Below are 181,776 nucleotides of genomic sequence, written 5' to 3' on the forward strand. Positions count from 1 at the left end.
GGCTTAAATCCAGCCGGTTTACTACTATTTGGCTGTGCTTCCTCTGTAGAAGCTACAGGAGTTTCGATGTCAGAGATAGGGGCTTGTGTTACCTCCTTCTCTTCTACTGGGGTAGTTTTCACTATCCCAGGCTTAAATCTCGGTTTGAAACCCGAAGGAGAAACATTTGACGTTTCTTGTGAAGTCTTTGCGTCTTCAATACTTTTGCTAGTTGGTTTGGGAGCGAATTTAGGCTTAAAACCAAGTGTAGGACTCTTTTTAGCAGCTTGGATATCCTCAGCAGAAATACTGCTAGTTTTAGGAAAGTCTACTTCTTCGGCTAATAAGTAACTTTTTCTTAATTTATTAAACCAAAATTTTTTGGAATGATCAAAGCTTTTTTCGCCCATTGCCCTATAATGAACCTCAAATTCCTTATAGAGCTCCTGATTTGCAGATTTCAATGCAAAAAGATCTATTTTCTTTTTTATAAAAAATTCTTCAAAACTGAGCATATCCAAACTTAAATAAAATGCTTTGAATTCACGATATATAGACTGTTAAAAACTTTCATGATCCGCCAGCTAGCGAATTACCATCATGGATGAACCGCTACGTAATCAAAAACCTTCACACGTTGAAGGTGTGAAGGTTTTTTAGCATCGTATCTAAGGACTTAACTAGTCCATATTGTGATAAACAGCTTGTACGTCGTCATCCTCTTCGATTTTATCGATAAGTTTTAAGACGTCAGCCGCTTCTTCTTCTGTCAATGTGCTATGAGATAACGAAATACGTTCTAGCTTGGCGGAAGTTACTTCAATGTTTTTTTCTTCCAATAAGCGTTGCATATTCCCGAAATCTTCAAAAGAAGTCTGTACCACTACGATATCATTACCTTCTTCATCAGATTCTACGTATAGTTCCTCTAGGCCTCCGTCAATCAATTCCAGCTCTAGCTCTTCTACATCCAACTCTTCTGTCGCTGGAAATCTGAAAATAGATTTACGTTGGAATATGAAATCTAAAGAACCCGTTTTACCTAAAGAACCACCTGCTTTTGTAAAGTAACTACGGATATTTGCTACCGTTCTATTGGTATTATCAGTTGCGGTCTCGATTAATACAGGTACACCGTGTGGACCATAGCCTTCATATACAAACTCCTCGTAGCCTTTGGAATCCTTTTCTGAAGCACGTTTGATTGCCGCTTCAACACGGTCTTTAGGCATGTTTACCGCTTTCGCATTTTGGATTGCAGTACGTAAGCGAGAGTTATTTTCAGGGTGAGGGCCTCCTTCTTTTACAGAAATTGCTATTTCTTTTCCTAAGCGCGTAAATTGTACGGCCATTTTGGCCCAACGCTTAAATTTTCTTTCTTTTCTAAATTCAAAAGCTCTACCCATTTCTTTTATTTGTTTGTTTTAAGATTTTCGATCATGTCCTTTGTCATGGCCTCCAGGTCATAAGCTATTTCCCAGTTCCAATCTTTACGGGCATATTCATCGTCGATACTTTGCGGCCAAGAATCGGCAATAGCTTGGCGAGGATCTCCCGAGCTGTAAGACATCTCAAAATTAGGAAGAATTTTTTTAATTTCTTGCGCGATCATTTCAGGAGTGAAAGAAATACCAGCAAGATTATAACTTGATCGGATGGTTAAGTTCTCTGAAGGTGCATCCATCAGCTGTATAGTAGCACGTACAGCATCATCCATATACATCATCGGCAAAGCGGTACCTGCCGATAGAAAGCTCTCATAGCTACCTTTAGCCAGCGCTTCAAAGAAAATATGTACCGCATAATCCGTGGTTCCTCCGCCTGGAGCTGTTTTCCAGGAAATGATTCCAGGATAACGAATACTACGGATATCCAAACCATATTTAGCATGATAGTATTCACACAGACGTTCTCCAGAAAGCTTACTGATACCATAGATGCTATTTGGATCCATTACGCAGTATTGCGGCGTCTCTACTTTTGGAGAGTGAGGTCCGAAAACAGCGATTGAACTCGGCCAAAATATTTTCTTAATACCACCCAATTCAACAGCAAGATCCAAAACATTTAATAAGCCGTTCATGTTCAGGTCCCATGCCATCTGTGGATATTTTTCCCCTGTAGCCGACAACATCGCGGCTAGAAGATAGACCTGTGTAGGTTTATGCTTTTCGAAAAGAGTTTTTACGGCATCTTTATCAAGGACATTGATGATTTCGAAGTTATGATCAGGAGCAGTGATCTGAGGCTCTCTGATATCAGTTGTAATCACATTTTCGGCGCCAAATTTGGTTCTTAGTGCATCAGCTAGTTCGGTGCCGATCTGACCGTTTGAACCAAGGATTATAATTGTTTCTTTCATTAAAATAAATATTTTACGAGCTGTTGTTTTTTCAAAGACAACAAACTCGATTATGCGATGTATAAACGATGAAAGTTGACCGCCGATATTTTTTACTAATTTAAAGGCAGAATACACTTCAACTTTCAGTGCTGCAAAGATAGGTGTTTTATCGCGTTTTTGTCAATAGTACTGCGATTTATGAACTAGTACAAAAGCCTCTCTAAAAACTTCTTTGTAGCCAGTCGCGTCATAAATTTCGACCCAATAAATATAATGTCCCGCGCGTGCTTTAAGCCCGTTGTCGTCTCTGCAGTCCCAAGTTATCTTTCCCTCAGAACTGGCGCTTTGATGGCGAATCAAACGTTTGATTAATATTCCTTTTTCATCGTAAATATGGACTGTCAACATATAGTCTGGGGCTTGTAGTTGATAATTTATTTCTAGTTTATCTTCAAAGCCATCCTCATCTGGAGACACCGTTTTCGAGGTCAAAGAAAAAATATTTTTTCTTAAAAAGTTATCCACAGTTTTTGAGTTTTTGTATCCAGGAGTAGCACTACCAACCAATGTTGACGCCGATTTGAAGTTACCGGGGCGATTGGTTTCATCTTCATAAGAAGCCCTTTCTAAAGATACCCCCTTAGGATTATTGATCCACGGGCTATGCATATCCGTGTGATAGTATAGCGAATCGATAAGAGAGGTCGGTGAAAATAACGTTACGACCCCTTGTTGATTTGGATAAGCCGGTAAGGTAGGTACTTCATAAATGCGGTCATACACTGCATTGGGATACGTTCTCTGCAATTTTTCTTTTTCTATCGTTAACACCAAAAAGTCGCTTGGTGAAATCAACAATAACCGATCCGATATGGTCCGATTCCCTAATTTCCACCCCTGAAGATCGATCGGGTGTTCCGTTTTATTATAGAGTTCGACAAAGTCGGGGCTTCCATCTTTAGGGTTAAATAGAATCTCATTGATTACGATAGAATTATACTCGGAGGGCTGTTGTTTGAAGATGAAATACGGAGGTATTGTGATCTGGGAGCCACAACTCTGGAAATCATTGATAATTAAGGTATACAGTTTGTTGTTTTCCAGTGGCTCATTAAAAGTAAGAATGAGTGTATCCTGGCCTTCACTCCAAGAGATTTCGGAAGGGTGAGGATCTGTATGATCGATAATAATTTGCTCTTTTGAAAAAACAGGAAGTATAGCCTTATCTACATTGAAAGTGATAAACATATTTTTATTACTGATTCTCGCGTCTGTGATCCCAATGTTTGGTGTATGCTTAGCATTGTATATGGAATTGGGGCTGCTCGGGGTACCACCACGCATTGCCGTAGATGAGGACCAGTTTGATGCCATATTGCAGGACCAATTGGGGTTGATACGTTCGAGACTCCACCCACCAGCTTTTTTCGAAGCACTTTCGTGCCAACTGTCTTTGTAGGATACTTCGTCTATTACCAAATCCTGTTGATAAAGGGTGATGGTAGTTCCGGTATTGTTCAAGACAGGCCAATTAGATAGGGCAATAACATTTCCGTAGCTTTCCAAAAAAGCTGCTCCCTCCTGAGGGCATAAAACCACCAGTTGCTGTGGTGCTAAGAGATAAGATGGAAGAAGTATTATTTTGTTGTTGACTTTTAAGCTGATTTCAGAAAGGTTCTGCACAGAAGTGCCATTGTTGAAAAGTTCGATATACTCAAATGCAGGGAGTTGGCTTCCCTTAGGATTTGCCATTACCTCATTAACAATGATCCCTTTGCCATATACATACGACAGGGATAAAAAAACACAAAAAAAGGTGAAAAGCAGAGCTCTCATGTGATTAATAATTGGTTCTTTGTAAGAATCGTATAGTTTCTCTATTGGGTACAAGATAAAGAATAATTTTTGCTCAAATACATCTTTGATATATTGAATATTCGGCGAGGAGGCGTATTATTTTGATAAATTAGTAAATTAATGGCTTTATACAGGTGCTTTCTGTTAATATTCATCCGTTTAAAATAGAAAAAATGTAATTTTTTGTATCGATTACTCCTCTTTATTTGCTATGTTTGGCATCGTGAACTTAGCGTAATAAGTCACGTAAGTACTAAAAATTATAAGAAAATGAAAGTAGCAGTAGTTGGCGCAACAGGGCTTGTTGGGTCAGAAATTTTGACGGTATTAGCGGAAAGGAACTTCCCCGTAACAGAATTAATTCCAGTTGCCTCTGAAAGAAGTAAGGGTAAGGAAATTGAATTCAACGGTAAGAAGTTTAAAACGGTTACTCCTGATGAAGCTATTGCATTGAAACCACAAGTGGCTCTTTTTTCAGCAGGAGGAGGCGTATCAACGGAGTATGCACCTTTATTTGCAGCAGCAGGAATCACGGTGGTGGACAACTCATCAGCATGGCGGATGGATCCATCCAAAAAACTAGTGGTGCCAGAAGTAAATGGAGATGTGTTGACGGCGGAGGACAAGATTATCGCTAATCCCAATTGTTCAACCATTCAGATGGTTGTCGTGTTAAAGCCGCTACACGAAAAATATAAAATAAAGCGAGTAGTAGTATCTACGTATCAATCGGTAACTGGTACAGGGGTAAAGGCAGTGCAGCAATTGAAGGACGAAAGAGCAGGATTAGAAGGAGAAAAAGCATACCCTTATCAAATAGATCTTAATGTTATTCCACACATCGATGTTTTTCAGGAAAATGGGTATACCAAAGAAGAGATGAAGATGATTCAGGAGACAAATAAGATCATGCAGGATGATTCGATCAAAGTGACCGCTACTACCGTACGTATACCAGTGATGGGAGGGCATTCGGAGTCTGTGAATATCGAGTTTGAAAATGATTTTGATGTAGAAGAATTAAGAGGTCTACTTAGAAATCAAGAAGGGGTGATCGTTGTCGATAATCCCGCTAATTTAGAGTATCCAATGCCTAAAGATGCACACGGTAGAGACGAAGTATTTGTAGGGCGTATCCGTAGAGACGAATCACAGGCAAATACAGTAAACCTTTGGATTGTTGCTGATAATTTGAGAAAAGGAGCTGCGACAAATGCTGTACAGGTTGCCGAGTTACTTAATAAAAAAGGCTTAATTTAACGAACTAACCGTAAACATATATATACCAAAAAATGTCCTCATTCGAGGGCATTTTTTTGATTATAACGTAATGATTAACTCTGTGTGGAGAGTAAAAATGAAAGCTTGCGAGCTCACCGTAGGTAATCTGTCATTGGTAACCTGAGGAACAGCCTGTCCCAGCTTGCCCCGAATCATCGGGGAGAACCGGGAACGGTGTGGCAATCTAATTTGCTTAAATACAGATTGCTTTGTAATCCCGAAGCGTAGGGTAATAAAAAAGGCGAATACTGATTTAGTATTCGCCTTTTTTATGCTGTTATAGCAATTATTAATTAACGTACTTGTGTAAATACCCAAGTGTCATCAAATTTCGTTGCACTGTTCATTCCAGTAGTCAAGTAACCTTTTCCACCGATAGAGAATGAAACAGCTCCTTCTCTAGCATTTTGAGGTAAAGCTTGGTGTTTACTTTCCCACTTGTTTGCACCTACATCATATTTCCATACATTACCTAATACAGAAGCTTTTTTGCCACCAACTACATAGCCAAAGTTTCCGATTACAAATGTTGACGCAGATTGACGTGTTAGATCATAAGTATTAGCTGCATCCTTCAATGGTGATAACTCATTCCAATTAGTTCCATCAAAAGAATAGAAATCCTCAGGGAATTGATTGTTATCCATACCGCCACCAATATAAGCTTTACCACTTACTACAAAAGCGAAAGCGTTAACGCGTTTGTTTTTCAAAGGAGAGGTAACGTTTGTCCAAGTATCAGTCTTAGGATCGTATTTGTAAAAATCCTTAAGTGTTTTCTGTGTTTTGGTCGCTCCTGTTCCTACATAGCCAGCACCATTCAATGTAAATGCTACAGCGCCATAACGCGCTTCTCCTGGAAAGTCTGCAATTTTAGTCCATGCTTTAGTCGCAGGGTCGTATTTCCAGAAATCATTCAAAACGTCTGTACCATTAAATCCCGTTCCTACATAACCTTTACCATCAACACTGAAACCTACAGCGCCATTACGAGCTTCTCCAGCAAAATCAGTAATGCGTGACCATAAATTATTTTTGAATTCCCATGCATCTTTTGTTCTTTCATTTGTTGACAAGATACCTGTTGCTAGATATCCAGTTTCTCCGATTTGAAAAGAAGCAGCGGCACTTCTTGGATCGCCATCAAAAGCCGAATCTTTGACCCATTCTGTAGGACCTGTATCAGTTGTAGAGTCCTCATCATCGCTTTTCTTACATGAATTAAAGGCAGTCAACGAAAAAACGCAGGCCAAAACTACAACAAGCCAATTTTTCTTATTCATAAGATTATTTGAATTTAGTATATACAATATTTAATTTAATTTTTGGTTTGCCATTCTCTGTGGCTATCATTGTTCCATTAGCTGTTCCGAACAGTGCCGGAGAAGCTGTCGATAATAATAAAGAAGTTCCTCTATATTCAGGACGATTTACATTTTTAATGTAATCAATCAGATTAAAAACATAACGTCCGTTTATACCAGAGTCGTTGCCCGGTATAAAAGTCGCTTGTTGAATACTGTTTGAGAATGGAACTCTCACATAAGAGATGGGGACTCCATTACTATTCGCAATCAATAACATTAATTGATTGGGCGTCGGGTAAAAACCATAATTATTACCTGCAGTTTCTACAATCAGTTCTACTTTATTTACCGCTAAATTCTCTTCATACATGAATTCATTTAACGAAGGAATCGTCATTTTCGCTACAAGGCCACCTCCGGCTTGGATAAATACCTCGCCATTTGTAGCCGTACTACTAATCTCTCTATTTGTCGTATTTAGACTTGCATAAGCAGTCCCTGTACGATCATGTTCAATATTGTTATATTGATAAGCTTTACCTCCGGCAGAGATCACTTTAGCACCCCTTTTTAGAAAGCCATCAGAACCTACGTAAGAATAGTTGACGTTCATTTGTAAGGTGTCACTCAACCCTAAAATAGCTGTGTTTTGAGAACCAGGTACTAGGACCAGACCTTTTAAGTATTGTTGAAAAGATTCATTCGAGGTAACATTGATATCATTGGCACGTACCATATCGAAAATTTCCTGCCCAAAAGATTGATTCAATCGCACACTGATGCTATCCAAAGAACGGATAGTAGGATTGAATGTCTTGGTGCCTAAAGCTGTTGCGTCAAAATTAAATTTCTGATCATTGAAGATCGTAGGACCAGTGACATAGATTGGCGTATTATAGTTATCGATGGCATTGGTGATGTCTTTAGTGACGATCTCCTCCGTTACACGGTGTACGGCGATAGTTTGTGCTTTTGTCGTATCTCCATAAAAATATCTAGCTCTATTTGGTCTTAGTATTAAATTTACGGAATCAAAGACGGCATTCGTAGGGATATCGTTTACTAAGGTTTGCAGCTGCACTAAGAAATAGGAGGAGGACTTTAGCGATCCAACTTTAGGTTGTGTCGATTTGCCAACTAGTAAAGTTCCAGTACCTGCAGAAGGCATGTTTAATAATTGAAATGTAGACGTATTAATCGTCATGGAGTCAACAACAACAATACCCATATTCTCGTTGGGATTTTCCAAGGACACGTTCATCTCTTTGTCACAGCTAGTAAAGGAAACTGTCGTCGCAAGTAAAAATAGAAATAAAAGGTATTTAAAACGTAATAATTGCCTCATATATATTAGTTGACATGCAAATGTAAGTAATACGTATTGTTAATATGTGTTATAATTTGTTAAATATGACCCTAAACAATTCGTCGTGCAAATCTAAGAATTTAAATTTGTTTTAATCATGTTAAAAAAGTATAAAATATTGATGTTGATGATCGTTCTTTCCCTTGTTGGGATAGGCGGTATTGTGGGCGTTTGGCTTTATGGGGGGTATGTTAATAGGCGTGAGATCTTTGTGAACGAAGTAGAGAGAGGTCTTTTTAATGCCATTCAATCCTCTTATGCAGATCACGAGGGGATAATCAATGAAAAAAGAAACAAGAGTATTGCCAAAGAAGGTAAGCTTTTTGTATCACGTATCAAATCGTTGTATTCCAATGTTGATGAGATCAAAATACAGAATCTTTGGGATAGCCTTGCGCGTGAACGTATGCGACGGTATGCGGAGCGACGAGAGGCAAAAAAAGACGAGGGAGAGCCTGTTGCAATTATGCCTTCCTTCATGTTGCAAAATATCGATTTCAATGATAGTACGCTTCACGAGGTCAACATTCTTTTGCGTGAATCCCTAGCCGTTAAGGGGATCACAACTCCTGTGACCGTAGATATCAAAACCATAACCGATGAAGACCGGCCCCGCGGCCCACATCGAATAAAAGTTGATTCCAGTGGTACAATTTCAACTCGGCCTATATTGGTTAATTCTGCACAGGATCAGTTTCTCTTAGCCCAATTTGAACAACCCATTTTCTATCTCTTGGGTAAGATGGCTATACAGCTTATTGTTTCTGTTTTGTTGATTTTGGCATTAATTGGCGCTTTTATTTACTTGTTATGGACTATCAATAGACAAAATAAATTAGCACTCTTACGCAAATCCTTTGTCAATAATATGACACACGAGCTTAAAACCCCTGTTGCCACAGTAATGGCAGCAGTGGAGTCTATTCAGCGTTATGGAGCCAGGGATGATAAAAGTAAGATGGAAAAATACTTAGATATCTCGCATCGCGAATTAGAGCACCTATCTAATATGATAGAGAAGGTACTGCAGCTCGATATCGATGAGGTAAAGGGGATCGTGATGCAAAAGACAAACGTCGATTTAGTACAACTACTTGAAGAAGGAGCAGAGATCGCGCAATTGGGAGCCAAGAAGACTGTAGTTATTGATTTTGGGAATAATCTTAAAGAATTTTCAGTTCAAGCGGATTCGGCGCACTTAAAAAACGTGATAAGTAATTTATTGGACAATGCTATCAAATACTCTGGCGAGTCCGTCAAGATTCAGATTAGGTTAAGAAGAGAAACCGAATTTGCACGGATATCTATTTCCGATGATGGTTTGGGAATTGACGGAAGCTATTTAAAAGATATATTTGATATGTTTTTTAGAGTGCCTAGCGGCAATCTACACCCTATTAAGGGCTTTGGGCTAGGGTTGGCCTACGTCAAGCAGGTGGTAAAACAGCATGGCGGAAGTGTTGAAGTAGACAGTACATTAGGAAAAGGAACTATATTTATACTATCAATACCCATTGGATGAATAAAGTGAAGATATTATACGTTGAGGATGAGCAGAGTTTGGCTCTTATTGTAGCAGATAGTCTAGAGGATCATGGTTTCGAAGTCGTACATCGCGAAAATGGACAAGATGCTTTAAATTATTTTAAGCGCGAGAATGCTGATATCATCATACTAGATGTTATGATGCCGTTGATGGATGGTTTTACTGCAGCGACTGAGATTCGTAAAGTAAATCCGCATGTGCCTATATTATTTCTTTCCGCATTGACACAGACAGAAGATGTTGTAAAAGGGTTTCATTTAGGAGCAAATGATTATATCCGCAAACCCTTCAAAATTGAGGAACTGATCGTGCGTATTGAAGCATTGTCTAAGCGCGCAAAGAAAAGTGTACGCGCCTTGTACGAAATAGGAGACTATCTGTTGGATACCGGTAAGAATGCGTTGCGGCATGTTTCGGGAGAAGCCAAGCTTTCCTATCGCGAGACCGAATTGATCCGACGCCTTTTCGAAAGCAAAGATAGCGTAGTTCCACGTGAAGATATTATTAAAACTTATTGGGGCGACGATACCTATTTTACCGGACGTAGTCTGGATGTGTTTATCAGCCGGATTCGAAAATATTTCGCGTATGATGAAAGGGTCAAGATTACAAATGTAAGAGGGATTGGTTATATCATGAATATTGACTAATTTAAGGGAATGAAAGCATTAATAATTGTAGATCTTCAAAACGATTTTCTTCCAGGCGGGGCTCTTGAGGTGCCTAATGGAGATCAGATTATTGACACAGTTAATGCGCTGCAGTCTCGATATGACCTCGTTATTGCGACCCAGGACTGGCATCCAAGCAACCATAAAAGCTTTGCCGCGCAACATCCAGATCATAATATCTTCGATCGTATTGATCTCAATGGACTAGATCAAGTATTGTGGCCAAACCATTGCGTGCAGGGTACTAGAGGATCTCAATTAGCCAGTACTTTACATCAAGAATGCATAGAAGCAATATTTAGAAAAGGTATTGATCCTACTATAGATAGTTACAGCGGTTTTTATGATAATGGTAGACGTAAGAATACAGGACTGCATGGTTATCTACAGAACCGGGATATTACCGAAGTACATATTTGTGGTTTAGCCGCAGATTTTTGTGTCTATTTTACAGCTATGGATGCTTTAAGTCTAGGATACCGAACGGTCATCTTGTCAAAGGCCACCAAACCAATTGACAAAGAAAGCTACATGGACAAAAAACAAGCTTTTATACAGGCAGGCGGACTCTTTATCTAATTTCTTTTTCTACCGCCTCCTATCTGACCACCAAACTGTCGAAGGTTATAGGTGAAAGACAGTAAAAAATAGCGGTTTAGTGTGTTTGATGTGACATCAGAAATGTTATTATCATTAACTCTCCTGTTGACATTCTGTGCATTGTTTAGCAGGTCGAAACCTTTAAAGGCCAATTCCCCGTTTTTACGTTTTAGAAGTTTGTAACCTATGGATGCGTTCCAGATGGATGTTTCAATACCAGGACTTCCCATGATGCCTCCATTGAGTAAATACATGAATTGTGATGAAAGAACCAGTTTTTTAAAGAGCTCGACCGTCATATTATTGTTTATTCGATGCGTGAACACTTCGTAGCGTGGTACCCGTGCTATCGGGTTTTGGGTATATCTTCCATCTACATTATAACTTAATCCAATGACATACTGTTTGCTGAAATTCGAATTAAAACCAATACTCTGTCCAAAACCATAGGAAGTGCTATTGACAATATCTCCATTTATTTTTGCGAGATCATTATTGTAGAAAAGCCTAGTATTTGTGTGTATATTAATTTTTAGCGGTTTGATGGGGAGGCCATAGCTGTTGTTTACGCGCACAGTATAAGCGCCATTTACATTAATAGGTACTGTATATTGCCCTCCAGCTCCAAGTACCACATCGTCAAATAAGATTAGAGTTGTGTCGGTCATGAATACCGAATTGATTATTTTATCATTAATGTATTCAAAGGTCGCATTACTCGTTAATGTCCGTCCTGAGATCTTGTTTACATCCTTGTACTGCAACTTTAAGGTATGCGCGTACTCTTGATCCAGGTTTGGGTTACCGTTGGTGATACGGAGCTCATTTTGATTGTTTACGAAATCCTGCAATTGATCTATATTAGGTGTATTCGTCTGTGTAGTATAGTTAAATTCCAAATTTCTTTCTTTCGAGAATTTGTATACTGCCGTGAATTCAGGAAGCAAGCTGCTGAAGTCAGCCTTAGTTCGTAGATTCAATGGCACAGTACGGTTATTGATGCGAATACCATGTTGATAATTTAATCCTGCCTGAATCCGAAGAGAATCCTTCTTATTATAAGAATAAGACATGCCTGCACTATGGTAGTTATAGTCATTTCTGAATTCGTTCGAAAGCCTATCTTTTAATTCCCCCAGTTGTCCTGTTTCTGCCAAAAATTCAAAGGTTTCTCGATTAGAATAGTTTGCCGTGTTTCTGAAATTATAATTAGCCTGCAGTCGACTACGGCTTGAGAGCGGCTCGGTGAGAGACAGTCGAGCACTAACACCAGATCCGTAACCATTGGTTATACTTTGGTTGTTATTTGTGTCTCTACGGGTCAATAATGAATCCTTATAATAAGAGGTCATAGCAAGATTGAGCCCCAGCGCATCGTTTGTGCTTTTATTTCCATTAATACTCAACGATATCGATCTTCCTTTTTTTGAAAATCGATGCATATAAGTCAATGCACCACCAAAATTTAAATTTTTATTATCATTATCATTCGACCGTACAGACTCATTGATAGGGTCGATACGTTCTCTCGTTGTTCGACTGTGGGAACTGTTCTGCCTGAATCCCTGAGAGTAGTTGAAATTCGGAGAAAAATCAATTCGATTTACCGAGTCAATATCCCATTTTATACGACCATTGAACTTATGTTCTTTACTTAAGTTGTCTGAAAGCTGTTCTTGGGTTCTAAATTGATTCGCCTGTTTGTCATTGAGGTATTCAATATTCGACTGCGTATTTGTTAGCGTAGACAGCGACTTGAAGTTATAGTCTCCACTCACCTCCATCTTTTTGTTTAGGTACGTGTTGGTAAAGTTGATTGCGCCCGCATAAGTATCCGACAATCCTCTTTCCGTATTGTTGTTTCCTCTTCGGCCACCACCACGTCCCTGTTCCGCAAAGTTCGTTTCGTTGATATTGTTGGCCATAAGATTTATAGCATATTTCTTATCGCCGTCGAATGCATTTATTGAAGTATTTATCCCAAATTTGTCACCATTGCCCTTTCCCCCGTTGGCCTTGCCAAAATAACCGTGTCTTTTGTCCGGTTTAGTGACGATGTTGATTACCTTATTACGTTTGCCATCATCAAATCCTGAAAAACGGGCCTGTTCCGATTTCTCATCAATCAGTTGGATTTTGGCAATAATTTCAGCAGGTAAGTTCTTTAGAGCAATTCGTGGATCCGAACTGAAAAATTCTTTTCCGTCGACAATGATCCGTGTGACTTTTTCACCATGTGCTTCCACATTTCCCTCTTCGTCGATCATAACTCCTGGAATTTGTGCTACCAGTTCGTCAGCATCCGCATATTCTCTTGTCGAAAAGTTTTTAGCGTCAAACTCTAATGTATCTCCCTTCATTACGATGGCCTGAGGAGCCGTGATCTCTACCTCTTCAATAGCTATCTCAGCAGGTTCTAGACGAAAAAAGAGGTATATCGGTTTTCCCTCTACAGTGAATGTTTGCGATTCAGATTTAAAACCGATATAATTCGTGCTAATAGTGTATTTGCCTTCTTTGAGTGTATTCTGTGCAAAAAGCCCATTTGTGTTGGTGCTAAGAGACAAGACAGAAGAGTCTTTTTGGTTTATTACTCGTAGTGTTACACCCGACAATGGTTTTGATGTGGTTTTATCTACAATATTGCCGGAGATCCTATTTTGGGCAAATGCATTATGCTGTATGATAAGAAAGCATATAGTCGCAAATATAAAGTTTAGTATGCTCGGTTTCACAAGGTTTGGTATTACATATTTTGAAGCAATATTAAGTTTTTTATTTGTTAATTACTGTTACAATGTATTAAACCTTCGCGAATGCAAGGCATTTTATATAATTTTGTGCAGTTCTAAACTGTAGTATGAAGGAAAGCTCATTAAGTAGAAAGGAGAAAATTTTGCAGACAGCATTGACGCTATTTGCAGAGAATGGGTATGCAGCCACCTCAACGAAAGAGATTGCAGCTATTGCTGGTGTGTCGGAAGCTTTGATATTTAAGCATTTTGGAAATAAAGATTCCTTACTGGCACACCTGATCAAATCAGGATATCGACGGGTGTTACAGCATCACAGGGGTATGATGACTTATAAAAATGCCACTGACTTTTTACGAACCATGATTTTCCTTCCCAGTAAGTTGGTCTCTGATGAACCCTTATTTTGGAAATTGCAGGAGCGTTTATCCCATACACCATTCTCCAGGCAGCAACATGAGCAGTTTATGAAGCCAGTACAGCCTATTATTCGGCGTGCTTTTGAAGAGCTCGACTATAAAGAACCAGAATTAGAAACCCAGTTCCTATTATTGATTATTGATATGTTGTGGAAGAAAGAGGCTTGTGGGGATATTGGCAATTCATTGGATCTGGCGATCATGCTGGAACATAAATACAATCTTATTTGATGCGTTTTTGTGCGTTATTTTTCAAAACTTTCGCAAATAGTAACCGACTTGTCTGTAAAAGTGCTATTTTAGAGCCTTAATTATAAAACAACTAATATGTTAAAGTCAATTATAACGAGTGCATTTTTATGCGGTTTAACTTTGGTGGGTTTTTCGCAAAAAAAACCAGCTTTCGTTCCTTTTATCAACCAGCAGCACCAGTGGGTGGATTCGGTCTTTAATAGCTTGACCCCAAAAGAACGTATTGGGCAACTGTTTTTGGTGCGAGCACATACGAATCTAGGACAAAAATATATTGACTCTGTAGCTACAGTCATCAAGAAAGAACAATTAGGTGGACTTGTCGTTTTCCAAGGAGGACCGGTGCGTCACGTAGATATGTTCAATCAGTATCAGAAGCTCTCCAAGGTCCCATTGTTGATTACCTTCGATGGCGAGTGGGGCTTAGGTATGCGTTTGCCAGATTCTACACATTCTTTTCCTTACCAGATGACCTTAGGTGCTATTCAGAATAATAGTCTTATCTACGACATGGGACGCGAAGTGGCTAAGGATTTCCTTCGTATTGGTATGCATTTTAACTTTGCTCCAGTGGTGGATATTAATAACAATCCCAAAAACCCGGTTATTGGTTTTAGATCTTTTGGTGACAACAAAGAAAATGTGACCGCTAAATCCAAAGCATATATGGATGGAATGGTTGATGGTGGTATCATTGCTTCCTTAAAGCACTTCCCGGGTCACGGTGATACCGATGTAGATTCACATTACGACTTGCCACAGCTTAATTTTTCTAAGAAAAGATTAGATGAGTTGGAGATGTATCCCTTCAAGGAGTTAATTAAACAGGGGGCACCAGCAGTTATGGTCGCTCATATGCATATTCCGGCGTTAGATAATACCCCCAATATGCCTTCTTCTATCTCCCGTAAAGTTGTTACAGACTTATTGCGCAAAGAGTTAGGTTTTAAAGGGCTTACTGTCACAGATGCTATGGATATGAAAGGGGTAAAGAAATTTTTTCCGAATGGAGAGGCTGATGTGATGGCTATCGAAGCTGGGCATGACCTTTTAGAGGTTTCGGAAAATAGCGGAAGAGCGATTGATTTGGTTGAGAAGGCGATTAAAAGTGGAAGAATTAAACAAGACGAAATTGATGCACGTGTGAAGCGCGTATTAGCCTCCAAATATTGGTTAGGACTAAATAATTACAGTCCAACAAATAGAAATGGATTGATCAACGATCTGAATAGACCAGCTACAAAATCCCTTATTCAACGTATGGGGGATGCAGCAGTGACGGTGTTGAAGTCCAATAAACGTATTCAATCATTTGATACAAAAATAGAAACTGCAGTAGTCAGTGTTGGTATCAGCCAGGCGCAGGATTTTGAAAAGGGATTAGCTGTGCAGCTGACAAAGGGAATGAACTATTATATTACCGGAACAGAGACCGAAGAACAATTGGATAGCTTAGTAAAGGTAATCAGAGATCACAAACAGATTGTACTAGCTGTGCACGACAATCGTTCCCGTCCACGTCCAGAATTGGCTGTAAAAGAACCTGTAAAGAAATTTATCGACCAGCTTGCTGGCAGACGTACAGTTACCGTGATGTTTACAAATCCTTACGCGATCAACTCTGTTGATGTCGCCCGCAGTGCATCGATTATCTTGGCCTATCAAAACGATGACTTTATGCAACGTTCTGCATTAAAGGTATTGCTAAAACAGATTAAGGCTACTGGTAAATTACCGGTGACGATCAATAAAGAATTTGCCTACGGAAAAGGAATTTAACTGTAAAACCGTAAAATTGTTTCTTTACAATTTTACGGTTTTACCTTTTCGCTTTCGAACTCCATAACTCGTTAACTCTACTCCCCACCAAAAAAATTACCAAAGAGCATGACTAAAAGCATGGGATTGTAAACATTTTCTTCTTTTGTAGACGCTTCTTTTTATTTCATTTATATTAATGATAACTTTGACCCTGATTTATAAAATAGACTTAAGTTATCGTAATGGCACAGGAGCAGATTTCCGTTTTTGATATGTTTAAAATAGGTATCGGACCATCGAGTTCGCATACTTTAGGCCCTTGGAGAGCAGCACAGCGGTTCGTTCAGAAGCTTGTCGAACTTTCTGTTTTCGACAACGTGCAGCAGGTCAATATTTTACTTTACGGTTCTTTAGCCAAGACAGGGGTTGGTCACGGCACCGATATAGCCGTTTTACTCGGTCTTAGTGGTGACGATCCGGTTACTTTTGATGTGTCACAAGTGATGCCAAAAGTAGAGCATATCAAAACTGGAGGAAAGCTCATCTTGGGAGGTCGTCATGAAATTGATTTCAGCTATTCAGAACAATTACTTTTCTTGTTCGATCAGAGTTTACCTTTTCACCCCAATGCCGTTACATTTCAAGCTTTTCTGAATGATGGTAAAGCTATTTCAGAGACCTACTATTCTATAGGGGGAGGGTTTGTCGTACAGGAAAATGATTCTGAGACTGTATTGTCCGAAGTAGATCTGCCTTTCCCTGTTGACAGTGCACAGCAGTTGATGAGTGCTTGTATGCGTACAGGCTTAAAAATATCGGAAATCGTATTAGAAAACGAATGCTCTTGGCGTCCGGAGGCAGAGACCAAGGCCGGTATTCTACGTATTTTTCAAACAATAAAAGAGTGCATCTACAAAGGATGCCACACGGATGGTGTATTGCCAGGAGGACTGCACGTCGAACGTCGTGCGGCTAAGATGAACAAACGCATGTTGAAGGGCCGTGAATACAACGATTACGAAAGCTGGTTGGAAGCTATCCGCCAGGGAGGTCGCGACTTTGGGTATATCTTAGATTGTGTAAGCTGTTTCGCGCTTGCTGTCAACGAGGAAAATGCTTCCTTCGGACGTGTTGTTACAGCCCCTACCAACGGAGCGGCAGGAGTTATTCCTGCGGTGTTGCAGTATTATATCGCTTTTTACGATGCTTTTTACGATGATAAGGTAATCCAATTTATTGCAGCAGCATCCGAGATCGGTTCTATTTTCAAGAAAAATGCTACGATTTCAGCTGCTATGGGCGGCTGTCAGGCAGAGATCGGAGTGTCCTCGGCTATGGCGGCAGGCGCACTGACCGAATGTCTTGGTGGCTCGCAGCGACAGGTATTAATGGCAGCAGAGATTGCTATGGAACACCATCTGGGGCTTACCTGCGATCCGATAGGTGGATTGGTTCAGATACCATGTATCGAGCGTAATACCATGGGAGCCATCAAAGCCATTACAGCTGCACAGTTGGCTCTACAGTCCAATCCCGATAAAGCAAAGGTCAGCCTCGATGCGGTGGTTTCTGCGATGTGGGAGACGGCGCAGGATATGAATGTCAAATACAAGGAAACAGCGGATGGCGGTCTAGCGGTAAAAGTACCGTTGAGCTTACCGGAGTGTTAATGTAAAAGAGTTGCCAAGCCTTAGCCCTAACAAGCTAAGGCTTTTTTCATTATTTTTGCCAACATGAAATACGCCGCAATAGCTTCAGGATCGAATGGGAACTGCTACTACATAGCCAAGGGAGAAGATGTTGTTCTCGTCGATGTAGGAATCAATACAAAACACGTGGAGTTGCGTATGGCTAAGTTAGGGCTATCGCCAGCTGCTGTCAAAGCTATTTTTATCACCCATGAGCATGGAGACCATATCCGGGGCCTTTCTGTATTCTGTAAGCGATATCAGATACCGGTGTATATAACACAGGGAACCTATAAAGGTACACGCCTGCATCTGCCGGAGCACTTGGTACATATTATCAATACGGATTCCCGAACGACAGTCGGGGAATTGACGGTTATCGGTGTTCCCAAGTACCATGATGCCAAAGAGCCTTGCAGTTTTGTGGTTACCGATGGAAATATCAATGTAGCTATCTTGACAGATCTAGGTCGCGGATGTGACAATGTGAAGCAGGTGATACAGCATGCTGATATATTATTGTTGGAGTCCAATTACGATGAAGAGATGCTACGTACCGGTCGTTATTCTTACTACCTCAAAAATAGGATCAGTTCAGGCTGGGGGCATATCTCCAATCGGGAGGCATTAGAATTATTGTTGGAGAATCGTAGCCCACGACTCAAGCACCTTATCCTAGGGCACTTGTCAGGAGAGAATAATAAAGTAGATATTGTAGAACAAACCTTTGCTCCCCACTGCGAAGAAATAGAAGTATCTATCGCGATGCGTACGGAAGAAACTCCGCTATACGAGTATGTTGCAGCACAGCAGATTGTTTCAAGGTTTGTGTATGTAGAACAGCAAGTTACCGTTACACAAGAGTTGTTTTAGCGCCATCCATAAACATTTACCTTACATCTTCGTTAAAGGTCACCAATGTTGAATCAGCCCACACAAGCCCGCATTTCAACCCTGATGCCTGCTTACGCAGTGGCGGATTGCCAATTGTAGGAATGGTAATCCCTTGTGGCAAGCCGGCACAGTGACGAGTTTTGGTTAACTCCAATTCCAATTCGCCGCGCCAAAGATTTAAATCAATTGAATACGCTACTGTTTCACTATCTTTACACACTATTGTCCTCTTTAGTGATGAAAACCTATAGTGCCTATAGCGATGAATATCTGTTCTCTCTATCCCAAAATGGAGATAATGCGGCATTTGACGTGCTTTACGAACGGTTTTTCTCCTTATTATATGTGCATGCCCTTCGAAAACTTCAAGATTCGCAAGAGGCGAAAGATTTGGTACAGGATACATTCACGGCATTATATCAAAAAAAAGAAACTCTGGGAGAAATAGCCAATTTTTCAGGCTACCTCTATGTATTATTGAAGAATAAAATCCTCAATTTCTTGGAGAAGAAAAAGGTTAGGAGTAATTATTTGGAGAGCGTAGATTCCTACCAAGCCCATAGTTCTATCGAGAATTATGTGTTTGAGAAGGAGTTGCGTGCGCAGATAGAAGAAGGGATTAATTTATTGCCCGAGAAAATGCGTTTGGTGTTTGAGATGAGTAGATTTGATCATCTAACCCATAAAGAGATTGGCGAACAACTCAATATATCAGACAAAACCGTAAAAAGACAGATTGTTAACGCATTGAAAATCATACGTTCAAAAATAAATTTGTTGTTTTTTTAAAAACCTTCTACACCCAGAGTCATATCTACCTGTCTTAGTTTCAAAAGGCAGATTATGGATCCGAACTTTCAAGATTTACTTAAACGATACAACGAAGGAAATGTTTCTTCTGAGGAGAAGAGACAGGTTGAGATCTGGTACCTTTCGATTTGCAAAAATCCGACAAGCATAAATGCGGATGAGTTATCCCGATACTTTTCCGAAGGGCGGGATGAAATAAGGCAACAGTATAAAACCAAGCGAATCAATCCTATTTGGAGAAATATTGCTGCAGCTGCCGTGGTTTTTGTTTTTGTAGCTGGAGCTTACTTGATGAATCGTTCTGACAAAATTTCAAATAGCCAACTGGTAGCTATAGATAGCATTCTTCCTGGAGAAGAGACTGCCGTTTTTAGTATGGAGAATGGAGCTGATTTAGATTTGAAGACGATGGTCGCAGGTACAAAACTCAGCCAGGGAGGGGTCGAAATCATAAAGCTAGCAACTGGCGGAATAAAGATCAACCAAACAGGAACAGACCAAGTCAGAGCCAGTACAATTAGGACACCTAAGGGAGGTGAATTTGATATTACCTTGCCCGATGGATCTACAGTCAAGTTGAATGCAGACTCCGAGTTGAAGTTGCTGGCAGGATATAACAAAGATGATCGTAAGGTAGATCTTTCGGGAGAGGCTTTTTTTGATGTTCAAAAATCAACGAAGCCGTTTGTCGTGAGCACTGCAAATCAAAAAGTAACGGTATTGGGTACGCAGTTCAACATTAAAGCATATACCTCTGAATTGGAAACCACCACCAAGCTATTGCGTGGAAGTGTAAGGGTGAGCAACAACGGGTCAGGAAAGGAAATCTTGATGAAGCCAGGGGATCAGGTTGTCAATAGAGGTGATGAGCTGTTGGTTTCTTCGAAAGAGAAACAACAAGTAGATTGGGTGAATAAAGAGTTCATATTTAATGAAAAGACAGCGGAAGAATTAATGAACGATATCGCACGCTGGTACAATCTAGATATCGAGTTTGCAAATGAAGATGTAAAAAACAAACGTTTTACAGGTAGCATTGAGCGTTACTCAAAATTCACAAAGGTGATTGCTGTATTGGAAGCAACAGAAGTTTTAAACTTTGAAATCGAAGGAAGAAAAATAATCGTTAAATAATAGAAACTAACCGTTGACAGCCAAAAGATGAGGCCAAATATGCTCGAACATATCTGACCTCAATGGGTGTTAACATTTAATACTATGTCGTGAGAACTAAATAATTAACAAAACCAATCAAATTTATGAATTACAAAAGAGGAATACTAATGAAAATCCATTTAGTATGTGCCCTTATGGGAGCCGCTCTCCTGCAAAGTAAGGCATCCGTGTATGGGCAGTTGATCAATGTAAGCGCCAAAAATTTGTCGTTTAAAGAATTGATCCAAAAGATTGAGCGTCAATCGAACTTCAAGTTTGTCTATGAAGACCAGCTTATCCGTAGTTTGAATGCCCAGAATGTGAGTTTTGAGCAAAAAGACGTACGTGAGGTGTTGGATGCGTCAATAGGAGACCTGCCTATTCAATACGAAATTATAGACAATACCATCATTCTTAAAAGAGGGTTAAGCCAGCAACAGACAAAAGATGTTGTCGGTTTTGTGTTTGATAAAAATGGACTCCCTATCCAAAATGCTACCGTACGTGCAAAGGGGACTTTCCGTGCGACTGCGACGAATGAAAAAGGTCGGTTTGTATTAGGTATGTTGCCCAATGAAAAATATGTAGAGATCTCGATGCTTGGGTATCATACCAAAGAATTGAATACCAGTAGTAATCTAAGTCATGTCGTGCTAGAGCAGGTGCAATATGCCTTGGACGAATCCGTTGTGACTGTCCAGACAGGTTATCGCGCATTGACCGATGCGCAGTTGACCGGTTCTGTCTCTAGTATTAACCAAAAGGATTACGATCAGCGCGTTTCTGTGTCAGGCAATTTTCTGGAAAACCTAGAAGGTAAGCTTGCGGGTCTGGTATACAACCCACAATCCAATGACCTGTCTATCCGTGGTGTATCTACTTTCGATGCTGTACGCAAGCCACTGATCGTGTTGGATGGTTTTCCTACGGAGATTGATATCCAAAGCATTAACCCGAACGATATCATTTCAGTTAACGTATTGAAAGATGCCGCAGCTGCATCCATCTACGGATCGCGAGCGTCCAATGGAGTTATCGTCATAGAAACCAAGCGTGGGAAAATGGGCGGGACGAAGTTTAATCTCCGCGCAACGACGGCTATCCAGCCTCGTCCTAATTTTGACTACATGAATTACGCAAATTCATCTCAGCTTACCTCTATTTTGAAAGACAACTTGTTGATTGATAAACAGGCGGTACGTTCGGCATTGACGGGTAAACTGATGGGAAGTACGCCAGTTCACGATGCGGTGTTCGATTTTAAGGAGGGGAAAATTACACAAGCAGAATTAGATGCAAGAGTAGCAGCGTTAGGTGAATACGATAATCTTGAACAATATAGAGATTTGTTTTATCGCAAGGCTTTAACAAACCAGATCGATTTTGATTTAAGCGGAGGATCTGATAAACATACTTATCTTTTAGGAGCAAATTATCTAAGTGAAAGAGGAGACTATGTAGAAACAGATAATAAGCGAATATTATTGAACTTTGCTTCTACACACAGTCTTAATCGCTTGATGAATTTAGATTTTAAAGGAATCTACCGTAATGGAAGAAGCAAAAGCCCTTATCGTCAGGTAGGTGTTAATGACTTTCAGTCTTACGAAAGATTGGTGGATGCCAATGGTAATGCCTTGCCGGTATTATGGGGGGTAAATACTTTTGGTGGAAGCAGCCGATTTACGAGTATTATTCCTAGTAATAATGATTTAAATATGGCTAATGGGTTGTACGATCAGTTATATTATCCATACGCTGATGTGTTTAGAGCAAATAATACGGTTAATACCTCGGCTATTCGTTTTCAAGCTCGACTAAACACAAAAATTACCCCGTGGATGAATTTTGATTTAGGAGGTGCATACGAAGACGAGAGGAATCAGACAAATAGATTAATGCAGCAAGACTTTTTTGATTTGCGTCGTTTGTTGAATTATACGGCTACGAAAGATCCTGTAACTGGTCAAGCTGTTTTTAATAGAGTGCCAAAAGGAGATTTATTATCGCGAGATAATGAATCGGTGAAGAGTTATACTGTACGTGGGCAGTTTAACTTTGATTATGCAGATGCGTCGAAAGATCATCAAATATCAGGCTTGATAGGATCTGAAATTCGTAAAATTGAAAACAGTAATTATTTGACTTCTGTCTTTGGCTACGATGGGCAGTCATTAATTTATACACCGGTTGACTTTGTTTCCTTAATTAGTATGGGAAAGCCAGTATTTGGGAACACGCTTCCAGAGACAAGTATACCTTATGTAAATTATAGAAGCTATTTTGGTGAAAACTACGATGACAGACGCTTCGTTTCTTTCTATGCAGATGGTACTTATTTATATAAAAATAGATACGCATTAACAGGGAGTATACGTACCGATCAGTCCAACCTTTTTGGAACAGATCCTAAATATCGTTACAAACCATTCTACTCTATAGGTGCCAACTGGAGTATTCATAAAGAAGAATTTATGCAATCTGTTGCATGGGTCTCACTATTGAAATTGAGAGGAGCATATGGTGTTAATGGAAATACACCAACAACAGCAAATGGTCAGTACTTGATTCTTAATTCGGATCTAAACTATACCTACCTTCCTTTTGAAAAGTATTACGATGTGTTGTCTCCGGAAAATAGCTCCATGCGTTGGGAGCGTACGTCTACCTATAATGTTGGTTTGGACTTTGCCTTATGGGGTTACCGTTTATCAGGTAGTTTAGACTATTATCGTAAAAATTCTACAGATGTAATTGGATTATTAAGTTCTGACCCCACTTCTGGATTCAATTCCTATAATGCCAATACAGCTAGTATCGTGAATAATGGTTTTGAGATGCAGTTGACATCAACCAACATACAACGATCTAACTTCTCTTGGAAATCTCAGTTAACGGGTTCTTTCAACTTTAATAAAGTTAAAGATGTGTTAACAGCGCAGCCCACTGGTGTAGCAGGTCAAGTACCTTTAATTTCTCAGGTCGAACACGTTGCCGGAAGACCTATCGGTGCTTTGTATGCTTATAATTACGCTGGCTTGAACGAAAAGGGGCAGCCCGAGATTATAGATAAAAATGGCGATCGCCGTATGGTAAGTACTGCTACGACTGGTAGTAACTCAGAAATTACTATCGAGGATATGCTGTATATGGGTACAACGACACCAAAATATGTACTAGGTTTAAATAACCAGTTTAGCTTGGGGCAGTTCGATTTGTCATTCTTGCTTATGTACTATGGGGGGCATGTGATGCGTACACAGGCACCAGATCCTTATGTTGCTAATAGATCATTTATAGGTGAAGCATTGAATTACTGGAAAGAAGCTGGGGACGAAGCCACTACAGATATTCCTGGTTTTATGGTTACAGGTTCGGCTAACTATTTTAATGATTATGCAAAAACAGGATATACCTATGCAAATAAGTTTGTGAAGAAAGCAGACTTTATTCGCTTAAGAGATATTGTGTTGACATACCGTGTTAAAGAAGATTTTAGCAACAAATTTAAACTGTCTAATACGATGTTACGTTTCCAGGTTCAGAATCCTTTGAAATATACATTTAGTGATAATAGTATTGATCCAGACGCAATTAATAGATCGACTGGAGCACGTTCTTTACCAAGACCTGCAATGTACAGTATTTCATTATACACTAATTTCTAAACGACATACTCATGAATATTAAATATATAATCGGTTTAATAGTTGCAGCAAGTATTTTTTCTTCTTGCGACAAATACTTGGATGTTGAACCTAAAGGGATCGTTATTCCTAAACGATTTGAAGAGTTTAATGCCATCTTAAATTCTGAAACAAATACGAATTCATTTCCAGATCACCTGGCCTATGCCAGTGATGATATACACGCATCTTATTCTCCAGTCGCACAAGATCCAATCGCCAATGTATATTTTTGGAAGTCAATCATAGATGTAGATAATGATGCCTCTCCAGCTATATGGGGCACACTTTATCGTCAAATTTATAACACTAATATTATCATTAACAATGTTGAACAAACAACAGATGCAAGTGATGTGCAGAAAAAGAGTTTATTAGCTGAAGCTCTTGTCGAAAGGGCAAATGCCCATTTTATATTGGCAACAACTTTTTCTAAAGCTTATGATGCTGCTACAGCGAAGACCTTGCCGGGTATTCCTTGGGTAACCTATACCGATGTGACGAATATCACGCCGAGTCGTTCTACCCTACAAGAGACCATGGATAACATTATTGCCGACTTGAAAGAAGCTGAAGGTTATTTGAGTTCAGTTCGTCTAAATAAGACCCGTATAAATAAAGCAGTAGCTCAAGCTGTATTGTCAAGAGTATATCTGTATATGGAGAATTACACAGAGGCAAAAAAATATGCAGAGCTCGCAGCACAAGAACCTCATGAATTGAGAGATTATAATGACTATATCTCAGCTTATGAATTTCCTACACAAGAAATGGATCCAGAAATATTATGGTTAAAGACAACAAATGATTATACACTAGGTTTTTATATAAATTACTCTAATGATCTTATTAATCTCTTTGAACCGGATGATATGAGAATGATGATTCATGCTCAGGACTGGTATGGTAACGGTTGGTATGCACACGAAGAAAACGGTTGGGGTATGTACGGTATTCGTTTCGTTGAGCTTAAACTGACGCAGGCAGAAGCATTAGTTCATGCTAATGATTTGGATGGAGCTTTGGATATCATCAATGAAATTAGAGCGCTTCGCATTGCCAACTACGCATACGAGCCTATTGTTTCTTCAGATAAAAGTGAAGTTTTAGAATGGGTATTGACTGAGCGCAGAAAAGAGTTAGCATTCGGTTCTTCCCGTTGGATGGATATGAAGAGATTGGCTAAACAAGGCTTAGGTTCGAAAGCAACACGTCAGTCAGAAGATTTTGAAGATTTAATTTCTATAGATCCTAAGACCTATACATTTACCTTCGAGATTCCGTCCCGGGTATTGATGTTTAATCCAGGTATGCCAAAGAATTTTTAACAACATCTATATACTAAAATCTTAAATAATGAAGGTGTCTAAAAATAACTAATCGTAGTCACTGCGAGAGGTAAGTTTTTTAGCAAACACAAAGGAGGTTCGATGACAGGATACGTCACCTCGACCTTGTGGAGAGGTCTACAAACTGTATAGGATTAATATATAGCTTTTAGATTCCTCCGCTTCGGTCGGAATGACGACATAGTTTGTAAATCTGTCATTGGTAGCTTGATGAGCAGCCTATGCCGATTCTTGGGAATGGTGAGGCAAGGCCTCTTGCAAAGACGAGAATTCCGAGCTTTTTAGACACTTTCATCTAAATCACATTTATTATTATGAACAAGTTATTTACAGTAGCGCTATTGCTATTGAGTATGGTAAGCTATGCCCAAGAAAAATACTCGATTTTAGGTACTATTGCTGGGAATGCAGAAGGCAATAAGGTCTATTTATACAAAAATGATTATGCCCAAGATATCAAAGTAGACAGCACCGTTATCAAGAAAGGTAAATTCAAATTTAAAGGATCGGTGTCTTCACCGATGCTTTATCGGATTATTATCGATCGTACGCCAAAAGGAAAGGAGACTTCAGAACGTAATTTCACTTCTACTCACTTCTATTTAGAAAATTCTCCGATTACTTTTGAAACGCATATTGACAGTGTGACTACTTTTTATTACAATCCTAAAAAGAAGGCTGCAGTTGTCAAAGGTTCTAAAACTGAAGATGAACATACAGCCTTCAAAGCATCCTTAAAGGATAAAAAGATACAGATTGCGGCCCTCGATAAGGAGTATACGGAGAAATACCATCTGCCAACCATGGATGGTATTTTTAATACAGAAGAAGGGATACGCCTGACCAAAGCCATTCAACCGCTGGAAAAAGAGGTTAAAGCCGCAACGTTAGAATATATCCGTACCAATCCAAAATCAGTAGTTGCCTATGACCAAGCCCGGATGAATTTCTTAGGGATGTTTGTGGAGTTGACAGACGATGAGATTACAGGTCTCCAACAGCTTGTTAAAGCGGGATGGGAAGGAACAGAACGCTATACCAACTTTATGGAACTATCCGAAAAGGCCAAGAAGATGGCTTTGCATACAAAATATCAAGATTTTGAATTGGTAGATCCAGCAGGACAGAAAGTTAAGATATCTTCGTTGGTTCCCAAAGGGCAGTATTGTATGCTGGAGTTTTGGGCCTCATGGTGTGGGCCTTGTCGCGGAGAGATCCCACACTTGGTAAAAATAAATGAAAAATACAAAGATGCAGGTTTTAAGATCATAAGTATATCTATTGATGAGAAAGACGCTCAATGGCGAAAAGCGATGGAGGAGGAGAAGATGACTTGGACACAGCTGAATGATCCAAATGGCTTTAACGGCGAGATAACAAAGGCTTATAATATTCAAGGGATTCCTTTCGCGATATTGTTGGATCCAGAAGGACGTATAGTTGATTTCAATATGCGCGGAGCCAAGCTTGATGCAGCGTTATTGGATATTTATAAGTATTAATACGATATCACACACACTAACTATATAGCCTTAGGTAACACTTTACCTAAGGCTTTTTTTATTTACTATTTTGAATACCATTGATCGACTGTTGTTGGAAGGGTATTCGAGATAGCGTAGGGATTAGTTCGAGACTGTTTTAGGACATCTTCGGCTGCTGTTCGGTAGTTGTTTGGCTGTTGTTTGCCTTATTGCGGAAGGTTAGCCGGAGAGACGTCGAAGGCTAGTCGATGCTGTATCGAAGGAGTCCCGAGGTTGGTACGAAGGAATATCAGAGCTTGGTCGAAGCTATAGCGGAGTTGAGGGGACTTGAGCAGACTTAAGGGGACTTAAACGGACTTTGTATATGGTATTTGTTCCGATGTTTAATTTTTGTTAACTTGTAGGTTTTGAGTTTGTTGTGTGTTTTTAAGCCAATTGTCTTTATTATGGATGAGCTTGTCAAGAAAGTTGTTTCCCAAAAATTACGCAATCGAGGCGCTAACTATGGTCTTAGCGAAAAGAGTAAGCTTGCTAACAAGGATTTTACCTATGCCAGTAAGGTTAGTTCTAAGATATACCAACATGGTAAAAGGACTTGGCCTGAGATGGCCGAACGATCTGTTTTCAATCGGTTGACGAAGCGGGTGAGTAAGCTCGTTCGGTTGGACGAAGAACATGAGCTAGGACAGTTACGTATAGGCTATGGTAATAGCTCAGCTTTAAAAGACTTCCGTTGGAATAAGAAGCGGACCTTCTCAGGAATTGTCTCTTGGCAAACTGAGGTCCTCTATAATGAGAAAAAAAGAGATATTTTGGTGAAAATTCTAGATGACAAGATTTGGAGTCGTGCAGCGTATAATAGTCGAATCCGCTCACTATGCGTTCACTATCATGTCTTGAAAATTCCCTTTGAATTGGACGATGAAATCGACTTTCGCTACACCAAGGAGTTGCAGGTCTTTCCAGGTAAGGAGCCCCCGGCAAAAGAAACTACGTTTCCGATTCAGAACTGGGACGATTGCCTGATTATCGTGACGGGAGTGGTGCGCTGCCGTTTATGGCATCCCGGTGGCAAGGAAGATTATTTGTCCAACAGTCAAGCCTTTATGGCAGCCGATATACTAGAAGTCTTTCGGGTACGAGATGGGAAGTTAATGAAGGACGTGATTCGGGAATCAACACCTGTAGAGAAACCTATTCAAGAAGGAGGAACAGACTGGGTGTAGTGTTACTAAAAGCCTCGAAGCAGAAGATGCAGCGAGGCTTCTTAGTCGCTATTATGCGCATTGTTCGATGTTTTCGATTTTATTGGCTTCTTGTAGTTGATCTTGTTGTTTGAAATGGGTTTTCATAAAACTATTTGCTGAGGCTATAAAGTCTTCTAGTTGCCAAATTAACACTTCAATTTTTTTTCCATTCGCAAAATAGTTGCTAGAGAACTTGAATTTTTGTTGCGCTTTTATTAGTCGATTGAAAGATTTTTTGTCTTTTAGAGTGTTCCTTGGAAAAATTGATGATACATTTGGACAGATACTATCGCATAAATCCATTAAGTAATTTAAGTTTGTACTAGTTGGAATAAAATTATAAGAGTGTTTTATTAAACCCATGCAGATCTGTTCTATTGATAGGCCGATAATGTAATAGTATGTTTCTATTGTATGTTCTAAAACAGGTTCTTTGAGAGTGTTGTGCAGTACATAGGCGTTTTCAAAACGTTTGGTCCAAAAAAAGTTCTCGAATTGGACTGTAGAGCTGCTTTCTTTACTTATTATCGACGAGGATTTAAATTCATACCAATACTCCCCAATCTGCAATAGGTTACTACGAAATACATCACCCTTTTTCAATTTTTTTTCTACCTGCTCTGGTGTCTCTTGTATTAAAGTCACTTTAATCTTCTCTGGTAATAATTGCATAACGCAGTTTTGTAGATCCACAATGGGCTTGCTCTGATCAGCCATAATGGCAAAGAGATAATAATGGTGTATCTCGTTATGTGACTGTTGTACATTTAAGAGGTTGCACATGCTGTCTTGACGTGTCACATAAGCAAAACAATACAGCCCATGTACCTGACCATAGGTTTCCAGTGCATTGTGGATCAGATCCCGATGGTTGTTGTTGATGTTTGTTGACTTTTCCATATTGATTTTGGTTTTTATAATGTCAGTTTGTTGATGAGAGTCTGGGATATGGATAAACTTTTCCTCTATTTCTAGTAGTAACTCCTGTTCATAATCTTCTATCCATGCAAATGTTCGGTCGGCAATGTCTTTGCAGAATGCTATCTTTTGCAGATCGAGCACGAAGTTGTTTTTGTAGCGAGATCCTGTATAAGACTCTGTTAGTCTATTAATTGCTTGTTCCTCTTCCTTGCTTGTGAGTAGGTTTCCTAGGACCGGATCATAGGGCTTGAAAAAGTCGATATTTTGCTTTATTGAATGTGATCGTTCCTCCACGCCCAATAACAATTTTTGTGCTGTCCGTAATGATATTTCCAAAGCTTGATGGAGCATAAATGCAGCATTCGAGTACATTTCCTTTTCAGAATAAAGGTGGTAGCCTTCCATAAAGGCTATAATTTTGTCCTTTTCTCTTTTTATGTACTCCCTTGTTTGCTCCACGAGCTCTTCCTTACTAAGACTAGGAAGAGCTATCGAGTTTATATACTCGGGGTGAAGATAGATGCGGTTGCTGGGGTGGCAGTTGAGGTGTAAGCGACCAAGTCCATCGTTGATTCTAGATTGCACTTCTTTTGTGTTATAGAAGGTGAAGTGGTGGCCTTCTATTTGATTTAGAGCGCGCTCGCATCTTTCACGAAGGGTTCTACTGCGTTGTTTATTGTGCGTATGTATTTGCACAATAGTCTTTGTCGTCCCATTGCGCCTATAAGTCCATAGAAAGATCTCATCGACGGTAAGATGTTTAAAAATAATCTCGAAATTGGGTTCTAGTGCTGTCGTCATGGCCCTAGGTATTTTGGCTTTGCATGTTTTTGTTTCCATAGTTGTATCTGGTTTATATTTGTTTCGATTTTAGCTTTCTTGTTGTTCTAATACCGGACTGTTTATGAATTCGATTTCATCTTTGAAGGCTATCATATAGCCGAGTTCAAGTACTTTGGTTAGTGTTTGATAGACCCTACCAGTGTAGGTAGCATACGCTCCTATGTAGGAATTGGAAGAGAGTCCATATTGTAGCCAATCATATAGAATTTCCTGCCATTCAATTAACGTGAATATGCTTAAGCTCTCTAGTATTGCAAGTAATGGATTTTCTATAGTCTCTTTCTTAATATAATACAAGGTGACAGCTTCTCCTTTTTCTTCGATATTAATAGAGGTTGTTTCAGGGAAAATGGAGACTGTTGCATCATCTTCTAAATTGAAATTTGACCCTTCTTGCTCCGATAGTTGATTCAAGAACATTTCTAAGAATGAACATATGCAGCTATAGATGTGGACGAGATTTGCTCCTGAAAAGTGGCTGCTATTTGAGGCCGACCAAAAATGGTTTTCGGTTAGTACAGACTCGTACCAATATCGAATATCCTTGCGCCATCCGTTTAGATCATTTCGATCGAAAAACTCTTTAAGAGCCTCTATCGAGTAATTTCTTGGAGCTAACCATTCGGGAGGAATTACTTTTTGTTTAGGATTAAAAGGTAATGGGATATCTGTGGTGGATTCTTTCGTTGTTCCTATCCGGTTATGATAGTTTTTAGGTATTAACTCTTCATTGTATAGTTTATGAACCGGCAAAATGTAGTAGGGGTAGTCAAAATAGCCTTCTTGATTGTTTGTATATAGATAAAGGTATTTAGCTAAATAGTGAGTCAGTTCAATCAAGTTGATTAGATAGGGGTTGTAGTTATCATCATCTAGATAATAATATTTATCTGTTTGATTTCTAAGAACGTCATCAAGTTGTACGAGCCAGTTTTCTAGTGATTGTCTTTCAAATAGATATTCAAAAAATCGGTTTGCTTCAATTGCTAATTCGTATTTGTGATAAAGGACAAATGCATACTCGAGTTGTTCTACGAGATTTTGGTGAACAAATGTCGGATCGTACATCGGGTATCGTTGTTGGACGGAACCAGAAGATAAGAAGACATATATCTTCTCTTGCCATAGTTCTAGATCTATTCTTTCAAAAAAGAAGCATAGAAATCCTTTAGGATCTTCAATATTTTCCTTACTTAAATACCTAAAATGTTTTGCTTTCAGTTTCTTTTGCGTATTTTTCATCATAATTATTGATTTGTAAGTTGTCATAAGATCGAAATAAGTAAGGCGTATTGTTTTACCCGCCTGCTCATATGATTTCTTAATAGTCGCATTGTTGAACAAAATCTAGAAACCATTACGGCACCGACAATGGTTTCATTGCATTTGTTCTGTAATCGTAAATTGTGCGTAGGATAAATGAACTCACAAGTTCAAATGGTCGGATATCCCGTTTTGGGATACTATTTTATAATTGTTAACCAAATTTAAGATAAATATTTTTCTTAAACAAGATGAAAGAGAAAATAATTTATAACATCAAAGATCGTGTAGTTCAGATAGCGCAGGAGAAGGGAATTAATAAATTGGATTTTTTCAATGAGTTAGGACTTTCTTATGGTAATTTTAAGGGAGTTCAAAAGCAATCTGCACTTAGTTCTGATGCTTTGGCTATGATTTTATCTGTTCACAAAGATATTAGCCCTTCTTGGCTGATAGTCGGGGAAGGTGAGATGTTCCGTGATACATCAAGTATTGAAGAACGTGCCGAAACGTATTTAAATGCGGAACTTGAAGGAGTGAGCAATGCCGTAATCCACTCGATGCAGCGTGTTATATCCTCTCAAGAAGTCACCATCAAATCCCAAGAGAAGACAATTTTCTCCTTGGAGAAGCAATTAGCGCTACTAGAGCGCGAAATATCATTATTAAGAAAAGACTAATTATATGGATAATCTATCACTTACTATCAAAGAACGAATCCTGTTGATAGCAGGGCATGCTAAATTGAGTAAAATTGAGTTTTTTAAAGACCTAGGGCTTTCCTATGCTAATTTCAAAGGGGAGCAGAAGAAATCTGGTTTGAGTTCAGACGCACTGCTTAAAGTACTGTCCAAATATCCAGAATTAAGCCCTTCTTGGCTATTGCTCGGAGAGGGGGAGATGCTTAAACCTACTGCGGCACCAACCCCTGTAACCGTTGAAAAAAATCCCTCCGCTCCCAAGGGGTATGTGGCCCCTCTGTCGGATAGTGAGTTACAGTTTGCATTGTACGATGCTTTCAAAGAATTGAGCGCGCTGATCGAAGAGCAGTCACTGCACTTACGTCAATTGGCAAAGCGCGTAGAAGAGTTGGAGAAAAAGGGGAAAGATAGCAAGAAGAAGAAAAAGAAGAAGTAACGAGTCGGAGACTCGTTATAGCGTATTAGATAGTCAATATGAGCAGAAGATTTTGGCGCGTATGTTTGATGGCATGTATGCTATCTGTGTTTTTAGTTAATGCACAAACCAAAGAATGGAGACCGGTGTATACTTCGCGTTGGGAGCATCTTTTATCTTCACCGGAGGATAAGTTATCTGTTATCGGGGTGCTTTGTACAGAAGCATCTATTACCGTGTTAGACTCTACACGGACACATTATAAAATCAGAGTTAGCAATGGAGATGTTGGCTATATTGTCAAGCAACCCCTGGCTACGAGGATGTTCTCAAAAAGATCTGCAGGAGAACCAGCCCAGTATTTCTACCGTGGTTCAGAAGGACAGCAGGGCCCCCATCTGTATGTACAGGCTGCCGAGCTACGGGTGCGCAACCAACCCTCTGCAGAGGGCAAGATCGTACGCCGTGCGCGTCTTAATGAACATACTTCGCTGGATTACTATCCTTTGTATAAGGATGGTTGGGTATATATAGGTGATCATTTTCATGAGCAACCTGAGTATATACAAGCCAAGTACCTAGGGATGGAACTGACTTATGACCAACTATTAAAAGCCTACCTCGAGGTAAAAGGCAAAGGTATAGCCGAAGAATTGAATGCTGTTGGCCGCCTTCGTGAGATAGGATGGTCCAGTACTAAAGATGAGATGTTACAGGCGCTCCGTTATTATCAGGAATCTTGGGAGCGTTCCGGTCAAAGCAATCCTAAGGTTGATATCGATTTTGAGTTGCTACTTGCTTCCCAGCTCCAAAATTTGGGCTATGAGAAATATGAAAAGGAGCTGAAAAAACTCGATATGCACTTTTTGATAAAGGGGACATCACTGTGGGATGGTAAGATGACCGACAAGCAAGCGCTCGCGTTGAATCTCAGCAAAGTGCAAGATATCCCCGACTCGCCAGAGTGTGGCTGGGAGCCGCTCTATTTTTACCAATCAGCAGATCTTATCCTAGCATTTGAAGAGAATTATCCAGCAAAAAATAAAATGGTTGGCTCAGTGTATACGATGACTTTTGCAGATCAACAAGCGCTGGTGTTGGGCAAGGAAATTATTGATAACAGATACAGCGAATTAGACTTCATCACTAAATTTGGACACCTTCTTTCGGTAGACTGGGCGGGCAATCCGCACTACTATCGTATTGCCAATGGCGATGCCGGATTCTATGCGATCACCTTTAAAAACGGCGTGCCTGTTGCTTTTGAGTCCGTTTATTATTGTTAAGTAATAATTAATCGACAAAACATCTATCTTTGATTAATATTTTTTTTCAATATCTAGTTACCGATTTGATAATCAAGTGTCTGAAACCGATAAAAAATTTATAATTTGGCCGGGCTTGAGGACACTTCTTGATTCATTTTGAGATTCTTAATTGATTGCGGGCATGACGGGAATAGAAACGCTTTTCAAAGAGTATTTTGTACGATTGACGGTTTATGCGTATCCGTTTGTCAATTCGGAAGAAATAGCTAAAGATATAGTCCAAGAAGCCTTTGTTATCCTGGTCGATAGGGCAGATATTCTTGCTCGCCCTGAGCAAGTCATCAAAAGCTTTCTTTACACTACAGTCAAAAACCAATGTTTAAATCATAAAAGAAGGGAAGCAACTGCTGAGAAGGTACATACTGTACTGCGTGCGGAAGAGGAGGATAGTGTCGATCAGCTAACCAATCTGATTCGAGCAGAGGTGGTTGGTGTACTTCATCATCAGCTTTCGACATTGCCTGATAAATGTCAGCATATCTGTAAACTGATTTATTTTGACGGTAAAAAATATGAAGAGGTTGCCAAATTACTGAATATAAGCCTAAATACGGTTAAGAGCCAACGACAGCGTGCGCTCCGGATATTGAAAAGTAAGCTTATGCCAATCTTGATTACTTTCTTTAGAATTTTATTTATCTAATAATCAGTTTGTTGAAATTTTATTGAAATCAAAGCAGACTTACGCTCACCCTTTTGTGATTTTCAAGTTACTTAGTTATAAATTATGATAGAAACCGATAAAATTGTATTTGCAGAATTTGCATCTATGCTGGCTGCTGGTCAAGAGCTAGACCCTCAGCAAGAGGCCATATTAGCCCATTTATTGGAGAAATACCCCAATGGTCATACCTATTTGCGGGATATAATCGAAAGTGGAAAAGTAGAAACGCCTGTCGACCCTAGAAGGATAGATGTCTATGAAGAATGGTTAAGGTTCAATGTAAGCACTCCGGTAAATCCAGATACTTCCATTGGTTTTAGGTCTTCGTGGAGAATCTACACTGCTGTTGCTGCCGCTGTGATTTGTGTTTTGCTATTCGCGATTTTGTGGTTTGTTAGAAGCGGTCGACCCGATTATATTATTGAGGATAAGCTGTATGGACAAAAAAATGATGTTTTGCCCAATGATGAGCAAGCTATTTTCGAGGTGGATGGTAAACTGTTTAAAAAACTTGGTTCGGATGATTTGGGAAAAATTCCCGATTCAACCAACAAAATGAGCCGCAGACAAAAGGTTATTACACCCATTCGTTCTTCGTACGCAATCGTATTGTTTGATGGATCAAAAGTGTGGCTCAGCCCCGAATCTGAGGTTGAATATTTATCTACATTTTCAAGTCATGAACGTAAGGTTAAACTGAGGGGAGAGGCTTTTTTTGAGATTGCCCGGGATACAAGCAGACCCTTTATTGTAGAAGTTGATGGGCTAGAGATCCGTGCTTTAGGAACAGCATTCTCGGTCACAAATTATAATAAAGAAGAACCACAGGTATTATTGACAGAAGGTCGTCTACAATTGATAACACCCGATAGTGAAAGAATCATAGAGGCCGGTTACCAAGCGGATGTAGTTGCTGGAAAATTGCACGCCGGTGTTTCTACACATTTGGAGGATGCGCTGGGGATAAAAGAAGGCTTCTTTAATTTCAATAATAAGGATATCACAACCATTCTTACGGAAATAAAACGTTGGTATGGTGTGCGATTAGAGATAGATAGAGAAGTGGAGAAGAAAAGATATTCGGGTAGTATTGAACGTAATGTTACCCTCGCTAAGGTCTGTTCTGTATTAAAAGATCTTACAGGATACCAATATATAATCGATGGAGATAAACTAATTGTACTATAATAAACCTAAGAAATGGAGGGAGATATATGAGATAAATTACACTACCAAAAGATAAACTAAGCGAAGGTACTGCCATACCTCCGCTAATGATGAATTCAAATTTGTTATAAACCATTAAATTCTCTACAAATTTATGAATATTAAAAAATATTCAAAAGCCGACGTGTCCCTCACCAAACGGGAAGCTCGGCTTTTGAAAACGCTGATTAAGATGAAATTGACAGGTTTAATTTTAGTAACCTCAATGTTCGCCAGCTTCGCTACGACCAACGGTCAAATAACACTAAATGTTAAAAACGGAAAAGTTGAACAGGTTTTGGGTACAATCTCAAAACAAACGGGGGTACGATTTGTATATGAACACGGCCTTTTGGCTTCTGAAAGGACAACGATTCTTGTCAAAGACGAAAGTTTGGATCAATCACTGGAAAAGATGTTCGCTACCAGTGATCTTACTTTTACAATCCATAATAATACCGTGGTAATAAAAAGGGATGAAAGATCAATAGCTCATACCGCGAGACAACAATCTATCTCTGGACGTATTGTAGACAGTCAAGGCAATCCGGTGTCTGGCGCGACTATCGCTGTGAAAGGCGGGAGATCAACAGCTTCTTCGGGAGAAGGTAGTTTTTCGGTCGTCGGCAAGCTCGGTGATGTACTAGAAGTAAGATACTTTGGGTTTAAAACCCAGGTGGTGACGGTCGACAAGCTAGAAGGGCTGCAGATTATTTTGCAGGAAGAGGTTGATGCATTGGATGAGGTGGTTGTAGTTGGTTATGGTAAACAACGGAAGGCCAACCTAACTGGACCCATAAGCTCTGTAAATGCCGATCAACTAAAAAATATTGCGCCATCTAATCTCTCTAACACATTGGCGGGACGTGCGCCTGGTGTCAATGTGACCAATACCTCAGGGATGGCAGGAGCTTCATCTAGTTTACGGATACGGGGAAGTTTTGCCGAACCTCTATATGTCATCGATGGAATAGTTCGTGATAAAGCGGCTTTTGATGCGCTAGAAGCCAATGAGGTAGATCAAATGAGTTTTCTGAAAGACGCTGCTACAGCTGCGGTGTATGGAACAAGGGCAGGGAATGGTGTGGTGGTCGTAACGACTAAAAAAGGAGTTAACCAGGCCCCGGTATTTAATGTGCAAAGTAGCTACAACTTTAACACACCTACACAGACTTTACTCGCAGATATAACAACTGCGGCGGACGAACTGACTTATCAGAATCGTGTTGCTCAGTTTAATTGGGAGCAAGGTGATCGTAAGAATCCTTTTGTCGCTCCGAACGGTAAGGAGGAGTTTGACTATTTTCTGGATAAAAAATATAGCGTCAATGATGTCATCTGGCGCAATCCTTTCAGTCATCGTCAATCTATTTCAGTGACAGGCGGAGGGGATAAGATCACCTATTATAATCTGGTAAGTTATCGTAAAGAATTAGGTTCATACAAGACACTAGAACACGAAAAGTTTAATTTACGGAGCAACGTTAGCGCCCAATTATCTGATGATTTTAGCGTTGATGTAAATATTGCAATGAACCAGACAAACTCAGAGCGTTTCTTTTGGCCTTTTAGTACTTCGGCTAATGATGATGATTTTGATGTGGCTGATTTTTACCGGGTTACCTTTAATTGGCCTAAGATGTATCCATTTTATCTAAATGCAGACGGCTCTCCAAGTGATACCCCAACAGCGTATCCTGTCCAGACCCCTATGGGCTCTTGGCAAGCATGGAATGTTATCGATCAGGTAATCGGAAATCGGTATGTGAATCGTAAGGTAAGAGAGGTAAATCCAATTCTTACATTGAACTACAAATTAGATAAGCTGGTAGAAGGACTCTCGACTAAGGTTGTAGGTTCGTATGTCGCTCAGGATTATATGAAAAAGCGATTTATGACTTTTCAAAAAAACTATACTTTCACCTCCTTAGACCCGAATGGTAATAGGTTTATCCCTGCACCTCCTTCGGAAGATAAAATCAATGTGTTTACCTTTAGCCAGGCACAACCATTTATGGATTATTTTCCGGAAAGGACCTGGCAATATCAGGTCAACTGGTTCTTGAATTATAGCCGTAAATTTAATAAACACGCAGTGGATGCCGTCTTGGTTTACGAACAGTTTAAGGCGGGCGGGACTTTCATTAACTCTCGTGCGGAGAATCCTATTGTGAGTCTAGATCAGATGTTTATCTATCCAACAGACCGCAATTTTAGATCGACGACAGCCAGAGAGGCCGTTGACTCTCGAAGAGGAGTGATCGGACGTGCTAACTACAATTATGCCGATCGCTATATCGCTGAGTTCTCTTTCCGCTATGATGGATCGCCATTATTTCCCAATGACAAGCGGTGGGGATTTTTTCCTTCTATGTCTGCTGCCTGGCGGATATCTGAGGAAAGTTTCTTTACCAACTTAAAAAATACTATAAATGACTTCAAACTTCGTGCTTCTTATGGTTCGACAGGTAATGATCTGAATGTAAGTGCCGAACGCATCGGACAGTTTTTATACCGAGAAAAGTATACGCCGAATGGAGGTTCTATTTTTGGGGACCGTTATTATAATGGCATCGCCTATGGAAATAATCCTACACAAAACCTAACGTGGACTACTTCCAAAAGTTATAACGTAGGAATTGACTTTGCTATGCTAAATAGTAGATTGAGTGGTTCTTTGGATGGCTTTGTGCGAAAGGAAACTGATATTCTAGGGCGTAAACAAAATACTTTACCTGATACCTATGGGCGTGAGCTGGCTCCGGAGAACTATGCCGCCCGAAGTTATAGAGGAGGCGAGTTTTCTTTGAATTGGAATGACCGTATCGGAGAGGTATCCTATGGCATCAGCGCTAATATGGGATATGCAAAGGACAAATGGGATATCTATGATGAAGAACCTGCCTATGCCGCAGGGGGAGCCCAAAATTTTAGATCTAGGGTAGGTAGACCGGAAAATAGGATTGTTGGTCTTGAGGCTATAGATCTAGTCCGTACCCAAGAGCAACTTGACGCGCTCAAAAGTAAAGGATTTAAAACCTATGGACGGGATCCTTATTTGGGAATGATTTTATATAAAGATCAACGCGGGGTGAACTATTCGGATGGACCGGATGGGAAGATTGACGGCAATGACATGGTGTTATTGTCCGATAATAATACACCGCGGATCAATTACGGTTTCGGTTTGAACGGTTCTTGGAAAGGTATTTCAGTTTCTGCACTCTTCCAAGGTGTATTGGCTTATGATCGTATCATTAGTAACCTAGATGGACCAGGTATCCGGCAACATGGTGGCGGGTTTCGACCGTACTATCCAATATGGGCAGACGATGTGTGGACCGCTGAAAATCCGGGAGCTAAGTACCCAAGGGTCGTAGGTGCCAACTGGGCCGAATCTGGGACTGAAGCATCTTCTTTCTGGATTCGTAATGGAGCTTATTTACGCCTTCGGGATCTCAATATCTCGTACAGCTTGCCTTTGAGGGTGACTGATCGTATGAAGATTAAAGGGGTTAACGTTTTCTTTAATGGCACGAATATGTTCGTATTCTCCAAAATGACCGAATTCCATGATCCGGAGCAGAAGATGTACGACTCGTATCCGGTGATGAAAACTTATGCGGTAGGTATTGATGTTAAATTTTAAATGTGCACGACAATGAAGAAGATATTTTATATGGTTATAGCGTCGGTTCTAATTACCACGTCCTGTAAAAACGTGCTCAATATTGATGATTTGAATTCCTTAGATGAAGATAAGGTATGGAATGATCCTAATCTTGTCAACGCTTACTTAGCGAATCTCTATCAGCTTTTTGGGAACTGGGAGGTGTCCTTAGATAATAACTCCGAGCAGTTAATCGGGATCACCTTTCCGCTGGATGCGGTGACGGTAAATAGTACCTCTTATAAAGCATGGGACTATACAAGGATACGTCAGATCAATACCGCTATTCAAAAAATCAATGAAAGTACAGGGCTAGTCAAAGAGACGAAGGATAATGCATTGGGTCAGCTACTTTTTATGCGAGCCTATATGTATTTCAACATGGTTAAGCACCACGGTGGAGTTCCGTATATTACAGTGCCTCAGGCTTTGACCAGTGCTGATTTGCAGGTTACTCGAAACAGTACCAAGGAGTGTTTTGATCTGATGATAAAGGATCTAAATGATGCGATATCCTTGTTGCCAGAGACTATTCTTAAAAGTAGTTCGGATTACGGGAAGATCGATGGCAACTATGCTGTAGCTTTTAAGGCAAAGGTGTTACTCTACAAGGCTTCGCCACAATTTAATCCGAGTAATCCATTTGGGAATGCCTACTGGGCAGAGGCACATACAGCAAATAAAGCAGCTTATGATCAGCTCAAGGCAAATGGATATGGATTGACGGCCGAATATCAAAATATTGCTTTGCAGGAAAAAGGTGCCGAAGCGGTATTTGTGGTAATTAATCAATACCCTAATAAAGTGGCCAATTGGGATAATGGTGTACGCCCTGGCTCTGAAAGTCGCGGTCCTGCCGCGGCCGTTCCATCATGGGAGTTTGTGAAAGCCTTTCCTATGAAAGATGGTAAACTCTATAACGATCCGACAAGTATTTATTTCAAAACAGACGATCAGTTTTTACAGTCCTATTGGGAAAATAGAGATCCCCGTTTTGACAAATCTATAGTGTGGAATGGGAAGATTTATGAGGTCTCGGGCAAAGTCGGTAAAAGACAATATACAGGAGTAGGAGTGGCAACGGCTTTGGATGATTTTGGCGTAAATCCTAAAGCGAATACCCCTTCAGAGAATCTGAATAGATATAGTGGTTTCTTTATCTTAAAAAATTCGAAACTGTCACTCAAGCAAACTGAGGTACAGACACAGTATGATGTCGATTATATTGTTATGCGATTTGCTGAAGTTATGTTGAATTATGCAGAGACTGCCAACGAGACAGGTGATTTTAATACTGCGATGGGGATTTTGAAAGAAATCCGTGTCCGTGCAGGAATTGAAGCTGGTGTTGATGGTACGTATGGTATCAAGGCGACAGATAAAGCAAGCCTTAGAGATGCTATATTAGCCGAAAGAAATATCGAATTCTCGTTTGAAGGTCACCGTTTTTGGGACTTGAGAAGAATGAGACGCTTGGACCAGTTGAATAATAAAACGAAATTTGGCGTGGAGGCGATTGCTGTTAATCCAGACGGTTCTGAGATGGATCTGACTGCTGCTGCTAATCTGGCAAAGACGTATCAATTGAAAGAAAATCAGTTTAAGTATAGCGTACGACAGGTACCAAATACGGGGGCAAAGGTAAATATTGTACCAGATACGTATTACTTTTTCCCTATTTCGCAGTCGTCAATAGATAAAAATCCGAAATTGTTGCAGAATAAAGATTGGGGAGGTACATTCAATCCGACACTGGAATAATGATTTAATAAATAAAGGCACCTAATTAGGTGCCTTTATTTATTTATTAATCTTTCAGTTCCATATGGAACAGTGCTGCAATATGTCTTTTTAGCTTTTCTTTGACCTCATTTATATCAAGTTTATAGCCAAGCTCTCGTTCCATAGAAGTAACATCTTTGTCGTCAATACCACAAGGGATAATGTTGCCGAAGTAACCGAGATCCACATTGACATTGAAAGCAAAACCATGCATTGTCACCCAACGGGAGGCACGCACCCCCATCGCACAGATCTTCCGGGCTTTATCATTATCAGCATCGAGCCATACGCCTGTAAAACCATCATAACGGCCAGCTTGTATGCCGTAATCGGCTAAGGTCAATATGATGGCTTCTTCTAATGTGCGCAGGTAGAGGTGGATGTCGGTAAAGAAATTGTCGAGATCTAATATCGGATAGCCTACAATCTGCCCTGGACCATGGTAAGTAATGTCGCCCCCGCGATTGATTTTGTAGAACGTAGCATCTTTTTCTTTTAATCCTTCTTCATCTAAAAGCAAATATTCGGGATGACCACTTTTGCCTAGGGTGTAGACATGTGGGTGCTCGGTGAATATAAGATGATTCGGGGTAGCATGGCTGGTCTCATTGACGCGATTATCATGTTTAACAGCCAAGGTCTCCGCAAATATTTTTTCTTGCCTATCCCAAGCCTCTTGGTAGTCGACCAAGCCCCAGTCGGTGAATTTTACTTGTTTGTTCATCACTCCCTTCACCTAATACAACAAATTATTATAAGGATACCTTTTGTTGTGCAGATCAGAAATTACTTCGTACAGCTTGGCTTTAAATTCTTCAATATTTGTTTTGTTGGTCGCCGACAGGAAAATCGCTGGATCTGAATTTTTGGCCATCCAAGAATTCCTGAAATCGTCCAATGTTACTTTTATTTCTTCGCCGTTTTCATCAAATTCTACTGCAGGCTTGAACAGATCGATCTTATTGAATACTGTTATAGTCGGTTTGTCCAGCGCGTTGATATCCTTGAGTGTTTCATTGACAGCAATAATATGGTGCTCAAAATCTGGATGCGATATGTCTACCACATGGATCAATACATCGGCTTCGCGTACCTCATCCAATGTCGACTTAAAAGACTCGACTAGATGGTGGGGCAGTTTTCGGATAAATCCTACCGTGTCAGACAACAAAAAGGGCAGGTTGTCGATAACAACTTTGCGTACTGTGGTATCGAGCGTTGCGAATAATTTGTTTTCGATCAGTACATCGGCTTTGGATATCATGTTGAGGATAGTCGATTTACCCACGTTGGTGTAACCAACCAAGGCCACACGTATCATCTCCCCACGATTTTTACGTTGGGTTTCGTTTTGTTTATCGATTACTTTTAACCGCTCTTTTAACAAGGAAATCTTGTTCAGGATAATCCGTCTATCGGTTTCGATCTGAGACTCTCCCGGCCCACGCATACCGATACCACCACGTTGTCGCTCCAAGTGGGTCCATAATCGTGTAAGGCGAGGTAGAAGGTACTGTAGCTGCGCTAGCTCCACCTGTGTCTTCGCTTGGGCGGTCTGCGCATGCTTTGCAAATATATCCAAAATCAAACTTGAACGATCCAAGACCTTGCGCTGTAATTCTTTCTCTATATTACGAAGTTGGGATGGCGATAGTTCGTCATCGAAAACAATCATATCAATATCCTCAGCCTCAACGTATTCCTTGATTTCTTGTAGTTTTCCTGTTCCTACAAAAGTAGCATGTTCTGGCTTGGCCATCTTTTGCGTGAAAACTCGCTTAGTATCGCCCCCGGCTGTCTCTACAAGAAAACGGAGCTCGTCCAGGTACTCCAGTGCTGTAGCTTCTGAAACTTCGGGTGTAATGACCGATACCAGAATAACGGTTTCTTGTTTTATCGCGGTGTCGTATATCTTAGTTTTTCCCATATATGTCTTTTATCACTTGTCCCACGGACTACTATAGTAGAGAACAAGAAAACAAAGATAAATGTTTTTGAATTAAAACCCCGAAGCAGTCGCTTAAGAAATCTTATCCCAAGAAATTCCAGGACTTCGTTGGTTGAGGTAGTTAACTAAGAGGTGGTTGCGAGGGTCTGCCAGCTGCGGATCTTGTTTGAAGAGGGCGATCACCATGTTGCGGGCATTCGTTAGCAAAGCTTGGTCCTTGGCCAGATCTGCGATCCGCATTTCCAGTACGCCCGATTGTTGTGTTCCAGAAAGATCTCCAGGGCCACGTAGCTCGAGATCCACTTCTGCGATTTCAAAACCGTCATTTGTACGTACCATCGTGTCTAGCCGTTTGCGTCCTTCTTTACTCAGTTTGCTGCCCGACATCAGGATACAGAAAGATTGCTCAGCACCTCGACCTACCCTGCCTCTGAGCTGGTGAAGCTGGGATAAACCAAAACGTTCCGAGTTCTCGATAACCATAACCGAGGCATTGGGTACATTGACACCCACTTCGATCACTGTGGTAGCGACCATGATCTGTGTCTCGCCCTTAATAAAACGTTGCATCTCGAAATCCTTGTCCTTGACAGGCATCTTGCCGTGGACGATACTGATTCGATATTGGGGTAGAGGAAACTCTCTGGAAAGACCTTCAAGGCCAGCTTCGAGGTAGAGAAGATCCATCTTTTCACTTTCTTTGATCAGTGGGTAGACAATATATACTTGTCTTCCCTTGGTGATTTCTTCTCGAATAAAACCAAAAACACGTAGCCGTTGATTCTCGAAAAAGTGCACGGTTTTGATAGGTTTACGCCCAGCAGGCAATTCGTCGATGATGGAGATGTCTAAATCGCCATAAAGTGTCATGGCGAGTGTACGTGGGATCGGTGTCGCAGTCATGACTAGCATGTGTGGCGGTATGGTGTTCTTCCGCCATAGTTTGGCGCGCTGTTCTACACCGAAACGGTGCTGCTCATCGATTACAACAAAGCCTATATTTTTAAATTTTACCTTGTCCTCAATCAAGGCATGAGTACCAATAAGAATATCTAGGGTGCCTTCTTCTAGTTCCTGATGAATGATTTTACGGTTTTTGGTACTGGTCGAGCCTGTAAGAAGCTTAACCGAGCAGATATCCTCGCCTAACAGTTCCTTCAGGCCATTGTAATGCTGGGTCGCTAATATCTCTGTCGGGGCCATCATACAAGCCTGATATCCATTGTCAATAGCCAGCAACATGCTCATTAGGGCCACGACTGTTTTGCCCGAGCCTACATCACCTTGTACAAGACGGTTCATCTGTGCTCCAGTATTGCTGTCCAAACGGATTTCTTTCAATACCCGTTTTTGAGCATTTGTCAGAGGAAATGGAAGGCGCTCGTTAAAAAAGCGATTGAACTTATCGCCGACTTTGTCAAAACGGTGCCCCTTGAATTTCTGGGTATTGAGTTGTTTGTTGCGCAGAAGCCGCAGTTGTATAAAAAATAGCTCTTCAAATTTCAACCTGCGTATTGCGGCATTGAGCTCTGCTACCTGTTGCGGAAAATGTATATTTAAGAGCGCTTCTTTGCGTCCGATCAACTTCTGTTCATGAAGGATATAGTCGGGTAGGGTCTCTTCTATACTCGAAAATATTGTCTCTAAAGCAGATTGTTGTAGCCGCTGTATACCTTTGGTGTCTAGGTTGAATTTTTTTAGTTTCTCCGTAGAAGAATATACCGGCTGCATGGTCATGTTACCTATTTTCTTTTCCGTAGCGCTGTAAAGCTCCATTTCTGGATGTGTAATGGAAATAGTACCGTTGAATTCCGTTGGTTTGCCATAGGCGATGTACGGAGATCCTACTTTAAGGCTCTTCTTCAGGAAGGGGATACTTTGAAACCAGACTAGCTCCATTGTTCCCGTTTCATCCCTAAACTGCCCTACGAGCCGTTTACCTCTGCGTTCACCAAGTTCCTGAAGGGAGACCAGTCGGCCTAATACCTGTGCACCGATCAGGTCTGTATGTACTTGACGTACTTTGTGGAATTGGGTACGGTCGATATAGCGAAAAGGATAGGTCTGAACTAGATCTGCAATTGTAAAGATCTGTAGCTCTTTTTTCAGGATATCCGCTTTCTGCGGTCCTACCCCCTTGAGGTATTCTATCGGAGTTATTAAAGATAAATTAGCCATTCCTAAGAATGGCTAATTTACAAAAGTTAGTCGAAAGATTATATATAAGGGGTGGAATGGTCTATTTTAATTTGTTTATTTTATCCTGTACTTGAGCTTTGCTACCTACAGAAAGCTCCTGCTCCGTGAAGGTGATCACCGAATTGGCCGCTACCGTTACTTGCTTGATGCTATGGGCGACAGCTCCATTGCTCTCTGATACAAAAATCACATGCATGGTCATGCCTACTGGCACGAAGCCATAGTGTTCTGAAAAGAAATGATCTACTTTATCATAGGTGTCCAACTGTGCCAACAGGTTAGGTTGGTCCTGGTAAGCGAGGTAAATAGCGGCATTGTCCTTGTTGTATCCGGCAGGTACTTTGACTTTAATCTGTGTTTTGGGATCAGGGAATGAGGCGAATCGGTCTACATTAGTCCATCCAAATTCAGTGCCCCATATGCTATAGGATGCCATGTCGGTATTGATATTCATACCAGCCTCTTTGCCTTGACCTTTTACCTCTTCCCATGCAAGATTGCCGTCCTGGTCGATATTGCCATTCCACAACTTCATGGCTGCATCCAAAGTTCCGGTATTCGAAGCTGGGATCGATACATTAAACATACAGCCCGATTTTAATTCTTGATCCCCCTGCATGATTTTGATATTGTACTGTCCGCCCGTAATTAATGGTTCTTTTTTACCTATACCATTTATACCCATTACAGGTTTGTTGGCCATAACCATGTTCCCTCGATCATATATTTCGATAAAGGATAGCGTCGCGTTACCAGTTGCCGGAGATCCGTTTTGAAGGCGAAGACAGTTTGGCTGAATCTGAAGTTTGGCTCCTTTGGATGAAGTAAATGTGATTCCGTCTTCTATTTTAAAATCCTTTTTCTGTGTCAGGTCCGTAAGTGTTTTGGCCCGCATGTCCTTGAAGCTAGCTGCTGAAGGACCCGCCATTTCATCATAAGCGCTATTGTCCTTGCATGAAGTGGTAAATAGAGTAGCACATAGAAGAAGTGCTGATAATTTGAAAGTAGTTGTCGTTTTCATACCTATAAAGTTTATTTGTTAAATGATTTTCATAGGTATATAAAGAGGGGGATAACATTGTTACCCCCCTCAAAGAAAAAAATATTCTTTTGATTACCCTTTCCAGGCGATTACTGATATCTCTACATTAACATTGCGTGGCAATGTCTTTACGGCTACACACTCGCGAGCAGGTTGATTTTCGCTGAAATACTGGGCATACACCTCGTTTACCGTAGCAAAGTCATCCATACTGGACAGGAAGATAGTCGCTTTTACGACATCTTTGAAATCATACCCTGCGTGGGTCAAGATGGCACCTACGTTTTTTAGTACTTGATGCGCTTCATCCGCAATACCAGTGGTTATCAACTCCATCGTCTCTGGGTTGAATGGTACCTGACCGGATACGTATAAAGTTTTGTCTGCTTTGATTGCTTGGTTGTACGGTCCTATGGCTGCAGGAGCCTTTTCGGTGTTGAAAATTTCTTTTTGTGACATATTACTTAGCTATAAATATTTTATAAAGGATACCCAAAACAAACACCGAAATAGCAATAATGTTGATGATACGCATGGCTTTTATGCTCCCGTTGGTATGTTGTTTTGGCTGCTCCATAGTGTGAGGTTTGTGTGTGCAAAGAAGTTACAAACCTACATAAATTTGGTTTTACACGCAATATAATTGCGTCGTAATATAAAAGTGAATTTTGTAGCTCTCCTTATCCATTTAGACCTTTGTAGAGGAGATATTTCGAATGTTTCTTCTAAACACCGGGAGTAAATTGATATGGTCAAAATTTAAGGAAGGTTTAATGTAGTCACATTTGTCCTTGTCAGGACAGAACCTTCATTTTTTTGCTTGACCAAAAAAACGAAGCAAAAAAAATCAAGACTGTGTAGCCTATGTTCATCACAGCACGTAAAGCTATCAAGGCGGTTTCCAAGGTCGCCACCACGACAGTCCAGCCCATCGACTGGAAATCCTTGATTACTGCAATATGCACGATGGTCAGTGTGATAACTTTACGGCCTTAGATTTCATATGCTACAAGGTCGTTTTTTTAGGTATTTCTTATTGATTACTGCTTACTCTATTCTATCGACTGGCTTCAAAACGGCCTTAGCTTATTTGGTCGTGAAAGTAGTCAGGATTAGAAAATATGCTGTTTGCATTGGCTACCACTTTAGATAAGGTCACCTTGGCGGATTGCCAATAGCAGGAATGGAAAGGCTTTGTGGCAATACGGCACAGTGACGAGTTTAGCTTCGCTGAGCTACACTTCGTTCCGGTTTTTGCATACTTTTTTGCGGAAAAAAAGTATGAGCCCTGTCGCGGCTAGAGCGACAACAAATGTGTTCAGCATAAACCTTCTTTTTTTTATATCTTGCGATATGAACAGCAAAATAGCTTTATACAACGGAACTATTTATTCCGAATATGATATTATAAGTGATGGTGCATTATTAATTTCAGAAGGTAAATTATTAGGAACAGTACCTGTAGATCAAATTCCAGCTGGTTTTGAACCTGTGGATGCCGAGGGCGGTAATATTTGCCCGGGTTTAATCGATTTACAGATCTATGGTGCAGGAGGGAGCTTGTACTCTGCTGACCTTAGTGTCGAATCGTTGCTACATATACAGAATACGTTACTCGGGCAGGGGTGTACTTCGTTTTACCTAACATTAGCTACGAATGAGATAGCTGTTTTTAAAGAAGCAATACGGGTATACAAAACTGTTAATCCTCGTAATACGCTTGGGTTACATTTAGAAGGGCCATTTCTGAATCCGAAAAAGCGCGGCGCACACCCTGCCGAACTTATTTTAAAAGCAGATGTCGCAATATTAGATGATTTGTTGGCTGATGCTGCTGATACGGTAGGCATGATTACTGTTGCGCCAGAACTACTGGAAGATGAGTGCTTGACTTACCTCCGGTCTAAAGAGATATTGATTAGCGCAGGGCATAGTGATGCTACATTTGAAGAGGCTACAGCTTCCTTTGATAAAGGCATAGCGACTGTGACACATTTGTGGAACGCAATGTCTCCATTACATCATCGGGAGGTTGGATTGCCAGGAGCTGTTTTTAATCACCATACGACCTGTGCTTCCGTGATCGTAGATGGTGTTCATGTAGACTTTGAAGCTGTTAAGTTAGCCAAACAAGTCATGGGCGAACGCCTATTCTTAATTACCGATGCTGTCACGGACTGTTCGAAAGATATTTATCACCATGAACTTCATGGAGATCACTACATACTGCCGGATGGTACGTTGAGTGGATCTGCACTAACGATGTTAGCGGCTATTCGCAATTGTGTCGAAAAGGTGGGAATACCGCTCGAGGAGGCTATTCGTATGGCTACGATTTATCCGGCGCGATTAATCGATCGTAACGATATCGGACATTTGAAGGCAGGAGCCAGCGCAAACGTTTTGGTATTTGATAGGGACTTTAATGTGAAAAAGGTTTACTTTGAAGGAGAGAAAGTGTAGTTTTGCATACTATGAGTTTAAACCCGTTTAAAAGCGCACTTGTTGCAGCATTATTAATTTCGGTTTTTATGCTTTCTTGTGCTTCCCGCAAGAATAAGAAAGAACAAAAATCAACGAAGGCGCAAACCGAAGTGTCTACTCCACAGGTACCTGCAGTCGTTCAGAAGGATACCCCTAAAAAAGAGACAAAAGGTGCTTTGGTTGCAAAATCAGCAGAGATGGCTCCTCCTGTAAAGGTCGAAAAGGAAGAATCTTTAATTGTAGATTTACCTCCAGTGGCACGCGAATTTCGCGCTGCATGGGTTGCTACCGTGGCTAATATCAACTGGCCTTCGAAACGTAATCTAACTACCGAACAGCAAAAGCAGGAAGCGATAGCTTTATTGGATATGTTGAAGGAAAATAACTTTAATGCAGTTATCTTTCAGGCCCGTCCATCAGCAGATGCAATGTACAATAGTCAATTTGAACCTTGGTCTTACTTTCTTACAGGAGAGATCGGCAAAAGACCTGAACCCTACTACGACCCGTTAGATTTTTGGGTGCAAGAAGCTCACAAACGTGGTCTTGAACTACATGTATGGTTGAATCCTTATCGCGCACATCACTCCAATGGTGGTGTCGTGACATCCGAGTCTATGGTAAAACGCACACCGGATAATGTAGTCAGATTACGGAATGGTATGTACTGGTTTGACCCTGCTGATCAACGGACGCAAGACCACGCTGCTCGCGTAGTAAATGATATCGTAAAACGCTATGATATCGACGGTATTCACTTTGATGATTATTTTTATCCTTATGCAGAATACAATGGCGGAGCCGATTTTCCAGACAATAAAACATGGAATGCGTATAGAGATACTGGCGGGAAATTGTCACGTGGAGATTGGCGTAGAGATAATGTCAACCGTTTTATCAAACGTATTTATGAAGAAATTAAAGCAGAGAAGAACTTTGTCAAGTTTGGTCTAAGCCCCTTTGGTATCTGGAAGCCAGGTTATCCATCAGGAGTTACAGGATCTTCACAGTATGACGAATTGTACGCAGATGCCAAATTGTGGCTTAACGAAGGTTGGATTGATTATTTTACACCACAACTTTACTGGCCTATAGATCCTCCAAAACAAAGCTTTACAGCGTTGTTAAAATGGTGGCAGTCTGAAAATAAATACAATAGACACTTGTGGCCGGGGCTAAATACGGTCGAAGTAAGGGCTGCTGATAAAACAAAAGAGATTGTAAACCAAGTCGCAGCATCCCGTGATATTGTGCCTAATAGTCCAGGTACCGTCCACTGGAGCATTGCGGGGTTGACGAAAAATCCGGCTATGTTGCCTGCATTGAAAAATGGCGTTTACAAAGAAAAGGCGCTGATTCCAAGGAGTCCTTGGTTGAATGCGAACCCTTTGTTGCGTCCTACATTACTGTTGACCAATCAAAAAAACACGGTATTTGCAAAGTGGTTGCATAAGCAGCCTGATCAGGTAGCACTCTGGGTAATGTATACGAGATACGGCGACCTATGGACGACTGATATTATCGATCCTACTATTACTTCTTTAGAGTTACCTAGACAAAAGGATGGCAAGACATTGTATGATGTCGCGGTACGTGCCATTGACCGTCTAGGTAATGAAAGTGAGTATATCGCTAAAAGTGTACAGCACAACTAGAAAAAGCATTAGACAAAACTTTCATGATTCCTTTGGATCACAAACAGGCATGAACCGAACCCGATTGTAGTGGGTGAGCTCTTGAATGCCTACGATAAAGAACACTGTGATGAAAAAAGTTCTTGATGTCCTTAAAGAACAAACACTTTTAGAAAAAAAAACTATACATGGGAGTAACTTGCAATTTTAAAAATAAGATACTTTCAAGGAAAATAATAACAATTGTAGGCTTGGTCTTCGGTAGTATACTTGTACTATCAGCACAGACCAAGCCTACTATCATTAAGCGCCCCATACAGTGGGATGCTGACCGCGAGCGACTTTCGTTGGAGTACCTGTTGAAAAGGCATGGTATCCATACGGATACAGCACTGATCGAACCTCGTGTAGTTGTGGTGCACTACACTGAAAATATGAGTGTGGGTGCTACCATCAAGACTTTTGACCCTATATTTCTTCCGGGTAGAAGAGATTTGCAGACCGCAAGTGCCTTAAATGTTTCGGCGCAGTATGTCATCGGGAGAGATGGTCGTATATACCAACTATTGGCCGAAGATCAATTTGCCCGACATACCATCGGACTCAACTATTGTGCTATTGGTATCGAGAATATTGGAACTCCCAGAAATCCCTTGACCGAGAAGCAACTCGAAGCGAATACCAAGCTCATCGCTTACTTACGAAAGAAGTATCCTATTGAATATGTCATAGGGCATCACGAATATCAGGCATTCAAAAAAACACTGTGGTGGAAGGAAAGTAATCCGACCTATATAACCCAAAAGCGCGATCCCGGAGATAAGTTTATGCATGCGCTAAGAAAGAGGCTCGGTCTACCAACGGAGTTGAAGATTATTCCATTACCATCGCAGTAGTTTGATAAGGTCAAAATTTAAAGAAGGATTTTATGCGCCTCTATGCCGGCGCAAGGCATGTTACCTTTTCTTGATAAAAAGTAACCAAAAATCAAGGCTGTATCTTATTTGTTGTTTCAGTAACGCTATGGTGTAAGCGCAGTTCCTAGGTCTCCTACGCTCAAATCCCACACAAGGACTGGAATCTGCTGGAGATAATGCAATATGTAAGGATTGTAATACACCATACCTACTTTCACAGCCAAATAAGCTAAGGCCGCTTTTGGGATAGTGAAAGAAACTACCATGAAGTCAGTAATTTTGCGGCTTGTGTTAGGTATAACAAACGTTAAATTAGCATAAAGTGAAAATATACGGCCTAGGGTGTTGTAGCGTTAAGAAAACAGAAGAAGTCCGACAAGAATGGATTTAAGAAATGTAACGACTCAAATACATTCCGGACTGCGGACTGTTTTTAGCGTAACAATACCCAAGCCTTGATTTGTTTGCTTCTTTATTCATCAAGAAAACCCACGAAGTGGCTCTTGAATACCTTTAAAAAGACAAATGAAATATGAAAAATAAAGAAGGCCCTATCCCGGCAGGGACAAATAGAATAATTTAATCCTTCTTTTAAATATATCAACCCAATGCTTCTCGTCACCGCAATTATAAAATCGTTATTAATAAAAAAGTTATAATTTTGTTTCTTTAAACGCAAAGCTGCTTGGAAAAGGAAGAATTTGGTGAAGGCAAGTGGATTTCCCTTTTAATAGAGGGGGATCGGGCAGCGTTTTCTAAGCTATACGAATTACATTCGCCTACTTTACTACATAAATTGAATCACTTGCTCCCTGACGAGGACAGTGTTTTAGAAATCCATCAGATAACATTTGTCCGGTTATGGGATATTCGCCATAAGATACAGCGAGAACAGGGCGTTTGGCCGTTGTTGCACACCATTGCTCGCAATCTTGTCGTCGATTATTTCCGTAAATCTGCCTCTAATGAGTCGGTGCGTAAAGCCTTATTGACACAGGCTACGCTGTATTATGAAATGGAAGACCCTAATGATGCAATAGAGCAAATGTCAGAAGCACTTTCCACTGCAATTGATAGACTTCCTTCCAAACGTAAGGAGATTTTTCTGTTCTGTAAATTTCAAGGCAAGAGTTATGAAGAAGCTGCAGCGGCCTACGGAGTATCCATTGGCACCGTAAAGGATCACATGGCCAAAGCGATGCGCTTTTTGAAAAGTGAACTGGGTGAAAAGCTATTTACCCTGTTAATTGTGCTTTTAGGTTTTTTCGACACGTAGTATCTCGCTCAATCCCTTTGTCTTCCATCCAGTAAGCCTACTCGTTGTATAAGAGATGGCATTTATTTAATTTTTTTCTAAAAAAATATTTTTTAGAGCATAGACTTTGCTGCCCCTCTCCGTATATAGATAAATAGCCGAAGAGCGCAGCACTAAAGAACTAAAGTTATGTACGATAAGAAACATGTTTTTGAACAGTACTTAGCGGGGAAATGTACCCCGGAGCAGGCTGCTTGGTTGGTTGCTACATTTTCGGAAGAGACTTTTCGTGCGGAATTAGAAAACTATATCGACGAAGTGTTCGAAGCCGAGCTGCAGAATGCAGATCATATTGAAGATTTATATGTACAGTCTCAAGATCAATATCCTATTGTAGAAGCCCTGATTTTTGGAGAAACACAGCAACCTAAAATTCGTTCTTTAGCAACATACTGGCGTTGGGTAGCAGCAGCTGCTGCATTATTGATATTCTACATCGGTTACAAACGTATAGCGATGGAATTATTACCTGCTACCGATAAGGTGGAGCTAGCGTCAACAAAGGGAGAAGAGAAGTCACTATCATCCGATGTGGTTACCTTGACGTTGCCAAATGGAGAGGTGATCGATCTTTCGGATGGTACAGAGTCCCGCTATGCAACTGTAGAAAAACAGGATGGTGATTCATTTTTCGAAATAAAAAAGCTTCAGGAAACGAAAGAGCCAATGATTCAGACTGTCCAGGTACCTGCAGGAAAGACGGGGACATTATTGCTTACAGACGGTACTAAGGTTTGGCTCAATGCAGGTTCAAAATTAACCTATGATGTTAATTTTATAGGAGGTGTACGTAAGGTAGATTTAGAAGGAGAGGCATACTTTGAAGTAGCGAAGAACAAAGAAAAACCTTTTGTTGTTGCTTCTGATGATCAGCGGATCCGTGTTCTAGGAACTCATTTTAATGTCAAAGCATATCGCGAAAATAGAACTACAACAACCCTGATGGAGGGGAGTGTAGAAGTAGCTACAAATACCAGCGCTTATACCCTGAAGCCCGGTCAAAGCAGTATGGTGACATGGGGTGGAGCAGATATTAAAGTGGAGCCTGCAAAGATGGACAAGGTTAATGCTTGGCGAAATAATGAGTTTGCATTTTATGATGCGACACTCGATCAGATCGGTCGTGAGCTTTCGAGATGGTATGGGGTAGATGTGCAGGTGGTAAGCAGAGGAAGAGGCTACGGTTTTACAGGTGTTATCTCTCGAAATAAAGATCTTGAAGAAGTATTGGACATATTAAATAGAACAGGACAGATTCGGTACCATATTATTCCTGTGGGGATAGGAGAAAGGAGGGTCGTCCTAATGATATAGTTTTACACGATTACCAATCTAACTAACCGCTGCTTTGATGGGATTAAGCAGTATACCGTAAATATTGAACTAATAAATTATTACTAATGAACTTATTTAATGCCAGGTCATTACTGAGAGGTATGGCTTTGGGAAAACGTACAACTATCGTTTTGGTTGCCCTCATGTGTGCGCAACTAAGCATGGCTGCTTTCGCGCAACGCGTTAGCATCAAGAGAAAGGGAATGACACTTTCTCAGGTATTTAATGAAATCAAGAAGCAGTGCAACTGTGATTTTTTCTACAATGAATCTTTGGTGAAATCTAATACGCCTGTAGATATTGATATGCAGAACGCAACCATACAACAGGTGTTAGATCATTGTTTTAGAGACCAACCACTGCAATACAGTATAGATAATAAGACGATAGTCATTAGCGCTAAGCCACAATCTGTCAGACAGCAAAAAGTACAGGTTCGTGGACGTGTAATGGACTATAAAGGAAAGCCCTTGGCAGGGATTACGGTGAGCGAAAAGGATAATGCACGTAATGTTGTAGGTACTGATACTGACGGTACTTATGTGATATCTGTAGCAAGTACAAATGCAACCTTGATATTCAAGAGTATGGGATTTGAGACCCTACAAATTCCGCTGCAGGGTAAAAATTGGACGGAGGTTAGATTGACACCTGTCCAAAATCAATTGGAAGACGTAGTGGTCACAGGTTACCAAAATTTACAAAAGAGATCGTTGACAGGTTCCGTTGCCACAGTGAATATGGAACAGTTGGAGACTATTTTCCAACCTAATATTGACAAATTACTTCAAGGACAGGTACCGGGATTGACGGTGATGAGTACCTCAGGTGCACCTGGGGCAATGCCACAGATCCGTATCCGTGGTACTGCTGCTTTAAGTGGTAACGTACAGCCACTATGGGTTGTTGATGGGATTATTTTGGACGATGCAGTAAATGTATCTGTAGATGATATTATGACAAACAGGAATTTGATTGCTTCGGGTATCGGTGGGGTAAATGTGGATGATATCGAAAGTATCAACGTCTTGAAGGATGCAGCAGCCACAGCAATCTACGGTACCAAAGCAGCGAATGGGGTAATTGTTATTACTTCTAAGAAGGGGAAAGCAGGTAAGACGCGGATTAACTTCTCTAGTACGTTATCGATGGGTGAGCGTCCACGTATAGAGGATGCCTATATGATGAACTCGAAAGAACGTATTGGTGTGAATTTGGAGATGTTGGATAGAAATTTGTTCAACGCTACAAGTCCAGGTGTAGGAGAATATGGCACAGTTTCAGACTTTGAGCGTTACTTTATTGATGCGAGTGATAAACGAATCACTTGGGGGCAATTTGAAGATAAAGTACGTGTGTTGGAAGAAGTAAATACGGACTGGTTCCAGCATTTGTTCAGAAATTCGTTGACCAATCGCCAAAACTTGAGTATTTCAGGTGGTGATGAGAAAACGACTTTTTACGCATCAGGGTCCTATTTAAATGATCAAGCTACTGCTAAAGGTGTGGGACAAAAGACCTATACAGGATCATTGAAGGCATATACCTATTTGAATCCAAAAATGCGCTTGGGTGTTATGATGGATATCAATGCTCGGGACAATAATAGTTTCTTTGCTCAAGATTCACGCGAAAATCCGTATGAATGGGCGATCTATACTACACGTGCACAGCCAGCATTTGATGAAACAGGTAACTATAGTTATTTCTACCAGAATACATTGAAGTATAACTTTATGGAAAATAGAGAACAAGGTTGGAGGGACTCAAAAAACTTTGGTCTACGTTCATCGGTAGACTTCGAATGGAAATTTTATAAAGATTTAACATTTAGCTCTTTATTTAGCTACTCAAAACAACATACTACAGATACAGACATCGCACTAGAAGATAGTTTTTTTGTTCGTAGTCGCAAAAAAGACTATTATGATATAGTAGATTATATAGGAGTTGAGGTGTGGAAAGACGGAGGTTATCGCAAAGGTAAAGGTTCTAAAAATGGTTCTGTTACTTTCAGAAATCAATTGACGTATAATCCTTTCTTTAAACAAAAACATTACTTAAATCTGATGGTGGGACAAGAGGTCCGTAAGGCTAGAATCGAAGGAGAAACCACACAGATTTATGGGTATGCTCATGATCGTGCGCACCAACAGATTCCACAGTTTGACCTTATTAAGAAAATGGGGTCAGCTTATTGGACTGAGCAATTGGACGAGTCGGCAGCAGTCTCTTATTTTGGAGCAGCAAACTATACTTACGACAATCGTTATACGGTCAGTTTCAATATGCGTACAGACGGTTCCAATCGTTTTGGTTTAAAAACAAATCAGCTGTTCCAACCACTTTGGGCTGTAGGAGCGAATTATCAAATGAAAGAGGAGGAATTCCTTCGAGATGTAAATTGGATATCTTATTTAACCCTTAAAGGGTCTTATGGTAGTCAAGGTAATGTGGCTGCTCAAGCCTATTCGGATTTAGTAGCTCGTGTTGGTACAGTTAGTGTGGATAATCCTATTAATTATTTGGTTATCAGTGCTCCTAAAAATCCTTATCTGAAATGGGAAAAGACATATACGAGCAATGTAGCTTTAGAGGCTGGGTTCTTCAAGCGTCGCTTAATGGCTAATGTAGAATGGTATAATAAAAAGGGAACAGATTTGTTAGGTTCCAAGCAAGTGTCTCAAGTGACCGGTTTCAATGAGATACAAGTAAACTGGGCTTCAATGCGTAATAGCGGATGGGAGTTTTCTTTAAATACGATTAATATCGACACCAAGTATTTTAGATGGTCCACAAATATTAATTATGGTTATAATAAAAATGAAGTACTGGATGTCAACTCTAGACCTACTTATAGTGGTTTAACTGATGCTAAACGTTCACAATACGCAGCTTCTGCTGTGGTGGGTAAACCAATTGATGGAGTGTGGTCGTATCGTTATGCAGGGCTGAACGAAGATGGTCGTGCGACTTTCTATACCAATAAAGAAGGTGAAAAGGTGTTGTATGGGATGAACAAATTGGATGGATTGAAATATGAAGGTCCGGTAACACCAACTACCCAACTTGGTTTTACGAACACATTTTCGTATAAAGGCTTCACTTTGTCTGGACTGTTTATAGGTAGCTATGGTAATGTGATGCGTTTAAGGAATCTGTCGTCAGGCTATGCATTGACGTTCCCAGACCCAACACAGAATATGTCTCAAGAATGGGTGAATAGATGGCGTAAATCAGGAGATGAGCTAATTACGGATATCCCAAAATTGGAGGATAGCGCATTTGAGGGGGCGGTTACAGGTAATCTTCCTTATAACGCAACGATGTATGATAATTCAGATCTGAGAACAGTTAAAGGAAATTTCTTTCGCTTACAAAACCTATCTATATCCTACGATTATTTTACGCCAAAGCTAAGAGCAATGGGTATTCAAAATATTAGAATGATGTTGCAAGGGAACAATTTGTATGTTTGGAAAGATAGTAAGTTGAAAGGGCAGGATCCTGAGGCACAGGGAAGTAAGATGAATTACTCCGCATCTAATTCTGTTGCAGTGTCTTTTGGTAATACCTATCTGCCTGTTCCGCGATCATACTCAGCAACATTACAAATTCAATTTTAAATCCAGTAAATAACATGAAAAATATATTTAAATCTTTTCTTTTTGCTGCTTTGACCGTTAGTCTTGGTCTATCATCTTGTAAAGGTATGTTGGATATTACGCCTGTCAACAGTATGAAGCCAGAGACGATAAGCGATTATGAATCCATTTTGTTAGGAGGATATCCGCGAGTGGACTATTTTCTTAGAACAGAGTTGATGACAGATAATGCTATGGTTAATCTGAATACCACGCTAAAACTAAGTACAGCAGAGGAGCCGTGGTTTGTCTTTTCCTCCTCGCATATGTTAGGTGAACCTATTGATCCTTATTGGGGGCAGTTATATAAGACTATATTCTATGCGAATACCGTATTGGACAAATTTGCAGGTATGACTCCCGATGCATCGGAAAAGAAGAAATATGAGCAGGTGAAAGGAGAGGCGTATGCACTTCGCGCCTATGCGTATTTTTATCTGGTCAATATGTATGCGGATGTGTACTCACCAGAAAACCTTGAACTTCCGGGGGTGCCTATGCCATTGGATGCCGAAGATGTTAATGAATTTAGTAAAGATAACACTCGTGAACCTATAGGTAAAGTATGGGCACAGATCGTTAGTGACTTAAAGCAAGCGGAAACTCTATTACAGGGAAAGCCTGGGAACGACCGGTTTAGGTTTAATGCCACAACAGTACAACTTTTGAGTGCTCGAGTGGCCTTATTTATGGGTAAGTATGACGAGGCTATCGCTTATGCTTCTGAAGTCATGGCTTCAGCCCGGCTTTCGAATATGAGCTCTATGCAAGCTCGTATTGATGAAAAAGGTGACAAAGCAGCATTTTCTGGTAATTTTGGGTTTATAGATACCGATTATAATAGTGAGGTTTTGTTTTTTACTGGGGGAAGAGCGAATAATAACTTGTTTTACTATTATCAAGCAGCGGCTAAACCGACAGAAGAACTGTTGGAATTAACTAAACGTAATGGAGACTTGGTAGACTATCGTCAATATATTTTCGATTCTTTTGAAGATTTTAGTATACAAGGTGCTGCATTAGTTGGAAAAACAGTTTATAATATGTTTGCTACACAGGATCGGTATTGGTTTTATATCGGACTGAAAGCAAGTGAAGCCCATGTAATACGCGCTGAGGCGTATGCTCGCAAACAAGAATATGTTAAGGCGCTAGATGACATCAATAAATTGTTGGTGACGAGATACAAAAAAGGAAGCTTCGTTGCTCTCCAAGAGTCTGATTATATAAATAAAGAAGATATTTTAAAGCGTGTACTTGACGAACGTCGTCTTGAAACAGCATTTGACGGTGGATTACGTTTCTTTGATTTGAGACGATTGGGTAAACCGGAGATTAAGCATGTCTATAAAAATAGTCAAGAATTTGTGTTGAAGAAAAACGATCCGAAATATGTATTACAGATTCCAATGTCTGAGCAGAATAATTCACCAGGTATGCCAACTAATCCAAGATAAAAAGATGAATAAAATAGTTTCAATGTGCTTATTGGGCGTTTTGCTCATGGCAAACGCATGTAAGAAGAACGAGAAGATCACAGCATCGGAGGAGTTTGGTTTTGAAGAACGATTTGGACCAAAAGAAGATGAGTTACCAGTCATCAAGGAAATGTTCAAGACCTATGATTTATGGTTGCGCCTTAACTTCAAGGATGCCAAAGAAGTAACGAATGCGATATTGTTTCGGGATGAGTACAATCGTTTCGGTGCTACACCGATAGATGAAAGTATGAAAGCCAGCGCTATTATGTTTATGGATACCTTGTTGCATAATGTATCGACCGACTATGTACAGAAAGTATTTCCAAGAGAGTTTTTCTTTGTAAAGACCTATAATGGTTCTTACTGGGAAGAAAATATTAAAGCGCTAGGTCGGACCCGACTTATCGTGTGCTGGCCTAATAAGGTAAAGGATGCACAACCTATTACTGTACCAGAAACGCACTACTACCAAGACTCTGTGGTTACGCGTATGGTCTGGGGTAATTTGTCTGGTATGTTAGTGCAGCGAATGGAACAAGAGATTCCTGGTTTTGAGGCAGCAGGTATGCCTTATGATAATGGAAAAATACTAGATGAAATTTCTAAAAATTACCCCGGAAACTCAGATGAAGCAATTGAAATTCGTCAAGCAGAAGTGGCTAAGATGGCCGCTGAGAGAGGCTATATCTCAGGAGCTGGATCGAAAGAGTATGGTACAGATTTATCGCAATGGTTGAGTCTACTTGTCTTGGAATCTTTTGACAATGTTAAGAAGAACTACTTAGACAATAGTCCAAAGAGAGCGGAGAAGTATAAAGTACTTACCGAGTATCTGAAAAAGGAGTACAACTGGGATATTCAAGCAGCAGGTAATAAATACCGTAAAAAATTAAACAGCTTTCAATAGAAAGTACGATCGGCAGGTACATGGACCTGCCGATCTTGATATATGCTAATACGTTAAAATAAATAGATAGATGAGAGTTTTAAAAATGATGTTGTTGTTGGCTCTACCAGGTGCAGCGATGGCGCAAAAGTCAAGTTTCAGTATTGAAGGAAAGATACAACAACCTCAAAAAGAAGGAAAGATATTTATGTCCATCCGTACGCCAAGTAGCGAAGTGTTGGATTCGGTCGCAGTCGTAAAGGGAAAGTTTTCTTTCAAAGGCGAAGCTAACGGCCCAACCATGGTGTATATGATCTACGATCAGGAGAATAAAGGCTGGAACCGCGTAAGTTATAAAACAGATATGGTAGGATTCTACGTGGATAAAGGTAAAACGGTAATCCAAGCTAAAGACTCTTTGAAAACTGCTGTGATCAAAGGTTCTGCTTTACAGACAGCTTATACGGCTTATCAAGATATGCTGAAGGAGTCAGAGGATGGAATCAAAGACATCAATATGAAATACAGTAGTGCGACGCCGGAGCAGCGCCAAGACGAATCATTTGCGACACCTCTTCGTGAGCAGTATATGGTATTTGCCAATAAAAAGAAAGAATTGCAAGAGGATTATATAGCTAAAAACCCGTCTTCTTATTTTAGCTTGATCGCTATACAAGATCAATTGCAGGCAGGAAAGACGGTCTTGGAAATGGAGCCAGCTTATAATGCTTTGGCAACATCAATACGTGAATCAGAGGTTGGATTGGAGTTTGCAAAACAGATTCACGCGGCAAAAACTACGGCGGTAGGTGTGATGGCGCCTGATTTTACGCAGAATGATGTAAACGATAATCCAGTGAAATTGTCAGATTTTAGAGGGAAGTATGTGTTATTGGATTTTTGGGCTTCCTGGTGTGGACCTTGTCGTGCAGAGAACCCTAATGTGGTTGCTGCTTATGAAAAGTTTAAAGATAATAACTTCACTGTTTTAGGCGTTTCTTTGGATCAGCCAGGTAAAAAGGATAACTGGTTAAAAGCTATTGAAGCTGATAAGTTAACTTGGACAAATGTAAGTGATCTGAAATTTTGGAACAATGAAGTGGCTAAGCTTTACGGTGTACGTGGTGTGCCACAGAACTACCTGATAGACCCAGAAGGAAGAATTGTCGCTAAGGATTTGAGAGGGGAACAATTGCATGAAAAATTAGCGGAACTTTTAAATTAATATGGAGATGAATCTAAATCTAAAATCAATTTTAGGTGCGTTAGCCTTTTCGGCATTCTCTTTCTTTAATGTCCAAGCGCAAAGTTCGGACAATGTTGTTTTAGTAGGGAAAGTAGATCAAAAGTACAACGGTACGAAGGTGTATTTATACAATAACATAACAGGTGATAGTGATACTACTGTTGTTGCAAATGGTGCATGGCAGATCGTACGTCCATTTACCGTTGCTACTAGACACATGCTGGCTTCGGAAGCGGAATCTAAAAAACATGGTGGTTACGCTCCGTTTGGCGTATTGATTGATGAACCTGGCAATGTCGTAATCGAAGGAGATTTAGAAGCTTTTTATACTTCTAAAGTTTCGGGTTCTAAATCACACAATGTATTGAATCAATATTTCGCACTTGTGCAAGAGCAAGGTGGTAATGAAGCTGCTATTATGGCTGATGTTGTAGCAAAGAATGCTAATTCTTTTGGAGCAGCATTCTTATTGGATCGTTATGGCAAAGTTATGGTTCCTGAGGATGCCTTGAAGGCGTATGAGGGGCTTTCTTCGGATGTGAAAAAGAGTTTTTATGGGAAATCTGCCGGCAACCAGATTAAGGGCGCATTGCTTTCTAAAGAAGGGGCTGTGGTCAAAGATTTTACCTTATTAAATGAAAAAGGAACGGAAGTAAGTTTCTCTTCGTTAAAAGGTAATTATGTGCTTCTGGATTTTTGGGCTTCCTGGTGTGGCCCTTGTATCGAAGAGTTCAAGACGTTGAAAGGAGTGTATGCCAAATATAAAGGAAAAGCTCCTTTTGAGATATTGAGTATTTCTACAGATAAAAGTGAAGTAGCATGGAAGGGTGCGCTGAAAAGTCAACAATTGCCTTGGGTACAAATGCATGATCTGACCGGTGATGAAGCGATTGCAACCAGCAGATTTGCGGTCACTGCATTGCCAACTACATTTTTAATCGATCCTGATGGAAAGATTGTAGCAAAAAACTTGCGTGGTAAAGAGCTAGAAGCTTACTTCCTGAAGCTTTTCGGGCGCTAGAAAGAGCAATCGACTTTACTTAATAGTTAGTGTGTTAAAACCGTTGGTGAGATAATTCGCCAGCGGTTTTTTTTATTTATTTTTCCATCTCCTTGCTTTTTCTTATACTTGACATCTGAATTTACACTAACTCATCTAAATACAGATAAACCCATCGCATTTTGAAAAGGGAAGATCTAGAACTGGTACAGGCGATCAACGATGCTGATCCCAATGCTTTTAAGAAGCTATTCGATGGTTATTGGAAAAAGGTGTACCGTACAGCTCTTCAAAAATTGCCTCGGGAAGAGGATGCTTCCGATATTACGCAGGATGTGTTTTATATCATCTGGAAAAATCGTGGTTATTGGCATGTAAAGACGAATATAGAGGGCTATCTATTGTCTATGCTACGACATAAAATATATGATTTTTATGCTCGACGAGATAGGTTGCCTATTTTTGTTCCCCTTAATGAGCAGGAAGAGTATTGGGATTATAGCTTCCGCGAAGGCGAACAGGATGATTTTTCGGAAGAAAATCAATTGGTGAAACAGGAAATTGATGCTATGCCGGAAAAGATGCGCGAAGTATTTGTGTTAAGTCGGTTTGAAAACCTCTCTGCCCAACAGATAGCAGACAAACTCGGAATTTCGGTACAAACGGTGAGAAACCAAATCTCGTCGGCATTGAAACGTTTTAAGCTACGATTTGGAGATAAAGCTACCTGGTTGTTGTTTTTGTTTTTTATAAAGTTTTAAATGAAGTTTTTTGCGCCTCTCTGCCGGCGCAAGGCATGTTACTTTTGTCTTGACACAAAAGTAACCAAAAGGTCAAGGCTGTATCTTATTTGGTGCTCCAGTAACACTATGATGCAAAGCGTATCTCCTAGGTCTCCAACTCTCAAGCCCACCCCATGACTTGGATCTGCTGACCCACTGCTAGCTGAACGAAATTGCAAACATCATAGCTACTTTCACTACCAAATAAGCTAAGGCCCCTTTGTAAGCCTGTGATAAATACAAGAGCATTTGCTGCAGCAAAGAGACAGCGCGCGAAAGAAACGACCTTGTAACATATGGAGTCAGAGGCCGTAACACTGCCGTTCCACTGCTGTACATTTTGCATTAAGTAAGGATTTCCAGTCGAAGGGTAGGCCATGAGCCAAGGAGACCTTGGAAACCACCATGGCAGTTGATCGTGCCGTGACGAACATAGGTTACACAGTCTTGACTTTTTTGCTTCGTTTTTGTGTCAAGACAAAAATGAAGGACCTGTCCTGACAAGGACAAATGTGACGCAAAAAAAACGTCCTTAAATATTATCTACGTTAGTTTTTGATAAAATTTAAAAAATTTTCATTTCCACATAGTATGTTTTCAAAAAAAGACAGACTATAACTGTAGGAACTCAAAACTATGATGATGCGTTGGCTATCCAATAAACCGAATAACAATAAAAAAGATGAAATCTGGCGGGGTATTATAAACAAAGCCCAGCAAGATGGAGACCATAGTCTTGATAATATTATCGAGGTTAGATCGGTGCCTATTTATAAAAGCAAGTGGGTTGCTGTTGCGGCTATGTTAGTGCTATTCCTGTCGACGTCGATATGGATGTACCGTAGTATGACCGGTCAACAATTCTTAAACGAGAAAGAATTACACGAGGTTTTTGCAGATACGGGTTCAGCTTCTAAGTTGGTATTATCAAACGGCGATACCGTGTTTTTGGATTCAGGCAAAGGTTTGGATAGTACTATTGCCTACTTGGCAGATGAAAATTATGCCTTAGATTTTCGCAAACTTGATGATGAAGAGCTGTTTGAGGAACAACAAATAGTCGAGACCGCAAGGGGCAAGCAACTGCATATTATTCTTTCCGATGGTACAGGTGTATGGCTTAACGCTTCTTCGAAGATCGTTTTCCCAGCTCGTTTTCAAGGTGATAGGCGGGAAGTGGCGGTCGATGGAGAAGCGTATTTTGAAGTTGCACACAATAAAAAGTCTCCATTTATTGTAAAAATGGAAGGGCAGCAGGTAAAAGTGTTAGGTACGCATTTCAATGTAAGGCAATACAAGGAAGAGGGAGTGAAAGCGGTTACCCTGCTAGAGGGGGCTGTACAAGTGACCGGAGCTGCTGGAAGTAGCAAGCCCGTCGTATTAAAGCCCTCGGAACAGTTTGTTCAGGTAAATGGGAAGACGAGGCCCACTATACATACTTTAAGTAATCCAGAAGCTGTTATTGCCTGGAAAGACGGAGATTTCTATTTTGAGGATGCCGATGCAGAGACTATCGTGAAAGAACTGGAACGGTGGTACCCTGTTGCGATAGGTATAAAAAAGCAAGATACAACCAAGAAAATATCGGGACGTATCAAACGAACGGATTCGATGAAAGAAGTCGTAGACATGCTGCGTTTCTTCGATATCGAAATACAGGTCGAAAAAAATGAAAACTAACTAACAATCAACTATAATTTTTTAACCTCAAAAGCCATTATGAAGCATTTTCTCATGAAGTACAGGCATGTGAGAGCGTATCCGCTACAAGCGATACTACTGATTCTCGCACTTTTTCAGGTGAAAGCGGTTTTGGCGCAAATTAATGTTGCGGCAAAGCAGAAGTCTTTAACCAGTATTTTTAATCAAATTGAAAAGCAGAGTAAGTATGTTTTTCTGTATGACAAGGCCGTTGCTAATACGCCCTCAATCTCGTTTGACTGTTCCAACTGTTCGATCGAGCGTATCGTTCAGCTTTTAGAAAGACAGACCAAATTAGAATTTAAAATATCAGGACAACAGATCTTGGTAAAAAAGAAGGAAGAGAAAGCCGTTGTAAATTCCACACCGGCTGCTACCATGCAAACAGCCCAAAAAGACACCATTCAGGGGAAGGTCGTGGACGAACACGGTAATCCTATTGTAGGTGCGACATTATTGATCAAAGGGACTAAGATTGGAACTTCTACGGACAAGAATGGTAATTTCAAAATGCAGCGAGTATCGCCTGCGCAGACTATCATTACGAACAGTATAGGTTACCACCCGATGGAGGTAATTGTAGGAGCGCAAAAAACATTGATGGTCGCTCTAAAAATCAAAGCGCAGGAAATCGAAGATGTCGTCATTTCTACGGGACTTCAAAAGCGGGAAAGAAGTAAGCTTGTGGGTAATGTGTCGTCCATTAAAGGCGAAGATTTAGAAGGAGCGGGTATCACGACCATTGACAAAGCTTTACGTGGTAAGATGACTGGCGTATATGTTCGATCTAATTCAGGGAGACCGGGAGAGACCGGTTCGATTGTAATCCGTGGTAGCAATACAATGACGGGCAGTGCAGAGCCTTTGATTATTTTGGATGGCATGCCATTGCAGAATGGTGATGTGGCAGGTACAGACAAAACCAGTTCCAATATCAATAACTTATTGACCAATGGTATCGGAAATATTCCGCCTGAAGATATTGCTACAATTGATATTTTACGGGATGCTACGGCGGCATCTGTATATGGTGCCCGTGCGGCAAATGGAGTGATCGTGATCACGACTAAGCGTGGAGAAGCAGGCAAGGATTATATCAATTACTCCACAAAGCAAGGGTTGACGATGCGACCAAAAAACACGATGGACTTTATGAATTCTTCGGAGAAGTTGAATTTTGAGAGACAACTGTATAATGAATTTCACCCCGTATATGGGGGGCGCGCTAACCAATTGTTGTTTCAGGCTGATAACGGTGTTATTTCAAGGCAAGAAGCTGAGCAACGTATTGCTGAACTATCTCAGATCAATACCGATTGGGTGAATGTGCTATATGATCCCGCCTATCAACAATCGCATAATGTGACGATGTCGGGTGGAAGTACCAAATTGCAGTACAATGTGTCACTGAACTATCAAGATGCGGACGGAACCTTGATGGAGAATAATTTTAAGCAGGGTGGAGCTAATGCTAAATTAACGCGCAACTTCAGCGAGAAGCTGTTGGTTGATTTTAATCTATACACGACCATCAAAAAGAATAAGGAAGGCCAGTCGGCTTTAGATCCTTTTCGCTATGCGATGTTCGCTAACCCTTATGAGAGACCGTATAATGCAGATGGAACTTATGCTTGGGACGGTACTTACCGCGATGTGAGCAATGATATTACTTATAACTCGGATTTGAATTATAATACCTTCAATATCATTCGGGAACTGCGTGAAAATACACTTTCAACGAATTACGGCAATGTACGTAGTCAACTGAATGTAGAATGGAAGTTTTTGGACGGTTTTCAATATCGCGGATCTGGAGCTTTCAGCTTTACCAATGTACAGACTGCGGACGAATCTAGAGGAGGAACCTACCGCTCATGGGCAGGCAACTGGTTAAACTCGGTAAAAACTGCTGGAGCGGGTATTTTGGAAAAGTTTAATCAGGGATTTTTAGAGGAAAATTCAGGAAGCACTTTAGATTATACGGTACGCAATGCTGTTGAATATAATAAAGCCTTCGCTACGAAGCACTATGTACAGGCGCTTTTCGCCAACGAAGTTAGCGAACGTACAAATAATCGTTTTTTTCATTACAACCCAGTTTATTTGCAAGATTATCGTATGGCAGGATATCCATCATGGGATGATATTCCAGCCACGAATTATAAGAAGCTAGATTTGACGAAGCTAGGAGGTACTTATTATGAGAAAAATAGAGAGGTATCCTTTATTGGTTCGGCGGCCTATGCCTATGCTAATCGCTATGTGTTAAATGCCAACTTCCGCTCGGACGGGGTAGATATTATCGGGTCTGACAATCAGTTTACACCACTGTGGTCGGCAGGTGTCAAGTGGAATGCACACGAGGAGACTTTTATTAAGGAACAGCTTCCTTGGTTGAACCGTTTTGTGCTGGCTTATGGGTACGGTTATACCGGTAGTATTAACCGTTCTGTTTATCCATTTCATACGTACCAATTAAGCGCAATTATATACGATGACCTTGCTAAAGCCCAGTCGTTTACTTTTGGTAATCCCGTGCTCAAGTGGGAGAAGAAGCGGGATATTAACTATGGTGTATATATGTCGGTGTTTAATAGCCGGGTCAACATAGAGGCAAACTACTACGATACTCGGGTAAACGACCTGCTGGATGAAACCGCACTTCCGCCATCGGTAGGAAGGCTGTCTTCTTATGTCAATGTAGGAGTGCTGTCCAATAAAGGTTGGGAGCTATCTACTCGAGTAGAAGTAGTGAAAAACACCGACTGGCTATGGGAGGTCGGAGCCAACCTGACTACTGTTAACAATAATCTGGATAAGGTATATAATAAGAAAGACCCTACGGTATCCCGATTGGTCACAGAGAATATAGAAAATTATCCACTACGTTCTTGGTTTGGCTACAAATTTAGTCATATCGACCCGGTGAATGGTCACATGATGGCCAAAGCGCAAAAGCTCGATGATATCGGTAATATTTCGGGCGAAGAGATTATTGATTTGTCTGCTATTTCTACGGCAGATTTGCAGAGCAAGTACCGTACCTACTACTTGGGTCACCGTGATCCGAACCTATATGGTGGATTCAATACGCAGGTACGCTATAAGCAGATTACCTTTTCGAGTAATTTTATGTTTGCGACAGGGAATAAGATTATGGGCTTCCAAGATCGTAGAGAAGGTCCTAGTTTACGTACGGATGATATCACTGCCGGCCGTACCAATCGTTTGAAGAACCAGGAGAATAGATGGAGGCAACATGGTGATGTTACCGATATCCCGGCGTACTCGCCAAATCTATCAAGCTATGGTATGTATTTGGTGGATAAAGACATTGAAAGTGGCGCGTTTTTGAAATGTACAGAACTGGGATTGAACTGGAGGGCTAAACCTTCGTTATTTAAGAAAGTTGTCAAACAGATGAGTGTTGGTATTTTCGCTAACAACCTATTTACCCTTACACCGTATTCCGGTTCAGACCCAGAGACTTACTTGGCATTTGGCTATCCGAATACCCCCAGTTATACCTTTTCCTTAAACATTGGATTTTAATTGACATGAAGAAGTTATTTTTATTCTATATATTGATTGGAGGACTCCTGCTCCAGGGCTGTAAGGATTTCTTGAACCTGCCTCCAAAGAACGAACGAGCGGTGACCAATCTGAACGATATTAAATCGGTATTGGCAGGTTATTTGGATGCTTTTGCACGGTCCAATACGAGACCTATTGTCGGACCTTTCCCAATTATCCTCGAACAGCAGAATATGATGTTTGAGGCTTACTCGGACAATTTTGACTTTTTGGCCAATATGCCACAGTATCTACATTCGACAAATTCCTTTGCTAAAGAACCATTTTACGCCGATAAGCTTTTGTTTAATGATATGGAAACCCCAAAGGCGATTTGGACAAGCTACTATCAGGCGATAGGTTTTTTAAATGCACTGATCGAACAGTGTGATGATTTGAAAGATGCCGATTCTCAGGAGCTGAAACGTGTGAAGGGAGAGATGCTGGTACATAGGGCATTTTATGCCTTCAAGCTGCAGCAATACTTTGCACCGATGAATGACGAGGCTATGGGTATTCCGCTGTACCTGCACACCGGAAAAGAAGTTGTAGGTGTAGAGATGCGCCGGTTAAAACAAACCGAAGTGTATAATATCATCCTTGCGGATTTGGAGCAAGCATTGGCTTACTACGGCGAAGCAGGGAGCAATCCGGGATATAATCGCTTTTTTAATACGCGTTATATCCAGAATTTATTGGCTCAGGTTTATTGGTTCAAGGCAGCGTCGAGCGCCCAGCAAACCGATGATTATGCCAATGCACAGCAATATGCACTCGGTGCGATCGAAGATGTAGACACTTATATTCCGAAGTCGTTGACTGCATTTATGGATGTACAGGCCAATAAGGATGCGCAGTATCCGGCGGTATTTATGCAGAGTATGGCTTTTAACTATGTTGCTGCTTTTTATGGTAATCCCTATGCGCAATTTGGGTTATCACCGGCGAATCTTAAAGTTGCTGATGATTTGATTAGTTTATTCGATGCGACAGACATTCGGAACGACGCCTATTTTAATGGAAGCAATATATCTACCGGTTGGCCTGACGGAGGACCGAATGGACAGAAGCCTATCCGTATTCATTTGTTTGCTCCAGAAGAGGCCTATTTGATTTTGGCAGAGGCTTATTATAGAAATAATAAAGAAAGCGAAGCTTTGCAGGTACTGAATAAGTTTAAAGGCTTTCGTGGCGCCGCTCAAAAAACCAATCTTAGTGGCGATGCACTTTTAACAGAAATTGTCAATGAACGTCGGAAGGAGTTTTTTACGGATACGGACAAGCGCTGGTTAGATCTGAAGCGATATAATATTAAGACTATTCAACGTACTCTTCGCTTTTTTGGAAAGGATTATACGGTGAAGGTAGAGCCCGGTGACTATCATTATGCGTTGCCTATACCGCAGGTGGAGCTCGAGGAAAATCCCTATATCGTTCCAAATGCAGGCTGGAATCCTATTGTTTTTTAATTTATAATTTTGATTTAGATATGAAGAAGATTATATATACGTTAGCAATTCTTATTGGGATGAATAGCTGCGAGAAAGAAAAATTTAATTATTCGCCATACGAAGTAGACGTGTCCGAGATTGATTCTGTTTATTTTTCGACGGGTAGTCCAACGTTGATTGCCGACAATAAAGCCAGTTTACAGTTTGTACTTGAAGCGTTTCGATCCGTACAGATCAAGAATGATGAAGGACAACTTGTCGACTCGATGTTGCAGGTAGATTATCAGTCGCTACCAGCCTCTGCTGTAAAAATCTATGCCGATGGTAAATTGGTTGATGGGATGGAGTATAAAACAAGCAATACGGCTGCTGGTGCCATCAAATTTTATGCGGAGATCGGAATGCTTAAATCTAAGGAAAAATCGGTTCAGGTTTTACAGCCCAAAGCGATAGGTACAAAGCGTATTGTGGATGTTGTATTTCACGTTTTAGAGCTGAGTACGACAGATGCGGCTTATGACCCACTGACGTATCAAAATGTAGAACAGCGACACTTGGAAGAAGCCGTAGCCTATGCTAATGCGGTATTCAATAATGTATACGGCAAGGACCCGAATGGAGGTAATGCTAATGTTGAGTTCCGTTTGGCAGCGAGAAACCCGACTGGGGCAAAGTTGGCCAAACCCGGCTATAACCTGATAACCTACAATTCAACATGGAAAACCAATGCTACGGCCGTTAATTTTGCGCCGGCTGACTTTACGTCCAAGTTCAATACGACTGCGGCTTACCAATGGGATAAGTCGAAATACTTGAATATCTATATTTTACCATTTGCAGGCAACTCCTCTATTGGCAACAATAGGGCGGCCTATCAAATCGTGCCGGCAGGTGAAACGGCTATTCAAGGTATTACAAATACAGTAAGCTCCGAGGCAGATGTTCCACAGAATAATTTTTATACGAACTATGGGTTAGGCATACATCGTACGATGTTCTTTCCCGGGACAGATCGTAAAATTGAGATAGCTTCTTACTTAGGGATTTACTATGGACTGTACCCCGCGTACAATGCGGCAGCAACGGCCACAACGGTGGTGGACTATGTGAATGACACGCGGAAATACCTTTCTGGGTCGGGGCAAAGGGCAAATCATGTTCGCAATCTTTTAAAAACAGGAATAGACGGAGAAAAGTTTTTGGCAAACAATGCTTTGGATGAACTTCGTTTTGCCTCATTAAGAAATTGCTTTACCCAAGGACAGGTGGAGCGTATGCGGTTGGTGATGGAACGTTCTCCGGTTCGTAAGGCTTGGTCATTACAATAAAGAGTAGAACTATGAGAAAACTAATATATACAGGGGTAGCGTTATTATGTGCCCAGCTGGCAATGGCCCAACTAAAAGTAAAAGTAGCCGGTACTGTAACGGGAGATACCGAGGGACATAATAAGGTCTATTTTTATACGCAGAGTGCGAAGGATTCTGCGGAGATTAAAAACGGAAAATTTGAGATCAATGTCAATGAACCTGCTGCTGGTTCACGAGCTATTTCCATCGAGTATGATCAGAAAAAGAGACGAATGTATTCGCCGTTGGTACTTTTCTTTGATCAATCGGGTACAATTAACGTGGAGTTTGATATCGTAAAAGGCTTGTCATCGGCTGTTGTTAAGGGGATGCCTTCGGCTGTGACCTATTTCAGTTATAATGCAGAGCGCCCTAAGGTTTTTATGGGAGCCAGACAATCTGCTATAACAAAATATGGTGAAGAAGCACTCCATAAAAGTAACGCTCAATTTGAGGTTGCGAACACTTATCGCGAAGGTTTGATAAATAAAGGTTACGATTCGTTACTGAACAAATACTTTGATGGAAACAGGTTAGTATCGGCAACATTAGTGTTAAATACGCTTTCCAATCTGTCTACACAGCGAGCGGAGGATTATTATGGTCGCTTATCTGATAAAGCTAAGGCGACAGATGCGGGTAAGACATTATATGCTAAGATTCAAGGTTTGAAAAATGCGTACGTAGGAGCTATAGTAAAGAACTTTGAGTTGCCAGATCAACATGGGAAGACGCAGTCTTTTGAGCAATATAAAGGCAAGTATGTGCTGTTGGATTTCTGGGCCTCTTGGTGTTCGCCATGCCGCGCATCTTTCCCTCGTATCAGAGAGGTGTACAGCAAATTGAAAGGGAAAAACTTTGAGATCGTCAATATCTCTATCGATCAGAATAAGCAAGCATGGTTGAAGGCTGTAGGTGAAGAAGCTAATCCTTGGCCCCAATTGTATGATGATCGTAAGGTGTCGTACGAATTTTTCAACGTGAGTGCTGTCCCTACGTCCTATTTGATTGATCCGACTGGGAAAATCATTATGAAAGAGATCGGTTTTGATCCCAAAGGAGGGGGAGAGATGGAAAAGAAATTAGAAGAAATTTTTAACATTAAATTTTAATATATTAACATAGTAAGATGAGAAGAATAATATTAAGCGCAGTTGCGGGATTGATGCTAACTACAGGTGTATTTGCACAGACACGTGACTTTATTACGGTAAAAGGGAAAGTTAATTTTCCGCCAGCAAAAGAACACCAGGAGAAATATCCTTTTACATTAAAGGACAAAGCCATGAAAGATGCAGAAGTCTATCAGACGATTCAGCTAAAGGCAGACAGTACGTACGAAATTAAGGTGCCTGCGAAGACTCCCCGGCTGTACTCTTTAGATGTATTCGGTTGGGATAGAATCACGTTTTGGGCAGGTAATGATGATTTAAAAATCAATTTCCGTGGGGAAGATACCGCCAAAGTTAAGATAAAAAATCCTCCTTATATCTTCATTGAGTCCGAGGGTAAAGACAATCAATTGATCAACATGTTGAACTGGGAAGTACATCAAAACTACCAGACTTCTATAGCTGCAGGCAAGCGTCAGTATATGGCCATGCAGATTAAAGATACTGCTTTGACCAAATCACTTTCCGATATGGTGATGGATCAATATGAAAGAAATAGTAACTCTGCGAAGGTTTTCGTTCGTGCTTTCAAAAATGACCCACAGGTAGTGTATGCGTTAGGTTATGTAAGCTCTAGAAGAGATAAAGATTTTATTTTGGAGTATGTCAATCCGTTGATTGTTAAGTACCCTTGGTTAAAAGAGGCGAAAGAAGTAAAAGAGAACATTGCTAAGGCAGAAGAAGCCGCTAAGAAGACGGTAGATGGGGCCAAATTTATTAACATTACACAGTTAGATCCTAATGGAAAAAAGATCAATCTGTACGATTATTTAAAAGGCAAAAAATATGTATTGGTTGATTTCTGGGCATCATGGTGTGGTCCTTGTCGCGCGGAAAATCCCCATGTGTTAAAAGTGTATAATAAATACAAAGCTAAGGGATTTGATGTGTTTGCGATCTCGTTGGATGATAGCAAAGACAGATGGGTGAAAGCGATCAAGGATGATAATATGCCATGGGCGCAGGTGTCGGATTTGAAAGGTTGGAAGAACGAAGCTGCACAATACTATAATATTACAGCTATTCCGATGAACTACTTGTTGGATGAAAAGGGTAATATTGTTGCAAAAAACCTTCGTGGCGATAATTTAGAAAAGGAAGTAGCTAAGCTATTGGATAAGTAAGAAAAACATGAAGAAAGTATTATTATTATGTTTTGTACTGATAGGCTTTGCGACAAGACCTATCTATGCACAGATGGCAGCGGCACAGAAGGTGCAGTGGGATTTGGAAAAGCAATTCGATGTACCTGTGGAACGTGATTCGGTATGGAGGTTATTAAAGGACTACAGCTTGGTATCTAAATTGTCCAATGGATTCGTGCAATCGATCGTTCACAAAGACGATGTTATGCCCATTTTGCGCGAGTCTACGTACAAAGATGGCACCAAGCGTGAAAATTTGCTGACGCAATTGGAGGAACAAAATCGGTTCTTGGTTTTCAAAATAAAGGAAAGCTCCTTGCCAGAAGGAGTAACTTTTGCAGAGACAGCTATCTTTTTGAAAGAAAAGGGCGACAACCAATGTGAAGTCATTTGGAGAGGTCTTATTAAAGGTAACAAAGAAGCAAAAGCGAAATATCTGGAGTTTATGAAAACAGAGGCTGATCAATACGAAACTGGTCTTAAGGGTTATTTGAAAGGCGAGAGAAAAGCTGTTCAAATGATGCGTATGCAATAGTTATTTCTGACATATGTCAGTAGGAGGCGTTCAACTTAGTTGAGCGCCTTTTTATTTTTCGGCTGAAACAAGGTTAACTTTAAGTTCAAAAAATATTGTTTGTTACAAAAGGTCACGTGGTTTTTTGATTTGCGTTATTCTGTCGGGAAATGTGTTTTTGCTGCTTTATGCTTCTATTTGTGGATTTGCAACCGATTGATTTTGTGTTTTTTGTGCGTAATTATGCGTTTTATTATTTGTTTTTTTAATAAGATGCATCTTTCTTTAGGATTATTGTTTAATATTGTGTTAACCAAAATATGAATATACATGCCTATAAGGCGAGCATATTTGGCCGATTATTTTATATACCTAAGAACCATTAGTTTATGTACAAGTCTGTAATATCTTTTCGTGTGAATGCTTATAGCTTTCGATAAGTTGTTTGATTCGCAATCAATTGGAAGATTGTAGTTTATCTCAGTTATCGACAACGAAAAATGTCAATGAAGCAAATTATGATATACAACCATTTATTAAAAAGTAACTAATCATGAGGAAATCTTTGTTATTTTCAGCGGTAGGGATGGCCTTAGCCGTTTCTTCGCAATTTTCTTATGGAACAACGACCTTTATTAAGGAACGATCTTCATTTTCTTTTGGGGAGACTATCCTTTCCAATTCGGTACTTCAGCATACCGTTAAAGGGCGTGTTTCTGGACCTTCTGGGCCTATTGGAGGCGCTACGATTATGGTGGTCGGGGGAGGCGTTTCCACAATGTCTGCAGTAGATGGGAGCTATTCTATCCAAGCACCCATTGGTGCCACCCTGCGTTTTACTTCCGTAGGCTACCAGTCCAAGCAGATAACGGTGTCGAGTAGTTCGTTATCAGTAAGATTGGAAGAAGGGGCGAGTGATATCGAAGAGGTGATGGTCACAGCCGAGTTCGGAATGAAGCGGGTAGCCCGTGCAGTAGGCTCTACAGTTCAGCAGATTGATGGGGCTACCATCAGTGAGTCGGGGAGGGAAAACTTTATTTCGGCTTTAGCAGGACGTGTACCAGGACTTAATGTGACCTCTACAGGAGGCTCTCCAGGATCTTCGTCTACCGTGGTACTACGTAATATTACCTCAATATCAGGCAATAACCAACCACTCTATGTCGTTGATGGTGTGCCTATGAACAATTCTACGTTCGATCCTCTTGGAGGGATGGCTGGCGGGGGCGGAGATACCTATTCTGTGCGAAATTTGGATTTTGCTTCTCGAGGAAGTGATTTCAATCCAGAAGATATTGAGTCTGTCACCGTATTGAAGGGAGCAGCTGCTGCGGCACTGTATGGATCTGACGCTTCTAATGGTGCTATTATCATTACCACAAAAAAAGGGAAGGCTGGAAAAGGTACTGTAACCTATGGTAACTATTTTAAATGGGATAAAGCATACGGCTATCCAGATATGCAGACCAAATATGCGAATGGTAATTATGGGACAACTAATTATTACAATACTGCACGTTTTGGTGGGTTATATCCCGATGGTATGAAGTTGTATGACAATATTGGTGCGATACTACAGACAGGTACACAACAAAGGCATAATATATCAGTTGATGCGGGTACAGAAAAGGCAACTATACGTGCTAGTTTTTCGCAGCTTGGACAAGATGGTGTATTAAAAACTACTGGGTACGACCGGACGAGTCTGAGTTTGGCTGGACAGGCTGCTGTCACAGCTTGGCTTAAGTTTGAGGGGTCTATGCAATACACGAAAATGGGGAACGATAAGGTTTTAAGAGGTACTGATGGACCTCTATATCGAGCAATGCGTTGGCCCATAGTCGACGATATGAGCCGTTATCTCGCAGAAGATGGAAGTCACATGAGAAAGCCCGATTATTACATAGATGAAGACCTGTTGAATCCACTTTTTGCGATGTACAGAAATAAGTTCTACGATAAGTCGGATCGGTTTCTAAGCAATATTGCTATGAATTTAACGCCTATCCAGAATACTTTCCTTCGTGCACAGGTGGGCTGGGATGTGGGGATGCAGACTTTCGAAACCTCCACGCACCCTTACTATTTTAATAAAAACGCAGGTACAGGACAGTATAATCTAGTACAATCAAATTTTTCAGATCCTACGATCAATATTCTTGCAGGATACAGCAACAAGTTTCTAAACGATAAACTTTCCTTTTCTGGCCAGGTTGGTTATCATCAAACGGAAAATGCTGTGACACGATCTGCAATGAACGGAACAAAATTTATTATACCCGACTTTCAGTCGATCAACAATACAGACCCGCTGACCCAAACAGGTACACAGCGAAATACCAAACGACGGATACAAGCACTTTCAGCGCAGTTGGAGTTTGGATATAATAATATTGCCTTTGTTACCCTGAGGGGACGTAATGACTGGTCTTCTACGCTGCCTGTAAAAAACAATAGATACTTTTACCCCGCTATTGAGGGGTCATTTATCTTGTCTGATCTAGAGTTTGTAAAGGATATTCCTTCCATCAATTATATCAAGTTGCGTGGATCCCTTGCACAGGTGGGTAAGGACGCCGGACCACTTCAAATCCAACCTCAATTAGTGACTAGTGAGTTGACCGGAGGAGGATTCCAATATGGAACAACAGGCCCTAATCCTAATCTTCGTCCAGAGATAACAACAGCCCATGAAGCGGGTATTGATTTACGTTTATTCAATAATAGAGTGAATGCTGGTTTTACCTATTTCGGAACGCGTAATGAGGATCAAATTGTACAGGGATTTCGCTTAAGCTACGCCACGGGGTTTGTATTGAATACAATGAATGTCGGAGCGTTCAAAACCTGGGGATGGGAAGGTCATATAGATGGAGATATTATCAAGAAACCTAGTGGATTTACATGGAATCTCGGCGTGAACGCTTCGCAAGGAAAATCAAAGGTCTTGTATCTCCCGGAAAATGTGACTGAGTACTACAATGCTTATACCTGGAACTCGGGAAATGTGCGTAATGGTATCATGGTAGGTAACCCCATTACTACATTAACGGGACGGGCTTATGAACGAAATAATAAAGGTGAGGTGCTGATCAGTCCTGGCACTGGGCTTCCAATCACGAGTGATGTATGGTCGGTGGTCGGTGATCGTGAGCCGAAAATAAGATTCGGCATCACTACTGCTTTGACGTACAAAGATATTCGTTTGTCAGGGTTGTTTGCAGGTCGTTTTGGTGCGACGGTAATAAATGGTACCAAGCGTTCGATGATGACAGATGGTACAAGCTGGGAGTCTGTTCATTTACGTGAAAGTGGACCTTATGTGTTCAATGGCATAGTGAGAGACGGTAATGAAAACTCGGAAAATCCTACCCGAAATACCGTTGCTGTAGATTATAGGACTTATGGTGCTACGATCTTTACGGGAGGTGATGAAGATTGGCTAGAGAAAAATGTTAATTATTTGCGCCTACAGGAGTTACGTCTTTCCTATCGTATACCAAAAACTCTATTGAAGCGTGGTAAAATTATTTCAGCAATGGACGTTTACTTTGTGGGTAATGATCTATTGACCTGGACCAATTATTCGGGCATTGACGCGGTAGGAAATACGGTTTCTGCGGCCGCAGGTGGTACAGGGGGAGAGGGATACGATGTATGGTCCATACCTAATCCACGTGGGGTCTCGGTAGGCTTTAGTCTGACATTGAACTAAACTAAATTAGGAAAACATGAAAAAGAAATTAGTATATATGCTCATACCCTTTTTATTTGTCGTGGGTAGCTGTAAAAAATATTTAGATGTCAATAAGAATATTGATGCGCCGGATTATGTCGATGCGCATTTGTATCTGGCAAATATTACGCAACAATTTCAGGGGATTTATTGGGATCTACGCGCTATTGCTCCGATGACCCAAATGATGGGGACAACTGCCTATACATCCTTTGCAGAACATTATTACTCCTTAGGAAGTGATGCAGGTGGCGAGATGTGGCGGGTGACATATTGGAACCAAGGAATGAATCTGGAAAATCTGATAAATCAATCTATGGAGGCAGAAGATTGGACACTAGCAGGTATAGGTTATGCAATCAAAGCTTTTAGTTGGGATGCTACAACAAAAATTCATGGCGAAATGCCTATGAAAGATGCATTTGTTCCTGGGTTATTGGCGCACAACTACGATTATCAGGATGCTATTTATGAACAAGTAAGAGCCTGGGCGCGGACAGCTATTGAATTGTTGGAAAGAGAGGATAATCATGTTTACGGAACTAAAATAAGTGCTAATGATTATATCTATTCGGGAGATAAGGCAAAATGGATAAAATTCGCAAATGCTGTAATTGTCCGGAATCTAGCATCTTTAAGCAACAAACATGATTTTAAGGATAAGTACGCCCAAGAGTTGATCGATGCAGCAGCAAAGTCTTTCCAAAGTCCAGATGATGATGCCACATTGAAAATAGCTGGTGGATCACAACAAGCTCCGTATTCCGGTTATAATAACTTTTGGGGAACAGCTAGACCCAATCTTACATACGATTATTTTCAACATGATTATGCTGTTCAGGTTTTTACGGGTACAGTACCTTATTACAATGAAGCTACGGGCGAGAAAGTACGGGAAACCAACAATCCTTACTACCCCTTTAAACTAGCCGACAGGCAGATTGTTTCAGACACTTTATTACAGTTGCCAGGTCACTTTGATCCCCGAGTGGTAGTCAAGCTGGGGACAACCAGTAACCCAAATTATAATAATATTAATAATGCGGATAATATAAAGGCTTATAAATATTATGGGGGGACGTTTACAGCTAAGGCAGGACCCGTGGATCAAGCACCTTCGTTCTATGGACGAAATATAGCTTCTGTAACGAGTGGGGCTATCCATGATGGCATTGGTCGGTGGATTTATCGAGATGATGCACCGTACATCCTGACCACTTATGCTGAGATACAGTTTTGCCTCGCCGAAGCTCTTTGGAAGGTTGGACGTACCTCAGAGGCTTTCGAGGCATTCAAAAAAGGTGTTGATGGCGATGTGAAAACCACCGCCCGTTATATATATCCTGGCAAAGAGGGAAGCGCAACAGGTGGGGATAAGATTACAAAAGAACTATTCAATACTTTGGGTAGCCAATACGTCAATGGTCCTTTTGTAGGGGGATTATCCGAATTAACATTATCTCATATCATGATGCAAAAATGGGTAGCACTTTACCCTTGGGGAGCAGCAGAAGCGTGGGTAGATATGCGCAAATACCATTACGATATTGATTATACAGGTGAATATCCTAGCGGTGGTAATGGTTGGATACAAGCACAATTGGAGCAGAAGTGGGATACCAATACTTCTAAAGTGTACAAGGGATTGTATTTAGCTCCAGCTCAAGTGGACGGTAGAAAGGGACGCTATAATGTTAAAAATGAAGGTTCTCCAAGTTATCGATTGAGGCCACGCTACAATTCGGAATATATGTGGAATCTTCCAGCATTAGAAGGACTTAAACCTATTGCTGGAACAGCAGATAACTACCACACATCGATTCCATGGTTTGCATATCCTGGAGATATGCCAAAGTAAAAAAGATAGGTAAGGAAATAGATGTTGCATTTAAAATTATTATGTGATGATAAATCTTAATAAATTATTGATAATCTTGGCCCTTGTACTCTTAGGGACAGGATGTGAAAAAAATGTTGTGGAGTATAATGCTGATTTGGTCGAAGACCAGACTACAGCACAATTTCAGCTATTTTACATGGCGCCCGTGACAACAGGAGCAGCAAATAATATTAACAAAGTTGAATTGAATGGTGAATTGTTAACCAATGAGACGACTCCATTAGCGGTTTACAATTTTATACCGAGTGGGGCTGTGAGTCGCTTTTTTGCAACCAAACCCGGTACGGTCAATTTAAAATTACATAGAGGAGCAGCGAATAACCTAACGCTGGCTTACGATCAGAGTTTTGATTTGCCTGCTGGGAAGTATAACGTATTTGTACATGATTTTACCAAGCCGCCTGTGTTAATTAAACATGAGGCTCCTTATCCTTCGGTGACTACTGAATTTACAGGCACAACGGCCTGGGTAAAGTTTTCTAATTTTCTTTACGAGACAGCCGGTATTCCAACAACCTTGAAGCTACAATATCAGTTTCAATACATAGTTGACAATGTTACAGGGCAGAAAAGTGACTGGGCAAATGTGGGTAAGCCGGTAGCCTTTGGTGAGGCGACAGGCTGGCAACCTATAACGGTGAATAAAACGGTAGAGATCTCTTCAGGTACAGCCCGTATTGACTACCGTATTCGCTTGATTGGCGCAGATGGTTCAGATCAAGGTAGCTTAAAGGTACGGAATAGTGCTGGAAATACGGTTGATTATGCGGATTGGTGGAATGCAAGTATCGGTCGGATATACATGCATACATTGGCAGGATATAGAGCGGCTACACCTGTGTCGTCTGTGAAACAAGTAACCGTAATGTAGATTAAGTTTTTTAAAGATAAGTAGGAGGTACAGCATTGTGCCTCCTTTTTTGTGTCTCAATTTAACTTAAAAATTTCTCCAATAGAGAAACGATGAAAACATCTTTTTGATCGCCAGTTTGGAGTGTAGTTACCTCTCCAATATATTCGCCATGACCGCCCGGTATAATGGCTATTCTACAATCCGGAATAATCTTGGACATGGCCATAATATGGTCAGCGGTAGCGACATCTCGGTCTCCATTTATAAGAAGCGCGGGACAGGCTATAGCGCTTAACTGTTCATCGGGAATGTCTTTGAGGTTACGGATTCGTTCTCCACATTTTTCGTACAGGTTCATCAGCTTTTTCGGATCTGGTGTTACTGCTAAAAATGCATCTTTATAAGCCTGTGGCATCTGTTCGAAGGTTCCATTATTAATGAATTCCCAGAATTGAGGAAATGTACCGTTGCGTTTTAATAGGGGAGATCCTGCAATTATCTTATTGCACAGTTGTGGATGTCGGATAGCCATCTGTAGAGCTGTGTTAGCACCATTGCTAAAACCAAAAAAGTCAGCTTTAGATATATTTAGATATTGTAGTAGAGCGGCAACATCATCTGCGTCCTGTTCGAACGAAATCGGTCCCTCTCGATCGGAAGTGCGACCGTGGGCCTGTAGTTCGACAGCTATGAGACTTCTACGTGAACTTAAAAAAGGGATAATACGACCAAATGTAGTCTGGATAGTCGAGCCCCCGCCATGTAATAGTACTAGGGGTATACCTGCAGATGGGCCATATAACTCATAATACATACGAATGCCATTGATATCGGCATAATCTCCATTTGTCGATGTATTCATTTTCGATGATTAAGATTTATTCATGGTATTATAAAGATAATGATTTCTTTTTATCGGTGTGAGTTTTAAAATAGCTTAGGTATTTTTGTGTTAATAGGTTATGCGTATAGTCATAAAACTTTTGTTGGTAAGGAAGTAAGTTTGTCCTATATGGTACGGAATAAATGGTTAAGTGTAAAGGTTTGGACACAAATAGGGATTTTTAATCTATTATTGGTTGCAACTCTGGGAGTTCTCATGCGACTGAAATTTCTTCTTCCAATGCCCTTTATTAATCTGAAGCATTTGCAACATGCTCATTCGCATTTTGCTTTTACGGGGTGGGTCACTCATGCGCTGATGCTTTGTTTGGTCGTAGTGACCTATCGGCTTAGCGGTAAAGATCAGTTACCTAAGCATCAAAGGAACATACTTCTCGCAAATTTCTTTTGTTCTTTTGGAATGTTATGTAGTTTTATCTATCAAGGCTATGGGACTGTTTCAATTGTATTTTCTACATTAAGTATTTTTGTGTCCTATTGTTTTGCTGTAGCCTTATGGAAGGATTTGAAAGTACAGCAATTAGATCAGAAAATTGCACGTTGGTTTCGAGTAGCGCTCGTTTTTCTAGTTCTATCTTCTGTTGGTACCTTTTACTTAGCTTATATGATGTCCACACATCAAGTCGACGTAAAAAAGCAATTGGCTGCAATTTATTTTTATCTACATTTTCAATATAATGGTTGGTTCTTTTTTGCGTTATTAGGACTGGCCTGTCATGTCCTTAGACGATACAGCATAAATTTGAAGGCAACAGATTTACTGTATAAAGTACTGTGCATAGTGACTATTCCCTTATACCTACTTTCTGTACTTTGGTGGGATATGGGGACACTGCTGTACGCCCTATTGGTTTTATTGACGGTGAGTCAATGTGCGATATGGGTATATTGGATGATCAGCCTTTTCCAGACTAATCTGAAATCCCGAATAACAATCCCAAAGTATATCAAGACCATCCTATGGTTTGTTTGTTGGGCAGTGCTGTTAAAAGTTATTTTACAAACCCTCTCTGTCATACCTTCATTAAGCCATTTTGTTTACGGCTTTCGTCCCGTGATCATAGGATATCTGCACTTAGTACTCCTGTTGATAGTCTCTGTTTTTATCCTTAGTTTTCAATATCAGGAGTCTTTGTTGAAATTTGATAGACAAGTAGCATCTTTTTACACGATCTTTATTTTGGGAGTTGTACTGAATGAAGTTTTCTTAGGAGTTCAGGCTTTTTTTGCATTGGTAGGAGAAGGACTACCTTATGCGCATATGTATTTGCTCTTTGCTGCCACAGTGATATGGGGCGGTCTGGTTGGTATGTTGTTGAAAAGTACAGCCTATCTCCAAAATGATTTTAGAGAAGGCTGTATGTAGCTTATGACATCGACGTTATTCGGCGATAATGACACCTTTCATAACTGCTAGATGGCCTGGAAAAGAACATATAAAGTCATAACGACCGGCTTCGAGGGTTACGTCAAAAGAGGTTTGTTCGCCACCACCAATAACAGCGCTATGAGCGATCACGGATGAAGCTAGAGAAGCCGGAATATACTCTGTATCTTTTGATTTGTTGGCCTCTAAGCCAAATGCCGGAATATCTGTCCCGGGTTTAAGGATTACGATGTTGTGTCCCATAACTTCTTTTGCCATTTTCCCGACATGTTTGAGCGTAATGGTTGTTTTTTCTCCAGCTTTAACCTTGATTTCGCTTTTGTTGAATTGCATTTGATCATTGCTTTCAATTTCAATAGCTCCATTGTTTACGGTTGTAGCCTCCGATGGCGTACTCGAGGTTGCAGGGGTCTCACTCATCGTCGAATGATCATGTGCACTGTGATCTTGATTTGTGCCTTTTTCGGTATTGTTACCACCACAGGCAGCAGCTAGCAATACTACACTAGCTAAAAGAACTGGTTTGAATAATTTGTTCATACGAGTTGTTACTATAAAATTAAATTGTTTAACGTAATATTACCTGTACCTCATTACAGGATAGATTTTCGGTGTCCAAATATTGATGGCTATAAGGAAGGTTGCCTAGCGTAGGTACACCATTGACGTACCGCTGTATAAAGTAATTGCCCTTATAGTTTCGTTGATCAAGAAAGGATACCATTTCTTGTAGATCATCAGTAGAGAGCAATTCACTGTGCCATGTAGTTCGTACCTCGAAAGGGATATGAGCCTCTTGGATGAGTGTAAAGCTGTTAATAAAGCTGTCCCAGGTTTCAGATTGCGTGATATGCCTATGTTGTTGCTGCGTAGCTTTAAAGTCTAGCGCTATATAGTCTACCAAATTATCCTGAAGCAGCCGGCGGATCCGGTCCGGGCGAGTACCGTTAGTATCAATCTTGATGAGATATCCCATTTGCTTAGCCTCTTTTGCAAGTCGGATGATAGAAGGGTGTAAAGTACATTCCCCACCACTGAATACCACTGCTTGTAGTAGATGTCGACGTGAATGCAAAAATTCCATGGCTTCGCTGAGGGTTAGCTTACCTTTTCCGCATACGATAGTAGGATTATAACAGTACAGGCAGCGCATATTGCAGCCTGCAAACCAGATGATGCAAGCAGTATGTGCCGGATAATCCAACAGTGTAAAGGGGGTAATACTAAATATCGGTTTTGACATGCCTGTAGTTGAAATGAGTACGTTGCTTGTGCTCACCCTTTTTACCAATGTTAAAACTCTCTACGGGGCGATGATACCCCATGACGCGGGTATAAACTAGACATTTGCTGCGTAGCTCCTGGTATTGCTGCAATACCGAAGCTTGTTCTTGGATATTTGTTGTCATATGGATAAAATTTGATGGTGCTTGGCTATAAGTAATTCGTCACAATGTGGGCAGTATTCATGCTCTCCGGCAAGATACCCGTGAACAGGACAGATACTAAAAACTGGAGTCACCGTGATATAAGGTAACTTAAAATTGGACAGTACCGTTTGGACAAAAGACATACAGGCCTCGGGTGTACTGATTCGTTCACTCATGTAAAGGTGTAAGACAGTTCCTCCGGTATATTTACATTGCAGTTTATCTTGCAGTAGTAAGGCTTCAAAAGGGTCATCAGAGTAGTCTACAGGTAGTTGTGAGCTATTGGTGTAGTAGATGTTGTCGCCCGATCCCGCTTGCAGTATGCTCGGGAATCTCTTTTGATCTTCTTTCGCAAACCGGTAAGTAGTTCCCTCAGCGGGTGTTGCCTCAAGATTGTATAGGTTTCCAGTTGCTTCTTGGAATTCGCGTAACCGTCCACGGATGTGATCGAGAATTTCTGTAGCAAAATCGATACCCCAGGGAGTCGAAATATCTTCCTGATTCCACGTGAAGTTGCGGATCATTTCATTCATCCCGTTGACACCAATGGTCGAAAAATGGTTACGGAAGTGCGGTAGGTATCTCTTGGTATAGGGGTATAGACCGCTATCATAGCGTTCCTGAATAAAAATTCTTTTCTTTTCGAGGGTAGATTTAGCAAGCTCTAACCAATGATCCAGTTGCTTGTAGAGATGCTCTTTGCTGGACCTAAAAAGAAAACCGAGTCGAGCCATGTTTATGGTGACCACACCAATACTCCCCGTCATTTCGGCACTACCAAATAATCCGTTTCCTCGTTTGAGCAATTCACGAAGATCTAATTGTAGGCGGCAGCACATGCTGCGTACAGCATTAGGTTTGTAGGCTTCCGGGTTTTCAACTTTATTACCCCTTTCGTCCAAGATGTATTGGCTGCCTATAAAATTCTGGAAATAGGACGAACCTATCTTGGCCGTGTTCTCAAAAAGAAGCCTTGCATTTTCGGTATGCCAGTCAAAATCTTCCGTGATATTGACCGTAGGAATAGGAAATGTAAACGGTTGTCCTTGTGCGTCGCCCTCGGTCATCACGGTATAATAAGCTTTGTTGATCATATCCATCTCCACCTGAAAATGGCGATAACAGAGATCCTCTAGCTTGTCGACGCCTCTTTGCTGTGCACGCTCAAGCAATAAGGGATTGTCCGTATAGGCAAAGAGATGTTGCTGACTACGGGTAGGGTTTTGGTTTTTGAGGTCATCTGGCACGCTCCAGTCTAAGGTGATGTTGGTAAAGGGGGATTGTCCCCAGCGAGCGGGTACATTAAGGTTGTACACAAAACTACGGATAGCTTTGAGTACATCTGTATACGTAAGTTGATCCTTGAATACATAAGGTGCAAGGTAGGTGTCAAAAGAGCTGAAAGCTTGTGCTCCGGCCCACTCGCTCTGTAGTATGCCCAAGAAGTTGGCCATTTGGCCTAGTGCCTCCCTGAAGTGGGCGGGAGGGCGGCTTTCAACACGTCCCCGTATCCCATTAAACCCTTCATCCAATAGTACTCTAAGGCTCCATCCGGCACAATAGCCGGTGAGGCAGTCTAGGTCATGGATGTGAATATCAGCGTTGCGGTGTGCGTAGCCTTCCTCTTTCGTGTAAACCTTGTCTAACCAATAGTTGGCAATAATCTTTCCTGCAGCATTATTTACCAGACCAGCATTGGAAAAGGAGGTGTTGGCATTGGCATTTATTCGCCAATCCGTCTGATTAATGTATTCTTCAACTGTCTGTGTGCTATTGATATACGTGGTGTCGTCAACGAGCTTGTTAATATGTTCGCGTTGCAGTTTACGGGTGTGCCGATACAGCATAAAGGATTTCATGCTTTCAAAGTACCCCAACTCATAAAAGCTACGCTCTATACTATTTTGGATATCTTCTACAGCCCAAGTGGTTTGTTGTTCTAGCTCTTTGGATACTTTTTCCAGAACCCGCTCGTCAATTGGATGTTGTGTGCTTTGGAAACCCTTATCTATAGCATCTTTGATTTTGAAAATCTCAAAAGGCTCAAATTTTCCATTTCTTTTTATAACATATCTTTCCATATTTTTTGCTTCTGTGTACGCTATTTGTCGTGATGTAAAACAAATTTATGAACGATACATTTGCTATTTTATGACCTCAAACATAAATAGAGATATTATTGCGATTTAGGTTTAGGTTGTTGTCTGTCAGTTGTTTATTCCCAGTGCGGTTTTGCCTTCATCCGTAATCATATCAGCGTTCCACTCGGGTTCCCAAACAATCTGAATATCGATAAGATGGTCTGGAAAGGCGATGCCTAGTACGTGAGTCACGCCTTGTTTAATGGCATCACCCAGTGGGCAGTGTGGAGTAGAGAAAGTCATGACCACGACTATAGTTGCAGCCTGTGAAAAATCGATAGCATATACCAAACCTAGATCAATAATATTAATCCCCAATTCAGGGTCGATAACCTGCATTAATGCAGTCTGTGCTTTTATTTGCTGTTGAGCAAAAGGACTATTTAAGGCGATCTCCATGGTTTTACTTTTGATTGGTGAAATACAATTTTTCCTACATTAAAGCAGTATAATGATGCTAATGCGACCCATAATGCTGTGGCCAATCGCAATAGCCATACCTGATTGAATATAAGTGCAATGCATAGCAACACTAAGGCTATTGCAAATAAATAGGTTTGAAGTTTGACAAGCTTTTCACTATATAGGTTTTTGGGTAGCGGTATTCGCGCATTGCCATGCACATCTTTGTAATGGTTGTTCCAGACAATGAAAGGCAGGGTTTTAAACGTCTTACTGATAATGATACCTGTTATCCAGCCCAAGAACACGAGTGTGCCGTATAGACTGACCCATTTGGTATGGCTAGACATAAAAGTGATACCCAGCGCTGTTACGGCCAATAGTTTGATGCAGAGCGAATAGATTGCTTGCTTCATCAACAGATCCGTTTTTTTACGAATACGGCTTTTTATGGCTTCCCAGATATACCTGCCCCACAAGAGAGTGCCAACAATAATGAGTATTATATATAGTAAGGCTATTGCATCAATCTGTTTGAAATAGGCATGCACTATAAATAACACAAGTCCGGTGTTTTGAAGTGCCAGCGCTGTATGTAATAGGTAATCTTTCTTGGTCTTTCCCAAAAGAAACATGGGGATCAGCTTGGCTCCTACCCCACAGATGAGCTGTAAAAACCAGCCTACGATACCAGCGTGTGCATGTAGTTTGAGAAGATCGATATGATCTCTTGGGATAAAATTATGACTCAGATTGATCGCTAACAGTAAGCCTGCTGTGGTGGTCAGTAACAGCCAGATAGCCGAACTGATCATAAAGTATTGATAACGCGTGGTTTTGGTCGATCCTATTATTGTTGCACAAACATTGTAGAGGTAACAAAAAGCCGATAAGACAACGATACTACCAGCAATGATGAGGAGTGTCCCGATCTGAAACTTCCAGAAACAATATACCAGTATAATAGTGCCTATAAGTAGTGTGACAAATGAAATGAACGCTAGCTTACAGCTGTACAGATCGTGTTCGCACAGTACAGGAAGCAGTTGATAGACAGCACCAAAGATAATCATGGTACCCCAACCTAATACAATGGCATGGACAATGGCTAAGATATGCGGATTGAAATGGTGGCCAGTGAGTTCTGCAGAAGAAATGAATAGAAGGATAGTCCATCCTAGAAAGAATACAGCGGCAGCTACATAAAACGGTAGTACTGCTAGAGATTTTGGAGCCTGCTGAACAAATAGATCTGCCATTTCGGATTGTTTAACACGAGGCATGATTAATGAGCAGTCGAATGTCCTCTTTCCCATACTCGCATAATCTGATTTCGAAATCACTATCTTCCAGTTCTTCCATCAAATGCAACGGTACACGCTTGTGATATACCAGCAAGACATGATGAGGGTCTAATGCAGACAAGCTCTGGAGAATCGACTCCATCGGCATCGGCATTGGTAATTCGCGAACATCCACTGAAGTGATTTGTGATGAAGGATAGCTTGATAATGCGGCTTCGAACGAAGGGATATCCAGCATGGTCATGTGATCATTGTTGTGGCTATTTGGGGATGGTGTAGTAGGATTACCTTTAAAAAACCAAGTATAGTGCAGATCTGGCGATTTTGAATCAATATGATGTCGAGCTCCTTTTTTTTCTAATACCTGTAGTAAAGGGTAAGGGATAAAACTGTTTACAATACAGAGCGCAGCTCCTACCGGTAGGGATTGAAAGCGTTGCATAATCTGTTTTAAGGGATCATCGCCTTGCTCGATAAGGTTCCGTACATCAAATAGGTCTATAGCGGTAGACGGAAGGTTGATCAGCCAATCCGGAGCTATTGTGGATGCGGTGCTTTGGTCCGTATGGAACGTATTATGTTCAAATACAAAGCCAAGCGGAATCAACACACGCTCGAAGTCAGCTATCGTACAGCCCCCAATGGATGCGGCTTCTGCTATCGTGACACGTGGTGCCATCAGACGTCTCAAGATAGGATTTCTGAGCTTATTGAATACAGAAGCTATAGAAGCTATCGCTTCTATGCTTGCGGGATTTGATTTAATGACAGCCGATATCTTCGTGTGTTGATTGATTAATAACATATCTCTTAGCGATTATTTTTCCATAGCTATAACTTTCGGAAATAGGATGTTATTTTCCAGGTGGATGTGCTGGAAGAGATCATTTTCAAACTCCTGTATTTTCTCAAATAGGTAGGTGTATGAATTACAGGCGTTTTCGGGGAGCTTGTAGTCTTTAGTGAGCGATCTAAACTGACGCAACTCATCACCGGCATGTTCGTGTTCATGTTCCATATAGCGAATAACATCTTGCAATTGATTTTTGTCCGAGACACTTATGGTATCTAACTGTTTTACGATCGGGAAAAGTTTTTGTTCTTCTTGTTGAATATGCTGATAAAGATCTTGCATAAAGGCATGCATACCTGTTGCCAGAGCATAGAGCTCATGATGTTCCGATCCATGTCGCATGGATACTTTGTCAGCGAGCTGTTCGATGATGGGGCCTTGTTCTCGAATATAACGATGGTGTACATTGGTTATATAATCGGCTAAAAAGCCGATATCCCAAGCGCCAAAATCATGTTGTGTACCTGCAGAGCTGCTGGATTTCGCATTTTCCAATTCCTGTTGCAATTGTGCTTCATCCATACCAATAGACTGGGCTGCTTGTTTCAGTGTCTTCTTGCCACCACAACAAAAGTCTATCCCTAATTTTTTGAATACTTCAGCTTTTTTAATGTCCTTGGCTGCAATTTCTCCTACTGTAGTTTTCTGATGTCCTTGTTCAGCCGGTTTGTGGATCCGTACGCGCCACCATTCAGGGCCATTCTCTACATACTCCCAGGTGAATATATTGCCTCGTTCGCCCAGCAGCTGATAATAAAGTGGTTTTGGATCATGGTCATTTAGAATCTCAAAGCCTTCTCCTTGAACTAGGCTGTCAAAATGTTCAAAAATAGTGGGATGTTTAAGTCTTGGTTCGATCTGTGTCACATCCAGTGTTGCTGTCTTTATCATGGTATTTTATTAAAATAAATACGGTGTTTTTGCAATATTCCGATTTTCCTTGTTCGGTATACTACAAATTTACCGTGCGTGGAGGAAGCATTTTATGACTCGACTCATAACTGTATTTAAAAATGTCAAAATGATGTCAGTCTTTGGTATACAGATTTTTATAGATCTTTTCTTCTGAATTTTCTAACGGATAAGAAAAGTGGTACTGCTATCCATAGAACTAGGATCATGGATGTCAATAGCATGCCGCCACCCGTCCCAAAAAAATCATGAAAGATAGCACCCGTATATCCCATCATGGCCGAAAGATCTACTTGTAATAAGATGATGATCCTAGTGATATCTATTGGGTTAAACATAGTCAGGGCAACCATACCATTCTCGATGGGGTATTCCGAAAACTGAAACATGATAAAGAGGACTAAGGCATCAAATAGCAAGGCAAAATATAACCAAAGTAAAATAGCCACTCCAATTCCTTTTGCTTTGTCACGGATCTGCACAGAAGTCCATAAAGCAATAGACACAAAGATCGGAGAAAGTGCAGCGCCGCAGATAAGTAACAGTATTCCGGAAGGGATCCAGGCAAACAGAATAATCGGTATACCTACTCCGATCAAAAAGGCTAAAGTAACGGCCCCAGATAAACCAAAAAAAATACTGCTCCATATTTTTGTTCTTTTCAAGGGTTGACTGACAAGTAGTTCTATAAACTCAGCACTATTATATAGATATACGGTAGCAAAGATAATACTGACCAGAGGGACTACAAAAAGCACGACATTCAGTAGACTGACGATGCCTTTTTCAGCATTGTTCTCCATCGCTAGGATGCTGAAAGACAAGGCTAACAGTAGTATGGTGTAAGCGATGATAGTACGACTACGAAGAATGTCACTAATGACATATTTTATTATTTTACGCATAGATGGAGGCTTTTGAGGATAACATAACTTGTGCGATGGCCTTGCCTAACTTATCTGTTCCGGTTTCCGCTTTCAAGGCGTGGATATCTTTATGAAAGCGAAGCTGCCCCTCCTCCATATATACAATCTCGGAGACCAATTCGTCCAGATCACTAAGGATATGAGAGGTGATGATAATGAGCTTATTGTTTGCTATTTCCTTTTGTATTTTTTCTTTAAGAATCTCGGTGGAGACAGGGTCTAGACCCGCTGTGGGCTCATCCAGTATCAAAATTTGAGGTTTGAACATAAAGGCAATGCAGGCGCTTACTTTTTGTCGCGTACCTCCCGAAAGTGTACCCATTCTTTTATTTAGAAGACTGTCCATTTGGAAAGAATCGTGTAGCTCTGTGTCTAAATCCTGATACTGATCGCCACGGATGTCTTTCATCATATCGAGCACCTGTCCGATAGTCATATTATCTGGATATCGACCGATCTGCGGCATGTATCCAATGCTTTTGCGATATTCCCAGGCATTAGCAATATTTTTGTCTTGCACAAAAATATTACCTGAGGAAGGGACGACCATGCCCAGTATAGATTTGATCAAAGTCGTTTTTCCGCACCCATTGGGTCCGATCAATGCAATACACTGTCCACTTTCAAGATGAAGCGTTATTTCCTGAAGTACTTTTATCTTACCAAATTGTTTGGATATATTTTCAATCTTTATCATACAGCAATGGGTTTCATATAAGGATTGTCATCCTTTAGGTTTTCCGGGGTAAGACTGGGCATAACCCGTTCCGTTCGATCCAGTAGTTTAGAGATAAAACTACGAAACAGCAACATCGTCATTGGGTATTGTTCCACAATAACAGAGAAAAGGCTTATAGGGCGGTACGGCACATCTCCCAGGCCATCTTTATTCAGATCATACCCTTCATACTTGTCCCAGTAATTTTTTATAAAAGTATTTTGTGTCAGAATCAGGTTGTTGGTGGCTACGTCAAAAGTATTGTTGATAAAATTATTATTGGTCAGCATATTGTCTTCGCAGCTCGCCTGTATCTTTAGTGCCCAGCCGTTGCCTTCGATCTGATTGTTTTCAATATGGATACGATTGCTACCTTCCATGAAGATAGCGGTGGTGTTTTTGATAAATCTGTTGTTTTTTATTTCGCTGTCAGTGATGTCTTTGAGAAGAAGTCCATAGGCAGAGTCGCCCCAATTTTCATTAAAGATATTGTGTTCCATACGAACACGTTTGGTGTACATGACAGCTACACCTGCACCGTTGTGGGTAAATTCGTTATGAAGGTAGGCATTGTCATGTGAAAACATAAAATGAAGGCCATAGCGGATGTTGTTTTTTGAGCGATTGTTCTCTACATGTGTATGGGTTACAAATTCGAGATATACCCCGTCACGATGCCCCATTATGCTGTTGTTGTTGATGGATAAGCTATCACTCTTCCACGCATGTATCCCATTTCCACTGAGTTGTTCGGTGGTACCAAACGCGACAATAGTATTGTTCTCTGCTTTACAATGCTTGGAAGCCTGAAAGTATATTCCGAAAAAGTTATCTTCCAGTTTGTTATCGCTGATAGTGATATGTGCTGTGTTGTATACTTTGATACCTGCGATATCCGTTAAGGAGGATTGTCCCGACGATTTGATATAAAAACCCTTGATGGTCACAGAAGGGGATTTTATGGAGATGGGTTCGTGTTTTTTTTCACCATCAATAGTGGGTAAATCATTGCCTAATAAGGTTAGCGGTTTGTCGATCGTGATATTTCCTTCTTTATAAATCCCCTTTTCTACAAGAATGGTATCTCCACTTCGTGCTATTAATACCGCTTGTTTTATTGTTTTTACAGATTGATTATTGCCCACCTTGATGGTTGTGGCGCTTAAGGCGCCACAAGCCAGCAGGCAGATGAATAAAAACAATACCCGTTTCAACAGATAGAAATTCTTCATGTTATTATTTCCAGATTTCTTCCCACGATAATTCTACTCCACCCAGCTCGTCTTTCACTTTTTTCAGGTCTGCTTGGTCTTTAAAAGCAGCAATGTCCCCACGCATAGGACTTTTCAGGCCTTCACTTTTCAAGAAAAACAGTTCACTTGCTGGATATAGCTTTTTGTCTTTTGTGTAATCGGGGATATATAAATTCTCAATTTCTTCTTTTTTGACATTACCCTCTTTTGCAAAAGCAATCATACACGATAGGTCATCAAAATTGTAGGTACGTCCCTTTTTTGTCAATAATTGTGTTCCAAATCGGGCGTCCGTGATTGTCATTTTGCAATAGACACATTGATCTTTTCCGTAGTTGATGGGTTTTGGCCCTGTTGAACCGCAAGATTGTAATCCAATAATCAGTAAAAGACAGGTACAGATAGCCGAAAGATATTTTTTTATAATGATGCTCATAAGTTTGATTTTTTTCTGTTTGTTTTCCATTCGGAGGCTAGACAATACAAGAGCACAGCTCCGGCACCGACAATAATCCATCCGCCAATATCTGGTACAGAATACGCACCAAAATTTAGTAGTTGTTTAAATCCAATTAGTGGCGGTTGGTAAGCCATTCCAGGAACTTTGATGGGGGCATTTGGATCGAGATCGTGTCCGTAATTATATTCCCAGATCCAAAAGTCCATCATAGCTACTATCCCAAACAACACAAATGCAATGAAAAGAATTTTTAATGCACGCTGTCGACCGCGGATACCTACATAGATAAAAGCTAAAGCAAAAGCACCTAGTATATAGGGCAGAACTTTAAATTCTATGAAATCATCTGCGTGCAAGGTTTTCATTCCAATATAATGGTTCAAACCATTGATGATATCGACTTGACCAGCCAGCTTGTTGCTATGGATTAATAGTTCCAAGCCTTCTGGGTATTGTGCTGCATCCAATTCGATCCGCCAAATGGGCAATTTGATGGTGAGTAGGAGTAATACTCCTGATAGTATCAGGAGTATTTTATGGATGGTTTTTAAAGGATCTAGATTTTTCACCATGATACGTTATTATTTGGCAGTAGTCAATTTGTCGCCTGTTCCATAAGAAATAGGTACATTACTTCCTTTGGGAGATACCCTCACATATCCAGCCATCTCTTGGTGTAGTGCGCTACAGAAATCCGTACAATAGATTGGGAATATACCGACACGATCTGGAACCCATTTCAATGTTTGTGTTTCACCGGGCATCACCAAAAGTTCCCCATTACGGGCTCCTTTTACGGCAAAGCCGTGAGGCATATCCCAATCTTGTTCAATATTAGTGACATGGAATAGCACTTCATCACCGAGTTTTACGCCCTCAATTTTGTCGGGCGTAAAGTGAGAGCGAATTGTTGTGAGGTAGACATGAACGACATTTCCTTTACGTTCGACACGTGCCTCTGCTTCTCCATTGGCAAAATGGGGGTGTTTATTATCTTCTAGTTTATAGATTTTTACCGATCTGTCTTTAACTTTTTCAGCTCTTACTGCTTGTGCATAATGTGGCTCTCCAATGGTTGGAAAATCCAGTATCAATTGCATCTTGTCACCAGAAATATCATATAGCTGTGCGCTATGAGCCAATTCAGGTCCAGTAGGCAAGAAGCGGTCTTTTGTGATCTTATTGAAGGCTACGACATATTTAGCATCAGGTGATTTCGTATCGCCACCTGGTATCATCAAGTGTCCAACAGAATAGAAGGTCGGTACGCGATCTAAAACTTTAAGATCTTTGATGTTCCATTTTACCAATTCAGATGATACAAAGAATGAAGTGATTGCATTTCCCTTGCCGTCAAACTCGGTGTGTAATGGGCCTAAGCCGGGTTTCTCTACCTCTCCGTGTAAAGCTGCTTCGTATTTGATAACAGGGATACCTTCAAATGTACCCTCAAATGCTTTGTCTTTAATGGCTTTTTGAAGCTTAGTAAACGAAAATACAGGGATCAAAGCAGCTAGTTTACCACTTCCCACAATGTATTCGCCCGTTGGATCGATATCGACGCCGTGTGGAGACTTAGGGCAGGGTATATAGTAACATAGGCCTTCTAGCTCTGCGGAATTTAAGACAGTAACCTCATTTTTAATAGTTGATTTGGAGGTATGAGAATGCTCATCGTATACATTATGCGCATATTTGACGTTAGTCAATTTTTTGCCTTTTCCAGCTTTCAAATATTCCTCAGCCTTTTTCCAGTTTACTGCCAAGATAAAATCCTTATCATTTTTGGAGGCATTGACTTCTAGTAGTGTGTTTGCTTGCTCCGTATTATAGGTCGAGAAGAAAAACCATCCGTGAGATGATTCTTTACCAGCACGGCTTAAGTCGTAGTTGACGCCCGGAGTCTCAATTTGGAAAGCAATATCCATGTTGCCGCTTTCTTTATTGACACTTACAAAGCTAAGTGTGCCCTTGAAGTTTTCTTTATATTTTTCAATAGAGACATCGCTTTGAGGTCCATCCGGAGGAACGCTAAAACGGGTTCCTGTGACCACGTACTCCGTGTTTTGCGTGATGAATGGCGAAGAGTGGTTACCGCCACTATTGGGTAGTTCTAGTACTTCAGCTGTTTTGAATGTAGTCAGATCTACTCGGGCTATACGTGGCGTATTGTTGGCATTGACAAATACCCATTTACCGTCATACTCCCCATCTGTTTTAGATAATTGAACGTGATGCAGATCATCCCAAGGAACACTGCCATGAGAAGTCTCTAGCATGGGTTTGGTATCTTCGCTGAAGCCCCATCCTTTTTCGGGATCTAGCGAGAATACAGGGATTACACGTAGTAGCCTTCCCGAAGGTAGTCCATAGACAGACAATTGTCCACTAAATCCACCGGATACAAAACTGTAAAATTCATCGTATTGACCAGGGGCGACATAGGCCTTTTCAGCAGCATTGCCACTCACGGCACTTTGAGTTCCTTTCGGTTTACAACCTTGAAAGGTCGCTGTTGCGGCTAGGATAGCTGCGGCACATAGGATATGATTTTTAATCTTCATAATATATTGTTGATTAAATCTGTTAAGGTTTTTCTGTATTGTGGTTCTTTATTTGACACCATCATTTTTACGCATGAATTCTAGAATCTCACGAGCCTCTTGGTCTGTTAGATTTTGATTCGGCATCCGCACGAGACAAAGTTCTAATTGTGCTTGCAATTTCGGATCTTTATCAATCATGGGGTCTGGATTTGTAATGAAGTTCATAATCCATTCGGGTGTATGTCTTGTTGATACACCGGACCAGCCTGGACCTACAAGTTTTTCTTCGGAATACTTGTGGCAACTCGCACATTTTACATTTGCTATGGTTTCTCCTTTGGCAGCCATGTTTTGATCCAGTGTAGCTCCCACTTCGACTTTGTCATGTTTACCCTCACCACGTTTAGGGTCGTATTCCGATGCTGCAGATGTGTTTTCAGCTTCTGTTTCAGTTGAGCCAGATTGGCTTTGATTGCTGTTGTTGCTTTGCGAACATGCGTAAATAAGTACGCAGATCCCCAATAGGTAAATAAGCTTTTTCATGTTCATTTTTTTAATTGATTTATTTCTTTACTCCGTTGTTCTTAATCGTGATTACAAAGTTAGCCCAGCATTATTTGTTGTTTTATGCGTGTAATCATAAAGGGAAAAAGATTGAACTATTTATTTTTTTTACAAATCTATAATGTATTGTATTTCAGTTTATTATTATGTTTTGTTGACTCTTGTTACTTAATTTTGTGATGAGAATCAACTTTGATATGCGGAGCGCACTTTACCTTTGTAGGGTAAGTCGTTGAGTTATTTAACAGCCAATAATTAAGACTATGATTCCAGTAGATATCCTTTTAGAAAATGGAGCAGTATACCGACAACTTTCATCGGGAGAAACTGTTTTTCAGGTAGGCACACATGCCTCTTTTTACTATCAGTTGATTTCTGGCCGGATTCGATGGTGCAATGTGCTGGACGACGGGAGAGAGGTGCTCCATCAAGTTGTAGAGCCAGGAGAAACATTTGGCGAGTTGCCGTTGTTTGATAACCAGCTCTATGCCGCAACAGCAATAGCAGATGTGCCCACCACGGTTATTAGAATATGTGTTTCGGGTTTTCAGAATATCCTCCGTAAAGATCCTGATCTGCATTTTGCTTTTACGTCTTCTATTGTTCAAAAGCTCCGATTTAAATTTTTCTTAACCGAGTTACTGGCCAGTAATGACCCTGTTAGTATTGTTTCGCAGCTCATCACCTATTTCAATACGAATCATCAGTTTATTTGTGAAGAATGTAGGCGATTAATGTTGACTCGCCAACAAATAGCCAATATGATTGGATTTCGTGTAGAAACGGTTATTCGCGCGATACGACAAATGGAGAAGGAGGAAAGATTAGGAATTGTAAAAGGTAAAGTTTTTGTTCCTGCGGATGGTTTTTAGAATTAATTTTAGCACGCTATTATATGCATCATACTTTTCATATCCCGGTCTTAGGATTGGCATTTTCTGTTGACAGTCCGATTAAAGTCGCTCAATACGGAATATCTTCTGTCGTATCTATTGTCGATGATGAACTCATTGAAAATATGCGTAAATATCACGCAGTCAATTTTTCTGAACCTTATGAGCCCATCGTTAAAAACGAGGAAGATGCAAGAGCTCGTCGTATTACGTCGTATCTAAATCTCCTAAATGCTATTGTAAGTAAGCAAATAGCTGATCTTAGGGGGAGTGACCTCCGGACAAATCCAGATGTACAGAAATACTTTCGATTATTACCAACAGGTTCGGAAGGCAAGTCTATTTATGCGTGTCTTTTGGCGGAAAAAGATGAAAATAGAAGAAGTGAGCTAGAAGAAAGGGTCAAGAGTTATATTATCGCTGGCGCAATAGACGTCAATATAATGGCCAAAGTCGATAAGTTGAATGCAGATATGAAGACTAAATTGGCAGATCCTTTGTTTTCCGATGCTTCTGCTGCGCTACGCGGATTTGCTAATAGCAATTTGAGTTCTTCTGTAGTGCTATCAGCAGGTTTGAATCCAAGACTTTATCATTATTTGAGTGAACTGCCTGCATTTTTGCCTGATAAGAATGGTCGTATCAATAAGCATGTCGTATTGAAGGTGAGTGATTATCGCTCGGCGCTGATTCAGGCAAAATATCTAGCTAAGAAGGGGATTTGGGTATCTGAATTTCGTGTTGAATCCGGGTTAAATTGTGGTGGGCATGCCTTTGCTACAGACGGATATCTATTAGGGCCTATCTTAGAGGAGTTCAAGGAAAGGCGTAACGATTTGCAGCAGGAGTTGATGGGTCTTTATGTATCTGCTCTTCAAGAGCGTGGTTTGGCTAACCCTCCATTGAAGGCAATAAAGCTGACCGTTCAGGGTGGTATAGGTACCGCTGCAGAACAGCAGTTTCTCTTAGATCATTATCAGGTTGATGGGACAGGATGGGGTTCCCCTTTCTTGTTGGTGCCTGAAGCGACCACATTAGATCCCGTTACATTAGATCTGCTTGCAGAGGCGACGGCAGACGATTTTTATATCAGCGGAGCTTCTCCTTTGGGAGTTCCTTTTAATAATTTTAGAAAGAGCTCTGCAGAAAAAAATAGGCTGGATCGTATTGCACAGGGGCGTCCAGGAGCACCTTGTACAAAAAAATATCTAGTCTCGAATACGGAGTTTACTGAGGAACCGATCTGTACGGCATCCCGTAAGTACCAATCAAGAAAGATTCAAGAGTTGACAGATGGTCAATTGTCTAAAGATGAATTTGAAAAGGCCTATAACGCTGTTCTAGAAAAGACTTGTCTCTGCGAGGGTCTTGCGACCTCGGCCTATCTGAAGTATGGAATGCATGTTTTAAAAATAAACACGGCAGTATCGATATGTCCAGGGCCGAACCTATCTTATTTTGACCGTGTTTATTCACTCGAGGAGATGGTGTCTCATATCTATGGTAGATGTGATTTATTGAAGAATATTGAGCGACCGTCTATGTTTATAAACGAGCTTAAGCTTTACATCGAATATATCGAGAAGCAATTTCAAGAATATGTAGATAATATGGATATCAAAAAGAAAAAGTATATCGACAAGTTTCTTGTTCAAATTCGCTCGGGGGTGGATTATTACCAGGAGCTAAGTACTAAATTTCAGGCCTTCCCAGCGATAAACAGCGAAAGCTTTCTTACCAGTCTTCTTTCTTTGAAGGAACGCCTACAATTGCTGGTTGTTAAAGTTTAAAGTTTTTTATGGTTTTTGGATGTCCTTTTGGGTCGGCCGCTTATACTTGCGAGTCATTTGCTGTATCGTTTGGTCCATTAGATGAATAGGTTGGGCCATTTGCTTCATCAAGTGCAGCATTTGCTGTATCGTTTGGTCCATTAGATGAATAGGTTGGGCCATTTGCTTCATCAAGCGTAGCATTTGTTGTATCGTTTGGTTCATTAGATGAATAAGTTGGGCCATTTGCTTCATCATGCGTAGCATTTGCTGTATCGTTTGGTTCATTAGATGAATAAGTTGGGCCATTTGCTTCATCAAGCGTAGCATTTGCTGTATCGTTTGGTTCATTAGATGAATAAGTTGGGCCATTTGCTTCATCAAGTGTAGCGTTTGCTGTATCGTTTGGTTCATTAGATGAATAAGTTGGGCCATTTGTTTCATCAAGTGTAGCATTTGTTGTATCGTTTGGTTCATTTGATTCATCGGTTGGGCCACAAGTATAAGCAGCTAGCGCAAAAGGACATCCGAAAATGAGATGTATCTAGTTACGTTCCTCTACAGGAGAGTTCAAGGATAGATACCATAACTATACTATAGATAGTATTAAGAACCTATTAAGAAGGTAACTGCGTGCGAGTTCGGATTAGGGTGCTACCAGTATAGGTCTATGATAAACCTGCTCTCAACATGGAGTGAACCTGGACTCAACCTGGACTTAAGATACTTTGAGCAAGAATCCTGCGTGTATTATCCGTCGATTGTTATCGAATATAGGGAGTGTTTTTGAGATGGCAAAGAGTATCGAGAAACGAAGAAGCGTTCATAGTGTGTTAACTCCTTTTCTCTAACAGAGCATTGTACTTTTCTAATACTTCGTAATATTTATCTCGCCACTTGTCCCTATCAATTCTCATTTCTTGCAGGTTGTTGATTTCTTTATTAATCTCCGGAATATAGCTGCTCATTTCGGGAAATTCTTTCGTGAAATCATATGGTATTGCCTTTCCGTAACTCCAAAGAATAGAGTAATCTAAATCTGGCTTTTTAATATGAGTGTAGTATGATGATCTGTCATACCCCATTCGTTTAGCCAACTTTGTTCTGTTGACATTAAGTTGGGTAATTACCATATTTAGAACTTCTCCTCTATGTTTCATTGTATCACGATAACCTGTTCTTGAAGATAGCTAATACAGTTTCCAAAAAGAATAGTTTAAAATCCACAAAATTGTTTGTTTTATTCTACATTATTGTAGATATTTGTTGTGTTTAGTGTTTTTTGAATTCTTAAAATGTAGAAAGTTGTAGATTTTCTTGTTTAAGAATCAATAAGAGTTTTACGAGTTTCTTGTTCCTCCCAGGCAAAATGAGTGATGCAAGAAATGGCAGTGAAGCCCGTTTTTGGATTTGTATTATTTTAAATATAAATTTGAGCGGGCGCTCACTCGCTACATCCAAACATGCCTGGGAGGAGTAGTGAGCAGAGGCCCGCTTTTTATTTTCCTCCGCTCGCTATTTTTAAAGAAATAAATTTAAAAAGCGAGTTATGATAACCCTAAAAAAACAACTTCAAAAAAATCTAATCTGTGCCCCCGAGTAGCTTGGTCGGTAAAATTTGGTCTATGTGACCATTCGTTTCGGTGCAGCCCAATTATAAACATTATGAAATCCAAGATATACACCACAAAAAGGGGGACTGCCGAATTTTTAGAATCAATTTTATTTATTACACCGTGTGGCCTGATCAAGGATTAGGTATGGTTGGTTATTGGTAGAAGTAGCTCTCTAGCCCGCCTTCATTAGGTCACACTTAATGGATCCAAAAACCTTGCTTGCAAGTTCTTTTGGGCCATTAGAAAACAATTAATTCCAAAAAAATGACAAATTTTAATTGGGGTGGGAGAGGTATGGCCGTTGGCCAAAGTGACGAAGTAACGCAGTTACACCGTGACAGAGTTCTTTCTAATCGCCCGATAGAATATACACCTATTGTGTACCAACTTAGTTCTGCCCAGGTTCTACCTTGGTTCTACTTTGGTTCTACCTCGCTTCGTTCAGCCTGTGTCCGTGCTGTGACGCGGCTCCGATCATTCATCGGAGCGCCATCGGAGGTTGATCGCTACGTCATCGAAGCGGCATCGGACAAACGTAAAACTAGGTCAGGTCTTGGTAGGGCTTTGGTCGGTATAAATGCAGTTACTGCAAATACTATTTTCAGACTAACTTCTGATCCTATTCGCCCTTTTTTCGCTCTTTCTTCTTCTTGTTATCGGGTTGGGATCGAGTGGGCATCGAATGGGGATCGGGTACACCCGATGAATATCCAATGCCAACCGGTTAATGAGGGCATTAACTACAGCAAAAGGGCCGAAGATAATGTAGGGAAGTATGCTCTTCTAAATGATGCAGATGCTACGATAAGCACGGAAGAACTACCCGAAAGGTACTGTAAAGGTACGGGAAAGGTACTAAATAGTGGGGGTAAAGGTACTGGAGAGGTACTAGAGAGCTACCAAAGAGGTACTAAGGAGATACTAACTGGTAGTAGGTCTGTGGTAGGTTATGATAGGGATGGAGATTGCTTCGGCGTAGTTCCTACTTCTCTCAATGATGAGGATGTGGTAAATGACGTCCGTATGAATCGATTGTTTTTAAGAGGCTTTCGCTCTCTCTGTGAGGAGTTCAGGTGCAAAGTGGAGTCTATGGCTGTAAGTGAAAATAAAGGTCGGCAAATCGGCTTAAATCGCGCCTTGCTAAAAACGGTTTCACTGATGATATTCTGTGTGTTGTTTAGTTCGCTTGTATGTTTGCAGGCGGTCGCTCAGACGCAGTCCGAGCTTGTACTTCAGGGTGAAGTACGCTCGGCTGCCGATGGGCGGACTATCGAAGGGGCATCTGTCAAGGTGGATAATAAGTATGCCAGGACGGATAAGCAGGGGAAGTTTACGATCGCCGTAGATAAGTCTACAGGAGTATTACTAATAAAACATATCGGATACAAAGAGCAACGCGTTGCCTATGAGAATACGTCTACAATTATAAATATAAGGTTACAGCCGAATGCCAATACAATAGAAGAGGTAGATGTCGTATCTACAGGATATCAGAAAATAGATAAGAATAATACCCCGGGATCCATAGTCAAGATCGATAGTGGTCTTTTGAATTTGAGTATATCTGGCTCACTCACAGAAAGGCTACAGAACATAAGCCCAAGTTTTTTGGTGAGCAATACTGTCGAGGGCAACAAACGGATCCAGATCCGAGGGATGTACGCGTTGCGCGAAAATGTGGCCAAGCCACTAATCATATTGGACAATTTTCCTTATGAAGGAGAGCTGGATGACATCAACCCTGACGAAATAGAAAGTGTCAATATATTAAGGGATGCTTCAGCTGCGGCAATATGGGGAGCTCGGGCAGGCAATGGGGTTATTGTACTCAATTCTAGAAGAGCAAATAAAAACGGCTTTAAACTTCAATTACAGACAAACACTTCTATACAGGCACGACCAGATTTAATGTCCAATAGTCAGATACTTCCCTCCCGGGATTTTTTAGCATTCGAACAGTACAAGTTCTCACTGAATTATGGGCTTTCGGATACTGCAGATTACCGTAAGCCGGCATTATCGCCTTTGTACGAACTTTTACTTGGCAAGCAGAAGGGGATGATTTCGGAGGCGCAGATGGAGGCGCAGCTCCATAAATGGTCTCTTACAGACCTACGAGATGAATATGAAAAGCATGTATACCAAAACCAGATTGTCAATCGATACAACATAAGCCTGCAACACGGCTCCACAGCGCATATGACTATGCTCAATTTAGGACTTGAAAACGACACTAGGGATATCGTCGGTAACTCTGGACAGCGGATATCAGTGCTGTTGAATAATACACTGAAGCCTCTTCCATTTTTAGAAATAGACCTTGGTGTCCGTTTTTTTAGACAGAAAAGCATTCTTAATGGATTATTGGGATATGGGCAGTTACAGGTAAATGGAAAACTTTTACCGCCGTATCTATCCTTCTATAATGAACAGGGGGAAGCCAATGAATGGGATATATACTATAGAAAGGAATTTACGGATCTGGCAGGACAAGCTAAACTGCTGGACTGGAAATATCGACCATTGGAGGATGTAGGCTTGTTGGATCGGTGGAGCGCACAAAACAACCTGTTAGCAGATCTCGGCCTTCGCTTTAGACTGACTCCAGCTAGCCTTCTGCAGCTCAGCTATCGCGGCGAGAGTACGTCGGATCAATATCACTACTATTACCCAAAGGAATCTTATTACACGCGTAATCTGATTAATACTTTTACTAAAATAGAACAGGGAACACCTGTGTATCAGTTGCCCAATGAAGGTATGCTGGATCAAAACAATGGTTCTGGTTTTAGACATTTCTTAAGAGGTCAGTATAATTTTGACCGGCGTCACGGTAAACACGCTTTCAATGCCATTCTTGGAGGTGAAATCTCCTTAGGACAAGATAGAAGTAACAAAAACAGGGTGTACGGCTATAATACCAAGCTCAATCACGCTAGTGTGCCGTACAATGTACTAATACCGAGCTACGCCAATGTCGCTGGTTATTTATATATTCCCTATATAGATGACCTAAGCCAGATCGATAACCGAAACTTATCCTTTTATGGCAATGCTCATTATGGTTGGGATGGTAAGTATATTGTCAGTGCCAGTGCCCGAAGGGATGCATCTAATCTATTTGGCGTAAATACTAACCAGAAATGGAAGCCGCTATGGTCTGTAGGGGGACTTTGGAAAATACAGGAAGAGTCTTTTTTCAGATTACCCCTCTCTGTTTTGGAACTCCGGGCTACATATGGTAAAAGCGGTAATATAAACCGGTCGGTATCTGCTCTGCCTACAATCATGTATTACCCGGCATCGTCGCAGCTCACCCAACTGCCGTATACCGGTATATTGGGTGGATATAATCCCGATCTGAAATGGGAAGAGGTCAATACATTGAATTTTGGAATTAATATAGCTTCGAAAGGGAGGAGATGGAAGGGGAGTGTTGAGTATTATTTCAAGAATGCGCGTGACGTAATAGCAGACGAACCTGTCGATAATACCATTGGATATACTTCAAGTCCTAAAAATTCGGCACATATAGATGGCCGTGGTCTTGATATTTCTCTGGATGTCGATGTAGTACGGGGCAACAGCTGGAGATGGCAGATAATAGCAAACCATAGTATAGCAAAATATAAGGTCTCGAAATACCTGGGAGCAGAGGTGGATAAATATATCGGATATGTAGGAGACGGCAGTTCCATTTCCATTCTGGAAGGTTATAATCCGTATACTCTGGTGAGCTACCGTTGGGGAGGTCTGCGTGCTACGGACGGTAGCCCTTTGGGATTTGTAGATGGAGAGATTTCAGATGATTACGAAAAGTTGATCAATAGGCCTTTTCATGAACAGTCCCTCAGTGGCTCTGCCATCCCATTAAGTTTTGGTAATGTCCTCAACAGGATTTCATACAAAAGGATTGATCTTTCCTTCAACATCAGTTATAAGTTAGGACATTACTTTAGAAAGAATTCAATATCCTACGAAAAGGCTTTCCTTAACAATAATATACATAGTGATTATCTCCTCAGGTGGCAAAATGAGGGTGACGAAGCAAAGACGGTGGTACCTTCTATGCTTTATCCGCTGGACAATCGTAGGGACCAGTTCTATCTAAATTCCGATATCAATGTCCTGAACGGGGCGAATGTACGGCTTAATGACATCCGACTGTCTTATACAGTACATATTGATCCACTAAAAAAACGCAGGGTACCCATTGCGCTGTTTGCAAATCTCAATCAGGTCAATTGGATATTATGGCGGGCAAATTCGGAAGATATTGATCCCGATTATAAGGATGGCTATTTGCCTCCCAAGCAATGGAGTTTTGGAATGAAAATGAATTTTTAAACCTTATAATTATGAAAAGTAGAAAAATAAAAATATACAGATTGATTCTATTGGTATCTAGTTTGGTTACGTTTTCGGCATGTAGCGAATTCCTGGACATAAAACCCGATGCAACTTTGGCGGTCCCCGAAAGACTGGAAGATCTTGAAGGATTAGTAGATGGCTTTACAGTCATGAACACCACGCTGCCGAGTACATCAGCGATATATAGTGATGATTATTATGTGCTTTCTGCAGATTGGACTGCTCAGAATAATGTACAGGAACGCAACTTTTACCTCTGGCAAAGTGAGGGGGAATTCAAGACTATAATAAGTAGGGAATTTAGAGCGATTCTCTATACGAATATGGTTCTTGATAGATTGAAGTCGATCAGTGCCAGTACGACAATGGAAAGGGATACATGGAATAGATTGAGAGGATCTGCTTTGTTCCATCGTGGGTTAAGGTATTACGTATTGGCTTTACATCATGCGCCGCATCCCAACCATCACCTGGCAGATCAAACGAAAGTTCCTCTCCGTCTTACAAGCGATAATAGTAGTAAATCGAAGCTTGTGCCGACGTCTTCCATCTATGAACAGATATTGACGGACTTGCGGGAGGCTGTTCCATATCTTCCTGATTTACCTCTACTGCCCTCCCGTCCTTCGAGAGCGGCGGCCTATGGCTTGCTCGCCAAAGTTTTGCTGGATTTGGGAAGATATGAAAGTGCGCTGCAATATGCTGATTCTTGCTTAATGATAAAAAGGGATCTGGTGGATTTGAATACGATAAATGTTAATGCGGCTGCACCTTTTCAGCGATTCAATAAAGAAGTAATCTTTCATGCGCGCTCAGGGACAGCCTCCATTATGTCTCGAAATGTTGCTCGAGTAAACGAGGAGTTGTTTGATTCTTATTCGCTCAATGATCTACGACGCAAGGCTTTTTTTGTCCAGAACCTAAATGGTAAAGTTGAATTCAAGGGGGATTACGATGGAAGAGGAACTGCATCGGGATTCGATTTCTGGGGTATTATTGTACCCGACATTCTCTTAGTCAAAAGCGAATGTCTTTCCCGGCTTGCACGGCCGGACGAGGCAAAGGCAGTGCTTTGGGAGTTATTGAAGAATAGATTGACTGCTGGTGAGGATAATCCCTATAAAGATGAGTTGGATATGCTAACCGCCGTGTTGAACGAACGCCGCAAAGAGCTTATTCGTAAAGGAGCACGATGGATAGATATACGCCGGCTGATGTTTGATGAAGTGCACAAAGTATCCCTCAAGAGAGAGATAAACGGTAAAGAATATCAACCCAATGAAGATAGACTTTACATCAATATTCCAAATTCTGTTCTTGCGTATGGAGAGTAAATTATTAAAACGTAAAAATGATGAAAAACTATATAATACTATTGTTGATGCTAATAGCGTCAAAGACTTCTTTCAGTCAGGTTATTTCTGTTGGGGAGCTGTTGCCTAAGCAAACATTGGATTCGCTACAATTGTTAGACGGTAGCTATATTCCAAGCTCCGAGTTTGAAAACAAATATGTAATCTTTGAGTTTTGGTCTACATGGTGCAGTACCTGTGTTAAGAATATGCCCAAGATTCAAGATATAAAAGGTGAGTTTGCTGACTCGCTCACCTTGTTCTTAGTTAATAACCAAAAAGAAGAATTGGTAAGGGGATTTTGGAATAGCAATGCTGTCACGCAGTCGCTTAAAATGAGTACCATTGTAGGGAATTCTAAACTAAAAGAACATTTTCCTTACAAAGGAGTGCCATATGTGGTGTGGGTTGGGCCCGATTTAACGGTGAAGCATTTGACCAATGGAAGATATCTTACCAAGGAAAATGTGCAATTGTTTTTAAAAGGACAACCATTACAATTAAGTAAGTAGAAGATAAAAAGCCCCCGAACGAAATTAGTTAGTTCGAGGGCTTATTTTTTGATGTACTGTTTTTTAATCTTTCTGAACAATTTGATCCTCATCGTAGCCAGGCGCTAGTGGATCGAAGTAGTTGTTTAACTCTGTTTGTATGGGCTGCCCGGTTATTATTGGCTTTGGAACCGCCGGGTTACTCATGTCAACCTGAGCCCTGATAGCACAAAGATTATTACTACCTGCACATAACTCTGATGGGTTAGTGACTAAAGTGTAATTGTTCGGATTTGAAGCATCCGTCAGATTGGTCGGATGGCTTGACGCCGAATAGACAAACCATTGTGTAGTTTGAACCTTCGCTTCTTTTATCTCTTTTTTAACAGTCTTTGGGTTTTTATTATCTGTGGATGCATTTGCACCAAAAGATATCCCTAAACCCAGTATCGAAAATAATATGGCGCGTAGCCAATAGTTTTTTAAAGCACGCATACGCATTGTTTTAAATGTGTTTTAATCTTGTTATTTAGTGTGCATCACGGGTTTGCCTCTCAGTGATGCGGTCGAGGGGTTTCCGATCCTCAGATCAGGTTTTGGGGTCTTGGTCAGTCAGCTTCCTAGAAGCCGAACAGCCGAGCAACCCGTGAATACGGCAAACCTACGCGGGTACCACCATCTGTTGATAACTCTCTGCTGGGCTAAGAGGCTCTGGCGGAGTAAGCGCGCTATAATACGCACGTCTGATTTTCGATAGAATAAACTTAAGAGTACTTTGGTACCCAAGATTACGCACAGCCTGATCCTAGTAGCGGATAGAGACAGTAGTCGCATATTGGCGAGCCATGCTGTCATGATGTGTAATGCTGTGTCTACTCTTTTCATCCCTAATGATATTCCATACTGTTATTTACTCCGCCAAAGCTCCTTTTTCTCAGCGGCGCAGCCTTGGCGCGCCCTGCCCACTGTTTTTGTTTGCACTGTATCGCTGTACCCGCGTCCCTGTGTCCCGAGCTATCCCATCCAGCCCTGTGGCGCACCGAAGGATATAAATAGCGGGTCTCACTGCCTTTTGCTATTCTGCTCGCGACTATATACCATCGGGAAAGATGGTTCGGATCCCGGTACGCCCACCATATCTTTTTAATCTATCGTTGTCTGATATAGAGCAAAGGAAATAGGTATGTCATGTATTTCCGTATTTATTGACGGATTGTGGTGAAATAAAATGGTTTCCTGCGAAATTTTTTGAAATTCTGATTTTGTTTTTGTAATATTAGGTTACCAATACCTTGATTTATAAACTTGAACGTTATGATTTTACATTTTATGGGGGATGGAGACGAGGAGTCATCTAAATTAAACAATAAGGAAAAGCGTGTGCTGCGCTGGGTTTGGGCCGCTTTATTGGCCTTCTTTATGTCGTTGTTAGGATATCAGATAGGACGATGGTCAAACTTTTTAGAGCTCGTGGTATTCAATAGAGCTTACTACGTTGATTTATTTTTTTCATACCTACTTTTGGGCGTTGTTATGGAGTATATATATGGTATCACCCGATATTTGGATCTCAAACAGCCCTGGAGTGAGGGGTATTATAAACGGATGTTTATACAGATGTTGCTCGCTATTATAGGTGGACTATTGTTTATGGAAGTATGCGATGGCATTTATAAAAATTTTGCGCACCGACATTTGATACGTATGGATTACGGAATATTTCAGATACCCTTCTCGCTGATATTACCTCTCGCGTATAGTTTTTTCTGTTGTATAGAGTCGCTAGGGGATGCCTATTTTAAACTTTTAGAAAGAGAAGAGGAATTGTATCGAGAAACGGATGAACCTTCTGTGGTAGAAGATAATCCAATTATTGCTATCAAAGAAGGTGAGGAAGTCCGTTTGTCGGATATCCCCGTCAGTATCATATGGCATAATGATGGTATAAATTATATCTATTATGCTCCTGAGGAATATTATGAGGATAACCGTACACTTGCAAGCCTATATAGTTATTTGGATAAGGAAATGTATCGTAGAGTAGGGCGCAATGCTGTGGTGCATCGTGAACTTATCGCTGGATATAGACCGCGGTCCGACAAAGGGGTAATTCTGGAGTTGGCTATAGGGTACAATCAAAAGGTAATAGTCTCAAAAATGACGTGCAAGACTTTTTGTTTTGGTTTCAAAATCGAAATTAACTGTACTTGATAGAATATTGGAGGGTTCCGGATTCAATGCTTTATTGTGTTGGTTTTGAGTTGTTTTGGGTAATATTGAATGATTGTTTGCTTTGGTTTTATAGTGTTTTTTTTGAGCTTCTATCTGTGATAGAGGTGGATAGGTGATGGTTGTTCGACAGGGGGATTGAATTTCTGAATTATATATTTTTCGCATCATTTAAAAATAGTGACGCAAAAAAACGCATAGTGCTATTTTTTTTTCGTAGACTTGTCTTAACTAAATTACTGGTGGACAAAAACCATTATTAGAACTAAACACAATTTTTAAAACAAACTATCAAACACATGAAAAGAAGATTTTTACTTACTTTTTTCGGGGTGTGTCTCTATGCATCCTGTTTGATGGCACAGCAAAAAGCAATTTCTGGTAAAGTGACTTCATCCGATGGGAACGGAGTGAGTAATGTTACCGTTATTGTTAAGGGGACTACGCGTTCGGTACAAACGAATGCCGATGGGTCTTTTTCGATCCAAGCTGCGCCAGGCGAAACATTGATCTTTAGAGCTATAGGCTCGGGGGAGACTTCACAGGTTGTGGGGTCGGGCAATGTTTACAACATCAAGTTAATGGGCTCGGAAGAGGCGATTGACGAGGTGGTAGTGACGGCGATGGGTATTAAGAAAGAGAAGAAAGCTTTGGGGTATGCTGTGCAGGATTTGGGGAGTGAAGAGTTGATGAAGAACAAAACCGCGAATATCGTTAATTCTTTGGCAGGTAAGATTGCTGGTGTAAACGTTACCCAAACTAGCGGGGGGGCTGGAGCTGGAGCAAGCATTATCTTGAGAGGAGGAACTTCGTTAGAGCGTGATAATCAGCCTCTTTTTGTTGTGGATGGTGTTATCTATGATAATTCAACAGGTGTTAACGGAAACAGTCTGTTTGATGGAGCATCTTCAACAAATTCAACGTATAGTAACCGGGTAATGGATATCAACCCAGAAGATATTGAGAATGTATCAGTATTAAAGGGACCCGCTGCTGCCGCACTTTACGGTTCTCGAGCAGCAGCAGGTGTTATACTTATTACTACAAAAAACGGTAAAGAAGGAACGGCTAGCGTTACGGTTAATTCACGTTTATTGTCCAATTGGGCTAATCGTTTTCCAGAATATCAAGATCAATATAAAAGAGGATTTTATCAGCAAGATGGAAAGCTGATGGAAGGAGATGCAACTGCCACAATGGGATCTTGGGGAGCTAAATTTGGCCCCAATGACCAGCGGTATAATAATATGTCTGACTTTTTTAAAAGCTCTGTGAGTTGGGATAACTCCGTAAGTCTTTCCGGAGGCTCAAAAACAGGTAATTTTTATTTGTCGGCTTCAGATTTCAGACAAAAGGGGATGCTTCCTGGTACAGAGTATAATAAGACCACTGTGAGATTTAACGGTCAGCAAAATTATGGTATTTTGAAAGTTGGTGCAAACGTAGCCTATTCAAGTGCTGATCAGCTGAGTTCCTTGACATCCGGTGGGCTGTATGGATATAGCGGAGAGGGTGCTGTCCAAGGAGCTTTTATATGGCCTCGAGACATGGATATGAAGCATTGGTTAAATGACGACGGTACCAAATATCGTCCATTTAACTGGCAGCAAGTTACAGAAGATTTCGATAATCCTTATTGGGTTATGAATAAAATGCCGAGAACAGATGATACGAAGCGTTTGACAGGTAGTTTTAAGGCGGGAATAGATATTACAGATTGGTGGGATTTGAATTATACTGTCGGAATTGACAGATACATGCAGAAGACGAGCAGGTTTACAGAACCCGGTTCTGGAGTGTCTCAGATTTATCAAAAAGGACTTTTATCAGAGAATGATAATGATTTTCAATACATAAGCTCCAATATCATGACAAACTTTAAGAAAAAGTTTGGCGATTTTGATATGAACTTATTATTGGGATCTACTGCAGAGATGACAAGCATTGAATATAATGGTCGAAAAGGATGGAATTTTATTATTCCAGGATTTTACGCCGTAACAAATACAGCGTTAACCGATCGAGCCCTTGCTCAGCAGAAGACTAAAAAAAGAATGGTGGGTTTCTATGGCGAGTATCGTGCGTCATATAAAAATTATGCTTATATTACCGTTACTGGACGTAATGATTGGACATCTACATTACCAATTGATAATCGTTCGTATTTTTATCCTTCTGTTTCTGGAAGTTTTATATTTTCAGAATTTATTCCTCAAAACGATATCCTGTCATTTGGTAAAGTTCGTGCTTCTTGGGCGCGTGTTGGTAAAGATGCTAGTCCTTACGTAACAAATACTTACGTGGTAACTCCTGCAGAGTATACGTTGTATAACAATGGAACTGGGGTTGGTGTTCGTAATGATTGGTTGAGAGGAAATCGCGAATTGCTTCCTGAAATTACAGAGTCTCAAGAGTATGGAGTGGATCTTAATCTTTTTGGAAATAAATTAGGATTAGAGTTTACGTATTACAAAAATAGAAGTATCAACCAGTTGATGCAACCGCGTACTTCGCAAGCCACTGGGTATATTTTAATGTGGACAAATGCAGGTGAGATTGTTAACAACGGCTTGGAATTGTCAGCTAAAGTGTCTCCGATAAAAAAGGAAGATTTCAGATGGGATTTAACACTTAATGCATCGAGGAATAAAGGAAAGGTAGAGAATTTGCTTCCTGGAATGGATGTTCTTTATGTAACAGATGTGCAGGTCGGCAATGCGAAAGCGGCGTCATTTAATGGCGGAAATTTTATGGCAATATCAGGTTCTAAATGGTTGAGGTCTCCAGAAGGTCACTTAGTGCTAAATGCGCAATCGGGCATGCCACAATCTGACGGATTGGTTACACATGAAATAGGAAACAGGGAATCTAAATTGTTTGGCGGTCTTAATAATAATTTTCAATATAAAAGTTGGAACCTTTCATTCTTATTAGATTATCGTATTGGAGGCGATGTTTACAATGGTACAGATTATTATATGACTACTATGGGGATGAGTAAGCGATCTATGGATCGAGAAAAGCTGACCTTAACAGGCGTTGTGAAAACAGGAGAAAATCCTGATAAAACTCCAATTTATTCGGAAGTGCAGACATTTGAATATGAGGCCGGTAAAATGTATAAAATCGGTAATCAAGATAGAAGTGGAGAGGATATTATTAGTAGCTATTATAAAGATGGTGGTGCTTACAACTTGGAATCAACAAACTATATGACTAATACAAATTGGTTACGTTTGCGTACGATTTCTTTATCTTATTCACTTCCTAAAAATATGTTGAGTCGAATGAAAGCCATTAAAGGAGCGACTGCAACACTGACTGGAACAAACCTGTGGTTATGGACGAATTACAAAGGAATGGATCCTGAAACTTCTGCCGCGGGTGCAGGAGCAGTCGGATCTAGCTCCGTGGGAATCGACTATAATGGGGTGCCAGCGATGGCAGGAGTTAATTTTGGTTTAAGTTTGACTTTTTAATAACTAGAGAATATGAAAAAAATATCATATATATTGAGTGCATTGCTGATATTGGGCTTTACCTCTTGTGATAAGTGGTTAGATGTCAATGAAAACCCAAGTCAGGCAAATGATGAAGTCCCAACTCCGGACTTAAGGCTTAGGTCTATTCAAATGCAGTTTGTCGATGCTTATGAGTCTTCTGGGACACGAGCTTCTTGGATGACACAAAACATTACTAAAGTCGGTGGCTCGACAAATAATGATTTGATTGCGCGTTGGGATTTTCCGCTGGCGTCTACAACTTGGCCCTACCAAGCTTGGTTTGTCTATACTGCGGGTAATCTTGATCCAATGATTCGTAAAGCCACAGAGGAGGAAGCTTGGCATTATGTCGGTGCTGCGCAACTTATTCATGCTTGGGGATTTATGTTAATGTTGGATTTATATGGAGAGATGCCATATACAAATGCTTTAGGTACTGACGTAACACCAGCTTATGATGATGGTAAAACAATTTTTTATGGCTGTCTAGATATGCTAGAAAAAGCTATAGAAAACTTATCTAAACAGCAAAATGTTGCTGCAACACCATTAACAAGCGGAGATATTTGGAATGGAGGTGATCCTCAAAAGTGGATTAAATTAGCTTACGGATTAAAAGCACGTTGGTTGAATAATTTAACTAAGAAATCTTTTTACGATCCTGATGCAGTATTGGCTGCTTTAGAGAAAGCTCCTCAGTCTATTGCCGATAATACCACTATGGATGCCATTAATACTGCGGAAACTAGTATATCTGGAATTGTAAGATCAATGCAATTTGGTAATTTGGGCTCTACCAACAATAAAGTGTCAAAATGGTATACTGATTTACTAACGAATACTTTTACTGGTGGGTCGGGAGTTGAGGATCCTCGTGCGAAAAGAATAGTGCCAAGTGCAGAATTCTATAATGCTACAACCGGATTGAAGGAATGGAGGCTTTCTAAAGGGGTGGATTTAATCAATTCGAATATTAGAACATCATCTGGACCTGTAGCATATGAAATAATGGCAACTAGGAAAGCTACTACTACACATCCGTCTGGTTACGTTAGAGCGGGAAGTGTAGCGGAAGCTGGAACAGCCGCCTTTACAAATAGGTGGTTTACAACCAATGCAACAGCAGCAAGGCAAGGAGACTCTGTATATGTATCTGTATATTCTGACCGACTAGATTGGATAGCAGCTTTGATAGATGGCAGGAAAGATTCTGATTTAAAGAATGATTATTATTTAGCTTCTCGTTATAACGGTATGACTAGAGCCAATCCTAATTTTGGTGATAAGGCGATTAATGTAAATTCAACGGGTAGTTTCTATATTCGCGCGGATGCACCTGCTCACTTGTTAGCTTATCATGAGATGTGTTTTATTAAGGCAGAAGCTTTGTTTCGAAAAGGAGATCCAGGAAATGCCTTGACCGCCTATAAAGAAGGGATTAGGGCTCATATGGAAGCTATGAATCTCAAGTTGAAATCTTATGACCAAACGAAGTATGGAAAGCAAGTTATATCTGGAGGTGAGATTGATGCGTTTCTTGCTAGTAAAGCTGTTGCGCAAAGTGCAGGCGAATTGACTATGGCTAAGATTATGCAACAGAAGCAGATAGCCATGTCATTGACAATGCAGAATTGGAATGATATGCGTAGATTTAATTATTCTGCTAATGATCCAAAATATGGTGTGGTATACCCTGATTTTGGAAGACCGTTTGAGGTTGCTTCTGCTACCGCATTAGAATGTTACCCCGGAGCTACTCCAGCGGATGTTCGATATTGGCCACGTCGTATTCAACAATGTAGTCATGAGAGAAATTATAACTCTGAAAATTGGTTAGCATCTAATCCCGAAGCTAATAAGAGAAGCATTATCTCAGTTCCTGTTTGGTGGGATATTGTAGAATAAATTTAACTATACAGTTTTTTTTAAGCCCCTCACAACTTACGGTGAGGGGCTTTTATGTTTTCACGAAATCGGTTGTTTTAACAACTGTATCTTCATTGTTACACACATGTGTATAAAATACACTAACTATCGATCCTGAAAATGACCTGCTATGTCTTTAACATAATTTAACGTGCTGATTTGCCCATTTTTTAGGTTTGATCTATCCTATTTGTGTTTTCGGTTTTATGCGTGTTTTGTTTTTATAATTGCGGATTCTTGTGTGTTTATTTCGTTTGAATGCTTTATTATGCAGTTTATTGTGTTAATTTTAACCCCAACGATCTGAATCGATGATAAATAACGCATAAAGCAGAAATAAATAACGATATACATATGAAATATCCACGTAGCAATGGCTACACAAACATGAATAATATAGTTTGGATATTCCATATGGCCATTAAAAGACAAATTATATACATATGAAGTTTTTACCTGTAGCAGTAACTGCCCTCATGGTCTCCGTACTATTATCTTGCAGTTCTCAAAGTCATGCAAAGAAAAATGCCGACCCCACTTTAACAAAAAACTCCAGTGCAATTAATCCGGTACTAACTGGTGCCGACCAATTGACCGCTTATCTACCTTTATTGAAAGGTAAAAAGGTCGGATTAATGGGGAATCAAACCTCCGTCGTAGGTCCAAAAAATGAGCATTTAGTGGATGTATTATTGCGTGAGAAGATTGATTTGCGATTTGGGTTTGCTCCCGAGCATGGATTCCGTGGCGATATAGAGCGCGGTGAAAAAGTAAGTAATGATAAGGATTCAAAAACTGGCCTGCCATTATATACCTTATATGGTAAAAATGATAAGCAAGATTCTATCATACAATCTATCGATGTGATGATCTTCGACTTGCAGGATGTGGGTGCGCGTTTCTATACTTATATCGCTTCTATGCATCGTGTGATGGAATTGTGTGCGAAGCATAATAAAGAACTTATTGTACTGGATCGTCCTAATCCTTGTGGAGATCAGATCGATGGGCCTGTGCGTAAAGATGATAAATTCAAATCGAATGTGTCTTTACATAAAATTGCGATGATCCATGGGCTTACGGTAGGCGAGCTGGCGCATATGATCAATGGCGAAAAGTGGTTGGAGCAGGGACGTCAGTGTAAAGTGACTGTTATCCCTGTGCAAAATTGGGATCATAATAAAATGTACGAACTGCCGGTCGTTCCTTCGCCAAGTTTACCCAATCATCTTTCCGTTCGTTTGTACGGAGCATTATGTCTTTTTGAAGGTACCGATATTTCGGTAGGACGAGGTACAGATTGGCCATTTCAGATAGTGGGATATGATAACCCAGTATATGGTGATTTTCAGTTTACTCCAGGCGAAAAGGCTGGGATGGTAAAGCATGTAGAAGGTAAAGGACAGACTATGTATGGTTTAGATTTACGTAGTTTAGATGCCAATAAGCAGGTTTTTACGCTTAAGTATGTGTTGGATTTTTATAATAAAATGCCCGATAAATCGAAGTTCTTTGCAAGACCTGAGTTTTTTGATAAACTAGCAGGTACGGATGAGTTAAGAAAACAAATCATCGCAGGGAAGACAGAGACTGAAATTAAGGCTTCTTGGAAGGCTGAATTAGATGAATACAGACAAATGCGGAAGAAGTATTTGTTGTATACCGATTTTGAATAAGGTTATAAAGTTGGGTCTACTTTTTATAAGTAGACCTTTTTAGGTTATGATTACGAACAAGTTTATTTTAATATGTTACATATGAGAAATACTTTATTATTCTCTCTTGCGCTAGGGATGGCGGTGACAACTGCAGATGCAAAAATTGCTAAAGTTGCCAATTCAACCAACCTTAATGCAGCTACAGCCTATTCCTCCAATAGGTTGATTCAGAATACAGTAACGGGTACTGTGTCGGATACAAATGGCCCTGTAGCGGGTGTTACCGTATCTGTAGTAGGGGTGCCTGGAGCAACAACCACAGATGCTCAAGGTAATTTTAAAATTTCGGCAGCACTAGGTGCGACATTGCGTTTTTCCAGCATAGGCTATATTTCACAAGATGTGAAAGTAGCCGGAAATACGGTTAATGTCAGCTTAGAGTCTGAAGATAATGCGTTGGAAGAGGTTGTCGTTGTGGGATATGGTACTCAAAAAAGAACGAATGTGACAGGTGCCGTGTCTACAGTGGATACAAAGAAGACTTTTGAAACTCGTCCTGTGACTGATGTGGGCCGTGCGCTGCAAGGGGCTGTGTCGGGACTAACAATTTCTACAGCTAGTGGTGATTTAGGGGGAGATCCTAAAATCCGATTACGTGGAGTGAGTGGATCCTTAAAGACGGATGGAGGCGCTTCACCGTTGATATTGGTAGATGGGGTAGAAGTACCTAGTCTGTCGATGATCAATCCTACCGATATCGAGTCGATGTCTGTTGTAAAGGATGCATCTGCTGCTATTTACGGTTCTAGAGCGGCATGGGGTGTGGTTTTGATCAAAACAAAATCGGGTAAGCGGAATACGAAGACCTCTATAAATTATTCTAATAATTTTGCGCTTCAAACGTTGAGCGCAACTCCTGAAATTGCTGGTGCAGCAGCAGGAGCGAGGGCGGGTTTGTTAGCTATGCAGCGGACAAATCCTTCTTTAACAGGCTACAATAATCTAGGTACGCGCTACGACGAGTACGCTATTCAGAAGATGGAAGAGTGGGAACGGTTGTATGGTGGACAGGATTTGGGGCTGGAGATGGTCAAAGGGCGTGACTATGAAGTAAAAGATGGCTTTCTCTATTTTCATCGTTCATGGGATGCGGAAGATATGTTCATGAAGAAATATACGCCACAGCAAAACCATAACCTGAATATTTCCGGTGGATCCGACAAGATTAATTTTAATGCCGGATTTGGGTTGATTAGCCAAACAGGTGTTTTAAAAGATAATACGGACAAATTTAACCGTTATAACTTTAACCTTGGTATCAACGCGGATATTACCGATTGGTTGACAGGTTATGCAAAGGTATTATATACAGCTTCAGATGTGAATAAACCATATTCTTATAATGGAGATGTGTTTGAGCCTATTTTTTACCTTTACCGTTGGCAACGTAACTTCCCTTATGGTACCATAGATGGTTTACCGATGCGTAATGCAATCACTGATGTACAACAAGCGAACATGAATACGAAAAACTCGAACATGGCACGCTTTACATTTGGAGGTCAAGCTAAAATTTTACCGGGGCTTACATTGGATGCAGATTATACGTATTCGCAGTTTATCAATAAAGATAATATAAATGGTGGTTCGGTAACAGGTTGGGACTTTTGGAATAAAACGAACTTTGATTACGTGACTTATACTGGGGCAGCCCACAACCGTGCTAGAAAAGAGCGTACGATGACGGATAGGCATGTCGGGAATATTTATGCGACTTATGACAAAAGTATCCAAGATCACAATTTTAAAGTAATGGCGGGAGCCAATGCTGAATTGTTTCAGAAAGATAATATTTGGGGACAGAGACTCGGGCTTTTGGATCCAAATTATCCAGAGCTGGGTCTGGCTAACGGCGATATGACAACAAGTTCTGGCGCCTCGCACTGGTCTACTTTAGGGTTTTTTGGTCGTGTTAATTATGATTACAAGAACAAATATATCCTTGAGGTGCTGGCGAGATATGATGGTTCTTCTCGTTTTAATAGAGACAATGTATGGGGATTCTTCCCAGCTATGTCTGCTGGTTATGTGATTACACAAGAGGACTATATGGATTGGTCAAAACCTTATTTAGATTTCTTGAAAGTGCGTGCTTCATGGGGTTCTGTGGGTAATCAGACTGTACCTAGTGGCTTGTATCTTTCTACTTTAAGTCAGGCAAACTCTGACTGGGTAGTTGGTGGTATTAATCAGAATACAATGGGTACGCCTTCTATCGTCTCACAAAACTTGACTTGGGAAACTGTTACCACAAAGGAAGTCGGTGTGGATGCAGCATTTTTCCAGAATAAATTCAACGTTACGTTTAATCGTTACAGAAGAACAGTCTCTGACCTGATCACAGGTGGTGAGATTCTATCGGCCAACTTTGGAGCACCTTCACCTTTACGTAATTATGGTGAAATGCAGACTAATGGTTGGGAGTTGGAATTGGCTTATAATCATAGTTTTAATAATGGTCTGAATATGCGTTTGTCCGGACAGTTGTCTGATTACAAAGAGACTATCAGTAAGTTTGATGGAATTGCTCAGGTTAATGCTAATGGCACGTCGTCGGATTACAGTGGTAAGACTATTGGAGAAATTTGGGGGTACGAGACAGACCGTCTTTTCCAGATAGATGATTTTATTCAAAATGGTGACGGTTCATATACCTTGAAAAATGGTCTTCCATCGCAGTCTTATTATGAAACTACTACTTTTAAATTCGGCCCTGGTGATGTAAAATACAAAGACCTGAATGGTGATGGTGTAATCGGTGTCGGTGAAGGTACTGTAGGAGATCCTGGAGATCGACGAATCATTGGTAACTCTAATCCAAGATATCAATATGGTTTCCGTGCGGATTTTGAATACAAAGGATTTGACTTTGGCTTTTTCTTGCAAGGTGTTGCACGTAGAGATGCTTGGGTAGGTGGGGATTTGACGGTACCTGGATGGAGACCTGCTGAGGCTTGGTACTCGCATCAAATGGATTATTGGACGCCAGAAAATACGGATGCTTTTTATTACAGACCGACAAATCAAAATCAAAGCAATACAACCATGAATCATATGCCACAGACAAGATATCTGTTGGATATGTCTTATTTGAGGTTGAAAAACTTGACATTCGGTTATTCCTTGCCTAATTCGGTGTTAGAGAGAGCAAAGATCTCTAAATTTAGAGTGTTCTTCTCTGGTGAGAATCTGTTGGAATTTGATAACTTAAATGTTCCTATCGACCCTGAGACAGATTATACAGAGCAGGCGAAAAGTGATCTTAATACTTTTGGTAGATCGTATCCTTACCGCAGAACATTTTCACTAGGACTTCAATTAACATTTTAGACATGAAACTATTTAAATATATAGCTTTAGCAGGGGCGCTGTCTTTTTCGTCCTGTTCAAAAGACTTTTTAGGAGATGGGTTTTTAGAGAAAGATCCTATCGATCAGTTGACAGATCCAGCATTCTGGTCCTCTGAAAATAATATTCGTACTTATACTTACGGCTTCTATAACTATTACTTTAAAGGTTATGGTAAAGGTTTTAGCTGGGGTACGTATTTTGCAGGACAGTTTATCAATGATGATCATACGCCTGCATCACCGATTGAAAATATCGTTACAGAATTTATACAGAATGTGCCTACTTCTGGTGGGGGCTGGTCTCCGGCGTTGCCAGCCAATCAGACTCCAGCTACTGCAAGTTCGTATTATTCACGCATACGTAAGGCCAATCACTTTATAGCGAGTGTGCCTATCGCTACTTTGGCTGAGGATGTACAAAATCATTGGTTGGGCGTTGGTCGATTTTTCCGCGGTTTAGAATACGCAAACTTTGTGAACACTTTCGGGGATGTACCGTATATCGATCGTGTACTTTCTGAAACGGATTCCGATCTTTACAGAAAGCGTGATTCGCGCGTGTATGTGATGGATAAGGTGTTGGAAGACTTTAAGTTTGCAGCTCAGTACGTGCGCACAAACGATGGGCCTAGTCAGCAAGCGGTGAATAAGAATGTTGTGTTGGCTTATATGTCTCGAATATTTCTTTTTGAGGGTACTTGGTTGAAATATCACGCAGTTGATGGGGTGAAAGCGAAAGAATATCTAGAGGCAGCCAAATGGGCGGCCGAAGAGTTAATGAAGAGTGGTGCTTTTTCTCTTTCTGCAGATTACAGAGGCTTGTTTACAGCAGAGTCCCTAAAGGGGAATTCGGAGGTGATCCTATTTAAAGAATACGTTGACGGTGTATTGCAACACAGTCTGATGTCTTTCAATAACTTGGAGCCTCAGGCCGGCATTTCAAAAAATGCGATGGATAGCTATTTGATGTCCGATGGACTTCCTATCGGATTATCGCCTTTGTATAAAGGAGATAAAACCGTGGCTGATAACTTTGCAAATCGTGATGGACGTATGGGGCAAACTGCTGTTCCGCAGTTAAGAATGATGAATACGTTGCCAAATTATGCTGTTTCAGGATATTCGACCCATAAATTCCTTAATGAAAGTCTTAAAGATGGTAAGTTGGGAACTGGTCAGCTAAATGTTACTGATGCGCCAATAATTCGTTACGGCGAAGTGTTGTTAAATTACGCAGAGGCTGCCGCTGAGCTGGGGGTGTTGGATCAGGCAGGTCTGGATAAGTCCATCAACTTACTGCGTGGTAGAAAAGGTGTTTCTGTCGCAAAATTGGAGATATTGGGGAATCAGCCTGCTGTGAATGGACGGGTGTACGATGACCCTGCTCGTGATGCTACAGTAGCAAGTTTGATCTGGGAAATCCGTAGAGAGCGTCGTACAGAATTGATGTTTGAAGGATTGCGCCTGAACGATTTGCGTCGTTGGAAGAAACTGGAATATGCCGATACAGAAAAGAACCCGACTATAAATAGAGGTGCTTATATCGTAAAAGCGAACTATACCCCTGAAAAATTGAACGGAATCACGATCGATGGAACAAATGAAGGTTATATCATTCCTTCAAACAAAACCAAAAGAAAAGTATTGAATAAATACTATTTAGATCCAATTCCATTAGATCAGATTACGCTGTACAAAGCGAATAAATCAGAATTGGTTCAAAACCCTGAATGGTAAAATGAAACTTTCATGATTTTTTTGGATCACAAATAAATATGAAAGTTCTTGATGTCCATGGGATATGGAGACTTTCAGAAAAAAGATTAACGTAGGGATTACGAGTATAATTCCCTATTGAAACCCTGTAAGAAATTACAGGGTTTCTTTGTTTTTAGCATATGGAATCGGTTGTGTATTTTTATGTAACTCAATTGTTACAACAAAGTGTTGGTGTTACACTATCTCCGTGTATTAAGAAGATGAATAAAGCTATTTAACATTATTTAACGCTATTAAACGACATTTTTTTTCGCTTTTCGGTTTTTCTAGGGTGTTCTGTTTTGTGCGGTTTTTGTTTTGCAAAACGCTGTAAGATGTTAGTTTGTGATCTATTGTTGCTTTATTGTGCGTTTTTTATTCTATTTTGGCTTATAAAATCTGAATTATTGATAATAACGCAAACTATTAATGAAGGGGCCTTTATTTATGAAGTTTTTACCAATTGTATTGTCGGCGGTTGCAGTATCGATGCTTATATCCTGTAATTCCCCCAATGAATCAAAACGGAAAGCAGAAAGAGAGTCGGCGCAGGACGCTAATACCCGTGCTGCCATTTTGCCTGCTGCAGGTCAGTTAGACGCTTATTTGCCTTTGTTGAAAGGTAAAAAAGTGGGACTGATGGGCAATCAGACTTCTATTGTTGGAGAGCAGAAGGAGCATCTGGTAGATGTGTTATTGCGTAACAAGGTAGACTTAAAATTTGGTTTTGCGCCAGAACACGGTTTTCGTGGTGATATTGAACGTGGTGAAAAAGTAAGTAATGATAAGGACTCTAAAACTGGTCTTCCGTTATACACGCTGTACGGTGGTAACGAAAAGCAGGATTCTATTGTACAGTCTGTGGATGTCATGATCTTTGATTTGCAGGATGTAGGAGCTCGTTTCTATACCTATATAACGTCCTTACATCGTGTGATGGAATTGTGTGCTAAACATAATAAGGAACTTATTGTATTGGATCGGCCGAATCCTTGTGGGGATCAGGTAGATGGTCCAGTACGCAAAGACGATAAATTCAAATCGGATGTTTCGTATCATAAGATTGCTATGGTGCATGGTCTTACTGTAGGTGAACTGGCAAATATGATAAATGGAGAGAAGTGGTTGGAGCAGGGGCGTCAATGTAAGGTGACTGTTATCCCTGTGCAAAACTGGGATCATTCCAAGATGTATGATCTACCTGTTATTCCTTCACCATCATTGCCAAATCATCTATCCGTGCGATTGTACGCTTCTTTGTGTTTGTTTGAAGGGACAGAGATATCGGTAGGTCGCGGAACGGAATGGCCTTTTCAAGTAGTAGGTTATGATAACCCTGTCTATGGTGGTTTTAAATACACACCAGGCGAAAAGGCGGGTATGAAAAAACACGTAGAGGGGAAAGGCCAAACTATGTATGGTCTTGATCTTCGTGGATTGGACGCGGACAAGCAAACATTCACCCTGAAGTATGTATTAGATTTTTATAATAAGATGCCCGATAAGTCCAAATTCTTCAGCCGAGCAGAGTTTTTTGATAAACTAGCTGGTACGGATGAGTTAAGAAAACAGATTATAGCCGGAAAAACCGAAGATGAAATTAAAGCGTCCTGGCAACAGGAGTTGGCCGAATATAAGGAGATGCGTAAGAAGTATCTGCTATACAAAGATTTTGAATAAGGTTATGGGATAAGGTCTGCTTTCTAAAAAAGCAGGCCTTCCTAGATTATGAATTACTAAACAAGTTTATTTTAATATGCTAAATATGAGAAATACTTTACTATTCTCTCTTGCATTGGGGTTGGCGGTGACGACTGTAGAAGCGAAAGCTTCGAAGGTTTCGAATCCCTCAAACCTTGCTGCAGCAACGGCCTATTCGTCCAATAGGTTGGTACAAAATACAGTAACGGGTACTGTTTCTGATGCAAATGGGCCTCTAGCCGGGGTTTCCGTATCTGTAGTCGGTGTGTCGGGATCAACCTCTACGGACGCTAACGGTCAATTTAAGATTACAGCAGCTTTGGGTGCTACATTGCGTTTTTCGAGTGTAGGATACGCTTCAAAAGATGTGAAAGTTGCTGGGAATACAGTTAATGTTTCGCTAGAAGTAGATGATAATTCACTGGATGAAGTCGTGGTCGTAGGTTACGGTCAACAGAAAAAAGGACATTTAACGGGTGCCGTCACAAATGTTGATGTGAAAAAGACTTTTGGAAATAGGCCAATTCCTGATGTTGGACGAGGTTTGCAAGGAGCTGTTCCTGGTTTATCTGTTCGAGTACCATCCGGAGAAGTTGGTTCGGATCCTATAATGAAAATACGCGGACATGTTGGCTCTGTTTTAGGATCTAGTAATCCTTTGATTTTAGTGGATAACGTAGAAATACCTAGTATTAACATGATTAATCCAGATGATATTGAAAGTATCACCGTATTAAAAGACGCTGCATCTTCTGCTATATATGGTTCTAAAGCTGCTTTTGGGGTAATCTTGATTACTATGAAGAAGGGAGCAAATACCGAAAGCACAAATGTTACCTATTCAAATAATCTAGTGTGGCAATCTCCATTTAAGAAAATTGACATTGCGGGTATTGATGGTTTGGAGTATACATTAGATGCTCATGAGAACATGAAACAGTCGGGACCTGCCGGTGGTTTTTGGCGTATAGATAGAACTAGTTTTGAGAAAATTAAAGAGTGGCAGGAAAAATATGGTTCAACAGTAAAATATGATGATCCAGTTTTGTATGGCCGTGATTGGTGGTGGGACGGTACACAGAAGTTTGGATACCGCGTTTATGATCCTGTCAAAACGATGATTAAGGACAACGCGTTCTCACATATTCATAATTTAGGACTGAACGGCAAAAGTGGAAATACTTCATATAATATGAGTGTTGGTTATCTAGGGCAAGAAGGAATGATGAAGCCGGCAGTACACGATGACTACAAAAGGTTTACGCCAACATTAAGCTTAACGACACGAGTTAACGACTATTTGTCATTGAGAGGGGGAGCTCGTTATGCGGAAAGCACAAAAAGAAATCCTAACTCATTGAACGTTGATGGATTTGCAGCTGACCCTTGGTTATATTTATATCGTTGGTCTCGTTTATTTCCAATTGGCGTACAAGAAAATGGCAAGGATATTATTGACCCAGCTTTCTCTGCAAGCAAGTCGCATGATGAGATCAATACCAAGAGATTCTTGAACATGAATTTAGGAACTACTATAAATGTGACTAAAAACTGGGATGTTCAAGGTGACTATGCTTACCAAATTGAAAACAATGGAGAGACATCTTCATTACCATACATACAAGGAAAGACGCATTGGTACGGTGTATCTGATTTATATGATACAAATGGTCAGAGAGTATATGTGGATGAAAATGGGGTGCCGACAGATAATGGGGGGATGTTAGCATATGAATTCCCTATGACGGATCATACTTTAAAAAGCAATACCTATTTCTATCAATATGCTTTTAAATCAAAAAGACATACATTTAACGCCGTAACGAATTATAATCTTGATTTGAAAGATCATCAGATGAAGTTTATGTTGGGAACGAATATTGTTGCTTATAATTATGTTAGTCAATTTTCGAATCGTACTAACTTAATTAATAATGATAACCCACAATTTGATTTTGCTGTTGGAGTTCAAGAATCTGGTGGTGGAACAAATTGGGATTCACAAGCGGGGTTCTTTGGCCGTGTTAATTATGCCTATAAAGATAAATATCTTTTTGAAGCAAGTTTGAGACGTGATGGAACATCTAAATTTCCAACACATTTACGTTGGAGATGGTATCCCTCCGTATCGGGAGGTTGGGTAATTTCCAACGAAAACTTTATGGAAAGTCTAAAACCTGTTTTGAGTTTCGCGAAATTGAGAGCTTCGTGGGGTTCGATCGGTGACCAATCTGTGCCAAATTCATTGTATTTACCTATTATGAGTATTGGTAAGAATACATGGTTGAATTCTGCGGGGCAACAGTTTTATCAGATGGGTACCCCAGATGCAGTGTCTAGAAATATTACATGGCAAGACATTGAACACCTTAATATTGGCGCCGATTTCAGGTTCTTTAATAACAAACTGGGACTTACTGGAGAATGGTATGAGCGTAATACAAAAAATATGATTGTATCCGGAGATGTATTACCTGCTACTTATGGTACTTCTGCCCCAGAAGGTAATTATGGTAATTTAAGAACGCGCGGATGGGAAATCGCCGCGGACTATACACATCAATTTGATAACGGATTGAAGTTAGTCTTTAATGCAAATATTGCAGATGCTGTAACTTTTGTTACTAAAGGAGCCGATTATAATACACCTTGGGCAGACCGCGCTCTAGGCACGACATTTTCTACAGGTAGACGCTATGGTGATGTATATGGTTTTGTAACAGATCGTTTGTTCCAAAAGGAAGATTTCGTTTATGATGACCTAGGTAGTTTTGTTCAGACTGATATTATTTACAACGGTACAAGCAAACGCACCAATATGTTGGTGGGCAATAACCCTGTTTATCAAACTTATTTTGAGGATGGGAATCAAACGTTGTTAATGAGTCCTGGTGATGTGAAATTTGTTGACGTAAACGGTGACGGATATATTGATGCAGGTAAAAGTACCAATGGAGAGCCTGGAGATCGTGTCGTGATCGGTAATACAACACCTCGTTACGAATTTGGGTTTAGAATGGGAGCCGAATATAAAGGTTTTGATATATCTGTATTTTTACAGGGAGTTGGTTCGCGTCAAATTTGGGGTTCCGGACAATTAGCAATTCCCGGTTATTTTGCGAAGGAGGGGGCAATGCCGCAAGCTATTGCTGGAGACTACTGGAAACCGGATCGTACAGATGCATTTTATCCGAGAGCGTGGAACATGAATGGTGCGAATGAGGGGTATGTGATGCGTGCTCAATCCAAATATATGCTTGATATGGCCTATTTGAAAATTAAGAATATTACTTTGGGATATAATGTGAATCCTACTGTTCTAAATCGTATTAAATTGTCAAATGCTCGTATATATGTTTCGCTAGAAAACTATATAACCTTTGATAGATTGAGAGGTTTACCAATCGATCCTGAAGCTATTTCTGGAGAGTCAATGTTAAGACCTGGTGGAAACTACAATTTAGGAAGAACAGGTACATCTAATCCTCCGTTTAAATCGGCCTCAATGGGAGTACAAATAGGTTTTTAATTATTAATGTTGAAGAAAATGAAAGTCACATATAAAATATTGTTGATCACTGCGGCTCTTAGTTTTTCCAGCTGTGAAAAGTTTCTGGATAGGGCTCCTTTGACAGTGGAAAATGACGACACAGCTTGGTCAAGTGAGGAAAAACTTCGGTTGTACGCAAATAAATACATGGCCTCTTATTTTGGAGGGTACTCTGGGGATGCTGCACCGTTAGTTAATGCTACAAATAACGATGATGTTGTTGTTCAAGGTAAACAGGCTAATTTTGTAAGAGCTGTACCTGTAAGCGGAATATGGGGGATGAGCAACATACGTTCGCTAAATATAATGGTATCGCGTATTGAGAGTAGAATGTCAACTGTACTTTCTACAGAAGCTAAAAACCATTGGCTGGCTGTAGCACGTTTTTATAGAGCAGTTGAATATGCTAACCTCGCCAGATCATATGCAGATGTTCCATACTATGACTCGGAGGTGTCAGATACAGATTTAGATCAGTTGTATAAACCAAGAACCCCACGTAATGAAGTTATGGATCATGTTTATGAAGATTGGCAATTTGCATTAAACAATGTCCGATTGAATGATGGTGACCAGACGCTGAATAGATATATTGTTGCTGCTATGGTATCGAGGTTAGCATTATATGAAGGGACTTGGCAAAAGTACTATTATAATAATACGGAACAAGCTAAGAAATTTCTGGAGTTGTCAAGAGATGCAGCTCAAATGGTAGTGAATAGTAAAAAATTCGATATCGTAATGGATTATAAATCACAATTTACTTCCAAAAGTCTAGTGGGTAGTAAAGATATGATTTTGTATCGCGTTTACGATGGCGCTGTAGGTGTGACCCATTCTGTTTCTTCCTATGGTAACCTTCAGGAGTCTACATTGAATGGTCCTACTACGGACTTAATAAAATCATATATTCTGAATGATGGTACGACTTGGGAATCAACTTCCATGACAGGAGCTAATGATTTTGATATTGAAAATTTGATTAAAACTAGAGATTCGCGTTTTGAGGCAACATTCTATACTAAGCCAGATGCTTTAAATAAAGGATCTTTGTATTACGTGACAAAATTTTTTCCTCGTGAAGTTGAAAAAATATTAAAGGAAATTCCTGAAAAAGATCGTACTGACGAACAAAAGACTCTGATTGAAGTCAATAAAGGTGCTAAAAATGAGACAGATGCACCGGTTTTTAGGTATGCCGAGGTATTGCTCAATTTGATAGAGGCGAAGGCTGAATTGGTTACTATTGGTGGAAATGGTGTTACCCAAATGGATGTAGATGCAACGATTAATGTCATCCGTAAGCGCCCGCTACACGCAGATGCTGTCGCGAGAGGCGTTAAACAAACAGCGCCGATGTCGATTGGAAATTTACCAGTAGATCCTAGTCGAGACCCTAGTGTTTCGGCCTTGCTTTGGGAGATACGTAGGGAGAGACGTATGGAGTTTGTCTTTGAAACTTCTCGACTAATTGATTTAAGACGTTGGTCTAAGTTGGAATACATGGATGATAAAGTTAATAAGGATCTTATGTCTGGTGGTTGGGTGAACTTCCCCACTCAGATGACTAGTTATATTAGTGCAGGTCAGATTGGTAAACTTTCAGTTGTGGATTTGAATGGAAATGAAGTTGTATATTCTGGTTCAAACGCCGCTCTTATGAAGGGATTTTACAAAAATCAAGATAGTGAAGGGAGATTGCCATTTTTGAATATACCGAATGTAAACCCATATTTAACACCGATAGGGTTTAATCAGATGGATCAGTATAAAACTAAGGGCTACGAATTAAAGCAGACTCAAGGTTGGCCTGAGTATTAATTAGTATATTTTTAAGAAATTGTTATGAAATTAATATTAAATATTTCGAAAATAGGATTAATTGCAATGATGCTTTTTGCATTTTCAGCGATGTCTTGTAAAGAAGATCTTCCTGGAGCAATGGATACTTCTTCTCAATTTGCAGAATTAAAATCAATCAAAATTTTAAATACAGGAGCAAACGGTAATGTGGTTTTGGAGGGTATGGTGAATGAAAGTACAAAACAGATTTCTTTTCCAAGAATTGACACACTCACAAATTTTGATAATTTGCAGTTTGAAGCCATTATGTCTGACGGTGCAAAGTTGGAAAAAGATGTTTTTAAATTAGACTTTGAGGAAGGTGTGTCTGAAAAGCAGGTTCTTTTGAAAGTAGTGAATTCTCCCAGATACCGAGAATACCTAGCTACATTGAGATTAAAGGTTCCAGTTTACGGAGCTGACTTTAAAAACGGAAAGGTGTATGATTTTTCTAATAATGCAATAGGAAACCCAATATATCCTGACTACGTTGGGTTAGCTACAAGAGGAGGAGCTTTCGACGGAGAGTATGTCATGGTGCCTTCGAGGTTCGGGTCAGTTAATCCTCATCTTTTAAAAGTTAGTGATCTAAAGGAAGGAAGGATTAATAAGTTGAATCTGAATACGACTAATATTACTGGTGGTACGCTGCCAATACAAACTGGAGCGTTTGCAAATGGAAATCTCTATGTTTTTAATGTTTCAAGTGGTGTAGGATTTAAAATGTATTATTACGAAAACTACAAAGAAAACTATAATAAGCCACCTCTTGTTATAACAGTTCCTGTAACAGGTTTGCCAATAACCGGTGCTTATAATACTCGTTTTGGAGAAAATACATCCGTAAATTTGGACGTTAACGGGAACGGTTATATTTATATGACGAATAACCCAATACAACATATTTTGAGACTTAAGATAGCTAATTATACAGAAGTGGTCGAAAGGTCTATTTTACCATTGCCGGTATCAAGTATGACATGGACTATGTCGTATAATCAGATTGGAAGCACAAGTCAATATTTATGTACTTCACATGGAACTCCTATGTATATAATGAGTGATGGGGGCGGGATTATATCGACTATACCTACTACCGTTTTTGAAGCTTCGGCGGCTGCAGCCAAGGTTGTGTATTTTAATAATGAAAGGTACTTGATATATATGACTGCGGGAATTAATGCAACTTCGGCTACTGTTTTTAAAGTTTATAATATAACCCGAGGAAAGACTGTAGAAGAGGCTATTGGTTTTTTTGCAGCTCAAAGTGATTTGGAAAAAAAGCCAATATATGAATTTGCTCTAAATGGAGCCTCTAACAGCGCGCCGATAACATATACTTCTTGGTATGTTGAAAAGGATAATGGAGGAAAAGATAGTAAACTGTTGTTGTTTACTACTGCTGCTGATGCAGGTTTTTCAATATTTGAATTTCCGGTGAATGTTGCAGTAGATTAAAAATTGTAAGGTAACAATGTTTTATAAAGGGCATCATATTTATTAAGCTATGAAACGATGTCCTTTTTAGTCATTTATAAAAGGTAATTTGATTATGAAAAGAATTCTCATTTATGTGGGTATTTCCCTCTGTTTAGCCTTAATTTTAAATAGCTGTGGTAAGGATTCAGGTTCAACGCCTGCTCCGGAACCAGAGCCGCCTGTGTCTACAGGATTAATCTTTCCTAAAAAAGAAATGCGTGCAGCTTGGTTTGCAACGGTTTGGGAATTGGATTGGCCGGGGGTACGTGGTGAAGCGGCCCAAAAACAAAAGTATAGGGATATGCTAGATCGGTTAAAGGAACTAAAATTCAATGCAGTTATTTTTCAAGTAAAGGGGATGGCGGATGCGTTTTATAGTTCGCCATATGAACCTTGGTCTGCTGCTATATCGGGTACACGTGGTGTTGATCCTGGTTATGATGTTTTAAAATTCTTAATCGATGAGACACATGCCCGAGGCATGGAGTTTCATGCGTGGATGAATCCTTATCGGATTTCAACGCGGGCAGCAGCAACGGATGCTTTTGCTGCATTGCCATCAACAATTCCTTCGGCTTGGACTATAGATCTGCCCACAATAAGGATATATAACCCCGCAATGCCTGAAGTAAGGCAACGACTGAATGATATTGTAAAAGATTTTATCACAAAATTTAATGTGGATGGCATTCACTTTGACGATTATTTCTATCCGTCTGGATTTACCTATAATGACGATGCAGATTATACAAAATATGGTTCTGGCTATACTAAGAAAGATGATTTTAGGCGTGGAAATGTGGAAAAAGCTATTGAGGGAGTTTTTAATACCATTAAAGCGACTAAGCCAGAGGTTGTTTTTTCGGTATCGCCGGCTGCCAGTAGATCGTATAACTTTAATACGATGTTTGCTGATCTTCCAAAGTGGACGTCTTCGGGGTGGGTTGATATTTTGATTCCACAGCTTTATCAGGAAATTGGAAATTCATCGAACCCTTTTGAAGGTAATCTTGCAGATTGGACACAGTTTAGGGGTAAGGCACAATTGGTTATTGGACATGGTTACTACAAGTTTGGTGCTTCTGATGGAGGTGCAGCTTTTCAGAATGTTGATCAACTAGCCCGACAATTTGATTTGGTTGCTAAAAATAAATATGCCGTAGGTTCAGCTATTTACTCGGCTCGGGATGTAATGGCTAATCGTATAAAAATTACAGACAAACTTAAAGAGCTCTACAATCATAATGCAGTAATGCCATTTGCAGGACGTGAGGTGGCTCCTAAGCCAACTGTACCAACTAATTTAGCTCTGAATGGTAGTGAATTGAGTTGGACGGTGACTGGATCAAATCTGAAAACTGTAGTTTACCATTTTTCAGATCTCAAAGCAACAGGTAAGGTCGTGGGAGTAACTAGTAATTTAAAGATGGATGTTACTGATAAAGGCTTCTATTGTGTAACTACAATTAATGTAGACAACCTAGAAAGTATGGCTACCACAACTGTAGAGAAGAAGTAGTTTAGCCAGCTTTTTATCAAGGCCTCCATAACGTGTTTTCTAACAACGTTATGGAGGCTTTTTTTATGGTGTAATATTGCGAAATGATACTTTGTGCATTTTTGTGACTGTTTGTTTCTGGTGTTGTTACATTGTAAATTAATTCAATCGGTTGTTTTTGCGCTTTTTTACGTGTTTTGTTTTATAAAAGGAGAAAAAAAATATAAAATGTTAAAAAGTCTTAAATCTATTATTTAACTTAGTACTAGTAACTTATAAATCTGAGATTATGGTATCCAAACTTTTACCAAAACAGCATGGCTGTAGGAAAAAGTCAATCTTGATGGCGGTGGCCATTGGGGTGATTGTGCCTGCAGTATCTTTTGCTAGTGGTAGAGAAGAGTCAAAAGTGACTCCATCCACTGGTGAATCATTTGTTTTTATCAAACAGCAAAAGGTGAGCGGTGTCGTCACGGGGCCTGATGGGCCAATTGTCGGAGCTACCGTCTCCGTAGTGGGCACATCAAGATCAACCATGACAGATGCTGAGGGGCGATTTAGCATTGAAGCTTCCAATGGTGCAACATTACGGGTCTCTTTCATAGGACTGACACCCAAGAATGTGATTGTTAATGATGTAACCATGAATATTGCACTGGGGACGGAGGATAATGCATTGGACGAGGTGGTTGTCGTAGGATATGGTACGCAACGGAGAGGAAATGTAACAGGTGCTGTATCAACAGTTAATGTGAAAGAGAATCTGCAGGGAAGAACTGTGGTAGATGTAGGCCGAGCCATTCAAGGTACTACTCCAGGGCTCACCATTACAGTGCCTAGCGGCGAGGTAGGGGCCGATCCTGTTATAAAGATTCGTGGGGCTATTTCATCGGTCAACGGCAGTAGCGCGCCTCTAATTCTATTGGACAATGTCGAAATACCTAGTATACAGTATGTGAATCCAGATGATATTGAGTCTATAACAGTTTTAAAAGATGCAGCAGCCTCGTCTATTTATGGGGCTAAAGCTTCCACTGGAGTTGTCTTGATCACGACAAAAACTGGTGCCGCGGGCAAAGCGAGTATTAGTTATTCCAATAATTTCTCGTTTCAAAATCTATACAAGAAATTTGAAATGGGGCAATTAAACGCATTAAAATATTCTATAGATGCACTAGAGCGTGTTGGGGGTACTGTATATGGAGCATTTTACTCGTTAGATAAACAGAGTTATGAAAAGGCGGTCGAGTGGGACAAGAAGTATGGCGGAACGTTGGGACCTAACGATCCAACAGTGTACGGTAGAGACTGGTATGTAGATCCTGCCTTCCCTACACGTAAATATGGTTTACGGACGTACGATCCTTATGATTATATGATTCGCGAGTGGGCGCCAACGAAGACGCATAATTTCTCATTGGGAGGTACTGCTGGAAATACCAAGTATTCCGCAACATTCGGAGCCGTGGATCAGGACGGTATGATTAAGCCTGGAGATAAAGATAAATTCACAAGGTATAACGCCGGTGTTAGAGTGTCTTCAGATATTACAGATTATCTTACCATGAGGGCAGGTATGATGTATTCTAGACGGATCAAAAGTTATCCATATGCCACAAACTCCACAACTGCGGACCCTTGGTTATATATGTACCGATGGAGTTCTTTATATCCGATGGGTTATGACGAGTTAGGTAATCCGATTCGGAGTCCTTGGAGTGAAAACGAATTTGCAAACGAAGCGTCCATGAAACGTAACTACTTGAATGCAAATGTGGGGACTACAATCAAGTTGAAATCCAACTGGAAGGTTGATGTAGATTACACTTACGCGAATGAAGACTATGGATGGAGGCGAAATGGAACAAAATTTACGGGAGCGAACAGTTGGGTTGCGGCAAGGCAACGTAAGGACGGAAACGGAAACCCTGTATATGTAAATTCCGATGGTGTTGTTGTTGGGGCATCTGAGCCAGGGGCAATATTGGCTTATGATCTTATCAACGAAACATACACCGCGAATGGTGGTAATCCAGATCATATCTATCAACGTTCTGAAAATGAGTATAAACATACGCTAAATGCCTTTACAACATATAATCTTACGGTAAATAATGATCATGACTTTAAGTTTATTCTAGGTTCTAACCTGGTCAGTAGTCATGGGGCCAATCATTGGAATCAACGTACCAATCTTTTGGATATTACAAATCCGCAGTTTAGCTTAGCTACTGGAGAAATGACCGGTGGCGGTGAAGAATTTTGGGAAGCTCAGCTGGGATATTTTGGTCGTGTAAATTATGCGTACAAGAATAAGTATCTTTTTGAGGGAAACCTTCGGTATGATGGATCATCAAAATTTCCAAAAGACTTAAAGTGGCGTTGGTACCCTTCAATGTCAGCAGGATGGGTAGTGACGGAAGAGAGTTTTATGGAACCATTAAAGGAAACATTAAATTTTTTAAAGTTTAGAGGGTCATGGGGGTCTATAGGTAACCAAGGAGTTCGTTCCGATCTATATTTGCCTAACATGGATCCAGTAGAGAGCACATGGGTAGCAGGTGGTGCAAAAGTTGTAGGAATTCCTTCTCCCGATTTAAGGTCTCGTGAGGTGTCTTGGGAGGATATCGAGACTTTAGATTTTGGAGCAGACGCACGGTTCTTTAATAATAAGTTGGGATTTGTGTTTGACTGGTATAAAAAATCAACAAACCATATGTTTGGTCAATTAAGTGGCGTGACTTATACCATAGGAGGTGCTCCACCTTTAATCAATACGGGTTCTTTAGTTACTAAAGGGTATGAGATAGCGGTTGATTTCAATCATCGTTTCGAAAATGGTTTGGGGATTAATCTTCGTGCCAACTTTGATGACGCTAAATCTAGGGTTTATAATTATACGAGCTCTCGTCTCACAACTTCACATTATGATGGTAAAGTATGGGGTGAGATTTGGGGTTATGAAACGGATCGCTTATATCAAACGGATGATTTTGTTCTCGATGGCAACGGTAAAGCCCAACTGGTGGATTTGACAACAGCTATGACCAAGTATAACACCAGTGGTGGTGGGAAAATGTACCTTTTGAAGGATGGGCCGAATGGAGAGAAGCCTATTTATCAGTCGCGATTAGAAAACTCGTCTACCTTTAATTTTGGGCCTGGAGATGTGAAGTTTAAAGACTTAAACGGAGATGGGGAAATCGATAATGGAGATGGTACGATTGATAATCCCGGTGATCGAAAGGTAATAGGGAACTCAACGCCTAGATTTAATTATGGATTTCGTATAGGTGCTGATTATAAAGGGTTTGATTTTGCCGTGTTCTTCCAGGGTGTTGGTTCGCGGCAAGTTTGGGGAAGTGGCTTTTTAGCGCAGCCAGGATGGCACGTTTCTGATGGAGCTATGCCGGCTGCCTTTGTTGATGATTATTGGACACCCGATAATACGGGAGCTTTTTATCCAGCGGCTTATAGTAATGGTGGTACAGCTGATATAAATAATATGCAGGTGCAGTCGAAATATTTGTTGGATATGTCTTATCTCCGGATCAAAAATATGTCTTTAGGTTATACTTTCCCTAAAGAGTGGACACAGAGAGCAAAGCTGACAAACGTACGGATATACACTTCATTAGAGAATTTCTTCACATGGGATAAATTACGTGGACTTCCTATAGATCCAGAAGAGGTTTCAGGGTATTCTATATTTAACGAAACAAATTATAATTCAGGAAGAACGGGGGTTGGGGTACCAACTTTTAAAAGTGCGTCATTTGGACTTCAGTTAACATTCTAAGTCGGTAATTATGAAAAAGATTTTATATACAATTATAATAGCATCTTCTACACTGCTGAGCTGTGAAAGTTTGCTTGATAGACCGGAATTAAATAAAGTGGTAGATTCTGAATCTACATTCTGGCGTAATGAAAGTGATATTCGGTTATTTGCCAATGATTTCTATTCCAATTATTTTGTGGGATATAATTCAGGATTTGGTACTGCGTATACACCGCTGACAGGATACAATTTTGCAGATGATTTCACTTCGCAGGGAGCACAGACCAATCTCTTGGGAACTTTACCTACCGGTGCGGGAGGAACGGCTTTAAGCAATGCAACATTGCGAACAACCTCAGTGTTACGATCTGAACACCCCGGGCCGAATTGGAATTTTTATTGGGTGCGTAAAGCGAATGTGCTTTTGAGTAGGTTGGAAAATTATACAAAAGCTCAAGTTTCTGAGGAGACGTTCAACCATTGGGCAGCTGTTGCACGGTTTTTTAGGGGGTATGAATATGCGAGGCTGGTTAGTAATTTTGGTGCGGTTCCTTATTACGATACGGAGGTCGATGTAAATAACCCAGATATGATGTATAAAAGTCGTGATGAGCGGGGAGTTGTCATGGATAAGGTGTATGATGATTTCAAGTTTGTAATGGATAACATGCGCTTGGATGATGGGGTGGGGTTTGTAAATCGATATGCAGCAGCAGCATTGATTTCAAATTTGATGCTTTTTGAAGGTTCATGGCAACAGTATCATGGTCTAGATGCGGCACGTGCAAAGAAATACTTGGAGTTTGCACGAGATGCAGCAGAATTGGTTATGAATAGTGGGAAATGGAACTTTACGAGTGATTTCAAATCTCTGTTCGCATCTGAAGATTTGGCTGCAAATAAAGAGGTGATTTTTTTTAGAAGTTACCTAGATGCTATAAAAATAACGCATGCTGTGGGTTCTTATAGTAACGGTACCGAATCTCAAGCCCGATCTGCAAACTTGGACTTGTTGAAAGATTTTATTTGTACAGATGGCAAAGTTTGGCAAAATTCCACAGTCGCTAATGCGTCAAATTTTAGAATGCAGAGTTTGGTTAAGACAAGAGATCCTCGATTTGAAGCTACTTTTATGGATACTATTAATACTGCGGCTTCAGGTACTTTTGCGTATGCACACAAATTTGCGGGAAGGGAAGCTTTGGGGTATATTGGGTCCGCTTATCCAGCAAAATGGGGTAGTAACACAAATACCAATGACGCCCCAATTGTACGCTTGGCCGAAGTGGTGTTGAATTGGATCGAAGCTAAGCAAATCCTTGCCGAGAATCATGGGGGAGGGGCGGTAACACAAGCTGATTTGGATAAATCTATTAATGCTATTCGGAATAGACCATTGGATGCCGCGGCTACCGCTAAGGGTATTCTGAAAACGGCTCCGTTATTATTGGCAAATCTTCCTAATGATCCGGAACGAGATGCAGATGTAACCGCTTTGATGTGGGAAATAAGAAGAGAGCGTAGAATGGAATTTGTATTCGAGTATGCTCGTATGCAAGATATCCGTCGCTGGAAAAAGTTAGATTACCTGAACTTTGTGTCCAATGATTATAAACGTGGACCTTGGATCATAGGAAATGTGGACCTTAGAGATAAGGCCAAACCCGGTAAAATCATTGCAACGTATAAAGACGTTCTTCAAGTTGAAAATGCCGCGGGACAAATTGTGACATATAACGGTACAAACGATGCGGCTATGGTTGGGTATTATGTGGTTCGCAATTTTGCCAACAGATTACCTGTACAACCACGTAATTATCTAGCTCCAATAAGCGAAGCATTAATTCAAGAATACAAGGATATGGGGTATACCCTATCTCAAACTGTAAATTGGTAAGACCTTGTTTTTATAATACATAAGTATGCCGTCACTTAGCGCTGAATAGTTTTCATCACTATGGTGACGGTATTTCTTTTGCAGATTTTAATTTTTACTATATATGACTTTCAGATTTTTAGCACTTTCCTTCTTTTCTTTTTTTGCAGTAACATTACTTTCTGCTCAAACTCCTTTCAAATTTGCTCAGGTAACGGATACCCACGTAGGTGGGCAGACCGGTGCTGATGACCTGCGGCGTACTGTAGCCGATCTCAACCAACAAAAGGGTATAGACTTCGTAATTCTCTCAGGAGATGTCACCGAGTTTGGTTCGGATGAGGAATTGGCATTAGCCAAACAGATATTGGATAGTCTGAAATTGCCGTTGTATATCGTGCCAGGCAATCACGATAGTAATTGGTCCGAAAGTGGAGCAAACTCCTTTCGGAAGGTGTTTGGAGGAGAGACTTTTTTCTTTGAACATAAGGGCTATCAGTTTATAGGTACGACCTCGGGTCCCAATATGCGGATGAGCCCGGGACAGATACCTCGTGAAAACTTAGTGTGGGTCGACTCGGTTTTTGAAGCAAATGCGGATCCAAGTAAACCTTTGATTTCAGTAAACCATTATCCTTTAGACTCTTCGTTGAACAACTGGTTTGAACTCATTGATCGCTTACAACAACGAAATGTACAATTGGCCTTATGTGGTCATGGGCATATCAATAAGCAGTACAATTGGGATGACATCCCAGGGGTGATGGCTCGTTCTAATCTTCGCGCTAAAGAGGATGTAGGAGGTTATAATATTGTGACGTTGACAGGAGATTCGGTGTATTTTCAGGTGCGTAAGCCAAATGTCGGTACAGAAAACTATTGGTTGAAGTTACCGCTCCGAAAAGTGTCTTTTAAGAGCCAATACGCACGTCCATCTTACGCCGTGAATACGAATACAAAAGCTAAGCTGGTTTGGGAATATCAAGACCATGGTGATATCGGTGCAGGTATTAGTTCGGATGGTAAGCGTATTTTTACAGCCAATACGGTCGGAGAGGTATATGCATTGGATCTAAACACCGGTCAAAAAATATGGTCATTTAAGACAGGGGGTAAGGTATATGCTACACCGGAAGTGTATAAGGGAGTTGTTGTGGTAGGATCTACAGATCATCATATTTACGGTTTGGATGCTACAACTGGTGCGAAAAAATGGGCAGTTAAAGCTAATAAAGCGGTGTTGGGATCTGCTTCAATAGCCAATGGAAAGGCGTATCTGGGCGATTCTGATGGAATTTTTCGCTGTATTCAAGTATCGGATGGACAGGTTTTGTGGGTGTTTGATGAAGTGAAAGGGTATGTGTCTACCAAACCAACAATAGCAGATGGGAAGGTGATATTCGGAAGTTGGCAAAATGGTTTCTACGCATTAGATCAGAATACGGGGGCTAAAGTGTGGGATTGGAGCAGTGGTGCGACTAATCGGATGTTTTCTGCAGCGGCATGTTATCCTGTCGTGGCTAATAATAGGGTTTTTATTGTGGCGCCGGATCGTTTCATGACGGCGCTGGATTTGAAAACAGGCCAGCAGGTATGGCGTGAGAAAAAGGATGATCTGAAAGTCCGCGAGTCCATGGGGCTTTCGCCAGATGGTAAGCTCGTGTTTGCCAAAACGATGGACGGAGAACTGATCGGTGTTTCTGTCTTTAAAAACAACATGAGTGTGGATTGGAAGTCGAAGTTGGATTTGCCCTACGAGCTTACTCCAACGGCGATTTATAGTAATAAAAAAGCAGTATTTGTCCCTAGTCACTCGGGGTTACTGTCTGCTGTGGAGCCTAATTCAGGAGAAGTGCTGTGGCAATACAAGATTTCAAATGGAATGATTAACCCACCGCTGCTGCTCAAGGATAAAATTATAGCTAGTACCATGGACGGGAAGATTGTGATGCTTCAGTATTAATAGTCGATTGTTAATGATTAATTGTGAATGCTATTCAAATGAGATTATTTAGTTTAACCTTTTATTTTATTCTCTTGTCCATGCTTGTGATAGGGCAAGAAAAGGCTTGGATACGGATCAATCAATTGGGTTACCTCCCCGAAGGGAAAAAGAATGCGGTTTGGGTGACTAAAGGGAATAACGATATTCGTTCTTACGAGGTGGTCAATGCCTTGAATGATAAAGTCGCGCTTAAAGGAAAGCTCAAAGATAATTTCGGTGCATATGGCCCCTTTAACAAAGGATATCGTATGGATTTTTCACGATTGACAAGTCCCGGCGAATATTATATACGCACAGATGACGGGACAGTATCGCCACGTTTTAAAATCGATAGAGATGTTTATAATGGAACTGCCGATTTCGCATTACGCTATATGCGACAACAACGCACCTTATTCAATCCTTATTTAAAAGACAGCTGTCATACCCATGATGGCTTCACCATGTATGCTTCCTCTGTAGGGATGCCCGATAGTACGCGTGTCGATGTTGGGGGAGGTTGGCATGATGCTTCTGATTACCTACAGTACGCCACCACGTCGGCCAATGCGACCTATCACTTATTAGCTGCTTACCGCGATTATCCAATGGTTTTTTCGGATGAAAAGCAGGCCAATGGATTGGATGGTAGAAATGGCATTGCTGATGTATTGGACGAAGCAAAGTGGGGATTAGACTGGTTAGTTAAGATGCATCCGGAACCGCATATCCTATTTAATCAAATTGCGGACGATAGGGATCATACTTCGTTAAGGCTCCCGGGACAGGACTCCTTGTATGGTAGAGGACATGAGCGGCCGGTATATTTTATCGATGGGAAGCCTCAACAGCGGGGCAAATTTTTGAATAATACGACTGGAACAAGTTCGACAGCCGCGAAGTTTGTCAGTGCATTTGGATTGGGGTACGACTTGCTCAAAACAGAAGATAGCGATTATGCTATCCTGTTGAAAGAAAAAGCGAAGACAGCTTATGATTACGCACACCTTATACCTGGTGTGACCCAGACGGTCTCTGTAAAATCACCTTACATATATGCAGAAGATAATTGGGTTGATGATATGGAGCTTGCTGAAGCGTGGATGTATAGATTACATACAGACAAGAAACATGTGGATTTAGGATTAAAGTACGCAATGACGGAGGCTATTACGCCTTGGATGGTTAGAGATACGGCAAATCATTATCAGTATTATCCATTTATTAATCTAGGACATTATGAGTTGGCCAAGGTGGCTGATGAAAATGGTAAGAAAGAGCTAATACAGTATTATAAACAGGGAATTGATGCGGTATGGAATAGGGCAAAGGAAAATGTTTTTTATCGAGGTGTACCTTTTATCTGGTGCAGCAATAACTTAACAACGGCATTTGCTATTCAATGCATTTGGTACAAAGAGCTATCTGGAGATACCCGATATGAAGAATTGGAGCAGGCTAATTTCGATTGGCTGTTCGGGGTGAATCCCTGGGGAACGAGTATGGTGTACGGACTGCCAGCAAATGGTGATACGCCAATAGATCCACACTCTGCATTCACCTTTTTGCATAAGTATCCCATTGATGGAGGGTTGGTAGATGGGCCGGTATATACAAATACCTATAAGAATCTGATCGGTATAAAATTAACTAAGCCGGATGATTATACCGATTTTCAGAGTGATCTGGCTGTTTATCACGACGATTTTGGAGATTACAGTACCAATGAGCCTACGATGGATGGGACAGCTTCTTTGGTTTACTTGCTTTCTGCAAAAGAAGCAGAAGCAAAAAAAAAACGACCGTCGGGTCGGAAATGAAAAGTAAGAAAATTACTGATCAATTTGGAGCCACTGTACGTGGAGATAGTACGATGCGTCAGGTCAGTCTAGTATTTACTGGAGATGAATTTAGAGAAGGATTGCCTGTTATTGCAGAAGTGCTCAAAAGTAAAGGTGTAAAAGCTTCCTTTTTTGTTACAGGACGATTTTTAGATGACAAAAAAAGTGCGCGAATAATCGGCAGGCTTATCAGACAGGGGCACTATATAGGTCCGCATTCGGATCAACACCTGCTGTATATGCCGTGGGAGGATAGAAAAAAGCTGTTGGTGACCAAAGATGAATTTGTGAAGGATATCAAAAGAAATATAGATCGGATTGAAGAGCTTGGAGGTAAAAAAATAGATAAGTTTATCCCGCCTTATGAATGGTATAATGCTGTGATCGTGGAGTGGGCTAAGGAGTTAGGGTTGGAAACTTATAACTTTACGCCTGGGTTAAGGACAGCTACAGATTATACATATCCAGAAATGGGGGATAGGTATTGGCCTACCGCACGAATTTTGGATCAGGTGTATACCTACGAAAAGCGTGGTGGTATAAACGGCTATATCATTTTAGTACACCTAGGTACAGACGACCGACGTGAAGATAAATTGTACAATAAACTGGGTGAATTAATTGAGGAGATTCGCTCAAAAAACTATAAATTCGTGGCACTGTAAAAATTATAGCTGCGTTTTTTTGCATGTTTTTCAAAAAAGTAGCATATTTACGAAATGTTACCAAGTATTACTATATTTTCGGAACCGATGATAAATACAACAGAGAAAGATTCTAATTACCAAGACCTCGACAAAATGTCAGTTCTTGAGTTGCTTAACAATATAAATAAGGAAGACAAAACTGTTCCTTTGGCGGTAGAGAAAGCAATACCACAGATTGAAGCCCTAGTAAAGGTAGCTGTGGATCGCATGAAAAATGGAGGAAGATTATTTTATATTGGTGCCGGTACGAGTGGGCGTTTGGGTATATTGGATGCTTCGGAATGCCCGCCAACTTATGGGGTTCCATTTGATTGGGTTATCGGTCTTATAGCTGGGGGTGATACTGCCATCCGAAAAGCTGTAGAATTTGCGGAAGATGATATGGAACAGGCATGGATCGATCTTGAAGAGTATGCCGTCAATTCTAATGACGTGGTGATCGGAATTGCAGCGTCTGGAGGTACTCCTTATGTGATCGGGGGATTAGAGAAAGCGAATGAAAAAGGTATAGCTACCGGTTGTATTGTATGTAATGGAAATTCGCCGATAGCAGCTCGTGCCCAATACCCGGTTGAGGTGATTGTGGGGCCTGAGTTTGTTACAGGATCTACACGAATGAAGGCTGGAACAGCACAAAAATTGGTGCTTAATATGATAAGTACTTCGGTGATGATACAGTTGGGTAGGGTCAAAGGAAATAAAATGGTCGACATGCAGTTGTCAAATCATAAACTGGTCGCTAGAGGAGTGCGTATGGTTATGGCAGAGACTGGAGCTGATGAGGATACCGCTACAACGCTACTGGAAGAATTTGGAAATGTGCGCAAAGCGATAGAGGCTTTTAGATCGGAACACCAGCTATAACAAACACCTAAACATATGTCACCTATTATTTTATTATCTTTTTTAGTTGTCTATTTCGCCGTACTGCTGGCTGTGGCGCATTTTACTTCCAAGGGATCGGCCGACAACTCCACTTTTTTCGTTGCTAATCGCAATTCGAAATGGTACATGGTGGCTTTTGGTATGATCGGTACTGCGCTGTCCGGGGTAACTTTTATTTCCGTACCGGGCGCAGTAGGAGCTTCTAATTTTAGTTATTTTCAGTTTGTTCTGGGAAATGCTGTGGGCTTTGTGATTATTGCCTATGTCTTGTTGCCTCTTTATTATAGAATGAATCTCACTTCAATCTATACGTATCTCGAAGAGCGATTTGGACACATGACTTACAAGACGGGAGCAGCTATATTTTTAGTGTCACGTACTATCGGATCGGCGTTTAGATTGTATCTGGTAGCGATTGTGCTTCAGCATTTTATCTTTGATGCCTGGAATGTGCCTTTTGCGATTACAGTTGTTATTTGTTTACTCCTGATCTGGTTATATACGAATAAGGGCGGTTTGAAAACTATTATTGTTACAGATACGTTGCAGACGACATTTTTGATTACAGCGGTAATTCTCTCTATCTATTTTATGGCCAAAGGTCTTGATTTTGGCGTAGTTGATACATTCGAGGCTGTTAAAGAAAGTTCTTACTCCAAAATTTTCTTTTGGGAAGATTTTGTAGGAAGTAAAGCTAACTTTTGGAAGCAGTTCTTGGGCGGTATATTTGTTACTATTGCTATGACGGGGCTTGATCAAGACTTAATGCAGAAGAATCTATCGATGGGTACGATAAAAGAAGCGCAAAAAAACATGATTACGTTTACTAGCGTATTTGTCGTCATCAATATTTTCTTTCTAGCAGTAGGTGCTTTATTGTATATCTATGCCGAGAAAAACGGAATTGATATATCCACATTGGCTACAAGAGATTACTTGTATCCAGAAATTGCACTAAATCATTTGGCTATTTTACCGGCGATCATCTTTATGATGGGATTGACTGCGGCGACTTTCGCTACGACGGACTCGGCGTTAACGGCGTTGACGACTTCTTATTGTGTCGACTTTTTAAATTTTAATAAAAAGGAAAACCCGAATGATCCAGCTTTAGTGAAAAAGAGAAATTTCGTCCATTTTGGGTTTTCGGTATTAATGCTTGTCGTTATTTTAGTATTCAGACTGATCAACAATGATTCTGTAGTAAACGCGATTTTTACGGCAGCTAGTTATACTTATGGACCTCTGTTGGGCTTATTTACTTTTGGGATGTTAACGAAACGTGCAGTCAATGACAAGCTAGTGCCTTATATATGTGTGCTATCGCCATTGATTTTGTTTTTGCTTAACACCTATGTGATATCGGTCTATACACCTTATGTAATAGGATTAGATTTGATAATCCATAATGGATTGATCACATTCTTGCTATTGCTTATGACATCGCCAGGAAGGGCGACAGAAAAAGCCTTATCGCACAAATAGTTTCGTTTTTTTATTGATGCGAGGGAAGACCTTCAAAACAAGTTTTTTAACTGTTTTGAAGGTTTTTTTGCATTATGACGTTTTTAGAAATCTTCTTTTTTAACCTTTAATAACAGCTGTTCTCCAAATAGAATTGATATTATAAGTATCTTTATCGTGGACGCTCTCAGAATACGTCTTAAAGAATACAATGTTTTTTTGATTATTATTAGAATATGTATCATTTAGTTGAAGACACAATAGCAGCAGTTCGTCGCAAAATAGGCGACTTTGTTCCTGAATTTGGGATTATATTAGGTACCGGATTGGGAAAGCTTGTTGACGAGATTGAAATAGCGCATCAAATCATGTATGCGAATATTCCTAATTTCCCTATCTCGACCGTTGAGTTTCATTCAGGTAAGCTTATCTTCGGTACCCTGAATGGTCGTAATGTAGTCGCTATGCAAGGTAGGCTACACTTTTATGAAGGGTATAATATGCAGGAAGTCACGTTTCCGGTACGTGTGATGAAGGGACTTGGGATTCAGAAGTTGTTTGTTTCAAATGCCTCAGGCTCCTTGAATCCTCAGATTAAAAAGGGAGATTTCGGCATAATCGAAGACCATATCAATCTATTGCCCGATAATCCGTTGAGGGGGTCGAATGACGAAAGTTTTGGGCCGAGATTCCCGGATATGAGTGCTCCCTACGATAAGACTATGACTGAACAAGGACTGGCTATCGCTGACCGATTAAGTGCAAAAGCACATCGCGTGGTATACGTTTCGACGCCAGGTCCAAACTTGGAAACACGAGCGGAGTATCGCTATATGCGTATTATAGGAGGGGATATTGTTGGCATGAGTACCGTTCCTGAGGTGATCGTTGCTAATCATATGGCGCTGCCTGTATTTGCTATTTCGGTAATTACAGATGAAGGATTCCATGCAGATCTAAAGCCTGTTTCTCTTCAGGAGATTGTTCGTGTAGCTGCAGCGGCAGAACCGAAAATGACGGCTATTTTAAAAGAATTGATTGCCATGCAGTAAAATCTAATTTATCCTTTATTTTTGCAGGTATATTTAAAATAGATTCATGAATAGTTGCTTACGTAGTGCCTTTGTTGTTTTAATACTCTTGCTGTCCTTTTTTAAGGGCGTGGCGCAGGAAGATGAAGGTTTTAGTAGTGCTTTGGATTCTGCCCGTGCATTGGAAGATAATAAGAAGGACTCGGTGGTTTTTTCGGCAAGATATGTCAGGTATGCTACGCTTAATATGCTGAAGTATGCTACATTTACGAAGCAAATTGATACCACACATCACAATTTTCAGTATTTCAATAAACAGAACCTGCCTTGGGATCCCAGTATAAACTTAGGCTCCTATGGTTTAGCGACACGTGATTTATTATTCACGCCGGATAAAAGTATAGGTTTTCAGCCCGGATTTCATGCTTTAGAGCGGTATCTGATCACTTCGGATTCGGTAAACTATTATCGGGCTCGGGCAAGATTTTCAGAGCTCTATGCTGTTGGATTCTTTTTTGACGACCAGGTTTTTAGAGCAAAGTTGGCCCAGAATATAAATCCGCATTGGAACATAGGAGCCGAATACCATGCTACAAATACAGATGGCTACTATTTGAATCAGAAGTATGCAGATCGTAAAGGAGCTGTTTTCTCTTGGTATGAATCGCCAAGCAGACGCTACAATATGATCACTAACTTTACATTCAACAAGTTGGATGCAACGGAGAATGGATCTATTATTAATGATACGGTATTTAGGGATAAAGATATTGGTGCATTGTATAGTGTGCCCGTCCGATTAACCGGGCAGCAAGCCAATAGGCCATATAATAAGTGGAATGATTATGGTGTCTTTCTAAGACAGTCCTATTATCTAGGACGGTTAGATACGTTGCATAATGGACAACCCGAAATGGAAATTCATCCAACTAATGCAATCGCGCACAATACTTCATTGCGTCAACGTAAGTATGTATTCTTCAAAAATGAATCGGATAGGGAGGGTGCATTTCCTTTTGGAACAGCACAATTGGTGCGTGATACGACCAGTATTACTACGATAAGCAATGAATTTACTTACTCTTTCTATCTCCGTAACAAGTCGTTGTTGAAAAATGAAGCAAAGTTGAACCTGGGTTTTCAAAATGACTTGATATGGTATAAAGATAGTCTCACGAGTGATTTTTTTCAAAATAGTACCGTGAAAGGCGAACTGACTTATAAATTTAGTGACCGTGTGAATGTACGAGTGGCCGGAGATCAAATTGTTGTTGGAAAGAACTTCGGTGACTTTTTATACGAGGCTAACGCTGATATAGAAATAGGTGATAAAATTGGGAAAATATCTTTAGGAGCTTATAGTCAGAACAAGTCTCCGGAAATGGTATTTGATAGGATGAACTATACGTATCATCAATGGTCGAACGAATTTGATAAGACTAAGACGCAGAATCTATCTTTTATGTACAGCAATAAGGTATTAGGTTTTAGTGGAAAAGCGGAGTATTTTCTAATGAACAAGTATCTTTATTTTAAAGAAGTTGATAATCCAGAAGGCGACGAGCGTTTGGACCGTGTCATTGCTCCTACACAAACAGGTAATCTGAATCTTTTGAAAGTGACCGTCGCTCAAAATTTCAAGTTTGGCGCCTTGAGTTTCGACAATAAGGTTGTTTACCAAAAGTCCGATGCAATGGATGTATTGATGACACCAGAGTTATATACGTGGCACAGTCTCTATTATAGCGGTTTTTGGTACAATGTTCTGGATTTTAGAATTGGTACTGACGTGCGCTTTAATACGCCGTTTAGAAGCCCTTCGTACGCTATTAATGCAGGCCAGTTTTATTATGATAATACCGGTATAGAGTTTTCTACTTATCCTATTGTAGATTTTTGGATTACGGCAAATATTCAGCGTGTTAATTTATTTGTGAGCAGTAATTTTACCAACCAATATATAGCACCTAAGGGATATTATACGGTCAGAAGATATCCAATGAACCCTGCTAATTTTAGATTTGGGGTTTCGTGGAAGTTTTATGATTAAAATTATCTGATTGTTTTTTAGTGTTTTGTGATATTAATAGTGAAAAACATTCATGAAATATTTTGAAAATAGAAATTTAGACCTATATTTGCACACGCAATCAGGGAAACAGATTGTGAGTTCTTAAAGATAAAAAAAACATGGAGAATTAGCTCAGCTGGTTCAGATCATCCCGACTAGTCGGGAGTGGTCACTGGACAAGTTCTCATTCTTATCATGTAAATATATAATGGAGAATTAGCTCAGCTGGTTCAGAGCACCTGCCTTACAAGCAGGGGGTCACTGGTTCGAACCCAGTATTCTCCACCATAGTCTCGGAGGATTAGCTCAGCTGGTTCAGAGCACCTGCCTTACAAGCAGGGGGTCACTGGTTCGAACCCAGTATCCTCCACACATAGAGCATCAAGTGATTGGTGCTTTTTTTTTACAAAAAGAAATAATTTTGGGGGTTTAGCTCAGTTGGTTTAGAGCACTACCTCGACAAGGTAGGGGTCACTGGTTCGAGCCCAGTAATCCCCACAAAATTAGCGAAGCATCAGATTACTGATGCTTTTTTGTTATAACTAAGATCTCCTCCTCTTGACTAAACACCACCTCTTTTTCTCGCACATTTATTTTAATCCTAACAAAGAAGTCTCCGTTTGACGATTTGTAGCATATATCTTCTCGCAGAGCTTCGGTAAAGTCGCGTGTAAGCAACTTATAGATAAACGAATTGTTTATACTCAGTCTAATTAAGACTTTATAATTTATTACATGAAGCTTTATCTACTACTTTTTTTATACTTTATTTCTTATTCGTACCTCACGGCTCAAATATCTTTATCAGGTAAGGTCTATTCTACCCAAGGCAAAGTACTGAGTCAGGTCAATATTCAACTCTTGTCACTTCCGGATTCCTCATTATCTATGGAACGGAAAAGTGACGAGGACGGTACTTTTACCTTTAGTTTTCATAAAGAAGGTGATTACGTTTTACTATACTCCTATCTAGGATATAGTACGTCTCTCAGTAAAAGTTATAAGATGGTTGCTGGAGATAAAACAATGGTAATGCCCGCTATGCTTTCTCCTGAGTCTGTCATGCTCGAAGAGGTAGCAATAAAGGGAAAGGTGCCCGCTGTCCGTCAATACGTAGACAAAATGGTTGTCGACGTGGAGGGAAGTGTCGTCAGTGAGGGGAATAATGTATTGGAGCTGTTGGAGAAAACTCCAGGTGTCGTATCGGATGGTAAGGGCAATTTTTCCATTCAGGGTAGAACTGGCGCTAACGTAAAAATTGACGGGCGTGATATTTATCTTTCGGGGACACAGTTGGCGGCCTTATTAAGGGGAATGCAGGCCTCAGATGTTGCTAAGCTAGAACTTATGGCAAACCCTTCTTCCAAAGAAGATGCTTCAGGGACCGCGGGAGTCATAAATATTGTGACGAAGAAAAACCGCAAGCTTGGATTTGGTGGGGATGTTTTTGCACGTGGCGGATATTCGCGTAGACCGGAGGGAAGTATCGGGGGAGGTGTTCATTTTAAAAATAGTAAAGTCAATACCTTTATGAGCGCTTCTGTCGGGTATGAGGAGTCTAAGGAGCGGCGCTTTACAGAAAATAAAATCCATAACAATGGACAGCTGAGTCGTATTCAAACTCAACTAGAAACGTCTAGATTAAATCCTGGGAGATACCATAGTCTTCGTACAGGAGCGACATTGGAAATAGATACTTCAAGTACAATAGAAGCAAGTATCAATTGGATTAAAGGGACATTTATAACTGTAGCAGATATAGAAACAAAAAATGAGTCAGCAGGACTGTCTACTTTAGCCAATACTTCAAATTCATTTAATGAAGGCTATAATAACCTAACATTTAATGTAAACTACAAAAGAAAGTATAGTACTGACGATCATTTTCTTAAGATCAATGTGGATTATGCCCCTCATACCAATAAATATGATAACATGTTCCAAACTCGATTCTTAGATTCAAAGCAGGAGCCATCTAACATATCTGCACGAAAAAATGTGCAAAACCTTAGTAATACCACCTATACGGCGCGGGCAGATTATAGTAAGCCCTACACCAACTCAAAGTTAGAATTGGGATGGAAGTTGAGCCATTTTTTTATAGACAACAATGTTCGGAATGATACCCTGTTCAAAGACCAGTGGATTATGGATGAAAAGAGCTCAAATGTATTTCAATATACCCAACATGTACAAGCCGGATATCTTATCTATTCCGGTAAAAAAGGCAGGTTTGAATATCAGGCTGGACTAAGAGGTGAGTATGCTTACATTCAGACAGCGCAAAAAACCTTGGAAAAAAAGAACAAGAATAATTATCTGGAGGTATTCCCTAATGCATTTGCGCTATATAATCTTAATGAAAGTAATTTTTTAAGAACATCTTTTGGTAGTCGTATTGAACGCCCGGTTGATCATGATGTGAATGTTTTTAGGGTATACGAAAATGCGTTTTCCTATTACCAAGGAAATGCGGAGTTAGAACCTGAACGCAGTTATATTGTAGAATTAGGGCATGGATTTAAAAACAAGCTCTTTACAACACTGTCAGCAGGGTATGGTAAAAATGTAATTACTTGGATTACAAGAGCTGCTGCAGAGCCAAATGTGACTTTCAGTACCCCCGAAAATATAGGACGCTTCGTTAATTATAGTGCTAGTGTGATGTATAATAGTTCATTTACTTCATGGTGGACAGGTTGTCATTATGTGAATGCATTTCACAATAGGTATTCTGGTTCTATTGATGCTGTTGACTTAGATTCCAAAGGAGCTAGTTGGTCTGCCAATTCTAAACACACCTTGCAATCGGCATGGGGAGTACGAGCAGAAGTGTTAGGATACTATAATTCTGGAATTACCACAGGGGTGCAACGAAAAGAGGCGACTTACGGTCTTGATTTGGCGTTAGAAAAAAAGTTGATTGCTGATCGGGCCATGATAAAATTAGCTGTGAATGGATTGATTCGAAATGGTAATCCAAGATACACCAGTGTCTATGATGGGTTGACATTATATAACTCAGCTTATCCAGATAATAGAAAAGTGCTATTGTCGTTAAGTTACCGGTTCGGTGCTTAATGGTTTGGTTTAGAAAGAAAGAGGTCATGAGTAAAACGGAAAAAGCGATCATAACACTACTTCAACAGAAAGAAGTGTTTATGGATGTAGAGGATATTTTCCTGCAGCTGAATCCTGGTTGTAAGCGCTATAGTTATGCGGCAGTATACCATAGTGTACGTACGCTGAATCAAAAAGGGGCGATAGTAAGTGAGGTAAGGCCATTTGAACGAAGAAAATATTTTCGGATCAATGTAGCATGGAGTGCAAGAACGTTAGAATAGTGAAATATTATTTATAATCGATCTAAATAAATGTATATTTGTGGTGATTTGGATACGGCACCTCATAACTCAACTATAGCGATTAATGCAGAGACTTTCGAGCAGCTCTTTCAGGAATACTGGAAGAGGATGTACATCTTTGCTTTGAAGACAATGGAGGATGAGGATGACGCAAAGGAAATCGTTCAGGATGTTTTCAAATCGCTTTGGGAGCGAAAGGACGAATTAAGTATTAAGGACGTAGAGCGGTATTTATTAAGGTCTGTCAAGTTAAAATCTTTAGAGTATATTAGAAATAAAAGCACGAGAAAACGTCATCACGATGTGATACAGATACAAACAAAGGCGATGTATGAGGATGAACAGCTCCAGTTGAAGGAGCTGACGTCAAAACTAAATACTATTGTAGATGGATTGCCTAAGCAATGTAGAAATGTGTTCAAAATGAGTAGGGAGCAGGGGTTGACAAATCGAGAAATTGCTCAGACACTGTTTATTTCGGAGCGTGCTGTCGAATATCACATTAGCAAAGCTTTGATGGTGTTGCGGACCAATCTGATAGAGCAGAATTGACAACTCGAGACACTTGGAAAAGATAGTTTTATATTTTGTATTTTTGTATATAAGATGGATATCAGTAAAGCGCTATTAGAAAAGTACGAACTTGGTCAGTGTAATGACGAAGAGCTTGCTGCTGTCCAAAAGTGGTTAGAAAGTGAAGATTGGGGCGATTGGGAATTTTCAGAAGAAGTTAAGCCTGGTGTTAAAGAGGGAATGTGGGCGGATATCGCAGAGGTTATGGATAGTACACCAATTCCTAAATTGAAGAAACAGAATTCTTTCCTAAAGAAATATCGGTATGCTATCGCCGCTGCAAGTATAGTATTGCTTATCGGTGGTTATTATAGCTTGGCTCTGCAGAAAGAAGAGGAGTCTAATTTCCAAGCTTCTAATATTGAACCTGGTGTGGTGTCGTTTACAAAAGACGCTTTTGATATGGTGTTAAGTGCTAATAGCGAGGCTAGTATCGATTTTGAGACAGGTAGCATAGTCTTGACGGGAGATATTATGTTCAGGCCGAAGCGGGATTTTGTACTTCAGGACGAAAGAAGTAATCAGGTTTTTAACTTTAAAAGTGGTGAAGTATATTTTGTCTCGGATCGAGAAGAACAAAAGAAACTAATTATTTTATCGAAGAAGGAAATGATATTTTTACCTCCAGCCATTCAACGGAAAATAAAACAACAATTTCATATCTCTTAGTTGTTTATGAATCGATATAGATCTATTTTCTTTTCTTGTTCTCAACTACATTTAAGTCTGATCTTATTGTTGGTGGTTGCTTGTACATCTCCAAAGTCGAAAGATTCATTCTCGCCAAATTATGCACTTTATCTGTTGAACGCAGATGGATCTAATAGTTTCTATCTGAAGGAGAGTCTGCATGACGAAGGAAATATTCAAGAAATATCGGTGCCCAATGACAATTTTACAAGGGAATATATTCAAAAAGATGGATACTTTTTTCATGTCAACGAAAGAACAGATCACCTTGTACGCTACCAGTTAAATGATCTTAACGAGCTCATTACTTTAGATTCTATTCAACTTAAGGATGGTTATCTGGAGAACTATCTGTGGAAAAACGATTCTGATACCTTATTGCTTTTTACGGTGGAGAAGAAAACCACAGACAAATCAAGGATGTATGTGCTGGATGCGAAGAATTTTAAGTTGCTAAGAGAGCAACTCCTGCCAATTCCTAATGCTGTCGCGGATTTTGATTTGTTGAATATTGGGGTGGTCGATATTGTAAAAGATAGACTGTGGATAGCCTATTCTTATTCTAAATATTTGAAAGATAGAGATTATACCACTTCGGATACCATGTATTATACCACGGTAGATTTTACAACTTTAGAAGTTTTGGATCTACAGCGGGATAGTCGCTCTTCTTACCCAGGAGGGTTAAATACGGTGCAGTCTTATAGTGCAAGGGATGAAAGTGGTGATTTTTATTTTATGAGCTGCCCAGGAGTCGCTTTAGGTAACAATCAATCCCTACCAACGGCAATCTTTAGGAAAAAAAGCGGCCAGGTAAGAGTTGATACCGATTATATACTAAACATATCAAAGGCTATCAATAACCACGCTTATGGCTTTTGGTATTTAGGTAAGCACAAAGCCATAATTAGAAGTGAGCAAAAAGAAAAGTACACCGACTTTTCTAATCATCATTCGACCTATCAATTTGAATACTACCTTGTCGATCTGATTTCTCAGAAATTTCAGAAACTTGATCTACCATTGGATAAGGGCACCCGCAAAGAAAATGTCTTGGTGCAGGGAGACAGTGTCTATTTTGGAATAGATAGTGAAGACCAGCAGCATCAGATCTGGCATTATTCCATTAGTCAAGACAGATTAACTCCTGTTTCTTCTGTTTCAAAATCAGTTGATTATATCTTACGACTGGACTTTCTTAAATAAACTACACTTTTTTTCTTTTTACACCTTCGGATTACTGCTACATAAGCTACATACTTATGTATAATTAATCTAAATAAAAGATGTTGAACTTGAGATGGGGGCTGATGCTTCTATTTACAATAGGAATATTGTCGACCAACGGTCAGGGTAAAAGTGTAGAAGGTGTCGTTCGGAGTACAGATAAAAAAGTCATCGCCGGTGTGGGGGTGAAGATTGTTGAGACGGGAAAACAGACCACTACAGATACAAAAGGACGTTTTTCTTTTAAAGCATTAGAAACAGGTTCATATAATCTTCAGGTACAGGCTGTAGGTTATGATACTTTGAGAAAAAGGGTAACGGTTGTTGAGGGGCAGAATCTATTTCTAGATCTGCTTCTTTTGAAAAGAGATCAGGAGATAGAAACAGTTGATGTCTCAGGGAAAAGTAAAGCGCAGGAGATAAAGAGCTCTGGGTTTAATGTGAATGTTATTGAAACGAAAGCTTATGCAAATACCAACTCGGATATTAATCAGATTTTGAATCGTAGCGCTGGAGTCCGTGTGAGTGAACAAGGAGGCTTAGGGTCTAATTTTAATTTTTCGCTGAACGGACTGTCGGGAAACCATATTAAGTTTTTTATCGATGGTGTGCCGTTGGAATCTATGGGAGCGGGTCTGACATTCAATAATATTCCTGTCAATATTGTGGAGCGTATCGAGGTGTATAAAGGTGTGGTCCCTGCTTATTTGGGATCCGATGCATTAGGCGGGGCCGTAAACCTCGTGACCAATAAAGACCGTAACAAATTTATGGATTTGAGCTATAGTCTTGGATCTTTCAATACGCATCGCTCAGCCTTGAGTTCAGGCTATAAGGATCCGAAGACGGGGTTGACGCTCAATCTGAATGCCTACTACAACTATTCCGATAACAACTATAAAATGCGGACCAATCCTAAAGCTGGTGTGTTTTTAGAGGTGCCGCTAATGGATGATAAAGGTAACTATACCTCCTATGATACGCTGTCGTCCGCCCGAAGATTTCATGATAGCTATTATTCTTATATGACACAATTAGAAGCAGGTGTCCGGGATAAGCAATGGGCAGATGTGGCGGTGTTGGGTTTTACTTATGCGGGTACAGATAAAGATATTCAGACCGGAGCTACACAAGATCGGCCTAGAGGAATGGTGGATACTAAAACAAAAAGTTATACACCCAATATAAGATATAGAAAGGATAGATTGTTTATAGATGGGCTCTCTGCGACAATGTATGGTAACCTGGCCTATAGTAATACGATCATCACGGACACCAGTTCTTTTAATACGTATACCTGGACAGGAGCACCTGTAGATCTAGGTAGACCTTATGAAGGAGAGTTAGGATCTCGGAAATCTAGACAGCATCAAAAAAATAATAATCTATTTGGTCAAGCTAACTTAATGTATACGCTCTCTCCAAAGCATGTATTTACACTGAATCATAATATCAATAGTAATCAACGGGAGGCATACGATGAAATCGATCCTTACGATGATTATTACAGCAAGACCAATCGAATGGTGCAACAGGTCACGGGGTTGAACTACCAGCAATTACTACTCGATAAAAGACTCCATAGTTCTTTCTTTGGAAAACGGTATGGGGTAACGGGAAAAGTCAAGATTGGCGAGGCAGGAAGCTCATTGAAAACCACGGATTATTATGGCTATGGTGCAGCTGTAAGTTATAAAATCTGGGAAAGTATCGTTGTAAAGGGATCGTACGAACGTAGTTTTAGACTCCCTAGTTTTATCGAACTACATGGCGATGGCGTCAATGTGGATGCGAGTCCAAAGCTTCAGCCCGAAAACAGCGATAACTTTAATATCTCTTTGAATTATAATCTTGTTCGGGAGGACCATCAATTCTCTTTTGATGGCAACGTGTTTTATCGTAACGCAAGAAATTATATTGTCAACAAGACATATCAGGGACTTCAGGGGTCAAGAAGATACTCGTCGAATGAAAATGGGGTTAAGGTAAATGGTGCTGATACAGAGGTTCGGTATCTGTATAGGGGAGGTTTATTCCGGGCACAGTTCAATCTGAGCTACTACAATGCCATAGATCGGGAAAAGTATGATAAAGGAACAGACCGGATTAAGATGACCTACAAAAACCGAACGCCTAATGAGCCTTGGTTATATGGTAATGCCGATTTGAGTACATTTCTGAATAGGCCTTTTGGAGTCTCCGATGGGCGGTTATATATCAACTATTATTTACAGTTTGTTAATTCATATTCGTTAGGTTGGTCCAAGCTGGCAAAAAAGACCAGTGAAGATTATATCCCGGAGCAATGGCTGCACAATTTGGCATTGACCTATTCGTTAGCTGATAATAAATACAACATAACTTTTGAAGGGCGCAATTTAACAGATGAGATTGCTTACGACACATTCAAATTGCAGAAACCAGGACGGGCATTTTCCATCAAATTAAGGTATTTGATTTCTTATAAATAATAATTCTTATCATATGTTTGCTAAAATTAAAAATGGGCTGTTTGCAACACTCGCATTGTCAACAGCATTGGTATCCTCTTGTAAAGACAGTAATGATGGTCCAGACGGTCCTGTAATGGAAGAGCCCAATTTCGTGATTTCCTATAGTACAAAAGGGGGAACGTTCATGGTTCCCTTCGAAGATCTTATGTCGGGAGAGATTTCCCCAAAAGGTCGTGGTACAGACGTGACCAGTATATTCACTTGGGAAGAAAATCGCTTCCAAAGAGGGAAATATTTTTATCATTTGGAACCAGAAGGCCGTAAGTTTGGTAAATACAGCGCCGATGGAGGTGTAATAAAGACCGTTAAGACTATTCCGTTAGTCACTTTGACTAATTATTATTTGGGCTGGCACAACTGGATAGACGATACACATGTGGCTTTTGGACCGCGTGGAAGTAACGAATATGCGATTGTGGATGTAGAAAATATGGTTGTCAAATCTTCAGGGACTTTTAATACTGGTACAGCATTACCAAAAGACCATCAATTAAAGCTGTATGCGATGGTTCCTCAAGGTAACAAAGTAGTCTTAGGTTATAGTCTTTATGACCAAGTAAAGAAGATAACCTATGATACGACCTATACGGCATCTATGGATTACCCTTCGTTTACAAATTTTAAAGTTACAGGCAAAGATTTGCGATCAAATCCAATAGGGCCTGTACGTAACGGTTATTTTCACCAATTTAAAGAAAATGGATATACCTATCTAATGTCTTATACCATGCCATTTTTGGGAGGTAATAAACCACATATGCCAACTGGATTCTTCCGTATCAAAGATGGCGAACAATCTTTGGACAAAGATTACTTCTTTAATATCAGTGCACAAAGAGCTGGAGATAATCAGCTTGGTGTGGCCTACTTAGGGAATGGCAAGGCCTTGGTTATTTCTGCACATGATGTTGCTAATAATGTGAAGGAAAAAGATGATTGGTGGTATGCAGCCATGTGGGAATATCTGATTGTAGATGTAAATACACAAAAAGTAATAAAGAAGCTGGATTTTCCTCCTGTGACAAACTCCAGATCAGCGATCGTGCATAATGGTAAAGCATATATCGCAGTAAACGATCCAAAGGCAGACGCAATTTACATTTGGGAATATGACCCTGCAAGCGATAAATTAACCAAGGGAGCAAAAATCATAGGTGGAGATAACGATACCCCGATGTTATTTAACCTGAATAAGTAGTAAACATTTTAACGAACGTGTCTAAAAGAGCAGGTATTTTGCCCATTTCTTTTAGACACATTTTATTTTCATTCATTTAAGCCTTTTTATACCCTTATTCTTTTACATGAAATCTATTTTACTAAAAATAAATGCTTGGTTGCATCTTTGGCTAGGTTTGGCTTCAGGTATTATTGTCTTTGTTTTGTCCATTACAGGATGTGTATTGGTATTTGAGCATGATATAAAAGACTTAGTCTATAATTACATATCAGTAGAGGAACAGACGACAGATAAGCAACTACCGCCAAGTGTCATTTATCAAAAGATAAAAGAATTTTATCCAGATAAGGAAGTCGGTAGTTTGTGGTACTACGGTTTGGATAAGTCTATAAAGGCAAGTATCAACCATAGCGATACCTTGTTATATGTTAATCCATACACCGGACAGATTCTTGCCGAGGTGGACCATGAAGATATCTTTCATTTCATGGATGAAGGGCATCGTCATTTCTGGATTCACGGAAAGCTAGGACGTCAGATCGTGGGCTGGGGAACTTTTGTTTTTTTCTTGGTAACGCTTTCCGGAGTAATACTATGGTGGCCCAAACGATGGACAAGGCGTATGGTAAAGCAGAGTTTTACCATTAACTGGAAGGCGAAGTTAAAGCGGATTAACTACGATCTACACAATGTACTTGGCTTCTATTCGCTCTTGTTGGCTTTATTAATGGGATTAACTGGATTAATCATGGCTTTCCCATGGATGCGTAAATCGGTGATGTGGCTTAGTGGAGGCTTGCCTCCAAGGGTGAAAGTAGAAAGAGTAGAGTCTGGACTAACAACACCGGCTATGCAAGATGCTTTAGTGGTTGCAGATAAGATCTGGTATAAGGTGCGCAAAGAAATAGCGCAATTAAATAAAGAGGCCGTAATCGTCCATATTCCTGAAGAGGACGAGCAGACTATATATGCTTGTACGGATATGCATTCGGGGAGATGGCGTGACTTAAAGTTTGATCGCAATACAATAACGCTTTTGCCTAATTCACAAAAACCCATCAGCGAAGCTCAGGCGGCAGAATGGATATCACGTTCAAACTATGCGTTGCACACTGGATTTATAGGCGGTATGACGACTAAGATTATGTATTTCTTGGCAAGCTTAATATGTGCTTCATTGCCTATTACGGGTTTTTACGTTTGGTGGGGCAAGAAAAAGAAAGTAAAGAAAAAGACAAGTCGGCGGGCTGTTTCGAAAAAGGCTGATGTTGAACTTTCTTCATGATAGAGAATTAAAATTTTCTTAACTGTCTGAAAATGATAAGTTAATCTTCGTTCTCTTTATTTGTGTTAATCAACTATGAAGAGAGAAGTAGACTTGGTCGTTTTGTCTGACCTACATTTAGGAACTTATGGCTGCAGAGCCAAGGAGGTACTGCATTATTTGTACTCTATCAAACCATCGAAATTGATCTTGAATGGTGATATAATAGATATTTGGCAGTTTAAGAAAAGCTATTTTCCGGATCAACACCTCCGTGTCATTAAATACCTCTTTGATATGGCTTATCAGGGTACAGAGCTGATCTATGTTACGGGCAATCATGATGAGATGCTTCGTAAGTTTTCGGATATCAGTTTTGGGAATATTAAGTTGGTAGACAAGCTGGTGTTACATCTAGGCGATAAGAAGGCTTGGGTATTTCATGGTGATGTCTTCGACGCTTCTGTGCAGCATTCCAAATGGCTGGCCAAACTGGGAGGTTGGGGCTATGATATGCTTATTCGGTTGAATAATCTTATTAATTGGTGCCTGAATAGATTGGGACGTGAAAAATATTCGCTATCCAAAAGAATTAAAAATTCGGTAAAAAAAGCGGTCAAATTTATTGGCGATTTTGAACATACTGCGTCAGAGCTTGCGATAGAGAGCCATTATGATTATGTGATCTGTGGTCACATCCATCAACCACAGATCCGTACCGTCGAAACGAAAAAGGGAAAATGTGTGTATATGAACTCCGGTGATTGGATAGAAAACCTATCTGCATTGGAATATAATAACCACGAATGGACCATGTTTCACTATGAGGAACAGAAAGACAAGCTGGGCAAGTATCCGCTGCACGAGTCTCCTCTGTCCTATACATTGGACAGTATTTTGGATAGGATTAAGGTCGGGCGCTAACTCGTTAGAACCGAATAATCTCCTCGATCTGCTCCTGCACGAATTTATAGGTGCTATCCTCATCAAAATCTCCCCCTTGGCTTAGCTCGCTTTGGATACTGGGGATATGAATTTTTAACGGCATGACATGCATTCGCATATAATTGCAAACCCCTGTAAAGTGATCCACACCTCTGATATTTCCGTATTTTCCGGTTGAGACACCTACAAGAGCGGCTTTTTTGTGGTAGAAGGAAACAGGATAAGCGCAAGCATCAATGAAAGTTTTTAGTACTCCGGGGTAGCTACCATTGTATTCTGGAATGATAAAGACAAATTTCTGTGCCTCTGATACCAACTCTTGAATTGGAGCGAAGGCTGCGGAACGCTTGCCGTATAGGTCGGTAAATAATATGTCGTGAGGAAGATCTGTCAACGATAGAATCTGCCAATCTTCTCCTTTCTTGTTCAACTCTTTTTTATAATATTCTGCGACTTTTAACGAGTTACTACCCAGTCGATTTGTTCCTGAAATAATTAAATTCATTGTAATGTTGCTACTTATAATAATCAATCAACGAGTTTATCAAATCGTAAATCAATTTTTTGTATCTTAGCATCCTGAGTAATAGTATCAGGAAGTTCTCAAATTTAGTAATTTTAACATCATTTAAACATTTCTTTAGTAATAGGAATGTATTTTTGAATGGAGAACAATTCTTGAAAACAAAAATTGTAAAAGGTTCGGTATCTCATGGGAAAAATAATTGCAATAGCAAATCAAAAAGGTGGCGTAGGGAAGACAACAACTTCGATAAATTTGGCAGCGAGTTTAGCCGTTTTGGAGTATAAGACGCTGTTAGTGGACGCGGATCCACAGGCAAACTCTACTTCAGGGATAGGTTTCGATCCTCGAAATATCAAAGCTAGTGTCTATGAGTGTTTGGTGAATGATCTGGATCCTCGTGAGGCTATCCAAGCGACAGATACACCTTATTTAGATCTTTTGCCGGCACATATTGATTTAGTGGGTGCGGAGATTGAGATGATTAATCTTCATGAGCGCGAGTATAAAATGAAGAAAATGCTGGGCGAAATCAAAGATGATTATGATTTTATTATCATCGATTGCTCGCCATCACTAGGCTTGATTACGATCAATGCGCTAACGGGATCTGATTCGGTGATTATTCCGGTACAGTGTGAATATTTTGCGCTTGAGGGATTAGGTAAATTGTTAAATACCATAAAAATTGTTCAAAATAGATTAAATACGGACTTAGAAATCGAAGGGATTCTACTTACTATGTATGATGTACGTCTACGCTTGTCAAATCAGGTAGTCGAAGAAGTTCGGACACACTTTACGGATCTGGTTTTTGAAACTATTATACAACGCAATACACGATTGAGTGAAGCGCCTAGTTTTGGTATTTCCGTGATTATGCACGATGCTTCATGTAAAGGAGCTGTGAATTACTTGAATCTTGCTCGTGAGATTTTGCAGAAAAATGGTTTGGTTGAACATAATAAAGAAAAAGCGATCGTATAAGAATGGCAGCATTACAACGTAAAACAGGGTTAGGGAAAGGCTTAGGTGCTTTGTTGCAGGATGATTTGAAGGATTCACCGGTTTCTCCTCAGAAAGATAGCGGTGAAGTATCCGGATCTGCGGCAGGAAGTATCAATTTTATTAGGGTCGAGCAAATCACTGTCAATCCTTTTCAACCTCGTACTGATTTTGATGAGGAAGCATTAAAAGAGTTATCGGAGTCTATTCAACTTCAGGGGTTAATACAGCCGATTACGGTACGTCAGGTTAGCAAAAATCAATATCAATTGATCAGTGGTGAGCGTCGTTTGCGCGCTTCCAAGCTTGCCGGTATTACTGATATCCCAGCGTATGTACGTACAGCCAATGACCAACAGATGTTGGAGATGGCTTTGATTGAAAATATTCAACGGGAGAATCTAAATGCGATTGAAGTAGCATTGAGTTTTCAGCGAATGATTGAAGAATGTAATTTAAAACAGGAAGAATTAGGAGACCGTGTTTCCAAAAATCGCTCTACGGTTACAAACTATTTGCGTTTATTGAAGCTACCTCCTGCTATCCAGGCTGGTATTCGGGATGGACAGATTTCTATGGGGCACGCACGTGCTTTGATTAATGTCGGTGAAATTGATAAACAGCTGTTTGTCTTTCAGGAGATTATTGAAAAAGGACTATCTGTGCGTATGACAGAAATTCTAGTTCGTAATATACAAGAGCAGGCGAAACCTAAGAAAAATCAAAATGTAGGGAAGCAATTGGACTTTCAATATCAAAAAATTGAAGATGATTTGGCTTCTAGATTTTCTACCCGGGTACGTTTAAATCTGAAAAATAGCCGTGGTAAGGGGGCTATCGAAATACCATTTGATTCTGAAGATGATTTGAGTCGTATTTTAGAACTTCTTGACTGGTAATGCCTAAGATAATAGTAATTATATTTTTTTTAATATTGGCACAGGGGACCTATGCCCAAATAGATTCTACCCGTGTGCTTAGGGACTCAACAAAGCTGGCTTTGGACAGTATTGCTCCACAGGATTCGGTAAAAAAGGAAACAAGGAAGGAGCGTAAAGAGCGAGAAAAAGCTGAAAAGGAGCGCGCCAAATATTATTACAAGGATATTCTTAAAGATTCGACACGATTGGCCATCGAAGAGATCTCTCGAGTGGCCTGGCGAAGATCGGCTATAGCACCTGGTTGGGGACAGATAACGAATGGTGGTCGTTGGGTATGGGTCAAGTTGCCCATTATTTATGGTGGTTTTATAACAGCCTATTTCGTGTTTGATTACTGGAACTATTATTATAAGATGTTTGCCAAAGAGGCCGCTTATCGGATCGACAATGGAGATGATAAACAAAACTTGGATTTGCAGAATTACAGTACTACAGGTTTAATTCAGCAAAAAGATAATTTTAGGCGAAATCGTGATATGACAGTCATAATTACCGCGGTATGGTGGGCGGGCAATGTAATAGAAGCATATACCGATTCCATGCTGCGCAACCGATATAATATAGGTGATGACCTAACGGTCAAAATCAATCCGACATTTATGCCTACCCCGACATTGGCTTATCAACCTAATTTTGCAAATTATTTTACCCCCGGCATCAAATTGACATTTGCGATTAAATAATAAATGTTAATTTGGCAATTATTAAACTATAAGATATGAAGATCGTTTTACTTGGTTATGGAAAAATGGGGCAACTTATTGAGAAGTTTGCACTCAAGCGAGGTCATGAAGTCGTACTTATCGTAGATGCCAATAATAGAGATAGTATCGGTGTAGAGGATCTTGAAGGAGCAGACGTTGCTATTGATTTCAGTACACCAGAAGCCGCATTGTCCAATATTAGTTTGTGTTTTGAATCAAACTTGCCCATCGTAGTAGGTACTACGGGATGGTATGAGCATATGCAAGAAGTTAAGGATACTTGCCTTGAGGCAGAACAAGCTCTTTTATACGGATCTAACTTTAGTATAGGCGTAAATGTCTTCTTTCATATCAACAGGCTTTTGGCTCGCGCTATGGATCCTTATAAGCAATATGATGTACAGGTTGAAGAGATTCATCATATTCACAAATTGGATGCGCCTAGCGGGACGGCTATTACCATCGCCGAAGGGATTCTTGATAATTATACATCAAAATCTTCATGGGTGAATGAGGTGGTGGGAGCTGAGAATGATGTAATTAATAAACCTGACGAGTTATTGATCGAAAGTCTCCGTATCGAAGAGGTTCCCGGCACACATACTGTGCTATATAGTTCTGAAGTAGATCAGATCGAATTCAAACATACGGCACACAATAGAGACGGTTTTGCTTTAGGTGCTGTCGTGGCAGCAGAGTGGTTGGAGGGACGTAAAGGTTTCTTTCAAGTTACTGAGATTTTTGATTTTAATAAATAATAATAAGTACTGTAACATTTAAATTGAACAGTCGACATATAAGAAGTCATGATTATAACTTTTGACTTTAGTCGGGTTTTTAATTTCTGACTTTTAAATTTTACTATTATGTGGTATATCGTTTTTGGAATACTTACTGTCATCTCGCTTTATGGGCTATGGCTATTGTTTAAAAAAGCTGGTAAACAAGGCTGGGAAGCAGTGATTCCTTTTTATAGAGAATATGTCATGGCGCAGTTGGTTGGTAGACCGACTTGGTGGATAGTCTGGCTTTTCGTACCTATTGTAAATATTTTCATATTTTATGGTTTTTACCTGGATCTGATTAAAGCATTTGGCAAGCGTCGTTTTTGGGAAAATGCAGCAGCAGTTCTTGTTCCGTTTATAGTTCTTCCGATGTGGGGTAGAGATCCTGCAGTTAAGTATTTAGGGCAACCCAATACCGAAGAGTTCAAGAAGAAATACCCTTACAAGAAATCTGTAACCCGGGAATGGGCCGATGCGATCATCTTTGCTACTGTAGCGGCATCATTAATTCGAGGTTTTCTAATTGAAGCTTATATGATCCCTACGGGTTCCATGGAGCGCAGTCTTTTAGTTGGTGACTTTCTGTTTGTTAGCAAGTTGAATTATGGACCTCGTGTTCCTAATACCCCGTTGGCATTTCCTTTTGCACATCATACGATGCCTATAACGGGCGGTAAAGCTTATTCCGAATTAATCAAAATTCCATATAAGAGATTGCCTGGCTTTGAGAATATCGAACGTAATGATGTGGTTGTCTTCAATTTTCCGATGGAAGCAGATGCCCCTTACAATAGGCCTGTCGACAAAAGGGAGAATTATATCAAACGTGCTGTAGGGAAACCTGGTGATGTCGTTGAGATGAAAGGAGGACATTTGGTTGTGAATGGTAAAACAGGCTTTGATTCTGATGATGTACAGTCTGCTTATATTGTGTACACCGACGAACGTGGACTTGATCCAGATATTTTGGTGGACAAGCGTTTTGAGTATATGGCGTTGCCAGATGAAAATGGGCGTATCGTTGCTTACCTTTTACATGTTACCAAAGAAGAAATACAGCAAGTCAAAGGCTGGTCTAATGTGACCGAAGTAACGCCTTACAATAATGACAGTGCTGCCTTTCCAAAAGACAATCAATATAACTGGAACTTTCATAATTTTGGCCCCTTAACTGTTCCTAAGAAAGGGGATGTTGTTCAAATTAATGATCTTACATATCCGATTTATCAACGTTTGATTACGGTATACGAAGGGAATACACTTGAAAAACGCGCTGATGGTTTTTATATTAATGGAATTAAGGAGGCTAGTTATACCATTAAGATGGACTACTATTGGATGATGGGAGACAACCGTGATAACTCTTTGGATTCTCGTGATTTTGGGTTTGTTCCGGAAGATCATGTGGTAGGGAAGGCGTTGTTTACCTGGTTGAGCTGGGATAAAGATGGAACTTTCTTCTCGAAGATTCGCTGGAATCGAATTTTTAGAGGAATAAAATAAGAGTAAAAAAGTAAATGTATAAAGAAAGCCCTAAGTAGACCTATTTACTTAGGGCTTTCTTTTCTGAATGTCTGTATTATTGATTCTAATTTACGTTTCAAGGCATCAATGAACTCTCTTCGTTCGGTTCAATGGAATCATGAAAGTTTTATGGGGTAGTAGCATGTATTTAGGCTTTTAATGCGGCCAAATATCGCTTTATGGTTTCTTCGAGACCGAGATAAAGAGCGTCTGCAATCAATGCATGTCCGATGCTCACCTCTAGTAATTCGGGAATGTGTTGATTAAAGTAAGCTAAGTTGTTTAGGTCTAGGTCATGACCTGCATTTAACCCTAAGCCGAGCTCGCGTGCTTTTACTGCTGCTTGATAATACGGTGCGATAGCCTTTTCCTTATCGAACCCAAATTCGGCCGCATAAGCTTCTGTGTACAATTCGACACGATCAGTGCCTGTTTCTGCCGCCCCTTCAATCATTTCCACTATAGGGTCTACAAATATCGAAACTCGAATTCCTTCTTTTTGGAATAGACTAACCATGTTTTTAAGGTAATCTTTATGTTTTAAGGTATCCCAACCATGATTAGAAGTTATTTGTCCCAAGACATCGGGTACCAAGGTAACCTGTGTAGGTTTGTTGGCTAATACTAGGTCTATAAATTTCTGTTCCTGACAGTTACCTTCGATATTAAATTCCGTTTTGATTTCAGCTTTAAGGTCATATACATCCTGATAACGGATGTGTCTTTCATCTGGGCGAGGATGCACTGTGATGCCTTCTGCTCCGAATCGTTCTGCCGCCAGTGCTGCTGCCAGGACATTTGGTGTGTTGCCTCCACGAGAATTACGAAGGGTAGCCACTTTATTGATGTTTACAGATAATTTTGTCATGTTTAGCATATTATTAGGTAAAGATAGTTAAAATCAAATTAATACCTTTTAGACGTAATTATGGAGACTGTTTTTAGTAAAAACTTTCATGATGCCTTTGGATCAGCAACAGACATGAAAGTTCTTGATGGCCTTTGAAAACAGACACTTTCAGAAAAAAGGAAGGTTACATTTAGACACATTTATTGTCGCTCTAGCCGCGACATGGCTCATACTTTTGTCTTGCCAAAAGTATGCAAAAGCGTGTCGCTGTACCGTATCGGCACAATGATTTACCATTCCTGCTAGCGCCGATCCGCTAAGGCGACTTAATCTAAAGTATACGTATACGCCATCCAGACAATTCCTTAATTAACTATTAGCAAAACTAATACAAACCTCAAAACGTACATTTTAGCTAAATCTCGCCTGTGAAGATTTTGGCATTAGTAGGTGGAAGCCCTACCCTTACAGCCAAAATGTTCGAGCGAGGAGTTTTGGTTACTTTTGCTCCAAAAGTAACATGCCCTGCGCCGGCAGAGAGGCGCATAAAAAAACTCCAATTAAAACCAACTAATTTCATTATATGCCGATCTAGAAGACTAAATTGAGGTATTACGTTTATAAAACTATGAAAGAGAGATAAATCTTAGTATTAATTTTTTAAATTGCATTATAAATGGAAGGACTAAGCTTTAATCTACTCGAAGGGTTCCGATTACTGGATATTATAGATATCTTTTTAGTGGCCGTCATCGTGTATTACGTCTACAGTTTAATAAAGGGTACTATTGCTGTTAATATCCTGTTGGGGGTAGCCCTATTCTACGGGATCTATTTGGTGGTGAAGCAATTGGAGATGCGCCTATTGACAGAAATATTCGGTGGATTTATTTCTGTAGGATCAATTGCATTAATTGTAGTCTTCCAGCAAGAGATAAGACGCTTTCTGTTACATATTGGTAAGAATATCTCGATGCGCCGTAAGAAGTTTTTTTGGACATTTCTAGGGGCTAAGAAGACCGCTCAACAGGATCATTCCGAAAAGATAAAACCTATTGTTGATGCCTGTAGGAGCATGTCTAGATCACGTACCGGAGCCTTATTGGTGTTTTCTAAGTATTTTGATGAAGAGTATTACCAATCCAGCGGCGAGTATATAGATGCTCCGGTATCGAAGCGATTGCTGGAGAGTATTTTCTTTAAAAATAGTCCGTTGCATGATGGTGCTGTCGTTATCGTAGATTTTCGGGTGATGACCGCTAGTTCGGTGTTGCCACTCTCCGATAGTGAGGATCTTCCACCTCAGTTTGGGTTAAGACACCGTGCTGCTATCGGTGTGACCGAGGTATCGGAGGCCGTTGCCGTTATTGTTTCTGAAGAAACAGGCGAGATTTCCTTTGCCAAAGACGGAAATGTAAATATGAATCTCAGTCCAGAAGAATTGGAAGATCTCTTGAAAGAAGAGTTGTAATAGTTCGTTGTTTTGGATTGTTTTTAGAATATTTTTCTGCATAAACTTATTTGCTGTGATTTTTATTCGACAAAATTCGTGTTGTCGTGTTTTATTGAAATCTATTTCCTAAATTTACTATAGTATAAACTTTAAATTTTGATCGTATGCATTTTGATGAAAATAAGCCTCTCGATGTCGTCTTGAATGATTTATTTGATCATTACAGAGCCCATGTTTCGGACGTTAATAAGATTACCGACGCTTTATTGGCAAAAGGGGTGATCGGATCGCAGGAAGATATTGTCAATGATCATATTGCCTTTCGTACGCTAGGGGTACCCCATCTAGGAATTAAATCCTTTGAGAAGATATTCTTAGCATTTGGTTATGAAAAAAGAGATTATTATTATTTTGAAGGTAAGAAATTAGATGCATATTGGTTCTCTCCCCCCCAAGAAGGATACCCGCGTATATTTGTTTCCGAATTACGTGTACAGGATCTGAGTTCGAAGGCGCAAGAGATAATCCATAAGTATACTTCTTCTATTGTTGAGGATCCTGTCGACGCTATCAATCTGGAAAATGGTCAAGAAGTTGCCGATTTCCTTCAAAAGCCATTATGGGATTTACCGACTTCGACAGATTATCAAGCTTTACTAGCGGAGAGCGAATATGCTGCCTGGGTGATTTACAACCGATACTACTTAAACCACTATACCATCAGTATTCATGAGTTAAAAGATGGTTATAATACTTTAGAGGAGTTTAATTCTTTTTTGACGAGTATCGGAGTGAAGCTTAATAACTCCGGCGGCGTGATCAAGACTAGCGATGACGGTTTGTTAAGACAGAGTAGTACTGTGTCTGCATTGTATAAAGCGCTTTTCGCAGATGGACAAGAGTTGGAGATAGCGGGGAGCTATGTGGAGTTTGCCGAGCGAAGTATATTGCCCGAGTTCACTCATTTAGCTAAATCTGAAATTGGTGTCAAACACAGAAGAGATGGTTTTGAAACCAATAATGCAGATAAAATTTTTGAAAGCACATATACTACGCAAATTAAAGGGGCATAAGAAAACTTGGCGGTGGAAGAGAGGTTACAGGAATTAGCAGCTGCTATGACAGGCGAGCTGTATAGCGATAATATGATGCGTACGCTTTATGCAACAGACGCTTCGGCTTATAGGGAGCTGCCGCTGGCTGTAGCATTTCCTAAACAGGAATCCGATATAGCGAAACTTATCCAATTTGCAGTAGACAATAAGACATCTCTCATTCCTAGGACTGCCGGCACTTCATTGGCTGGACAGGTAGTAGGCGCTGGTATTGTTGTAGATGTGTCTAAACATTTTACCCAAATTTTGGAAGTCAATACGGATCAACAGTGGGTTAGGGTACAGCCGGGTGTTATTCGGGATGAGTTGAATATGTTTCTCGAGCCTCTGGGACTATATTTTGGTCCCGAGACTTCAACGGCCAATAGAGCGATGATAGGGGGCATGGTTGGGAATAATTCCTGCGGATCTAATTCGTTGATTTATCACAGCACTCGAGAACACACGCTGGAGATTACAGGATTTCTCTCTGATGGGACCAAAACATCTTTTAAGGCTTTATCGTTTGATGATTTTATCGCTAAATGTGAGCTTCCTTCGCTAGAAGGAGAAGTTTATAGGCAGATTCGCACTATTTTGGGCGATTATAATAATCAGCAAGAAATACGTGCACAGTTTCCGAAATCAAACATCAATCGACGCAATACAGGTTATGCTATTGATCTGCTATTAGAAGCGGATCCGTTTACTGCTGGGGGAGAAGCATTCAACTTCTGTAAATTGATCTGTGGATCAGAAGGAACATTATTCTTTATGACCGAAATCAAGCTACATGTAGATAAGTTGTCGCAAAATCCAACGGGCTTGCTATGTGTGCATTTCCACTCGTTGGATGATGCACTTCGAGCTAATCTTATTGCCTTAGCGCATAAACCCTTGGTCAGCGAATTGATGGATCATTATATTCTAGAATGCACGGCCAGTAATCTCGAACAGCGACAAAACCGATTCTTTGTAGAAGGGACGCCAGAGGCTATTCTAATAATCGAGTACGATGGCTCCGACGAGGCCGCAATACGTGACCGGATTGCAAAAGTGGAATCTGCTATGCGAAATGAAGGTCTGGGGTATTATTTTCCTATTGTTTTCGGAAAGGATAGAAAAAAGGTGTGGGATTTGCGTAAGGCTGGGTTAGGGCTGCTGAGCAATATGCCTGGCGATGAAAAGCCTGTTGCCGTGATTGAAGATACGGCTGTGGCTGTAGAAGACCTTCCGGCTTATATCGCGGATTTCAATGCCATCCTGGCTCAATACGGATTGTATTCTGTACATTATGCACACGCTGCTACAGGTGAATTGCATCTAAGACCTATTCTAAACCTTAAAACCAAAGAAGGTAATTATCTTTTTCGGGAAATTGCTTTCGAAATTGCAAAATTGGTGAAGAAATATCAAGGCTCTTTGAGTGGAGAGCATGGCGATGGACGATTGCGAGGAGAGTTTATTCCGTACATGATCGGCGAACGTAATTATCAGCTGCTAAAAGATATTAAGAGAAAGTGGGATCCTGCCTGTATTTTTAATCCTGGCAAGATCGTAGATTCTCCAAAAATGAATACTTTTCTGCGGTATGAACCAGAAGTGGTAAAGAGGAAGATAGAAACGGTATTTAGATATCCAGGTCAAGATATATTAGGACATGCCGAACAGTGTAATGGCTCGGGCGATTGTCGAAAGTCGGCTTTGTCTGGCGGAACGATGTGTCCGTCCTATATGGCGAGCCGGGATGAAAAGGATACAACACGCGCACGGGCTAATATATTACGCGAGTTTTTGACAAACTCGCCCAAGGATAATCCATTTGACCATCCTGAGATAAAGGAAGTGATGGATCTCTGTCTGAGCTGTAAGGGGTGCAAAATAGAATGTCCTTCTAGTGTCGATATGGCAAAAATGAAGGCCGATTTCCTACAGCGGTATTACGACAAGCATGGGGTACCCCTACGTAGTCGTATGATCGGAAATGTAGATCGTCTAATGGATTGGATGGCTTATATTCCAGGTTTTTACAATTGGTCGGTCCAAAATCCTATCGTCGGGCAGCTAGCTAAGCGAATGGTTGGATTTTCTACGAAACGCAGTCTACCTTTGCTAGGAGAGATCCCGTTGGAAAAATGGTTTTTAAATAGAGATAAACCGATCCGAAAGGAAGCGGGAATTAAGGGGACGGTGTATTTCTTCTGTGATGAGTTTACCAACTATAATGATTTGGAGATAGGGCAACAGTCGGTTCTATTGCTAGAACGACTGGGGTATGAGGTTTTGATGATTTCGCATGTGTCCAGCGGAAGAGCTTTACTTTCTAAAGGATTGCTGAGAGAAGCGAAAAAGCTGGCCAATAAAAATGTAAAACTCTTTGCCTCCCGATTGACAGCAGAGACGCCATTACTCGCTGTAGAACCCTCCGCAATATTAACCTTTCGAGACGAATATGTTGACTTGGTCGACATAGAACTAGAAGCTGAAGCGAAAAGGATCGCACCCTATGCGATGCTTATTGAAGAGTTTTTGGTGCGCGAGTTTGAGAAAGGAAATATATCTTCCGATCTATTCGATCCAACAGAAAGACAATTCTTGTTGCATACGCATTGTCAACAGAAGGCATGGAAACTACAAGGCTATACCGAAAGGGCATTAAAGATCTTGAAAGGAGCTACTGTAAAAGTTATACCTTCTGGTTGCTGTGGTATGGCAGGTTCGTTTGGTTATGAAAAAGAACATTACCAACTGTCTATGCAGATAGGTGATCTGGTGTTATTTCCAGCTGTTAAAGGAAAGGCTATACAGGAAATTGTCGTTGCTCCAGGTACAAGTTGTCGACATCAAATTAAGGATGGGACTGGTGTCAGTGCCGTGCATCCTATCGAAGTGCTTTATGAAGCATTGATGTAATTTGGGTCGAGGATACATTTTTTTTAAATCTAAGGTCATCCTACAATCGGGATGACCTTAGATGATTTTTTTTAAGTATGTGGATACTATTTAATAGCCTTTAAGGCCTCCGTGTTCATTTTAATGTATTCCGGATTGTTTCCTTTTGTAGCCATTTCGATACCTTCTTGTGCAGCTTTCTTCGCTCCGGCCTTATCTCCTGCCTTTGTTAAGATTCTTGCCTTCCAATATTTGATATGTGGCGCTGTAGTGTTTCCCTCATCCGCTTTGCTAACCCAATCGGCTGCTTTTTTGATATCTAGATTGTTGTTAAAATAATATTGAGCTGCTTGAAAATAAGGTTTTTTATCACCCTCCATCGCTTTTTCTATACCGGCTAGGATTTCTTTCGATTGATCTGTTGCAATCGAAAATCCTACTTTTGTTTTCTCCCAGGCCAATGTAACTTTGGTTGATTTGGTCGTTACATCCTCAAAAGCAATGGTGAATGTCTCTACATTACTACTTAATGTTTGGGGTTTCACCGTGAAGCGTAGGAAATCCTCCGCTTTGTTGTATTGATAAGCGCCCCATTGTTTTACATTTTTGCTGAGGATGATGGTCCATTCATTCTTATTAGGAATAGTAAATAGTCCATAGGTACCTGCAGGTACTTTGTTGCCCTCAATGGTAACTTCCTCTTCAAAAGTAATACTTGGAATATTATTAGCTCCCGTGCGCCATACTTCACCGTAAGGGACAAGCTGACCGAAAATCACACGGTTATTCATATTCGGACGTTGATAGTTTAAAGAAATGTTTTTGATGCCTAGCCCTTGGGTGATACTCTGTGTACTACTTGCTGCTGGCAGTTTGATCTGGGCATTACTGATCTCAGTTCCGAGAAACAATGCTGTAGCTGTCGCTATCGAAAGAATTATCTTGTTCATATGCGTGTAATTATTTTATGATCCGTCAGTTGACGGATCGGTTTGTTTTTTAATGGTCATTATCTTGTGCCGACTCGTCGGCATGGAATACGCCTAGTTGTTTGTAATTTGTATAATTAGGAGTATTTCATGTCTATTTTGTTTGTTTTTTGTTGATGTGAATTTACGAAAAAACTTTTATGATTTTATTTGTTCTTCAATGGTTTAGAACCAGGCTGTTTGTTGGACTAGTTCTGAGCGGTGTTATTACATCATGCTTACTTGTACAGTATACGGAATTTTATGGTGTGATCGATCTGTTTTAGCTGTTTCAGCAGGCTTTTGTCATAGTCTGTATCAATATCCGTCACTGCATAGCCAATATCCCCACGTGTCATTAAAAACTGAGCTAAAATATTAATTTCATTTTCTGCATATACATTATTCAACTGAGCCATTATTCCTGGAGTGTTTTTATGGATATGGAGCAGTCTGTGACCTTTTATCTTTTTAGGAAGGATTAGATTCGGGAAGTTTCGACTTTGATCGGTATCTCCGTTATTAATAAATTCGGCCATACGTCTTGGGATAAATTCGGCGTTATGACTTTTGTTCTTCTTATCGTCAAATACAACGATTCCTTTTTGGCTACATATTGATTTGCTGATCTGTCCTTTGATATCTCCTAGGTATCCGATGGTTTTGAGCTTGGATGCATTTTCGAGCTGTTCATCAGATACAGAAACGCCGGGTCCGAGCAATAGCATGCCTACGTCTTTGGTATATTTGTCTTCAAAAGTATCTTTAATTCGAATCGAAAAACCATCTCTTTTAAGGATGTGACTAGAAATCTCCGGTACATCACCTACGATAAGACACAAGATCCTGTTTTTTGGATAGGATATTGCACGTGGCAAGTCATTTACATAAAGGAACTCGTCAAAACTTGGTGTCACATGGTCGGCTTTTTCGGTAACACTCTGTCTAGAGATGTTCTCTGTGAAAGCAAAGAATTTCTCTATGATACCAGATTCTTTAAGTTGAAAATCCGAATAACCGTCTCCTATACCGAAAATCCGACCCTGGATGTTTAACTCTTTTAATAGCTTGACTTTGCCGCCTTCATCCGACAAGGGATTGGTGTCGTCATAGCCAATAATATTATCCTGCTCATCAAAAATAAAGGTATTTGCATAAATATTTTCTGTCTTTATGCCGTAAGGAGACACTACAGGGGTAATAAATTCTTTGAAACCTCCAGATACAATCCACGCTGTATCGGTGTTGTTTTTGAAAAACTCCCTATTACGATCAAATGATTTTGAGACCTTTTTTTTGAGTTGTGATATAAGCTTTTTTAAGTGTCCTCGGTTCGCTTTCAATAAGGCTACTCGACCAGCAAGGCTCTCGCGGAACGAAATCTTGCCTTCCATAGCCAGATTTGTATAACGTTCTATTTCCTGATATACTTTTTCTTGGTCAGGGTCTCCTTCAAGTGATATCCGAGCGAGTTCGTCAAGAGCCTCTACTTGCGTGAAGGTGCTGTCAAAATCAATGATGTAGTAATGTTTCATTGCTGTAAACGTTTTTTTTAGGTTATGAGTCAGATACTAGCGCTAAGCTTATATCGGACGCATGGGGTTTAGATTGTTGTTGTGTGTTTTTGTGTTATGAAAGTGAAACAAGTTCTAAAGGTTATTAGTTCTTGTGTCCAATCCTTATAAATATGTGTCTGCTATTTCTCGAAGCGTTTTGTGGAGTGGTTTGAATGAATAGTTTAGTTCTTTTGCGATTTTGTCGTTCGAATACATGAGCTTTTCGGCTGAAGCACGTGCTGACTCTTCTGTCAATGCAGGACGACCTCCTTTTACTAGCGCGATGAGTTTAGCTGCACGCCATGCAATTTGAAGCATAAAGGGCTTCGCGGCTATTGTCGGTGCTTTTTTACCAAGCAGAGACGCTATTTGTTCTAAGAGCTGTTTATTTGAAATGTTTTCACTATTGAGCACATACCGCTCGGCAGTAATTTCTTTCTTATCCATTAACAACAACATGATTTCTGCAACATCATCTACATCGACAATGCCTACGGATCCGGGAGGATATATTTTGATGCCTTTGTGTACCAGGTTAAAAATTACAGCAGAGCCCGATTTGGTATTGCTGGCTCCCATGATGACCGATGGGTTGATGATAACGGCATCCAATCCTTCTGTGATACCCCGCCATACTTCAAGTTCACTTTTGTACTTTGATAAGGAATAATTGGACATATGGATGTCGTATTCCCATTTATCTTTTTCGTCAACAGGTCTTCCTAATTTATTGGAACCTAAGGCGGCTATTGAACTCACGTGTAATAGACGTGCGCCGCGTTCTAATGAAAGGTTGACGATATGACGGGTGCCCTCAACGTTGACATGTAGCATATGTTCGGCATCATCTTTCTGGTACGATATTTTAGCGGCACAATGGTAGACCTGTGTTACGCGCTCAAAAATATCTGAAAGTGCAAAATAGTCTGTAATATCGGCATCTACCCATTCGATTAGTGAAGATGCTTTTAGACTTTCCGGTATGATGGAAGTTTCCCTTTTTAAGGCGATTACCGCATTCCCTTTTTCGACTAGGCGCTTAATTACGGTAGAGCCTAAAAAGCCTGTTCCTCCTGTTACTAATATCACTGTTAACTTGTTATTGAAATACTTGATGTACTCAAAGATAACCCATTGCTATTTGCTATGCAAATTAATGGTAAAGAAGTAAGCGAGGTTATTAAAGTTATATAATGATGAAGACATATAATATTTTCACTTTTTACTTTTAAATTTTTACTTTTGATTTTATGTCATTAGCAGATTTTTTTTCACCCATTACGATTTCAGATTTTTCGTCAAAAGAAGGTTACTTCAATTCGCAGTTTGGTCACATCGTTCAGACCTACATTGATGAATTTCCAGTTTTGGATGATCCAGAAAATCGTCCTCAGTTAGCGATCGTTGGTGTCGAAGAAGAGAGGGGAGCTATTGGCAACAAAGGTACGGCAAAGGCTCCTAATGCCGTGCGTAAGCACCTGTATGAGTTGTACCAAGGAGATTATAATGTTTCTCTTGTCGATCTTGGTAATATTAAGCCCGGAAATCGAATAGAGGATACCTATGCTGCTTTACGTTTGGTTGTTGAGGAGCTGGTAAAATACGATATACTCCCAATAATCATCGGTGGAGGACATGATCTGACTTATGCCCAATACCGAGGCTACGAAGACCTGGAACAACGTGTTGAAGTGGCTATTGTGGATGCCAAATTTGACTTGGATCAAGCCAGTACCCAAGACACCCCCTTAAATTCACAGACGTACCTTAATCATATTATCTTGCATCAGCCAGATTACTTGTTTAATCTCAATAATGTAGCTTATCAGACTTATCTCGTGAGTAAAGAGTCTATAAATATGTACGATAAGCTATTTTTTAATGCACAACGTGTGGGAATGATCGCCGGTAAGTTGGATCAGGCAGAACCGATTATTCGGGCGGCAGATATGGTGAGTTTTGATATTGGTGCTATCCGTGCGTCTGAAGCTCCAGGGAATGCCAACGCTGTCCCTAACGGTCTTTTTGGTGATGAGGCCTGCCAATTGGCCCGTTACGCAGGAATGTCTGATAAATGTAGCTCAATAGGATTTTATGAGTTTAATCCGACATATGACCCTATGGAACAGACAGCAATGTTGGTCTCGCAGATGATCTGGTGTTTTGTGGATGGCTATTACAACCGTAAGAACGATGCTCCGTTGATTCCTAAATCAGCTTATATTATATACCGCACGCCACTCGAAAACGAAGCGCACGAATTGGTCTTTGTGAAAAGTAAAAAATCAGATCGTTGGTGGATGCAAGTACCTTATTTTGGTACAAAGTCGGTCAATGAGCGCTTTTATCTCGTGCCTTGTCGGTATGAGGACTATCAGCTTGCTGTAGCAGGGGAAATGCCCGATCTATGGTGGCGTACACACCAAAAATTACAATAATTCGTCTGGTAACGATGGAATATACGTTGTTTATCTTACTTGCTGTCCTAGCAGTTGCTTGTGCTTATTTATTGTGGCGCAATGGGCGTGCTGTATCCCGAGAAGTTTATGCTGCTACGCAATCAGAAAAACAGCAGTTGGAGATCTCGGCTTCCAAAGCAAATCATCATGTGGCGTTGTTGACAGAGGAACAACAATCACTCAAAGCGACGTTGGAAAGAGAACGGCAAGAACGACAAGCGGTAGAACGTACTTTAGAGGGGACGAATGCTTATTTACAGGCACAGCAAGAAAAATATTTGGAACAGAAGGAAGAAATATCCCAAATAAAGGAAAAATTTAATGCGGATTTCCAAGTGTTGGCCAATAGGATTTTAGAAGAGAAAACCCAAAAATTCACTGCCTACAATCAAGAACAGATGGGTAAGCTGTTGGATCCGTTGAAAGATAAGATAAAGAGTTTTGAAGAACGGGTAGAGAAGACCTATAATCAGGAGGCAGCCGAACGTAATGTGCTAAAAGGTGTGGTCGAGCAGCTTATGCAACAGAGTCTTGAAATTAAGAATGAAGCAGGCAACCTGGCCCGGGCGTTAAAAGGGGATACGAAAAAGCAAGGTAACTGGGGAGAGGTAGTACTGGAGCGTGTTTTGGAGCGGTCGGGATTAAATCGGGATCAGGAGTATCGGATGCAGGTTTCGTTGGCTGATGATCAGGGGCGACGATTTCAGCCCGATGCCATTATCGATCTACCAGACAATAAACAGTTGGTTGTCGACTCCAAAGTCTCTCTGGTATCCTACGAGAAGTTTGTGAATGCCCTGACGGACGAAGAAAGAACTATACATCTCAAGCAGCATGTGCAGTCTGTGGAAAATCACGTACGTGAACTCTCTGTGAAGAACTACCATAGTCTATATGGGATACATTCGCCAGATTTTGTTTTGCTGTTTATGCCTATTGAGTCAGCACTTAGCGTGGCGGTCATGCAAAAGCCGGAGCTGTTTTCAGATGCCTGGGATCGAAAGGTAGTTATTGTCAGTCCTTCTACGCTATTAGCTACACTGCGTACCATTGCGGCAGTCTGGAAACAAGAGCGTCAAAATAGGAATGTACTGGATATCGCTCGCGAAGCAGGATTACTATACGACAAGTTTGTTGGTTTCCTTACTGATATGGAACATATTCAAAGCCATCTGGACAAAGCTTCAGAAAAGCATGGTGAGGCTATGCGTAAGCTAACTTCGGGTACTGGAAATATCGTTCGTAAAGTCGAAAACCTAAAGGTTTTAGGCGCTAAGGCGAATAAGCAGATCGATGACCGCTTTTTAGAGGGGTAATTTAATACCCCATTGCCTTGTCATCTCCTCTAGGGTCGGCGCCCGTCTGTAACCTGCCATTGGGAAGGATTACGATATTTTCAACACGCCCTATGGGGCCTCTCTTATTGATCTTGTAACCATCTTTTTCTAAACTCTTACGGATTTCTGCATTGATGGCTTTCTCCTCTACATCTATATAGTCGGGTTTCCATTGATGGTGGAAGCGAGCTGCACTTACAGATTCCTGCGCGCTCATGTCGAATTCCAATACGTTTAGAATAGTTTGTAGGACCGAGGTGATGATTGTTGAACCTCCGGGAGTACCCACTACCATTCTCAGTTTTCCGTCTTTCTCAATAATTGTCGGTGTCATGGCTGAAAGCATCCGTTTTCCCGGTTGTATCGCATTTGCTTTACCCCCTAGTAATCCATACATATTCGGAGATCCCGGTTTAACGGAGAAGTCGTCCATTTCATTATTGAGCAGAAAACCTGCGCCACCCACCCATACACATGAACCATAGGAGCCATTTATGGTTGTCGTGAGCGATACGGCATTACCCTCCTTGTCTACAATGCTGAAATGGGTGGTCTCTTCAGATTCATATCCAGCAAATTTGCTGGCTTTGATACTTTCGCTATCCGTGGCTTTAGATAATGATACCTTGGACATACGCGTGTTATTAAAGGAGGCATCTGTAAGTTGCGCTACCGGGACATTGTAGAAGTCAGGGTCTCCAAGGTGTGTAGCACGATCGGCGTAGATCCTACGTTCGGCCTCAACAATAGCACGGACTGTACTGTCTGCCTGGAATCCCCATTGTCTTAAGGGATATCTTTCAATGGATTGTAGCAAAGCTAATAGAGCTATTCCCCCACTAGAAGGTGGAGGCATCGAAATTATTTTATTGTCTCTATAATAGCCCACTATAGGTTCCCGCCATTGGGCATTATAATCTGTTAAGTCTTGATGCGAAATAATTCCGTTTCCTCGTTTCATCTCCTCTACAATATAATCGGCGGTCTTTCCTTTATAAAATCCATCACGTCCCTCTTGCGCAATCCGTTCTAATGTTGCTGCTAGTTCTGTCTGTTGAAATAGATCGTCTTTTTGCCATAGGCCATCTTTGATAATAGCTGCTCCTTGCTGATTATGTGCTTGAAATCTTTTTTTGTAGTGATTAAATTCTTCAGCTTGTTGTTGCGTAATAGGGAAGCCTTCTCTTGCTAACCGGATAGCAGGGGCCAATAGCTCTTTCCAAGGAAGACTGCCATATTTTTTGTAGGCTTCGTCCATACCAGCGACGGATCCGGGAACTCCTGCTGCAAGTGGGCCATATAAACTGAGGTCTGTTATGGGTTTGCCTTCCTGGTCCAGATACATGTCACGAGAGGCGGATAATGGCGCTTTTTCCCGAAAATCCAGAGAAGCAATTTCACCAGTCTTACTTCGGTAGACCATAAATCCACCTCCGCCGATATTGCCTGCATTAGGATATACTACGGCAAGGGCGAATTTGACAGCGATGGTCGCGTCAATAGCGTTTCCCCCTTTTTTCAAGATATCGACACCAATGCTAGAGGCTATAGGATGAGCTGTTACTACGGCTCCGTTTTTGTAGGTTTGCGTGTCTTGATTGTTGGTACGTCGTTGTGTGTTACAGCCGGTTGTGATATAACAAAGAACTATAAATAACCAAAAGTGTTTCATCGAGTTCATTTATTGGGAGTGGTTATGTCGTAGGGGTGTAAGAGTCTCTACGCCACTCTGTTTGAAATTAGTTTAGTCTTTTTTGTTAAAGATACTTATCTTCACCTAAATTATCGAACGATGCGCTATTTTGTTTTTTTTCTATTCCTGTTTGCGAACCTTGTTCTATCTGCACAGACTGTTCGCGTATTGACTTATAATATTCATCATGCGAATCCTCCTTCCAAACCAGGAGTTATTGATATCGATGCTATCGCTGAGGTGATTAATGCTGTAGATGCAGATGTGATAGGTATACAAGAGGTGGATGTGAATGTGCCTCGTTCAGGAACAGTAGATCAGGCAAAGCGGCTGGCTGAACTGACCAATACGAATTATTTTTTTTCTAAAGGAATCGACCTAGACAATGGCGAGTACGGAATATTAATCTTGACAAAGCACAAAATAACGGGTCAAAGACGTTATGATTTGCCTATGCCCGTAAAGAGCGAAAACCGATCCCTAGCTATAGTTGACATCGCATTGAGCAATGGAAAGACGATTTCACTAGCGAATACGCATTTGGATTTAAAAGATGATAATAAAATCGCCCAGGCAAAATTTATAAATGATTTGGTCGATGGCTATAAACACCCTTTGATTTTGGTGGGTGATCTTAATGCTTCTCCTACTTCGGTACCTATCCAACTATTAGAACAGAAGTTTGTGCGTAATAAGAAAGACAATGGACCAACATTTCCTAACGTCAATACGAAAGAAGAAATCGATTATATCTTAATCTCCAAGCCCTCTAAGTTCAAATGGAAGAAGTATAAGGTCGTAGATGCTTCATATCCTTCTGATCATTTGCCTTTGTCGGCAGAAATCGTTATGAAATAGTCCTGTCTATTTGAGTTTTTCGTTGTTTTTGTGACGTTCGGCGTCGCGGATACTCTTTTTATCTAGGTTTTTTTCCAAAGCCTGTGTTAAATCTATTCCGGTTTGGTTTGCTAGACAGATGAGCACGAAAAGTACGTCCGCCATTTCGTCGGCTAAATCAACTTCTTTATCTGATTTTTTAAAAGATTGTTCGCCATATTGACGCGCCATAATACGTGCGACCTCTCCAACTTCTTCCATCAGCATGGCGGTATTGGTCAATTCGTTGAAATAACGGACCCCTGTTGTTGTAATCCATTTGTCGACGATTTCTTGTGCTTCTTTGATTGTCATTTTTTTTAATCGTTAAGTGTTAATGATAAATGGTTATTGCCATAGAGTAAGTAGCCATAAACCATTAATAATTATCTTTATCCTTAGTGTTCATCATAATGGTGACTGGGCCATCGTTTCTAAGATCTATCTTCATATCAGCACCAAAGATGCCCACCTGTACTTCTTTCCCTAGGAGGGACGACAGATGTTGAGCCATTTGGATGTACATCGGTTTAGCTTTGTCGGGTCTCGCTGCCCGTATAAAAGAGGGGCGGTTTCCTTTCTTTGTCTGTGCAAATAGCGTGAATTGAGATATAAGTAGAATATTTCCTTCGATATCTTGTACGGATTTATTCATCAGTCCCTGCTCGTCGCCGAATATGCGAAGATTAACCAATTTTTGCGAAAGCCATTCCATATCCTCTTGGGTATCTTCATCTTCAATACCTATTAATACCAATAAGCCATTTCCTATTATTCCGGTTATTTGTTCGTCGACGGTGCACGAGGCTTGTGTCACCCGTTGTATTACTGCTCGCATGTGTCAAAGTAAGTAAAAATTTACAATAGCTAAAAGAAAAGAGTAAAAGTCCGTAGAACTCGGTTCAAGTCTGTTGAAGTCCGTTATAGCTAGTATTAAACTCGTATTGTCTCTGTGTTAAACAAAGAGGCTATCTAATGGCACTAACCGTCACCTCGACCTAGTGGAGAGGTCTATTAACTGTATAGGATTAATATATAGCTTCTAGATATCTCCGCTACGGTCGATATGAACTGTGTTTAAATCCAAACTTAAATTTAATTTTCTCCAAATAATATTCTGTTAGGAGAGCTGTACTTTATACGGTTCCCCTGATTTTGCTATTGCAAATACCTGTTTGATCAGCTTGTTTACCGCTGCTATTATTGCTACCCGATAAGGTTTTCCTTTACCCCTCAACCTTTCGTAGAGATCTTTACAGGCTTTGTTGCATTTTATGGCAGAAACGGCTGCCATATATAATACTTTTCTTACCTGTCCCATTCCCATTTTACAGATATGACCTTTACCTTTCACACTTGTACCTGATTCATATATCCTGGGCGCCAGTCCGAAATAAGATATGACCTGCTTGTAGTTTTTGAACATCCCGAAGCCATCTGTAGCAATGATCAGCATAGAAACACTTCTGGGACCTATACCGGGTACACTTCTGATATTAGAGGCCATTTCTGCGTAGTGCTGTTTTATCAGGATTTCTATCTGGCGCTCTTTCTCCCCAATCCGTTTATCATGGCTTTCAACCTCCTCCGTTATTTCATCATACAATAGCCTATCTATTGTGCCTGCGGCCTCAAAAGCATGCAATTGACTACCTAACATGTGCCTTCTTTGCTTAAGCCCCTCCAGATAAGTTTCCAGATTGCGGATGCTTTGGATTGCTTCAGTTGGAGGTTCCCAGAGCTTAGGACTGGTCATCTGTACAAACGCTGCTATTACCATCGCATCTTTCTTGTCTGTCTTTGCTCTAGACAATCTCATCTGTGCAAACCGGCGTATAACCAATGGATTAACTACTGAAACACGTGTTCCCGAATCATATAAAAATCTTGCCAGCTGGAAGTAATAAGGACCTGTCGCTTCCATCGCAACATGGCTCCCTTGGGTATGCCGAAGCATATCCGTAAAACCTTTACTATTGTTAGCAAACCTGCCCTTGAAAGCTACTTTGCCTTCTTTTAAAACTGCAATGTCAAAATAATCTTTTGAACAATCGATTCCTGTTACCATATTTGTACTAATCGTAAAAAAAGGATTTCAGCAGTTCTTATTATGACTTATCAATCGTAAAAACAGGCTCCTAAGGCCTAATGAACTGTCCAAGTTCGTAATAAGAATGAGAGAAGGGGACTAACATACCGAAGAGTCTTATATGACTAATGACGAACTAAAGTCTTATTCCTTCTCTCTGCTGGATCTTAACCTAAATACAAAACTATATTCTGTATCTGATAATCCTGCTGTTGCTTTACAAACTTACGATGACG

The 181,776-nt window shown here is 40.4% G+C and carries 133 protein-coding genes and 3 tRNA genes; 91 read left to right on the forward strand and 45 right to left on the reverse strand.

Translation table 11 applies throughout. The annotated features are described in order from the left end of the window. From B5X76_RS21955 to B5X76_RS08690, 4 genes are all read right to left on the reverse strand, one after another. Positions 1 to 494 (reverse strand): hypothetical protein (locus tag B5X76_RS21955; RefSeq protein WP_079642722.1); only part of this gene is annotated, 494 nt, incomplete at its 3' end. A gap of 165 nt (positions 495 to 659) precedes the next feature. Further along, complete coding sequence (locus B5X76_RS08680; protein ID WP_079642723.1) at positions 660 to 1,385, reverse strand: YebC/PmpR family DNA-binding transcriptional regulator; 726 nt, start codon at positions 1,383 to 1,385, stop codon at positions 660 to 662. Positions 1,386 to 1,390: 5 nt separating this feature from the next. Further along, on the reverse strand, positions 1,391 to 2,341 hold the full coding sequence (locus tag B5X76_RS08685) for an NAD-dependent epimerase/dehydratase family protein (protein ID WP_079642833.1): 951 nt from the start codon (positions 2,339 to 2,341) through the stop codon (positions 1,391 to 1,393). Positions 2,342 to 2,503: 162 nt separating this feature from the next. Beyond that, the gene (locus B5X76_RS08690; RefSeq protein WP_079642724.1) at positions 2,504 to 4,159 is read right to left on the reverse strand and encodes a lamin tail domain-containing protein; all 1,656 of its coding nucleotides are present in this window, start codon (positions 4,157 to 4,159) and stop codon (positions 2,504 to 2,506) included. Between the two features lie 291 nt (positions 4,160 to 4,450). Here B5X76_RS08690 and B5X76_RS08695 point away from each other — a divergent pair, with 291 nt between their 5' ends. Next, positions 4,451 to 5,440 (forward strand): aspartate-semialdehyde dehydrogenase, encoded by a 990-nt coding sequence (locus B5X76_RS08695; RefSeq protein WP_079642725.1) that lies wholly within the window; start codon positions 4,451 to 4,453, stop codon positions 5,438 to 5,440. Positions 5,441 to 5,754: 314 nt separating this feature from the next. On the opposite strand, the gene B5X76_RS08700 is transcribed toward B5X76_RS08695, so the two are convergent. Further along, the gene (locus B5X76_RS08700; protein ID WP_079642726.1) at positions 5,755 to 6,744 is read right to left on the reverse strand and encodes a Kelch repeat-containing protein; all 990 of its coding nucleotides are present in this window, start codon (positions 6,742 to 6,744) and stop codon (positions 5,755 to 5,757) included. A 4-nt stretch (positions 6,745 to 6,748) separates the two neighbouring features. After that, the gene (locus B5X76_RS08705) at positions 6,749 to 8,113 is read right to left on the reverse strand and encodes a DUF4270 family protein (RefSeq protein ID WP_079642727.1); all 1,365 of its coding nucleotides are present in this window, start codon (positions 8,111 to 8,113) and stop codon (positions 6,749 to 6,751) included. 118 nt (positions 8,114 to 8,231) lie between these two features. Here B5X76_RS08705 and B5X76_RS08710 point away from each other — a divergent pair, with 118 nt between their 5' ends. From B5X76_RS08710 to pncA, 3 genes are read left to right on the forward strand one after another with little or no spacing between them, the layout of a single operon-like run. Then, complete coding sequence (locus B5X76_RS08710) at positions 8,232 to 9,656, forward strand: sensor histidine kinase (RefSeq protein ID WP_079642728.1); 1,425 nt, start codon at positions 8,232 to 8,234, stop codon at positions 9,654 to 9,656. Then, on the forward strand, positions 9,653 to 10,330 hold the full coding sequence (locus B5X76_RS08715) for a response regulator transcription factor (protein ID WP_079642729.1): 678 nt from the start codon (positions 9,653 to 9,655) through the stop codon (positions 10,328 to 10,330). The genes B5X76_RS08710 and B5X76_RS08715 overlap by 4 nt, the downstream gene beginning before the upstream one ends. A gap of 9 nt (positions 10,331 to 10,339) precedes the next feature. Continuing rightward, on the forward strand, positions 10,340 to 10,930 hold the full coding sequence (gene pncA, locus B5X76_RS08720; protein ID WP_079642730.1) for a bifunctional nicotinamidase/pyrazinamidase: 591 nt from the start codon (positions 10,340 to 10,342) through the stop codon (positions 10,928 to 10,930). Here the strand turns inward: pncA and B5X76_RS08725 are convergent. Beyond that, on the reverse strand, positions 10,927 to 13,686 hold the full coding sequence (locus B5X76_RS08725) for a TonB-dependent receptor (RefSeq protein ID WP_079642731.1): 2,760 nt from the start codon (positions 13,684 to 13,686) through the stop codon (positions 10,927 to 10,929). The two genes, pncA and B5X76_RS08725, sit on opposite strands and share 4 nt — an antisense overlap. A 125-nt stretch (positions 13,687 to 13,811) precedes the next feature. On the opposite strand from B5X76_RS08725, the gene B5X76_RS08730 reads away from it, so the two are divergent. The 10 genes from B5X76_RS08730 (at position 13,812) to B5X76_RS08775 (ending at position 28,428) form a co-directional block, all read left to right on the forward strand. Next, positions 13,812 to 14,354 (forward strand): TetR/AcrR family transcriptional regulator, encoded by a 543-nt coding sequence (locus tag B5X76_RS08730; protein WP_079642732.1) that lies wholly within the window; start codon positions 13,812 to 13,814, stop codon positions 14,352 to 14,354. Between the two features lie 96 nt (positions 14,355 to 14,450). Beyond that, on the forward strand, positions 14,451 to 16,154 hold the full coding sequence (locus B5X76_RS08735; protein ID WP_079642733.1) for a glycoside hydrolase family 3 protein: 1,704 nt from the start codon (positions 14,451 to 14,453) through the stop codon (positions 16,152 to 16,154). A gap of 224 nt (positions 16,155 to 16,378) precedes the next feature. Then, complete coding sequence (locus B5X76_RS08740) at positions 16,379 to 17,806, forward strand: L-serine ammonia-lyase (protein WP_079642734.1); 1,428 nt, start codon at positions 16,379 to 16,381, stop codon at positions 17,804 to 17,806. A gap of 63 nt (positions 17,807 to 17,869) precedes the next feature. Beyond that, positions 17,870 to 18,697, forward strand: coding sequence for an MBL fold metallo-hydrolase (locus B5X76_RS08745; protein WP_079642735.1), 828 nt, complete (start codon positions 17,870 to 17,872; stop codon positions 18,695 to 18,697). 258 nt (positions 18,698 to 18,955) lie between these two features. Further along, positions 18,956 to 19,507, forward strand: coding sequence for an RNA polymerase sigma factor (locus B5X76_RS08750; protein ID WP_079642736.1), 552 nt, complete (start codon positions 18,956 to 18,958; stop codon positions 19,505 to 19,507). 54 nt (positions 19,508 to 19,561) lie between these two features. Continuing rightward, on the forward strand, positions 19,562 to 20,662 hold the full coding sequence (locus tag B5X76_RS08755) for a FecR family protein (RefSeq protein ID WP_079642737.1): 1,101 nt from the start codon (positions 19,562 to 19,564) through the stop codon (positions 20,660 to 20,662). A gap of 149 nt (positions 20,663 to 20,811) precedes the next feature. Then, a complete protein-coding gene (locus tag B5X76_RS08760) occupies positions 20,812 to 24,351 on the forward strand; it encodes a SusC/RagA family TonB-linked outer membrane protein (RefSeq protein WP_176141022.1) in 3,540 nt (1,179 codons plus the stop codon). A gap of 11 nt (positions 24,352 to 24,362) precedes the next feature. After that, positions 24,363 to 25,697 (forward strand): RagB/SusD family nutrient uptake outer membrane protein, encoded by a 1,335-nt coding sequence (locus B5X76_RS08765; protein ID WP_079642739.1) that lies wholly within the window; start codon positions 24,363 to 24,365, stop codon positions 25,695 to 25,697. 335 nt (positions 25,698 to 26,032) lie between these two features. After that, the gene (locus B5X76_RS08770; protein ID WP_079642740.1) at positions 26,033 to 27,220 is read left to right on the forward strand and encodes a TlpA disulfide reductase family protein; all 1,188 of its coding nucleotides are present in this window, start codon (positions 26,033 to 26,035) and stop codon (positions 27,218 to 27,220) included. Positions 27,221 to 27,648: 428 nt separating this feature from the next. Continuing rightward, positions 27,649 to 28,428 (forward strand): hypothetical protein, encoded by a 780-nt coding sequence (locus B5X76_RS08775; RefSeq protein WP_079642741.1) that lies wholly within the window; start codon positions 27,649 to 27,651, stop codon positions 28,426 to 28,428. Between the two features lie 51 nt (positions 28,429 to 28,479). On the opposite strand, the gene B5X76_RS08780 is transcribed toward B5X76_RS08775, so the two are convergent. Both B5X76_RS08780 and B5X76_RS08785 read right to left on the reverse strand, forming a co-directional pair. Continuing rightward, positions 28,480 to 30,210 (reverse strand): HEPN domain-containing protein, encoded by a 1,731-nt coding sequence (locus B5X76_RS08780; RefSeq protein WP_079642742.1) that lies wholly within the window; start codon positions 30,208 to 30,210, stop codon positions 28,480 to 28,482. Between the two features lie 30 nt (positions 30,211 to 30,240). Then, the gene (locus B5X76_RS08785) at positions 30,241 to 31,458 is read right to left on the reverse strand and encodes a hypothetical protein (protein WP_139375248.1); all 1,218 of its coding nucleotides are present in this window, start codon (positions 31,456 to 31,458) and stop codon (positions 30,241 to 30,243) included. Positions 31,459 to 31,727: 269 nt separating this feature from the next. Here B5X76_RS08785 and B5X76_RS08790 point away from each other — a divergent pair, with 269 nt between their 5' ends. The 7 genes from B5X76_RS08790 (at position 31,728) to B5X76_RS08820 (ending at position 41,221) form a co-directional block, all read left to right on the forward strand. Beyond that, the gene (locus tag B5X76_RS08790; protein WP_079642744.1) at positions 31,728 to 32,156 is read left to right on the forward strand and encodes a hypothetical protein; all 429 of its coding nucleotides are present in this window, start codon (positions 31,728 to 31,730) and stop codon (positions 32,154 to 32,156) included. A 4-nt stretch (positions 32,157 to 32,160) separates the two neighbouring features. Further along, entirely contained in the window at positions 32,161 to 32,613 is a 453-nt protein-coding gene (locus B5X76_RS08795; RefSeq protein ID WP_079642745.1) for a hypothetical protein, read from the forward strand. A 38-nt stretch (positions 32,614 to 32,651) separates the two neighbouring features. Then, positions 32,652 to 33,878, forward strand: a complete 1,227-nt coding sequence (locus tag B5X76_RS08800) for an SH3 domain-containing protein (RefSeq protein WP_139375249.1) — start codon at positions 32,652 to 32,654, stop codon at positions 33,876 to 33,878. Positions 33,879 to 34,041: 163 nt separating this feature from the next. Further along, positions 34,042 to 34,563, forward strand: a complete 522-nt coding sequence (locus tag B5X76_RS08805; protein WP_079642747.1) for an RNA polymerase sigma-70 factor — start codon at positions 34,042 to 34,044, stop codon at positions 34,561 to 34,563. Positions 34,564 to 34,647: 84 nt separating this feature from the next. Then, positions 34,648 to 35,772: a FecR family protein gene (locus B5X76_RS08810; protein WP_079642748.1), complete on the forward strand. Its 1,125-nt coding sequence runs from the start codon at positions 34,648 to 34,650 to the stop codon at positions 35,770 to 35,772. 133 nt (positions 35,773 to 35,905) lie between these two features. Then, positions 35,906 to 39,439 carry a SusC/RagA family TonB-linked outer membrane protein gene (locus B5X76_RS08815; RefSeq protein WP_245801012.1) on the forward strand — a complete coding sequence of 1,178 codons (3,534 nt, stop codon included), beginning with the start codon at positions 35,906 to 35,908 and terminating at the stop codon, positions 39,437 to 39,439. A gap of 12 nt (positions 39,440 to 39,451) precedes the next feature. Continuing rightward, positions 39,452 to 41,221: a RagB/SusD family nutrient uptake outer membrane protein gene (locus B5X76_RS08820; RefSeq protein ID WP_079642749.1), complete on the forward strand. Its 1,770-nt coding sequence runs from the start codon at positions 39,452 to 39,454 to the stop codon at positions 41,219 to 41,221. A gap of 46 nt (positions 41,222 to 41,267) precedes the next feature. Here the strand turns inward: B5X76_RS08820 and lipB are convergent, their stop codons facing one another. The 5 genes from lipB to B5X76_RS08845 form a co-directional block, all read right to left on the reverse strand. Beyond that, positions 41,268 to 41,966 (reverse strand): lipoyl(octanoyl) transferase LipB, encoded by a 699-nt coding sequence (lipB, locus tag B5X76_RS08825; protein WP_079642750.1) that lies wholly within the window; start codon positions 41,964 to 41,966, stop codon positions 41,268 to 41,270. A 12-nt stretch (positions 41,967 to 41,978) separates the two neighbouring features. Beyond that, the gene (gene hflX / locus B5X76_RS08830; protein WP_079642751.1) at positions 41,979 to 43,169 is read right to left on the reverse strand and encodes a GTPase HflX; all 1,191 of its coding nucleotides are present in this window, start codon (positions 43,167 to 43,169) and stop codon (positions 41,979 to 41,981) included. A 93-nt stretch (positions 43,170 to 43,262) separates the two neighbouring features. Then, the gene (gene recG, locus B5X76_RS08835; RefSeq protein ID WP_079642752.1) at positions 43,263 to 45,368 is read right to left on the reverse strand and encodes an ATP-dependent DNA helicase RecG; all 2,106 of its coding nucleotides are present in this window, start codon (positions 45,366 to 45,368) and stop codon (positions 43,263 to 43,265) included. A gap of 61 nt (positions 45,369 to 45,429) precedes the next feature. Next, positions 45,430 to 46,410: a hypothetical protein gene (locus B5X76_RS08840; RefSeq protein ID WP_079642753.1), complete on the reverse strand. Its 981-nt coding sequence runs from the start codon at positions 46,408 to 46,410 to the stop codon at positions 45,430 to 45,432. Positions 46,411 to 46,503: 93 nt separating this feature from the next. Further along, positions 46,504 to 46,890, reverse strand: a complete 387-nt coding sequence (locus B5X76_RS08845; protein WP_079642754.1) for a RidA family protein — start codon at positions 46,888 to 46,890, stop codon at positions 46,504 to 46,506. An 894-nt stretch (positions 46,891 to 47,784) separates the two neighbouring features. Here B5X76_RS08845 and nagA point away from each other — a divergent pair. From nagA to B5X76_RS08860, 3 genes are all read left to right on the forward strand, one after another. Next, the gene (gene nagA / locus B5X76_RS08850) at positions 47,785 to 48,894 is read left to right on the forward strand and encodes an N-acetylglucosamine-6-phosphate deacetylase (protein WP_079642835.1); all 1,110 of its coding nucleotides are present in this window, start codon (positions 47,785 to 47,787) and stop codon (positions 48,892 to 48,894) included. An 11-nt stretch (positions 48,895 to 48,905) separates the two neighbouring features. Beyond that, complete coding sequence (locus tag B5X76_RS08855; RefSeq protein WP_079642755.1) at positions 48,906 to 50,570, forward strand: glycoside hydrolase family 10-like protein; 1,665 nt, start codon at positions 48,906 to 48,908, stop codon at positions 50,568 to 50,570. A gap of 167 nt (positions 50,571 to 50,737) precedes the next feature. Next, positions 50,738 to 51,445, forward strand: coding sequence for an N-acetylmuramoyl-L-alanine amidase (locus tag B5X76_RS08860; RefSeq protein ID WP_079642756.1), 708 nt, complete (start codon positions 50,738 to 50,740; stop codon positions 51,443 to 51,445). 125 nt (positions 51,446 to 51,570) lie between these two features. Here B5X76_RS08860 and B5X76_RS21960 read toward each other — a convergent pair whose 3' ends face one another. Next, complete coding sequence (locus tag B5X76_RS21960) at positions 51,571 to 51,732, reverse strand: hypothetical protein (RefSeq protein WP_176141023.1); 162 nt, start codon at positions 51,730 to 51,732, stop codon at positions 51,571 to 51,573. 419 nt (positions 51,733 to 52,151) lie between these two features. On the opposite strand from B5X76_RS21960, the gene B5X76_RS08865 reads away from it, so the two are divergent. The 18 genes from B5X76_RS08865 (at position 52,152) to B5X76_RS08955 (ending at position 80,567) form a co-directional block, all read left to right on the forward strand. Then, complete coding sequence (locus B5X76_RS08865) at positions 52,152 to 52,742, forward strand: RNA polymerase sigma factor (RefSeq protein ID WP_079642757.1); 591 nt, start codon at positions 52,152 to 52,154, stop codon at positions 52,740 to 52,742. 168 nt (positions 52,743 to 52,910) lie between these two features. Then, positions 52,911 to 54,095, forward strand: coding sequence for a FecR family protein (locus B5X76_RS08870; protein ID WP_079642758.1), 1,185 nt, complete (start codon positions 52,911 to 52,913; stop codon positions 54,093 to 54,095). Positions 54,096 to 54,181: 86 nt separating this feature from the next. Beyond that, positions 54,182 to 57,742 carry a SusC/RagA family TonB-linked outer membrane protein gene (locus B5X76_RS08875; RefSeq protein WP_079642759.1) on the forward strand — a complete coding sequence of 1,187 codons (3,561 nt, stop codon included), beginning with the start codon at positions 54,182 to 54,184 and terminating at the stop codon, positions 57,740 to 57,742. Positions 57,743 to 57,756: 14 nt separating this feature from the next. Further along, positions 57,757 to 59,217 (forward strand): RagB/SusD family nutrient uptake outer membrane protein, encoded by a 1,461-nt coding sequence (locus B5X76_RS08880; protein ID WP_079642760.1) that lies wholly within the window; start codon positions 57,757 to 57,759, stop codon positions 59,215 to 59,217. Positions 59,218 to 59,221: 4 nt separating this feature from the next. Further along, a complete protein-coding gene (locus B5X76_RS08885; protein WP_139375250.1) occupies positions 59,222 to 60,148 on the forward strand; it encodes a hypothetical protein in 927 nt (308 codons plus the stop codon). A gap of 70 nt (positions 60,149 to 60,218) precedes the next feature. Continuing rightward, complete coding sequence (locus B5X76_RS08890; RefSeq protein ID WP_079642762.1) at positions 60,219 to 61,352, forward strand: TlpA disulfide reductase family protein; 1,134 nt, start codon at positions 60,219 to 60,221, stop codon at positions 61,350 to 61,352. Positions 61,353 to 61,359: 7 nt separating this feature from the next. After that, positions 61,360 to 62,394, forward strand: coding sequence for a TlpA family protein disulfide reductase (locus tag B5X76_RS08895; protein ID WP_176141024.1), 1,035 nt, complete (start codon positions 61,360 to 61,362; stop codon positions 62,392 to 62,394). A 161-nt stretch (positions 62,395 to 62,555) separates the two neighbouring features. Beyond that, positions 62,556 to 63,134 carry an RNA polymerase sigma factor gene (locus B5X76_RS08900; protein WP_176141025.1) on the forward strand — a complete coding sequence of 193 codons (579 nt, stop codon included), beginning with the start codon at positions 62,556 to 62,558 and terminating at the stop codon, positions 63,132 to 63,134. Between the two features lie 657 nt (positions 63,135 to 63,791). Continuing rightward, positions 63,792 to 64,835, forward strand: a complete 1,044-nt coding sequence (locus tag B5X76_RS08910; RefSeq protein ID WP_079642766.1) for a FecR family protein — start codon at positions 63,792 to 63,794, stop codon at positions 64,833 to 64,835. Positions 64,836 to 64,874: 39 nt separating this feature from the next. Next, positions 64,875 to 68,408 (forward strand): SusC/RagA family TonB-linked outer membrane protein, encoded by a 3,534-nt coding sequence (locus B5X76_RS08915; protein WP_079642767.1) that lies wholly within the window; start codon positions 64,875 to 64,877, stop codon positions 68,406 to 68,408. Positions 68,409 to 68,413: 5 nt separating this feature from the next. Next, positions 68,414 to 69,898, forward strand: coding sequence for a RagB/SusD family nutrient uptake outer membrane protein (locus tag B5X76_RS08920; RefSeq protein WP_079642768.1), 1,485 nt, complete (start codon positions 68,414 to 68,416; stop codon positions 69,896 to 69,898). Between the two features lie 20 nt (positions 69,899 to 69,918). Continuing rightward, entirely contained in the window at positions 69,919 to 71,208 is a 1,290-nt protein-coding gene (locus B5X76_RS08925) for a M43 family zinc metalloprotease (protein ID WP_079642769.1), read from the forward strand. Positions 71,209 to 71,219: 11 nt separating this feature from the next. Beyond that, positions 71,220 to 72,341, forward strand: coding sequence for a TlpA disulfide reductase family protein (locus tag B5X76_RS08930; RefSeq protein ID WP_079642770.1), 1,122 nt, complete (start codon positions 71,220 to 71,222; stop codon positions 72,339 to 72,341). A gap of 17 nt (positions 72,342 to 72,358) precedes the next feature. Further along, on the forward strand, positions 72,359 to 73,525 hold the full coding sequence (locus B5X76_RS08935) for a TlpA family protein disulfide reductase (RefSeq protein WP_079642771.1): 1,167 nt from the start codon (positions 72,359 to 72,361) through the stop codon (positions 73,523 to 73,525). A 7-nt stretch (positions 73,526 to 73,532) separates the two neighbouring features. Then, positions 73,533 to 74,081: an SRPBCC family protein gene (locus B5X76_RS08940; RefSeq protein ID WP_079642772.1), complete on the forward strand. Its 549-nt coding sequence runs from the start codon at positions 73,533 to 73,535 to the stop codon at positions 74,079 to 74,081. A gap of 532 nt (positions 74,082 to 74,613) precedes the next feature. Beyond that, on the forward strand, positions 74,614 to 77,775 hold the full coding sequence (locus B5X76_RS08945; protein WP_217699638.1) for a SusC/RagA family TonB-linked outer membrane protein: 3,162 nt from the start codon (positions 74,614 to 74,616) through the stop codon (positions 77,773 to 77,775). A 16-nt stretch (positions 77,776 to 77,791) separates the two neighbouring features. Continuing rightward, positions 77,792 to 79,654 carry a SusD/RagB family nutrient-binding outer membrane lipoprotein gene (locus B5X76_RS08950; RefSeq protein ID WP_079642773.1) on the forward strand — a complete coding sequence of 621 codons (1,863 nt, stop codon included), beginning with the start codon at positions 77,792 to 77,794 and terminating at the stop codon, positions 79,652 to 79,654. Positions 79,655 to 79,700: 46 nt separating this feature from the next. Continuing rightward, the gene (locus tag B5X76_RS08955) at positions 79,701 to 80,567 is read left to right on the forward strand and encodes a hypothetical protein (protein ID WP_079642774.1); all 867 of its coding nucleotides are present in this window, start codon (positions 79,701 to 79,703) and stop codon (positions 80,565 to 80,567) included. A 61-nt stretch (positions 80,568 to 80,628) separates the two neighbouring features. Here the strand turns inward: B5X76_RS08955 and B5X76_RS08960 are convergent, their stop codons facing one another. After that, complete coding sequence (locus tag B5X76_RS08960) at positions 80,629 to 81,411, reverse strand: alpha/beta fold hydrolase (RefSeq protein ID WP_079642775.1); 783 nt, start codon at positions 81,409 to 81,411, stop codon at positions 80,629 to 80,631. Between the two features lie 150 nt (positions 81,412 to 81,561). On the opposite strand from B5X76_RS08960, the gene B5X76_RS08965 reads away from it, so the two are divergent. Beyond that, positions 81,562 to 82,818, forward strand: coding sequence for a hypothetical protein (locus tag B5X76_RS08965; protein WP_079642776.1), 1,257 nt, complete (start codon positions 81,562 to 81,564; stop codon positions 82,816 to 82,818). Positions 82,819 to 82,833: 15 nt separating this feature from the next. Here B5X76_RS08965 and B5X76_RS08970 read toward each other — a convergent pair whose 3' ends face one another. The 15 genes from B5X76_RS08970 to B5X76_RS09035 all read right to left on the reverse strand — a co-directional run bounded on the left by B5X76_RS08970 (position 82,834) and on the right by B5X76_RS09035 (position 96,327). Next, positions 82,834 to 83,379, reverse strand: a complete 546-nt coding sequence (locus B5X76_RS08970) for a plastocyanin/azurin family copper-binding protein (protein WP_079642777.1) — start codon at positions 83,377 to 83,379, stop codon at positions 82,834 to 82,836. 28 nt (positions 83,380 to 83,407) lie between these two features. Next, a complete protein-coding gene (locus tag B5X76_RS08975; protein ID WP_079642778.1) occupies positions 83,408 to 84,082 on the reverse strand; it encodes an anaerobic ribonucleoside-triphosphate reductase activating protein in 675 nt (224 codons plus the stop codon). After that, positions 84,063 to 84,248, reverse strand: a complete 186-nt coding sequence (gene nrdD, locus B5X76_RS22355; RefSeq protein ID WP_033562643.1) for an anaerobic ribonucleoside-triphosphate reductase — start codon at positions 84,246 to 84,248, stop codon at positions 84,063 to 84,065. Before nrdD ends, B5X76_RS08975 begins: the two co-directional genes overlap by 20 nt. Continuing rightward, complete coding sequence (locus B5X76_RS08985; protein ID WP_079642779.1) at positions 84,245 to 86,350, reverse strand: ribonucleoside triphosphate reductase; 2,106 nt, start codon at positions 86,348 to 86,350, stop codon at positions 84,245 to 84,247. Before B5X76_RS08985 ends, nrdD begins: the two co-directional genes overlap by 4 nt. A gap of 126 nt (positions 86,351 to 86,476) precedes the next feature. After that, on the reverse strand, positions 86,477 to 86,809 hold the full coding sequence (locus B5X76_RS08990; protein ID WP_033562641.1) for a metal-sulfur cluster assembly factor: 333 nt from the start codon (positions 86,807 to 86,809) through the stop codon (positions 86,477 to 86,479). Further along, a complete protein-coding gene (locus B5X76_RS08995) occupies positions 86,794 to 88,071 on the reverse strand; it encodes a hypothetical protein (RefSeq protein WP_139375251.1) in 1,278 nt (425 codons plus the stop codon). Before B5X76_RS08995 ends, B5X76_RS08990 begins: the two co-directional genes overlap by 16 nt. Before the next feature lie 10 nt (positions 88,072 to 88,081). Beyond that, a complete protein-coding gene (locus tag B5X76_RS09000; protein ID WP_079642781.1) occupies positions 88,082 to 88,921 on the reverse strand; it encodes a DUF2249 domain-containing protein in 840 nt (279 codons plus the stop codon). Between the two features lie 12 nt (positions 88,922 to 88,933). Then, entirely contained in the window at positions 88,934 to 89,860 is a 927-nt protein-coding gene (ric, locus tag B5X76_RS09005) for an iron-sulfur cluster repair di-iron protein (protein ID WP_033562639.1), read from the reverse strand. A gap of 158 nt (positions 89,861 to 90,018) precedes the next feature. Further along, positions 90,019 to 90,786 (reverse strand): ABC transporter permease, encoded by a 768-nt coding sequence (locus tag B5X76_RS09010; protein WP_079642782.1) that lies wholly within the window; start codon positions 90,784 to 90,786, stop codon positions 90,019 to 90,021. Beyond that, on the reverse strand, positions 90,779 to 91,504 hold the full coding sequence (locus B5X76_RS09015; RefSeq protein WP_033562637.1) for an ABC transporter ATP-binding protein: 726 nt from the start codon (positions 91,502 to 91,504) through the stop codon (positions 90,779 to 90,781). The genes B5X76_RS09010 and B5X76_RS09015 overlap by 8 nt, the downstream gene beginning before the upstream one ends. Beyond that, positions 91,501 to 92,757, reverse strand: a complete 1,257-nt coding sequence (locus B5X76_RS09020; protein WP_079642783.1) for a nitrous oxide reductase family maturation protein NosD — start codon at positions 92,755 to 92,757, stop codon at positions 91,501 to 91,503. Before B5X76_RS09020 ends, B5X76_RS09015 begins: the two co-directional genes overlap by 4 nt. 4 nt (positions 92,758 to 92,761) lie before the next feature. Further along, positions 92,762 to 93,214 (reverse strand): nitrous oxide reductase accessory protein NosL, encoded by a 453-nt coding sequence (locus B5X76_RS21665; protein WP_176141026.1) that lies wholly within the window; start codon positions 93,212 to 93,214, stop codon positions 92,762 to 92,764. Then, positions 93,211 to 93,810 (reverse strand): hypothetical protein, encoded by a 600-nt coding sequence (locus tag B5X76_RS21670; RefSeq protein WP_139375253.1) that lies wholly within the window; start codon positions 93,808 to 93,810, stop codon positions 93,211 to 93,213. The genes B5X76_RS21665 and B5X76_RS21670 overlap by 4 nt, the downstream gene beginning before the upstream one ends. A gap of 9 nt (positions 93,811 to 93,819) precedes the next feature. Continuing rightward, positions 93,820 to 95,802, reverse strand: coding sequence for a Sec-dependent nitrous-oxide reductase (nosZ, locus tag B5X76_RS09030; protein WP_079642784.1), 1,983 nt, complete (start codon positions 95,800 to 95,802; stop codon positions 93,820 to 93,822). 48 nt (positions 95,803 to 95,850) lie between these two features. Then, positions 95,851 to 96,327: a c-type cytochrome gene (locus B5X76_RS09035; RefSeq protein ID WP_033563168.1), complete on the reverse strand. Its 477-nt coding sequence runs from the start codon at positions 96,325 to 96,327 to the stop codon at positions 95,851 to 95,853. A gap of 284 nt (positions 96,328 to 96,611) precedes the next feature. Here B5X76_RS09035 and B5X76_RS09040 point away from each other — a divergent pair, with 284 nt between their 5' ends. Further along, the gene (locus tag B5X76_RS09040; RefSeq protein WP_079642785.1) at positions 96,612 to 97,220 is read left to right on the forward strand and encodes a Crp/Fnr family transcriptional regulator; all 609 of its coding nucleotides are present in this window, start codon (positions 96,612 to 96,614) and stop codon (positions 97,218 to 97,220) included. Positions 97,221 to 97,243: 23 nt separating this feature from the next. Beyond that, positions 97,244 to 99,031, forward strand: a complete 1,788-nt coding sequence (locus B5X76_RS09045; protein ID WP_079642786.1) for a hypothetical protein — start codon at positions 97,244 to 97,246, stop codon at positions 99,029 to 99,031. Between the two features lie 6 nt (positions 99,032 to 99,037). Here the strand turns inward: B5X76_RS09045 and B5X76_RS09050 are convergent, their stop codons facing one another. Next, complete coding sequence (locus B5X76_RS09050) at positions 99,038 to 99,496, reverse strand: methyl-accepting chemotaxis protein (protein ID WP_079642787.1); 459 nt, start codon at positions 99,494 to 99,496, stop codon at positions 99,038 to 99,040. Positions 99,497 to 99,843: 347 nt separating this feature from the next. Continuing rightward, positions 99,844 to 100,170, reverse strand: a complete 327-nt coding sequence (locus B5X76_RS09055; protein WP_079642788.1) for a hypothetical protein — start codon at positions 100,168 to 100,170, stop codon at positions 99,844 to 99,846. A gap of 720 nt (positions 100,171 to 100,890) precedes the next feature. Here B5X76_RS09055 and B5X76_RS09060 point away from each other — a divergent pair. The 3 genes from B5X76_RS09060 to B5X76_RS09070 are packed head-to-tail and all read left to right on the forward strand — an operon-like array spanning position 100,891 to position 106,861. Next, the gene (locus B5X76_RS09060) at positions 100,891 to 104,973 is read left to right on the forward strand and encodes a SusC/RagA family TonB-linked outer membrane protein (RefSeq protein ID WP_079642789.1); all 4,083 of its coding nucleotides are present in this window, start codon (positions 100,891 to 100,893) and stop codon (positions 104,971 to 104,973) included. An 11-nt stretch (positions 104,974 to 104,984) separates the two neighbouring features. After that, on the forward strand, positions 104,985 to 106,331 hold the full coding sequence (locus B5X76_RS09065) for a RagB/SusD family nutrient uptake outer membrane protein (RefSeq protein WP_176141027.1): 1,347 nt from the start codon (positions 104,985 to 104,987) through the stop codon (positions 106,329 to 106,331). Positions 106,332 to 106,348: 17 nt separating this feature from the next. Next, positions 106,349 to 106,861, forward strand: coding sequence for a TlpA family protein disulfide reductase (locus B5X76_RS09070; protein WP_079642790.1), 513 nt, complete (start codon positions 106,349 to 106,351; stop codon positions 106,859 to 106,861). A gap of 63 nt (positions 106,862 to 106,924) precedes the next feature. On the opposite strand, the gene B5X76_RS09075 is transcribed toward B5X76_RS09070, so the two are convergent. Together B5X76_RS09075 and B5X76_RS21675 are read right to left on the reverse strand one after the other, a co-directional pair. Next, positions 106,925 to 107,335, reverse strand: a complete 411-nt coding sequence (locus tag B5X76_RS09075) for a hypothetical protein (protein ID WP_139375254.1) — start codon at positions 107,333 to 107,335, stop codon at positions 106,925 to 106,927. Between the two features lie 117 nt (positions 107,336 to 107,452). Next, positions 107,453 to 107,725, reverse strand: a complete 273-nt coding sequence (locus tag B5X76_RS21675; protein WP_139375255.1) for a hypothetical protein — start codon at positions 107,723 to 107,725, stop codon at positions 107,453 to 107,455. A gap of 429 nt (positions 107,726 to 108,154) precedes the next feature. Between B5X76_RS21675 and B5X76_RS09080 the strand changes: the two genes are divergently transcribed. The 32 genes from B5X76_RS09080 to B5X76_RS09230 all read left to right on the forward strand — a co-directional run bounded on the left by B5X76_RS09080 (position 108,155) and on the right by B5X76_RS09230 (position 158,770). After that, positions 108,155 to 109,051 carry a hypothetical protein gene (locus B5X76_RS09080; RefSeq protein WP_139375256.1) on the forward strand — a complete coding sequence of 299 codons (897 nt, stop codon included), beginning with the start codon at positions 108,155 to 108,157 and terminating at the stop codon, positions 109,049 to 109,051. A gap of 317 nt (positions 109,052 to 109,368) precedes the next feature. Continuing rightward, the gene (locus tag B5X76_RS09085; RefSeq protein ID WP_079642793.1) at positions 109,369 to 112,548 is read left to right on the forward strand and encodes a SusC/RagA family TonB-linked outer membrane protein; all 3,180 of its coding nucleotides are present in this window, start codon (positions 109,369 to 109,371) and stop codon (positions 112,546 to 112,548) included. A 12-nt stretch (positions 112,549 to 112,560) separates the two neighbouring features. Next, on the forward strand, positions 112,561 to 114,477 hold the full coding sequence (locus B5X76_RS09090) for a SusD/RagB family nutrient-binding outer membrane lipoprotein (protein WP_079642794.1): 1,917 nt from the start codon (positions 112,561 to 112,563) through the stop codon (positions 114,475 to 114,477). Between the two features lie 464 nt (positions 114,478 to 114,941). Beyond that, positions 114,942 to 116,174: an exo-beta-N-acetylmuramidase NamZ family protein gene (locus B5X76_RS09095; RefSeq protein WP_079642795.1), complete on the forward strand. Its 1,233-nt coding sequence runs from the start codon at positions 114,942 to 114,944 to the stop codon at positions 116,172 to 116,174. Positions 116,175 to 116,255: 81 nt separating this feature from the next. Continuing rightward, entirely contained in the window at positions 116,256 to 119,546 is a 3,291-nt protein-coding gene (locus tag B5X76_RS09100) for a SusC/RagA family TonB-linked outer membrane protein (protein WP_217699639.1), read from the forward strand. 2 nt (positions 119,547 to 119,548) lie between these two features. After that, complete coding sequence (locus B5X76_RS09105) at positions 119,549 to 121,303, forward strand: RagB/SusD family nutrient uptake outer membrane protein (protein WP_079642796.1); 1,755 nt, start codon at positions 119,549 to 119,551, stop codon at positions 121,301 to 121,303. A gap of 468 nt (positions 121,304 to 121,771) precedes the next feature. Continuing rightward, on the forward strand, positions 121,772 to 123,004 hold the full coding sequence (locus B5X76_RS09110) for an exo-beta-N-acetylmuramidase NamZ family protein (protein WP_079642839.1): 1,233 nt from the start codon (positions 121,772 to 121,774) through the stop codon (positions 123,002 to 123,004). 85 nt (positions 123,005 to 123,089) lie between these two features. Then, positions 123,090 to 126,554 (forward strand): SusC/RagA family TonB-linked outer membrane protein, encoded by a 3,465-nt coding sequence (locus tag B5X76_RS09115; RefSeq protein WP_079642840.1) that lies wholly within the window; start codon positions 123,090 to 123,092, stop codon positions 126,552 to 126,554. Positions 126,555 to 126,572: 18 nt separating this feature from the next. Further along, on the forward strand, positions 126,573 to 128,396 hold the full coding sequence (locus B5X76_RS09120) for a RagB/SusD family nutrient uptake outer membrane protein (protein WP_079642841.1): 1,824 nt from the start codon (positions 126,573 to 126,575) through the stop codon (positions 128,394 to 128,396). A gap of 24 nt (positions 128,397 to 128,420) precedes the next feature. Continuing rightward, positions 128,421 to 129,875: a DUF4623 domain-containing protein gene (locus tag B5X76_RS09125; RefSeq protein ID WP_079642797.1), complete on the forward strand. Its 1,455-nt coding sequence runs from the start codon at positions 128,421 to 128,423 to the stop codon at positions 129,873 to 129,875. Between the two features lie 94 nt (positions 129,876 to 129,969). Next, complete coding sequence (locus B5X76_RS09130) at positions 129,970 to 131,415, forward strand: glycoside hydrolase family 10-like protein (RefSeq protein WP_079642798.1); 1,446 nt, start codon at positions 129,970 to 129,972, stop codon at positions 131,413 to 131,415. Between the two features lie 268 nt (positions 131,416 to 131,683). After that, positions 131,684 to 135,193 carry a SusC/RagA family TonB-linked outer membrane protein gene (locus B5X76_RS09135; RefSeq protein ID WP_079642799.1) on the forward strand — a complete coding sequence of 1,170 codons (3,510 nt, stop codon included), beginning with the start codon at positions 131,684 to 131,686 and terminating at the stop codon, positions 135,191 to 135,193. A gap of 10 nt (positions 135,194 to 135,203) precedes the next feature. Then, a complete protein-coding gene (locus tag B5X76_RS09140) occupies positions 135,204 to 137,072 on the forward strand; it encodes a RagB/SusD family nutrient uptake outer membrane protein (RefSeq protein WP_079642800.1) in 1,869 nt (622 codons plus the stop codon). A 103-nt stretch (positions 137,073 to 137,175) separates the two neighbouring features. Next, complete coding sequence (locus B5X76_RS09145; RefSeq protein ID WP_079642801.1) at positions 137,176 to 139,014, forward strand: outer membrane protein assembly factor BamB family protein; 1,839 nt, start codon at positions 137,176 to 137,178, stop codon at positions 139,012 to 139,014. Between the two features lie 38 nt (positions 139,015 to 139,052). Next, entirely contained in the window at positions 139,053 to 140,855 is a 1,803-nt protein-coding gene (locus B5X76_RS09150; protein ID WP_245801013.1) for a glycoside hydrolase family 9 protein, read from the forward strand. After that, positions 140,852 to 141,541 (forward strand): polysaccharide deacetylase family protein, encoded by a 690-nt coding sequence (locus tag B5X76_RS22250; protein ID WP_245801014.1) that lies wholly within the window; start codon positions 140,852 to 140,854, stop codon positions 141,539 to 141,541. Before B5X76_RS09150 ends, B5X76_RS22250 begins: the two co-directional genes overlap by 4 nt. An 87-nt stretch (positions 141,542 to 141,628) precedes the next feature. Continuing rightward, entirely contained in the window at positions 141,629 to 142,447 is an 819-nt protein-coding gene (gene murQ, locus B5X76_RS09155; protein WP_079642842.1) for an N-acetylmuramic acid 6-phosphate etherase, read from the forward strand. Positions 142,448 to 142,462: 15 nt separating this feature from the next. Continuing rightward, positions 142,463 to 143,953: a sodium:solute symporter gene (locus B5X76_RS09160; protein WP_079642802.1), complete on the forward strand. Its 1,491-nt coding sequence runs from the start codon at positions 142,463 to 142,465 to the stop codon at positions 143,951 to 143,953. A gap of 215 nt (positions 143,954 to 144,168) precedes the next feature. After that, positions 144,169 to 144,984: a purine-nucleoside phosphorylase gene (locus B5X76_RS09165; RefSeq protein ID WP_079642803.1), complete on the forward strand. Its 816-nt coding sequence runs from the start codon at positions 144,169 to 144,171 to the stop codon at positions 144,982 to 144,984. 46 nt (positions 144,985 to 145,030) lie between these two features. Next, positions 145,031 to 147,013: a putative porin gene (locus tag B5X76_RS09170; RefSeq protein ID WP_079642804.1), complete on the forward strand. Its 1,983-nt coding sequence runs from the start codon at positions 145,031 to 145,033 to the stop codon at positions 147,011 to 147,013. Positions 147,014 to 147,244: 231 nt separating this feature from the next. After that, a tRNA-Val gene (locus B5X76_RS09175) sits at positions 147,245 to 147,322 on the forward strand. A 7-nt stretch (positions 147,323 to 147,329) separates the two neighbouring features. Continuing rightward, positions 147,330 to 147,404: transfer RNA gene (locus B5X76_RS09180), tRNA-Val, on the forward strand. Between the two features lie 53 nt (positions 147,405 to 147,457). Further along, positions 147,458 to 147,532, forward strand: a tRNA-Val gene (locus B5X76_RS09185). Between the two features lie 237 nt (positions 147,533 to 147,769). Beyond that, positions 147,770 to 150,115: an outer membrane beta-barrel family protein gene (locus B5X76_RS09190; RefSeq protein ID WP_079642805.1), complete on the forward strand. Its 2,346-nt coding sequence runs from the start codon at positions 147,770 to 147,772 to the stop codon at positions 150,113 to 150,115. Positions 150,116 to 150,141: 26 nt separating this feature from the next. After that, complete coding sequence (locus B5X76_RS09195) at positions 150,142 to 150,378, forward strand: transcriptional repressor (RefSeq protein WP_176141029.1); 237 nt, start codon at positions 150,142 to 150,144, stop codon at positions 150,376 to 150,378. A 30-nt stretch (positions 150,379 to 150,408) separates the two neighbouring features. Further along, positions 150,409 to 150,951, forward strand: coding sequence for an RNA polymerase sigma-70 factor (locus tag B5X76_RS09200; RefSeq protein ID WP_079642807.1), 543 nt, complete (start codon positions 150,409 to 150,411; stop codon positions 150,949 to 150,951). 54 nt (positions 150,952 to 151,005) lie between these two features. Beyond that, positions 151,006 to 151,641, forward strand: a complete 636-nt coding sequence (locus B5X76_RS09205; RefSeq protein ID WP_079642808.1) for a hypothetical protein — start codon at positions 151,006 to 151,008, stop codon at positions 151,639 to 151,641. Positions 151,642 to 151,647: 6 nt separating this feature from the next. Further along, the gene (locus B5X76_RS09210) at positions 151,648 to 152,868 is read left to right on the forward strand and encodes a hypothetical protein (RefSeq protein ID WP_139375257.1); all 1,221 of its coding nucleotides are present in this window, start codon (positions 151,648 to 151,650) and stop codon (positions 152,866 to 152,868) included. Positions 152,869 to 152,948: 80 nt separating this feature from the next. Continuing rightward, entirely contained in the window at positions 152,949 to 155,360 is a 2,412-nt protein-coding gene (locus B5X76_RS09215) for a TonB-dependent receptor (RefSeq protein WP_079642810.1), read from the forward strand. A gap of 13 nt (positions 155,361 to 155,373) precedes the next feature. After that, complete coding sequence (locus B5X76_RS09220; RefSeq protein WP_079642811.1) at positions 155,374 to 156,600, forward strand: DUF4374 domain-containing protein; 1,227 nt, start codon at positions 155,374 to 155,376, stop codon at positions 156,598 to 156,600. Positions 156,601 to 156,706: 106 nt separating this feature from the next. Continuing rightward, entirely contained in the window at positions 156,707 to 157,867 is a 1,161-nt protein-coding gene (locus tag B5X76_RS09225) for a PepSY-associated TM helix domain-containing protein (protein WP_079642812.1), read from the forward strand. A gap of 75 nt (positions 157,868 to 157,942) precedes the next feature. Then, positions 157,943 to 158,770 (forward strand): UDP-2,3-diacylglucosamine diphosphatase, encoded by an 828-nt coding sequence (locus tag B5X76_RS09230; RefSeq protein ID WP_079642813.1) that lies wholly within the window; start codon positions 157,943 to 157,945, stop codon positions 158,768 to 158,770. Between the two features lie 4 nt (positions 158,771 to 158,774). Here the strand turns inward: B5X76_RS09230 and B5X76_RS09235 are convergent, their stop codons facing one another. Then, entirely contained in the window at positions 158,775 to 159,296 is a 522-nt protein-coding gene (locus tag B5X76_RS09235) for an NADPH-dependent FMN reductase (RefSeq protein WP_079642814.1), read from the reverse strand. A 207-nt stretch (positions 159,297 to 159,503) separates the two neighbouring features. Here B5X76_RS09235 and B5X76_RS09240 point away from each other — a divergent pair, with 207 nt between their 5' ends. The 5 genes from B5X76_RS09240 (at position 159,504) to lepB (ending at position 164,252) form a co-directional block, all read left to right on the forward strand. Beyond that, the gene (locus B5X76_RS09240) at positions 159,504 to 160,301 is read left to right on the forward strand and encodes a ParA family protein (protein WP_079642815.1); all 798 of its coding nucleotides are present in this window, start codon (positions 159,504 to 159,506) and stop codon (positions 160,299 to 160,301) included. 2 nt (positions 160,302 to 160,303) lie between these two features. Beyond that, positions 160,304 to 161,218 (forward strand): ParB/RepB/Spo0J family partition protein, encoded by a 915-nt coding sequence (locus tag B5X76_RS09245; RefSeq protein WP_079642816.1) that lies wholly within the window; start codon positions 160,304 to 160,306, stop codon positions 161,216 to 161,218. Then, on the forward strand, positions 161,218 to 161,943 hold the full coding sequence (locus B5X76_RS09250; protein ID WP_079642817.1) for a DUF5683 domain-containing protein: 726 nt from the start codon (positions 161,218 to 161,220) through the stop codon (positions 161,941 to 161,943). Before B5X76_RS09245 ends, B5X76_RS09250 begins: the two co-directional genes overlap by 1 nt. A gap of 35 nt (positions 161,944 to 161,978) precedes the next feature. After that, positions 161,979 to 162,722 (forward strand): 4-hydroxy-tetrahydrodipicolinate reductase, encoded by a 744-nt coding sequence (gene dapB, locus B5X76_RS09255; protein WP_079642818.1) that lies wholly within the window; start codon positions 161,979 to 161,981, stop codon positions 162,720 to 162,722. A gap of 108 nt (positions 162,723 to 162,830) precedes the next feature. Continuing rightward, the gene (gene lepB / locus B5X76_RS09260) at positions 162,831 to 164,252 is read left to right on the forward strand and encodes a signal peptidase I (protein ID WP_079642819.1); all 1,422 of its coding nucleotides are present in this window, start codon (positions 162,831 to 162,833) and stop codon (positions 164,250 to 164,252) included. Between the two features lie 169 nt (positions 164,253 to 164,421). On the opposite strand, the gene B5X76_RS09265 is transcribed toward lepB, so the two are convergent. Beyond that, complete coding sequence (locus B5X76_RS09265; RefSeq protein WP_079642820.1) at positions 164,422 to 165,141, reverse strand: pyridoxine 5'-phosphate synthase; 720 nt, start codon at positions 165,139 to 165,141, stop codon at positions 164,422 to 164,424. Positions 165,142 to 165,538: 397 nt separating this feature from the next. Then, positions 165,539 to 165,703 carry a hypothetical protein gene (locus B5X76_RS21965; RefSeq protein WP_176141030.1) on the reverse strand — a complete coding sequence of 55 codons (165 nt, stop codon included), beginning with the start codon at positions 165,701 to 165,703 and terminating at the stop codon, positions 165,539 to 165,541. Positions 165,704 to 165,799: 96 nt separating this feature from the next. Here B5X76_RS21965 and cdaA point away from each other — a divergent pair, with 96 nt between their 5' ends. From cdaA to B5X76_RS09280, 3 genes are all read left to right on the forward strand, one after another. Then, positions 165,800 to 166,594, forward strand: a complete 795-nt coding sequence (gene cdaA, locus B5X76_RS09270) for a diadenylate cyclase CdaA (RefSeq protein ID WP_079642821.1) — start codon at positions 165,800 to 165,802, stop codon at positions 166,592 to 166,594. A 146-nt stretch (positions 166,595 to 166,740) separates the two neighbouring features. Continuing rightward, positions 166,741 to 167,649 carry a DUF1338 domain-containing protein gene (locus B5X76_RS09275; protein WP_079642822.1) on the forward strand — a complete coding sequence of 303 codons (909 nt, stop codon included), beginning with the start codon at positions 166,741 to 166,743 and terminating at the stop codon, positions 167,647 to 167,649. A gap of 12 nt (positions 167,650 to 167,661) precedes the next feature. Beyond that, positions 167,662 to 170,583: an FAD-binding and (Fe-S)-binding domain-containing protein gene (locus tag B5X76_RS09280; RefSeq protein WP_079642843.1), complete on the forward strand. Its 2,922-nt coding sequence runs from the start codon at positions 167,662 to 167,664 to the stop codon at positions 170,581 to 170,583. 86 nt (positions 170,584 to 170,669) lie between these two features. Here B5X76_RS09280 and B5X76_RS09285 read toward each other — a convergent pair whose 3' ends face one another. The 3 genes from B5X76_RS09285 to B5X76_RS09295 all read right to left on the reverse strand — a co-directional run bounded on the left by B5X76_RS09285 (position 170,670) and on the right by B5X76_RS09295 (position 174,175). After that, complete coding sequence (locus B5X76_RS09285; RefSeq protein WP_079642823.1) at positions 170,670 to 171,512, reverse strand: DUF2911 domain-containing protein; 843 nt, start codon at positions 171,510 to 171,512, stop codon at positions 170,670 to 170,672. A gap of 257 nt (positions 171,513 to 171,769) precedes the next feature. After that, positions 171,770 to 173,065, reverse strand: coding sequence for an HAD-IB family phosphatase (locus B5X76_RS09290; protein WP_079642824.1), 1,296 nt, complete (start codon positions 173,063 to 173,065; stop codon positions 171,770 to 171,772). Positions 173,066 to 173,209: 144 nt separating this feature from the next. Then, positions 173,210 to 174,175, reverse strand: coding sequence for an NAD-dependent epimerase/dehydratase family protein (locus B5X76_RS09295; RefSeq protein WP_079642825.1), 966 nt, complete (start codon positions 174,173 to 174,175; stop codon positions 173,210 to 173,212). A gap of 161 nt (positions 174,176 to 174,336) precedes the next feature. Here B5X76_RS09295 and B5X76_RS09300 point away from each other — a divergent pair, with 161 nt between their 5' ends. Next, positions 174,337 to 175,524: a formimidoylglutamase gene (locus B5X76_RS09300; protein ID WP_079642826.1), complete on the forward strand. Its 1,188-nt coding sequence runs from the start codon at positions 174,337 to 174,339 to the stop codon at positions 175,522 to 175,524. 14 nt (positions 175,525 to 175,538) lie between these two features. Beyond that, on the forward strand, positions 175,539 to 176,861 hold the full coding sequence (gene rmuC / locus B5X76_RS09305; protein ID WP_079642844.1) for a DNA recombination protein RmuC: 1,323 nt from the start codon (positions 175,539 to 175,541) through the stop codon (positions 176,859 to 176,861). Position 176,862: 1 nt separating this feature from the next. Here rmuC and ggt read toward each other — a convergent pair whose 3' ends face one another. Then, on the reverse strand, positions 176,863 to 178,554 hold the full coding sequence (ggt, locus tag B5X76_RS09310) for a gamma-glutamyltransferase (RefSeq protein WP_079642845.1): 1,692 nt from the start codon (positions 178,552 to 178,554) through the stop codon (positions 176,863 to 176,865). 120 nt (positions 178,555 to 178,674) lie between these two features. On the opposite strand from ggt, the gene B5X76_RS09315 reads away from it, so the two are divergent. After that, positions 178,675 to 179,433, forward strand: a complete 759-nt coding sequence (locus tag B5X76_RS09315) for an endonuclease/exonuclease/phosphatase family protein (protein ID WP_079642827.1) — start codon at positions 178,675 to 178,677, stop codon at positions 179,431 to 179,433. A gap of 6 nt (positions 179,434 to 179,439) precedes the next feature. On the opposite strand, the gene B5X76_RS09320 is transcribed toward B5X76_RS09315, so the two are convergent. From B5X76_RS09320 to B5X76_RS09330, 3 genes are all read right to left on the reverse strand, one after another. Continuing rightward, positions 179,440 to 179,766 carry a nucleotide pyrophosphohydrolase gene (locus B5X76_RS09320; protein WP_079642828.1) on the reverse strand — a complete coding sequence of 109 codons (327 nt, stop codon included), beginning with the start codon at positions 179,764 to 179,766 and terminating at the stop codon, positions 179,440 to 179,442. A 64-nt stretch (positions 179,767 to 179,830) separates the two neighbouring features. Continuing rightward, positions 179,831 to 180,289, reverse strand: coding sequence for a D-aminoacyl-tRNA deacylase (gene dtd, locus B5X76_RS09325; RefSeq protein ID WP_079642829.1), 459 nt, complete (start codon positions 180,287 to 180,289; stop codon positions 179,831 to 179,833). 282 nt (positions 180,290 to 180,571) lie between these two features. Next, entirely contained in the window at positions 180,572 to 181,519 is a 948-nt protein-coding gene (locus B5X76_RS09330; RefSeq protein ID WP_079642830.1) for an IS110 family RNA-guided transposase, read from the reverse strand. Positions 181,520 to 181,776 lie beyond the last annotated feature (257 nt).

This window comes from Sphingobacterium nematocida (assembly GCF_900168125.1).
Lineage (GTDB): Bacteria > Bacteroidota > Bacteroidia > Sphingobacteriales > Sphingobacteriaceae > Sphingobacterium > Sphingobacterium nematocida.

Bases quoted from the DNA above. Each gene is read 5' to 3' on its own strand.
- B5X76_RS08680 (WP_079642723.1), bottom strand. From the start codon at position 1,385: ATGGGTAGAGCTTTTGAATTTAGAAAAGAAAGAAAATTTAAGCGTTGG.
- B5X76_RS08685 (WP_079642833.1), bottom strand. From the start codon at position 2,341: ATGAAAGAAACAATTATAATCCTTGGTTCAAACGGTCAGATCGGCACC.
- B5X76_RS08690 (WP_079642724.1), bottom strand. From the start codon at position 4,159: ATGAGAGCTCTGCTTTTCACCTTTTTTTGTGTTTTTTTATCCCTGTCG.
- B5X76_RS08695 (WP_079642725.1), top strand. From the start codon at position 4,451: ATGAAAGTAGCAGTAGTTGGCGCAACAGGGCTTGTTGGGTCAGAAATT.
- B5X76_RS08700 (WP_079642726.1), bottom strand. From the start codon at position 6,744: ATGAATAAGAAAAATTGGCTTGTTGTAGTTTTGGCCTGCGTTTTTTCG.
- B5X76_RS08705 (WP_079642727.1), bottom strand. From the start codon at position 8,113: ATGAGGCAATTATTACGTTTTAAATACCTTTTATTTCTATTTTTACTT.
- B5X76_RS08710 (WP_079642728.1), top strand. From the start codon at position 8,232: ATGTTAAAAAAGTATAAAATATTGATGTTGATGATCGTTCTTTCCCTT.
- B5X76_RS08715 (WP_079642729.1), top strand. From the start codon at position 9,653: ATGAATAAAGTGAAGATATTATACGTTGAGGATGAGCAGAGTTTGGCT.
- pncA (WP_079642730.1), top strand. From the start codon at position 10,340: ATGAAAGCATTAATAATTGTAGATCTTCAAAACGATTTTCTTCCAGGC.
- B5X76_RS08730 (WP_079642732.1), top strand. From the start codon at position 13,812: ATGAAGGAAAGCTCATTAAGTAGAAAGGAGAAAATTTTGCAGACAGCA.
- B5X76_RS08735 (WP_079642733.1), top strand. From the start codon at position 14,451: ATGTTAAAGTCAATTATAACGAGTGCATTTTTATGCGGTTTAACTTTG.
- B5X76_RS08740 (WP_079642734.1), top strand. From the start codon at position 16,379: ATGGCACAGGAGCAGATTTCCGTTTTTGATATGTTTAAAATAGGTATC.
- B5X76_RS08745 (WP_079642735.1), top strand. From the start codon at position 17,870: ATGAAATACGCCGCAATAGCTTCAGGATCGAATGGGAACTGCTACTAC.
- B5X76_RS08750 (WP_079642736.1), top strand. From the start codon at position 18,956: ATGAAAACCTATAGTGCCTATAGCGATGAATATCTGTTCTCTCTATCC.
- B5X76_RS08755 (WP_079642737.1), top strand. From the start codon at position 19,562: ATGGATCCGAACTTTCAAGATTTACTTAAACGATACAACGAAGGAAAT.
- B5X76_RS08760 (WP_176141022.1), top strand. From the start codon at position 20,812: ATGAAAATCCATTTAGTATGTGCCCTTATGGGAGCCGCTCTCCTGCAA.
- B5X76_RS08765 (WP_079642739.1), top strand. From the start codon at position 24,363: ATGAATATTAAATATATAATCGGTTTAATAGTTGCAGCAAGTATTTTT.
- B5X76_RS08770 (WP_079642740.1), top strand. From the start codon at position 26,033: ATGAACAAGTTATTTACAGTAGCGCTATTGCTATTGAGTATGGTAAGC.
- B5X76_RS08775 (WP_079642741.1), top strand. From the start codon at position 27,649: ATGGATGAGCTTGTCAAGAAAGTTGTTTCCCAAAAATTACGCAATCGA.
- B5X76_RS08780 (WP_079642742.1), bottom strand. From the start codon at position 30,210: ATGGAAACAAAAACATGCAAAGCCAAAATACCTAGGGCCATGACGACA.
- B5X76_RS08785 (WP_139375248.1), bottom strand. From the start codon at position 31,458: ATGATGAAAAATACGCAAAAGAAACTGAAAGCAAAACATTTTAGGTAT.
- B5X76_RS08790 (WP_079642744.1), top strand. From the start codon at position 31,728: ATGAAAGAGAAAATAATTTATAACATCAAAGATCGTGTAGTTCAGATA.
- B5X76_RS08795 (WP_079642745.1), top strand. From the start codon at position 32,161: ATGGATAATCTATCACTTACTATCAAAGAACGAATCCTGTTGATAGCA.
- B5X76_RS08800 (WP_139375249.1), top strand. From the start codon at position 32,652: ATGAGCAGAAGATTTTGGCGCGTATGTTTGATGGCATGTATGCTATCT.
- B5X76_RS08805 (WP_079642747.1), top strand. From the start codon at position 34,042: ATGACGGGAATAGAAACGCTTTTCAAAGAGTATTTTGTACGATTGACG.
- B5X76_RS08810 (WP_079642748.1), top strand. From the start codon at position 34,648: ATGATAGAAACCGATAAAATTGTATTTGCAGAATTTGCATCTATGCTG.
- B5X76_RS08815 (WP_245801012.1), top strand. From the start codon at position 35,906: ATGAATATTAAAAAATATTCAAAAGCCGACGTGTCCCTCACCAAACGG.
- B5X76_RS08820 (WP_079642749.1), top strand. From the start codon at position 39,452: ATGAAGAAGATATTTTATATGGTTATAGCGTCGGTTCTAATTACCACG.
- lipB (WP_079642750.1), bottom strand. From the start codon at position 41,966: ATGAACAAACAAGTAAAATTCACCGACTGGGGCTTGGTCGACTACCAA.
- hflX (WP_079642751.1), bottom strand. From the start codon at position 43,169: ATGGGAAAAACTAAGATATACGACACCGCGATAAAACAAGAAACCGTT.
- recG (WP_079642752.1), bottom strand. From the start codon at position 45,368: ATGGCTAATTTATCTTTAATAACTCCGATAGAATACCTCAAGGGGGTA.
- B5X76_RS08840 (WP_079642753.1), bottom strand. From the start codon at position 46,410: ATGAAAACGACAACTACTTTCAAATTATCAGCACTTCTTCTATGTGCT.
- B5X76_RS08845 (WP_079642754.1), bottom strand. From the start codon at position 46,890: ATGTCACAAAAAGAAATTTTCAACACCGAAAAGGCTCCTGCAGCCATA.
- nagA (WP_079642835.1), top strand. From the start codon at position 47,785: ATGAACAGCAAAATAGCTTTATACAACGGAACTATTTATTCCGAATAT.
- B5X76_RS08855 (WP_079642755.1), top strand. From the start codon at position 48,906: ATGAGTTTAAACCCGTTTAAAAGCGCACTTGTTGCAGCATTATTAATT.
- B5X76_RS08860 (WP_079642756.1), top strand. From the start codon at position 50,738: ATGGGAGTAACTTGCAATTTTAAAAATAAGATACTTTCAAGGAAAATA.
- B5X76_RS21960 (WP_176141023.1), bottom strand. From the start codon at position 51,732: ATGGTAGTTTCTTTCACTATCCCAAAAGCGGCCTTAGCTTATTTGGCT.
- B5X76_RS08870 (WP_079642758.1), top strand. From the start codon at position 52,911: ATGTACGATAAGAAACATGTTTTTGAACAGTACTTAGCGGGGAAATGT.
- B5X76_RS08875 (WP_079642759.1), top strand. From the start codon at position 54,182: ATGAACTTATTTAATGCCAGGTCATTACTGAGAGGTATGGCTTTGGGA.
- B5X76_RS08880 (WP_079642760.1), top strand. From the start codon at position 57,757: ATGAAAAATATATTTAAATCTTTTCTTTTTGCTGCTTTGACCGTTAGT.
- B5X76_RS08885 (WP_139375250.1), top strand. From the start codon at position 59,222: ATGAATAAAATAGTTTCAATGTGCTTATTGGGCGTTTTGCTCATGGCA.
- B5X76_RS08890 (WP_079642762.1), top strand. From the start codon at position 60,219: ATGAGAGTTTTAAAAATGATGTTGTTGTTGGCTCTACCAGGTGCAGCG.
- B5X76_RS08895 (WP_176141024.1), top strand. From the start codon at position 61,360: ATGAATCTAAATCTAAAATCAATTTTAGGTGCGTTAGCCTTTTCGGCA.
- B5X76_RS08910 (WP_079642766.1), top strand. From the start codon at position 63,792: ATGATGATGCGTTGGCTATCCAATAAACCGAATAACAATAAAAAAGAT.
- B5X76_RS08915 (WP_079642767.1), top strand. From the start codon at position 64,875: ATGAAGCATTTTCTCATGAAGTACAGGCATGTGAGAGCGTATCCGCTA.
- B5X76_RS08920 (WP_079642768.1), top strand. From the start codon at position 68,414: ATGAAGAAGTTATTTTTATTCTATATATTGATTGGAGGACTCCTGCTC.
- B5X76_RS08925 (WP_079642769.1), top strand. From the start codon at position 69,919: ATGAAGAAGATTATATATACGTTAGCAATTCTTATTGGGATGAATAGC.
- B5X76_RS08930 (WP_079642770.1), top strand. From the start codon at position 71,220: ATGAGAAAACTAATATATACAGGGGTAGCGTTATTATGTGCCCAGCTG.
- B5X76_RS08935 (WP_079642771.1), top strand. From the start codon at position 72,359: ATGAGAAGAATAATATTAAGCGCAGTTGCGGGATTGATGCTAACTACA.
- B5X76_RS08940 (WP_079642772.1), top strand. From the start codon at position 73,533: ATGAAGAAAGTATTATTATTATGTTTTGTACTGATAGGCTTTGCGACA.
- B5X76_RS08945 (WP_217699638.1), top strand. From the start codon at position 74,614: ATGAGGAAATCTTTGTTATTTTCAGCGGTAGGGATGGCCTTAGCCGTT.
- B5X76_RS08950 (WP_079642773.1), top strand. From the start codon at position 77,792: ATGAAAAAGAAATTAGTATATATGCTCATACCCTTTTTATTTGTCGTG.
- B5X76_RS08955 (WP_079642774.1), top strand. From the start codon at position 79,701: ATGATAAATCTTAATAAATTATTGATAATCTTGGCCCTTGTACTCTTA.
- B5X76_RS08960 (WP_079642775.1), bottom strand. From the start codon at position 81,411: ATGAATACATCGACAAATGGAGATTATGCCGATATCAATGGCATTCGT.
- B5X76_RS08965 (WP_079642776.1), top strand. From the start codon at position 81,562: ATGGTACGGAATAAATGGTTAAGTGTAAAGGTTTGGACACAAATAGGG.
- B5X76_RS08970 (WP_079642777.1), bottom strand. From the start codon at position 83,379: ATGAACAAATTATTCAAACCAGTTCTTTTAGCTAGTGTAGTATTGCTA.
- B5X76_RS08975 (WP_079642778.1), bottom strand. From the start codon at position 84,082: ATGTCAAAACCGATATTTAGTATTACCCCCTTTACACTGTTGGATTAT.
- nrdD (WP_033562643.1), bottom strand. From the start codon at position 84,248: ATGACAACAAATATCCAAGAACAAGCTTCGGTATTGCAGCAATACCAG.
- B5X76_RS08985 (WP_079642779.1), bottom strand. From the start codon at position 86,350: ATGGAAAGATATGTTATAAAAAGAAATGGAAAATTTGAGCCTTTTGAG.
- B5X76_RS08990 (WP_033562641.1), bottom strand. From the start codon at position 86,809: ATGGAGATCGCCTTAAATAGTCCTTTTGCTCAACAGCAAATAAAAGCA.
- B5X76_RS08995 (WP_139375251.1), bottom strand. From the start codon at position 88,071: ATGGCAGATCTATTTGTTCAGCAGGCTCCAAAATCTCTAGCAGTACTA.
- B5X76_RS09000 (WP_079642781.1), bottom strand. From the start codon at position 88,921: ATGTTATTAATCAATCAACACACGAAGATATCGGCTGTCATTAAATCA.
- ric (WP_033562639.1), bottom strand. From the start codon at position 89,860: ATGATAAAGACAGCAACACTGGATGTGACACAGATCGAACCAAGACTT.
- B5X76_RS09010 (WP_079642782.1), bottom strand. From the start codon at position 90,786: ATGCGTAAAATAATAAAATATGTCATTAGTGACATTCTTCGTAGTCGT.
- B5X76_RS09015 (WP_033562637.1), bottom strand. From the start codon at position 91,504: ATGATAAAGATTGAAAATATATCCAAACAATTTGGTAAGATAAAAGTA.
- B5X76_RS09020 (WP_079642783.1), bottom strand. From the start codon at position 92,757: ATGAAGAATTTCTATCTGTTGAAACGGGTATTGTTTTTATTCATCTGC.
- B5X76_RS21665 (WP_176141026.1), bottom strand. From the start codon at position 93,214: ATGAGCATCATTATAAAAAAATATCTTTCGGCTATCTGTACCTGTCTT.
- B5X76_RS21670 (WP_139375253.1), bottom strand. From the start codon at position 93,810: ATGGTGAAAAATCTAGATCCTTTAAAAACCATCCATAAAATACTCCTG.
- nosZ (WP_079642784.1), bottom strand. From the start codon at position 95,802: ATGAAGATTAAAAATCATATCCTATGTGCCGCAGCTATCCTAGCCGCA.
- B5X76_RS09035 (WP_033563168.1), bottom strand. From the start codon at position 96,327: ATGAAAAAGCTTATTTACCTATTGGGGATCTGCGTACTTATTTACGCA.
- B5X76_RS09040 (WP_079642785.1), top strand. From the start codon at position 96,612: ATGATTCCAGTAGATATCCTTTTAGAAAATGGAGCAGTATACCGACAA.
- B5X76_RS09045 (WP_079642786.1), top strand. From the start codon at position 97,244: ATGCATCATACTTTTCATATCCCGGTCTTAGGATTGGCATTTTCTGTT.
- B5X76_RS09050 (WP_079642787.1), bottom strand. From the start codon at position 99,496: ATGAATCAAATGAACCAAACGATACAACAAATGCTACACTTGATGAAA.
- B5X76_RS09055 (WP_079642788.1), bottom strand. From the start codon at position 100,170: ATGAAACATAGAGGAGAAGTTCTAAATATGGTAATTACCCAACTTAAT.
- B5X76_RS09060 (WP_079642789.1), top strand. From the start codon at position 100,891: ATGACAAATTTTAATTGGGGTGGGAGAGGTATGGCCGTTGGCCAAAGT.
- B5X76_RS09065 (WP_176141027.1), top strand. From the start codon at position 104,985: ATGAAAAGTAGAAAAATAAAAATATACAGATTGATTCTATTGGTATCT.
- B5X76_RS09070 (WP_079642790.1), top strand. From the start codon at position 106,349: ATGATGAAAAACTATATAATACTATTGTTGATGCTAATAGCGTCAAAG.
- B5X76_RS09075 (WP_139375254.1), bottom strand. From the start codon at position 107,335: ATGCGTGCTTTAAAAAACTATTGGCTACGCGCCATATTATTTTCGATA.
- B5X76_RS21675 (WP_139375255.1), bottom strand. From the start codon at position 107,725: ATGAAAAGAGTAGACACAGCATTACACATCATGACAGCATGGCTCGCC.
- B5X76_RS09080 (WP_139375256.1), top strand. From the start codon at position 108,155: ATGATTTTACATTTTATGGGGGATGGAGACGAGGAGTCATCTAAATTA.
- B5X76_RS09085 (WP_079642793.1), top strand. From the start codon at position 109,369: ATGAAAAGAAGATTTTTACTTACTTTTTTCGGGGTGTGTCTCTATGCA.
- B5X76_RS09090 (WP_079642794.1), top strand. From the start codon at position 112,561: ATGAAAAAAATATCATATATATTGAGTGCATTGCTGATATTGGGCTTT.
- B5X76_RS09095 (WP_079642795.1), top strand. From the start codon at position 114,942: ATGAAGTTTTTACCTGTAGCAGTAACTGCCCTCATGGTCTCCGTACTA.
- B5X76_RS09100 (WP_217699639.1), top strand. From the start codon at position 116,256: ATGAGAAATACTTTATTATTCTCTCTTGCGCTAGGGATGGCGGTGACA.
- B5X76_RS09105 (WP_079642796.1), top strand. From the start codon at position 119,549: ATGAAACTATTTAAATATATAGCTTTAGCAGGGGCGCTGTCTTTTTCG.
- B5X76_RS09110 (WP_079642839.1), top strand. From the start codon at position 121,772: ATGAAGTTTTTACCAATTGTATTGTCGGCGGTTGCAGTATCGATGCTT.
- B5X76_RS09115 (WP_079642840.1), top strand. From the start codon at position 123,090: ATGAGAAATACTTTACTATTCTCTCTTGCATTGGGGTTGGCGGTGACG.
- B5X76_RS09120 (WP_079642841.1), top strand. From the start codon at position 126,573: ATGAAAGTCACATATAAAATATTGTTGATCACTGCGGCTCTTAGTTTT.
- B5X76_RS09125 (WP_079642797.1), top strand. From the start codon at position 128,421: ATGAAATTAATATTAAATATTTCGAAAATAGGATTAATTGCAATGATG.
- B5X76_RS09130 (WP_079642798.1), top strand. From the start codon at position 129,970: ATGAAAAGAATTCTCATTTATGTGGGTATTTCCCTCTGTTTAGCCTTA.
- B5X76_RS09135 (WP_079642799.1), top strand. From the start codon at position 131,684: ATGGTATCCAAACTTTTACCAAAACAGCATGGCTGTAGGAAAAAGTCA.
- B5X76_RS09140 (WP_079642800.1), top strand. From the start codon at position 135,204: ATGAAAAAGATTTTATATACAATTATAATAGCATCTTCTACACTGCTG.
- B5X76_RS09145 (WP_079642801.1), top strand. From the start codon at position 137,176: ATGACTTTCAGATTTTTAGCACTTTCCTTCTTTTCTTTTTTTGCAGTA.
- B5X76_RS09150 (WP_245801013.1), top strand. From the start codon at position 139,053: ATGAGATTATTTAGTTTAACCTTTTATTTTATTCTCTTGTCCATGCTT.
- B5X76_RS22250 (WP_245801014.1), top strand. From the start codon at position 140,852: ATGAAAAGTAAGAAAATTACTGATCAATTTGGAGCCACTGTACGTGGA.
- murQ (WP_079642842.1), top strand. From the start codon at position 141,629: ATGATAAATACAACAGAGAAAGATTCTAATTACCAAGACCTCGACAAA.
- B5X76_RS09160 (WP_079642802.1), top strand. From the start codon at position 142,463: ATGTCACCTATTATTTTATTATCTTTTTTAGTTGTCTATTTCGCCGTA.
- B5X76_RS09165 (WP_079642803.1), top strand. From the start codon at position 144,169: ATGTATCATTTAGTTGAAGACACAATAGCAGCAGTTCGTCGCAAAATA.
- B5X76_RS09170 (WP_079642804.1), top strand. From the start codon at position 145,031: ATGAATAGTTGCTTACGTAGTGCCTTTGTTGTTTTAATACTCTTGCTG.
- B5X76_RS09190 (WP_079642805.1), top strand. From the start codon at position 147,770: ATGAAGCTTTATCTACTACTTTTTTTATACTTTATTTCTTATTCGTAC.
- B5X76_RS09195 (WP_176141029.1), top strand. From the start codon at position 150,142: ATGAGTAAAACGGAAAAAGCGATCATAACACTACTTCAACAGAAAGAA.
- B5X76_RS09200 (WP_079642807.1), top strand. From the start codon at position 150,409: ATGTATATTTGTGGTGATTTGGATACGGCACCTCATAACTCAACTATA.
- B5X76_RS09205 (WP_079642808.1), top strand. From the start codon at position 151,006: ATGGATATCAGTAAAGCGCTATTAGAAAAGTACGAACTTGGTCAGTGT.
- B5X76_RS09210 (WP_139375257.1), top strand. From the start codon at position 151,648: ATGAATCGATATAGATCTATTTTCTTTTCTTGTTCTCAACTACATTTA.
- B5X76_RS09215 (WP_079642810.1), top strand. From the start codon at position 152,949: ATGTTGAACTTGAGATGGGGGCTGATGCTTCTATTTACAATAGGAATA.
- B5X76_RS09220 (WP_079642811.1), top strand. From the start codon at position 155,374: ATGTTTGCTAAAATTAAAAATGGGCTGTTTGCAACACTCGCATTGTCA.
- B5X76_RS09225 (WP_079642812.1), top strand. From the start codon at position 156,707: ATGAAATCTATTTTACTAAAAATAAATGCTTGGTTGCATCTTTGGCTA.
- B5X76_RS09230 (WP_079642813.1), top strand. From the start codon at position 157,943: ATGAAGAGAGAAGTAGACTTGGTCGTTTTGTCTGACCTACATTTAGGA.
- B5X76_RS09235 (WP_079642814.1), bottom strand. From the start codon at position 159,296: ATGAATTTAATTATTTCAGGAACAAATCGACTGGGTAGTAACTCGTTA.
- B5X76_RS09240 (WP_079642815.1), top strand. From the start codon at position 159,504: ATGGGAAAAATAATTGCAATAGCAAATCAAAAAGGTGGCGTAGGGAAG.
- B5X76_RS09245 (WP_079642816.1), top strand. From the start codon at position 160,304: ATGGCAGCATTACAACGTAAAACAGGGTTAGGGAAAGGCTTAGGTGCT.
- B5X76_RS09250 (WP_079642817.1), top strand. From the start codon at position 161,218: ATGCCTAAGATAATAGTAATTATATTTTTTTTAATATTGGCACAGGGG.
- dapB (WP_079642818.1), top strand. From the start codon at position 161,979: ATGAAGATCGTTTTACTTGGTTATGGAAAAATGGGGCAACTTATTGAG.
- lepB (WP_079642819.1), top strand. From the start codon at position 162,831: ATGTGGTATATCGTTTTTGGAATACTTACTGTCATCTCGCTTTATGGG.
- B5X76_RS09265 (WP_079642820.1), bottom strand. From the start codon at position 165,141: ATGACAAAATTATCTGTAAACATCAATAAAGTGGCTACCCTTCGTAAT.
- B5X76_RS21965 (WP_176141030.1), bottom strand. From the start codon at position 165,703: ATGAAATTAGTTGGTTTTAATTGGAGTTTTTTTATGCGCCTCTCTGCC.
- cdaA (WP_079642821.1), top strand. From the start codon at position 165,800: ATGGAAGGACTAAGCTTTAATCTACTCGAAGGGTTCCGATTACTGGAT.
- B5X76_RS09275 (WP_079642822.1), top strand. From the start codon at position 166,741: ATGCATTTTGATGAAAATAAGCCTCTCGATGTCGTCTTGAATGATTTA.
- B5X76_RS09285 (WP_079642823.1), bottom strand. From the start codon at position 171,512: ATGAACAAGATAATTCTTTCGATAGCGACAGCTACAGCATTGTTTCTC.
- B5X76_RS09290 (WP_079642824.1), bottom strand. From the start codon at position 173,065: ATGAAACATTACTACATCATTGATTTTGACAGCACCTTCACGCAAGTA.
- B5X76_RS09300 (WP_079642826.1), top strand. From the start codon at position 174,337: ATGTCATTAGCAGATTTTTTTTCACCCATTACGATTTCAGATTTTTCG.
- rmuC (WP_079642844.1), top strand. From the start codon at position 175,539: ATGGAATATACGTTGTTTATCTTACTTGCTGTCCTAGCAGTTGCTTGT.
- ggt (WP_079642845.1), bottom strand. From the start codon at position 178,554: ATGAAACACTTTTGGTTATTTATAGTTCTTTGTTATATCACAACCGGC.
- B5X76_RS09315 (WP_079642827.1), top strand. From the start codon at position 178,675: ATGCGCTATTTTGTTTTTTTTCTATTCCTGTTTGCGAACCTTGTTCTA.
- B5X76_RS09320 (WP_079642828.1), bottom strand. From the start codon at position 179,766: ATGACAATCAAAGAAGCACAAGAAATCGTCGACAAATGGATTACAACA.
- dtd (WP_079642829.1), bottom strand. From the start codon at position 180,289: ATGCGAGCAGTAATACAACGGGTGACACAAGCCTCGTGCACCGTCGAC.
- B5X76_RS09330 (WP_079642830.1), bottom strand. From the start codon at position 181,519: ATGGTAACAGGAATCGATTGTTCAAAAGATTATTTTGACATTGCAGTT.